The organism is Devosia sp. P2_G7 (assembly GCF_056403495.1).
Window position 1 is genome coordinate 108,786 of sequence record NZ_JBFUFI010000003.1, and the last position, 221,304, is coordinate 330,089.

General features: G+C 64.7%; 236 protein-coding genes, 5 tRNA genes and 3 pseudogenes (2 of these 244 running past the window's edge). 156 read left to right on the top strand and 88 right to left on the bottom strand.

The genetic code is table 11. The features are described from left to right. From aspS to AC1DWU_RS06605, 6 genes are all read left to right on the top strand, one after another. Positions 1-1,155: the 3' portion of an aspartate--tRNA ligase gene (gene aspS / locus AC1DWU_RS06580; protein ID WP_477149410.1), read on the top strand. 618 nt of this gene lie to the left of the window's left edge; the window shows 1,155 of its 1,773 coding nt (coding positions 619-1,773); its start codon lies beyond the left edge, outside the window; its stop codon occupies positions 1,153-1,155. A 153-nt stretch (positions 1,156-1,308) separates the two neighbouring features. Further along, positions 1,309-2,898, top strand: coding sequence for an EAL domain-containing protein (locus AC1DWU_RS06585; RefSeq protein WP_477149184.1), 1,590 nt, complete (start codon positions 1,309-1,311; stop codon positions 2,896-2,898). Between the two features lie 129 nt (positions 2,899-3,027). Next, positions 3,028-5,319, top strand: coding sequence for an NADP-dependent malic enzyme (locus AC1DWU_RS06590; RefSeq protein WP_477149185.1), 2,292 nt, complete (start codon positions 3,028-3,030; stop codon positions 5,317-5,319). Continuing rightward, positions 5,319-5,609 (top strand): Dabb family protein, encoded by a 291-nt coding sequence (locus AC1DWU_RS06595; RefSeq protein ID WP_477149186.1) that lies wholly within the window; start codon positions 5,319-5,321, stop codon positions 5,607-5,609. The genes AC1DWU_RS06590 and AC1DWU_RS06595 overlap by 1 nt, the downstream gene beginning before the upstream one ends. 81 nt (positions 5,610-5,690) lie before the next feature. Beyond that, positions 5,691-6,050: a YciI family protein gene (locus AC1DWU_RS06600; protein WP_477149187.1), complete on the top strand. Its 360-nt coding sequence runs from the start codon at positions 5,691-5,693 to the stop codon at positions 6,048-6,050. Between the two features lie 28 nt (positions 6,051-6,078). Next, complete coding sequence (locus AC1DWU_RS06605; RefSeq protein WP_477149188.1) at positions 6,079-6,591, top strand: putative immunity protein; 513 nt, start codon at positions 6,079-6,081, stop codon at positions 6,589-6,591. Positions 6,592-6,594: 3 nt separating this feature from the next. On the opposite strand, the gene AC1DWU_RS06610 is transcribed toward AC1DWU_RS06605, so the two are convergent. Further along, the gene (locus AC1DWU_RS06610) at positions 6,595-8,070 is read right to left on the bottom strand and encodes an AMP nucleosidase (RefSeq protein WP_477149189.1); all 1,476 of its coding nucleotides are present in this window, start codon (positions 8,068-8,070) and stop codon (positions 6,595-6,597) included. Positions 8,071-8,391: 321 nt separating this feature from the next. After that, entirely contained in the window at positions 8,392-8,874 is a 483-nt protein-coding gene (locus tag AC1DWU_RS06615; RefSeq protein WP_477149190.1) for a hypothetical protein, read from the bottom strand. A gap of 271 nt (positions 8,875-9,145) precedes the next feature. Between AC1DWU_RS06615 and AC1DWU_RS06620 the strand changes: the two genes are divergently transcribed. Next, positions 9,146-9,652, top strand: a complete 507-nt coding sequence (locus AC1DWU_RS06620; protein WP_477149191.1) for a hypothetical protein — start codon at positions 9,146-9,148, stop codon at positions 9,650-9,652. Positions 9,653-9,690: 38 nt separating this feature from the next. Beyond that, positions 9,691-10,194: a DUF1993 domain-containing protein gene (locus tag AC1DWU_RS06625; protein ID WP_477149192.1), complete on the top strand. Its 504-nt coding sequence runs from the start codon at positions 9,691-9,693 to the stop codon at positions 10,192-10,194. 42 nt (positions 10,195-10,236) lie between these two features. On the opposite strand, the gene AC1DWU_RS06630 is transcribed toward AC1DWU_RS06625, so the two are convergent. Next, the gene (locus AC1DWU_RS06630; protein WP_477149193.1) at positions 10,237-10,896 is read right to left on the bottom strand and encodes a sulfite oxidase-like oxidoreductase; all 660 of its coding nucleotides are present in this window, start codon (positions 10,894-10,896) and stop codon (positions 10,237-10,239) included. A 176-nt stretch (positions 10,897-11,072) separates the two neighbouring features. Between AC1DWU_RS06630 and AC1DWU_RS06635 the strand changes: the two genes are divergently transcribed. Together AC1DWU_RS06635 and AC1DWU_RS06640 are read left to right on the top strand one after the other, a co-directional pair. Continuing rightward, positions 11,073-11,732, top strand: coding sequence for a DUF2076 domain-containing protein (locus AC1DWU_RS06635; RefSeq protein WP_477149194.1), 660 nt, complete (start codon positions 11,073-11,075; stop codon positions 11,730-11,732). Positions 11,733-11,785: 53 nt separating this feature from the next. After that, positions 11,786-12,448, top strand: a complete 663-nt coding sequence (locus AC1DWU_RS06640; protein WP_477149195.1) for an exopolysaccharide biosynthesis protein — start codon at positions 11,786-11,788, stop codon at positions 12,446-12,448. Between the two features lie 52 nt (positions 12,449-12,500). Here AC1DWU_RS06640 and AC1DWU_RS06645 read toward each other — a convergent pair. From AC1DWU_RS06645 to AC1DWU_RS06655, 3 genes and pseudogenes are all read right to left on the bottom strand, one after another. Beyond that, positions 12,501-12,911, bottom strand: a pseudogene (locus AC1DWU_RS06645) (cell wall hydrolase); the annotation flags it as partial. A 133-nt stretch (positions 12,912-13,044) separates the two neighbouring features. After that, a complete protein-coding gene (locus AC1DWU_RS06650) occupies positions 13,045-13,383 on the bottom strand; it encodes a hypothetical protein (RefSeq protein WP_477149196.1) in 339 nt (112 codons plus the stop codon). A gap of 150 nt (positions 13,384-13,533) precedes the next feature. Further along, positions 13,534-14,337: a DUF2189 domain-containing protein gene (locus AC1DWU_RS06655; protein WP_477149197.1), complete on the bottom strand. Its 804-nt coding sequence runs from the start codon at positions 14,335-14,337 to the stop codon at positions 13,534-13,536. Between the two features lie 255 nt (positions 14,338-14,592). Between AC1DWU_RS06655 and AC1DWU_RS06660 the strand changes: the two genes are divergently transcribed. Further along, complete coding sequence (locus tag AC1DWU_RS06660; protein ID WP_477149198.1) at positions 14,593-14,901, top strand: hypothetical protein; 309 nt, start codon at positions 14,593-14,595, stop codon at positions 14,899-14,901. Here the strand turns inward: AC1DWU_RS06660 and AC1DWU_RS06665 are convergent, their stop codons facing one another. Beyond that, a complete protein-coding gene (locus tag AC1DWU_RS06665) occupies positions 14,902-15,537 on the bottom strand; it encodes a 5'-methylthioadenosine/S-adenosylhomocysteine nucleosidase (protein ID WP_477149199.1) in 636 nt (211 codons plus the stop codon). Between the two features lie 75 nt (positions 15,538-15,612). On the opposite strand from AC1DWU_RS06665, the gene AC1DWU_RS06670 reads away from it, so the two are divergent. The 8 genes from AC1DWU_RS06670 to AC1DWU_RS06705 all read left to right on the top strand — a co-directional run bounded on the left by AC1DWU_RS06670 (position 15,613) and on the right by AC1DWU_RS06705 (position 24,880). Then, positions 15,613-15,996, top strand: a complete 384-nt coding sequence (locus AC1DWU_RS06670; protein ID WP_477149200.1) for a VOC family protein — start codon at positions 15,613-15,615, stop codon at positions 15,994-15,996. A gap of 55 nt (positions 15,997-16,051) precedes the next feature. Continuing rightward, positions 16,052-17,368, top strand: coding sequence for an acetylornithine deacetylase/succinyl-diaminopimelate desuccinylase family protein (locus AC1DWU_RS06675; RefSeq protein WP_477149201.1), 1,317 nt, complete (start codon positions 16,052-16,054; stop codon positions 17,366-17,368). 140 nt (positions 17,369-17,508) lie between these two features. Then, positions 17,509-18,999 carry an ABC transporter substrate-binding protein gene (locus AC1DWU_RS06680; protein ID WP_477149202.1) on the top strand — a complete coding sequence of 497 codons (1,491 nt, stop codon included), beginning with the start codon at positions 17,509-17,511 and terminating at the stop codon, positions 18,997-18,999. A 208-nt stretch (positions 19,000-19,207) separates the two neighbouring features. Continuing rightward, complete coding sequence (locus AC1DWU_RS06685) at positions 19,208-20,155, top strand: ABC transporter permease (protein WP_477149203.1); 948 nt, start codon at positions 19,208-19,210, stop codon at positions 20,153-20,155. Continuing rightward, positions 20,152-21,018: an ABC transporter permease gene (locus AC1DWU_RS06690; RefSeq protein WP_477149204.1), complete on the top strand. Its 867-nt coding sequence runs from the start codon at positions 20,152-20,154 to the stop codon at positions 21,016-21,018. The genes AC1DWU_RS06685 and AC1DWU_RS06690 overlap by 4 nt, the downstream gene beginning before the upstream one ends. Next, the gene (locus tag AC1DWU_RS06695; RefSeq protein WP_477149205.1) at positions 21,018-22,637 is read left to right on the top strand and encodes an ABC transporter ATP-binding protein; all 1,620 of its coding nucleotides are present in this window, start codon (positions 21,018-21,020) and stop codon (positions 22,635-22,637) included. The genes AC1DWU_RS06690 and AC1DWU_RS06695 overlap by 1 nt, the downstream gene beginning before the upstream one ends. A 43-nt stretch (positions 22,638-22,680) precedes the next feature. Then, entirely contained in the window at positions 22,681-24,135 is a 1,455-nt protein-coding gene (locus AC1DWU_RS06700) for an aldehyde dehydrogenase family protein (RefSeq protein WP_477149206.1), read from the top strand. A 4-nt stretch (positions 24,136-24,139) separates the two neighbouring features. After that, entirely contained in the window at positions 24,140-24,880 is a 741-nt protein-coding gene (locus AC1DWU_RS06705) for an SDR family oxidoreductase (RefSeq protein ID WP_477149207.1), read from the top strand. Here the strand turns inward: AC1DWU_RS06705 and AC1DWU_RS06710 are convergent. Beyond that, the gene (locus AC1DWU_RS06710) at positions 24,877-25,653 is read right to left on the bottom strand and encodes an alpha/beta fold hydrolase (RefSeq protein ID WP_477149208.1); all 777 of its coding nucleotides are present in this window, start codon (positions 25,651-25,653) and stop codon (positions 24,877-24,879) included. The genes AC1DWU_RS06705 and AC1DWU_RS06710 overlap by 4 nt on opposite strands. Before the next feature lie 120 nt (positions 25,654-25,773). Here AC1DWU_RS06710 and AC1DWU_RS06715 point away from each other — a divergent pair, with 120 nt between their 5' ends. Then, on the top strand, positions 25,774-27,069 hold the full coding sequence (locus AC1DWU_RS06715; RefSeq protein ID WP_477149209.1) for a tetratricopeptide repeat protein: 1,296 nt from the start codon (positions 25,774-25,776) through the stop codon (positions 27,067-27,069). Between the two features lie 15 nt (positions 27,070-27,084). Further along, a complete protein-coding gene (locus AC1DWU_RS06720; RefSeq protein WP_477149210.1) occupies positions 27,085-28,089 on the top strand; it encodes a P1 family peptidase in 1,005 nt (334 codons plus the stop codon). Here AC1DWU_RS06720 and AC1DWU_RS06725 read toward each other — a convergent pair. Then, entirely contained in the window at positions 28,086-28,538 is a 453-nt protein-coding gene (locus tag AC1DWU_RS06725) for an L-2-amino-thiazoline-4-carboxylic acid hydrolase (RefSeq protein WP_477149211.1), read from the bottom strand. The genes AC1DWU_RS06720 and AC1DWU_RS06725 overlap by 4 nt on opposite strands. Next, positions 28,535-29,512, bottom strand: a complete 978-nt coding sequence (locus AC1DWU_RS06730; RefSeq protein WP_477149212.1) for a calcium-binding protein — start codon at positions 29,510-29,512, stop codon at positions 28,535-28,537. The genes AC1DWU_RS06725 and AC1DWU_RS06730 overlap by 4 nt, the downstream gene beginning before the upstream one ends. 163 nt (positions 29,513-29,675) lie before the next feature. Between AC1DWU_RS06730 and AC1DWU_RS06735 the strand changes: the two genes are divergently transcribed. After that, positions 29,676-30,050 carry a VOC family protein gene (locus tag AC1DWU_RS06735; RefSeq protein WP_477149213.1) on the top strand — a complete coding sequence of 125 codons (375 nt, stop codon included), beginning with the start codon at positions 29,676-29,678 and terminating at the stop codon, positions 30,048-30,050. Between the two features lies 1 nt (position 30,051). Here AC1DWU_RS06735 and AC1DWU_RS06740 read toward each other — a convergent pair whose 3' ends face one another. Further along, on the bottom strand, positions 30,052-30,486 hold the full coding sequence (locus AC1DWU_RS06740; RefSeq protein ID WP_477149214.1) for a hypothetical protein: 435 nt from the start codon (positions 30,484-30,486) through the stop codon (positions 30,052-30,054). Between the two features lie 81 nt (positions 30,487-30,567). Here AC1DWU_RS06740 and AC1DWU_RS06745 point away from each other — a divergent pair, with 81 nt between their 5' ends. Then, positions 30,568-31,026 carry a YaiI/YqxD family protein gene (locus AC1DWU_RS06745; RefSeq protein ID WP_477149215.1) on the top strand — a complete coding sequence of 153 codons (459 nt, stop codon included), beginning with the start codon at positions 30,568-30,570 and terminating at the stop codon, positions 31,024-31,026. Positions 31,027-31,154: 128 nt separating this feature from the next. Then, positions 31,155-31,664, top strand: a complete 510-nt coding sequence (locus AC1DWU_RS06750; protein WP_477149216.1) for an HPP family protein — start codon at positions 31,155-31,157, stop codon at positions 31,662-31,664. A 3-nt stretch (positions 31,665-31,667) separates the two neighbouring features. Here the strand turns inward: AC1DWU_RS06750 and AC1DWU_RS06755 are convergent, their stop codons facing one another. From AC1DWU_RS06755 to AC1DWU_RS06785, 7 genes are all read right to left on the bottom strand, one after another. Next, on the bottom strand, positions 31,668-32,411 hold the full coding sequence (locus AC1DWU_RS06755) for a FadR/GntR family transcriptional regulator (RefSeq protein ID WP_477149217.1): 744 nt from the start codon (positions 32,409-32,411) through the stop codon (positions 31,668-31,670). A gap of 60 nt (positions 32,412-32,471) precedes the next feature. Then, the gene (locus AC1DWU_RS06760) at positions 32,472-33,677 is read right to left on the bottom strand and encodes an aminotransferase class V-fold PLP-dependent enzyme (protein ID WP_477149218.1); all 1,206 of its coding nucleotides are present in this window, start codon (positions 33,675-33,677) and stop codon (positions 32,472-32,474) included. Between the two features lies 1 nt (position 33,678). After that, on the bottom strand, positions 33,679-34,581 hold the full coding sequence (locus tag AC1DWU_RS06765; RefSeq protein ID WP_477149219.1) for an ABC transporter permease: 903 nt from the start codon (positions 34,579-34,581) through the stop codon (positions 33,679-33,681). Further along, positions 34,578-35,510 carry an ABC transporter permease gene (locus AC1DWU_RS06770; RefSeq protein WP_477149220.1) on the bottom strand — a complete coding sequence of 311 codons (933 nt, stop codon included), beginning with the start codon at positions 35,508-35,510 and terminating at the stop codon, positions 34,578-34,580. Before AC1DWU_RS06770 ends, AC1DWU_RS06765 begins: the two co-directional genes overlap by 4 nt. An 11-nt stretch (positions 35,511-35,521) precedes the next feature. Further along, positions 35,522-37,288 (bottom strand): ABC transporter ATP-binding protein, encoded by a 1,767-nt coding sequence (locus AC1DWU_RS06775; protein ID WP_477149221.1) that lies wholly within the window; start codon positions 37,286-37,288, stop codon positions 35,522-35,524. Between the two features lie 64 nt (positions 37,289-37,352). Then, a complete protein-coding gene (locus AC1DWU_RS06780; RefSeq protein WP_477149222.1) occupies positions 37,353-38,963 on the bottom strand; it encodes a peptide ABC transporter substrate-binding protein in 1,611 nt (536 codons plus the stop codon). Between the two features lie 274 nt (positions 38,964-39,237). Then, complete coding sequence (locus tag AC1DWU_RS06785; RefSeq protein WP_477149223.1) at positions 39,238-41,607, bottom strand: transketolase; 2,370 nt, start codon at positions 41,605-41,607, stop codon at positions 39,238-39,240. Positions 41,608-41,724: 117 nt separating this feature from the next. Here AC1DWU_RS06785 and AC1DWU_RS06790 point away from each other — a divergent pair, with 117 nt between their 5' ends. Then, positions 41,725-42,198: an Lrp/AsnC family transcriptional regulator gene (locus tag AC1DWU_RS06790; RefSeq protein WP_477149224.1), complete on the top strand. Its 474-nt coding sequence runs from the start codon at positions 41,725-41,727 to the stop codon at positions 42,196-42,198. A gap of 65 nt (positions 42,199-42,263) precedes the next feature. Beyond that, positions 42,264-43,508, top strand: a complete 1,245-nt coding sequence (locus tag AC1DWU_RS06795) for an NAD(P)/FAD-dependent oxidoreductase (protein ID WP_477149225.1) — start codon at positions 42,264-42,266, stop codon at positions 43,506-43,508. Here the strand turns inward: AC1DWU_RS06795 and AC1DWU_RS06800 are convergent. From AC1DWU_RS06800 to AC1DWU_RS06810, 3 genes are all read right to left on the bottom strand, one after another. Beyond that, a complete protein-coding gene (locus AC1DWU_RS06800; RefSeq protein WP_477149226.1) occupies positions 43,505-43,975 on the bottom strand; it encodes an NUDIX hydrolase in 471 nt (156 codons plus the stop codon). The two genes, AC1DWU_RS06795 and AC1DWU_RS06800, sit on opposite strands and share 4 nt — an antisense overlap. Beyond that, positions 43,972-44,547 (bottom strand): SOS response-associated peptidase, encoded by a 576-nt coding sequence (locus AC1DWU_RS06805; RefSeq protein ID WP_477149227.1) that lies wholly within the window; start codon positions 44,545-44,547, stop codon positions 43,972-43,974. Before AC1DWU_RS06805 ends, AC1DWU_RS06800 begins: the two co-directional genes overlap by 4 nt. A gap of 64 nt (positions 44,548-44,611) precedes the next feature. Further along, the gene (locus AC1DWU_RS06810) at positions 44,612-45,025 is read right to left on the bottom strand and encodes a hypothetical protein (RefSeq protein WP_477149228.1); all 414 of its coding nucleotides are present in this window, start codon (positions 45,023-45,025) and stop codon (positions 44,612-44,614) included. Positions 45,026-45,194: 169 nt separating this feature from the next. Between AC1DWU_RS06810 and AC1DWU_RS06815 the strand changes: the two genes are divergently transcribed. Beyond that, positions 45,195-46,001: a metallophosphoesterase gene (locus AC1DWU_RS06815; protein WP_477149229.1), complete on the top strand. Its 807-nt coding sequence runs from the start codon at positions 45,195-45,197 to the stop codon at positions 45,999-46,001. 27 nt (positions 46,002-46,028) lie between these two features. Beyond that, positions 46,029-46,340, top strand: coding sequence for a DUF1905 domain-containing protein (locus tag AC1DWU_RS06820; protein WP_477149230.1), 312 nt, complete (start codon positions 46,029-46,031; stop codon positions 46,338-46,340). A gap of 2 nt (positions 46,341-46,342) precedes the next feature. On the opposite strand, the gene AC1DWU_RS06825 is transcribed toward AC1DWU_RS06820, so the two are convergent. From AC1DWU_RS06825 to AC1DWU_RS06840, 4 genes are all read right to left on the bottom strand, one after another. Further along, positions 46,343-47,050: a gamma-glutamylcyclotransferase gene (locus AC1DWU_RS06825; RefSeq protein WP_477149231.1), complete on the bottom strand. Its 708-nt coding sequence runs from the start codon at positions 47,048-47,050 to the stop codon at positions 46,343-46,345. A gap of 666 nt (positions 47,051-47,716) precedes the next feature. Beyond that, positions 47,717-48,133 carry a hypothetical protein gene (locus tag AC1DWU_RS06830; RefSeq protein WP_477149232.1) on the bottom strand — a complete coding sequence of 139 codons (417 nt, stop codon included), beginning with the start codon at positions 48,131-48,133 and terminating at the stop codon, positions 47,717-47,719. A 39-nt stretch (positions 48,134-48,172) separates the two neighbouring features. Continuing rightward, positions 48,173-48,619 carry a hypothetical protein gene (locus tag AC1DWU_RS06835; protein WP_477149233.1) on the bottom strand — a complete coding sequence of 149 codons (447 nt, stop codon included), beginning with the start codon at positions 48,617-48,619 and terminating at the stop codon, positions 48,173-48,175. Between the two features lie 128 nt (positions 48,620-48,747). Beyond that, on the bottom strand, positions 48,748-49,137 hold the full coding sequence (locus tag AC1DWU_RS06840) for a GFA family protein (RefSeq protein ID WP_477149234.1): 390 nt from the start codon (positions 49,135-49,137) through the stop codon (positions 48,748-48,750). A 213-nt stretch (positions 49,138-49,350) separates the two neighbouring features. Here AC1DWU_RS06840 and AC1DWU_RS06845 point away from each other — a divergent pair, with 213 nt between their 5' ends. The 3 genes from AC1DWU_RS06845 to AC1DWU_RS06855 all read left to right on the top strand — a co-directional run bounded on the left by AC1DWU_RS06845 (position 49,351) and on the right by AC1DWU_RS06855 (position 51,069). Continuing rightward, entirely contained in the window at positions 49,351-49,698 is a 348-nt protein-coding gene (locus AC1DWU_RS06845) for an ArsR/SmtB family transcription factor (protein WP_477149235.1), read from the top strand. 3 nt (positions 49,699-49,701) lie between these two features. Further along, the gene (locus AC1DWU_RS06850; protein ID WP_477149236.1) at positions 49,702-50,169 is read left to right on the top strand and encodes an SRPBCC domain-containing protein; all 468 of its coding nucleotides are present in this window, start codon (positions 49,702-49,704) and stop codon (positions 50,167-50,169) included. 108 nt (positions 50,170-50,277) lie between these two features. After that, entirely contained in the window at positions 50,278-51,069 is a 792-nt protein-coding gene (locus AC1DWU_RS06855) for an alpha/beta fold hydrolase (protein WP_477149237.1), read from the top strand. Between the two features lie 558 nt (positions 51,070-51,627). Here AC1DWU_RS06855 and AC1DWU_RS06860 read toward each other — a convergent pair. Both AC1DWU_RS06860 and AC1DWU_RS06865 read right to left on the bottom strand, forming a co-directional pair. Next, entirely contained in the window at positions 51,628-53,592 is a 1,965-nt protein-coding gene (locus AC1DWU_RS06860) for an ATP-dependent nuclease (RefSeq protein ID WP_477149238.1), read from the bottom strand. Between the two features lie 240 nt (positions 53,593-53,832). After that, positions 53,833-57,528 carry a vitamin B12-dependent ribonucleotide reductase gene (locus AC1DWU_RS06865; protein ID WP_477149239.1) on the bottom strand — a complete coding sequence of 1,232 codons (3,696 nt, stop codon included), beginning with the start codon at positions 57,526-57,528 and terminating at the stop codon, positions 53,833-53,835. Positions 57,529-58,203: 675 nt separating this feature from the next. Between AC1DWU_RS06865 and AC1DWU_RS06870 the strand changes: the two genes are divergently transcribed. The 7 genes from AC1DWU_RS06870 (at position 58,204) to AC1DWU_RS06900 (ending at position 61,927) form a co-directional block, all read left to right on the top strand. Then, entirely contained in the window at positions 58,204-58,632 is a 429-nt protein-coding gene (locus tag AC1DWU_RS06870) for an NADH:ubiquinone oxidoreductase subunit NDUFA12 (RefSeq protein ID WP_477149240.1), read from the top strand. 67 nt (positions 58,633-58,699) lie between these two features. Further along, a complete protein-coding gene (locus tag AC1DWU_RS06875; protein WP_477149411.1) occupies positions 58,700-59,074 on the top strand; it encodes a DUF2155 domain-containing protein in 375 nt (124 codons plus the stop codon). 77 nt (positions 59,075-59,151) lie between these two features. Continuing rightward, on the top strand, positions 59,152-59,649 hold the full coding sequence (locus AC1DWU_RS06880; RefSeq protein ID WP_477149241.1) for a GyrI-like domain-containing protein: 498 nt from the start codon (positions 59,152-59,154) through the stop codon (positions 59,647-59,649). 114 nt (positions 59,650-59,763) lie between these two features. After that, positions 59,764-60,111: an ArsR/SmtB family transcription factor gene (locus AC1DWU_RS06885; RefSeq protein ID WP_477149242.1), complete on the top strand. Its 348-nt coding sequence runs from the start codon at positions 59,764-59,766 to the stop codon at positions 60,109-60,111. Beyond that, the gene (locus tag AC1DWU_RS06890; protein ID WP_477149243.1) at positions 60,095-60,673 is read left to right on the top strand and encodes an SRPBCC family protein; all 579 of its coding nucleotides are present in this window, start codon (positions 60,095-60,097) and stop codon (positions 60,671-60,673) included. Before AC1DWU_RS06885 ends, AC1DWU_RS06890 begins: the two co-directional genes overlap by 17 nt. Beyond that, entirely contained in the window at positions 60,648-61,139 is a 492-nt protein-coding gene (locus AC1DWU_RS06895; protein WP_477149244.1) for a GyrI-like domain-containing protein, read from the top strand. The genes AC1DWU_RS06890 and AC1DWU_RS06895 overlap by 26 nt, the downstream gene beginning before the upstream one ends. Positions 61,140-61,141: 2 nt before the next feature. Beyond that, positions 61,142-61,927 (top strand): SDR family NAD(P)-dependent oxidoreductase, encoded by a 786-nt coding sequence (locus AC1DWU_RS06900; protein WP_477149245.1) that lies wholly within the window; start codon positions 61,142-61,144, stop codon positions 61,925-61,927. Positions 61,928-61,940: 13 nt separating this feature from the next. Here the strand turns inward: AC1DWU_RS06900 and AC1DWU_RS06905 are convergent, their stop codons facing one another. Continuing rightward, a complete protein-coding gene (locus tag AC1DWU_RS06905; RefSeq protein WP_477149246.1) occupies positions 61,941-62,684 on the bottom strand; it encodes an APH(3') family aminoglycoside O-phosphotransferase in 744 nt (247 codons plus the stop codon). Then, positions 62,672-63,301 (bottom strand): leucyl/phenylalanyl-tRNA--protein transferase, encoded by a 630-nt coding sequence (aat, locus tag AC1DWU_RS06910; protein ID WP_477149247.1) that lies wholly within the window; start codon positions 63,299-63,301, stop codon positions 62,672-62,674. The genes AC1DWU_RS06905 and aat overlap by 13 nt, the downstream gene beginning before the upstream one ends. A 98-nt stretch (positions 63,302-63,399) precedes the next feature. Here aat and AC1DWU_RS06915 point away from each other — a divergent pair, with 98 nt between their 5' ends. Further along, positions 63,400-64,353, top strand: a complete 954-nt coding sequence (locus tag AC1DWU_RS06915) for an alpha/beta hydrolase (RefSeq protein ID WP_477149248.1) — start codon at positions 63,400-63,402, stop codon at positions 64,351-64,353. Positions 64,354-64,560: 207 nt separating this feature from the next. Here AC1DWU_RS06915 and accC read toward each other — a convergent pair whose 3' ends face one another. The 4 genes from accC to AC1DWU_RS06935 form a co-directional block, all read right to left on the bottom strand. Beyond that, the gene (gene accC, locus AC1DWU_RS06920) at positions 64,561-65,907 is read right to left on the bottom strand and encodes an acetyl-CoA carboxylase biotin carboxylase subunit (protein WP_477149249.1); all 1,347 of its coding nucleotides are present in this window, start codon (positions 65,905-65,907) and stop codon (positions 64,561-64,563) included. A gap of 7 nt (positions 65,908-65,914) precedes the next feature. Further along, positions 65,915-66,412, bottom strand: a complete 498-nt coding sequence (accB, locus tag AC1DWU_RS06925; protein WP_477149250.1) for an acetyl-CoA carboxylase biotin carboxyl carrier protein — start codon at positions 66,410-66,412, stop codon at positions 65,915-65,917. Between the two features lie 10 nt (positions 66,413-66,422). After that, positions 66,423-66,857 carry a type II 3-dehydroquinate dehydratase gene (gene aroQ / locus AC1DWU_RS06930; protein WP_477149251.1) on the bottom strand — a complete coding sequence of 145 codons (435 nt, stop codon included), beginning with the start codon at positions 66,855-66,857 and terminating at the stop codon, positions 66,423-66,425. A gap of 96 nt (positions 66,858-66,953) precedes the next feature. Then, positions 66,954-67,880: a DsbA family protein gene (locus AC1DWU_RS06935; RefSeq protein WP_477149252.1), complete on the bottom strand. Its 927-nt coding sequence runs from the start codon at positions 67,878-67,880 to the stop codon at positions 66,954-66,956. Positions 67,881-68,014: 134 nt separating this feature from the next. Between AC1DWU_RS06935 and AC1DWU_RS06940 the strand changes: the two genes are divergently transcribed. Both AC1DWU_RS06940 and AC1DWU_RS06945 read left to right on the top strand, forming a co-directional pair. After that, on the top strand, positions 68,015-69,169 hold the full coding sequence (locus AC1DWU_RS06940; RefSeq protein WP_477149253.1) for a pyridoxal phosphate-dependent aminotransferase: 1,155 nt from the start codon (positions 68,015-68,017) through the stop codon (positions 69,167-69,169). Further along, positions 69,169-69,690 carry a GNAT family N-acetyltransferase gene (locus tag AC1DWU_RS06945; protein ID WP_477149254.1) on the top strand — a complete coding sequence of 174 codons (522 nt, stop codon included), beginning with the start codon at positions 69,169-69,171 and terminating at the stop codon, positions 69,688-69,690. The genes AC1DWU_RS06940 and AC1DWU_RS06945 overlap by 1 nt, the downstream gene beginning before the upstream one ends. Here AC1DWU_RS06945 and AC1DWU_RS06950 read toward each other — a convergent pair. Both AC1DWU_RS06950 and AC1DWU_RS06955 read right to left on the bottom strand, forming a co-directional pair. Next, complete coding sequence (locus AC1DWU_RS06950) at positions 69,687-70,061, bottom strand: VOC family protein (RefSeq protein ID WP_477149255.1); 375 nt, start codon at positions 70,059-70,061, stop codon at positions 69,687-69,689. The genes AC1DWU_RS06945 and AC1DWU_RS06950 overlap by 4 nt on opposite strands. A 62-nt stretch (positions 70,062-70,123) precedes the next feature. After that, on the bottom strand, positions 70,124-70,813 hold the full coding sequence (locus tag AC1DWU_RS06955) for a helix-turn-helix transcriptional regulator (RefSeq protein ID WP_477149256.1): 690 nt from the start codon (positions 70,811-70,813) through the stop codon (positions 70,124-70,126). Between the two features lie 104 nt (positions 70,814-70,917). Between AC1DWU_RS06955 and AC1DWU_RS06960 the strand changes: the two genes are divergently transcribed. Next, on the top strand, positions 70,918-71,511 hold the full coding sequence (locus AC1DWU_RS06960) for a TetR/AcrR family transcriptional regulator (protein WP_477149257.1): 594 nt from the start codon (positions 70,918-70,920) through the stop codon (positions 71,509-71,511). Next, positions 71,508-72,215: a DUF4386 family protein gene (locus tag AC1DWU_RS06965; protein ID WP_477149258.1), complete on the top strand. Its 708-nt coding sequence runs from the start codon at positions 71,508-71,510 to the stop codon at positions 72,213-72,215. Before AC1DWU_RS06960 ends, AC1DWU_RS06965 begins: the two co-directional genes overlap by 4 nt. A 69-nt stretch (positions 72,216-72,284) precedes the next feature. Here the strand turns inward: AC1DWU_RS06965 and AC1DWU_RS06970 are convergent, their stop codons facing one another. After that, on the bottom strand, positions 72,285-74,951 hold the full coding sequence (locus AC1DWU_RS06970) for an Rne/Rng family ribonuclease (protein ID WP_477149259.1): 2,667 nt from the start codon (positions 74,949-74,951) through the stop codon (positions 72,285-72,287). Between the two features lie 666 nt (positions 74,952-75,617). Here AC1DWU_RS06970 and AC1DWU_RS06975 point away from each other — a divergent pair. The 8 genes from AC1DWU_RS06975 (at position 75,618) to AC1DWU_RS07010 (ending at position 84,482) form a co-directional block, all read left to right on the top strand. After that, complete coding sequence (locus AC1DWU_RS06975) at positions 75,618-76,844, top strand: N-acetylmuramoyl-L-alanine amidase (protein ID WP_477149260.1); 1,227 nt, start codon at positions 75,618-75,620, stop codon at positions 76,842-76,844. Between the two features lie 136 nt (positions 76,845-76,980). Then, positions 76,981-79,407 (top strand): penicillin-binding protein 1A, encoded by a 2,427-nt coding sequence (locus AC1DWU_RS06980; protein WP_477149261.1) that lies wholly within the window; start codon positions 76,981-76,983, stop codon positions 79,405-79,407. Positions 79,408-79,410: 3 nt separating this feature from the next. After that, positions 79,411-79,902, top strand: a complete 492-nt coding sequence (locus AC1DWU_RS06985; RefSeq protein ID WP_477149262.1) for a peptide deformylase — start codon at positions 79,411-79,413, stop codon at positions 79,900-79,902. 71 nt (positions 79,903-79,973) lie between these two features. Continuing rightward, a complete protein-coding gene (locus AC1DWU_RS06990) occupies positions 79,974-80,804 on the top strand; it encodes an ATP-grasp fold amidoligase family protein (protein ID WP_477149263.1) in 831 nt (276 codons plus the stop codon). 53 nt (positions 80,805-80,857) lie between these two features. Continuing rightward, positions 80,858-80,933: transfer RNA gene (locus AC1DWU_RS06995), tRNA-Thr, on the top strand. Positions 80,934-81,132: 199 nt separating this feature from the next. After that, on the top strand, positions 81,133-82,284 hold the full coding sequence (locus tag AC1DWU_RS07000) for a sulfite oxidase (protein WP_477149412.1): 1,152 nt from the start codon (positions 81,133-81,135) through the stop codon (positions 82,282-82,284). A gap of 217 nt (positions 82,285-82,501) precedes the next feature. Then, on the top strand, positions 82,502-83,173 hold the full coding sequence (locus AC1DWU_RS07005) for a DUF1345 domain-containing protein (protein ID WP_477149264.1): 672 nt from the start codon (positions 82,502-82,504) through the stop codon (positions 83,171-83,173). A gap of 97 nt (positions 83,174-83,270) precedes the next feature. Then, entirely contained in the window at positions 83,271-84,482 is a 1,212-nt protein-coding gene (locus AC1DWU_RS07010) for a hypothetical protein (RefSeq protein WP_477149265.1), read from the top strand. 44 nt (positions 84,483-84,526) lie between these two features. On the opposite strand, the gene rlmB is transcribed toward AC1DWU_RS07010, so the two are convergent. Next, positions 84,527-85,282, bottom strand: a complete 756-nt coding sequence (rlmB, locus tag AC1DWU_RS07015) for a 23S rRNA (guanosine(2251)-2'-O)-methyltransferase RlmB (RefSeq protein ID WP_477149266.1) — start codon at positions 85,280-85,282, stop codon at positions 84,527-84,529. Positions 85,283-85,448: 166 nt separating this feature from the next. On the opposite strand from rlmB, the gene AC1DWU_RS07020 reads away from it, so the two are divergent. After that, a tRNA-Tyr gene (locus tag AC1DWU_RS07020) sits at positions 85,449-85,533 on the top strand. A gap of 64 nt (positions 85,534-85,597) precedes the next feature. Here the strand turns inward: AC1DWU_RS07020 and AC1DWU_RS07025 are convergent. Together AC1DWU_RS07025 and AC1DWU_RS07030 are read right to left on the bottom strand one after the other, a co-directional pair. Next, complete coding sequence (locus tag AC1DWU_RS07025) at positions 85,598-86,623, bottom strand: sensor histidine kinase (RefSeq protein ID WP_477149267.1); 1,026 nt, start codon at positions 86,621-86,623, stop codon at positions 85,598-85,600. A gap of 100 nt (positions 86,624-86,723) precedes the next feature. Then, entirely contained in the window at positions 86,724-87,128 is a 405-nt protein-coding gene (locus AC1DWU_RS07030) for a thermonuclease family protein (protein WP_477149268.1), read from the bottom strand. Between the two features lie 113 nt (positions 87,129-87,241). On the opposite strand from AC1DWU_RS07030, the gene AC1DWU_RS07035 reads away from it, so the two are divergent. Further along, positions 87,242-87,315, top strand: a tRNA-Gly gene (locus tag AC1DWU_RS07035). A 16-nt stretch (positions 87,316-87,331) separates the two neighbouring features. Here the strand turns inward: AC1DWU_RS07035 and gcvA are convergent. Beyond that, the gene (gene gcvA, locus AC1DWU_RS07040; RefSeq protein ID WP_477149269.1) at positions 87,332-88,225 is read right to left on the bottom strand and encodes a transcriptional regulator GcvA; all 894 of its coding nucleotides are present in this window, start codon (positions 88,223-88,225) and stop codon (positions 87,332-87,334) included. 97 nt (positions 88,226-88,322) lie between these two features. On the opposite strand from gcvA, the gene AC1DWU_RS07045 reads away from it, so the two are divergent. Further along, a complete protein-coding gene (locus tag AC1DWU_RS07045; RefSeq protein ID WP_477149270.1) occupies positions 88,323-88,490 on the top strand; it encodes a hypothetical protein in 168 nt (55 codons plus the stop codon). Positions 88,491-88,570: 80 nt separating this feature from the next. Here the strand turns inward: AC1DWU_RS07045 and AC1DWU_RS07050 are convergent, their stop codons facing one another. Next, the gene (locus AC1DWU_RS07050; protein ID WP_477149271.1) at positions 88,571-88,849 is read right to left on the bottom strand and encodes a hypothetical protein; all 279 of its coding nucleotides are present in this window, start codon (positions 88,847-88,849) and stop codon (positions 88,571-88,573) included. 149 nt (positions 88,850-88,998) lie between these two features. Between AC1DWU_RS07050 and AC1DWU_RS07055 the strand changes: the two genes are divergently transcribed. From AC1DWU_RS07055 to AC1DWU_RS07070, 4 genes are all read left to right on the top strand, one after another. Then, positions 88,999-89,074: transfer RNA gene (locus AC1DWU_RS07055), tRNA-Trp, on the top strand. A 301-nt stretch (positions 89,075-89,375) separates the two neighbouring features. Then, positions 89,376-89,567: a hypothetical protein gene (locus tag AC1DWU_RS07060; protein ID WP_477149272.1), complete on the top strand. Its 192-nt coding sequence runs from the start codon at positions 89,376-89,378 to the stop codon at positions 89,565-89,567. A 36-nt stretch (positions 89,568-89,603) separates the two neighbouring features. Continuing rightward, positions 89,604-89,819, top strand: coding sequence for a hypothetical protein (locus AC1DWU_RS07065; protein ID WP_477149273.1), 216 nt, complete (start codon positions 89,604-89,606; stop codon positions 89,817-89,819). After that, on the top strand, positions 89,816-90,082 hold the full coding sequence (locus tag AC1DWU_RS07070; RefSeq protein WP_477149274.1) for a hypothetical protein: 267 nt from the start codon (positions 89,816-89,818) through the stop codon (positions 90,080-90,082). The genes AC1DWU_RS07065 and AC1DWU_RS07070 overlap by 4 nt, the downstream gene beginning before the upstream one ends. Here the strand turns inward: AC1DWU_RS07070 and AC1DWU_RS07075 are convergent. Together AC1DWU_RS07075 and AC1DWU_RS07080 are read right to left on the bottom strand one after the other, a co-directional pair. Beyond that, a pseudogene (locus AC1DWU_RS07075) lies at positions 90,055-90,267 on the bottom strand (helix-turn-helix domain-containing protein); the annotation flags it as partial. The gene AC1DWU_RS07070 and the pseudogene AC1DWU_RS07075 overlap by 28 nt on opposite strands. A gap of 57 nt (positions 90,268-90,324) precedes the next feature. Continuing rightward, positions 90,325-90,459 carry a hypothetical protein gene (locus AC1DWU_RS07080; protein ID WP_477149275.1) on the bottom strand — a complete coding sequence of 45 codons (135 nt, stop codon included), beginning with the start codon at positions 90,457-90,459 and terminating at the stop codon, positions 90,325-90,327. Between the two features lie 237 nt (positions 90,460-90,696). Between AC1DWU_RS07080 and secE the strand changes: the two genes are divergently transcribed. The 8 genes from secE (at position 90,697) to rpoC (ending at position 102,742) form a co-directional block, all read left to right on the top strand. Further along, positions 90,697-90,894 (top strand): preprotein translocase subunit SecE, encoded by a 198-nt coding sequence (secE, locus tag AC1DWU_RS07085; protein ID WP_477149413.1) that lies wholly within the window; start codon positions 90,697-90,699, stop codon positions 90,892-90,894. Between the two features lie 34 nt (positions 90,895-90,928). Next, positions 90,929-91,459, top strand: a complete 531-nt coding sequence (nusG, locus tag AC1DWU_RS07090; RefSeq protein WP_055877965.1) for a transcription termination/antitermination protein NusG — start codon at positions 90,929-90,931, stop codon at positions 91,457-91,459. Between the two features lie 145 nt (positions 91,460-91,604). Next, on the top strand, positions 91,605-92,033 hold the full coding sequence (rplK, locus tag AC1DWU_RS07095) for a 50S ribosomal protein L11 (RefSeq protein WP_477149276.1): 429 nt from the start codon (positions 91,605-91,607) through the stop codon (positions 92,031-92,033). A gap of 2 nt (positions 92,034-92,035) precedes the next feature. Further along, positions 92,036-92,731, top strand: coding sequence for a 50S ribosomal protein L1 (rplA, locus tag AC1DWU_RS07100; RefSeq protein ID WP_477149277.1), 696 nt, complete (start codon positions 92,036-92,038; stop codon positions 92,729-92,731). 330 nt (positions 92,732-93,061) lie between these two features. Next, entirely contained in the window at positions 93,062-93,580 is a 519-nt protein-coding gene (gene rplJ, locus AC1DWU_RS07105; RefSeq protein ID WP_477149278.1) for a 50S ribosomal protein L10, read from the top strand. 71 nt (positions 93,581-93,651) lie between these two features. Continuing rightward, positions 93,652-94,029 carry a 50S ribosomal protein L7/L12 gene (rplL, locus tag AC1DWU_RS07110; RefSeq protein ID WP_477149279.1) on the top strand — a complete coding sequence of 126 codons (378 nt, stop codon included), beginning with the start codon at positions 93,652-93,654 and terminating at the stop codon, positions 94,027-94,029. Positions 94,030-94,303: 274 nt separating this feature from the next. After that, positions 94,304-98,452, top strand: a complete 4,149-nt coding sequence (gene rpoB, locus AC1DWU_RS07115) for a DNA-directed RNA polymerase subunit beta (RefSeq protein ID WP_477149280.1) — start codon at positions 94,304-94,306, stop codon at positions 98,450-98,452. Between the two features lie 81 nt (positions 98,453-98,533). After that, positions 98,534-102,742 carry a DNA-directed RNA polymerase subunit beta' gene (gene rpoC / locus AC1DWU_RS07120; RefSeq protein ID WP_477149281.1) on the top strand — a complete coding sequence of 1,403 codons (4,209 nt, stop codon included), beginning with the start codon at positions 98,534-98,536 and terminating at the stop codon, positions 102,740-102,742. Between the two features lie 59 nt (positions 102,743-102,801). Here the strand turns inward: rpoC and AC1DWU_RS07125 are convergent, their stop codons facing one another. Next, a complete protein-coding gene (locus AC1DWU_RS07125) occupies positions 102,802-103,275 on the bottom strand; it encodes a hypothetical protein (RefSeq protein ID WP_477149282.1) in 474 nt (157 codons plus the stop codon). 164 nt (positions 103,276-103,439) lie between these two features. Between AC1DWU_RS07125 and AC1DWU_RS07130 the strand changes: the two genes are divergently transcribed. After that, the gene (locus AC1DWU_RS07130; RefSeq protein WP_477149283.1) at positions 103,440-104,336 is read left to right on the top strand and encodes a prohibitin family protein; all 897 of its coding nucleotides are present in this window, start codon (positions 103,440-103,442) and stop codon (positions 104,334-104,336) included. A 122-nt stretch (positions 104,337-104,458) separates the two neighbouring features. After that, entirely contained in the window at positions 104,459-105,124 is a 666-nt protein-coding gene (locus AC1DWU_RS07135) for an O-methyltransferase (RefSeq protein ID WP_477149284.1), read from the top strand. Positions 105,125-105,127: 3 nt separating this feature from the next. On the opposite strand, the gene AC1DWU_RS07140 is transcribed toward AC1DWU_RS07135, so the two are convergent. Further along, positions 105,128-105,604, bottom strand: a complete 477-nt coding sequence (locus AC1DWU_RS07140) for a YbjN domain-containing protein (RefSeq protein WP_477149285.1) — start codon at positions 105,602-105,604, stop codon at positions 105,128-105,130. Between the two features lie 508 nt (positions 105,605-106,112). Here AC1DWU_RS07140 and rpsL point away from each other — a divergent pair. The 32 genes from rpsL to AC1DWU_RS07300 all read left to right on the top strand — a co-directional run bounded on the left by rpsL (position 106,113) and on the right by AC1DWU_RS07300 (position 125,598). Continuing rightward, the gene (gene rpsL / locus AC1DWU_RS07145) at positions 106,113-106,484 is read left to right on the top strand and encodes a 30S ribosomal protein S12 (RefSeq protein ID WP_273957941.1); all 372 of its coding nucleotides are present in this window, start codon (positions 106,113-106,115) and stop codon (positions 106,482-106,484) included. A gap of 11 nt (positions 106,485-106,495) precedes the next feature. After that, positions 106,496-106,966 carry a 30S ribosomal protein S7 gene (gene rpsG, locus AC1DWU_RS07150; protein WP_069911349.1) on the top strand — a complete coding sequence of 157 codons (471 nt, stop codon included), beginning with the start codon at positions 106,496-106,498 and terminating at the stop codon, positions 106,964-106,966. 17 nt (positions 106,967-106,983) lie between these two features. Continuing rightward, complete coding sequence (gene fusA, locus AC1DWU_RS07155) at positions 106,984-109,074, top strand: elongation factor G (protein WP_477149286.1); 2,091 nt, start codon at positions 106,984-106,986, stop codon at positions 109,072-109,074. An 80-nt stretch (positions 109,075-109,154) separates the two neighbouring features. Further along, a complete protein-coding gene (gene tuf, locus AC1DWU_RS07160) occupies positions 109,155-110,345 on the top strand; it encodes an elongation factor Tu (protein WP_477149287.1) in 1,191 nt (396 codons plus the stop codon). Positions 110,346-110,418: 73 nt separating this feature from the next. Next, positions 110,419-110,727 carry a 30S ribosomal protein S10 gene (gene rpsJ / locus AC1DWU_RS07165; protein ID WP_055049780.1) on the top strand — a complete coding sequence of 103 codons (309 nt, stop codon included), beginning with the start codon at positions 110,419-110,421 and terminating at the stop codon, positions 110,725-110,727. A gap of 86 nt (positions 110,728-110,813) precedes the next feature. Next, positions 110,814-111,518, top strand: coding sequence for a 50S ribosomal protein L3 (gene rplC / locus AC1DWU_RS07170; protein WP_055877928.1), 705 nt, complete (start codon positions 110,814-110,816; stop codon positions 111,516-111,518). Then, entirely contained in the window at positions 111,518-112,138 is a 621-nt protein-coding gene (rplD, locus tag AC1DWU_RS07175; RefSeq protein WP_477149288.1) for a 50S ribosomal protein L4, read from the top strand. The genes rplC and rplD overlap by 1 nt, the downstream gene beginning before the upstream one ends. Next, on the top strand, positions 112,135-112,428 hold the full coding sequence (locus tag AC1DWU_RS07180) for a 50S ribosomal protein L23 (RefSeq protein ID WP_477149289.1): 294 nt from the start codon (positions 112,135-112,137) through the stop codon (positions 112,426-112,428). The genes rplD and AC1DWU_RS07180 overlap by 4 nt, the downstream gene beginning before the upstream one ends. A 14-nt stretch (positions 112,429-112,442) precedes the next feature. After that, positions 112,443-113,282 (top strand): 50S ribosomal protein L2, encoded by an 840-nt coding sequence (gene rplB, locus AC1DWU_RS07185; RefSeq protein WP_477149290.1) that lies wholly within the window; start codon positions 112,443-112,445, stop codon positions 113,280-113,282. 3 nt (positions 113,283-113,285) lie between these two features. Next, a complete protein-coding gene (rpsS, locus tag AC1DWU_RS07190; RefSeq protein ID WP_477149291.1) occupies positions 113,286-113,564 on the top strand; it encodes a 30S ribosomal protein S19 in 279 nt (92 codons plus the stop codon). Position 113,565: 1 nt separating this feature from the next. Beyond that, on the top strand, positions 113,566-113,946 hold the full coding sequence (gene rplV, locus AC1DWU_RS07195) for a 50S ribosomal protein L22 (RefSeq protein ID WP_055877918.1): 381 nt from the start codon (positions 113,566-113,568) through the stop codon (positions 113,944-113,946). After that, positions 113,946-114,710: a 30S ribosomal protein S3 gene (rpsC, locus tag AC1DWU_RS07200; protein ID WP_477149292.1), complete on the top strand. Its 765-nt coding sequence runs from the start codon at positions 113,946-113,948 to the stop codon at positions 114,708-114,710. Before rplV ends, rpsC begins: the two co-directional genes overlap by 1 nt. Before the next feature lie 16 nt (positions 114,711-114,726). Then, complete coding sequence (gene rplP / locus AC1DWU_RS07205; protein ID WP_291307874.1) at positions 114,727-115,140, top strand: 50S ribosomal protein L16; 414 nt, start codon at positions 114,727-114,729, stop codon at positions 115,138-115,140. A gap of 5 nt (positions 115,141-115,145) precedes the next feature. Beyond that, positions 115,146-115,382 (top strand): 50S ribosomal protein L29, encoded by a 237-nt coding sequence (rpmC, locus tag AC1DWU_RS07210; RefSeq protein ID WP_477149293.1) that lies wholly within the window; start codon positions 115,146-115,148, stop codon positions 115,380-115,382. Positions 115,383-115,392: 10 nt separating this feature from the next. Further along, complete coding sequence (gene rpsQ, locus AC1DWU_RS07215) at positions 115,393-115,626, top strand: 30S ribosomal protein S17 (protein WP_423067702.1); 234 nt, start codon at positions 115,393-115,395, stop codon at positions 115,624-115,626. A gap of 57 nt (positions 115,627-115,683) precedes the next feature. Further along, a complete protein-coding gene (rplN, locus tag AC1DWU_RS07220; RefSeq protein WP_055877905.1) occupies positions 115,684-116,052 on the top strand; it encodes a 50S ribosomal protein L14 in 369 nt (122 codons plus the stop codon). Further along, positions 116,052-116,366: a 50S ribosomal protein L24 gene (gene rplX / locus AC1DWU_RS07225; protein ID WP_477149294.1), complete on the top strand. Its 315-nt coding sequence runs from the start codon at positions 116,052-116,054 to the stop codon at positions 116,364-116,366. The genes rplN and rplX overlap by 1 nt, the downstream gene beginning before the upstream one ends. Beyond that, a complete protein-coding gene (gene rplE / locus AC1DWU_RS07230) occupies positions 116,359-116,916 on the top strand; it encodes a 50S ribosomal protein L5 (protein ID WP_477149295.1) in 558 nt (185 codons plus the stop codon). Before rplX ends, rplE begins: the two co-directional genes overlap by 8 nt. Positions 116,917-116,937: 21 nt before the next feature. Further along, on the top strand, positions 116,938-117,243 hold the full coding sequence (gene rpsN, locus AC1DWU_RS07235) for a 30S ribosomal protein S14 (protein WP_055877897.1): 306 nt from the start codon (positions 116,938-116,940) through the stop codon (positions 117,241-117,243). Positions 117,244-117,256: 13 nt separating this feature from the next. After that, the gene (gene rpsH / locus AC1DWU_RS07240) at positions 117,257-117,655 is read left to right on the top strand and encodes a 30S ribosomal protein S8 (RefSeq protein WP_477149296.1); all 399 of its coding nucleotides are present in this window, start codon (positions 117,257-117,259) and stop codon (positions 117,653-117,655) included. A gap of 54 nt (positions 117,656-117,709) precedes the next feature. Beyond that, the gene (rplF, locus tag AC1DWU_RS07245) at positions 117,710-118,243 is read left to right on the top strand and encodes a 50S ribosomal protein L6 (protein ID WP_477149297.1); all 534 of its coding nucleotides are present in this window, start codon (positions 117,710-117,712) and stop codon (positions 118,241-118,243) included. A gap of 12 nt (positions 118,244-118,255) precedes the next feature. After that, positions 118,256-118,618 (top strand): 50S ribosomal protein L18, encoded by a 363-nt coding sequence (gene rplR / locus AC1DWU_RS07250; protein ID WP_477149298.1) that lies wholly within the window; start codon positions 118,256-118,258, stop codon positions 118,616-118,618. 22 nt (positions 118,619-118,640) lie between these two features. Next, positions 118,641-119,168 (top strand): 30S ribosomal protein S5, encoded by a 528-nt coding sequence (gene rpsE, locus AC1DWU_RS07255; RefSeq protein ID WP_055049088.1) that lies wholly within the window; start codon positions 118,641-118,643, stop codon positions 119,166-119,168. Positions 119,169-119,190: 22 nt separating this feature from the next. After that, the gene (gene rpmD, locus AC1DWU_RS07260) at positions 119,191-119,379 is read left to right on the top strand and encodes a 50S ribosomal protein L30 (protein WP_055877885.1); all 189 of its coding nucleotides are present in this window, start codon (positions 119,191-119,193) and stop codon (positions 119,377-119,379) included. Between the two features lie 12 nt (positions 119,380-119,391). Continuing rightward, positions 119,392-119,877: a 50S ribosomal protein L15 gene (gene rplO, locus AC1DWU_RS07265; protein ID WP_055877882.1), complete on the top strand. Its 486-nt coding sequence runs from the start codon at positions 119,392-119,394 to the stop codon at positions 119,875-119,877. Positions 119,878-119,909: 32 nt separating this feature from the next. Further along, complete coding sequence (gene secY, locus AC1DWU_RS07270; RefSeq protein ID WP_477149299.1) at positions 119,910-121,244, top strand: preprotein translocase subunit SecY; 1,335 nt, start codon at positions 119,910-119,912, stop codon at positions 121,242-121,244. Next, positions 121,241-121,810, top strand: a complete 570-nt coding sequence (locus AC1DWU_RS07275) for an adenylate kinase (protein WP_477149300.1) — start codon at positions 121,241-121,243, stop codon at positions 121,808-121,810. The genes secY and AC1DWU_RS07275 overlap by 4 nt, the downstream gene beginning before the upstream one ends. Before the next feature lie 176 nt (positions 121,811-121,986). Further along, positions 121,987-122,355: a 30S ribosomal protein S13 gene (gene rpsM, locus AC1DWU_RS07280; RefSeq protein WP_477149301.1), complete on the top strand. Its 369-nt coding sequence runs from the start codon at positions 121,987-121,989 to the stop codon at positions 122,353-122,355. A gap of 82 nt (positions 122,356-122,437) precedes the next feature. Continuing rightward, positions 122,438-122,830 (top strand): 30S ribosomal protein S11, encoded by a 393-nt coding sequence (gene rpsK / locus AC1DWU_RS07285; protein ID WP_055049094.1) that lies wholly within the window; start codon positions 122,438-122,440, stop codon positions 122,828-122,830. 103 nt (positions 122,831-122,933) lie between these two features. After that, on the top strand, positions 122,934-123,953 hold the full coding sequence (locus tag AC1DWU_RS07290; RefSeq protein WP_477149302.1) for a DNA-directed RNA polymerase subunit alpha: 1,020 nt from the start codon (positions 122,934-122,936) through the stop codon (positions 123,951-123,953). Between the two features lie 59 nt (positions 123,954-124,012). Then, positions 124,013-124,441 (top strand): 50S ribosomal protein L17, encoded by a 429-nt coding sequence (gene rplQ / locus AC1DWU_RS07295; RefSeq protein ID WP_477149303.1) that lies wholly within the window; start codon positions 124,013-124,015, stop codon positions 124,439-124,441. Between the two features lie 113 nt (positions 124,442-124,554). After that, positions 124,555-125,598, top strand: a complete 1,044-nt coding sequence (locus tag AC1DWU_RS07300) for an NAD-dependent epimerase/dehydratase family protein (protein WP_477149304.1) — start codon at positions 124,555-124,557, stop codon at positions 125,596-125,598. 5 nt (positions 125,599-125,603) lie between these two features. Here the strand turns inward: AC1DWU_RS07300 and AC1DWU_RS07305 are convergent, their stop codons facing one another. Next, positions 125,604-126,143: a P-loop NTPase family protein gene (locus tag AC1DWU_RS07305; protein WP_477149305.1), complete on the bottom strand. Its 540-nt coding sequence runs from the start codon at positions 126,141-126,143 to the stop codon at positions 125,604-125,606. A gap of 390 nt (positions 126,144-126,533) precedes the next feature. On the opposite strand from AC1DWU_RS07305, the gene AC1DWU_RS07310 reads away from it, so the two are divergent. The 19 genes from AC1DWU_RS07310 to AC1DWU_RS07400 all read left to right on the top strand — a co-directional run bounded on the left by AC1DWU_RS07310 (position 126,534) and on the right by AC1DWU_RS07400 (position 141,511). Next, positions 126,534-127,499 carry an NAD-dependent epimerase/dehydratase family protein gene (locus tag AC1DWU_RS07310; protein WP_477149306.1) on the top strand — a complete coding sequence of 322 codons (966 nt, stop codon included), beginning with the start codon at positions 126,534-126,536 and terminating at the stop codon, positions 127,497-127,499. A 45-nt stretch (positions 127,500-127,544) separates the two neighbouring features. Beyond that, positions 127,545-128,372, top strand: coding sequence for an AraC family transcriptional regulator (locus AC1DWU_RS07315; protein ID WP_477149307.1), 828 nt, complete (start codon positions 127,545-127,547; stop codon positions 128,370-128,372). A 3-nt stretch (positions 128,373-128,375) separates the two neighbouring features. Further along, positions 128,376-128,777: a hypothetical protein gene (locus AC1DWU_RS07320; RefSeq protein WP_477149308.1), complete on the top strand. Its 402-nt coding sequence runs from the start codon at positions 128,376-128,378 to the stop codon at positions 128,775-128,777. A gap of 56 nt (positions 128,778-128,833) precedes the next feature. Continuing rightward, complete coding sequence (locus AC1DWU_RS07325; protein WP_477149414.1) at positions 128,834-129,214, top strand: GFA family protein; 381 nt, start codon at positions 128,834-128,836, stop codon at positions 129,212-129,214. 107 nt (positions 129,215-129,321) lie between these two features. Further along, positions 129,322-130,596, top strand: coding sequence for a phosphopyruvate hydratase (eno, locus tag AC1DWU_RS07330; protein WP_477149309.1), 1,275 nt, complete (start codon positions 129,322-129,324; stop codon positions 130,594-130,596). A 49-nt stretch (positions 130,597-130,645) separates the two neighbouring features. Beyond that, positions 130,646-131,251 carry a nucleotidyltransferase family protein gene (locus AC1DWU_RS07335; RefSeq protein ID WP_477149310.1) on the top strand — a complete coding sequence of 202 codons (606 nt, stop codon included), beginning with the start codon at positions 130,646-130,648 and terminating at the stop codon, positions 131,249-131,251. Positions 131,252-131,512: 261 nt separating this feature from the next. Next, positions 131,513-131,908, top strand: a complete 396-nt coding sequence (locus tag AC1DWU_RS07340) for an FtsB family cell division protein (RefSeq protein ID WP_477149311.1) — start codon at positions 131,513-131,515, stop codon at positions 131,906-131,908. 126 nt (positions 131,909-132,034) lie between these two features. Then, positions 132,035-133,045 (top strand): pyruvate dehydrogenase (acetyl-transferring) E1 component subunit alpha, encoded by a 1,011-nt coding sequence (pdhA, locus tag AC1DWU_RS07345; RefSeq protein ID WP_477149312.1) that lies wholly within the window; start codon positions 132,035-132,037, stop codon positions 133,043-133,045. A gap of 47 nt (positions 133,046-133,092) precedes the next feature. Then, positions 133,093-134,487 (top strand): pyruvate dehydrogenase complex E1 component subunit beta, encoded by a 1,395-nt coding sequence (locus tag AC1DWU_RS07350; protein ID WP_477149313.1) that lies wholly within the window; start codon positions 133,093-133,095, stop codon positions 134,485-134,487. A gap of 4 nt (positions 134,488-134,491) precedes the next feature. Continuing rightward, positions 134,492-134,944 (top strand): nucleoside deaminase, encoded by a 453-nt coding sequence (locus tag AC1DWU_RS07355; RefSeq protein WP_477149314.1) that lies wholly within the window; start codon positions 134,492-134,494, stop codon positions 134,942-134,944. Positions 134,945-134,951: 7 nt separating this feature from the next. Further along, on the top strand, positions 134,952-136,298 hold the full coding sequence (locus AC1DWU_RS07360; protein ID WP_477149315.1) for a pyruvate dehydrogenase complex dihydrolipoamide acetyltransferase: 1,347 nt from the start codon (positions 134,952-134,954) through the stop codon (positions 136,296-136,298). A gap of 13 nt (positions 136,299-136,311) precedes the next feature. After that, the gene (locus AC1DWU_RS07365) at positions 136,312-136,956 is read left to right on the top strand and encodes an SGNH/GDSL hydrolase family protein (protein ID WP_477149316.1); all 645 of its coding nucleotides are present in this window, start codon (positions 136,312-136,314) and stop codon (positions 136,954-136,956) included. Continuing rightward, positions 136,953-137,555: a GNAT family N-acetyltransferase gene (locus tag AC1DWU_RS07370; protein WP_477149317.1), complete on the top strand. Its 603-nt coding sequence runs from the start codon at positions 136,953-136,955 to the stop codon at positions 137,553-137,555. Before AC1DWU_RS07365 ends, AC1DWU_RS07370 begins: the two co-directional genes overlap by 4 nt. Then, positions 137,548-138,990: a dihydrolipoyl dehydrogenase gene (gene lpdA, locus AC1DWU_RS07375; RefSeq protein ID WP_477149318.1), complete on the top strand. Its 1,443-nt coding sequence runs from the start codon at positions 137,548-137,550 to the stop codon at positions 138,988-138,990. The genes AC1DWU_RS07370 and lpdA overlap by 8 nt, the downstream gene beginning before the upstream one ends. Before the next feature lie 35 nt (positions 138,991-139,025). Beyond that, positions 139,026-139,283 (top strand): GlsB/YeaQ/YmgE family stress response membrane protein, encoded by a 258-nt coding sequence (locus tag AC1DWU_RS07380; RefSeq protein WP_477149319.1) that lies wholly within the window; start codon positions 139,026-139,028, stop codon positions 139,281-139,283. A gap of 120 nt (positions 139,284-139,403) precedes the next feature. Beyond that, positions 139,404-139,655, top strand: coding sequence for a GlsB/YeaQ/YmgE family stress response membrane protein (locus AC1DWU_RS07385; RefSeq protein ID WP_477149415.1), 252 nt, complete (start codon positions 139,404-139,406; stop codon positions 139,653-139,655). A 9-nt stretch (positions 139,656-139,664) separates the two neighbouring features. Beyond that, positions 139,665-140,621 carry a lipoyl synthase gene (gene lipA, locus AC1DWU_RS07390; protein WP_477149320.1) on the top strand — a complete coding sequence of 319 codons (957 nt, stop codon included), beginning with the start codon at positions 139,665-139,667 and terminating at the stop codon, positions 140,619-140,621. Next, a complete protein-coding gene (locus AC1DWU_RS07395) occupies positions 140,614-141,045 on the top strand; it encodes a type II toxin-antitoxin system RatA family toxin (RefSeq protein WP_477149321.1) in 432 nt (143 codons plus the stop codon). Before lipA ends, AC1DWU_RS07395 begins: the two co-directional genes overlap by 8 nt. Positions 141,046-141,172: 127 nt before the next feature. Continuing rightward, positions 141,173-141,511, top strand: a complete 339-nt coding sequence (locus tag AC1DWU_RS07400) for a VOC family protein (protein WP_477149322.1) — start codon at positions 141,173-141,175, stop codon at positions 141,509-141,511. 12 nt (positions 141,512-141,523) lie between these two features. On the opposite strand, the gene AC1DWU_RS07405 is transcribed toward AC1DWU_RS07400, so the two are convergent. Both AC1DWU_RS07405 and AC1DWU_RS07410 read right to left on the bottom strand, forming a co-directional pair. Further along, positions 141,524-142,015, bottom strand: a complete 492-nt coding sequence (locus AC1DWU_RS07405; protein WP_477149323.1) for a CinA family protein — start codon at positions 142,013-142,015, stop codon at positions 141,524-141,526. A gap of 1 nt (position 142,016) precedes the next feature. After that, a complete protein-coding gene (locus AC1DWU_RS07410) occupies positions 142,017-143,210 on the bottom strand; it encodes a bifunctional 2-C-methyl-D-erythritol 4-phosphate cytidylyltransferase/2-C-methyl-D-erythritol 2,4-cyclodiphosphate synthase (protein ID WP_477149324.1) in 1,194 nt (397 codons plus the stop codon). A 173-nt stretch (positions 143,211-143,383) separates the two neighbouring features. Here AC1DWU_RS07410 and dusB point away from each other — a divergent pair, with 173 nt between their 5' ends. From dusB to hflX, 7 genes are all read left to right on the top strand, one after another. Further along, complete coding sequence (gene dusB, locus AC1DWU_RS07415; RefSeq protein ID WP_477149325.1) at positions 143,384-144,385, top strand: tRNA dihydrouridine synthase DusB; 1,002 nt, start codon at positions 143,384-143,386, stop codon at positions 144,383-144,385. Further along, a complete protein-coding gene (locus tag AC1DWU_RS07420; protein ID WP_477149326.1) occupies positions 144,382-145,518 on the top strand; it encodes a two-component system sensor histidine kinase NtrB in 1,137 nt (378 codons plus the stop codon). The genes dusB and AC1DWU_RS07420 overlap by 4 nt, the downstream gene beginning before the upstream one ends. Continuing rightward, positions 145,515-146,963 (top strand): nitrogen regulation protein NR(I), encoded by a 1,449-nt coding sequence (gene ntrC / locus AC1DWU_RS07425; protein ID WP_477149327.1) that lies wholly within the window; start codon positions 145,515-145,517, stop codon positions 146,961-146,963. The genes AC1DWU_RS07420 and ntrC overlap by 4 nt, the downstream gene beginning before the upstream one ends. Positions 146,964-147,209: 246 nt before the next feature. Then, positions 147,210-149,531, top strand: coding sequence for a sensor histidine kinase NtrY-like (locus AC1DWU_RS07430; RefSeq protein WP_477149328.1), 2,322 nt, complete (start codon positions 147,210-147,212; stop codon positions 149,529-149,531). Then, positions 149,531-150,910, top strand: a complete 1,380-nt coding sequence (gene ntrX, locus AC1DWU_RS07435) for a nitrogen assimilation response regulator NtrX (protein WP_477149329.1) — start codon at positions 149,531-149,533, stop codon at positions 150,908-150,910. Before AC1DWU_RS07430 ends, ntrX begins: the two co-directional genes overlap by 1 nt. Positions 150,911-151,076: 166 nt before the next feature. Further along, positions 151,077-151,325 (top strand): RNA chaperone Hfq, encoded by a 249-nt coding sequence (gene hfq, locus AC1DWU_RS07440; protein ID WP_055049125.1) that lies wholly within the window; start codon positions 151,077-151,079, stop codon positions 151,323-151,325. Positions 151,326-151,333: 8 nt separating this feature from the next. After that, positions 151,334-152,716 (top strand): GTPase HflX, encoded by a 1,383-nt coding sequence (hflX, locus tag AC1DWU_RS07445; protein ID WP_477149330.1) that lies wholly within the window; start codon positions 151,334-151,336, stop codon positions 152,714-152,716. Here the strand turns inward: hflX and mazG are convergent. From mazG to AC1DWU_RS07500, 11 genes and pseudogenes are all read right to left on the bottom strand, one after another. Then, a pseudogene (gene mazG, locus AC1DWU_RS07450) lies at positions 152,702-153,518 on the bottom strand (nucleoside triphosphate pyrophosphohydrolase). The gene hflX and the pseudogene mazG overlap by 15 nt on opposite strands. A gap of 11 nt (positions 153,519-153,529) precedes the next feature. Beyond that, a complete protein-coding gene (locus AC1DWU_RS07455; protein ID WP_477149331.1) occupies positions 153,530-154,267 on the bottom strand; it encodes a hypothetical protein in 738 nt (245 codons plus the stop codon). 87 nt (positions 154,268-154,354) lie between these two features. Then, entirely contained in the window at positions 154,355-154,735 is a 381-nt protein-coding gene (locus AC1DWU_RS07460; RefSeq protein WP_477149332.1) for a RidA family protein, read from the bottom strand. A 49-nt stretch (positions 154,736-154,784) separates the two neighbouring features. Further along, positions 154,785-155,624, bottom strand: coding sequence for an MBL fold metallo-hydrolase (locus tag AC1DWU_RS07465; RefSeq protein ID WP_477149333.1), 840 nt, complete (start codon positions 155,622-155,624; stop codon positions 154,785-154,787). Next, positions 155,624-156,400, bottom strand: a complete 777-nt coding sequence (locus AC1DWU_RS07470) for a TatD family hydrolase (protein ID WP_477149334.1) — start codon at positions 156,398-156,400, stop codon at positions 155,624-155,626. The genes AC1DWU_RS07465 and AC1DWU_RS07470 overlap by 1 nt, the downstream gene beginning before the upstream one ends. A gap of 3 nt (positions 156,401-156,403) precedes the next feature. Beyond that, positions 156,404-157,954, bottom strand: a complete 1,551-nt coding sequence (metG, locus tag AC1DWU_RS07475; RefSeq protein ID WP_477149335.1) for a methionine--tRNA ligase — start codon at positions 157,952-157,954, stop codon at positions 156,404-156,406. Then, on the bottom strand, positions 157,951-158,979 hold the full coding sequence (locus AC1DWU_RS07480) for an AAA family ATPase (RefSeq protein WP_477149336.1): 1,029 nt from the start codon (positions 158,977-158,979) through the stop codon (positions 157,951-157,953). Before AC1DWU_RS07480 ends, metG begins: the two co-directional genes overlap by 4 nt. A 1-nt stretch (position 158,980) precedes the next feature. Beyond that, on the bottom strand, positions 158,981-159,664 hold the full coding sequence (gene tmk / locus AC1DWU_RS07485; protein WP_477149337.1) for a dTMP kinase: 684 nt from the start codon (positions 159,662-159,664) through the stop codon (positions 158,981-158,983). 63 nt (positions 159,665-159,727) lie between these two features. Then, entirely contained in the window at positions 159,728-160,879 is a 1,152-nt protein-coding gene (locus tag AC1DWU_RS07490; RefSeq protein ID WP_477149338.1) for a D-alanyl-D-alanine carboxypeptidase family protein, read from the bottom strand. A 39-nt stretch (positions 160,880-160,918) separates the two neighbouring features. After that, positions 160,919-161,926, bottom strand: coding sequence for a septal ring lytic transglycosylase RlpA family protein (locus tag AC1DWU_RS07495; protein ID WP_477149339.1), 1,008 nt, complete (start codon positions 161,924-161,926; stop codon positions 160,919-160,921). 213 nt (positions 161,927-162,139) lie between these two features. Next, a complete protein-coding gene (locus AC1DWU_RS07500) occupies positions 162,140-162,835 on the bottom strand; it encodes an alpha/beta fold hydrolase (RefSeq protein WP_477149340.1) in 696 nt (231 codons plus the stop codon). Positions 162,836-162,998: 163 nt separating this feature from the next. On the opposite strand from AC1DWU_RS07500, the gene metH reads away from it, so the two are divergent. From metH to AC1DWU_RS07520, 4 genes are all read left to right on the top strand, one after another. Beyond that, the gene (gene metH / locus AC1DWU_RS07505) at positions 162,999-166,763 is read left to right on the top strand and encodes a methionine synthase (RefSeq protein ID WP_477149341.1); all 3,765 of its coding nucleotides are present in this window, start codon (positions 162,999-163,001) and stop codon (positions 166,761-166,763) included. Then, entirely contained in the window at positions 166,760-167,134 is a 375-nt protein-coding gene (locus AC1DWU_RS07510) for a hypothetical protein (protein WP_477149342.1), read from the top strand. The genes metH and AC1DWU_RS07510 overlap by 4 nt, the downstream gene beginning before the upstream one ends. Beyond that, positions 167,134-167,460: a hypothetical protein gene (locus AC1DWU_RS07515; protein ID WP_477149343.1), complete on the top strand. Its 327-nt coding sequence runs from the start codon at positions 167,134-167,136 to the stop codon at positions 167,458-167,460. Before AC1DWU_RS07510 ends, AC1DWU_RS07515 begins: the two co-directional genes overlap by 1 nt. Positions 167,461-167,586: 126 nt before the next feature. After that, positions 167,587-167,859 carry a hypothetical protein gene (locus tag AC1DWU_RS07520; protein ID WP_477149344.1) on the top strand — a complete coding sequence of 91 codons (273 nt, stop codon included), beginning with the start codon at positions 167,587-167,589 and terminating at the stop codon, positions 167,857-167,859. On the opposite strand, the gene AC1DWU_RS07525 is transcribed toward AC1DWU_RS07520, so the two are convergent. Next, positions 167,856-168,278: a MerR family transcriptional regulator gene (locus AC1DWU_RS07525; RefSeq protein WP_477149345.1), complete on the bottom strand. Its 423-nt coding sequence runs from the start codon at positions 168,276-168,278 to the stop codon at positions 167,856-167,858. The two genes, AC1DWU_RS07520 and AC1DWU_RS07525, sit on opposite strands and share 4 nt — an antisense overlap. A 78-nt stretch (positions 168,279-168,356) precedes the next feature. Here AC1DWU_RS07525 and AC1DWU_RS07530 point away from each other — a divergent pair, with 78 nt between their 5' ends. Beyond that, complete coding sequence (locus tag AC1DWU_RS07530) at positions 168,357-170,552, top strand: heavy metal translocating P-type ATPase (protein ID WP_477149346.1); 2,196 nt, start codon at positions 168,357-168,359, stop codon at positions 170,550-170,552. Between the two features lie 220 nt (positions 170,553-170,772). On the opposite strand, the gene AC1DWU_RS07535 is transcribed toward AC1DWU_RS07530, so the two are convergent. Both AC1DWU_RS07535 and AC1DWU_RS07540 read right to left on the bottom strand, forming a co-directional pair. After that, a tRNA-Leu gene (locus AC1DWU_RS07535) sits at positions 170,773-170,857 on the bottom strand. A 115-nt stretch (positions 170,858-170,972) separates the two neighbouring features. After that, the gene (locus tag AC1DWU_RS07540; RefSeq protein WP_477149347.1) at positions 170,973-171,206 is read right to left on the bottom strand and encodes a FliM/FliN family flagellar motor switch protein; all 234 of its coding nucleotides are present in this window, start codon (positions 171,204-171,206) and stop codon (positions 170,973-170,975) included. Positions 171,207-171,274: 68 nt separating this feature from the next. On the opposite strand from AC1DWU_RS07540, the gene lipB reads away from it, so the two are divergent. Both lipB and AC1DWU_RS07550 read left to right on the top strand, forming a co-directional pair. Further along, positions 171,275-172,021, top strand: coding sequence for a lipoyl(octanoyl) transferase LipB (lipB, locus tag AC1DWU_RS07545; RefSeq protein WP_477149348.1), 747 nt, complete (start codon positions 171,275-171,277; stop codon positions 172,019-172,021). A gap of 43 nt (positions 172,022-172,064) precedes the next feature. Next, a complete protein-coding gene (locus tag AC1DWU_RS07550; protein ID WP_477149349.1) occupies positions 172,065-172,538 on the top strand; it encodes a DUF4282 domain-containing protein in 474 nt (157 codons plus the stop codon). 36 nt (positions 172,539-172,574) lie between these two features. Here the strand turns inward: AC1DWU_RS07550 and AC1DWU_RS07555 are convergent, their stop codons facing one another. Next, entirely contained in the window at positions 172,575-172,997 is a 423-nt protein-coding gene (locus tag AC1DWU_RS07555; protein ID WP_477149350.1) for a DoxX family protein, read from the bottom strand. A 193-nt stretch (positions 172,998-173,190) separates the two neighbouring features. On the opposite strand from AC1DWU_RS07555, the gene rimO reads away from it, so the two are divergent. The 5 genes from rimO to AC1DWU_RS07580 all read left to right on the top strand — a co-directional run bounded on the left by rimO (position 173,191) and on the right by AC1DWU_RS07580 (position 177,807). Then, the gene (gene rimO, locus AC1DWU_RS07560) at positions 173,191-174,555 is read left to right on the top strand and encodes a 30S ribosomal protein S12 methylthiotransferase RimO (protein WP_477149351.1); all 1,365 of its coding nucleotides are present in this window, start codon (positions 173,191-173,193) and stop codon (positions 174,553-174,555) included. After that, positions 174,555-175,406 carry a dihydropteroate synthase gene (gene folP, locus AC1DWU_RS07565; protein WP_477149352.1) on the top strand — a complete coding sequence of 284 codons (852 nt, stop codon included), beginning with the start codon at positions 174,555-174,557 and terminating at the stop codon, positions 175,404-175,406. Before rimO ends, folP begins: the two co-directional genes overlap by 1 nt. Before the next feature lie 4 nt (positions 175,407-175,410). Then, the gene (folB, locus tag AC1DWU_RS07570; RefSeq protein ID WP_477149353.1) at positions 175,411-175,797 is read left to right on the top strand and encodes a dihydroneopterin aldolase; all 387 of its coding nucleotides are present in this window, start codon (positions 175,411-175,413) and stop codon (positions 175,795-175,797) included. Further along, the gene (gene folK, locus AC1DWU_RS07575; protein WP_477149354.1) at positions 175,797-176,237 is read left to right on the top strand and encodes a 2-amino-4-hydroxy-6-hydroxymethyldihydropteridine diphosphokinase; all 441 of its coding nucleotides are present in this window, start codon (positions 175,797-175,799) and stop codon (positions 176,235-176,237) included. The genes folB and folK overlap by 1 nt, the downstream gene beginning before the upstream one ends. A gap of 94 nt (positions 176,238-176,331) precedes the next feature. Continuing rightward, entirely contained in the window at positions 176,332-177,807 is a 1,476-nt protein-coding gene (locus AC1DWU_RS07580; protein WP_477149355.1) for a glycosyltransferase family 39 protein, read from the top strand. 6 nt (positions 177,808-177,813) lie between these two features. Here AC1DWU_RS07580 and AC1DWU_RS07585 read toward each other — a convergent pair whose 3' ends face one another. The 9 genes from AC1DWU_RS07585 to AC1DWU_RS07625 form a co-directional block, all read right to left on the bottom strand. Then, complete coding sequence (locus AC1DWU_RS07585) at positions 177,814-178,587, bottom strand: ATP12 family chaperone protein (protein WP_477149356.1); 774 nt, start codon at positions 178,585-178,587, stop codon at positions 177,814-177,816. A 4-nt stretch (positions 178,588-178,591) separates the two neighbouring features. Next, positions 178,592-179,254: an HAD-IA family hydrolase gene (locus AC1DWU_RS07590; RefSeq protein ID WP_477149357.1), complete on the bottom strand. Its 663-nt coding sequence runs from the start codon at positions 179,252-179,254 to the stop codon at positions 178,592-178,594. Positions 179,255-179,327: 73 nt separating this feature from the next. Further along, positions 179,328-179,957 carry a hypothetical protein gene (locus AC1DWU_RS07595; RefSeq protein WP_477149358.1) on the bottom strand — a complete coding sequence of 210 codons (630 nt, stop codon included), beginning with the start codon at positions 179,955-179,957 and terminating at the stop codon, positions 179,328-179,330. 83 nt (positions 179,958-180,040) lie between these two features. Next, positions 180,041-181,027 carry an RluA family pseudouridine synthase gene (locus AC1DWU_RS07600; RefSeq protein ID WP_477149359.1) on the bottom strand — a complete coding sequence of 329 codons (987 nt, stop codon included), beginning with the start codon at positions 181,025-181,027 and terminating at the stop codon, positions 180,041-180,043. Beyond that, a complete protein-coding gene (gene crcB, locus AC1DWU_RS07605; RefSeq protein WP_477149360.1) occupies positions 181,024-181,401 on the bottom strand; it encodes a fluoride efflux transporter CrcB in 378 nt (125 codons plus the stop codon). Before crcB ends, AC1DWU_RS07600 begins: the two co-directional genes overlap by 4 nt. Before the next feature lie 58 nt (positions 181,402-181,459). Further along, a complete protein-coding gene (locus AC1DWU_RS07610; protein WP_477149361.1) occupies positions 181,460-183,100 on the bottom strand; it encodes a flotillin family protein in 1,641 nt (546 codons plus the stop codon). 6 nt (positions 183,101-183,106) lie between these two features. Next, on the bottom strand, positions 183,107-183,766 hold the full coding sequence (locus tag AC1DWU_RS07615; RefSeq protein ID WP_477149416.1) for a YqiJ family protein: 660 nt from the start codon (positions 183,764-183,766) through the stop codon (positions 183,107-183,109). Between the two features lie 137 nt (positions 183,767-183,903). Further along, a complete protein-coding gene (locus AC1DWU_RS07620) occupies positions 183,904-185,220 on the bottom strand; it encodes a replication-associated recombination protein A (protein ID WP_477149362.1) in 1,317 nt (438 codons plus the stop codon). After that, positions 185,220-186,701, bottom strand: coding sequence for a DegQ family serine endoprotease (locus AC1DWU_RS07625; protein WP_477149363.1), 1,482 nt, complete (start codon positions 186,699-186,701; stop codon positions 185,220-185,222). Before AC1DWU_RS07625 ends, AC1DWU_RS07620 begins: the two co-directional genes overlap by 1 nt. A 210-nt stretch (positions 186,702-186,911) precedes the next feature. Here AC1DWU_RS07625 and AC1DWU_RS07630 point away from each other — a divergent pair, with 210 nt between their 5' ends. Both AC1DWU_RS07630 and AC1DWU_RS07635 read left to right on the top strand, forming a co-directional pair. Then, a complete protein-coding gene (locus AC1DWU_RS07630) occupies positions 186,912-188,087 on the top strand; it encodes a type III PLP-dependent enzyme domain-containing protein (RefSeq protein ID WP_477149364.1) in 1,176 nt (391 codons plus the stop codon). Positions 188,088-188,221: 134 nt separating this feature from the next. Continuing rightward, on the top strand, positions 188,222-188,380 hold the full coding sequence (locus tag AC1DWU_RS07635) for a hypothetical protein (protein WP_477149365.1): 159 nt from the start codon (positions 188,222-188,224) through the stop codon (positions 188,378-188,380). Here AC1DWU_RS07635 and AC1DWU_RS07640 read toward each other — a convergent pair. The 6 genes from AC1DWU_RS07640 to tpiA all read right to left on the bottom strand — a co-directional run bounded on the left by AC1DWU_RS07640 (position 188,377) and on the right by tpiA (position 192,852). Continuing rightward, positions 188,377-188,856, bottom strand: coding sequence for a glutathione peroxidase (locus tag AC1DWU_RS07640; RefSeq protein WP_477149366.1), 480 nt, complete (start codon positions 188,854-188,856; stop codon positions 188,377-188,379). The two genes, AC1DWU_RS07635 and AC1DWU_RS07640, sit on opposite strands and share 4 nt — an antisense overlap. 182 nt (positions 188,857-189,038) lie before the next feature. Then, the gene (locus tag AC1DWU_RS07645; RefSeq protein ID WP_477149367.1) at positions 189,039-189,218 is read right to left on the bottom strand and encodes a DUF4169 family protein; all 180 of its coding nucleotides are present in this window, start codon (positions 189,216-189,218) and stop codon (positions 189,039-189,041) included. A 17-nt stretch (positions 189,219-189,235) separates the two neighbouring features. Further along, a complete protein-coding gene (locus AC1DWU_RS07650) occupies positions 189,236-189,733 on the bottom strand; it encodes a GNAT family N-acetyltransferase (RefSeq protein WP_477149368.1) in 498 nt (165 codons plus the stop codon). Then, positions 189,733-191,361, bottom strand: coding sequence for a CTP synthase (locus AC1DWU_RS07655; RefSeq protein ID WP_477149369.1), 1,629 nt, complete (start codon positions 191,359-191,361; stop codon positions 189,733-189,735). The genes AC1DWU_RS07650 and AC1DWU_RS07655 overlap by 1 nt, the downstream gene beginning before the upstream one ends. A gap of 127 nt (positions 191,362-191,488) precedes the next feature. After that, complete coding sequence (gene secG / locus AC1DWU_RS07660) at positions 191,489-191,992, bottom strand: preprotein translocase subunit SecG (protein WP_477149370.1); 504 nt, start codon at positions 191,990-191,992, stop codon at positions 191,489-191,491. Positions 191,993-192,096: 104 nt separating this feature from the next. Then, positions 192,097-192,852 (bottom strand): triose-phosphate isomerase, encoded by a 756-nt coding sequence (gene tpiA / locus AC1DWU_RS07665; RefSeq protein WP_477149371.1) that lies wholly within the window; start codon positions 192,850-192,852, stop codon positions 192,097-192,099. 132 nt (positions 192,853-192,984) lie between these two features. On the opposite strand from tpiA, the gene AC1DWU_RS07670 reads away from it, so the two are divergent. From AC1DWU_RS07670 to AC1DWU_RS07700, 7 genes are all read left to right on the top strand, one after another. Next, positions 192,985-194,859: a peptidylprolyl isomerase gene (locus AC1DWU_RS07670; RefSeq protein ID WP_477149372.1), complete on the top strand. Its 1,875-nt coding sequence runs from the start codon at positions 192,985-192,987 to the stop codon at positions 194,857-194,859. Continuing rightward, the gene (gene trpE, locus AC1DWU_RS07675; protein WP_477149373.1) at positions 194,856-196,367 is read left to right on the top strand and encodes an anthranilate synthase component I; all 1,512 of its coding nucleotides are present in this window, start codon (positions 194,856-194,858) and stop codon (positions 196,365-196,367) included. The genes AC1DWU_RS07670 and trpE overlap by 4 nt, the downstream gene beginning before the upstream one ends. Before the next feature lie 98 nt (positions 196,368-196,465). After that, the gene (locus AC1DWU_RS07680) at positions 196,466-197,062 is read left to right on the top strand and encodes an anthranilate synthase component II (protein WP_477149374.1); all 597 of its coding nucleotides are present in this window, start codon (positions 196,466-196,468) and stop codon (positions 197,060-197,062) included. Beyond that, a complete protein-coding gene (gene trpD / locus AC1DWU_RS07685) occupies positions 197,059-198,078 on the top strand; it encodes an anthranilate phosphoribosyltransferase (RefSeq protein WP_477149375.1) in 1,020 nt (339 codons plus the stop codon). Before AC1DWU_RS07680 ends, trpD begins: the two co-directional genes overlap by 4 nt. Before the next feature lie 3 nt (positions 198,079-198,081). Next, the gene (gene trpC / locus AC1DWU_RS07690) at positions 198,082-198,873 is read left to right on the top strand and encodes an indole-3-glycerol phosphate synthase TrpC (RefSeq protein WP_477149376.1); all 792 of its coding nucleotides are present in this window, start codon (positions 198,082-198,084) and stop codon (positions 198,871-198,873) included. A 1-nt stretch (position 198,874) separates the two neighbouring features. After that, on the top strand, positions 198,875-199,339 hold the full coding sequence (gene moaC, locus AC1DWU_RS07695; RefSeq protein ID WP_477149377.1) for a cyclic pyranopterin monophosphate synthase MoaC: 465 nt from the start codon (positions 198,875-198,877) through the stop codon (positions 199,337-199,339). Next, positions 199,336-200,541 (top strand): molybdopterin molybdotransferase MoeA, encoded by a 1,206-nt coding sequence (locus tag AC1DWU_RS07700; protein ID WP_477149378.1) that lies wholly within the window; start codon positions 199,336-199,338, stop codon positions 200,539-200,541. Before moaC ends, AC1DWU_RS07700 begins: the two co-directional genes overlap by 4 nt. Position 200,542: 1 nt before the next feature. On the opposite strand, the gene AC1DWU_RS07705 is transcribed toward AC1DWU_RS07700, so the two are convergent. From AC1DWU_RS07705 to AC1DWU_RS07725, 5 genes are all read right to left on the bottom strand, one after another. Further along, positions 200,543-200,698, bottom strand: coding sequence for a hypothetical protein (locus AC1DWU_RS07705; protein WP_477149379.1), 156 nt, complete (start codon positions 200,696-200,698; stop codon positions 200,543-200,545). A gap of 93 nt (positions 200,699-200,791) precedes the next feature. Continuing rightward, entirely contained in the window at positions 200,792-202,309 is a 1,518-nt protein-coding gene (locus tag AC1DWU_RS07710; protein ID WP_477149380.1) for a tripartite tricarboxylate transporter permease, read from the bottom strand. Beyond that, the gene (locus tag AC1DWU_RS07715; protein ID WP_477149381.1) at positions 202,309-202,863 is read right to left on the bottom strand and encodes a tripartite tricarboxylate transporter TctB family protein; all 555 of its coding nucleotides are present in this window, start codon (positions 202,861-202,863) and stop codon (positions 202,309-202,311) included. Before AC1DWU_RS07715 ends, AC1DWU_RS07710 begins: the two co-directional genes overlap by 1 nt. Positions 202,864-202,871: 8 nt before the next feature. After that, positions 202,872-203,822, bottom strand: coding sequence for a Bug family tripartite tricarboxylate transporter substrate binding protein (locus AC1DWU_RS07720; RefSeq protein WP_477149382.1), 951 nt, complete (start codon positions 203,820-203,822; stop codon positions 202,872-202,874). Positions 203,823-204,031: 209 nt separating this feature from the next. After that, positions 204,032-205,096 (bottom strand): ABC transporter substrate-binding protein, encoded by a 1,065-nt coding sequence (locus tag AC1DWU_RS07725; RefSeq protein ID WP_477149383.1) that lies wholly within the window; start codon positions 205,094-205,096, stop codon positions 204,032-204,034. A gap of 89 nt (positions 205,097-205,185) precedes the next feature. Here AC1DWU_RS07725 and AC1DWU_RS07730 point away from each other — a divergent pair, with 89 nt between their 5' ends. Both AC1DWU_RS07730 and AC1DWU_RS07735 read left to right on the top strand, forming a co-directional pair. Further along, complete coding sequence (locus AC1DWU_RS07730) at positions 205,186-205,857, top strand: response regulator (RefSeq protein ID WP_477149384.1); 672 nt, start codon at positions 205,186-205,188, stop codon at positions 205,855-205,857. After that, positions 205,857-207,227 (top strand): sensor histidine kinase, encoded by a 1,371-nt coding sequence (locus AC1DWU_RS07735; protein WP_477149385.1) that lies wholly within the window; start codon positions 205,857-205,859, stop codon positions 207,225-207,227. Before AC1DWU_RS07730 ends, AC1DWU_RS07735 begins: the two co-directional genes overlap by 1 nt. 55 nt (positions 207,228-207,282) lie before the next feature. On the opposite strand, the gene AC1DWU_RS07740 is transcribed toward AC1DWU_RS07735, so the two are convergent. After that, positions 207,283-207,837: a hypothetical protein gene (locus AC1DWU_RS07740; RefSeq protein WP_477149386.1), complete on the bottom strand. Its 555-nt coding sequence runs from the start codon at positions 207,835-207,837 to the stop codon at positions 207,283-207,285. Between the two features lie 296 nt (positions 207,838-208,133). On the opposite strand from AC1DWU_RS07740, the gene lexA reads away from it, so the two are divergent. From lexA to AC1DWU_RS07765, 5 genes are all read left to right on the top strand, one after another. Continuing rightward, complete coding sequence (gene lexA, locus AC1DWU_RS07745; protein WP_477149387.1) at positions 208,134-208,856, top strand: transcriptional repressor LexA; 723 nt, start codon at positions 208,134-208,136, stop codon at positions 208,854-208,856. A gap of 273 nt (positions 208,857-209,129) precedes the next feature. After that, positions 209,130-210,035, top strand: coding sequence for a 2-dehydro-3-deoxygalactonokinase (locus AC1DWU_RS07750; protein ID WP_477149388.1), 906 nt, complete (start codon positions 209,130-209,132; stop codon positions 210,033-210,035). Positions 210,036-210,041: 6 nt separating this feature from the next. Then, positions 210,042-210,653 (top strand): 2-dehydro-3-deoxy-6-phosphogalactonate aldolase, encoded by a 612-nt coding sequence (locus tag AC1DWU_RS07755; RefSeq protein WP_477149389.1) that lies wholly within the window; start codon positions 210,042-210,044, stop codon positions 210,651-210,653. Further along, on the top strand, positions 210,650-211,522 hold the full coding sequence (locus AC1DWU_RS07760) for an SMP-30/gluconolactonase/LRE family protein (RefSeq protein WP_477149390.1): 873 nt from the start codon (positions 210,650-210,652) through the stop codon (positions 211,520-211,522). The genes AC1DWU_RS07755 and AC1DWU_RS07760 overlap by 4 nt, the downstream gene beginning before the upstream one ends. Positions 211,523-211,529: 7 nt before the next feature. Continuing rightward, positions 211,530-213,488: a beta-galactosidase gene (locus AC1DWU_RS07765; RefSeq protein WP_477149391.1), complete on the top strand. Its 1,959-nt coding sequence runs from the start codon at positions 211,530-211,532 to the stop codon at positions 213,486-213,488. Here the strand turns inward: AC1DWU_RS07765 and AC1DWU_RS07770 are convergent. Continuing rightward, positions 213,457-215,211 carry a ComEC/Rec2 family competence protein gene (locus tag AC1DWU_RS07770; RefSeq protein ID WP_477149392.1) on the bottom strand — a complete coding sequence of 585 codons (1,755 nt, stop codon included), beginning with the start codon at positions 215,209-215,211 and terminating at the stop codon, positions 213,457-213,459. The two genes, AC1DWU_RS07765 and AC1DWU_RS07770, sit on opposite strands and share 32 nt — an antisense overlap. Positions 215,212-215,731: 520 nt before the next feature. On the opposite strand from AC1DWU_RS07770, the gene gltX reads away from it, so the two are divergent. Both gltX and AC1DWU_RS07780 read left to right on the top strand, forming a co-directional pair. Beyond that, the gene (gene gltX, locus AC1DWU_RS07775) at positions 215,732-217,147 is read left to right on the top strand and encodes a glutamate--tRNA ligase (RefSeq protein WP_477149393.1); all 1,416 of its coding nucleotides are present in this window, start codon (positions 215,732-215,734) and stop codon (positions 217,145-217,147) included. Between the two features lie 159 nt (positions 217,148-217,306). Then, positions 217,307-218,599: a citrate synthase gene (locus AC1DWU_RS07780; RefSeq protein WP_477149394.1), complete on the top strand. Its 1,293-nt coding sequence runs from the start codon at positions 217,307-217,309 to the stop codon at positions 218,597-218,599. Here AC1DWU_RS07780 and AC1DWU_RS07785 read toward each other — a convergent pair. The 3 genes in view from AC1DWU_RS07785 to lpxA are tightly spaced (each overlapping or abutting the next) and all read right to left on the bottom strand, a layout consistent with a single transcriptional unit that may run on beyond the window. Next, the gene (locus AC1DWU_RS07785) at positions 218,575-219,717 is read right to left on the bottom strand and encodes a lipid-A-disaccharide synthase (RefSeq protein WP_477149395.1); all 1,143 of its coding nucleotides are present in this window, start codon (positions 219,715-219,717) and stop codon (positions 218,575-218,577) included. The two genes, AC1DWU_RS07780 and AC1DWU_RS07785, sit on opposite strands and share 25 nt — an antisense overlap. Next, positions 219,710-220,531, bottom strand: coding sequence for a UDP-2,3-diacylglucosamine diphosphatase LpxI domain-containing protein (lpxI, locus tag AC1DWU_RS07790; RefSeq protein WP_477149396.1), 822 nt, complete (start codon positions 220,529-220,531; stop codon positions 219,710-219,712). The genes AC1DWU_RS07785 and lpxI overlap by 8 nt, the downstream gene beginning before the upstream one ends. Then, positions 220,531-221,304, bottom strand: the 3' portion of a protein-coding gene (gene lpxA, locus AC1DWU_RS07795; protein WP_477149397.1) for an acyl-ACP--UDP-N-acetylglucosamine O-acyltransferase. 24 nt of this gene lie beyond the right edge of the window; the window shows 774 of its 798 coding nt (coding positions 25-798); its start codon lies off the right edge, out of view; its stop codon occupies positions 220,531-220,533. The genes lpxI and lpxA overlap by 1 nt, the downstream gene beginning before the upstream one ends.

Consider the following 221,304-nt stretch of genomic DNA (forward strand, 5'->3'; position numbering starts at 1 on the left):
GTGGCCGGGTTCGATCGCTATTTCCAGATCGCGCCGTGCTTCCGCGACGAAGACCCGCGCGCCGACCGTCTGCCGGGCGAGTTCTACCAGCTCGACCTCGAGATGAGCTTCGTCACCCAGGAAGAGATCTGGGACACCATGCAGCCTGTCATCACCGGGCTGTTCGAGGAGTTCGCCGACGGGAAGCCCGTGACCAAGGAATGGCCGCGCATCCCGTATGACACGGCGGTGCGGACGTACGGCTCGGACAAGCCGGACCTGCGCAACCCGATCGAGATGCAGGAAGTCACCGAGCACTTCCGCGGCTCGGGCTTCGGCGTGTTCGCCAACCAGATCGCCAGCGATGACAAGGTCGAGGTCTGGGCCATTCCGGCCAAGACCGGCGGCAGCCGCGCCTTCTGCGATCGTATGAACGCCTGGGCGCAGTCGCAGGGCCAGCCGGGCCTCGGCTACATCTTCTTCAAGGACGGCGCGGGCTCGGGCCCTGTGGCCAAGAACATCGGCGAAGAGCGCACGGCGGCGATCCGCACCCAGCTCGGTCTCGCCGACGGCGACGCCGTGTTCTTCGTGCTTGGCCGGCCGGACAAGATGTACAAGTTCGCCGGCGAGGCGCGGGTGAAGGTCGGTCTCGATCTCAACCTGACGCAGCTCGACCAGTTCAAGCTGTGCTGGATCGTCGACTTCCCGTTCTACGAGTGGAGCGAGGAAGAAAAGCGCGTCGACTTCGCGCATAACCCCTTCTCGATGCCGCAGGGCGGGATCGAGGCGCTGAACTCGCAGGACCCGCTGACCATCAAGGCATACCAGTACGACGCGGTGTGCAACGGCTTCGAGATCGCGTCCGGCTCGATCCGTAACCAGCTGCCCGAGACCATGGTCAAGGCGTTCGAGCTGACCGGCAAGTCGCGCGCCGAGGTCGAGGAGCAGTTCGGCGGCCTCTACCGCGCCTTCCAGTACGGCGCCCCGCCGCATGGTGGCGCGGCGTTCGGCATCGACCGCATCGTCATGCTGATCTGCGGCGCCCAGAACCTGCGCGAGATCACGCTGTTCCCGATGAACCAGCAGGCCGAAGACCTGCTGATGGGCGCCCCGAGCCCGGCGGAGCCCAAGCAGCTGCGCGAGCTGCACGTGCGGGTGATCGCGGACGCGAAGTAGCCGGCGGCGAATTGGGTATTTCAAAGGGCGCCTTCGGGCGCCCTTTTCGTTTGCGTCCCATTCCGGCACGCCGACGCCATCAGCGTTAACACTCTCTTAAAGTCCGCCCGCTAGGCATTTGTTGCCTATCTCCGTCGGGGGCGGATTCGCTCGGTGAAGTCCAAGTATTCCCATGCGCTGATGCTGCTCGCGGCCATTGCTGCGTTTCTGCCGGTCATGGCGGTGGATTTCGTGCTCGATTCCTACGTGCGGGTGCGCGAGCGGGCGCTGCTGCAGCAATCGGTCGACGCAGTGGCGGGGAGGGTACAGGCGACCGCCTACGACACCATCGCCTCGCTGCGCCGCATCCTCGCGGAAAGCCCATCGCTCTGCACGCCGAGCTTCATCGCCAATGTGCACCGGCAGATGGAGCAGAGCCTGTATCTCAAGCAGGTGCTGGTCGAGAACGCGGACGGCGTCCAGTACTGCGACGCGCTCGGCAAGGACGTGAAGTACTCGCCGCTGTCCCGGCCGCTGTCGGTGCCCAACCAGACCGAGACCATCGAGGTGGCGAAGTATGCTGACCTGCGGATGCCCGTGCTGAAGATCACCCAAGCCTTCGGGACGGCGCGCCGCGTCTCGGCGTTCGCGCCGATCCTCGCGGCGGAGCCGGACAGCCTGCTGAACGGACTGAAGCCCACGTCGATGGTCCGTGTCTCGCTGACCGACGGGGCCGAGATCGTGACCGTCGGCGACCCCAAGGCCTACGACAGCCGGGGCGAGATCGAGTTCGTCACAGCCGAGAGCTTTGCCGGTGAGTTGCCGATCCGCGTGACGGCCGCAGTCCCGTTCGCCATGGTGCGGGCCGACTACGGCGATCTCGACGCCAGCTTCACGGTGGTGGCGGCGCTGATGTGCGGGGCGTTCCTGATCCTCGCGCTGCAATATGTGCGGCGCTCAGACCTGCCCGCCTTCGACCTTGAGCGGGCGATCGCGGCGGGCGAGTTGAAGCCCTACTACCAGCCGGTGATCAACCTCAGGACCGGCGCGCTGGCCGGGTGCGAGGTGCTGTGCCGGTGGGAGAAGAAGAACGGCGAGGTGGTGCCGCCTGGGGCCTTTATCGAATATGCCGAACTCACCGGCCTGGCCCTGCCGATGACGGTGAGCCTGATGCAGCAGGTGAAGGCCGATCTTGGCGGCATCTGTCGCGACATGCCGGACATCAAGATCTCGATCAACCTCTTCGAGGGGCACTTCCGCGACGGCAATGTCGTCGACGACGTGCATACGATCTTTGCCAACTCTTCGATCAATTTCCGCCAGCTGGTGTTCGAAATCACCGAGCGCAAGCCGCTCGAGAAGATGGCCCAGGCGCAGAGCGTCATCGCCGGGCTGCACGCGCTGGGCTGCCGGCTGGCGATGGACGATGCCGGCACCGGGCACTCCAACCTCGCCTACCTGCAGACGCTGGGCGTCGACGTGGTGAAGATCGACCGGGTATTCGTCGACATGATCAAGGCGGACGGGCCGGCCGTGCCGGTGCTGGACGGCCTTATCTCGATGGCGCGCGACCTTGGCACCGAGATTGTCGCCGAGGGTGTCGAGACGGAAGCGCAGGCGCTCTACCTGCGGGCGCGCGGCGTGGTGCATGCGCAGGGGTACCTGTTTGCGCCGGCGCTGAAGGCCGGCGCGTTCCGTGATCTGGCGCGGGCGCTGAATGCACCGGTGGCGTTGCCGGGGCTGGCGCAGGTGAGCGCGGCGTAGCCGAAGAGCCGGTGCGAGCCGCCCCCACAGCCAGCAGCCAGGGAAACACCCCCGACAGTTTCCTCTGCGCACCGCCTTTTCATCGCCCTCGATTAGTGGCACTCCACTCTGAGTTTCCGGAGGGTTTCGATGTCTGCCGACGTGACCGAACAGAAGAAGGCGCTGCGCGAGGCTGCGCTGCATTTTCACGAGTTTCCGAAGCCCGGAAAGCTGGAGATTCAGGCGACCAAGCCGCTCGGCAACCAGCGCGACCTGTCGCTGGCCTATTCGCCCGGCGTTGCAGCGCCCTGCGAGGAGATTGCGGCCGATCCGGAGGCGGTGACCAGGTACACGTCGCGCGGCAACCTCGTGGCGGTGATTTCGAACGGTACGGCCGTGCTGGGGCTGGGCAATATCGGGGCGCTGGCGTCGAAACCGGTGATGGAGGGCAAGGCCGTCCTCTTCAAGAAATTCGCCGGCATCGACGTGTTCGACATCGAGATCGACGAGACCGACCCGCAGAAGTTCATTGAGGTGGTGCGGCCGCTCGAGCCGACTTTCGGCGGCATCAACCTTGAGGACATCAAGGCACCGGAGTGCTTCGCCATCGAGGAAGCGCTGCGCGAGCGGATGAAGATTCCGGTGTTCCACGACGACCAGCACGGCACGGCGATCATCGTCGGCGCGGCGGTGCTGAACGGGTTGGAGCTTAGTGGCAAGAAGATCGAGGACGTGAAGATCTGCACGTCCGGGGCAGGGGCGGCAGCAATCGCCTGCCTCAACATCCTGGTCGCCCTGGGAGCAAAACTCGAGAACATCTGGGTGGCCGACAAGGATGGGCTGCTCACCGACAAGCGCGACGACGTCAACGACAAGTGGCGCGGGCGGTTCTGCCGCCAGTCGAATGCGACGACGCTGGCCGAGGTGATCGATGGAGCCGATATCTTCCTCGGGCTGTCGGCGGCCGGGGCGCTGAAGCCCGAGATGCTGGCGAAGATGGGGCCGAGCCCGCTGATCCTGGCACTGGCCAATCCGAACCCGGAAATCATGCCGGAGGTGGCCAAGGAAATCCGCCCCGACGCCATGGTCTGCACCGGGCGCTCGGACTATCCCAACCAGGTCAACAACGTTCTCTGCTTTCCCTTCATCTTCCGCGGTGCGCTGGATGTCGGCGCGACGACGATCAACGAGGAAATGAAGCTGGCGGCGGCACAGGCCATCGCTAAGCTGGCGCATGATCCCGGCCTCGAGGTGTCGCCATCCGGGCAGCCGGCGGTGTTCGGGCCCGAGCACATCATTCCCAACCCGTTCGACCAGCGGCTGATCCTCCGCATCGCGCCGGCGGTGGCGCGGGCAGCGATGGCGTCGGGGGTGGCGAAGCGCCCGATCACTGATTTCCAGGCCTATCACGACAGCCTCAACCGCTTCGTGTTCCGTTCGGGGCTGGTGATGAAGCCGGTGATCGACCGGGTGGTGGGGCAGGCCAAGCGCGTCGCCTTCGCCGATGGCGAGGATGAGCGGGTGCTGCGCGCCGCGCAGGTGATGATCGAGGACCGCATGGCGCAGCCGATCCTCATCGGCCGCCCGCAGGTGATAGAGAGCCGGCTACAGCGCTTCGGGCTGACCATCAAGCCGGGCCGCGACTTCGAGGTGGTGAACCCCGAGGACGACCCGCGCTACCGCGACTATGTCGAACTTTTCCACTCGCTGGTCGGCCGCAACGGCGTGACGCCGGATATTGCCCGCACCATCGTGCGCACCAACACCACGGTGATCGCGGCGCTGTCGGTGAAGCGCGGCGAGGCCGATGCCATGCTCTGCGGCTTCCAGGGCCGCTTCATCAAGCATGTCCGCGACATACGCTCGATCATCGGGCTGCAGGAGGGCGTCAAGGACGTCTCGGCCCTCTCCATGCTGATCATGCCGCGCGGCGTGTTCTTCCTTGCCGACACTTACGTCAACGTCGATCCGACGCCGGACGAACTGGTGGCAATCGCGCTGCAGGCCCGCGACCATCTCAAGCGCTTCAATATCGAAGCCAAGGCCGCGCTGCTGAGCTACTCGAACTTCGGCTCGCGCGACGGCGATACCGCCTACAAGATGCGCGAGACCTACCAGAAGCTGAAGGCGGTGGCGCCCGAGATGATCCTCGAGGGCGAGATGCAGGGCGACTTGGCGCTCAACGAGGAGTTGCGGAGCCGCTATATCCCCGACTCAATGCTGGGTGGCGAAGCGAACCTCCTGCTGTTCCCCAACCTCGACAGCGCCAACCTGTCGATGACGCTGCTCAAGGAAATGAACAACGCACTGGCCGTCGGCCCGATCCTGATGGGACCGCGAGCGCCGGCCCACATCCTTGCCCCCTCGACCACCAGCCGCGGAATCGTCAATATGACGGCAATTGCCGCCAGCGAAGCGGTTGCATTGGGGGAGAAGGTTTAGTGATCAGACATACTGTCGTCTTCAATTTGAAGCACGCACATGGCTCGCTGATGGAGAAGGCCTTCCTCCGCGACGCCTTGGTGCTGAAAGAGATCCCGGGCGTTAAGAAATTCGAGCAGCTGCGACAGATCTCGAAGAAGAACGACTACGAGTTCGGCTTCTCGATGGAGTTCGCCGACCAGGCCGCATACGACGTCTACAACGCGCACCCCAAGCACGAGAAGTTCGTCAAGGAACGCTGGGAGCGCGAGGTGGAGCGGTTCCTGGAGATTGATTACGTGCCGGTGTGACGGCGGCAAATCAAGGCATGTCGATTTTGAGCGGGGCGGAGCGACTACTCCGTACTGACGCGCGAAATGAGGAAACATGACATGCGCTACGCTTGCCTCGTCTACTTTGACCCCACTACGGCTTTCAACGGTTCAGCCGACAGCAATGCCGTGCTGCAGGAGGCGGAGATGAACCGCCAGAGCCTGCTCGCCGACGGCATAGCCGCCGAAGCGCTGACCCTGCCCAGCGAGGCCATCACGGTCCGGGTGCGCGGTGGCAACATGTCGACCACTGATGGCCCGTTCATGGAAACCAAGGAAGTGCTCGGGGGCTTCGTGCTGATCGAAGCGGACGACATCCACGCGGCGATCCGGATCGCGGCCACCAATCCGATGGCGAAGATCGGTTCGGTCGAAGTGCGGCCGTTGGTGGATTTCAGCAAGCCGCGGCCGGTGGTTTAGGGGTGCACTTAGGGAAGTTTCAGCCAGCATGATCCTCACCGAGCCCCGCGACCCTCGATTGGTCACCGTTCGCCGCGGCGGCTCGCTGAGTGATGCCGACCATCACCTCCTCGCACTGTGGGCCGCCACGTGCGCGGAGCATGTGCTGCATCTCTTCGAAGAAGCCGCACCAAGCGATGATCGTCCGCGACGCGCGATCGAGCAGACCCACGCATGGGTTCGTGGCGAGATACCAATGCGGGAGGCCCACAAGACTGCGTTTGTCGCCAATGCCGCGGCCAGGGAGCTGTCCGGCGCGGCGAAGTTCGCGGCTCTCGCGGCTGGGCAAGCGGTGGCGGTGGCGCATGTGGCGGCGCACGAACTCGGCGCGGCCGCCTATGCGATCAGGGCGGAACAAGCCGCTGCGGCAGAGGATGAGCGCGAGGCGGCCGGTCGCCGGGAATGCCAGTGGCAGCGGGAACAGCTCCCTGACGCGATCCGCGAACTCGTGCTCGATGACCAGCGGCTGCGCAATCACGCCTGCTGGAATGTGTTCAGCTAATCGCTACTGGAACGCCGTCTCCGCAAAGCTCCTGAGCTTCCGCGAGTGCAGCCGCTCCGGCGGCTGGTCGCGGAGAATCTCCATCGCACGAAGCCCGATCTGGAAGTGCCGGTTCACCTGCGTCCGGTAGAAGTCCGAGGCCATACCGGGCAGCTTCAGCTCACCGTGCAGCGGCTTGTCGCTTACGCATAGCAGTGTGCCGTAGGGGACGCGGAAGCGGAAGCCGTTGGCGGCGATGGTGGCCGATTCCATGTCGAGGGCGACGGCGCGCGACTGGCTGAGCTGGCGGGTGATCTCGGCCTGGTCGCGCAGCTCCCAGTTGCGGTTGTCGAAGGTGGCAACGGTGCCGGTGCGCATGATGCGCTTGGTCTCGATGCCCTCGAGATGAGTGATCTCGGCGACGGCCTGCTCGAGTGCAACCTGCACTTCCGCTAGCGCCGGGATGGGCACGGTGACCGGCAGGTCGGCGTCGAGCACATGGTCTTCGCGGAGGTACGCATGGGCGAGAACGTAGTCGCCCAGCTCCTGCGAGTTGCGGAGGCCGGCGCAGTGGCCGAGCATGATCCAGGCGTGCGGGCGGAGCACCGCGATGTGGTCGGTCGCGGTCTTGGCGTTGCTCGGGCCGACGCCGATGTTGACGATGGTGATGCCGCGGTTGCGCGGCATGGTCAGGTGCAGCGCCGGCATCTGCGGGGTACGGGTGGCGCGCTGGCCGGTGGTGCCGCCGCCGAGGCGCTCGTTGCGGGTGGTGAAGCCGCCGGGCTCGACGAAGCTCTCGTATTCGGGATGGCCTTCTTCCATGTAGCGCTGCGCCACGCGGGCGAACTCATCCATGTAGAAGCCGTAGTTCGTGAAGATCACGAAGTTCTGGAAATGATCCGCCTCGGTGCCGGTGTAGTGGCTGAGCCGCTGCAACGAATAGTCGACGCGCGGCGCGGTGAAATGGGCCAGCGGGTAGGGGCCGCCGGGCGGCGGCACGAAGGTGCCGTTGGCGATCTCGTCGTCGGTATCCTGCAGGTCCGGCACATCGAACAGGTCGCGCAGCGGGATCGGCAGGGCGTTGATCGCCTCGCCGTCAATCCGCTCGGTCGAGGGAATGGCAAAATGCAGCGGGATGCGGGTGGCGGACTCACCGACCTCGATGGCGCCGCCGTGGTTGCGCAGGATCACCTCGAACTGCTCGATCAGATAGTTCTTGAACAGGTCCGGCGCCGTGATCGTGGTGCGGTAGATGCCCGGCGTGTGGAGATAGCCATAGGGCAGGGTGCTATCGGTCTTGCCGTAGCTGCGCGACGTGACCTGCACCTCCGGGTAGAAGGCGCGCACCCGGCCCTTGGGAACGCGGCCGCGCGTCAGCCCGAGCAGCTGTTCGCGGATGAAGCCGGTATTGCGGTGATAAATCTCGGAAACGTAGGCCCAGGCGGCGTGCGGGTCGGTGAAGGCCTTTTGCGGCAGCGCCTCGGGAGTAATGGTGTCCATGTTCTTCTCGTTGGCAAGGCGGTGCGCGGCACCGCTTTGCAGCCCATCCTTAGGGTCTTCCGGCCGGTTCGGCAATCGCCGCACCTTACCGGCTGTTCATGTACTTCACCTTCCAGTGAAGGCACTTTTCATGCCGCAAAGGGCACCCATCTTTAAAGGGAGTTCACTGGACTACTGCAAACGACCCATGCACCGGTGAACCAGCGAGGAGTTGCCTGCCGCTGCCCCCAAGCCCTCAACAGTGCGGCCGGCGCTTCTCAGGGCCACGAAACCAGAAATGGTTTCGTGGCCCTCTTATTTTGTGCCGATGACGCCCCGATGTCAGTCGATCCGGCGCGCCGTGATCTGCATCGGCCGCTCACTCTTCACCGACGGCGAATAGGTGCAACGCAGCGTCTGCAGCACCGGCAGGTCCGGCACGATGATCCGGGCGAGGAAGGCCGGCAGCAGGCCACCGCCTCGGCAGACCATGCTATCAGCGCTCCAGGCTACCCCATTGCCGCACGAGGTGCGCTTGAGCTGGATGTTGATGTCCCGGCCGCGCGCATTCCAGGTGAGGCGCCCATCGCAACGCACGCCACCACCGCGCACCGAGTAGGTACCGCGCTGCTCGAGGCAGAAGCTCATGCGATATGGGCCATAGAGGCGCTGCTGCACGTTGTAGCAGCCGGTAAACAAGGCACCACCAGGCACATCGGGCACGATGACCCGGGTGCTCATGTCCTGCGCGTAAGTCGGGCTGATGACAGTCAGAATGATCATGAGGCCGGCCAGCAGACCGGCAAAGTATCGAACGACGCTCATAAGGGTTCTCCCAATGCGCTGCCGGCTCTCGGCAGCGTCCGCAATGGTGAGGCTAACACCTTGAAACAGGTGGCAATATGACTGACCTTTCCACATTGCATCAATGCTTACCGAATGGTTCGCCGCCACTGCGTATACTGCTCTTTGCATGCCAACGGGTGGTGCCTCGGCTCGCCCTCCGGCCGTCAAATCCACTTCCGATGCGAGTGGCGGCGGGCTAAGGTCCGGCCGAAGATTGAGAGGGAAGATGCGGCTGAGAATACCGGTTCTTATGGTCCTGCTGGCATCCGGCGCCGTTCCTGCCGGGGCGGCGGAGCTTGCCGATTCGGTTTTCCAGGTCACCTTCCACTACGCCGGCACCGACGAGGTGCTCAACGACACCGTGGTGCCGTTGCTGCCCGGCAACGCCTGCTACAACTGGTATGTGAAGCTCGGCGAGGGGCCGGCGCCGGCCAGTGCGACTGAAACGCTGAGCCTGCCCGTGGCGCTCGCCGATTGGGGCACGCTGGCCACCGATCCCGACGACGGCATCGATATCTCGGCCGATGGCAAGGTGGCGACCCGGACGTTCACGCCCGAACTCGACGAGGAGGGCTGGTTCAGCCACAGCTGGTGCGTCGCCGCCGGCGACCCCGTCGGAGCCCATTCCATCGCCATTGCCGTCGACGGCAAGCCGCTCGTTACCTATGACTTCCAGGTGGTCCTGCCCGAGGACTATTACTGGCCGACAATCATCCAGCCGACGCCGCGCGAACGCTCCGTCGATCACAGCTGGTAGGACCTACCCGCCTTACGACCAACCCCCGAGGACTATCGATGTCGCTTTCCATGTACGCGGTCACCGTGCCGGTGTTCACGCGCTATCTCAACAATCTCGACGCCATGCTGGTGAAGGCCGAGGCCAACGCGGCCGAGCGCAAGATCAAGCCGGAAGTGCTGGTGGCATCGCGGCTGGCGCCGGACATGCATCCGTTGGCCTTCCAGGTGCAGTCGAGCACCGATCGCGTCAAGTTCGCGCTGTCGCGCCTGACCGGAAAGGCGGCGCCGAGCTGGGAAGACAATGAGGTGACGCTGGCCGATCTGCGCGCCCGGGTGAAGAAGGGCCTCGACTTCGTGGCAAGCTTCTCGGAGGCCGACTTGGCCGGCGCCGAGAACAAGACGCTGACGCTCAAGGTGCGCGGCGAGGATACGCAGGTGCCGGCGATCGAGCACATCACGCTCAATGCGGTGCCGCAGATCTTCTTCCACATCACTGCCGCCTACGCGATCCTGCGCCACAACGGCGTGCCGCTCGGCAAGCGTGACTATACCGGCGCCTGAGCCACCCGATGACGAACCGATCCGGCCGCCAAGGCGGCTGGATCAGGAATAGCGCTCTTCCTTCCAGGGATCGGCGTGGTTGTGATAGCCGCGGACCTCCCAGAAGCCGCGGTGGTCGCGCTGCGCGAACTCGATCCGCCGCAGCCATTTCGGGCTCTTCCAGAAGTAGAGGTGCGGCACCACCAGCCGCACCGGGCCGCCATGGTCGCGGGTCAGTGGCTCACTTTCCCAGGTGTGGGCGATGAGCGCATCTTCCGAGGCGAAATCCTCGATGGCCATGTTGGTGGTGTAGCCGTCGTTCGAGGTGAACAGCACGAAACGCGCCTCGGGCTTCACCCCGACGGCGTCCATCAGCTGATGCGTGGTGACGCCCTTCCAGTGGTTGTCGTAACGCGACCAACTGGTGACGCAGTGGATATCGTTGAGCTTTTCGGTCTGTGGCTGCTGCATCAGGTCGTCGAACGACCAGGTCTGTGGGTGCTCGACCTCGCCGGCAATATCGAGGCGCCAGACCTCCTTGGGGACGTTCGGGGTCTGGCCGAGATCGAGGATCGGCCAGTTCTTCACCAGATGCTGCCCCGGCGGCAGCCGGGCATCCTCGGGCCGCGTCTGCTGACCGGTCAGGAACTTGCCGAGCTCGGCCCAGCGCGACTTGGTCTTGGTAAGCTTGCTGTCTTCGGGCAGGTCGTCATCGCTGGACATAAGTGGCCTCGCTGGCTTGGTGCGGGAGAGCTTCGCCGACCGGCGAGGCAAGTCAATGGACATTCCTGCTGTTCTCGTCGGCGCCGGGTGCATGTCCAATTTAGCCCGCCGCGACCATTGTGAGGGTCAGCGATGGTCCCCATGTGTTCCGCATCGTTCAACATTGGAGACCGAAGATGCTGAACCCTGAAGATCGCCGCGCCATCGAGGGCCTGTTCGACCGGCTCGCTGATGTAGAGCGCAAGAACCCCGAGCGCGATCCTGAAGCGCAGGATCTGATCGATCGCGAAATTGTGAGGCAGCCGGGCGCGCCGTACTACATGGCGCAGACCATCCTCGTGCAGCAGCACGCGCTGGAGGTGGCGGAGCGTCGTATCCAGGAGCTGGAGCGCGAGGGCGACGAGCGTGGTCGCGGTGGGCTGTTTGGCGGCCTCTTCGACGATGGCCGCGGCCGGCAGAACCGCTATGAGGATCGCCAGCAGGTCCAACGCAACCGCGGACCGTGGGATCGTGCGGACGACCCGCCGCCGGCGGGCTATCAGCGCGGGCAGATGGGGCAGGGCGGCGGCTTCCTGGCCGGCGCGGCGCAGACGGCGCTCGGCGTTGCTGGCGGTGTTCTGCTCGGCAGTGCCATTGGCTCGCTGCTCGGCGCCGGTGGGGCGCACGCCTCCGAGGCGCCTGCCAACGACCAGCCCAATGACACCGACAACCAGCAGGACCAAGGGCAGGATTCCGGCCAGGATCAGGCCGCGGATAACGGCGGCGGCGATGACGGCGGCTGGGGCGACGGCGGTGGTGGCGACGGCGGCGGTTTCGACATGGGTGGGGATTTCTGACGCAGCCCTAAAGGGTTGCGGCAACGAGGAATCGTTGGGCATGATCGCGGCCGATGGCAGAGCATGATCCCGAAATCGACCTGAAGCACGTGGACAAGGCCGAGGGCGCCGACAGGCTCTCGGCCATTTTGACGGCGATCGCCGAAGCGGAGGACAAGGACCGGATATCGGTCGGCGACCTGCTGGAGGCGCTCAAGCGGCGGGCGTTGGGCGCCCTGATCTTCATCTTCTCCGTGCCGACGGCCCTGCCGATGCCGCCGGGCGTCTCCGCGGTGCTGGGTGCGCCGCTGCTGTTCCTCACCGTGCAGCTGATGCTGGGGATGAAGCCCTGGCTTCCCAAGCTCATCACCGACCGATCGCTGAGCCGGGTGGATTTCCGCCGTGTGGTGACCACAGTGGCGCCGTGGCTGGCGCGAGCCGAGAACATCATGCGGCCCCGGCTGACTTTCCTCGCCACGCGCCCGGCGATCTATCTCGTCGGGCTGGTCAGCGCGGTGATGGCGATCATCCTGTTCCTGCCAATTCCCTTGGGCAACATGCTGCCCTCGGTGGCGCTCTGCATCATGGCATTGGGGATCCTGGAACGGGACGGCGTCTGGATCCTGATCGGCTTCCTCGTGGCGATCGCCTCGGCAGTGCTCGTCTGGGGCGTGTTCTGGGCCATCATCTTCGGCAGCGTGTTCGTGCTGACGAATTGGTTCGGCCTGAGCCTCTAGCCTACCAGTAGGCGAGCGCCGAGAACGGGTCGTTGGTGAAGGTGCCGGCCTTGCGTTTCTCGTAAAAGTTGTTCCCGCCGGCCTCGAGCACGTAGAACATGTTGTTGTACGAGAACCGGTAGCCCGCCGTGTGGAAGTGCTTCACATCGCGCGACAGCGTCGGGTGGCGGGCGCCACGCAGTACCCTGTCGGCGACGCTATAGGCCAGGGCCGCCGAGCGCTTCTCGGTCATCCGCTTCGACAGCACGCCTGGCGCGAACTGGTTCTTCTGCCCGACCACGCCGCACACCGAATGCGGATAGCGCTTGTCGGACACGCGGTTCATCACCACGGTGCCGACCGCCAGCATGCCGTCCTCGCTGGAACGGTTGGATTCGAAGTACATCGCTCGCGCCAGGCAATCGCGCGAGGAGAGACCGCCGAGTGAGAAGGTGGCGCAACCGGCGACGAGGCTCAATAGCATCGGCGCCGCGAACAGCAGCTTGAGTGACCCTGCCAACGATGACTCCAGAACGCAAACACAACTAAGGAGCCGGGCTGACGCTGCCCGTGCTCCCTAGAATGCACACTCCGGAGTTAAGAGTGCGTTGAGGATGTCAGTGCCGGCGGCGATTGCCCGATGCCATCACCAGGCTGACTAGGCAGGCGACGCCAACGAGCGCCGCCATGGTTGGCGCAGGATCACGGCGCACGGCCTTGCCCGCCTTCCATGCCTGTTTGCCCAGTACTCGCGCCGCGATGGCACCCTGGTGCAATGCCTCATCGGCGACATCATGCGCCAGGTGGCCGACTTCATGCCGGGCGTCGGCGCTGTAGCGGCGCAGGGCCTCGGAAAGGTGTCCGGCATCGCGCGCCAGGCTCGAGAACTGCCGGCCGAAGCGGTCTTGGGCGTCATTGGAGAAATGGGACAGGTCGAAACCGCGCGAATGGGCCATAGCCAAGTGCTCCTCAATGGTTCTGAGGGCTAACGCGGCTGCGGGTTTCGGGGTTCCTGAAACTGGTCGAGGGCAGGTCCACCGGCCGGTGGAAACGTCCTGCCCTCTACTTAAGCCCGATAAAATTGACCCTATTCCATTAACGAAAAGTTAACGGGCGCCGGCTGGAACGACCGCCCGGCGATAGAGGTGCCAGGTGGCGTGGCCGAGCACCGGCACGACGATGCTGAGGCCGACCAACAGCGGAATCGAGCCGATGACCAGCAGCGCGGCGACGATCAGGCCCCATGCGGCGATCTGCACCGGGTTGCGAAGAGTGACGCGGATGGAGGTCTGCACGGCAATGGCCGTGCCGAGGTCGCGGTCGAGCAGCAGCGGGATCGACACCACCATGGTGGAAAGCACCACGGCGGCGAAGATGAAGCCGATGAGATTGCCCCAAATCATCAGCGACTGGCCCTGCGGGGTGGTGAAGACCTCGTTGAAGAACGCCATCAGCGTCGGCGGCGAGCCCGGCCCGAAGAACGACTCGTAGATGAACTGGGCCGTCATCAGCCACACGGTGAAGACGATCAGCATCATCACGCCGAGGGCTGCGATGGAGGCGAAGGCCGGGGTGCGAAACACGTCGAACGCGGCGCGCCAATGCGTATCGAGGCCTTGTTCCTGCCGCCGGCTCATCTCGTAGATGGGCAGCGCGAGAAACGGGCCGACCAGTGCAAAGCCCGAGATCAGCGGGAACAGCAGCGGCCAGGAATTGTTGCCGGACGTCCAGACGGCGAGCACAGCGCCCATCAGCGGATAGATCAGCCCCAGAAAAGCCAGGTGGGACGGCTTCTGCCAGAAATCACGCCAGCCTTCTGCCAACGCTCCAGTAAGGTCGTTGAAGCCGAGCGTGCGGATCTCGGGAACTTCGAGCCGCTCGGCATTGGTGAGCACGTGAAAACCGGCCATCTCCATCCTCCTCAAAATGGGAGCCAGGAACGGCCGCCGCTTGGCGTGTAGTACGCCGGCGGAAACCGCCACTGCGCCTCAGAGTGCCAGTCTAGCCCGGATTTTCGATCCTGTCGAAATAAGCATTTCGTGCGTTGCGGTGGGCGGCACGACGATTTCAAGGGTGATCGCGGCCCAAAAAGCCGACCGGGTAGGTTTGACGACCGGTCGGCAGTACCCAAATGCGTTGCAGCAACTGGGAAAAAGGGGACTTCGATGACAGGCAAGGAAGGCGCGCGGCTGCACCGGCAGTTCGACAGGATCGGCAGGGCGGTCCCCGCTTCGACCGGGTTCCTCGCGTGGATCCGCAAGCCATCGTCGCGCATCGTGCGCATTCCGCTGGGCATCCTGCTGATTCTGGGCGGCGTGTTCAGCTTCCTGCCGCTGCTCGGTGTCTGGATGCTGCCGCTAGGCCTGTTCCTCCTGGCGCTCGATCTGCCGTTCCTGCAGGGGCCGCTCAACCGGCTGAGCTTCTGGGTGCAGCGCAAGTGGACCAACTGGCAACGCAGCCGGAAGAAGAAGTAGCTATTCCAGCGTGCCGTTGGCGATCGCTGCCTCGAGCAGGTCGACGGCATGGGCCAACTTCTCGTCGACGATGTGGAGGTACCGCTTCCAGTCGTCGAGATGGCCCAGCTCCTCGTCACCATCGGAAACGCCGCGCAGCGCAATGAGCGGCACCCTGAACCGCTGGCAGGCGCGCAGCACGGCGTAAGTCTCCATATCGACCATGTCCGCCTTCACCCGCTGGTACGCCGCGCCGGACACGACGTTGGCGCCGGTCGAGAGCGTCGCCTTGGCGATACCCGGGACGAACAGCCCAAGCGGGATGACAGCCGGCTGGTCGAGCAGGGGTGTCACGCCCGGCTCGAACCCGAGCGGCGAAGCGTCCATGTCGCGGTACTCGACCGAGGTCGCCTGGTAGACGCCGGTCTGCTCGAGCTTGGCCGAACCCGCCGAGCCCAGCGAAACCACCAGCGCCGGGAGCTTCCCCTCACCATCCAGCTTTGCCAGCGCGTGGGTGACGACGATCCCGGCCTCCACCGGGCCCACGCCTGTCATCAGTGGCGTGATGCGCGAGCGCAGATGCGGGCCGTACTCGTTGTCCAGCGCCATGACGTAGAGAATGTCGGCGGAGCCGGGCGTTCGGGTGGCGAAGGGCATGGCGATTCCGGTGGGTTGTTCTCGGTGTGAAGGGAGGCGTAAGCTCCACTGGGGGCCTCTGCAATGGAGGAGATCATGCTTCTTTCCGATCACCACGCCTACCCGACCATCGCAGCCTCGAACCTGCAAAGAGCCAAGAGCTGGTACAAGGACAAACTCGGCCTGGAGCCGGCTGAGGAGATGCCTATCGGCATCGTCTATCGCCTGGCCGACGGCACCGGCTTCCAGCTCTACGAGTCGCAGTTCGCCGGCACAGCCAAGAACACCGTGATGGGCTTTTCATCCACCGACCTTGCGGCCGACATGAAGATGCTGCGCGACCGCGGCGTGAAGTTCGAGGAATACGACATGCCGGGGCTGAAGACCGATCATGGCATGGCGACCATGGGGCCGTATCACGGTGCCTGGTTCAAGGATTCCGAAGGCAACATCCTCGCCATCGGCGACGAGCCGCACTAACGGGCCACTGCTGCCGCATTGACAGCACGCGCGGCGGGCAACAGTCTGCCGCGCCATGACTATTGCATCTTCCCTCCCGCCTGACGTGAAGCGCCGCCTCACCGCCGAGATCGACGCCCGGCGCGACGAGTTGATCGCCCTGACGCAGGACCTGATCCGCATCCCAACGGTCAATCCGCCGGGCAACAATTATCGCGAAATCTGCGACTACCTCGCGCGACGCTTGAGCACACGCGGCTATGCCGTTGAATTGATTCGCGCTGATGGAATGCCGGGCGACAGCGACAAGTACCCGCGGTGGAACGTCGTGGCGCGCCGTGAGGGCGCGCAGCCGGGTGAGACCGTGCACTTCAACTCGCACCACGATGTGGTCGAGGTCGGCCGCGACTGGACCTTCGACCCCTTTGGCGGCGAGCTGAAGGATGGGCGCATCTACGGCCGCGGCACCTGCGACATGAAGGGTGGGCTGGCCGCCTCGATCATCGCCGCGGAGGCGTTTGCCGATGTGGTTCCGAACTATCGCGGGGCTATCGAAATCTCCGGCACGGCCGATGAGGAGACGGGCGGCTTCGGCGGCGTCGCCTACCTCGCCGAGAAGGGTTATTTCTCGCCCGATCGGGTGCAGCACGTCATCATCCCCGAGCCGCTGAACAAGGATCGCATCTGCCTCGGGCATCGCGGGGTCTGGTGGGCGGAGATCGAGACTTTCGGGCGGATCGCCCATGGGTCCATGCCGTTCCTCGGCGATAGCGCCATCCGCCACATGGCCGAGGTGCTGCGCCAGTTCGAGGATGTGCTCTATCCGGCACTGAGCCTCAAGCACACGGCGATGCCGGTGGTGCCGCCCGGAGCGCGGCAATCGACGATGAATATCAACTCGATCCACGGCGGCCAGGCGGAGCCGGAAGGCGGCTTCACGGGTTTTCCGGCTCCAGTGGTGGCGCACTCGGCGCGGATTGTCATCGATCGGCGATATCTCATCGAGGAGAGCCCGGCGGCGGTGCGGCAGGAGGTGGTGGACCTGCTGGAGAAGCTGAAGGCCGAGCGACAGGGTTTCAGCTACGAGATCCGCGACCTCTGGACGATTTCGCCGACCATGACGGAGAAGGATGCACCGGTGGTGCGTTCGGTGGCCAAGGCCATCGGCGAGGTGATGGGGGTTTCGCCGGAATACGTGGTCTCGCCGGGAACCTATGACCAGAAACACATCGACCGCATCGGGCGGCTGAAGAACTGCATCGCCTACGGCCCCGGCATCCTCGACCTGGCGCATCAGCCGGACGAGTGGGTGGGCGTCGATGACATGCTGGATTCGGCCAAGGTGATGGCGTTGACGCTGCTCGACTTGCTCGGGCCGGATCGCGCGGCGTGAAGGATGCGTGGAAAGCCATTTCCCGCGAGCTATGCGCTACGCGCAATTCACACCAAGGGATCGGTTCACCTGAAGCCGGAAGCATCCTAGGATCGCCTCAAGGCCGCGGGGGTAAGCGGCTGCATTCAGAAGGGATAATCATGCGCAAATCACTGGTCGTGCTGGCTCTTGCCGGCGCCCTGGCAATGACCACCGCGATGACGCCGGCATTCGCGCAGGCGCGGACCGACGTGAAGGTCGGCCTTGTGCTCGAGCCGCCGAGCCTTGACCCGACTGCGGAAGCCGCGGCGGCCGTCGATGAAGTCGTCTATGCCAACGTCTTCGAGGGCCTCACCCGCATCACCTCCGATGGCAGCGTGATCCCGGCGCTGGCCAAGTCCTGGGATATTTCCGAGGATGGGCTGACCTATACGTTCCACCTCGTCGAGGGCGCCAAGTTCCACGACGGCACTGACTTCAACGCAGACGACGTGAAGTTCTCGCTCGATCGCATCAATGCCGAAGGCTCGCTGAACGCCCAGAAGGCGCTCTACGCGTCCATCGCCTCGGTGGAAGTGGTCGACCCGGCGACCGTCAAGGTGACGCTGAAGCAGCCCGACGGCAACCTGATCTACAACCTCGCCTGGGGCGATGCGGTAATCGTGGCGCCGGAAAGCGCCGACGCCAACAAGACCAATCCGATCGGCACCGGTCCGTTCGTGTTCAAGGACCGCGTCGAGGGCGACTCGATCACCCTTGAGAAGAACCAGAGCTACTGGGGCACGCCGGTGAAGCTGGAAGGCGCGACCTTCAAGTTCATCGGCGACCCAACGGCTGCATTCGCAGCGCTGCAGGCCGGCGACATCGACACCTTCCCGAACTTCCCGGCACCCGAGACCGTGGTGCAGTTCCAGAACGATCCGCGCTTCCGCGTCGTGGTGGGCTCGACCGAGGGCGAGACCGTCCTCGCCATGAACAACGCCAAGCCGCCGCTGGACAACGTCAAGGTGCGCGAGGCCATCGCCCACGCCATCGACCGCAAGGCCATCATCGATGGCGCCATGTTCGGCTACGGCCGGCCGATCGGCACGTTCTTCCCGCCATCCAACAAGGACTATGTCGACCTTACGGCGCAGTCGAACTACGACCCCGAGAAGTCGAAGGCGCTGCTCGCCGAGGCCGGCGTCACCGACCTGACGCTGTCGCTGAAGCTGCCGCCCGTCGAGGGCTATGCCCGCCGTGGTGGCGAGATCATCGCCCAGCAACTGTCGGCGGTCGGCATCAAGACCGAGACGACCAACCTCGAATGGGCGCAGTGGCTGAGCGAGGTGTTCACCGACAAGAACTACGACCTGACGATCGTCTCGCATACCGAACCCAACGACATCGGCATTTTTGCCCGCGACGGCTACTACTTCAACTACAAGAACGCCGACTTCAATAAGATCATCGCCGACCTGGCAGTGACCGCCGACCCGACCAAGCGCTCGGAACTGACCAAGGCGGCCCAGCAGAACCTCGCGGACAACTACGCCGCCGGCTTCCTGTTCGAGCTCGCCAAGGTCGGCGTAGAGAACGCCAAGCTCAAGGGCATGTGGGAGAACGCGCCGACCCAGGCGACCGACCTCACCGGCGTGTCCTGGGAAGAGTGAGTGTTTTGGGAGGCGGGCAATGCTCGCCTCCCAACTCCGATTGGCGTTTGATCACTTCCGCTCCCCAAACACTCGGCGTCATCCCCGCGAAAGCGGGGATCCATTTCTCCGCCCTCGTCGGTGGCGAGATGGATCCCCGCTTTCGCGGGGATGACGCGGGTGTGTGGGACAAGACCGGCAGCCAGCAAGTGACCGGGGGCATTCGCTGATGCCCTCGTTCATCCTCGGCCGCGTCGTTTCCCTCGTGCTGAGCCTCATCGCGGCCAGCATCGTGATCTTCCTCGTGCTCGAGGTGGTGCCGGGCGATCCGGCGCAGTTCATGCTCGGGCTGAACGCCACGCCTGAAGCGGCGGAGGCGCTGCGCACCTCGCTCGGTCTCGACGGGCCGGTGCTGGAGCGCTACTTCACCTGGGTCTTCGGCCTGCTGCACGGCGATTTCGGCATCAGTTACACCTACAAGGTGCCGGTATCCGGGCTGATCGCCGACCGCATCTGGATCTCGCTGCCGCTGGCGATCTACGCGCTGGCGCTGTCGACGCTGATTGCTTTTCCGGTCGGCATCCTCGCGGCGGTCAGGCGCAACTCGGCGGCCGATGTCGGCATCATGGGGGCAACGCAGGTGGGCCTCGCAGTGCCGAACTTCTGGTTCGCCATGCTGCTGGTGCTGCTGTTTTCGATCACCTTGCGCTGGTTCTCGGCTGGTGGGTTCCCGGGCTGGCAGGATCCGCTGATGGCCCTGAAGGCGCTGACGCTGCCGGCCATCGCGCTGGCGCTGCCGCAGGCCTCGATCCTCGCGCGGGTGATGCGCTCGTCGCTGCTCGATACGCTGGGCGAGGACTATATCCGCTCCGCACGGGCCAAGGGGCTGAGCCAGGGGCAGACGCTGTGGCGGCATGCGCTGCGCAATGCGCTGATCCCGGTGCTGACGATCATCGGGCTGCAGTTCTCGTTCCTGCTTGCCGGGGCGATCATCATCGAGAACGTGTTCTTCCTGCCCGGCCTCGGGCGGCTGGTGTTCCAGGGCATCACGTCGCGCGACCTGATCGTGGTGAAGTCCGTGGTGATGCTCCTGGTGTTCGCGGTGATCCTCGTCACCTTCCTCGTCGACGTGACCTATGCGCTGGTCGACCCGCGGCTGAGGAGGGCGACGCGATGAGCGCCATTGCCGCCGCTGCCGCCCGCGACAGCCTGCTGAAGGCAGCGCTGCGCTCGCCGAACTTCCTCATCGGGGCGGCAATCACGCTGGTCTTCGTGCTGGCGGCGCTGATCTCGTTCGTCTGGACCCCCTACGACTATCTGCTCCAGAACATCCCCAACAAGCTGAAGCCGCCTTCGGCCGAGCACTGGTTCGGCACCGACCATTTCGGCCGCGACATCTTCTCGATGATCATGGTCGGGGCGCGCACATCGATCGCCGTGGCCTTCATCGCGGTGACAGTGGCCATGGTGATCGGCGTGCCGATCGGGCTCTGGGCCGCGGCGAAGCGCGGGACGCTGCTCGACGACGTGCTGATGCGCGCCAACGACCTGGTGTTCGCCTTCCCGGCGCTGCTGATCGCCATCCTGATCACGGCGGTGTTCGGGCCCGGGGCGATCAACGCCATCATCGCGGTGGGGCTCTACAACATGCCGGTGTTCGCGCGGCTGGCGCGAGCCGGAGCGCTGAGCCTGTGGCAGCGCGAGTTCATCATGGCGGCGCGGGTTTCGGGCAAGGGCGCGGCTCGGATATCGTTCGAGCACATCCTGCCCAACATTCTCAATACGCTGGTGGTGCAGGCGACGATCCAGTTCGCGCTCGGCATCCTGGCTGAGGCCGCGCTCGCCTATGTCGGCCTGGGCGTGCAGCCACCGACGCCGAGTTGGGGCAAGATGCTGGCGGACAGCCAGACCATGATTTCGCTCGCGCCGCATGTGGCGCTGGTGCCGGGGCTGACCATCGTACTGATGGTGCTGGGCGTGAACCTGCTCGGTGACGGCCTGCGCGATATCTTTGATCCACGCCTGAGGCGGAACCGCTGATGGCGCTGCTCGAAGTCAAAGACCTCCAGCTATCGATCGGCAAGTTCCCGATCTTGAGGGATATCGATCTCACGGTGGATGCCGGCGAGATCCTCGGGGTGATCGGCGAGAGCGGCTCGGGCAAGTCGATGACGGCGCTGAGCGTTATGCAACTGCTGCCCACGGGCGCGAAGACCGCCGGCTCGGTGAAGCTGGAGGGTCGGGAAGTGCTCGGGCTGCCCGATGCCGAGATGCGGAAGATCCGCGGCGGCACCGTGGGCATGGTGTTCCAGGAGCCGATGACGGCGCTGAACCCGGTCAAGACCATCGGCGACCAGGTGGCCGAAACCGCCATGGTGCACGGTGGGCTGGGGCGGCGCGAGGCGCTGGAAGTGGCGCGGCAGACGCTGGAGCGGGTGGAATTGCCGACGGCACGTTTCCCGCTCGATCGCTATCCGCATGAATTGAGCGGAGGGCAGCGCCAGCGCGTGGTGATCGCCATGGCCATCGCGATGCGGCCGAAGCTGCTGATCGCCGATGAGCCGACCACGGCGCTGGACGTGACGACGCAGGCGCAGATCCTGAAGCTGCTGCAGAAGCTGGTCGACGAAGACGGCATGGGGCTGATGTTTATCACCCATGATCTCGGCGTGATCGCCGGGCTCGCCGACAAGGTGTCGATCATGCGGCAGGGCGAAGTGGTGGAGGCGGGGTCGACCGTCCAGCTGTTCCGCAACCTCACGCATCCCTACTCGAAGGCGCTGTTCGAGGCCTCCTCGCACGTGCCGCCGCGCATACCGCCGGTCGTCGTTGGCGGTACGCCCGTGCTGGCGGTCGACGATGTGGTGCGCGAGTACCCGTTGCCGCGGCGTGGATTGTTCGAGAAGCGCAAGGTGCTGCGTGCCGTCGATGGCGTCAGCCTCCGCATCGAGAAGGGCGAGAATGTCGGGCTGGTGGGCGAGAGCGGCTGCGGCAAGTCCACGCTGGCCCGCGCCATCATGGCGCTGGAGCCGACGCAAGGCGGGCGCATCGCCATCGCGGGTGAGCCGATCGATCCGAAGCGGGGTGCAAGTTTCGCCACCCGCCGGCACCTGCAGGTGGTGTTCCAGGACCCCTATGGCAGCTTCAACCCGCGGCATCGGGTCGACCGGCTGGTGAGCGAGCCGTTCCACCTGCTGGGTTCGGCCGCGCCGACCGGGGCGGAGCGTGACAAGCGGATCGCGCGGGCCCTGACTGAGGTCGGGCTGTCGGCTGCCGACGGCGAGAAGTATGTGCACGAGTTCTCCGGCGGGCAGCGGCAGCGCATCGCCATCGCACGCGCGCTGATCATCGAGCCGAGCCTGATCATCCTCGACGAAGCCGTGTCTGCGCTGGACGTCTCGGTACGAGCTCAAGTCCTTGATCTGCTGGCCGATCTCTCCGACCGGCTGCAGCTGAGCTACCTGTTCATTTCGCATGATCTTGCCGTGGTGCGCTCGATCACCGACCGGGTGCTGGTGATGCGCGCGGGCAAGATCGTCGAAGAAGGCGCGACAGAAGAGGTGTTCCAGGCGCCCAAGCATCCCTATACCCAGGAATTGCTGGCCGCGACGCCGAACCTCGAGGCGGCTCTTGCCTCGCGTGAGGCTGCGGGCGCATAGCCACGGCAGCAGCGCCCGGCCAGGGCAGATAGTCGAGTTTGATATGACCGAGCTGAACCTGTTCTTCGATCCGACCAAATGCTTCATCGGCGGCCGCTGGGTCGCGCCACAGGGCGGCGACTACCTGCCGATAGAGAACCCGTCGACGGGCGAGATCATCGGGCGGATCGCGCGCGGCAAGGCGGCTGATGTCGACGCGGCAGTGGCGGCGGCACAGGGGGCCTTGAAGGGCGACTGGGGACGGACACCGGCAGCTGAACGCGGGCGCATCCTCACCCGCATCGGGCAGAAGGTGCTGGAGCGGGTCGACGATCTGGCGCGCATCGAGGCGCTGGATGTGGGCAAGCCGCTGAAGCAGGCGCGGGCCGATGCCGTGGCACTGGCACGCTACCTCGAGTTCTACGGTGGCGCCTGCGACAAGATCCACGGCGAGACGATTCCCTATCTCGACGGCTACACGGTCTACACGTTGCGCGAGCCGCATGGCGTCACGGCGCATATCATCCCGTGGAACTACCCGATGCAGATCATCGGCCGCTCGGTGACCGGCGCGCTGGCGATGGGCAATGCCGCGGTGCTGAAGCCGGCGGAGGAGGCGTGTCTCACGGCGATCGCCTTCGCCAAGATCGCCGAGGAGGCGGGGCTGCCGGCCGGGGCGCTGAACGTGGTGCCGGGCCTGGGCGAGGAAGCTGGCGCGGCGCTGACGGCGCATCCTGGGGTGAACCACATTTCGTTCACCGGCTCGGTTGGGGTGGGGAAGCTGATCCAGCATGCGGCGGCCGAGAACGTGGTGCCGGTGACGCTGGAGCTGGGCGGGAAATCGCCGCAGTTGGTATTCGCTGATGCGGACCTCGATCGGGCGCTGCCGTTCCTGATCAATGCGGGTATCCAGAATGCTGGGCAGACCTGCTCGGCGAGTTCGCGGATATTGGTGCAGCGGTCGATACACGACGAGGTGCTGGGCCGGATGGCGGAGCGTTATCGCGCTCTGAAGGTTGGGCCGGCGGTGGCCGATCTCGATCTCGGGCCGCTGGTTTCGGAACGGCAGAAGGAGATCGTCGGCGGGTTCCTGGGCGATCTGGGCGGGGCCGAAATAGCCGGGCAGGGCAGCATCGTCGGCGATGCGCCGAGCGGGGGGCACTATCTGGCGCCCACGCTCCTATCGCGCGTGTCGTCGGACAACCGGCTGGCGCAGGACGAGATTTTCGGGCCGGTGCAGGTGGTGATCCCGTTCGAGGACGAAGCCGAGGCGGTAGCGATCGCCAATGGCACGGATTTCGGGCTGGTGGCAGGTATCTGGACTGCCGACGGCGGGCGGCAGATGCGGATGGCCAAGGCCATCAAGACCGGGCAGGTGTTCCTGAACAACTACGGCGCGGGCGGTGGCGTCGAGCTGCCGTTCGGCGGCGTCGGCAAATCCGGTCATGGCCGGGAAAAGGGTTTCGAGGCGCTGTACGGCTTCTCGGTGTTGAAGACGGTAGCCGCATGGCACGGGTGATTTTATGAGACTAGAGGGCAAGGTCGCCATCGTTACGGGCGGCGCATCGGGGTTCGGCGCCGGCATCGTGCGGAAGTTCGCCGCCGAGGGTGCGCGGGTGCTGATCGCCGACATCAATCTCGAGGGCGCGGAGGCACTGGCGCGAGAGCTCGGCCAGAAGGCGGGCCATGTCGACGTCAGCAAGGATGCGAGCGTCAATCAGCTTGCAGCTGCGGCGCTGATGGCCTTCGGCAAGGTCGATATCCTCGTCAACAATGCCGGCGTATCGCACCTGCCGGCAGCGCTGGACGAGATTTCCGAGGCCGATTTCGACCGGGTGTTCAACGTGAACATGAAGTCGGTCTACCTGACGGCGCGCCACCTCGTGCCGCACTTCAAGGCGCGGAAGACCGGGGCCATCCTTAATGTCGCGTCCACCGCCGCAGTGAGCCCGCGGCCCCGGCTCAGCTGGTACAATGCATCGAAGGGCTGGATGGTGACCGCGACCAAGTCGATGGCGGTGGAGTTGGCGCCGTTCGGCGTGCGGGTGAACGCTATCAACCCGGTGGCCGGCGAGACGCCGCTGCTGAAGACCTTTATGGGAGAGGACACGCCGGAAATCCGGGCCAAGTTCCTCGCCACCATTCCGTTGGGGCGGTTCTCGACGCCCGAGGACATGGGCAATGCCGCCTGCTTCCTCTGCTCGGACGAGGCCTCGATGATCACCGGCGTGGCGCTCGAGGTGGATGGCGGGCGCGTGATCTAGCGCAGGAACGCGTTGATCTCGCGGGCAACGGATGCCGGCGCCTCCCAGTGCAGCGAATGGGCGGCGTTGGCGATGGGCTCGTGGGTGAAGCGTGGCACCTTGCCGTGCAGTTCCTCGACGGCGCCGAACGGGGCCAGCAGGTCCAGATCGCCGGAGAGAGCCAGCACATCGCAGGCGATGGTCGAGAGGTCGACGATCATGCCACGATCGAGCGCCACCACCTGCCGCGCGAAGTCGCCGGGCGACTGCCGGTGGGCGTAAGCAGTGGAGGCCGCCGCTGCCGCTGCGACATTCGCCTCGTCGGCGAAGAACGGCGTCGAGAACAGCCATTGGTAGAGCAGACGGAACCAGTCGGCTGGCGGCTCGGTGAAGTAGAGCCGAGACAGATCGTGGAACAGCACGCGGGCCTTGGGGCTGATGGTGCCGGCGCCCAGCGTTACGAGGCGGCTCACCCGTGTTGGATGAAGCGCCGCGAGGGCGAGGCCGAGGAAGCCGCCGAGCGAGTGACCGACCACGTCGACCCGATCAAGACCGAGGTGATCGAGCAGCGCCGCGCAATCGGCAACCATCTCCGCGATTTCGATCGGTCCTTCGACGCGAGTCTGGCCGGAGCCGCGATTGTCGATGAGGATCAGCTGTCGGCCGGGCAACAGCGGCAGCAGCGGACCCCAACTGGCGCCGTCGCTGGCGGTGCCGGCGATCAGCAGCAGCGGCTTGCCCTCGCTGAGGATTTCGTAGTGCACGGAGGCGGGGCCGTTCTGGAATTGCGGCACGTGGCAATCTCGACTGTTTTTGCTAGCGACCGGCGTGGACAGGCTCGGCGCGAGGTCTATATTTGACCGGTTGGACAAATGGTTAGTACGAACATGGCACAGGATGCCCTCGGAAATGAAGTGAGCCGCGCGAGTAGCGCGACGCTCCAGGGGATCGACGACTTTGTCACCGGCTTCCTCAGTTACGAGAAGAAGGCCGGCAACATCATCGCCGCCGCAGATGGTGAGCCAGATGCCGTGCTGGCCAACACTTATGCCGGGTTCACCTGGATGTTCCTCGAGGCCGAGGGCGCCAAGAGAGTGGCGTCGAAGTATCTTGCGCGGGCGCAGGCGTCGGCAGAAGGGGCAAACGAGCGCGAGCGGATGCTGGTCACACAGCTTAAGCGCTGGATCAGCGACGACATCCCCGGCGTGCAGGCGATCGGCGACGAGATCGTAGCGCGCTATCCGCGCGACCTCGCCTCGGTGAAGCTGCATCAGTATTTCAGCTTCAACCGTGGCGACGCGGCGAACATGCTGCGCATCGCCCGGGTGGCCGAGGCGGCGAATGCCGAGAACCCGCACATACACGGTATGCTGGCCTTCGGCTACGAGCAGTTGCACGACCTCGAGACTGCCGAGCGCGAGGCGCGCCTGGCGCTGAAGCTGAAGACCAAGGAGCCGTGGGCGCAGCATGCCCTGGCGCATGTGATGCTGGGCACCGGGCGGGTCGAGGAGGGCGTGCAGTTCCTTGCCGAGGCGCAGCAGACCTGGGTCGATCTCAACTCGTTCATGTACACCCACAATTGGTGGCACAAGGCGCTGTTCCACATCAGCCAAGGCGACAACGCCGCGGTGTTCGACGCCTATGACAACCACGTCTGGGGCATCGAGCCGGATTACTCGCAGGATCAGGTTGGGGCGGTGTCGCTGCTGGCGCGGATGGAAGTCGCTGGCATGGATGTCGGTGGCCGCTGGGAGGATGTGGCTGATCACATGAAGGGCAGGGGGCGGGACACCATCCAGCCGTTCCTGACGCTGCAATACCTCTACGGGCTGGCACGGGCCGAGCGTGCCGAGGCCGATGAGTTGATGCGGGCGGTGGAGGAGAAGGCGGCCACCTCCGCTACGTTCGATCGCGTGGTCTGGCAGGAAGTGGCGCTGCCAGCGGCGCGCGGCGTCCTCGCCCACGCCCGCGGCGACCATGCCGCAGCCGCCAAGTGGCTTTCGGTGGCGAATCCGCGGATGACTGAGATCGGCGGCAGCCACGCCCAGCGCGACCTTTTCGGACAACTGCTGCTCGATGCGCATCTGAAACTCGGCAATTGGGCGATTGCCCAGCAGATGCTGGAGATGCGCCGCACCTGGGACCCGGACGGAGTGCCGGTCAACCAGGCGCTGGCGCTGGTGAACGAGCGGCTGGGAGCGGCCGCCTGAGACAAAGGAGCCCGGATGAAACCCGGACCGCGCAACCTGATCACCGACGTCGCGGGCCTGCGCGTCGGGAACTCCGAAGACCACAAGATCAAGACCGGCACCACGGTGCTTGTGGCGGACAAGCCGTTCCGCGCTTCGGTCGATGTAATGGGCGGCTCGCCCGGGTCGCGTGAGACGGAGCTCCTAGCGCCGGACAAGCTGGTCGAGGAGATCGATGCGCTGGTGTTGTCGGGTGGCTCGGCCTTCGGGCTCGATGCGGCTTCGGGGGTAAGTGACGGGCTCAGGAAAATGGGCCGCGGCTTCAAGGTGGAGCGGGCGACGATCCCGATCGTGCCGGGCGCCATCATCTTCGACCTGCTCAACAATGGCGACAAGGACTGGGACGAGAACCCGTACCGGGCCCTGGGTCTGGCGGCGCTGCGCAACGCCGGAGAGGACTTCGCGCTTGGCACTGCCGGCGCGGGTGTTGGGGCCCTGACGGCTAACCTCAAAGGTGGGCTCGGCTCGGCCTCGCTGGTGATCCCGGGTGGCTTCACCGTCGGTGCATTGGTGGTGGCGAACCCCACCGGCAGCGTCACAATGGGCGACAGCAGGCATTTCTGGGCCGCGCCGTTCGAGGCGGACGGCGAGTTCGGTGGCCTCGGGCCGCTGACGGCGCCGATGCCGTTCGAGCAGACGGCGCGCTCCAAGCGTGACTGGGTGACGCCGATCTCCAACACCACCATCGCCATCGTCGCCACCGATGCTGATCTTACCAAGGCGCAGCTGAAGCGCCTCGCGGTGGCGGCACAGGACGGCATTGCCCGTGGGGCGAGCCCGGCGCACACGCAGGTGGATGGCGACCTGATCTTCTCGGTTTCGACCGGTGCGCGTCCGGTGACCACGCCGGTGCTGAACGTGTTGCAACTGGGCCATGCGGCAGCCGTTTGCCTCAGTCGCGCGATGGCCCGGGCGATCTACCTCGCCGCGCCAGCGCCTGGTGATCCAGTGCCGACGTGGCGCGAGAAGTGGGGTAGCTAGGCTGCGGGTTGCTGCGTTTTGACGTGGTAGCAGAAGTTGCACATGCCATCGCCGTTCATGCAGGTCTTCGTTCGCTCGAGCTTCAGCCCCAGCTCGTCGGCCATGGCGAAATCGCCGTTGCAGATCAAGAGCTCGCCGAGGTCGCGGGCGCCGATCTGCTCCATGAACTCGGCATAGTCGCAGTGGTTGACCTGGTTGCGCAGCAGGGTGTCGGTCTGCTCCAGGGTTTCGAACTCGTAGCGCACGCCCTCGCCGAAGCCGGCGAACTCGGCGGACAGCGTCGGGATATCGAGCAGGGAGCCGCGCTGCGCGACGATGGCGCGGTTGGCCTTGTCGAGGGCCTCGCGGACCAGCGCGTGCGCCCGTTCCTTGCCGAGCGCGGCCTCCATGGCGCGGACCAGCGGAATCTGGGCCCGAACCTCCGTGGTGATGCGCTCGAATGGGGTCATGCGAAGCGGAAATCGTCCACGGTGACGCCGGTGAAGCCACTGAGTGTGATGCTGATGTCGTCGACACTGATGACGGTGGAGCCATTGGCTTCGCGGATGGCAAGGTCGGAGAAATCGACGTCGGCGAGCTGGGTGAGGTCGATGCGATCGACGCCCTGCTCGAAATCGTAGATCTTGTCGTGGCCCGCGGAGGCCGCGAACACAAAACTATCCGCACCAGCGCCGCCCCACAGCTGATCGTCGTGGACACCGCCATCGAGCGTGTCGTTGCCGTTGCCGCCCCAGAGCTTGTCGTGCCCATTGCCGCCGTAGAGCACGTCATTGCCAGCTTCGCCCCAGATGCGGTCGTCGCCTGCTTCGCCGTAGAGTACGCTGTCGTCGCCGGCGCCGCCCCAGAGTTTGTCGTCTCCCGACCCGCCGTAGATCTTGTCGTCGCCGTCGCCGCCCCAGGCCTTGTCGTCCCAGTAACCGCCGACGACGTAGTCGTTCCCGGCATCGCCCCAAAGCTTGCCCGGCGCGTTGCTGCCGTTGACGATGTCGTTTGCCGCCGTGCCGCGATGGCTGATGCTGCCCGGGTTCCATACGAACTCGGCCAGCATGTAGTCGGCGGGGCTGGAGCGGTCGGAATCGAGGCCGAGCCGGTAGTCGATCTCGACCACTCCATCGGCGATGATGGCGGCCCAGACATCCTGTGGAATGACCGCGACGTGCCGACCCGGGACGTCGCTATCGGCATTGGGATCGTCGAACAGGTCATCGGCCGGGTTGAAGTTGTAGAGCGTGCCGAGGTCGTAGCCCTCAATGCTCACCTGCAGCGAAGCGTCCAGCGTGAACTCGCCGAGATCGGTGATCGGGAAATGGCCGTGCGGCTCGAAAAAGAAGATCGCGTCGCTTGCGGCAACTGTTGTCGGGACGGCTACCACCTGACGGTAGGTCTGCGTGTAGTCGAAGAGGATGCCGCTTGCTGTTGTCACGATAAGCTCCCACCTACCTGATCCCAAGGGCATCTGAGAGCAATCGAGCGGTGGCGTCCAGTGGGCCGATAAAGTTCGAGGCAAACTGGGCGGCCGCGGGCGGAGGGAAACTCTGGCGCCGCTACCGCGTTGAGCCACGATTTCCAAAACGGAGGAATACCTGATGTTTGCCAACCGCAACGCTACCGCCATGCTGCCAGCCAAGGACGTGCAGCGTGCCGTCGCCTGGTATGCCGACAAGCTCGGGCTGAAACCTGACAAGCAGGACGAGTATGGCGCCAACTTCGCGCTGCACGGCGTCAACGCCTACCTCTACAAGTCGGACTACGCCGGCACGGCAGAGCACACGCTGCTCTCGTTCGACACCACCGACCTCACCGGCGACATGCAGGCGATGCGCGGCAAGGGCGTGTCGTTCCTCGACTACGACCTGCCGGACCTCAAAACCGAGAATGGCATCGCAACCTTCGGCCCGGTGAAGAACGCCTGGGCCAAGGACTCCGAGGGCAACATTCTCGGCTTCGTTCAGGGCATGTAGGCTATTTCGAACAGCGGAACACCGTGCTCGATTTGTCGCCGGCCGCCACCCGGATACCTTCGCCGGTTGGCCCGAAAATCGGCGTCAGCTTCAGGTCCTGCTTGCCGCAGGTGGCGCTGAACGTGCCGTCCTTGTTGTCGGCGAGCGCGATATCGCAGCTCTTGCCACCCACGGCGTAGCTGGTGGCGGAAACCACTGTGAGCGCTGCGGTATCGGCGCAACCGGAGGCATCCGCGGCCCAACTGCCGATCAGCGGACGAGCGCCAGGCGGCAGCTTGGCGGTGGCAGCGGCAGTTGCCGGCGTCTTGCCGGTGGCCGGAGCCTTCGCGGGGGTAACCGCTGCCGGCGCGTCGGCGCCGGGCGCCTTGGGCGTATTGCTGTCGCAGGCGGCGAGCAGCGGCAGGACGAGGAGCAGGGAGAGCGGCAAAAGGCGCATCGGCGAATCCGGTGTCATTGCTATTGTCGTGGCATGGGTGCGCCGTCATTGCGGCGCGATTGTGCAGCGGAGTGATCAAGTTTGGCCTTGCCGCAGATCTTTGTGGATGCCGACGCCTGTCCTGTAAAGGACGAGGTGCTGCGCGTAGCTGAGCGGCACGGCATGGTGACGACGTTCGTCGCCAATTTCGGGCTGCGGCCGTCGCGTGATCCGATGATCCGCAACGTAATGGTGCCGCAGGGTGCTGACGCGGCCGATGACTGGATCGTCGAGCATGCGGGAGCCGATGATCTCGTGGTGACATCTGACATTCCGCTGGCGAGCCGGGCGCTGAAGAAGGGCGCGATCGTCCTCGGACCGACCGGCAAGCCCTTCACCGAGCACTCGATCGGCATGGCGCTGGCGATGCGCGAACTGAACCAGCACCTCCGCGAGACTGGTGAGAGCAAGGGCTACAATGCCGGCTTCACCGCCAGGGACCGCTCGAACTTCCTCCATGAGTTCGACGCCGCTGTGCAGCGCGCCAAGCGGCAGGGGTGAGCGTCGCGTCATCAGCACAACTGAAGATAGACATTCGTCGGACCGCCTGAAGTTTAAGCTGTATGCTCTTGAAATAGGCAGCAAACTGCGCTTCAAACGTGCACCGTTTTCCTGCCTGAGTATCTCCCTTGAGCCGCCTTCTCGATTTCATCCACCGGCACGAGCCGCGCGGCCAGACGTTGTCGCATCTGAAGTCGGGCACCGGCGCCGTGGTGGCGATGACGCTGGTTGGCGGGCTGGCCGCCTGGACCGGGCTGCCGATGCTGCTGGCGCCGTTTGGTGCGACGGCGGTGCTGCTGTTCGGGCAGGCCGAGAGCCCATTGGCCCAGCCCGCCAACATCTTCGGCGGCTACCTGGTGGCGGCAGCGATCAGCGTCGCCATGCTGACCTTGGCGCCGGCAGCGTGGTGGGTGGCAACGATTGCCGTCGGTCTGGTGATCGCAGCGATGCTGCTGTTGCGGGTGACGCATCCGCCGGCCGGCGCAGTGCCGCTGGTGGCCTTCTCGACGCACATGCCGATCGAGATGCTGTTCCTGGTGGTGACAGCGGGTGCGGCATGCCTGATCGGCGTGGCGCTAGTGCACCATCGCCTGCCGCCGCGGATCACCTATCCGCGCCCGCCCAGCCGGCCTACCTGAGACCTAGTTCTTGGCGGCCTCGATGGGCAGGCCGATGGTGATGATGTCGCGGATCTCGCCGGCGACAAAATCGAGCACCACATGGATGGCAGCCGCCGCCGCATCGGGGTCCCCGGCGACGATTGCATCGGCGAGGTCCCGGTGCGGCGGGAACGAGGCGAGGCCGAAGTCGTCACGCCCAAACGGCGATTCATTCGAGCGCTCGAGGGCATCGTCGAGCTTGTGCAGGATCTCGCCGAACATCGGGTTGCCCGACGCTTCGTAGATGGCGCCGTGGAACGCCGCGTCGGCCTTGTGCCAGTTGCGGCGGGCGGCAACTTCGACGAGCAGCACGTCGCATAGCCGTGAGATCTCGGCGCGCTGCGCGTCGGTCGCATTGATCGTCGCCTTGCGGACGACGTCGTTTTCCAGAGCACGGCGAACCTCGATCAGGCGGATCAGAGCCTCGCCTTCGAGCCGGATCATCGTCGGCACCAGGCCGCGGGAGGTCTGCACCTTCGCGGCGAGATAAGTGCCGTCACCACGTCGGCGGCGAATGATGCCGAGGCCCTCCCAGCGGTTCAGGGCCTCGCGAATAGTGGAGCGTCCAACCCCGAGTGTCGTGGCGAGCGAAATTTCCGGCGGCAGGCGGTCGCCGATCTTCAGCCCGGCACGCTCGATCATGTCGGCAAGCGCATCCAGCACGGCAACGCCGCGGGTCCGCGTCTCCAGCGGTTCGAGGTAGCTCAGTGCTCCGTCCTGTGCCACGCCTGTTCCTCCCGGCCCAAATGGCCGCGCCGGCACCACCATCACAGTTCGGCGGATTTGTCAGCCATGCTGACGCGCCAGCTCCGGCTTCCCCTGCAAATCCAGCAGGTCTGTCAGTGCCTCGATCAGAATGTCCATCTGCGCTTTCGAGTTGTATCCTTGCACCGAAACCCGGACGATCGAGTGGTCCTGCCACTTGAAAACCGGGATTTCTATCGAGTAGCGCGCCATCAACTGCTTGGCGAGTTCCACTGTATCGGTGTCCGGGATCGGCATTGCCACCATCTGCGGCGCGCAGAATTCCGGCGTGCTGAGCGGCGCAAGGCCGGTCAGCGCCTGTAGCCGGCGGGCGGTGTCCTGCGCCAGCACCCGGCAATCGGCGGCGACGCTGGTCCAGTCGTGGTCCTTACGGAACTCGATAGCGGCCGGCACAGTCAGCCAGGCTGCCGGGTCGCGGGTGCCCTGCATTTCAAGCTCGTCGATGAACGGCGAGTTGCCAAAGGCGCCCTTGGCGTCGGGTTGCTTTGAGTCCGCGGTCCAGCCGTGGCTGATCACCAGCGGGTTGATCATGCCCTGCAGTTCCGGCCGGACGTAGAGGAAGGCCGAGCCCTTCGGCGTCATCAGCCATTTGTGGCAGTTGCCCGAGTAGAAATCGACGCCCATCGCGTCGAGGTTCAGCGGGATGTGGCCGGGGGTGTGAGCGCCGTCGATCACGGTCCAGATGCCGCGCTTGCGGGCCTCGGCGATCGGCCGTTCGATCGGGAACACCAGTGCGGTTGGCGAAGTGATGTGGCTGAGGAACAGCACCTTGGTTCGATCGGTCATCGCCGCCAGCAGCGTGTCGGTGAACGCCGCCTCGGAGACGAAGGGCATCGGCACCTTGACCGTGACGATCTTCGCTCCGGTCCGTCGAGCCACATAGGCCCAGGTCTTTTCCAGCGCAGAGTATTCGTGGTCGGTCGTCAGGATCTCGTCGCCTTCCTTGAGGTCGAGCGACTGGGCGACGATATTGAGACCCTCGGTGGCATTGACGAGGCCGACGATGTTCTCCGAGGTCGTACCGAGAAAGGCCGATAGCGCGACGCGGGGGACACGCATCCGCTCCGTCAACTCGCGGCCGAGGAAGGCCACTGGCTGACGCTCGAGCTCGAGCTGCCACCCTTGGTAGGTCTCGAACACCGGACGCGGGCAGGCGCCGAACGAGCCGTGATTGAGAAAGACGACATCGTCCCGAAGGAGGAAGTGCCGCGCGAGATTGGAGGACAAGTCAGCGCCCTTTCAGTGTGGGATCGAGTGCATCGCGCAAGCCGTCGCCGAATAGCGTCGTGGCGAGCACGGTGATGGCCAGGGCCGCCGTCGGGAAGACGGCCATGTGCCAGTAGAAGAACATGAAATTCATGCCGACGTTGATCATCTGCCCCCAGCTGGGAGTCGGCGGCGGCACGCCGATGCCAAGGAAGCTCAGGGAGGCCTCGAGCATCATGGCGAGCGGAATGGCCAGCACGAAGCCGACGATGATCGGGGAGATCGCGTTGGGGATCAGGTGTCGGCGGATGACGTACCAAGGCGACGCCCCGAGCGCCTGGGCTGCCCGGATGAACTCCTTCTCGCGCAGGGATTTCACCTGCGCCCGAACCAGCAGGCAGACGTTCACCCAGCCGAACAGAGCCGCAATGGTGATGATGGTGAGAAAGCCCCCGCCGGTGAGCGCCCCCAGCAGCATGGCGGCGAGCAGCGATGGAACCACCGAGAAGAGTTCGATGATACGCATGATCACCCAGTCGGTCCTGCCGCCGAAATAGCCGGCGAGCGCACCGAGCGGGATCCCGATGACGACGCTGAACGTGGCCGCCGCGAACCCGATGGTGAGCGAAACGCGGGCGCCGTAGACGATCCGGGTGAAGAAATCGCGGCCGAGGTCGTCGACCCCGAACCAGAACTCGGCGGACGGGAAGGCGAGGGACTGGGTGAGGAAGGCCTGAGCAGACGGATCCGTCTTGGTGAAGAGCGGCGCAAGGATCGCGGCGAGGATCAAGATGACGAGTACGATGCCGCCGGCAACCGCCGCCTTGTTGGCGAGGAACCGGCGCAGGGCGAAATAGGCGGGGCTGCGCTGCTTGGCGGTTGCCGGTACGGCCAGTTCGGCGGCGACGTCGATGTTGGTGCTCATCGCGGCTGGTTCCCGAAACGGATGCGTGGGTTAAGCCAGGCATAGGCAATGTCACTGATGAGGTAGGCGAAGCAGAAGGCGACCGTCACCATGAGCACTAATGCCATTTCAAGGGGATAGTCGCGGTTCTCAATGGAAGACACGAAGTAGGAGCCGAGGCCGGGAACGCGGAACATCGCCTCGACGAAGATCGAGCCGGTGGCGGTGCCGATGAACATGGGAAGGAACACCGCCACCATCGGAATGGCCGAGTTGCGCAGAACATGCTGGAAGATCACGCGGTTCTCGCTGAGCCCCTTGGCGCGGAGCGCCGTGACGAACGGCCGGTTCAGGTTGTCGAGCATCGCGGAGCGTGTGTAGCGGGCATAGGTCGCCACCGGGATCGCGGCATAGGCGATGATGGGTAGGATCCAGCGTTCGGGTTTGCCCCAGCCGCTGGCGGGCAGCCAGTTGAACCAGACTGCGAAGACGAGGATCAGCAGCATCGAGATGACGAACACCGGAATGGTGAGGCCGAGTGTCGCCAGCGCCGAGGCGAAATAGTCGATCCAGGTGTTGCGATTGAGGGCTGCGGCCATGCCGAGGAGGATGCCAAGGGGTGCGCCGATGAGGACCCCGAGACCGCCGAGCAAAAGGCTAGGGGGCCAGGCGTCGGCGAGGAGGCTGATCACGGTTTCGCCGGGGGCTTGGTACGGGTAGCCGAAATCGAAGGTCAGCACCCCCTTCATGTAGTTGACGTACTGCACCCATAACGGCTGATCGAGGCCGAGCTTGGCCATCAACGTGTCGCGGACGGCCTTGGAAACCGGCATATCGTTGCCGTCAAAGGGGCCGCCGGGGACGGCGTGCATCATCAGGAACACGATGACCGACACCACGAAGAAGGTGAAGGCAATCGAGACGAGCCGTCGGAGGATGTAGAGGGCCATGCTCGCGCTCCCTAGTTGGTGACGATCGCTTCGACCAGGTGGCCGGGAGCGATGCTCACGAGTTGCGGGGTGCTGCCAGGGGTGGCGGCTTCGGCGAGGGAGGCTGCAGCGAGCCGTGGCACGGCGGCCTCGATGTCGGCGGCCTTGAGGAACGTGCGCTGCCGGCGGTTGCGCGGATTGGTGGCGGGAATCGCATCGAGCAGGGCGCGCGTGTATGGATGCCGCGGGTCGGCGAAGAGCGCGCCGGTAGGCGCCTGTTCGACGACGCGGCCGCGATACATGACGACGACCGTGTCGGTGAGCGAACGCACGACGCTGAGGTCGTGACTGATGAACAGCATCGACAGGCCCATCTCGCGCTGCAGGTTCTTGAGCAGGCCGATGATCTGGGCCTTCACCGAGACATCGAGCGCGGAGGTGGGCTCATCCGCGACGAGCACAGACGGGCCGAGAACAAGAGCGCGGGCAATGGCGACGCGCTGGCGCTGCCCGCCCGACAACTCGTGCGGGTAGCGAAGCCCGAAGCTCTTATCGAGACCGACCTTCTCCAGCCACTCCAGCGCCAGGTCGTCACGTTGCCGCTGGTTCATCAGGCCATGGATGTGCAGCGGTTCGGTGATGATCTCGGTGAGGGTCATCATCGGATCGAGCGCTGAGTAGCTGTCCTGGAAGACCACCTGCATGCGGCGGCGGAAGGATTTGAGAGCAGCCGTGTCGAGCGTGCTGATATCCGAGCCATCCACGAAGATGCGGCCGTTGGTCGGCTCGATCAGGCGCATCGCCATCATGCCGGTGGTGCTCTTGCCCGAGCCGGACTCGCCGACGAGGCCGACGATCTTGTTGCGCGGCAGCGTCAGACTGACTTCGCGTACCGCGTGGTGATCGGAGTAGGTCGCAAAGATCCGGCCCTGGCGGCGGAGCTTGTAGACCTTGCTGAGGTCGCGCAACTCCAGTGCGGGCGCGACTGGCGGCTCGTCGCGGGCGGCTTGCTTGGTCGACCCCGCGGTCAGGCTGGCGAGCAGTTGCTGAGTGTAGCTATGGGTGGGTGCATCGAAGATCTGCTGCACCGGGCCTTCTTCCATCACCCGGCCGCCATACATGACGACGACCCGATCGACCGTCTCGGCGATGACGCCGAGGTCATGGGTGATCATGATCAGCGCCATGCCGAACTCGGCTTGCAACTGCTTGATGAGCTGGAGGATCTGCGCCTGGATGGTGACGTCGAGCGCCGTAGTCGGCTCATCGGCAATCAGCACCTTGGGCCGGCAGGACAGCGCCATCGCGATCATCGCGCGCTGCAGCATGCCGCCGGAAAGCTGGTGGGGGTAGTAGGCGAGAACCTCCTTGGCGTTGAGGATCTCAACGCGGCGCAGGAGCTGCTCAGCCTCGGCGAGCGCCTCGCGCTTGCTGGTTCTGCGGTGCGTGCGGATGGTCTCGACGATCTGGTGCCCGATGGTGAACACCGGATCGAACGCCGTCATCGGGTCCTGGAAGATCATCGCGGCGGACCGCCCACGGACGCTTGCCATTGTGCGCTTGTCGGCGTCGACGACGTTGACGTCGTCGAGGATCATGCTGTCGGCGGTGACCTTGGCCGTCGGAGGCAGCAAGCGCATCAGCGCCATGCAGGTCACGGACTTTCCCGAGCCGGATTCGCCGACGATGCCGAGGCTCTCGCCCTCGTTCACGTGCAGGCTGACGCCGCGGACGGCTTCGATTGTGCCGCCATGCTGGGCGAAACTGACCTTGAGGCCCTTGATATCGACGAGTGTCATGCGCTGCCCTGGCCCTTGGGAGGGTGTCCCCCGGCGTCGGCCGGGGGACACGAGGTTGGTTCGACTACTGCTTTACCGAGATGTGCGAGTAGAGGAAGTTGCCGATACGATCGAGCGGGGTGAAGCCCTTCGAGTTGGGCGAGACGCCCGCACCCGAGATGTCCTCACTGACCGCGGCCATGATGATCGGATGCACCAGCGGCACGATCAGGCCCTGGTCGATCATCACCTGCTCGGCCTGCTCGTAGAGCGCCACGCGGTCTTCCCACTTGGGAGCCTTGTCGGCTTCAGCGACGAGCTTGTCGTATTCAGGCACGTGGTAGCTGTGGCGGCCGCCATTGTAGAACAGGCCGTAGAAGTTCGACGGATCGAGATAGTCGTACTCGTAGGGCGCCAGGTAGATGTTGTTCTTGCGCGCCAGCATGCCTTCCATCCAGTCCTTGCCCGGCATCACCTTGATATTCATGGTGATCCCGAGGATGTCCTTGAACTGGGCCTGCAGGTACTGGGCCATCGGGGGCAGGATGGCGCCGTTATAGCCGCCTTCCTCGCGGAACCAGACCTCGATGGTCGGGAAGCCTTCGCCGTTCGGATAACCGGCCTTGGCAAGCAGGTCCTTGGCCTTCTGCGGGTCGAACACGGCCTCGGCCGCGATCTTCTCGCTGTACCCAGGATAGCCGGGCGCGAGGATCGAATGCGCCGGGATAGCGATGTCCTTGAGTACCGTCTGGGTCAGCTCGTCACGGTTGACGGCGTAGTAGAGGGCGCGGCGGACGTCGACATTGTCGAACGGCGCCTTCTCGAGGTCGAACGCAAGGTACGAGGTCGCGAACACGGTGTTGGTACGGATCGCGTCGGGGAAGCGCTGCTTCACCACCGGGATCTGACCGGCGTTGAGCCATGTGTAGCCTACATCGCCGGCGAGGAAGGCCGGCATGCCGACTTCGGGGGCGCCGAGCGAGGGGTCGATCGTGAGTTCATCGACCTCGGCCGGCCATGGGCCGGTGTAGGTCTCGTTCTTCACGAGCGTCACCGAGTTGTTCGACTTCTCCCAGGCTTGCAGCTTGAACGGGCCGGAGGAAACGACGTTCTCGACGGCGGTGGACCAGTCATCGCCGAACTTGTCGAACTGATGCTTGGGCACCGGATACCAGAGGCTGACCACACTCGGCATGTAGGGTTTGGATGCGGTCGAGGTGATCTCGAGGGTCTTGTCGTCGACGGCCTTGAGGCCGAGGGTCTCGGGACCGGCCTTGCCTTCGGTGACTTCCTTCCAGTTCTTGATGCCGCCGGCGAAGTCCCAGTACCAGGCGAAATCATAGCCGCTGGTGGCAGCGTGCTGCAGGGCGAAGACGTAGTCGCCGGCCGTCAGCGGCTGCCCATCGCTCCAGACGAGCCCGTCACGCAGCTTGAAGGTCCAGGTGAGGCCATCGTCCGACTGGGTCCAGCTTTCGGCCGCGAGCGGGGTGAGCTGGTACTCGTTGTCGAAGCTGGTGAGCGGCACCTGCAGGAGCTCGGAGCCCGATGCGCGTGCATAAACCGTCTTCATGTAGTCCATGTAGGTGCCGGTTGTAGAACCGCCTGGCACCGTGAGCTTTGTCTGGGCCAGCGCTGGTGCCGCGGTCAATCCCGCAGCGAGCGCCAGCGCGCCGACAAATTTCAGCAACGCGTTCATATAGCTCCCTCCTTGTTGCAGAGCCGATTTGACGTCCCCTGTGCCCCGGACGAAGCGGTGCATGATGGCTGCTCCGCTCGGGGGTGGCATGCGCGGCGGCCGGGTATAGACGCCTCACCCGGCAACCGGTCTTGGGCAGATCGATTTCCCCTCGAAATCTGCCGTATGACATATGTCTGACAACTCCGGATTGGCTTGGCAAGGCGAATGTCAGGGATTCGTGGACAACTCTCGCGCCCGGTGCGCGACTGCCGAAAACTTGAGCGATCTCCGGTCATCGCCGCCCTCCGAAGAGGCTCTGCGCCGCGTTGGCAATGGCGGCCGCGTCGATGCCGAAATGGCGGTAGAGATCGGTCACCGTGCCGGTCTGGCCGAAGTGCTCGACGCCCAGAGTGATGGCGCGATGCCCCCTGACGCTTCCGAGCCAGCCGAGCGTTGCCGGGTGGCCGTCGATGGCGGTGACGAGTGCCGCCGTGGCGGGCGCATCGGCCAGGAGCGTCTCGATGTGGCAGGTGGCCGAGAGGTCGCCGTGGAGGCGGGCACGCTGCGCCGCGTGCCAGCCGGCATTGAGCCGATCGGCGGAGGTAACGGCCAACACCGCCACGTTGCGCCGGTCGCCGCCGACGGTGCCGGCCGCGGCAATCGCCTCGCTGGCGAGGACGCCCTGGTAGGCGATGATCACTTCGCAACTCGGGGTCGGCGGCACCAGCCAGTAGCCGCCGCGAATGATGTCGCTGGCCAGCTGCGGCGTGACTTCGCGGGGCGGCTGCTCGATCGAGCGGGTGGAGAGCCGCAGGTAGACCGATCCGCCGGAGACGTCGCGCGGCCAGTCGGCGAGATCCGCCCGGTCGCTGCCGTCGCGCTGCATGTAATCGAAGCCCCAGTCGATGATGACAGATAGCTCATCGGCAAAGGCCGGTTCGAACGAGGCCAGCCCATCCTGTGCCATGCCGATTAGCGGCGTGCCGACGGATTGGTGCGCGCCACCTTCGCCGGCCAGCGACACCCCGGAGGGGGTCGCGACCAGCAGGAACCTGGCGTCCTGGTAGCAGGCATAGTTCAGCGCATCGAGGCCGCGGGCAATGAACGGGTCGTAGAGCGTGCCCACCGGCAGAAGCCGCTCGCCGAACAGCGAATGGCTGAGGCCGGCGGCACCGAGCAGCAGGAACAGGTTCATTTCGGCGATGCCCAGCTCGATATGCTGGCCATCGGGCGTGAATTGCCACTTTTGCGCGCTCGGGATCCGCTCCTTCTGGAAGATGTCGGCCATTTCGCGGTTGGCGAACAGGTGCCGGCGGTTGACCCAGGTGCCGAGGTTGGTTGAGACCGTAACGTCGGGCGAGGTGGTGACGATGCGGCGCGCCAGTTCGCTGTCGGTCTTGGCGATGGCGTCGAGGATCTTGCCGAACGCCGTCTGCGTGGAAGTGGCGCCGGGGCCGACGAATTGCGGCCCCAGCGCCGCGACGGCGGGGGAGGAAAGCCGTCGAGACTGTGTGGTGTTGAATGGGACGGCGTCGAGGAAGGCCTGCAGCTCGCGTTCGGACTGCTTGAGCCCCTCGAAGCGCTCCCACTCGTGCCCCTCACGAACCCCCATCGAGGCCTTGAGGCTCTCGATCTGCGCCCCGGTCATCTGCCCGGCGTGGTTATCCTTATGACCGGCGAGCGGGGTGCCCCAGCCCTTGACTGTATAGGCGATGAACACCGTCGGCTTGTCGGTGGTCTGGGTCTCGAACTGCTCGAGCAGGCTCTCGATGCAGTGGCCACCGAGATTGGCCATCAAGTCGGCCAGCTCGGCATCGGTCCGGCGCTCGAGCAGGGCGGTGACCGCGCCCTGGTCGCCGATCTCGTCGGTCAGCCGTTCGCGCCAGGCCGCGCCGCCACGGAACATCAGCGCGGAGTAAAGCGCGTTGGGGCAGGCGTCGATCCATTCGCGCAGCCGCTCGCCGCCCGGCTCGGCAAAGGCGCGGCGCTGCTTGGCGCCGTATTTCAGCGTCACGACGTTCCACTCGAAGGCGCGGAAGATCGCCTCGATCCGGTCGTAAAGACCCTCGCGCACTACGCCGTCGAGGCTCTGGCGGTTGTAGTCGATGATCCACCAGGTGTTGCGAAGGCTGTGCTTCCAGCCCTCGAGCAGGCACTCGTAGACATTGCCCTCGTCGAGCTCGGCGTCGCCGACCAGGGCGATCATCCGGCCCTCGGCGCGCTTCTTCGCCCACGGCTTGGCGCGCACATAGTCCTGGATCATCGAGGCGAAGGCTGTGAAGGCGACGCCGAGGCCAACCGAACCGGTGGAGATATCGACGTCGTCGGTGTCCTTGGTGCGCGATGGATACGACTGCGCCCCGCCGTAGCCGCGAAAGGCCTTGAGCTTATCGAGGCTCTGCTTGCCGAACAGGTACTGGATCGCGTGGAACACCGGCGCCGCATGCGGCTTCACCGCCACGCGGTCCTCAGGCTTGAGGATGCCGAAGTAGAGAGCGGAGAGGATCGCCGTCATCGACGCGGAGGAGGCCTGGTGGCCGCCAACCTTCACCCCGTCCGGATTGGCCCGCAGATGGTTGGCGTGGTGGATCATCCAGTTGGACAACCACAGAGCCTTGCCAGCCAGCGCCTCAATCAGGGCGATCCGCTCCGTCGACGACATATCCCCTCCCAAATGTCTGACATTAACGGTGCACTAGGCTTTGGGGTGTTTCCCGCCTATTGTGACTGCTCTGTCACCGAGTTGCGCAGGTTTTTGCACGAAATGCTGACAAGAGTGGTGAATTCTGCCAAATCCGACCTGACGGCCATCGACCGCCGTATCCTCCGCGCATTGCAGGAAGACGGACGGATGACCATCCAGGCGATCGCCGACCGGGTGGGGCTCTCCGCTTCTCCCTGTCTGCGGCGGATTCGCCAGATGGAGGATGCGGGGATCATCGCGGCTTACAGCGCCGTGATCGACCAGAAGGCGGTTGGCCTGCCGGTATCGGTGTTCATTTCGATCAAGCTGGAGCGCCAGCGCGCCGAGGAACTGGACCGCTTCGGCGAGGCGATCGCTGGTTGGCCCGAGGTGATGGAGTGCTACCTGATGACCGGCCAGTTCGATTTCCTGCTCCGCGTCGTCTGCGCCGATCTCGCCGCCTACGAGGCATTCCTGCGCGAAAAGCTGACCCAGGTCGCGGGTGTCAGCTCGATTGAATCGAGCTTCTCGCTCGGGCAGGTGAAATACTCCCGCGTACTGCCCATCTGACGCAGTTACGGCGGCCGCGAACACCGCTAAAGCTGTCCGCCAAGAGAGACTTTCCGGGTTGAGTCATGCAGGCCGATAGCATCGTTCTGGGCGCGGGTATCGTGGGCGTCAGCGTCGCGCTGCACCTGCAGATGCGGGGCAGGGCGACCGTGCTGGTCGATCGGCGTGGAGCCGGCGAGGAAACCTCCTACGGCAATGCCGGCCTGATCCAGCGCGAGGGGGTGATGCCCCACGCCTTCCCGCAGGGACTGGGCGACCTGTTCCGCTACGGGCTGAACAACCGCACGGACATGCACTACCACCTGAGCGCACTGCCGCGGATAGCGCCGTTCCTCGGCCAGTACTGGTGGCATTCCCGTCCCGACCACTATCGTCGCGTCGTGGAGACCTACGCCCCGCTGATCGCCCATTCGATCAGCGAGCACGCGCCGCTGATCGAGCGGGCAGGGGCCGGCGACCTGATCCAGAAGAAGGGTTGGTATCAGCTCTTCCGTGACACCGCGAAGCGCGACGAGGCCTATCGCAAGGCGGAAGCCGTGCGGCGCTTCGGCATCGGCAGCGCTGCGCTCACAGGCGCCGAGATGCACCGGCTTGAGCCGGGGCTGGGCGTGCCGCTGGAAGGTGCGCTACACTGGACGGACCCGTGGAGCATCCGCGATCCGGGCGGATTGGTGGTGAAATACCGCGAACTGTTCGAGTCGCTGGGTGGCGTCATGGTCACCGGCGACGCGATGCAACTGGAGCAGCATGGCGCGGGCTGGCGTCTGCCGGTTGCCGACGGCGTGCTCGAGGCAAGGGAGGCCGTGATCGCACTCGGGCCATGGGCCGGCGACCTCACGGAACGGCTCGGCTATAACCTGCCGCTCGGGGTCAAGCGCGGCTACCACATGCACTACGGCCAGCCCGACGCGCGGCCGCTGACCAATTGGGTGTTCGACGCGAGTTACGGCTACCTGCTGACGCCGATGGTCCGCGGCATAAGGTTGACCAGCGGCGCGGAGTTCGCCCTGCGCGACGCACCGTCCACCCCGGTGCAGATCGACCGCGACGAGCCATTTGCTCGCCAGTTGTTCCCCGGTTTGGGACAGCGCATCGACGCAGAACCCTGGCGCGGTGCGCGACCGGCGACGCCTGACATGATGCCGATCATCGGGCCGGCGCCGCGCCATCGCAGCCTTTGGTTCGCCTTCGGGCACGCTCACCATGGCATCACGTTGGGGCCGGTGACCGGGCGACTGATCGCGGAGATGGTGACGGGCGAGGTGCCGTTCATCGATCCGAGCGCATTCTCGGCGAAGCGCTTCCTCTAGCCGGCGAGCGAGCGTTCCAGTGCATCGATGATCGGCCGCTGCCCTTTGTGCAGGCGATGACGTGCTGGCTCGAGCCCCATCCATTCGGCCCGGTCGACTTCAGGGAAACTCTGCCGCCGGCCCGAATGCGGAGGCCATTCCATCTCGAAGCTGTTGGAAACCAGCGTGCTCGGGTCGAAATCGGCCTCGAGGGCAAAGGCGATGACCAGCTTGCCGCTGGACTGACGGAACTCGCCGAGCGGCACGAGCGGACCATCGGGTACACTGCCGACCTCCTCGGCAAACTCACGGCGAGCCGCAGTGATGACGTCTTCGCCGGGATCGCAGACGCCCTTGGGGATGGACCAGGCGGCTTCGTCCTTGTTCGCCCAGAACGGACCGCCTGGATGAACCAGCAGGACCTCGCGGCCGCCGGTGCCGGGACGATGTAGCAGGATGCCCGCTGAGCGTTCCGGTGGCCGGGTCACGGCCGCACCGTCACCACCTCGAGCGTGCCGGCGGGAAGCGGCTTCAGCAGCTCCTCCTCGGGCTTGGTGAGGAACAGCCAGTGCGCCCAGTCCTCGGGCAGGATAACGCAGACCTGGCGATCGTGGATCGGGGCGATATCCGGACCGGGCTCTGTGGTGAGCATGGTGAAGCTCAGCGCGCCATCGCTGTCTTCCGACCACAGGCCGGCGATCCCCATGACCGGCGAACCCTTCAGGCTGAACCGGTGCTTGGTCTTGGGGGATTTGCTGCCGGTGAATTCGAAGAAGCCCGACAGGATAATGAGGCAGCGCTTCGACTTGTCGAAATGCCGCCCGTCGGATTTAAAGTTGAACACCGGCGCCGCCTTGGGTCGCGGTGGCGGCCAACCGAAGCGCATCGAGACGATCTCGACGCCGTTGCCGGCAGCACGGAGCACCGGCCCCGTATCACCGATGCGGATGTCATCGGCCTGCGGCAGCTCGGCGGCAGTGCCCGCGGTCTCGAGCTCGAGGGCCCGAACCGCTTCGAGATACTGGGCGTGGCTGACGTGCTGTTCGTAGTCGTTGCACATGCGCCGAGCTTAGCTTGGAAATTGCTGACTGGTCGAACTTTTCGAGCAGGGCCGGGCGGTTAGGTCAGGCGCTCGTGTACTCGAAGTGCTCCAGATAGAGCGCGAATGCGGTGACACCTCCGACCTCGGTCTCGATGGCCCAGGCGTTGTAGTGCTCGCCGTTGCGGATCATGACGCCGACCGGCATGACGTCGACCACCTTTGCGGTAGGGGCGATGGCCATGCAGAGCGGCTCGTCGCGGTCGTTCGTGGTGAGGAAATAGTTGGCGTAGATGTCATCGGGCGCATCGGCCGTGGCGATCGCCCACACTTCGTCAAGCGTGTCGCAGAAGATGGTGCCGCGGAACACTGGGTCGCGGAACGTATGGGTGGTGCCGGCGAGGGGCGGCGCGGCCATGGTGGCTGCTGGAGCCGCGATGCCGGCGAGCAGCACCAGCGCTGAGAGGAGGGGTACCCGACGGCGGTGCGTCCAAGCCATTCGCGTGGTCTCCTGCGAGCCACCGCGCTGCGGCGGACTCAGTTGTGTGACGCTGCGATGACAGTATGACTGCAGTTCGGTGACAATGAACAGGGTTTTCGGCAACTTCCGTTACTTGGGAACTGTCACGGCTCGGTCATCGGGGCTCGCTAGGAGGCGGCAACCGAAAATGGGGGCCTCCGCCGTGACACTGAAGATCATCGTGATGAGCGACTTGCACCTGGTACCGGAGGGGGAGCTATCGATGACACTCGACACCGCCGCGCGGCTGGAGATTGCTGTCGACGCCATCAACGCCCGCTATGCCGATGCCGATTTCTGCGTGCTAGCCGGCGATCTTGCCGATCTCGGCCAGGCAGAGGCCTACCGCCGGCTGCAGGCGATCCTCTCGAAGCTGACCGTCCCCGTCCACATCACCCTGGGCAACCATGACGACCGGCCGACCTTCCTCGCCGTGTTCGGGGATGAGTATGCCGGCGAGACCGGCCACGTGGACAAGGTTATCGACGTCAAGGGCTACCGGGTGATCCTCCTCGATTCGTCCGAGCCGGGGCGGGTGGACGGGGTGCTCGAGCCCGGCCAGATCGACTGGCTCCGTCGCAACCTGGCGGAGGCCGTCGAGCGGCCAGTGATCGTCATCCTCCACCACAACGCCAATGCGCTGCATATCAACTCCGACACCATCCGCATCCTCGAGGACGGTCCGTTCCTCGACGCGCTGCAGACCCATCCCGACATCCGCCAGGTGATCGCCGGGCACGTCCACGTCACCTCGACCGCCACCTATCGCGGCATCCCCTTCACCACGCTGGCCGGTGGCCACTATTCGGTGAGCTTCAACGTCGACCAGCCGCAGGTGCCGTTCCGTCGCCTGACGGGGCCGGGGCAGATGGCCGTGGTGCTGGGCACTGAGGACCGCACCACGGTGCTGTTCGAGGATTTCGTGGATGGCAATGCCGAGATCTTGCTAGGCTAGCAGCCCTCACGAGGGAGCATCGCGAGCGTGGTCGAGTGGCAGTTCAAGGCACCGGTGATCTACTGGCGGGGCCCGGCGCCGTTCTTTTACGCGCGGATCCCGCCTGATATCGCCACCGAGATCGGCAAGATCAAGAAGGCTGCCAGCTATGGCTGGGGCGTGATCCCAGTGCGGGCGACGATCGTCGGCGTTGAGTTCGAGACCTCGCTGTTCCCCAAGGATGACACCTACCTGCTGCCGCTGAAGGCGGCGGTGCGGCAGCGGATCGGTATCACCGTGGATGATGAGGTCGCGGTCGAGATGACCATCGGCGGCACTATCCGCGAACCCGACCTCTAGCCTCACGCCGCGAGCGGCAGCGTGAGGCCCCGGATCTCCTCGGCCACCAGCGCCTGCAGCGCCCACAGGTTCCGGTCGCGGATGCCGTGCGCTTCGAGCCGCTCGACCGTGTTGTAGAGGTATTGCGCACCCGAACCCCAGTGGCCCGCAGCCCGGGCGAGAGTGCCCGCCACCGCCTCATGCGGCAGACGACCGGCATAGATGGCCCCCTGCGGCGAGGCGACGAAGGCGAGCGCCACGAGCGGGCCATCGGGGGTCACCAGCCGAATCCAACGCGGCACGTTCGTGGGGCGTGCGCTATCCGTCTCCCGCGCCAGGAGGCGCATCAGCTGGCCGTGCGGATCGGCATCGGGCAGCCGGTAGGCGAGGCCGGCGCAGCTGCCGCCGCGATCAAGCGCCATCATTAGCCCGGGCACCTCGCGGGTGCCGCGCCAGCGCGTCAGCCGCAGGCAGAAGCGGCGGTGCCAGCCGCGCGCCAGGGCAGGGCGCGTCTCGAGATGCTCGAGCTCGGGCTTCCAGATCAGCGAGCCATAGGCGAAGAGCCAGAGCGGGCCCGGCGGACGGGTGGCCAGCAGCCGCGTTGCGGCGTCGGCGAGATCGGCTTCGGTAGGTTCGGGCAGGCCGGGCGCGGGGCCCGAATCGGGCTCGGTGCGCTCGACCAGCGCCACCAGCTCGGCGGTCAGTTCCATTTCGGGACGCAACGCAGACACAGGTCCATCTCCTTGCGGCGCCCCCCGCTAAGGTTGGCGCGATATGCCGGCGGATCGGCGGGGGATCAAGTGGACTCGTGGTACGGAAATCGGTTCGGGCGGGCGACCCGGTTTCAACCTTTCCGGGCCTTTGCAAACGGCGGCGGTTGCGAGGGGCAGGACGAACAGATGCATCCGACAGCCCCACGGGCTTCGGAGGTTTCAAAGAGCCGTTCCCCGTGGGGAACGAAGCGGGACCGGCGAGGCGTTTGCCCCGTAGCGGTAGTCCGCAGATGAAAGAGGCTCACGCCTCGCCGGCCGATCGGAGTTTTGGGCCTATGCCACGGTACGGTTCGGGTGCATCCCGTGCCGCATCGCGGGAACGAAGGGCTTTGCACGTCGGCGACCCAATGGGCCCGGCTCGTCCGCCTGCACTCGCTGCCCTTGCCCGGCAGCTTTCGTCCCTTGGTGAGATCGGCAAGACCTCACCTCGCGTGCATAGCGGCTTCCCCGCGCTACCGGGGCGATCCGTCGTGGTTTCCGCCTGAGGTGACACGACTGCCACCCCACCCGGTCTCCTCCGCACCAACCACTCGTCATGATCTCGCTTCCGTGCAGCGGATGGGGGGAGAATCGCACGGGGGCGGAGCGGGGGGATTAGTTCTCGCCAGTGAGTAGCGGCGGCGCTTAGTCGTAGGCCTTCTCGTACTTTTCGAGCGCCCGGATGGCCTTGGTGATGCCGCCGGCGGCGCGACCGCGCACGTAGGTCAGCGCCGACTTCAGGGTGAAGGCGTCGCCTGAATCGTGGGCGAGGACCAGTGCCTTGTAATAATCAACCTTGAGGCAGGTGACGCCCATGATCATGCCGTGCATGTAGAGCTGGGAAGCGTCGCGCCTGCCGATCGCGGAGGCTTCCTGGCGCTCGATGATCTCGGCGCAGATCGCCTTGATCTCGTCCTTGGTGGACGTGGTGCTCACCTTGTAATAGAGCGAGCTCTTGGGCAGCAGCTGCGCTCCGCCCTTGGCGGATACTTCGCTGATCCCGGCGCCGGTGGCGAGGACCAGTGCGGCGAGGAGGATGGACGGGAGTGCGTTGCGTCGCATGACGATGCTCCTGTTGGCTGATGAGGTGTCGGCCGGGGATCAGTTGACCCGCTTGCTCAGAGCCTCGATGGTGGTGCGGCGCTTGGAGAGGGAGAATGGCGGCTTCTGGCGCTTTGCGAGCCCGAACACGTCGCCCGCGGCGCGCTCCACCACGACGCTCTCGAAGATCTTCAGCGGCTGGCATTCCCAACTCGCGCCGGTGTGGCCGGTGACCGGGTTGTAGCTGTTGGGCGTGTAGCCGAAGCAGATATTGCCGCGCTCGGTCTTCCAGCGGCCGGGCAGCACGACCTTGTTACCGGGATACCAGAGCCAGGTGCCGCCCTTTTTGTCGTAGTATTCGACCTGCGTGCCGTGGCCGGGGCTGTAGGTCATGACGGTCTGGTCGGCGAGCTTTGGCGCCGCGAGTGCAGCGCCGGCGCCGGCAAGGACGACGAGGGCGGCAAGGATCGATCGCACGCAGCCGGCCGCTAGTATCAGATGTTTCATATTATCTCCCAAAGGCGTGAAATGACTTAAGTGCGAAGTATCGCTAGGGGGTAAGACTTGGCCTTGCCAGTGCATCCTGCGGGTAGGGTAAATTCCGGCGGCGGAATATGGGCCGGAGCGGCGGCGGCCTAATCCTCGCTGCGCCCGCCGCCCTCGCGGTTGCGCTCGTAGTGGTGCTTGAGCGGGAAGGGCGGCAGCCAGGCTTCGCGGCGGATGGTCCAGAGCTCGTAGCTCGGCCGCACCTGGTCGGGTGCATCGAACGCCCCCGCATGCACCTCGATCTCGTCATCGCTTACCGAGAACACCGACGACCCGCAGCGGGGGCAGAAGTGTCGCCCGGCATATTCGTGCGTGATGCCTTCGATGGTCACGGCCGCCGCTGGAAAGATCGCAAACACGCCGAACAGCGACCCGGAATGCTTGCGGCAATCGAGGCAGTGACAAATCCCGGTGCGGTACGGGTCGCCGGAGGTGGTGATGCGGATGTCGCCGCAGAGGCAGGAGGCGGTGGAACTCATGGTCGGCTCATCCCCTCGATGGGTGTCACGCGGCCGTCATGCCGGTTGGGCAGCGCAACGTCGCCGCGCTGCTTTTACCCCAAAGGCCATCCGATGAACTACCGGGGGACGACCTTTTGAGCCGTGAGCATGGCGGCGGCCCCTTCCTTGACACCCATTCTCGTCCGCTGTAACTAACCAATCAGTTAGCTAACCTACTAGTTAGGAACGGACGTGCAGACCGACCAGCTCAGCATCACCCTTTCGGCGATCGCCGATCCCACCCGCCGGGCCATCCTGATGCGGCTGATGGATGGCGAGGCGTCGGTGAAGGAGCTCGCGGCGCCGTTCGAGATGAGCATCCCGGCGATCTGCAAGCACCTGAAGGTGCTCGAAGGGGCGGGGCTGATCAGCCGCGGGCGCAACGCGCAGCTGCGGCCTTGCCGGCTCGAGGCGCAGCCGTTGCGCGAGGCGGTCGGCTGGATCGAGGAGTTTTCGAAACACTGGGATACGAGCCTCAACCGGCTCGACGGGCTGCTCGAGCGGTTGCAGGCGGCCGATCCGACGGCGAGGAAGAACTGAGCCATGGAGCGCGATCCGCTGGAACAGCGCGAACTCGTCATCACCCGCCGCCTCAGGGCGCCGCGCGCGCTGGTCTGGCGCACGTTCGAGGACCCGTACCTGCTGGCCCAGTGGTGGGGGCCGGAGAATTTTACCTCCACCATCAGCAAGCTCGAGTTCCGCGCCGGCGGCGAGTGGCACGTCATTATGCACCGGCCCGACGGTGGCGAGCATCCGGTGCGCTACCAGTTCGTCGAGATCGTCGCGCCCGAGCGCATCGTCTACCGGCCGTTTCGTCCGCCCGGAGTGGTCGGCGCACCGCCTGGCTATCTCGCGACGCTGACTTTCGAGGCGCTGGGGGACGAGACGGTTTTCACCATGCGGGCCGAGTTCGAGAACGCGGAAAGCCTCGCTGTTGCGATGAGCGGCGGCTTCTACGAGGGCACCAAGCAGGCCCTCGACAAGCTCGAGCGGCTCCTCGCTGCGCGCTGATTTCTGGAGGGAGTGATCATGCTGAGACGAAGCTTCGTGACCCTCGCCTTTGCCGCTGCGGCCCTTGTCGCAGCGCCCACTATTGCCCAAACCGCAGGAGACAATTCGATGAGCACCCCCTCGAGCAGCGGAAAAGTCCCGGTCGGCGGCGCCGAGATCTACTACGAGATCCACGGCGACGGCCCGCCGCTGGTGCTGCTGCATGGCGGCGTCGACCCGTCCCAGACCTTTGGCGCGCCGCTCGCGGCGATGGCGAAGACGCACCAGGTGATCGCCATCCACATGCGCGGGCACGGCTTCAGCACGGATACCGACGCGCCCTGGTCGGCCGAGCTGATGGCGGATGACGTCGCGGCGGTGCTACAGCACCTGAGCATCGGCAAGGCGCGCTTCATGGGCTATTCGCTCGGTGCGGGCGTGGCGCTGCAGGTGGCGTTCCGGCACCCGGAGCTGGTCGAAAAGCTGGTGTCGGTCGCTGTGGACTACCGCACCGACGACGACTATCCCGAAGTCCGCGAGGCCTTCCGGCAATTGCCGGCCAACGCGGCGGCATATGGGCAGCAACTCGCCAGTTCTCCCCTCGGCGAGCTCTATCCCGACGTCGACTGGGAGAGTGTGTTTCGCAAGTCCGGCGAAATGAACGAGGCCGCGTACGACTGGACCGAGAGCGTCAAGGCGATCACCGCCCGGACGCTGCTGGTCTTCGCCGACGCGGATTCGATCCGGCCCGAGCACATGATCGAGTTCTGGAAGCTGCTCGGCGGCGGCCAGCGCGACGCCGGCTTCGACGGCTCCCAGCGCCCCAAGGGGCAACTCGCCATCATTCCGGGCAGGACGCACTACGACCTGATCGCCTCGCCGATGCTCCCGGAGGTGGCGACGGCGTTCCTCACGCAGTGAGCGGCGGGCGTGCCGATGCATCCGACAGCCGGATGGCTTCGGAGGTCTCAAAGAACGCACCTCCCCTTGTCGGGGAAGTGAAGCGAAGGACCGGCGAGGCGTTTGCCCCTCGCGGGTAGTCCGCAGGTATGTGTGAGGCTCACGCCTCGCCGGCCGATCGGGTTTTTGGGCTTGGTCGCAGCGGATCCGGGGGCTTCCCCGGCGCCATTCGCCCGACCCGGAACCTTATCCCCTCGGTCCAGATCCACGGTGTGTCGCCACACCGGACGTTTCCAAGCAGGCAGTTCCTCTCCCCGAGGGGAGATGGTCGTTGACCGGGGGATGGTCTCCCGGTCGTGGCGATGTCTTTCGGCGCGCCCGCAGCCGGACAGGGCTACGGCACAACCGGCTGCAACTTGGGCCTGGGCCGGCACGACTGCCAACCCACCCAACCTCCACCACACCAACCACTCGTCATGATCTCGCTTCGGTGCAGCGGACGAGGGGAGGATATGATGGGGTGAAGGGGCGGGGATAAGTTGGGTGGGGGAAATGCGTCAGATTGGTCCCAGCAGCGGGTCAGGCGACAAACTTCGCGATTCTGGAGAACGCGTCTTCAAATCGGGCGAGCGTTTCCTGTACAGGTTTGCCCTTTCCTTTGAGCAGGGCGGGATGCTGAAGCAGGTAAAGCGAAGGCGTAAAGTGGCTGTATGTCGGGTAGCTGTCAGGCAGCAGGCGAAAGTATGCCTCTGCCTTCTTCACGATCCTTTCGGTGGTGGTGTCTGCCTCGTCGAGCTTACCTACCGTTAATAGGTGCTCCTCTTTGAGAGCGTATGACTTGTTGACCAAGTCCACGAATACCTCGGGATGAAAGAAATCTTCGATGTCAGCTTCGCCTTTTCCAGCGATGTCGGTTGCCAGGACGATACGCTCATGCTCCAGCAGTTCGGCCTTATGCAGATCCTCCAGCTTGCGCTTTTGTCCCCGATCAAAGTCAGTCAAGACCGCTACGTTGAGATTGTTTCCGTAAAACAGCCGCACAAAGGGAAGTACCTTATCGATACCGCCTGACGGGCAGATGGCCCACCTTGGGGACAGATGGACTCGGCCCAAGGCCTGCAGGGCGGCCGAGGCGGCCTGCAGATATAGAATGTCGCTTGGCCCTTCGACGAGCAACGTGTCTGTTCCGATTACCAAGGTCTGTGTTACCTCAAACCCCATCGCGCCAAAGATCGGGAAATTCGTTTGAGGGTCCGTGGTAAGGACGTCGGCACGTATCTTTGTTCCGATTGAGACTTTGCGGCTTCGCTTGTCTAGCTCAACCACATCTTCGACGGTCCTCACGCTTGCAAGGTCGTTGGCAGGCACCATGAATGGTGAATGCGTGGACCAGATTACTTGATGCTTGGTGGCAATCTCCTCACCAAAGAAACGCAGCAAGTCCTTTTGAGCGGTACCGTGCAGTGTCAAGCCAGGCTCGTCGAGCAAGAGGATGACGTTGCCCTGCTTCTTTCTTATCTGGGCGAATTTGACCAAGAACGAGAAGAACCAGATGAACCCCGCCGACCGTTCAGAGAATGGTACTGACACGCCGTGCAATCCGTTTTCTACGCGGGCGCGAGCAACTGCGCCGGAGTTGAAGGGCGGTTTGTCGGCAGGCTTGCCCTCCGAGAAAACGACCTTGATCTTTAGCTCGTCGTTCTGAGTCCAATATTCAAATATCTGGTCCGTTATCCGCAGGGCCGCTGCCTCGCATTTCGCGTTCAGCTCCTCGAAGTGCTGGGTAGCAATCAGTTCCTCCAGCGTAGTTCCTGCGTATTCAAGAAAATCAAGGAAGACTTGGTCGCCACTGGAAATAGTGTTCGCCTGCCGGTCCTGCTGAAGCTTGTTTACTGAGAGCTCGCCACTCATTCGATCGTAATGAGAGAAGTACATGAACTTAGGAGTGCGGAGATCGAGGATGTCGATCGCCTTCAGGATTGCCCTGTGTTCCCTGAATTTTGACAGCTGGGCATGAAGCGCCTCCTGACCGGGTGTCCTGGTCATGGTCTCAAGGGCTTTGTGAAGATCAGCCGTCGTCTTAATCGTTTGAAGTTGCGCGGCTTCGGTCGTACTTAGCCGGTGCTTTCCGAGAAGAGCCGCTACGATCTTCTCCTCTGAGGCAATGGGCGGCACCCACGTTGTTGTAGAGCCGTTGTAGGATTTCGAGATCTTCAGGATCCGACCGGATACGGTATTCGCACCAAACTCGAGTTCCAGGGCTTTGACGTCCTGATCCTCAAGCTGCCATTCCGTCTGGATGACATCGGCCTCGTCGCCTCCGTGACGCTCTTCATAGTCCGCCAAATGTCGCCGAGGGTAGTTCTCGATCTTACCGTAGTCTGCAAACGACTTGTCAGTAGACCGCAGCCCTTCTAGTGCCTTCAAGAACGCAGATTTTCCGGCCTCGTTCTTGCCGACGAGGCAAGTCATTTGGCCGATCTCGACAACGTTAGAGTCGATAATGTTCCGATAGTTGGTCGCGTGCGCCTTAACTAGCTTCATCGCCGTCCTCCAAAATCGAGGTAATGTGTAGGCTTATTTCGCAGTAGTCTAGCCGCGCCAGTTATTGGTGGAGCGCGATCGTCTGCGCGGAAAAGGAGGCCGCTGCTTTGGTCAGGCAGGCGGTTCGGGTCTCCAAAAGAACTAGGCCCGCCGTGGCGGGCCTTCTCGTTGCAAGGAAGCTGTAACAGCCTCTTTGAGGCCTTGGCGGCAGCGGTGGCAGTAGTAGACAGATCGGCGTGGTCAGCTGCAGCCCGTCGTCGTCCCGCAGTCCTCGCACACCATGCAGTGACCGCTCACCTTCATCCGCATCGAGTTACAGTTGGAGCACTGGTCGCCCGTATAGCCCTGCATCAGTGCCTGGGCCCTGAGCTGGCCCGCGTCCTGCTGGGTCGGCGGGGACGGGATGGGGTTGAGTTCGGCCTCGTTCAGCACCGTGGGGCTGGTCTCGATCTTCAGCGCCGTGGCGGCCTTGAGGGCCGTGACGGTTGAGGTCTGCATCGAGGCGACGGGGTTGTAGGCCGCCGCGGCGGTGAGGCCGCCCGAGACCAGCATCAGGTTCTGGTCCTTCACCTTGCCGCGGGTCATGCCGCGGGAGACGAGGTTCTGCGCCGGGATCGGGGCAGGGCGCTGGCCTTCGCCACTCTGCGACAGCGCGGTCGGCGTGTCGGTGTGGACATGGGCCAGATCCTCGCGGTCGAGATAGGAGACGGCGAGCTCGCGGAAGATGTAGTCGAGGATCGAGGTGGCGTTCTTGATCCGGTCGTTGCCCATCACCATGCCGGCCGGTTCGAACCGGGTGAAGGTGAAGGCCTCGACATACTCGTCGAGCGGCACGCCGTACTGCAGGCCGAGCGAGATCGAGATGGCGAAGTTGTTCATCATGGCGCGGAAGGCGGCGCCTTCCTTGTGCATGTCGATGAAGATTTCGCCCAGGCGACCGTCGTCGAACTCGCCGGTGCGCAGGTACACCTTGTGCCCGCCGATATTGGCCTTCTGGGTGTAGCCCTTGCGGCGGTTCGGCAGCTTTTCGCGTTCGCGGCTGACCCGCTCGACGATGCGCTCGACGATCTTCTCGGTGATCTGCGGCACGCGCGCCATCTGGTTGGCGGCGAGCATGGTCTCGGCCGCATCGTCCTCGTCCTCTTCCTCATCGGCGAGGATGGAGGCGTTGAGCGGCTGGCTGAGCTTCGAACCATCGCGATAGAGCGCGTTGGCCTTGAGCGCCAGGCGCCAGCTGAGCGTATAGGCTTCCTTGGCGTCGGCGACGGTCGCGTCGTTCGGCATGTTGATGGTCTTCGAGATCGCGCCCGAAATGAACGGCTGCGCCGCGGCCATCATCAGGATGTGGCTCTCGACCGAGAGGAAGCGCTTGCCGGTCTTGCCGCAGGGGTTGGCGCAATCGAACACCGGCAGGTGCTCATCCCTGAGGAACGGCGCGCCCTCGAGGGTCATCGAACCGCAGACATGGATGTTGGCGGCCTCGATGTCCTTCTTCGAGAATCCGAGGAAAGCCAAGAGGTCGAAGCTCATGTCCGAGAGCTGCGCGTCGGTTACGCCGAGGCTTTTGAGGAAGTCAGCGCCCAGCGTCCACTGGTTGAAGATGAACTTGATGTCGAAGGCCGACTTGGTGGCGGCGTTGAGCGCGGCGATCTTCTCGTCGGTAAAGCCCTTGGCGCGCAGCGTCGAGGGGTTGATGCCCGGCGCCTGGTTCAGGTTGCCATGGCCGACGGCGTAGGCCTCGATCTCGGCGATCTGGCTCTCGGAATAGCCGAGGGTACGGAGCGCCGGGGGCACGGCGTTGTTGATGATCTTGAAGTAGCCGCCGCCGGCGAGCTTCTTGAACTTCACCAGCGCGAAGTCGGGCTCGATGCCGGTGGTGTCGCAATCCATCACGAGGCCGATGGTGCCGGTCGGGGCAATCACCGAGACCTGCGCATTGCGGTAGCCGTGCTTCTCGCCGAGGGCGAGGGCATCGTCCCACACTGCCTTGGCGCGGGTGCTCAGCGTCGCGTCGCCGATCGAGGCGTGGTCGAGCGCCACCGGGTTGATCGAGAGGCCCTCATAGCCGTCGGTCTTGCCGTAGGCGGCGGTCCGGTGGTTGCGGATGACGCGCAGCATATGCGGGGCGTTGCGCGGATAATCCTGGAAGGCGCCGAGCTCGCCGGCCATCTCGGCCGAGGTGGCATAGGAGACGCCGGTCATAACGGCGGTGATGGCGCCGGCAATGGCGCGGCCCTGGGCGCTATCGTACGGGATGCCCGAGGTCATCAGCAGGCCGCCGATGTTGGCGTAGCCGATGCCCAGCGTGCGGTAGACGTACGAGCGCTCGGCGATGGCCTTCGACGGGAACTGCGCCATCATCACCGAGACTTCGAGGACGATGGTCCAGAGGCGCGTCGTGTGCTCGAACGCCGCGACATCGAAGCTGCTATCGGCGTTGCGGTAGGGCAGGAGGTTGATCGAGGCGAGGTTACAGGCGGTGTCGTCGAGGAACATGTACTCCGAGCACGGGTTCGACGCGACGATCTCGCCGGCTTCCGGGCTCGTGTGCCACTCGTTGATGGTGGTGTGGAAATGGATGCCCGGATCGGCCGAGGCCCACGCGGCGTAGCCGATCTGCTCCCACAGGTCGCGCGCCTTGACGGTCTTGGTGACCTTGCCGGCCTTGGTGCGGCTTAGGAGGTTCCAGTCGCCATCGGTCTCGACGGCCTTGAGGAAATCGTCGGTGACGCGGACGGAATTGTTCGAGTTCTGGCCCGAGACGGTGAGATAGGCTTCGGAGTCCCAGTCGGTGTCATAGACCGGGAAATCGATGTCGGTGTAGCCCTGACGCGCAAACTGGATGACGCGCTGGATGTAGTTCTCGGGCACCAGCGCCTTTTTCGCGGCGCGAACCTCGCGCTTGAGGGCGGGATTCTTGTTCACGTCGAAGCAGTCGTCGCCGGAACCTTCGCAGTTCACGGCGGCCTTCATGATGGCCTTCAGCGACTTCGAGACAACCTTGGAGCCGGTGACGAGAGCGGCAACCTTCTGCTCCTCCTTCACCTTCCAGTTGATGTAGTCCTCGATATCGGGGTGGTCGATGTCGATCACCACCATCTTGGCGGCGCGGCGGGTGGTGCCGCCCGACTTGATGGCGCCCGCCGCGCGGTCGCCGATCTTGAGGAAGCTCATCAGGCCCGACGACTTGCCGCCGCCCGACAGCTTCTCGCCTTCGCCGCGGAGCTTGGAGAAATTCGAGCCGGTGCCCGAGCCATACTTGAACAGCCGCGCCTCGCGCACCCACAGGTCCATGATGCCGCCCTCGTTGACGAGGTCGTCGCTGACGGACTGGATGAAGCAGGCATGCGGCTGCGGATGCTCGTAGGCGGACTTGGACGAGGTCAGCTTGCCGGTGAAGGGGTCGACATAGAAGTGGCCCTGGCCGGGGCCGTCGATGCCATAGGCCCAGTGCAGGCCCGTGTTGAACCACTGCGGGGAATTGGGGGCAACCCGCTGCGTGGCCAGCATGAAGCAGAGCTCGTCGAAGAAGGCGCGCGCATCTTCCTCGGTGGCAAAATACTTGCCCTTCCAGCCCCAGTAGGTCCAGGTGCCGGCGAGACGATCGAAGACCTGGCGGCTGTCGATTTCCGAACCATAGCGCTCAGCCTCGGGGAGCTTGGCCAGCGCCTTCTCGTCGGGGACCGAGCGCCACAGCCATGAGGGAACGTCGTTCTCCTCGACCTTCTTCAGGATCTTGGCGACACCGGCCTTGCGGAAATACTTCTGCGCGATGATGTCCGCCGCGACCTGCGACCAGGTACTGGGGACCTGCATGTCCTCGAGCCTGAACACGACCGAGCCGTCGGGGTTCTTGATCTCGCTCGTGGTCGAGCGGAACTGGATCCCCGCATAGGCGCTTTCGTTGGCTTTCGTGTACCGGCGTTCGATGCGCATCTCTATATATTCCCCAATATTGCGGACAGGAAAGCCCGCGAGCCGCCACTGACGGTCTCTGCCTCTTTGTATGACGCTGTCTAACTGGCCGCCAAAAGCGGCCTAGGAGCCCCGTTTGGGACCTTCGGCGAACTGCTGTCGCCGCGTGGTCCCGGTCGTCCGTCGTGCCGTCTGAACAAGCCCGGCGCAACCTCAAAAGGATGGGCCTTTCTGTTCGAGTCGGTCAATGCCGAGGCATGATCACAACATACAACTGGTAGTGGCATTGCCCGTATCCGACGGCTAAATCCAGTATCTCATATGTGGATTGCGGGGAAAAGTTCCAAGCTCGATTCGACGGAATCGATGGTCAATTTTCCGTACCGCGACCTCTGGGATCGCTGACGAAACCGGCCCTAAACCACGGCAAACCCGCCACTCTTTGGCCATCTTTGAGCATCGCGCGAAGGTGAGGAGGTGGCGCTAAGTAAGGGGCGGTTTTTGGTGCGAAACCTGTCAAGTGCATTATTTCCTTCACAAATGCCCGACCATACACAGCGCCTCCTGGTGGGTCGGTACACCATAGGTAGAGGGCACGCTGGCCTCGCCTTACCCCTAGGCGTGTGCCCCCCGGCATGTTAGAGCCATCGGCGGAAACGGCGGACGATTTGGTCCGCCCACAACGGGTTAGACGGTATGGAACGCGGCGGCTGGAAGGACTTCCTGATCGAGATCTTCGCCTGGTGGCGGGGCAACACCTGGGGCACGCGCCTTTGGACGGCCTTGCACGGCGAGTATGTCGGCGCCGACGAAGCGGGCAACCGCTACTACCGCTCGAAGAAGGGCGCCAAGCCCGGCCCGAACGGCTATGAGCGCCGCATGGTGGTCTATGCCGGCGGCTATGCCGAACCGACCACCATTCCGCCCGGCTGGTATGGCTGGATGCACTATCGCACCAACACTCCGCCCACCGAGCAGGAATATGCCGCGCGCACCTGGCAGCAGCCGCACCAGCCAAACCTCACCGGGACGGCACTGGCTTACCGCCCGGATGGCAGCCTCCTCAGCAAGGGCGAGCGTCCGCGCGTCACGGGCGACTATGACGCCTGGTCGCCTGACGCCTGAGCTGACCACCATCGGCGCGCCCATACATCGGGTCCTCAAGGGACTGGCCACGGCATTCGCTTGCGCCATGCTGGTGACGCCAGCGCTGGCCGATACCATCGCCAATCCGGTGGCGCAGTTCTCCGGGCTCGACAAGATCACCGGCCGCATCACCACCTTCGACGTCTATATCGACGAGACGGTGCAGTTCGGGGCGCTGCAGATCACGCCGCGTGCCTGCTACACCCGCCCGCCGACCGAGACACAGCGCACCTCGGTGTTCGTCGAAGTGGACCAGGTGAGCCTCAAGGGCTCCATTGAGCGCATCTTCACAGGGTGGATGTTCGCCGACAGCCCGGCGCTCAATGCCATCGACCACGCCGTGTACGACATCTGGCTGCTCGACTGTAAGCAGAGCTCGGACGTGCCGCCCCCGTCGGCGGATGCCGGCTCCGGCGGCTGACGCACCGCAACTACGATCAAATCCGGCGCTGTTTTTGTGGTTTAGCTCTTCCCGTCACGACGAGAGGAGACCAGACCATGCTCAGCGAACCCCAGATCGTTACCCGTCCGGACCAGCCGTTCGCGGCCATCCGCATCAGCCTCGATCGCAACGAAATCCCCTCCAAGGCACCGCCGTTGATCGGCGAGGTGGCCGGCTGGCTCGGCTCGAAAGGCGCTGCGCCGACAGGGGCACCGTTCTTCAGCTATATCGCCATGCCCGAGGATGGGCCGATGGTGATGGAGGTTGGCTTTCCAACCGGGTCGCTGCTTACTGGCGACGGCCGGGTCAGGACTGGCACCATCCCGGCTGGCCGCTTTGCGACGCTTGTTCATACGGGCCCCTATGACGGCCTCTACGACGCCAACGTCGCGCTCGGTGAGTGGTTGGGCAAGCAGGGCATCTCGCACGCGATGCCGGAGCAGGCCGCTGGTGAATACGACGCGGCGCTGCTCGAGATTTACGGCACAGACCCAGCTACGGAGCCCGATCCGCAGAAGTGGGAGACGGAAGTAGCGTTTCGGTTGGGGCGCTGATGCTTTCGAATCCGCGATGCTATGGCGGCGTCGGTGGTGGGGGGAGGGCGAGGATATTGACTCCGAACTCCATCTCATATTTAACAGGTGTGTTATTTAACACATGTGCGAAATATGACGACCGACCCCCTCAGCCTCACCCTGTCTGCACTCGCCGACCCAACGCGGCGGGCGATACTGCAGCGCCTGAGTGAAGGTGAGGCGTCGGTGAGCGAACTCACCGCACCCTTCGACATCTCGATGCCGGCCATCTCCCGGCACCTCAAGGTGCTGGAGCTGGCCGGCCTCGTCGCACGGACCAGGCATGCCCAGTGGCGGCCAGTGCAGCTCAACGCAGCGCCGCTCGCCGAACTGGCCAACTGGGTCGAACGTTACCGGCGGCACTGGGACGCCAATTTCGCGCGCATGGATGCGTATCTCGCCGAACTGCAGAAGGGGAACCCGAATGACCCAAAGCAATAGCGTCACCGCCGAGCAGGCCGCGTTGGTGCTGGAGTTCGATCGGCTGTTCGACGCGCCGCGGGCCCTGGTCTGGCTGATGTTCAGGGAGCCCGAGCACATGGTGCGCTGGCACGGGCCCGAGGGCTATGCGCTGCTGAGCTGCGAGATCGACTTCCGCCTCGGCGGCAAGTGGCGCCGCTGCATGAGCAACGGACCCGGCCACGCCCACTGGATCCGCGGCGAATACCTCGAGATCGACGAGCCGGGCAGGCTGAGCTTCACCTACATCAACGAGTACGACGGGTTCGAGACCGTCGTGACGATGGATTTCGTCGACGAGGCCGGCAAGACCCGCATGTACTTCCGGCAGACGCCGTTCATCAGCTTGGAGGAGCGCGATGGACATGGCTGGGGCTGGAAGAGCGGCTTCGACGTGTTCGACCGCTACGTCGCGCAGTTCATCGACGAAGACTGGAGCCCCAAGGGCCGGCCGCGCAGCGATGGCGTGGCCGAGGACATCGTCGCAGCGCGCCGCAGGAGCAATGAGGAGAAGAAGAATGCTGACACTGCCCAAGCTGGTTGATCGCCCGGCGCAACCCTATGTGGCGGTCCGCCAGCAGGTGTTGATTCCGTTCGAGCAAGCCATCGGTCCCGCCATGGGCGAGCTGTTCGATACGATCGAAACCCAGAAACTCCAGCAGGTTGGCCCAGCTTTCTTCAAGTTCAACATCGTCAAAATGCCGGAGCTCGAGATCGAGTTCGGCGCGCCGATCAAGGGATCGGCAACGCCGGGCGGCCGCTTCGTCACTGGCGTGCTGCCGGCTGGCCGCTACGTCGAAATGACCTATTTCGGGCACTACGACGACCTGATGGAGGTCACCGCCCTGCTGATCGGCTGGGCCAAGCACAAGGGCATCCAGTGGGACATGGTCGAGCGGCCGGATGGCGAGCATTTCGCGGCCCGGCTCGAGATCTACCACAACAGCCCCGAGGAGGAGCCCGACCCCGCGAAGTGGGAGACGACCCTCCTGTTCAAGGTCAAGGACTGATCATGTTGCTGAGGGACAGGACGGCGATCGTCTATGGCGGTTCCGGCGCCGTGGGTGGGGCGGTCGCCAAGGCCTTCGCCCGTGAGGGAGCGCGGGTGTTCCTTGCGGCGCGCAATGCCGACCGGCTGGAAGCGGTGGCCGCAGAAATCAGGGCCGGGGGCGGCAAGGCGGAGGTTGCACCCGTCGACGCGACCGATCGGGAGGCGGTTGAGGCGCATCTGGCTGATATCGCCGCCAAGGCCGGCCCGGTGAAGGTGATGTTCAACGGCAGCGGCTGGGTCGACACGCAGGGCCAACTGCTGACCGAGATGGAGTTCGATCGATTCTTCGGCATCGTCGAGGTGGCATTGCGGAACTGGTTCTACACCGGCACCGCCATGGCGCGGCATATGGCTGAGAATGGTGGCGGCGCAATTGTCGGGATCACCGCCAACGCAGCGCGTGAGGCCTATAGCCATGTTGGCGGGTTCGGCATCGCCTGCGCTGCGGTCGAGCATTATCTGCGGCAGCTGGCGGTGGAGAACGGGCCAGCCGGCGTGCGGGTATGCTGGGTGCGCTCGCCCGGCTCGCCCGATGCACCCGGCGTGCGCGAAGCCTGGCAGTTGCGGGCCAACGAGCGCGGCGTCACCTTCGAGGAAATCGCCCGCGAGTTCGGCAAGGACACACCTCTGCGCAAGGTCACCGCGTTGGCGCAGGTGGCCGACGCTGCCGTGCTCATGGCCTCCGATCTAGCGGCCGGCATGACGGCAACGGTGGCCAACGCCACCGGCGGCGCGCAAGTCGACTAGAAGAACTCGCCGACTAGAAGAACTCGTCGAGCAGCGTGTACCAGGCGAGCTTCGCCTCGTCGGGTTCGGCGACGCCGTAGGCCTCGAGGAACGCTGGGATCGAGGACGCGCCGTAATTCCACGAGAGACTGCGGCAGGCCAGCGCTAGGTCCTGGTAGCGGTCAGCCACGCCGAGCCGGCCGCAATCGATGAAGCCCGTGAAGCGGCCACCCTCGGCCATGAAGTTGGGAAAGCAGGCGTCGCCGTGGGTGACGACAAGGTCCTCGCTCGAGGGCACATCGGCCAGCAGCCGCGCATGATCGGCGGGGCCATTGTCGGGATCGTCGCCGTCGTAGAGGCCCGCCTCGTAGCGCGCCGAGGCCKCGGCGACCCGGATGCTGGACCGATGGTCGAACGGGCAAGTGGCGGGATCGAGCGCGTGCAACTGGCGCAGCGCGCCGGCGACCAGCGGCACGGCGATATCCGCCGGAATCTCTGACGTCGAGGAGAGATCTTGCCCGGGGACTGCGGTCATCAGCAGCCACAGCCGGTCGGCGTGTTTGGTCACATCGATGACTGCGGGGCAGCGCAGCCCCGTGGCATCCAGCCAGCGCAGGCGCTCGATCTCGCCGGGAAGTTCGGCGAGCGGCGAGATCGGCTCGGACTTGATGAAGTGCTTGTCGCCGGCCCGGTACACTAATGCCCCGGACTCGCCGATGGTCTGCGGCGTGACTTCGAGTCCCGTCGCCCAGCCGGGCGGCAGCTCTAGTGGTCGCATGCGAAATAGTCGCCCCTGTGCTTCAGCGCTTCGGCGAGGCGGGCCTCGTAATCCTCGCGCGGGATTTCGATGCCGCCGAAGGTGCGGAGGTGATCGGTGACGAATTGCGTGTCGAGCAGATGGTAGCCGCCGGCCACGAGGCGGTGCCGCAGATGCGCCATCGCGATCTTCGAGCAATCGGTCTTGCGGTGGAACATCGATTCGCCGAAGAACGCCGCCCCCAGCGACACGCCGTAGAGTCCTCCGACGAGCGCCGGCCCGTCCCACACCTCCACCGTATGGACGACACCGCGATCGAACAGCGCTCCGTAGAGCCGGCGGATCTCGGGGTTGATCCAGGTCGACTCGCGATCGACGCCCGCCGTGGCACAGCCCTCGATGACGCCGGCGAAGTCGGTATCGACCTTGACGTCATAAGGATGCGTGCGGAGCGTCTTCCTTAGGCTCTTGGAGATATGGAAGTCGTCGAGGGGGATGATACCGCGCTTCTGCGGGCTCACCCAGAACAGGTCGGGCGAATCCGCATCCTCCGCCATCGGGAAAATGCCGGCCTGATAGGCCCGCACGATCAGTTCGGGCGTGAGGTCGATGGCGAACGGATCGGTCTTCTTCGTCATAAGCCGAATATGGGCCGTGCCGGGTAACGAAACAACGCCAAAGCGGCTTGCGCCGTCGGCCGCGGGACGCAATTGTCCAAGCCGTTTGGGGGCGTTCGATGAATAAGTGGGTGCGGCGGATCATCGTTGGGATTGTCATTGCGGTTGCGCTGTTTCTCGTCATCGGCGGGGTTGGCACATCCGTGCTGATGAACCACTTGCTGACGCCGGGCGGCATCGACTGGAGCGGTGCGAACAACCCCAATCCGCCGACCGATCCGTTCGAGCTCGGCTTTCGTGGCGACCCGCTGCTAGCGCTCGGCCTGCCGTTCGAGACGGTGCACTACACTACCGAGCTGGGCGACGCCGAGGCCTGGCTCGTGCCCGCGGCGAACATGGATGGGCCATGGGCGGTGTACGTCCATGGCATCGGCGGCATTCGCGAGAATGGCTATCGGCAGCTGTCGATCCTCCACGAGGCGGGCATCCCGACGCTGCTGATCACCTACCGCAACGACAACAATGCGCCGGCCGAGCAGAACGCGATCTACAGCTTCGGGGTCAACGAGTGGCGCGATCTGGATGCGGCGGTGAGCTGGATGCTGAGGCGCGGCGCACCGGGCGTCATCCTTGTCGCCGAATCCATGGGCGGCGGCATCGCGGGGCAGTTCCTGATGCACTCCGAGCAGGCGGACAAAGTCGTGGCGTTGGCGCTCGATGCGCCGGCTCTCGATATCGTCGAAGTGGCAGCGGACAAGATCGGCGCCCGGATGATCCCCTTCGCGCGAACGCTGGCCCGGACCGGGCTGCTGATGTTCGATATCTATCGTAGGTCGCGCCTGAGCGACGCCGTCAGCTTCGACGCGGTAGCAAACTTCCCGGGTCCGCTGTTCCTGGCCCACGGCAGCGCCGACGCGCTGGTGCCGGTCACCATCAGCGACCGGCTCGTGGTCGCGCGTGAGGCGCCGACCACCTATCTGCGCACGGAAGCCAACCACTTGCTGTCGTTCAAGGAAGATCCCGAACGCTACCGGCAGGAGATGCTGGGGTTTCTCAAAAGTCTCGGCAGCTGAGGCTCAGCGGACCACCAGCCGCACCAGCGGCGGCAGGCTGATCGCGGCGAGCAGCACCGGCAGCATCAGGACGAGGGCGTCGAGGTAATCGATCATGTGCGGCATGGCACGATCTCCTTGGGTTGGAGATGCATGCCATGCGGCCGCTGAACCGGCGCTGGGACGGGCGTTCATTTTCCGTTAACACGTGTTAACGGGCGCGAAGCCTCAGGCCTTGTTTTCCTTGAGGTACTTTTCCAGCCAGTGAATGTCGTAGTTGCCGGCGATAATGTCCGGTTCCTTGATCAGCCGCTGGAACAGGGGGAGGGTGGTCTTCACGCCGTCGACCACGAACTCATCGACAGCGCGGCGCAGGCGCTGCAGGCACTCGGTGCGGGTGCGGCCGTAGACGATCAGCTTGCCGATCAGCGAGTCGTAGTAGGGCGGGATCGAGTAGCCCTGGTACACGGCGCTATCGACGCGCACGCCGACGCCACCGGCCGGGTGGTAGAACTGGATCTTGCCCGGCGAGGGCGCAAAGGTCTGCGGGTCCTCGGCATTGATGCGCACTTCGATGGCATGGCCGGTAAAGGCCACATCCTTCTGCTTGATCGAGAGCGTCTCGCCCGAGGCGACGCGGATCTGCTCGTAGACGATGTCGATGCCGGTGATGCGCTCGGTCACCGGGTGCTCCACCTGCAAACGGGTGTTCATCTCGATGAAGTAGAACTTGTCGTCCTCGTAGAGGAACTCGATGGTGCCGGCGCCGGAGTACTTCAGCTTCCGCATCGCCGCGGCGCAGATTTCGCCGATCTCGCGCTGCTGGTCCATCGGCACGGTCGGTGCCGGAGCTTCCTCCAGCACCTTCTGGTGGCGGCGTTGCAACGAGCAGTCACGGGTGCCCAGGTGCACCGCGTTGCCTTGGCCATCGCCCATCACCTGGACTTCTATGTGCCGCGGCTTCTGCAGGTACTTCTCGATGTAGACGGAATCGTTGCCGAAAGCGGCCTTGGCCTCGGTGCGGGCGGTCGAGATGGCGATCGCCATTTCCTCGTCGTTCCGCGCCACTTTCATGCCGCGCCCGCCACCGCCGGCGGTCGCCTTGACGATGACCGGGTAGCCGATCGAGTTGGCGAGCTCGATCGCGTCCTCGGGCGTCTTGATCTCGCCTTCGGAGCCCGGGACCACCGGGATGCCGAGCTCCACCGCGGTCTTCTTGGCGGTGATCTTGTCGCCCATGATCTCGATATGGTGCGACGAGGGGCCGATGAAGGTGATCTTGTGCTCGGTGAGGATGCGGGCGAAGCGCGCATTCTCCGAGAGGAACCCGTAGCCCGGATGCACGGCGTCGGCGCCGGTGATCTCGCAGGCCGCCATGATCGAGGGGATGTTGAGATAGCTGTCCTTGGCCGGCGGCGGCCCGATGCAGACGCTTTCGTCGGCGAGGCGCACATGCATCGCGTTGGAATCGGCGGTCGAGTGGATGGCGACCGTCTGGATACCGAGCTCCTTGCAGGCCCTGAGGATGCGGAGCGCGATCTCGCCGCGGTTGGCGATGAGGACCTTCTGGAACATCTGGCCGTTACTCGATCACGACCAGCGGCTGGCCGTATTCGACCGGCGAGCCATCCTCGACCAGGATGCGCGTCACCGTGCCCGAGCGATGCGCCGGGATCTGGTTCATCGTCTTCATCGCTTCGATGATGAGGACCGTCTGGCCCTCCGACACCTTGGATCCGACCGACGCGAAAGTCGGCTTGCCCGGCTCCGGCGACAGATAAGCCGTTCCGACCATCGGCGAGGTGAGGGTGCCGGGGTTGGAGCTCAGATCGTCATGCGTCGGCGCAATGCCGGCGGCAGCGCCGGCCGGCGCGACCGAGGCAGGGGCAGCGTGCGCCACCGGGGCCGGTGCGTATGCCGGAACGGCCACCTGCTGCACGGCCTGGCTAGCATATGAGCGCGTGACCCGAACGCGCAGGTCGTCGCGCTCGATCTCGATTTCCGCGAGGTTCTGCTCGTTGAGCAGCTTGGCAATGGCCTCGATCAGTTCCTGATCGGAATTGGGGGACGCCTTGGTCATATTCTGCCTCTTAGAGTTTTTCGGCCAGTGCGTGGAGCGCCAGCCTATATCCGGTAGCGCCCAGACCGCAAATCACCCCGGTCGCCACCGGCGAGACGTAGGAGTGATGGCGGAACGCCTCACGGGTGTAGATGTTCGACAGGTGAACTTCGATCACCGGCAACCCGACGGCCCGGAAGGCGTCGTGGATGGCGATCGAGGTGTGCGAGTAGGCGCCGGGGTTGATGACGATGGCGTCGAAACTGCCCAGTGCCTGCTGGATCCAGGTAACCAACTCGCCTTCGATATTGGATTGCTTGCAGGTGACCTCGAGGCCCAGCGTCTTGCCTTCGGCAACCGCCATCTTCTCGATGTCGGCAAGCGTCTGCGTGCCATAGGTCTGAGGCTCGCGGGTCCCGAGCATATTGAGGTTCGGGCCGTTGAGGACGAGAACGCGGTGAGCCATGGTTCGTGCCTTTTGCACTGGCCCCCCAGCGGGCGCAAGCGTGGCGCGGAGTAATGCACGAAAAAGGGCGGATTTGCGGCAGGGAAGGCCGTCGGATCAGCCCGGCTGATCTGTAGCGGGGCACACGGTGGCACCGCAGGCGCGCATATTGGCGATCCGGGTCTTCAGCGCATCGAGGCCGATGGCGCCCGGGATGACCTCTTCGCCGATGATGAAGGTCGGCGTGCCGGTGATCTTGAGCCGGTCGGCGATCCGGTAGCTCTGCTCGATGACCGAGCCGACCTTGGGCGTGTTCATTCCCATCTCGAGCGTCACGGGGTTCAGCCCGAGGTCGGCCGCCGCTTTCAGCGCCGCCGCCTTGTCGACCTGGCCACGGCTCGTGAACAGCGCCTGGTGGAAGCTCCAGTAGTCGACGTCGGTCTCGGCGACCTGCACCGCGATGCGTGCCGCCTCGACCGAACCCTGCGACAGGATCGGGAATTCCTTGAGGATCACCTTGAGGTTCTTGTCGGTATCGAGCAGCGCCGCGAGGTCAGGCAGCGCCTGCCGGCAGTAGCCGCAATTGTAGTCGAACATCTCGACCAAGGTGACGTCGCCGTTCGGGTTGCCCAGGACGATCTGGCCTTCCGCTTCGAAGATGGCAGGCTTCAGCTCGGTGAGCGCCGTGCGCGTCGCAGCCGTCCGCTCGGCAGTGAGTTCGGCGTTGAGCGCCGCGGATACCTTTTGCAGGATGCGCGGGTTGCTCATCAGGTAGTCTTCGATCATCGGGTTCAGCGTCGACTGATCGACCTTCCCGGCGGCCTGCGGCACATCCTGTTTCGGCTGACGAGCGATCAGGTCGGCGACGATGGTCTCTACGGCCGAGGCGGTGAGCCCTGTCTCCGGCTTCGCCTTGGCCACCACGTCCTCGGCAATGGCACGTGCCGCCGCCTCGTCGACCCGGGGGGGCGACAGTAGCGTGACACCGAGGCCGCCAGCCAGGAGGCCGACGAGCAGGACGAGGGTGGTTGTGAGGCGCGACATAAGTTCTCCGGAGTGGCCCGTTTCGGCCACTGTCTAGCAGACTAGAGTGATTTTGCCATGAGAGGTGGACGGACCGCCCGCACCGGCTTCAATTCTAGTTGAGGCGGCGGGGCAATTCCCGTAGCCAAGGCGCCATGGAAGACCCCGGCAAACTCACTGGCCTCAGGCCGTTCTACGTGATGGAAATCACTGCTCGCTCCAAGCTCGTCGAGGCGAGCGGGCGGACCGTGATGCATATGGAATCGGGCGAGCCCGGCGCTCCGCCGGCACCTCGGGTGCGCCAGGCGGTGGCGGCAGCGCTCGACCTGCCGCAGCACTACACGCACTCGGCCGGGCAGATCGAACTGCGCCGCGAGCTGGTGCGCTACTACCGCGATCAGCACGGTGTCACTGTCGATCCGGAGAGCATCGTGGTGACGATGGGCTCGTCCTCGGGCTTCATTCTCGCCTTTCTCGGCGCATTCGAGCGCGGGGCGAAGATTGCGGTCACCCGGCCGGGCTATCCGGCCTATCTCAACACGCTCGATGGCCTGGGCATGGAGGCGGTGGAGATCCCCGTTTCCGCCGCGGCCGGTTGGCGGCTGACGGCAGCCGATGTCGAAGCCGCCTATGCCCGGGAGAAGTTCGACGGCCTGCTGTTCGCCTCGCCGGCTAACCCGACCGGAGCGGCGGTGACGCGCGAGGCACTCAAGGAGATCGTCGAGGTCTGCGCCAAACTGGGCGTGCGCTTCATCTCCGACGAGATCTATCATGGGCTCGACTACCGGGCGCCGTCTGTCTCGGCGCTCGAGTTCACCACTGACGCCATCATCATAAACAGCTTCTCGAAATACTACTGCATGACGGGCTGGCGCATCGGCTGGATGGTTCTGCCCGGGGAACTGACCCGGCGCACCAACATCCTGCAGCAAAACCTGTTCATCGCCGCCCCGACGCTCAGCCAGATCGCCGGCCGCGTGGCGCTGGGGGAGCGGGACTATTCCGAGGAACAGAAGGCGCAATATGCGGTGAACCGGCACGTGCTGGCCGAAGGGCTTGCCCAGTTCGGTCTCGCCTCGGCCAACGAGGGCGACGGCGCGTTCTACGCCTATGTCGACTTCTCGCGCTTCACCAACGACTCGCTGAGCTTCTGCATGCAGATGCTCGACGAGGTCGCGGTAGCCGCCACGCCCGGCATCGACTTCGACCGCCTCAACGGCAATCGCTTCGTGCGGTTCTCATATGCCGGGACGCGGGCAACTATCGACGAGGGGCTGAACCGGATCGGGGATTTCCTGAGGGGGAAGTGATGCTCAGCGGCACGATCCCGACGCTGCGAACGTCCCGGCTGGTGCTGCGGGCGCCGGTGCTTGCCGATTTCGATGCCTATCGCGACTTGATGGCATCGTCGCGGTCGACGGGCATGGGCGGGCCGTTCGACGAGGCGCGAGCGTGGGGGCTGTTCTGCCATGACATCGCCTGCTGGTCGCTGTTCGGGCACGGCGCGCTGATGATCGACGTCACGGCAACCGGCCACTGCGTCGGGCAGGTCGGGATCAATCACGGGCCGCTGTTCCCGGAGAAGGAACTGGGCTGGCTCCTTTACGAGGGTTTTGAGGGGCAGGGCTATGTGACAGAGGCCGCAACGTCGCTGCGCGACTGGGCCTTTGCCGAGCTTGGGCTGCCGACCTTCGTCAGCTACTTTGACCCGGCCAACAGCCGCTCCATCGCGGTGGCCGAGCGCCTCGGGGCGGTGCGGGACGATCTTGCGCCGCGCCAGGACCCCGAGGACGTCGTCTACAGGCATCTGCCGCCTGAAGTCCGCGGCTAGCGCGGCTGATCAGCGATCACGAACGGCCGCAGCCGGTGGCCATCGGGGTCCTCGACCACAAAGGTAAAGCCGAAATCCATTTCGGTCGGCTCCTGCACCACCTTTACGCCGAGCTTGGTCCATTCCGCGTAGGTGGCACGGACCGCGTCCTTGCTGTCCTCGCTGAAGGAAATCTCGACCCCGCCGGCAGCGTTGGGCTTGGGCTCCATCTCGTCTGCCAGCCACAGCCCGATCTTGAGGCCAGTCGGCAGCACGTAGAGCACGAAGGTTGAAGCCTTCTCGACCGGCTCGCGTCCGAGCAGCTGGGTGTAGAGCTCGGCGCTCTTCAGCGGGTCGCGGACGGCGAGGAGCAGGTAGTTGAGGGTGCGCATTTGTCGTCTCCGTTGTTGGTGGAGACGGGATAGCCGTGGGCACTGACAGTTTCCGGCAGTGGTCAGCGGACCGGGATGCCCTCGCGCTCGCGCCACTCCTTCAGCATGACGGCACGGCGGCGCGGATAGCGCTCAGGCAGCACCTCCATTTGCGCGATGCGATCGAGCCGGAAGTTGCGGTAGTCCACTCTTAGCTCGCACCAGCCGATCACCACACGCACTCGATCGAAGAAGCCGATGGCAAAGGGCCAGATGATGCGCTCAGTCGCGGTGCCGTCACCGTTGCGGTAGGCGATCGCGAGCTTCCGCTCATCGCGGATGGCGAGCCTAATGGCTGAGAGATCGACTACCGCAGGAATAACCTCGCCACCGCCGATCAGAAGGTTGGAGCCGTCCACGCTGTCGCGCAGCTCCGCCGGCAGCACGGCCGTGATCTTGCTCAGCGCATTGGCCGCCGCATCGCCGAGCCGCGGGTCCTCGGCACGGCGGGCGACCCAGCGCGAGCCGAGCACCAGCGCCTCGATCTCGTCGGCCGAGAACATCAGCGGCGGCAGGGTGAAGCCGGGGCGGAGCACATAGCCGAGGCCCGGCTCGCCCTGGATGTCGGCGCCCTGCGCCTGCAGCGTCGCGATATCGCGATAGAGCGTGCGGATCGAGATGCCGAGTTCGTCGGCGAGGGCAGGGCCCGTCACCGGCGCGCGATGGCGGCGGAGCAACTGGATCAAGTCAAGGAGTCGTTCGGCGCGGGACATAGCGGCACGGTAGCGGATTCCGCAGGGCTGCGAGAGGGGTTGACGGGCTAGAGTAAAAGCTCTAATGCCGATGTTAGAGCAAATACTCTAGCAGAGTTTCCGACGTGACCGATACCAAGACCCGCATTCTCGACGCCGCGCTGGCCCTGTTCAATGAGCAGGGGACGGCGCCCGTCACCACCAACCACATTGCCGAGGCCCTCGCGATGAGCCCCGGCAATCTCTACTACCACTATCGCAACAAGGCCGAGATCGTGCGCGGGCTGTTCGGCCGGATCTCGGCCGCCTGGGCCGAGAACTACGCCGTCCCGCCGGGCATGACGCCCGACATCGCCATGATGGAGCGGATGGTCGCGGGCAACTTCGCCATCCAGGCGCGCTACCGCTTCTTCTTTCGCGATCTGACGCTGCTGTTGAATGCAGATCCGGAACTCGCCGCCGCCTACCGAGCCAACCGGGATACCGGTTTCGCCAATACGATCGCCCTTCTCCGGCTGTTCGAGGGCGTCGGAGTACTGGCCTCGCTCGGCGACGACCGGACGCTCGACGACATCGCCCAGCTGCTCTGGCTGGTGGGCGATTTCTGGCTGGTGTTCCGAGACACCGGCGGCACCCCGTTTGCCCAATCCGATACCGCACAGGGCGTCCGGCTGTTCCGGCGCATCATTTCCCCATACCTTCAGGGAGTATCGACATGACCACCGAAGTCCGCACGACCGGCATCCTTCTGGTCGCCGTCCCGCTCGTCTTCACCGCCGGTTTCACCGGCCTGCAGATGACCTTCGAGTACCCCGACATCCTCCGGCACCCGGCCGGCGAGGTGCTGACCCACTTCGCGGCGGCCGGCGCCGATCTCCACCTTTACTGGTACGCCATGATGGCGGCGGCTCTGGCGATGATCCCGGCGGCCGTCGGGCTGGGCCTGCACCTGTGGGAGCGCGACCGGTACCTCGCTGCGTTGTCGATCGGGGCAGGGGTGCTCGCCGGCCTCGTCCAGGCCCTGGGCCTGCTCCGCTGGGTGCTCCTCGTGCCCGGTCTCGCCGCTAGCTATGTGGCGCCTGGTGCAACTGAGGTGCAGCAGCAAATGGCTACCGCCTTGTTCGACGCCGCCAACCGCTACCTCGGCATGGGCGTCGGCGAGCATTTTGGCTACCTGTTCACCGCCGCTTGGACCGTGCTGGCGGCGGCACTGATTGTCCGCCAGCACCGCTACATCGCTGCGGCCGGCGTGCTGATTTCGCTCGGCGTGGTGGCAGGCATGGCCGAGCCCTTCGGCGTGCCGATGGCCGGCGCCATCAATGCGATCAGCTACACGCTGTGGGCAGTCTGGACGCTGATACTCGGCATCGTCGTGCTGCGCGGCGAGCGACGGGAGGCTTTGCCGGCCCCGAGAGCCGCCTGACGGCACTCACTGAAATGAAAAGGGCGGGAAATGATCCCGCCCTTTTCGATTCAATCACTGGTTGGGCGCTTAGCCGCCAAGACCCAGGCGGCGCTGCCACCAGCCGGCCTTCTTCGGCTTGGCATCTTCCGCCGGCTTCTCTTCGGTGGCGGCCGCCGAACTCACGACGATCTCACCTTCCGGAATTTCCTTCTTGGCGCGGCGACGCGGTGCGGGGGCAGCGGCTGCCTCGGGCTCGGGTTGCGGCGCGGGAGCGACGGCAACTTCGGCAACGGTCTCCGCGGGCGCGGCGTCGGCTGCTGCCTCGCTCGCCGGAGCAGCCTTCGGCTTGCGTGCCCGCGGCTTCTTTGCCTTCGGAGCTTCCTCGGCCACGACTTCCGGCTCGGGAGCCGGTGCGGCTTCGGCGACCACCGGAGCGGCTTCCTCGGCGACGGGCTCCGCCTTCTTGCGGCGACCGCGCTTCGGCTTCTCGGCCGGCGCTTCCTCGGCAACCACGGGGGCCGGGGCTTCCGCCACGACATCTACGGCCGGCGCATCGACGGCGGCGACAGCCTGTTCGGCTGCCGGCTCGGCAACTGCGCCATCGCGCTGCTCGACGCCCTCGCCGTCACGACGATTGCGGCGGCCGCCGCGGCGGCCCCGACGACGGCGGCGGCGCGGCTCGCCATCCTCACCGACGGCGCCTTCACCGGCCTGACGCGGCGCCTCATCGCCCTCGCCATCCTCGCCCTCGTCATCCGACGCGGCTTCGACCGGCTGGCGCTGCTGCTGCGGCTGGCCCTGAGCGGGGCGATCATCGCGTTCGCCACCGCGACGGCGGCGACGACGACGACGGCCGGTGCGCTCGCCACCGGCTTCGTCCGAGCGCGCCTGGCGCTCGCCGCCACCGGTTGCGGCTTCTTCCTCTTCTTCGTCATCCTCGACCAGCGCATCGGCCGCTTCGGCTTCCGCGTCGATGATCGTGGTGGTGTCGACGCGCACATGCGTGCCGGCGGTCTCGGTGCGATCCGTCAGGCGCGCCTCGCCCCGCTCGATGGCGAAGTGCGACGGGCCGACATGATCGTCGGCGACGATGGTGATCGAGAGCCCGTACTTGGCCTCGAGCATGTTGAGCGTGCCGCGCTTCGAATTGAGGATGTAGAGTGCCACATCGGTCGGAACCCGAAGGTTGATCGACTGGCCGGGCTTCTTCATCACGTGGTCTTCGACATTGCGCATGACCATCAGCGCCAGGCTCTCGACCGACCGGACGAGGCCGGTGCCCTGGCAGGTCGGGCACTTGTGGGTCGAGCTTTCGACGACGCCGAAGCGGATGCGCTGGCGGCTCATTTCGAGCAGGCCGAAATGGCTGATGCGGCCGACCTGGATGCGGGCTCGATCGTTCTTCAGCGCTTCCTTGAGCTTGCGCTCCACCGCCCGGTTGGAGCGGTTTTCGACCATGTCGATGAAGTCGATGACGATCAGGCCGGCGAGATCGCGCAACCTGAGCTGGCGCGCCACTTCTTCAGCGGCTTCGAGGTTCGTCTGGAGCGCCGTATCCTCGATATTGTGTTCCTTGGTGGCGCGGCCGGAGTTCACGTCGATCGAGACCAGCGCCTCGGTCGGGTTGATCACCAGATAGCCGCCCGACGGCAGGGTGACCTGCGGCGAGAACATCTGGTCGAGCTGGCCCTCGACGTTGAACTTACTGAACAGCGGCGCATCTTCCTTGTAGAGCTGCACGTTCTTGGCGTGGCTCGGCATGATCATGCGCATGAAGTCTTTGGCTTCGCGGTAGGCGTCGTCGCCCGTCACGAACAGCTCGTCGATGTCCTTGTTGTAGAGGTCGCGGATGGTCCGCTTGATGAGGGAGCCTTCCTCGTAGACGAGGCACGGCGCCTGCGACTTGAGAGTCAGCGAGCGGACGTTCTCCCACAGGCGCTGCAGGTACTCGAAGTCGCGCTTCACCTCGGCCTTGGTACGGCTGGCGCCGGCGGTCCTTAGGATGATCCCCTGGCCCTGCGGCACTTCAAGATCCCCGACGATGTCCTTGAGACGCTTACGGTCTGCGGCGTTGGTGATCTTGCGCGAGATGCCGCCGCCACGGGCGGTATTGGGCATCAGCACGGAGTAGCGGCCGGCGAGCGACAGGTAGGTGGTGAGAGCCGCGCCCTTGTTGCCGCGCTCCTCCTTCACGACCTGCACCAGCATCACCTGGCGGCGCTTGATCACTTCCTGGATCTTGTACTGGTGGCGGCGCTGCGACGGGCGGCGGCGCTCCTGTACATCGTCGAGCGCATCCGAGCCACCGACGCTCTCGACCGGCTCGTTGCTGGTCGGCGCCTGCTCGATATGGCTGTGCTCTTCGTCCTCGTCGGGCTCGGTCGACTGCGGGTCGGCATCGGCGGCCGCCTCGGTCGGCGCGAGGGCGTGAGCCGCGGCGTGTTCACGCTCGTGCTCTTCCTCGTCGTGCTCCTCGTCGCGCAGCAGCGCTTCGCGGTCGGCGACCGGGATCTGGTAGTAGTCGGGGTGGATTTCCGAGAAGGCGAGGAAGCCGTGGCGGTTGCCACCATACTCGATGAATGCCGCCTGGAGCGACGGCTCCACGCGCGTCACCTTGGCGAGGTAGATGTTACCCCTGAGCTGCCGCCGGGTGGCGGATTCGAAGTCGAATTCCTCGAGCCGGTTGCCGTTAGTGACGACGATCCGTGTTTCTTCCGGGTGGATGGCATCCACCAGCATGCGCTTTGTAGCCATAGACTAATTCTCCGCGCCGTCGCGCGCCGACACCGATAGACCGGCGAGCCGGTCCTCCTGGCGTGGCGCCATGCGAGGCGATTGGTTCTAGAAGGGAAGCGCGTTGAGCGCCGGTAAAAGCGACGGCGCGCGCGCCGCCACGAGACTGGAGAGCGAAGGCAGCCGGGACTTCGACGACAAAAGCGCAACCGCTGTTCGGGATCGCGTCACTCTTTGTCTGCCCGATGGCCATCAGACCTCTTCCTTGAGAACAGGCCAGCGAGAGTATCCAACCGCCTGTCCTTCGATCCCGGGGGATCGAGATTCTATCACGAGGCGCCAAATGTGCCGCACTTCAGACCGGTTCACCTCTGGTGATTTCCGATCCGCCGCTGCCGACCAGCCGGGCCACGGGCGCCGATTGCGCCGCTCTGGCATGTGGTGGCGGCAGCAGGCCGCCTCAAGATGGCTTTAGGGTTGTTGCCGCAAATTGGCAACAGGAAACTCAAAACCCACGGGTACAGGGCCGTTCCAAGTCGATCACATTATTGCATTGTCGACGTGTGGCCCGTAACGCCGCAGAATCGCCCGAGTGCTCTGGCGTGTATGCGCGAAGTTTTAGGGAGCGACGCTGCCTTGTTGAAATCTGCCGGCTCTGGCGGTCATACCGGCGGATTTGCTGGGTTTGTGGCTATTGTTCTGGTCCTCGTGGCCAGTCTGTTCGTCGCTCATCCGGCCTTCGCCCAGCTCGAATCGATTGAGGACTACCCGGACGTCATCGACGCGCGCGTCACCGCGACGCCGCAGCGGGCACGCCTCATCATCGACCTTTCCGGCCCGACCGAGTTCGCCATCGTCTCGCTCGATGCGCCCAACCGCATCGCCATCGACGTCAAGGCGTTCGAGCTGAAGATCCTCGCGCCGGCGGACGTCGCAGGGAAGGGCATCGTCACCTCCTATACCGTCGAGATGGCCGAAAAGGGCAGGGCCCGCACCATGCTGACGCTGGCTGCGCCGGCGCAGGTGCAGCAGGCCTATGTCCTCGATGCGGTCGCCGATCAGCCGGCCCGCCTTGTCGTCGACCTCATCCCGGCGACGCCCGAAGAGTTCAGCACCAAGGTGGCGGCCGACCTCGCCGCCTCGATCGCCAACCAGGGCACTGCGCCCGTCACCGCATCGACCGATCCCGGCACGCATGCCCCGGTCACCGCCACGCGGCCGCTCGTCGTGCTCGACCCCGGCCATGGCGGCATCGACAACGGCGCCAGCGCGCCCAGCGGCACGCACGAGAAGGACATCACGCTCGCCTTCGCGCTGCAGTTGCAGAAGGTGCTGATCGATTCCGGCCGCTTCGATGTGGCGCTGACGCGCGAGGACGACACCTACCTGTCGCTCAACGAGCGAGTCGATCTCGCCCGTCAGAACAAGGCTGATCTGTTTATCTCGCTGCACGCCGACAGCTTCCAGCAGCCCGACATTCGCGGCGCCAGCGTCTATACCCGCGACGAGAACGCCACCGACGTGCTCGACAAGGTGCTGGCCGACGGTGAGAACCGCTACGACATCGTCGCCGGCTTTGCCGTGCCGCAGTCCACGCCGGCCGTCATGGATATCCTCGTCGACCTGATGCGGCGCGAGATGCGCAAGTCGAGCTACCTTGCCGCCGAAGCCATCGTCCACCAGCTGGAGCCGAGCGTGGCGCTGCGGCGTTTCCCGGTGCGGCAGGCCGACTTCTTCGTGCTGCAGGCCCCGGACGTGCCTTCCGTGCTGGTGGAACTCGGTTTCCTGTCCAACGCCTCCGATATCGCCAACCTGCAGCAGTCGGACTGGCGCGACCGCGTGGTCGACGCGCTGGCCCGCGGCATCGCCGATTACTTCGACAGCACGCAGAAGACCGTGGCGGCGACACAGTGACGTTTCTACCACGCTCGACCTCGCAAGGTATTGAAAGGGCAGGCTTGTCCACATTTCCGCCCTTGTCTGGTATGATTCCGCTTCTTTTCGCGCCCGCCTCACTCCCGCCGGCGCCTGCTCCAGGGTTTTCGATCTGATGCTCAGACTTTTCGGCTGGCTGTTCGGTTTCGGCGTGTTTTGCGCCCTGGGCGCGGTTGCGGTTGCCGCCGTCTATCTCAACCAGCTGAATTCGACGCTGCCCGACTATACGGTGCTGAAGGACTATCAGCCGCCGGTGACGACGCGCGTTCACGCCGCCGATGGCACGCTGCTGGCCGAATATGCGCGCGAACGCCGGCTGTTCCAGCCGATCGAAACCATCCCGCCGCTGATCATCAACGCCTTCATTTCAGCCGAAGACAAGGACTTCTATACCCACTCCGGCATCGCCGTTGACGGCGTCATCCGCGCGTTGCGCGACAACGTCATGGCCCGCATCGACGGCAATGACTCGATCCAGGGCGGCGGCTCGACCATCACCCAGCAGGTGGCGAAGAACTTCCTGCTCACTTCCGAGCAGACCTGGGATCGCAAGATCCAGGAAGCCATCCTGGCGTTGCGCATCGAGTCGACGTTCTCGAAGAACAAGATCCTCGAGCTCTACGTCAACGAGATATTCCTCGGCCTCAACTCCTACGGGGTCGCCGCGGCCGCGCTCAACTATTTCGACAAGGCGCTCTACGAGCTGACGCTCAGCGAGGCCGCCTATCTCGCGGCGCTCCCCAAGGGCCCGAACAACTACCATCCGTTTCGCCGCCCCAAGCAGGCCATCGAGCGCCGCAACTGGGTGATCGACCGCATGGTCGAGAATGGCTACGTGACAGCGGAAGAGGCAGCCAAGGCCAAGGAAGAGCCGCTCAACGTCAAGCCGCGCAGCTCCGGCAGCCAGCTGTTCTCAGCCGAGTACTTCACTGAGGAAGTGCGCCGCCAGCTCGGCAAGCTCTACGGTGAAGCCGAGCTCTATGGCGGCGGCCTCAGCGTCCGCACCACGCTCGACCCGCACCTGCAGGAATATGCCCGTCGCGCACTGATGGACGGCCTGATCAACTACGATCACGGCGAGGGCTTCCGTGGTCCCATCGCCAGTGTCGACATCTCGTCGGACTGGGGTGCCGCGGTCAATGCCATCAAGCCGCTGAGCGACGTCCCCGAGTGGACCCTCGCCGTCGTGCTGGAGATGGGCGACAACGAGGGCCGTATCGGCATTCGCCCGGCGACCGACGTCGAGGGCAAGGTCTCGGAGGAGCGGGTCACCGGCACGCTGGCCGGCCCGGACATCAAATGGGTCAGCAAGAAGCTCGGCAGCCTGTTGAAGCCCGGCGACGTGATCTATGTCTCCAAGGTCGCCGACAAGGAGGGTGCCTACAAGCTCGAGCAGGTGCCCGAGCTCGAGGGTGCGCTCGTTGCCATGGACCCGCGTACCGGCCGTGTCCTGGCCATGGTCGGCGGCTTCTCCTACGCTGAATCCGAGTTCAACCGCGCCACCCAGGCGATGCGCCAGCCCGGCTCGTCGTTCAAGCCGATCGTCTATTCGGCCGCCCTCGACAATGGCTACACGCCCGCCTCGGTAGTGCTCGACGCGCCGATCGAGATCGTCAACGGCGACGGATCGGTCTGGCGGCCCGAGAACTACGCGCAGGAATTCTACGGCCCGCAGACGCTGCGCCGCGGCATCGAGCGCAGCCGGAACGTCATGACCGTGCGGCTGGCCAAGGATCTCGGCATGCCGCTGATCTCTGACTACGCCAAGATGTTCGGCATCTACGACACGCTGAACCCGGTGCTGGCCATGGCACTCGGGGCCGGCGAAACCACCGACATGCGCATGACGTCGGCCTATGCCACCATCGCCAATGGCGGCAGGAAGATCGTGCCGACGCTGATCGACCGCATCCAGGACCGCTACGGCAAGACCATCTACAAGCACGACGAGCGCATCTGCGACGGCTGCGTGGCAGACGCCTGGAACAAGCAGGGCGAGCCGCTGATCATCGACAATCGCGAGCAGGTGCTCGATCCGATGACCGCCTACCAGATCACGTCGATGATGGAAGGCGTCGTGCAGCGCGGCACCGGCACCGGCGCCAAGAGCCTCGGCCGCCCCGTCGCCGGCAAGACCGGCACCTCCAACGACTACAAGGACGCCTGGTTCATCGGCTTCACCCCCGAACTGGCGGTGGGTGTCTATGTCGGCTTCGACACGCCGCGCAACATGGGCAAGCAGTCGACCGGCGGTGAAATGGCCGTGCCGATCTTCACCCAGTTCATGGCCAAGGCCCTGAAGGGCAAGCCGCCGACGCCGTTCAACATGCCGGGCGGCATGGCGCAGGTCTGGATCGATCCCAGCACCGGCGTGAAGGCCAATGGTGGCGACCAGGCGATCTACGAGGCATTCAAGCCCGGTACGGGGCCGAATCTCGTGACCTCGGTGATCGGCGTCGACTCCAACGCCTTCCAGGCTATCCAGGCCGGGCAGGACCCGTCTGCCACCGATATGACGCTGGGTCGCGGCGGGCTGTTCTAGCCGATGCTCGTCGTCTGGCCCGATCCGCGGCTCACCCGCAAGGCCGAGCCGCGGCCGGTGGACGATGGCCTCAAGTCGATCGGCACGCGGCTGCTCGAGGCCACCAGGGCCGCCAATGCCTACGGCCTTGCCGCGGTCCACATCGGCGCCGTCGCGCCGGTCGTGGTGATCAGCGCCGACCCCGATCCCGACAAACGCGACTACCTCGTCCTCTACAATCCCGAGGTCATCTCCACCGCCGGCGCCAATGTCGCGGGACCCGAGGGCTCGGTCTCGATGCCCGGCGTCGAGGTTGAGATCGTCCGCTCCTACACGGCCGAAATCGCCTGGGACGACGAAACCGGCACCCGCCAGCAGCGCCGCTTCGAGGGGCTGCCGGCCCGCATCGCCCAGCACGAGATCGACCAGCTCAACGGCATCTTCTTCCTCGACCGCCTGTCGCGCCTGAAGCGCGACATGGTGCTGAAGAAGTGGAAGAAGCGCAGCGAGAGGTAGCGCCGCTTGACCCGCGTGGCGTTCTCGGCTTGATGGCCCGCGGCAGCCGCCGGGGGGCAGCGGAGAACCGAATGCAGGGCTTGATCGACCATCTGCGCGTCATGCGTGCGTACCGTCGCCGCGTTGGCCGTTACCCCAACCTGCTACGGCCCACCCGGTTCACCGAGAAAGTGCAGATCGCCAAGCTGCGCTGGCGCACGCCGCGCATGGTCGTGCTGGCCGACAAGGTCCTCGCCAAGCACGCCGTCGCGGAACTGCTGGGGCCCGAGTGGGTAACGCCGACGCTCTACGCCGGCTCGGCCTTGCCGCCGCGCGGCGAACGGAACTGGCCGATGCCCTATGTCATCAAGGCCAACAACTGGAGCGGCGGGAACTACTTCGTTACCGGCCCCGACCAGCCCGACTGGGACGATGTCGAGCGCCACGTCCAGAGCTGGATGCGCCGACCGTTCGGACGCTCGATGGGCGAATGGGTCTACAGCGCGATTCCGCCCCAGATACTCGTCGAACCGTACATCGGCCACGGCGAGCCACCGGCCGACTATCGGCTGCACGTGTTCGGCGGCCGGTCCGACTTCGTCTCGGTGAACTGGGAGCGCTTTGCCGGTCTCAAGCGCGCCACCTACAGCCGCGAGTGGCAGCGCCTGCCGTTCGCGGTGAGTGATGCGGAGCCGTACTATGGCGACGATATCCCGCCGATGCCCAAGAGCTATTCCGAGATGATCCGCGCCGCCGAGTTGCTGGCAGCCGGCTTCCCCTTCGCCCGGGTCGATTTCTACGAGATCGACGATCGCCCGCGCTTTGGAGAAGTGACATTCTATCCGAACTCCGGCTTCGTCCGCTGGCCGGACGAGCTGGATTTCAGATACGGCGCCATGTGGCCGGACGGACTGCCCGCCTGATCGCCGACCATCTCCTTGCGCCAGCGCGCCCTCGGTGCTATCGACCGCGCCGGGCCGGCATAGCTCAGTTGGTAGAGCAACTGATTTGTAATCAGTGGGTCGCGAGTTCGATTCTTGCTGCCGGCACCACAACCCTGATTCCGTTGAGATTTGCCCGGTTTCGGGGGAGCCGCTTGCGGCCGCAAGCCTAACGCTTCATTCCGTCGACATCACGGCCACCACCCAGGTGGTGCTTCCGCGCAACAATTGACCGGGCCGCTCCGCCGGCACTACGGTGACGTTCTAGTTGTGGCACTGATATTCGCGCAATCAAGCGAAAGTCGTGATCATGCAATACCTTGCACGCAGAGAGTTCATCTTAAGCAGCGCGGCCTTCACCGCGATGGCGGTACTGCGAACGCACCCGGCATATGCTTATCCCACCCGCTCCGGCGAAACGGTTATTCCGTGGCTCGACCAGCCGACGGAGAATCCGGATCCCGTGGGGATCCAGACCCAGCTCGTTTGGGAGGAGCTCGATTCCTGGATCATCCCCAACGAGAAGTTCTTCTCGATCTCACATTTCGACAGGCCGACGATTGATGCGAGTGCCTGGAAGCTCGAGGTTGACGGCCTCGTCGAAAAACCCATGACGCTGACGCTCGACGACCTGAAAGCCCGTCCGCGGCAGGAGGTCGTCTTTACGATCGAATGTTCTGGAAATCACGGGTTCCCGTTCTTCACCGGCGGCATTGGCAATGCCAAGTGGGCCGGGACGCCCCTTGCGCCAATTCTCGAAGAGGCGGGCATCAGTAAGGGCGGCATAGAGGTTGTCTTCTGGGGCACCGATGCCGGCGAGATCGAAGTTCGCGACCAGAAGATCAAGCAGAACTTCGCCCGCAGCATGTCGGTCGAAGACGCCATGAGTCCTGAGAACATCCTCTGCTACGAGATGAATGGCGCGCCATTGCCGGAGCCGAACGGCTTCCCGCTAAGGTTGATCGCGCCGGGCTGGTACGGCATTGCCAACGCCAAGTGGCTGAAGCGGATCGAAGTACGCGACCGCCGCTTCGAGAGCCTGCTGATGGGACGCGACTACGTCACCCTCCGGCAAGAAGATCATAACGGCGAGACGGTCTGGGCAGAGACCTCCGTCGGTCGCTCGCGCCTCAAATCGGCGCCTGCACGCGTCACGAAGCTCGGCACGGACTACCGCATCATCGGTGTAGCCTGGGGGGCCCCGGTAGACCGGGTCGAGGTGAAGGTCGATGACGGGGAGTGGATGCCGGCAACCATCGACCATACCGAGGAGGCCGAGCGCGCGTGGAAGATATGGTCCCTCGACTGGCCGAGTCCGGCGGCGGGAGAGCATACCGTCACCTCGCGCGCGATCGACATGTCCGGGGCGATCCAGCCCGCCATGGACGATCCCATCATCGCCAACAAGCGCACTTATTGGGAGAGCAACGGCCAGGTTACCCGACACATCAACATCAGCTGAGCCGTCAGGGCGACCTCCTTGGGCCTTTCACGACAGCAAGCCAGCGGGCGCCGCGGTGTGGCGACGCCCCCGCCGGCGCCTCCCAACCGCTGGGCAATGCCCTCGACACTCGCGTGGCACACACGGCCTCGCGAGCGGCGACGACTTGTCTTAGATGTGGCATCCTCGCTGTGCGAATATCCGGCTGGTCGCTGATTCACCGGCGGAGAGGGCGGCTTTGGCAGGCAGACGAAAGACACCGGTAGCGGCTCGTATCCTGCCGCGACACGCGCCCTTCTACTGGGGCGTCGCCATGGGTGCCCTGGCGTTCGTGGTGTGCCTCTTCCTGTCGCCGAGATATGCGGTGGCGGTCGGCGCCAATGCGATGTTCATCATCTATCTGGCGCTCGTCGCTGTGGAATTTCCCAGCCTCACGGCGGAGTTCCTGCAGCAGCGCCCGGATGACGCCGATTCCCCGGTTGCCGCCATTTTCCTCGTCACCATCCTCGTCGTGGTGGTCGCGGTCGTCTTCCTGTTCCTTGCGCTGAACGACGGCGAAGGCACCGACATGCTCGAGATCGCGGTGAGCGTCGCATCGGTGGTGCTCGGCTGGTTCACCGTGCACACCATGGCCGCCCTCCACTACGCGCACGAGTACTATGTCGATGCGCCCGGCCCCAAGAGTGGGATCGTCGCCGGCCTCGACTTTCCGGGCGGCGTAGCACCGGATGGCGGTGCCTTTCTCTATTTCGCCTATGTGCTGGGGATGACCGCGCAGGTCGCCGATGTGGCGGTGACGTCAGCGGCCATGCGCCGGCTGGTGACCATGCATGGCGTCTTCGCCTTCTTTTTCAATACGGTCATCGTTGCGGCGACGGTCAACGTCGTCGTGGCGATCGCCAGCGGATGAGGAACGGTCGCGGCATGGCGCCGTTCCCGATAGATTATGGCCATGCGGCGGGCGATCATCCTGTACGTCGGATGCCGGTTTCGGAGAGGAAAAGACTATGAAGCGAATGCACCTTCTGGCCCTGCCTATAGCCCTGTCGCTTGGGCTGCTGGTCGCCGCCTGCGACAACAACAGCCCGCCGCCTCCACCGCCGGCAGCTGAGACCCCGGCCGCCACCGCAGATGCGGACAAGGCCGCCGCCGAGCAGAAGGCAGCGGAAGAGAAAGCAGCCGCAGATAAGGCCGCTGCCGATAAGGCCGCCGCGGACAAGGCTGCGGCAGACAAGGTAGCAGCCGACAAAGCAGCGGCCGACAAGGCGGCAGCCGAGGCCAAGGCAGCCGAGGAAAAGAAGGCGGCCGAAGCAGCTGCTGCAAAGGCTGCTGAGGAGAAGAAGGCCGCTGAGGCCGCTGCTGCCGCCAAGGCTGCGGAAGAGAAAAAGGCAGCGGATGCCGCGGCGGCAGCCGCGAAGGCTGCCGAAGAAAAGAAGGCAGCCGACGCCGCCGCTGCCAAGGCGGCGGAAGAGAAGAAGGCGGCCGAGGCTGCAGCTGCCGCTAAAGCCGCTGAAGAGAAGAAAGCCGCTGACGCTGCAGCCGCTGCCAAGGCGGCGGAAGAGAAGAAGGCTGCCGAGGCTGCAGCTGCCGCCAAGGCCGCAGAAGAGAAGAAGGCCGCCGACGCTGCGGCTGCCGCGGCAAAGGCCGCAGAAGAAAAGAAGGCTGCTGATGCGGCCGCTGCCGCCAAGGCTGAGGCCGACAAGCAGGCGGCCGCCGCTTCGGCAACTGCCGAGACCGGCGCCGCGGCTCGGGGTGCGGCCGACGCCGCTGCTGCTGTGGCCGCCGCCGAAACGGCACCGGCAGCCGGGGCTGCTCCGTCGGCTGAGGCAAAGGGCGCTACCGACGCTGCAGCCGCAGTTGCTGCGGCAGAAGAGCCGGTGGTGACCACGCCTGCGATGGGCGTGCTGCCCGCCTCGGGCCTCAAGCCCGACACCCGGCTCGCTGCCAACGCCAAGCGTGACCAGATCGGCTATCTCGGCGTCTGGGCGCCGGACTTTGCCGCCTGCGGCACGGTCGATCAGGCCGGCGGCACCGGCTATGTGGTGATCACCAAGATCAGCGTCCGGCAGGGCAGCGATATCCTGCTGGTCGATGCGGTGCCGGCCGTCGATGGCAAGGCCAGTCTCAAGTCGGGCGACAAGACCGTGGAGATTGTCCAGGCCGGGCCGGACGTGCTGAGCGTCAACGGCGCCTCGCTGGTCCGCTGCACGACGCCCTGATCTGAAGGGTAGATTGGGGAGGCCGCGGCAATGCCGCGGCCTTTCTATTGCGCAGCGCGTCCGGCGGTCGCGGCAAACAGCGCAATGGCTGCGGCGTTCGACACGTTCAGCGATTTGATCGGCCCCGGCATATCAAGCCGGACCATCTCGTCGCAAAGCTCACGCGTGCGCTGCCGCAACCCTTTGCCTTCGGCGCCAAGCACGATGGCGATCGGCGTATCATCGGTGCGCGGGCGAACCGGGGCAGGGGCCTCCGAATCGAAGCCGATCACCGTCAGGCCGCGTTCCTTGAGCTTCTCGATGGCATCGCCGAGGTTGCGCACCTCGATCATCGGCACCAGGTCCAACGCTCCGGAGGCGGCCTTGGCCATCACGCCGGTCTCGCGCGGCGAGTGCCGCGCCGTGGTGATCACCGCATCGGCGCCGAACGCGCAGGCGGTACGCAGGATCGCCCCGACATTGTGCGGGTCGGTCAACTGGTCGAGGATGACCACCAGCCGCGGGTTCGGCACGTCGTTGAGGCCGAAACGGCTGACCGCCTCCACCTCGAGCGCCACCCCCTGGTGAACGGCGTCCGCACCCAGCAGCCGGTCCAGTTCCTTGGGCGTCGTCTCGGTGAATCGCATCTCCACCGGACCGGTCTCCTTGAGGCGCATCAGCGCATTGGGAGTGACCAGCAGGTTGCGCCGTTCGCGCAGCGGATTGTCGAGAGCCGCCCGCACCGTATGCAGCCCGTAAAGGTATACCGGGCCGGTATCTGGGTCGTAGCGCGGCTTAGGCGGGAATTTGTTGCGGCTCATGGGGATGCCCTAGCGGTTTTGATGCACAACGGCAAGGCGGCGAGGCTTGCGGCGCTATGGGCGGCAAAGGGGCGCATTGGGTGTTGACAGGCGTTCACCGCCCCGACATAAACCGCCCCGACGACGCGCCCGGGGACGGGCGCCGTTCGTTTCTCCGGCTCTGAATGGAGGGGTGGGAGAGTGGTTAAATCCGGCAGACTGTAAATCTGCTCGCTTAGCGTACACTGGTTCGAATCCAGTCCCCTCCACCAGCCGCCCCAGGGCGCCAGAGCCGAACTCCCAAGTCTCCTGCAGCCGGGGCGCTAGACCCGCCCGCTACTCGTCCGCGTTCTGATCCTGCATCAGCACCGCGCTCGCCGGCGCCACCAGGGTCCAGGAAATCCGGGACGGAGTCTTGGTTATCGTCGCGCGTCCATTCAGCGCGATCGGCGCGATGCGCTTCAGCACGACCGTGCCGAAACCCTTGCCCTGCTGGACGTCGTCGACCACCGGCCGGTCGAACTTCTCATCCCAGGTCAACTCCAGCTCCGAGGTCGGTTGCCCGCCGATGGACCAGGAAATCTCGATCGAGCCGCCCTGGCCGGAAAGGACGCCATACTTCGCCGAGTTGGTGCCCAGTTCGTGGAACGCCATTCCGAGGTTCTGCACGGCGTTCGGAGCGACCGTGATCAGCGGGCCGGAGACCGAGACCAACTCCTCGTGTCCGAACGGTGCCAACTGCTCGCGAACCAGCTCGGCGAGGGTCGATCCGGTCCATTCCGATCGAACGAGCAGATCATGCGAGGCCGCGAGGCTGGCGATGCGGGTCCGGATCTTCGCCTGGAATTCGTCGATCGACACCGAACTGAGACCTGTCTCCCGGATCAGCGACAGGATGACCGCGTACTGGTTCTTCACCCGGTGGTTGATCTCCCTCAGCAGCACCCGGATGCGCCGTTCGCTCTCCTTGGCCTCGGTGATGTCGCGGGCAATCTTGGATGCGCCGATCACCTCGCCACGGGCGTTTCGGATCGGCGAAACCGTCAGCGAGACGTAGATCGTGCTTCCGTCCTTGCGCTGGCGGATCGTCTCGTAGCTCTCCACCCGCTCGTTGGCGCGGATGCGCCGGATGATGTCGGCCTCCTCGCTCCTCAGATGTTCGGGGATCAGCATGGTGATGGGCTGGCCGACGGCCTCCGCCGCCGTGTACCCGAACAGTCGCTCGGCGGCAGGGTTCCAGTCCGTGATGATGCTGTTGAGGTCCTTGGCGATGACCGCGTCGAACGAAGACTCGATGATCGCAGCCAGACGCGCCTCAGCGACCTGGCCGCTGTGCGCTGGATTGAGTACGTGATGTGTCATGAGCCCCCCGGACGACTCGCTTGAACGTCGCTCGGCACCGAAGGTTCCGGTCCCCCTCGCCGTATTTTGCAGGCATCTCGCAGCGGCGCCGTAGGCTCCGCTAGCCGCACCAGTTCGGCGCTTTGGCTGTCTTTTCCCTCGCGAGTCCGGCGGCCACGAGTTCGGCGCCGATCGACTGCCCGTTCCGGGTGACAAGCCGTAACTGCGCCCCATCGACCTGTCCGTCGCCGCTCAGCTCGAACGAGCCCCTGTTCAGGAGGTCACGGAGTTTGAGGGCTGCGAGCCAGGACAGGTTTGATGCGCCAGGGCACTCCGAGGCATAGCGCGCCGGCGCGGTGATATCGGCGAGCCTGACCATCTGTCCGCGCAGAAAGAAGCTGTCGCCCGACCACACGCAGGTGATGTGCGGCCGCGCCTCGCACAGCATGAAACCGGCGTCCTCGGCCAAGGTCGAGGAGGGGGCCGCCAGCAGCGGCAGGATCAGCAGGGCAATCGCAGCGCGCATACCCCACGCTGACTCCGAACGCGCCGGCACGCAATGCACTTTGCCGGGAACGGGCCGGACGACCTCTTGCCAGAATTGTACCCGAACCACTACAAGGCCGTCGGCGCCGCGGCGCGGGTGTAGCTCAATGGTAGAGCAGAAGCCTTCCAAGCTTATGACGAGGGTTCGATTCCCTTCACCCGCTCCAGCTTCCACTCTCCCACCTAACCCACCGGCTTTCTCGCTTCCTCGACGACCCAGTCGCGGAAGGCCTTGATCTTGGGCACGTTCCGGCGTGCCTCGGGGTAGGCGAGCCAGTAGCTGGTGCCTTCATCGATGACGCGCTCGAAGGGCTGGATCAGGCGTCCTTCGGCGAGCTCCCGCTGGAAGTAGTCTGGGGTGAGCAACGTGACGCCCTGGCCTGCCATCGCGGCAATGGCATCGAATGTCTGCATGTTCATCGAGGGCGTGTTCTGCTGCCTCAGCACATCGTGGGGCAGGCCGTAGGCATCGAGCCACCGGATCCACCAGGGATCATCGGCATCGAGCAGCGGCAGTTTGAGGATATCCGCCGGTTCCCGAATGCCGCCGACCGAGTCAGCCAGCGCCGGCGACAGCATCGGGGTGAAGCGCACGTCGATCAGCTTGACGGCGGTAAGGCCGGGCCACACCCCCCTGCCGGCGCGGACGACGACGTCCACTTCCTCCCGGGTGAAGTCCACCAGCCGGCCGGTGGTCTCGAGCCGCAGCGCAATCTCCGGATGGCGCAGCTGGAATATGCCCAGCCGCGGTGCCAGCCACTGCGCGGCGAAGGTATGCATGGTGTTGACGATCAGCGTGCCGTGCTCGCTTTGCCCGAGATCGACAAACGCCTCGCGCAGGATGTCGAAGGCCCGGTTCACCTCTGGCGCAAGCCGCTGGCCGGCCTCAGTCAGCGCCACCTCGCGCGGCCGGCGCAGGAATAGCGGCGAGCCCACGCGTTCCTCCAGAAGCTTGATCTGGTAGCTCACCGCAGCCTGCGTCATGCCCAGTTCCTGGGCCGCGCGGGTGAAGCTCAGGTGCCGCGCCGCAGCTTCGAATACCCGGATCGCAGCAAGTGGGGGTAGGTGATCTGACATAAGGCCTCCTTATGTATGATACTCGACCTTTGGTTGGAAATCAAAGCGCTGGGAGCGCATCTATCCCTCACAGACATCAAAGTTGACGGTGATCGAAATGCTCTACCAAGCTCCCAAGACCCGCGCCGCCCGCCTTCTCAACTGGATGAAGCACGTCATCCTCCCGCGCCGCGCCCATCCCGTAGCGGACGTCCGCGAGCTCAGCTCATACCTGCGCGCCGATATCGGTGCTACCGACACGGACTATCCGTTTCACCATCCCTAATGACCGGCTCCGCTTTCGTGACGGCCAATGAAAAAGGCCCGGCAGTGCCGGGCCTTCGATTCGTGCGGCGATCACCCCGATCAGCAGTCGAGCAGGTGACCCGAGCCCTTGGGAGCTGCAGTGCATTTCCACAGCAGCGGCAGCTTGACCGTATCCGCGGCGTCTTCGGTGGCCATGGCAACCGACTTCGGAGCGGCCTTCAGCATTTCGGCGCCCTTTTCCCAGCACTCTTTCTTCAGTGCGGGGAAGATCAGGCAGTTCATTTCGGGATCCGAGAGCACCGGCGCAGCGGTGGTGGGCAAGACCGGCACGGCGAAACCTGACGCGACGAGCGCGGCAACGAGTACGAGCTTCTTCATCGATTATCCCCTGGTTACCTCCTGGCGCGGCGCACCGCGCGGCACGCAGCCTAATCCGGCCGATCGATCGGGCGCAATCGGGTGCAAAGGTTGCCCCCTTGCCACTTGCGCCGCCCGGACCTTTTCAGTAGAGGGAGTGCCGCAGGTCTAGGGGTATAGCTCAGTTGGTAGAGCATCGGTCTCCAAAACCGAGGGTCGAGGGTTCAAGTCCTTCTGCCCCTGCCACCTGCCCAGGCGCTTAGCGCCACCCAATCCCACATTGTCCGATGAAGAGTTAGCCGCGCCTGTCCACAGCGCGCGCCATCTGGACGTCGCCGTCCGAAGAGGGTTCGCGTGGCCTGGCTTTTTGGGCAATTGAGCTCCGGACCGGAAGACAGCGGGCGCGACACGCAATCGCGTCAGCAGCCCGCTGCTTCCTCCGAAGAATGGTGTGTATACGGCCCCGGACCAGTCCGCATTTAACAATGACATCCCGCCGGGCGAGGCCGTTCGAATTCCGTAGGTGAGTTCCCATGGAGGGCGTAGAGTGGCTTGGCGCACATACGCGCCACCAGCGAAAGCGACCCCCAATATGCCTGTCGATCATCCCGCCGCTGCGCCGGGAGTGGTTCGTCGCACTCGCGTTCGGACGCTGACGGTTGCGCTGAGCTTTCTTGTCACGCTGGGGGCGTTGTTCGCGCTGGCGCCACTGCTGCGGTTCAGCACGTTCCTCACTTGAGCATCGGGCTGACCAGCACGATCGGAGCCAGACCCTATGCTTGATATCCGCTTTGCCGGTCGTCCGCGCTTCGTCGTGGGCTTCGCGCCGGCCGTGTTGCCCGACAATTCCGATGGACCGGTGCTGAGCGAGGCGATGGCCGGCGGCAGGTCCCCGGCGTTCCCGGCGTCCGGAATCAACTTGACCCACCATGTCCGCCGGCCGCCATCGCGTCCAACTAGGTCGCGCGCGCATCTGACGGTCGTGAAATGAGTGATCCCGCGATCAGCGACATCGACAGCGCGCCTGTCCCGTTCGACTATGCGGAGCCGGCCGATCTCTATTTCCCGGTGCACCTGGGCCGCAAGGGCGGACTCGATTACCGGCGTTTTCCTACCGCGGCCCTGGCGTTGCGCTATGCGCTGGAGTCGCTGGTCGCCGCCAAGCTGGCCTCGGCGACGCTCGAGGTCAACGGCGAGCGCTATGACAGCGTGGCGATGCGCCGGCTCTATTCCGCCCCGGAGTTTCCGGCGTGATCTCCGCCAGTCGGCTGCGGCACGTCGATCCCATCGTCGAGATATTCATGCAGCTTGTTGCGCAGCGTGCGGATGCTGATGCCGAGGATGGCGGCCGCGTGGGTGCGGTTGCCCAGGGTGGCATGGAGCGTACCGAGGATCAGCTCGCGCTCGACGTCGGCCGCTTGCAGGCCGACCAGTTGCCGCGCGGCAGTGGGATCCGGATGCAGGTCATAGCCGGTGTGCATTGCATCACCCTCCCGCTATCCCAGTTCGATCGGCAGCTGGAAGCCGAACTCCAGCACGCCGACAAAGACGATGAGCGCAGCTGTCGCGACCATGACGATCAACAGCAGATGCAAAAAGAGGTCGAGCCTGTGCCTTGCCGTGTTAGCCACGCGCCCCATATCCGATACCCCCAGAATCACGCCGCTAGTCCGTTCTCCATGCCTAGCGAAGGCAAGCTGACCAATGGCTGACAGCGTGCGGCGCCTGCTGAGAACCACGGTCCGACATCAGGACGTCATTGGGGCTTGCAATAGCTGTGCCAAGCCATTAGATACCGCTTCCCAAGCCGCCCGGGGTGACTCGCGCGGTTCTTCGTTTTTGGCCTGACGGCCCGACGGAAAGTAGAGCTGATGGCTGCGTTGAACCCCCTGAAATTCTTGCAAGAGGTTCGCCAGGAAGTCGGCAAGGTCACTTGGCCCACACGTAACGAGACGCTGATTTCGACCGTGATGGTGCTGGTAATGGTCGTCGTCGCGAGCTTCTTCTTCCTTGCGGCCGACCAGATCATTTCCTGGCTCGTGCAGCTGATGCTGTCGATCCGCTGATCGGCAAACTGAACTTTAGGAGCTTCGACGCGGCATGGCCAAGCGCTGGTATATCGTTCAGGCGTACTCGAACTTCGAGCGCAAAGTGGCGGAAGATATTCGCCAGAAGGTCGCGCAGAAGAAGCTTGAAGACCTGTTCGACGACGTGATCGTGCCGACCGAAAAGGTCGTCGAGATGCGTCGCGGCCGCAAGGTCGACGCCGAGCGGAAGTTCTTCCCGGGCTACGTCCTGGTGAAGATGGACATGACCAACGAGGCGTTCCATCTGATCAAGAACACGCCCAAGGTCACCGGCTTCCTCGGTTCGGGCGACAAGCCCATGCCGATCTCGGAGAAGGAAGCCATGGCCATCCTGCAGCAGGTGCAGGAAGGCGTCGAGCATCCCAAGCCGTCGGTCTCCTTCGAGGTTGGCGAGCAGGTGCGCGTTTCGGACGGCCCCTTCGCCAGCTTCAACGGCGTCGTCGAGGAAGTCGACGAGGAGCGTTCGCGCCTCAAGGTGGAAGTTTCGATCTTCGGGCGTCCGACGCCCGTCGAACTGGAATACGGACAGGTCGAGAAGGTCTGATCCGTTACCTGTGACCTGAGGGTCGCAGGAAAACCGTGGGAGGGCAGGGCGGTTGCCAACCGCTCGTACGTCCGGACCACGGCGTCTCACAGATCCGGTGACGCGGATCAACCGCCCGATCCTGGGCACATATGGAGATTGAACCATGGCAAAGAAAATCACTGGGTACCTGAAGCTTCAGGTCCCGGCCGGCTCGGCGACCCCGTCGCCCCCGATCGGCCCCGCGCTGGGTCAGCGCGGCCTCAACATCATGGAATTCTGCAAGGCCTTCAACGCGAAGACCGCCGAGCAGGAAAAGGGTGCCCCGACCCCGGTCGTGATCACCATCTACGCCGACAAGAGCTTCACGTTCGAGACCAAGCTCCCGCCGGTCACCTACCTGATCAAGAAGGCCGTGAACCTGAAGTCCGGTTCCAAGCTTCCGGGCAAGGAATCCGCTGGCACGATCACCCAGAAGCAGATCCGCGACATCGCGGAAAAGAAGATGGCTGATCTCAACGCCTACGACGTCGACCAGGCCGCGACCATGATCGCTGGCTCCGCCCGGTCCATGGGCATCCAGGTAGAGGGCTGATCATGACCAAGCTCGGTAAGCGTACTGACGCCGCCCGCGTGGGCATCGATCGCAAGAAGCTCTACGCCCTCAACGACGCCGTGAAGATGGTCAAGGAACGCGCCAAGGCGAAGTTCGACGAGACCGTCGAGATCGCGTTCAACCTGGGCGTCGACCCGCGCCACGCCGACCAGATGGTCCGCGGCGTGGTCAACCTGCCCAACGGCACCGGCAAGACCGTTCGCGTCGCCGTGTTCGCCAAGGACGCCAAGGCCGATGAGGCCCGCAAGGCTGGCGCCGACATCGTTGGCGCCGAAGACCTCGTCGAGATCGTCCAGTCGGGCAAGATCGAGTTCGATCGCGTTATCGCGACCCCGGACATGATGCCGCTGGTTGGCCGTCTCGGTAAGATCCTCGGGCCGCGCAACCTGATGCCAAACCCGAAGGTCGGGACCGTGACCCCCGACGTCGCCGGTGCGGTCAAGGCCGCCAAGGGCGGTGCCGTCGAGTTCCGCGTCGAGAAGGCAGGCATCCTGCACGCCGGCGTTGGCAAGGCCTCGTTCTCGGACGAAGCCCTGCTGCAGAACATCAAGGCGTTCGCCGATGCCGTCCAGAAGGCAAAGCCGGCTGGCGCCAAGGGCACCTACGTCAAGCGCGTCGCCGTGTCCTCGACCATGGGCCCCGGCGTCCACGTCGATCCCTCATCGGTCAACGCTTAAGACCGTCCCGCGAGAATTCCTGGCGGCAGCAATGCCGCCGGGATGCCGATCTTCGGATCGGTAAAGTCCTGTCCGAGACTGCGGGTGCGTCCTCGAGGCGCCTAATCCCAACCCAGCGACGCGCTAGCGCGCGATCAAAGGAAAAGGGGCCCGCATAGATGGGGTGAAGACCGGAATTCGTTCCGGTTCGAACCAGGCCAGTTGCCGCCAAGGGGCATTTCGCCCTCCGACGGTCAGCCGGTTGACAGGCATCAACCGCTGCACTCCCGACGGAGGGCAGCAATTGGCAGAAGTTCACGACTATTCGTGAGCTAAATGTGGAGACTAGCAGTGGAAAGAGCGGAAAAGGCTGAGCTCATCACCTCGCTCCAGGCGTCGTTCGCGACGGCCGGGTCGATCGTGGTTGCTCAGAACGCCGGCTTGACCGTTGCCGACCTGGAGAATCTGCGCAGGCAGATGAAGCAGGCCGGGGGGACGATCAAGGTCGCCAAGAACCGCCTCGCCAAGCTTGCTCTGAAGGAAACCGACAACGCCGATATGTCGGCCCTGTTCACAGGTCCGACCGTCGTCGCCTTCGCCAAGGATCCCATGACCGCGCCGAAAGTCGCGGCCGCTTTCGCCGACAAGAACCAGAAGTTCGTGGTTCTCGGTGGCGCAATGGGGAAGACCGGGCTCGACGCCGCAAACGTCAAGGCGCTCGCCACCATGCCGTCGCTGGACCAGCTTCGCGCCACGCTCGCAGGGATGCTCAAGCAGCCCGGCACGCGTATCGCGTCGGTCCTCCAGGCCCCTGGCGGTGCGGTTGCACGGGTCATCTCGGCACACGCCGAGAAGAGCAATGCAGCATAGGCAAACTACCCACGTGGGGCCGTTCCGGCCCTCCACGGTTCGAACTGAAACATCAAAGAGAGTGAACTCAAATGGCTGATCTCGCCAAACTCGTAGACGACCTGTCTGCCCTCACCGTTCTGGAAGCTTCCGAGCTTTCGAAGCTTCTCGAAGAGAAGTGGGGCGTTTCGGCTGCCGCTCCGGTCGCCGTCGCTGCTGCTGCCGGCGCTGCTGCCCCGGCCGCTGCCGCTGAAGAGAAGACTGAATTCGACGTGATCCTCGCCTCGTTCGGCGAGAACAAGATCAACGTCATCAAGGAAGTCCGCGCCATCACCGGTCTGGGCCTCGGCGAAGCCAAGGCACTGGTCGAAGCGGCTCCGAAGGCCGTCAAGGAAGGCGCCAACAAGACCGAAGCCGAAGACATCAAGAAGAAGCTGGAAGCGGCCGGCGCCAAGGTCGAGCTTAAGTAAGCTCGCCGACCCGATCTCGAGGCAGCGCCGGCGGCGCTGCCTCATTACCGTCTCAGTGTTGACTATAGGGACGGGCGCCACCCGGCGATTGAATGGTCGGGCAGGGCGCGCATAGCGGGATCAACCCGCCCGAATTTTGAGTTGCGCAAACTGAGGGCCTCCCTCCCATCGAGGCCTGGACGAAACAAGCAAGGCTGATGTCCTGATGCCCGACGGCTGATAGTCGGGCCTTTGGACATCTGCCTCCGAGACATCGAGAAAAACAGGAGCTGGTATGGCTACCACGTTCAACGGCCGCCGCAAGGTACGCAAGTCTTTCGGCAGCATTCGCGAAGTCACGGAGATGCCCAATCTGATCGAGGTCCAGAAGGCCTCCTATGATCAGTTCCTCCTCGTGGACGAGCCCAAGGGCGGGCGTCCCGATGAGGGGCTTCAATCCGTTTTCCGGTCGGTTTTCCCGATCACTGACTTTTCCAACACCGCTTCTCTCGAATTCGTGAAGTACGAGTTCGAGCAGCCGAAGTATGACGTCGACGAGTGCCGTCAGCGCGACATGACGTTCGCAGCGCCGCTCAAGGTCACGCTTCGCCTGATCGTGTTCGAAGTGGACGAGGAAACCGGCGCCCGGTCCGTCAAGGACATCAAGGAGCAGGACGTCTACATGGGCGACATGCCGTTCATGACCATGAACGGTACTTTCATCGTCAATGGTACCGAGCGCGTCATCGTCTCGCAGATGCACCGTTCGCCTGGCGTGTTCTTCGACCACGACAAGGGCAAGACCCACTCGTCGGGCAAGCTGCTGTTCGCCGCCCGCATCATCCCGTACCGCGGCTCGTGGCTCGATATCGAGTTCGACGCCAAGGACATCGTGTTCGCCCGTATCGACCGTCGCCGCAAGATTCCGGTGACCTCGCTGCTCAAGGCGCTCGGCATGGATGCCGAGGAGATCCTGTCCACCTATTACGACACTATCTCGTTCGAGCAGACCAAGACCGGCTGGCAGAAGCCGTTCGACGCCGAGAAGATGAAGAACGCCAAGCCGACGTTCGACCTGATCGACGCCAAGACCGGCGACGTCGTCCACGAAGGCGGCAAGAAGCTCTCCCCGCGGCAGGCCAAGAAGCTTGCTGAAGGTGGCCTGACGCACCTCGCAGTGGTGGAAGAGGACCTCTACGGTCAGTTCATCGCCGAGGACCTGGTCAACCTCAAGACCGGTGAGATCTTCGCCGAAGCCGGCGATGAGATCGACGAGAAGCTGCTGACCAAGCTCAAGGACGCCGGGTTCGACGCCCTGCCGATCCTCGACATCGACCACGTCACCGTGGGCGCCTACCTCCGCAACACGCTCGCCGTCGACAAGAACGAGTCCCGCGAGGACGCGCTGTTCGACATCTACCGCGTGATGCGTCCGGGCGAGCCCCCGACCGTCGAAACCGCCGAAGCCATGTTCAAGTCGCTGTTCTTCGACAGCGAGCGCTATGACCTGTCTGCGGTCGGCCGCGTCAAGATGAACATGCGCCTCGACATCGAAGCCGAGGACACCGTCCGCATCCTGCGCAAGGAAGACATCGTCGAGGTGGTTCGCACTCTCGTCGACCTGCGCGATGGCCGCGGCGAGATCGACGACATCGACAACCTCGGCAACCGCCGGGTGCGTTCGGTCGGCGAACTCATGGAGAACCACTACCGGCTCGGTCTGCTCCGCATGGAGCGGGCGATCAAGGAGCGCATGTCGTCGGTCGAGATCGACACCGTCATGCCGCAGGACCTGATCAACGCCAAGCCGGCTGCTGCTGCCGTGCGCGAGTTCTTCGGCTCGAGCCAGCTCTCGCAGTTCATGGACCAGACCAACCCGCTGTCCGAGATCACGCACAAGCGTCGTCTCTCGGCGCTTGGGCCTGGCGGTCTGACCCGCGAGCGTGCCGGCTTCGAAGTGCGCGACGTGCACCCGACCCACTATGGTCGTATCTGCCCGATCGAGACGCCGGAAGGCCCGAACATCGGTCTGATCAACAGCTTGGCGACGTTTGCTCGCGTGAACAAGTATGGCTTCATCGAGACGCCCTACCGCAAGATCGTCAACGGCAAGGTCACCGACGACGTCGTCTATCTGTCGGCAATGGAAGAGGCCAAGCACTACGTCGCCCAGGCCAACGCCCAGCTGACCGACAAGCGTGAGTTCGCCAACGACCTGATCGTGGCGCGCCACGCCGGCGACAATGGCCTGACGCCGAAAGAGACCATCGACCTGATGGACGTGTCCCCGAAGCAGATCGTTTCGGTGGCCGCGGCGCTCATCCCGTTCCTCGAGAACGACGACGCCAACCGCGCGCTCATGGGCTCGAACATGCAGCGTCAGGCTGTGCCGCTGCTGCGCGCCGAGGCCCCGTTCGTGGGCACCGGCATGGAGCCGGTCGTCGCCCGTGACTCGGGCGCCGCGATCGTTGCCAAGCGCAAGGGCATCGTCGACCAGGTGGATGCGACCCGTATCGTTATCCGCGCCACCGAAGAGACCGATGCCTCGAAGTCGGGCGTCGACATCTACAACCTGATGAAGTTCCAGCGTTCGAACCAGTCGACCTGCATCAACCAGCGTCCGCTGGTGGTGGTGGGCGACCACGTCGAAGCCGGCGACATCGTTGCGGATGGTCCGTCGACCGAACTGGGCGATCTGGCTCTCGGCCGCAACGTGCTCGTCGCGTTCATGCCGTGGAATGGCTACAACTTCGAAGACTCGATCCTGCTCAGCGAAAAGATCGCCATGCAGGACGTGTTCACCTCGATCCACATCGAGGAATACGAAGTGATGGCCCGCGACACCAAGCTTGGTCCTGAGGAAATCACCCGCGACATTCCGAACGTTTCGGAAGAAGCGCTGAAGAACCTCGACGAAGCCGGTATCGTGCACATCGGCGCCGAAGTGGCGGCTGGCGACATTCTCGTCGGCAAGATCACGCCGAAGGGCGAAAGCCCGATGACGCCGGAAGAAAAGCTCCTCCGCGCCATCTTCGGCGAGAAGGCTTCGGACGTTCGTGATACCTCGCTCCGGGTTCCCCCGGGCGATGCCGGCACCGTGGTTGAAGTTCGTGTCTTCAACCGCCACGGCATCGACAAGGACGAGCGTGCCATGGCCATCGAGCGCGAGGAAATCGAGCGCTTGGCCAAGGACCGTGACGACGAGCAGTCGATCCTCGACCGCAACGTCTATGCGCGCCTGAAGGAAATGCTGTTCGGCAAGACCGCGACCGCTGGCCCCAAGGGCTATGTCAACGGCACCAAGCTGAACGACGCGACCTTCGACGCCCAGCCGCGGTCCAAGTGGTGGCAGTTTGCCCTCGACGACGACAAGGTCATGGCCGAGATGGAGGCCCTCCACGCTCAGTACGAGGAGAGCCGCAAGCTGCTCGAGCAGCGCTTCATCGACAAGGTGGACAAGCTGCAGCGCGGTGACGAACTTCCGCCGGGCGTGATGAAGATGGTCAAGGTCTTCGTCGCGACCAAGCGCAAGATCCAGCCGGGCGACAAGATGGCCGGCCGTCATGGCAACAAGGGCGTGGTTTCTCGTATCACCCCGATCGAAGACATGCCGTACCTGGAAGACGGTACGCACGTCGACATCGTGCTGAACCCGCTCGGCGTGCCGTCGCGCATGAACGTTGGTCAGATCCTCGAGACGCATCTTGGCTGGGCCTGCCGTGGCCTCGGCAAGAAGATCGATGAGATCATGAAGACCTACCAGCAGAAGGGCGACATGACGCCGCTCAAGAAGGAGATCAGCGCCCTTTACGAAGGCGATGAGTACGTCTCCCAGCTTGACGACGACAGCATCCTCCGCCTCGGCGAGCATCTCTCCAAGGGCGTTCCGATTGCCACTCCGGTGTTCGACGGCGCCAAGGAAAGCGACATCGTCGAGCTGCTGGAGCGCGCCGGGCTCAACTCGACCGGTCAGTCCAACGTCTTTGACGGCCGGACCGGCGAGCAGTTCGACCGCAAGGTGACCGTGGGCTACATCTATATGCTGAAGCTCCACCACCTCGTGGACGACAAGATCCACGCGCGCTCGATCGGCCCGTACTCGCTCGTTACCCAGCAGCCGCTGGGCGGCAAGGCGCAGTTCGGCGGCCAGCGTTTCGGCGAGATGGAGGTGTGGGCACTCGAAGCCTATGGCGCCGCCTACACGCTGCAGGAAATGCTGACCATCAAGTCGGACGACGTTGCCGGTCGTACCAAGGTCTACGAGGCGATCGTCAGAGGCGACGACACCTTCGAGGCGGGCATCCCCGAGAGCTTCAACGTTCTCGTCAAGGAAATCCGCTCTCTCGGCCTCAATGTCGAACTGGATACGCTCGACGGTACCGAACTGCCTGCGGGCAGCCAGGCCGCCGACCAGATCGCACCTCCTCAGAACGCGGCGGAATAAGGCTGCCGAGTTCAACCCCCATTCACTTCGGATGCTTCCTGGCCCAGCCCGCCGGGAAGCTCCGATAAGAGGAGTCTACCGATGAACACTCATCACCACGTCATGGACCCGTTCAACCCTCAGGTTCCGGTCCAGATGTTCGACCAGATGAAGATCTCGATCGCCAGCCCTGAGAAGATTCTCAGCTGGTCGTACGGCGAGATCAAGAAGCCCGAGACCATCAACTACCGTACGTTCAAGCCCGAGCGCGACGGCCTGTTCTGCGCGCGCATCTTTGGGCCCGTGAAGGACTACGAGTGCCTGTGCGGCAAGTACAAGCGCATGAAGTTCAAGGGCGTCATCTGCGAGAAGTGCGGCGTCGAAGTTACCCTGAGCCGCGTCCGTCGCGAGCGCATGGGCCACATCGAGCTCGCCGCCCCGGTTGCGCACATCTGGTTCCTGAAGTCGCTGCCGTCGCGTATCGCGCTGCTGCTCGACATGACGCTGAAGGACATTGAGCGCATCCTGTACTTCGAGCAGTACGTCGTGCTGGACCCCGGCCTGACCCCGTTCGGCGAGAACGAGCTGGTCACCGAGGAGCAGTATCTCGACGCCCAGGACCAGTACGGTGCCGACAGCTTCACCGCCAAGATCGGCGCCGAGGCTATCCGTGACCTGCTGCTCTCGCTCGACCTCGAGAAGATCGCTGCCGACCTCCGCGTCGAGATCGCCGAGTCGACCACCGAGCTGAAGCCGAAGAAGCTGGCCAAGCGCCTGAAGATCGTTGAGCAGTTCATCGTCTCGGGCAACAAGCCCGAGTGGATGATCATGACCGTCATTCCGGTCATTCCGCCCGAGCTCCGTCCGCTCGTCCCGCTGGACGGCGGCCGCTTCGCCACGTCCGATCTGAACGACCTCTACCGTCGTGTGATCAACCGTAACAACCGCCTGAAGCGCCTGATCGAGCTTCGTGCGCCGGACATCATCATCCGCAACGAGAAGCGCATGCTTCAGGAAGCGGTCGATGCACTGTTCGACAACGGCCGCCGTGGCCGCACCATCACCGGTGCGAACAAGCGTCCGCTGAAGTCGCTGTCCGATATGCTCAAGGGCAAGCAGGGCCGGTTCCGTCAGAACCTGCTCGGCAAGCGCGTGGACTATTCCGGCCGTTCGGTGATCACCGTGGGTCCGGAGCTCAAGCTCCACCAGTGCGGCCTGCCCAAGAAGATGGCGCTCGAGCTGTTCAAGCCCTTCATCTACTCGCGCCTTGAGGCCAAGGGCCTCTCGTCGACGGTGAAGCAGGCCAAGAAGCTGGTCGAGAAGGAGAAGCCCGAGGTCTGGGATATCCTCGACGAAGTGATCCGCGAGCACCCGGTTCTGCTGAACCGCGCGCCCACGCTTCACCGTCTGGGCATCCAGGCGTTCGAGCCGCACCTGATCGAAGGTAAGGCCATCCAACTGCACCCGCTCGTCTGCGCGGCGTTCAACGCCGACTTCGACGGCGACCAGATGGCCGTTCACGTGCCGTTGTCGCTCGAGGCACAGCTTGAAGCCCGCGTGCTGATGATGTCGACCAACAACATCTTGCACCCCGCCAACGGCCAGCCGATCATCGTGCCGAGCCAGGACATCGTCCTTGGTCTCTACCACCTCAGCCTGATGAACGAGGGCGAGCCCGGCCAGGGCATGGCCTTCTCGGACATGGGCGAGCTGGAGCACGCCCTGGCATCGGGCGTCGTGACCATGCACACCAAGATCAAGGGGCGCGTCGACGTCTATGATCTGGAAGGCAACCGCACGACCGAGATCGTCGAGACGACTCCGGGCCGCATGTTGCTTGGCAAGCTGCTTCCGAAGCATCCGGCGGTGCCGTATGCGACGGCCAACCAGCTGATGACCAAGAAGATGATCTCCAAGATGATCGACACCGTGTATCGCGGTTGCGGTCAGAAGGAGACGGTCATTTTCTGCGACCGCATCATGGACATGGGCTTCAAGCACGCCGCCCGCGCCGGCATTTCGTTCGGCAAGGACGACATGGTTATCCCGGCGTCCAAGTACACCATCGTCGAGCAGACCCGTAAGCAGGTCGAAGAGTTCGAGCAGCAGTACAACGACGGCCTGATCACTCAGGGCGAGAAGTACAACAAGGTGGTCGACGCCTGGGCCAAGTGCGGTGACAAGGTCGCCGAGGAAATGATGAAGGGCATCGCTGCCGTTCAGTTCGACAAGGAGACGGGTCGTCAGAAGCCGATCAACTCGGTTTACATGATGAGCCACTCCGGCGCCCGCGGTTCGCCGGCGCAGATGAAGCAGCTTGCCGGTATGCGCGGCCTGATGGCGCGTCCCGACGGCTCGATCATCGAGACCCCGATCACGGCCAACTTCAAGGAAGGCCTGAACGTTCTCGAGTACTTCAACTCGACCCACGGTGCTCGTAAGGGCCTCGCGGACACCGCGCTGAAGACCGCGAACTCGGGGTACCTGACCCGTCGTCTCGTCGACGTGGCGCAGGACTCGATCATCACCGAGCTCGATTGCGGCACCGAACGCGGCCTCACCATGGAGCCGATCGTCGATGCCGGCCAGGTCGTGGCCTCGCTGGGTCAGCGCATTCTCGGCCGTACCACGGCTGACGATGTGGTGAACCCGGAGAACGGCGACGTCATCGTTCCCAAGGGCACGCTGCTCACCGAAAAGGACGTGGAGCTCATCGAGAGCTACAAGGTCCAGTCGATGCGCATCCGCTCGCCGCTGACCTGCGATCTCCGCCAGGGCTGCTGCGCCGCGTGCTACGGTCGCGATCTCGCTCGCGGTACTCCGGTCAACATCGGCGAAGCGGTTGGCGTTATCGCTGCTCAGTCGATCGGCGAGCCGGGCACCCAGCTCACCATGCGTACGTTCCACATCGGTGGCACCGCGCAGGTGGTTGACTCGTCCTACCTCGAGGCTGGTGCCGAGGGTAAGATCGAGATCCGCAACCGCAACGTCGCCAAGGTGGCGGGCGGTCAGCTGATTGCCATGGGCCGTAACGTGACCATCGCCATCCTCGACCCCGAGGGCAAGGACCGGGCCACGCACCGCGTGACTTATGGTGCCAAGCTCCGCGTGGATGATGGTGCCGAGGTCAAGCGCGGCCAGCGTATCGCCGAATGGGATCCGTACACCCGTCCGGTGCTGGCTGAAGTCGACGGCGAAGTCGGCTTCGAGGATCTGGTCGATGGCGCATCGGTGACGGAAAACACCGACGAGACCACCGGCTTCACCAAGCGCGTTGTGGCTGACTGGCGTACCAGCCAGCGCAGCGACAGCCTGAAGCCGGCCATCACGATCAAGCGCGGCGACGCTGTCGTCAAACTCGATCGCGGCGGCGAAGCTCGGTACCTGCTCTCCGTCGACGCGGTCATCGCGGTCGAGCCGGGCGAGAAGGTGTCGCCGGGTGACGTCCTGGCCCGTATCCCGCTGGAAAGCGCCAAGACCAAGGACATCACCGGCGGTCTGCCGCGTGTGGCCGAGCTGTTCGAGGCACGTCGTCCCAAGGATCACGCGATCATCGCGGAGATCACCGGCACGATCAAATTCGGTCGCGACTACAAGAACAAGCGCCGGATCATCATCGAGTCGTCTGAAGAGGGCGGCGAGCCCGTCGAGTATCTGATCCCGAAGGGCAAGCCGTTCCACCTGCAGGAAGGCGACACCATCGAGAAGGGTGAATACATCCTCGACGGCAACCCGGCACCGCACGACATCCTGGCAATCAAGGGCGTGGAAGAGCTTGCTCGCTACCTCGTCAACGAGATCCAGGAGGTCTACCGGCTCCAGGGCGTGCTGATCAACGACAAGCACATCGAGGTGATCGTTCGCCAGATGCTGCAGAAGGTCGAGATCGTGAACCCGGGTGACTCGGGCATGCTCAAGGACGAGCAGCTCGACAAGCTGGACTTCGACGAGCTCAACGACCAGCTGGTCGCCGACGGCAAGAAGCCGGCTACGGCCAACCCGGTCCTGCTCGGCATCACCAAGGCGTCGCTGCAGACCCGCTCGTTCGTGTCGGCCGCGTCCTTCCAGGAAACCACCCGCGTCCTCACCGAGGCGGCAGTTTCCGGCAAGGCCGATCTGCTCGAAGGCCTGAAGGAAAACGTCATCGTCGGCCGCCTGATCCCGGCCGGTACCGGTGCCGGCATCACCAAGGCCAAGGCGATCGCGACCCGTCGCGACGACATGATCCTGGATGAGCGCCGTCGCCAGGCCGAGACCGCCGCCATCGCGGCGCCGACTCCGGCCCCGACCCCGGCAGAGCCGGCCGAGTAATCGGCAGCTCCATCGCAGCACTTCGAAAGGGCCCTCCGGGGCCCTTTCTCTTTCCGATGCTATCGGCCGAGTTTCTTGAAGGTCATGTCACCTGGTTGGGCCGGAGCAGCCTCCTCGTCACTCCAGGCATCGCGCCCTACACAGTTGGTCAGCCTTAGTTCGTTGACTGATTCAGCAAAATCGCAGCTGACCCTCCGCCACTCCCACAACCAGCCCAATGAGTCGTCGTTGGAGAACTGCACCCTGCCACCTGCGAATACATATTCACCGATGGCCTCAAGGATCTCGAGGGTGGCGAGCTCGCTGGCTGCTTCAGACTCATACATGGGACCGAGCCAACTCGTACTGAGCCGGCCATCTTCGTGAAAGCTGATCTGCCACCCTACGGGGTGTTGATCCCTCCATCCCTCAGCCGAAACTAATTCCCAGCTGGTCCAGGGGTCGCTGACTGACGTATCACCGGCCAACGCAGGCGCTGCAAACGTCAATACGGTGATGCCTAGCAAGCAACGCAGAGGCAACCTGGCGATCATCGACCATCTCCAATGAACGGATCGAGACTATACGAAGCGAGCGACAAACGAACATACGGCGTGGACAAACCGCGCGCCGTCCGTGACATGCTGCGCGCATCGTCGTTCGACCTTGATTCATCATCCGAAGCCGGGGCGAACGACTTGAGCATCATGGAGACACAATGCGCATTCCGCCGCTTGCCATCGCCGGGGCCGTTATCGTCGCCTTGGCCATCATCCTGTTCGGCTCCTGGTATCAGATCGACCAGGGTGAGGAGGGGGTTGTGCTCCGCAACGGGGCGGTAACCGGCACCGTCGGACCGGGCCTCCACTTCAAGTTCCCGATCGTCGACGACGTGAAGGAGATCTCGCTCCAGTCCCACACCAAGACCTTCGAGTCGATGGAGTCCTACAGCCGCGACCAGCAGCCGGCCCAGATCCGCCTGTCGGTGAGCTACCACGTCATCCCCGGCAGCGGTGCCGAGGTCTATGCCGAGTATGGCGGGGTCGAAAACATGATCGCCCGGCTGGTTGAGCCACGCGTGCCGGCGCTGTTCAAGAACGTCTTCGGCCAGTACGACGCTCTCGGCGTCATCCAGCAGCGCGCCAAGCTCAACCTCGATGCACTGGCCGCCCTACAGGCCGGCATCGGCGAACCGATCATCGTCGAGAGCGTGCAGGTCGAGGACATCAAGTTCTCAGCCGCCTACGAAAACTCCATCGAGCAAAAGCAACTTGCCACCGTCGAGGTGCAGAAGCGGCAGCAGGAGCTGGCCCAGCAGGAGGTGCAGGCCAAGATCACCGTCACGCAGGCGCAGGCAGAAGCGGACTCGGTCGTTGCGACAGCCACTGCCAATGCCCAGGCGGTGCGTCTCGCCGCCGAAGCCGAGGCTTACTCGATCGAGCTCAAGGGCCGCGCCGAGGCAACGGCGATCGATCAGCGCGGCCAGGCGCTGAAGGATAACCCGGGCGTCGTGGCCCTGGTGCAGGCGGAGAAGTGGGACGGTGTGCTCCCCTCCGTAATGCCGCCGGGCGGCACCGTGCCTTTCCTCAATCTGACGCCCACACCGACGCCCTGAGCGGCGGAGCGGCGGAAGGTGCATCGAGGGGGCCGTTGCGGCCCCTTCTTTTTGCCTAGTCGCAGTGTCATGGAAGCGTCACGCGGCGCACTTTAGAAGGCACCGGCAAGCTGGAGGATGAGATGAGCGCCGATCTGTGGGGCCGGGTGGATGACTACATCGTCGACAAGCTGGTCGATGAGAGTGCGGCGCTCGCTGACGCGCTGAAAGCTAACGCCGCTGGTGGGCTTCGCCCCATCGACGTGTCCGCTGCCCAGGGCAAGTTCCTGCATCTACTGGTCCGCATGAGCGGGGCCAGACGCGTGCTCGAAGTCGGCACGCTCGGGGGCTACTCGACGATATGGATGGCCACGGCGCTACCGGCAGGTGGCTCAATCATCACGCTGGAGTACGAGCCGCACCATGCCGAGGTGGCGCGCCGGAACGTCGAACGGGCAGGGTACTCCGATCGGATCGAGGTGCGCGTCGGCGCCGCAGCGGAGACGCTGCCGGTGCTGGCGGCCGAGAAGCCCGAACCGTTCGACTTCGTCTTTATCGACGCCGACAAGCCGAACAACACCACCTACCTCGACTGGGCCATCAAGCTCGGGCGGCCGGGTACTGTGATCGTACTCGACAACGTGGTGCGGGATGGCCAGGTGGCTAATGCGGAGAGCAGGGATCCGAACGTCCTCGGCAGCCGTGGCGCCTTTGAGCTGATCGCGGCAAACCCTCGGCTCTCGGCCACAGCCCTGCAGACGGTCGGCGCCAAGGGCTATGACGGTTTTGCGATGATGATCCTCGACTAGGGATCACTGGGCCGGCTTGTAGCCGACATAGGCGGTGTACTGCTCCAGCAGCACCGACCATACCCCGAACGCCGCGTCGAGGTTCTCGCGCGTGACGCCATACTCGAGGTTCACGTCGTACTCGATCGCCGCGTCGAGGTCCGCGTCGAGATAGGCGTTGCCGAAGCGCTTGTCGCGGTTCCAGGCGTTCAGCGCATCCATTGTCGGCTTGATATCGGCGAACCCGGCATAGAAGTTGATGTCCTCGCAGGCCTTGTCGGCCGCGCAGTTCATGAAGAACACGTAGTAGGGCACGCCCTTGATGTTGCCGGCGATGCGCGGGTTGCCGTCGCCCTGGGACTCAAGCGTCGCCGAGCCATAGCCGCGGGCGATCGTGACGATTTCGTCGACCTTGCTGCCATCGACCACGGTCTGCGCAAGGGTGGGACCAGCAGAGAGAGCGCCAAGCAGCAGGCCAGCCCACAGACGTCCCAGCTTCATCGGATGCTCCCTCATCGTCCCGGTATTGGCCCGACTGATACACCTTTGTCAGAGGCGGGCCAATGCGGGGCAGGGGGATCCCTGAAAGTAGAGGAAAACCGCACGTCCGATCTGGTGCCAGCCATGCGTGCGCGGCAAGTTAGCTCTGCCCTCCGACCCCGTTCTCCTGGTGAACGGAAATTCCCCGGATTTCCGGCGGCGTGAGCATGATGTTCCGCTGAAAGAATCCTTGACGGGGGGACTCACTGCTCATATAGAGGCGCAACCTTAGCGGTCGGTCGTGAAGTTCACGCGGGTATCTGCCACCTTGTGCGGGCATCCAGGAACTTCAAACACATCGCCAAAGGCAAGAGACGACGACAAATCTTCGTGCGCATGAACGCCTGGTCAACAGCCGGGTGGTCCGCTGCAATAAGAGGCGCTGCTGCTCCGTTTTGGAGTGGATTTGGCGCCCCTTTGGTTTGCCATCGTCTTTCGCAACGAACTTCGGACCGATGGAAAGAGCGCAATGCCGACCATTAATCAGTTGATCCGCAAGCCTCGGGTATCCAAGCCCAAGCGGAACAAAGTACCGGCGATGGAAGCAAACCCGCAGAAGCGCGGCGTGTGCTCTCGCGTTTATACGACGACCCCGAAGAAGCCGAACTCGGCTCTCCGCAAGGTGGCGAAGGTCCGTCTGACCACTTCGCGTGAAGTCATTTCCTACATCCCCGGCGAGGGTCACAACCTGCAGGAACACTCCGTGGTGCTGATCCGCGGCGGTCGTGTTCGCGATCTGCCGGGTGTTCGCTATCACGTGCTGCGCGGCGTCCTCGACACCCAGTCGGTGAAGGATCGCAGGCAGCGCCGTTCGAAGTACGGCGCGAAGCGGCCGAAGTAAGGAGCATTTAGATGTCCCGTCGTCACTCCGCTGAAAAGCGCGTCGTCAATCCCGATCCGAAGTTCGGCGATCTCGTCGTCTCCAAGTTCATGAACTCGCTCATGAAGGACGGCAAGAAGTCGGCCGCCGAAGGCATCGTCTACGGCGCCTTCGATATCGTTCAGACCAAGCTGAAGCAGGATCCGATCGGCGTGTTCCACACCGCCCTCGACAACATCCGCCCGGCCGTCGAAGTCCGTTCGCGCCGCGTTGGTGGTGCGACCTATCAGGTCCCGGTCGAAGTCCGCACCGATCGTCAGCAGGCGCTGGCCATCCGCTGGCTCATCGAGTCTGCCCGCAAGCGTGGCGAGCACACCATGAAGGAACGCCTGTCGGGCGAGCTCATGGATGCCGTCAACGGTCGCGGCCAGGCCGTCAAGAAACGCGAAGACACGCACCGTATGGCTGACGCCAACCGTGCCTTCTCGCACTACCGCTGGTAACGGAAGGCTCGCTCAAGATGGCCCGCGAATACCCGATCAATCACTACCGTAACTTCGGCATCATGGCTCACATTGATGCTGGCAAGACGACCACGACCGAGCGTGTTCTCTACTACACCGGCAAGTCCCACAAGATCGGCGAAGTCCACGACGGCGCCGCGACCATGGACTGGATGGAGCAGGAGCAGGAGCGCGGCATCACCATCACGTCCGCCGCGACCACCACGTTCTGGAAGGGCCGTGACGGCACCCAGTACCGCTTCAACATCATCGACACCCCCGGCCACGTGGACTTCACCATCGAAGTCGAGCGTTCGCTCCGCGTGCTCGACGGCGCCATCGCGCTGCTCGACGGTAACCAGGGCGTCGAGCCGCAGACGGAAACCGTCTGGCGCCAGGCCGACAAGTACAACGTTCCGCGCCTGATCTTCGTCAACAAGATGGACAAGATCGGTGCCGATTTCTACTTCTGCCTCGATACGCTCGATAAGCGCCTCGGCATCAAGCCGGTCGTGATGCAGCTGCCGATCGGCGCCGAGAGCGATTTCCGCGGCGTCGTCGACCTGATCGAGATGAACGCGCTCGTCTGGCGCAACGAAGAGCTGGGCGCCCAGTGGGACGTCGTCGAGATCCCCGAGGACCTCAAGGCCAAGGCCGCTGAGTACCGCGAGAAGATGATCGAGACCGCCGTCGAGATGGACGATGCGGCCACCGAGGCTTACCTCAACGGCGAAATGCCTGATAACGACACGCTGCGCCGGCTGATCCGCAAGGGCACCTGCGAAGTGAAGCTGTATCCGGTGTTCTGTGGCTCGGCCTTCAAGAACAAGGGCGTGCAGCCGCTGCTGGATGGCGTTATCGACTTCCTGCCGGCTCCGACCGACATTCCTGCGATCCAGGGCATCGACGTCAAGACCGACAAGCCGATCGAGCGTCACGCGACCGACAACGAGCCGCTGTCGATGCTGGCCTTCAAGATCGCCAACGACCCGCACATGGGCTCGCTGACCTTCTGCCGCATCTACTCGGGTCACCTCGAGGCCGGTGCGATGCTCGAGAACACGGTCAAGGAAAAGAAGGAACGCGTCGGTCGCATGTTCCAGATGCACGCGAACTCTCGCGAGCAGATCAACGAAGCCTACGCTGGTGACATCGTCGCTATCGTTGGCCTCAAGGACACGACCACGGGCGACACGCTCTCGGATCCCAACAACAAGGTGATCCTCGAGCGCATGGAGTTCCCGGAGCCGGTCATCGACATCGCCGTGGAGCCCAAGTCCAAGGCCGACCAGGAGAAGATGGGCCTCGCCCTCGCTCGCCTGGCTGCCGAAGACCCGTCGTTCCGCGTCAAGACCGACGAAGAATCCGGCCAGACCATCATCTCGGGCATGGGCGAACTGCACCTCGACATTCTCGTCGATCGCATGCGCCGCGAGTTCAAGGTCGAGGCCAATATCGGTGCGCCGCAGGTGGCTTACCGTGAAGCGATCACCCGCAAGGTTGAGCACGACTACACGCACAAGAAGCAGTCTGGTGGTTCGGGCCAGTTCGCCCGCATCAAGTTCACGATCGAGCCGAATGAAGCCGGCAAGGGCTTCGAGTTCGTGTCCGCGATCGTGGGCGGCAACGTCCCCAAGGAATACGTCCCGGGCGTGCAGAAGGGTGTTTCGTCGGTCATGGGCTCCGGCCCGGTGATCGGCTTCCCGATCGTCGACGTGAAGTTCACGCTGACGGACGGTGCCTACCACGACGTCGACTCCTCGGTTCTCGCCTTCGAAATCGCTGGCCGCGCGGGTTTCCGCGAAGCCATCGAGAAGGCGGCACCGAAGATCCTCGAGCCGGTCATGCGGGTTGAAGTTCTGACCCCGGAAGACTATGTGGGCGACGTCATCGGTGACCTGAATTCACGTCGCGGCCAGATCCGCGGCACTGAAGCCCGCGGTATTGCGCAGGTGATCGACGCCATGGTGCCTCTTGCCAACATGTTTGGCTACGTGAACTCGCTCCGCTCGATGAGCCAGGGGCGCGCTCAGTACACCATGACTTTCGACCACTACGAGCAGGTCCCGCAGGCGGTCGCCACCGAAGTCCAGGCAAAGTACGCTTAACGTTTACCCGCTAAGCAACCGCTTGAAATAGAAACTGAAAACTCACGTCGGCTGTTGGCTGACGCATACGGAGAGAAGCGATGGGCAAGGAAAAGTTTTCCCGCAATAAGCCTCACTGCAACATCGGCACCATCGGTCACGTCGACCATGGCAAGACCTCGCTGACCGCAGCGATCACGAAGGTTTTGGCTGAGACCGGTGGCGCGACCTTCAAGGCGTACGACCAGATCGACGCAGCACCGGAAGAGAAGGCGCGCGGGATCACGATCAACACCGCGCACGTCGAGTACGAGACGACCAACCGTCACTACGCTCACGTCGACTGCCCGGGCCACGCCGACTATGTGAAGAACATGATCACCGGCGCTGCCCAGATGGACGGCGCGATCCTGGTCGTGTCGGCTGCCGACGGCCCGATGCCGCAGACCCGCGAGCACATCCTGCTCGCCCGTCAGGTTGGCGTGCCGGCCCTGGTCGTGTTCCTGAACAAGTGCGACATGGTCGACGATCCGGAGCTCCTCGAGCTCGTGGAACTCGAGGTTCGCGAACTGCTGTCGTCCTACGAATTCCCGGGCGACGACGTTCCGATCATCAAGGGCTCGGCCACCGAAGCTCTGAACGATGGTGACAAGAAGCTCGGCCACGACGCCGTTCTCGAGCTGATGGCCGCTGTCGACGCCTACATCCCGCAGCCGGCTCGTCCGATCGACCAGCCGTTCCTGATGCCGATCGAAGACGTGTTCTCGATCTCTGGCCGTGGCACCGTGGTGACCGGCCGTGTCGAGCGCGGCATCGTGAAGGTGGGTGAGGAAGTCGAGATCGTCGGCATCAAGGCGACCCAGAAGACGACCGTGACCGGCGTTGAGATGTTCCGCAAGCTGCTCGATCAGGGCCAGGCTGGCGACAACATTGGCGCGCTGATCCGTGGTATCGACCGCACTCAGGTTGAGCGCGGCCAGGTCCTCTGCAAGCCCGGTTCCGTGACCCCGCACACCGACTTCGTTGCTGAGGCCTATATCCTCACCAAGGAAGAAGGCGGCCGTCACACTCCGTTCTTCGCCAACTACCGTCCGCAGTTCTACTTCCGCACCACCGACGTGACCGGTGTGGTTACCCTGCCGGAAGGCACCGAGATGGTGATGCCGGGCGACAACGTGAATATCTCCGTTCAGCTGATCGTGCCGATCGCCATGGAAGAGAAGCTCCGCTTCGCTATCCGCGAGGGTGGCCGTACCGTCGGTTCGGGCGTCGTCGCCAAGATCCTGAAATAAGACCTGGTAATCCAGGGCGCGGCGCGCCGCTACAAACAGCGCGCCGCGTTCCATTTTTCGCTGGGAAAGCAAGATGAACGGTCAAAACATTCGCATCCGGCTCAAAGCCTTTGACCACCGTGTGCTCGACACCTCCACTCGGGAGATCGTGAACACGGCCAAGCGCACGGGTGCGCAGGTGCGCGGGCCGATCCCGCTGCCCACGCAGATTGAGAAGTTTACGGTCAACCGGTCGCCTCACATCGACAAGAAGAGCCGCGAGCAGTTCGAGATCCGGACGCACAAGCGTCTCCTCGACATCGTGGATCCGACCCCGCAGACCGTTGATGCTCTGATGAAGCTCGATCTCGCCGCCGGCGTCGACGTCGAAATCAAGCTCTGAGTAACTGAGTTTTCGCGCTGACCATCCAAAGGGTCCTCTTGGACACAATGACCCGGTCAAGCGCCAAAGAGAGAAGGTAACAACCGATGCGTTCTGGTTTGATCGCACAGAAGCTGGGCATGACCCGCCTGTTCTTGGATGATGGCACACACGTCCCCGTGACCGTGCTCGATCTCAAGAACTGCCAGGTCGTGGGTCAGCGCACGCAGGAGAAGGACGGCTATACCGCCCTCCAGCTCGGCGCTGGCACCGTTAAGGCGAAGAACGTCACCAAGGCGGAGCGCGGCCAGTTCGCCGTCGCCAAGGTCGAGCCCAAGCGTCAGGTAACTGAGTTTCGTGTCGATCCTGCGAACCTCATCGAAGTCGGTGCCACCATGCAGGCGGACCACTTCGTCGAAGGTCAGCTGGTCGACGTGACCGGTACCTCGATCGGTAAGGGTTTCGCCGGCGGCATGAAGCGCTGGAACTTCGGTGGTCTGCGTGCCACGCACGGCGTGTCCGTGTCGCACCGCTCGCACGGTTCTACCGGCCAGCGCCAGGACCCCGGCAAGGTGTTCAAGGGCAAGAAGATGGCCGGCCACATGGGCGACCGTCGTGTCACCACCCAGAACCTGAAGGTCGTGCGCACCGATGTGGAGCGCGGGCTGATCATGGTCGAGGGCGCTGTCCCGGGTGCCAAGGGCGCCTGGATCCAGATCAAGGACGCGGTCAAGAAGGCCGCTCCGAAGGGCGCAGCTGTGCCCGGTTCGTTCAAGGCGGCTGTCGCAGCCGTGGCCGAGGAGGCGAAATAATGGAACTCCAGGTCACAACTCTGGACGGCAAGGCCGACGGTTCGGTCACACTGAAGGACGAGATCTTCGGTCTTGAAGTCCGCCAGGACATCCTGCACCGCATGGTCCGTTACCAGCAGCTCAAGGCGATGGCCGGCACCCACAAGGTGAAGCACCGCTCCGAGATCGCTTACACTTCGAAGAAGTCGATCAAGCAGAAGGGCTCGGGCGGCGCTCGTCACGGCGCCAAGTCTGCTCCGCAGTTCCGCGGCGGCGGCCGGGCCTTTGGTCCCGAGCCCCGCAGCCATGCGATCGAGCTGCCCAAGAAGGTCCGCGCCCTGGCCCTGAAGCATGCGCTTTCGGCCAAGGCCAAGGCTGGCGAACTGGTCGTCGTTCCGACCGTCGCCACCAAGGAGCCCAAGACCGCCCAGCTGGTTGCCAAGTTCGGCAAGCTGGAATGGTCGAGCGCTCTGATCATCGACGGCGCCGAGGTGGACAAGAATTTCGCCAACGCGGCGCGCAACATTCCGCAGATCGACGTGCTGCCGGTGCAGGGGATCAATGTCGCTGACATTCTCCGTCGCCATAAGCTCGTTCTGACCAAAGCAGCGCTCGAAGCGCTCGAGGCCCGGTTCGCATGAGCAAGTTCAGCAACTACGACGTGATCCGTAACCCGGTCGTCACCGAAAAGTCGACCATGGCGTCCGAGCACAGCCAGGTCGTCTTCGACGTCGCGATCGATGCCACCAAGGCCGACATCAAAGCCGCCGTCGAGGCGCTCTTCTCGGTCAAGGTCAAGGCGGTCAACACCCTCGTCCGCAAGGGCAAGGTGAAGCGTTTCCGGCAGGAACTTGGCACCCGCAAGGACGTCAAGAAGGCCATTGTCACCCTGGCCGAAGGCCAGTCGATCGATATTTCGACCGGCATCTGAGGGGAGAGAGAAGAATGGGTCTAAAAACTTACAATCCGACCTCTCCGGGCCGCCGCCAGCTCATCACGACCGATCGGTCGGAGCTGTGGAAGGGCAAGCCGGTTAAGTCGCTGACCGAAGGTCTGAACCAGTCCGGCGGTCGTAACAACGCCGGCCGCATCACCGCGTACCATCGCGGCGGCGGTCACAAGCGTTCGTACCGTATGGTCGACTTCCGCCGCGTTCGTTTCGACGAAGTGGCGACTGTCGAGCGTCTCGAGTACGATCCGAACCGCACGGCCTGGATCGCGCTGATCAAGTACGCCGACGGCGAGCTTGCCTACATCATCGCGCCGCAGCGTCTGGCTGCCGGCGACAAGGTGATCTCCACGCTCGGCACTGCCGACGTGAAGCCGGGCAATGCCATGCCGCTCGAGCGCATGCCGGTTGGCACCATCGTCCACAATGTCGAGATGAAGCCCCGCAAGGGCGGTCAGATCGCTCGTTCGGCCGGTGCCTACGCACAGTATGTCGGCCGCGACGCCGGTTGGGCGATCCTTCGCCTCAACTCGGGCGAGCAGCGCCGGGTCCACGGCTCGTGCCTCGCCACTGTCGGCGCGGTGTCGAACCAGGATCACTCGAACACCTCGATCGGCAAGGCCGGTCGTAACCGCTGGCTCGGCCGCAAGCCGGTCAACCGCGGTGTGACCATGAACCCGGTCGATCACCCGCATGGTGGTGGTGAAGGCCGTACCTCGGGTGGCCGTCACCCGGTGAGCCCGTGGGGCAAGCCGACCAAGGGCAAGAAGACCCGTTCCAACAAGTCGACGGACAAGTTCATCGTCCGCTCGCGTCACGTGAAGAAGGGCCGCTAAGCCATGTCGCGTTCAGTCTGGAAAGGCCCGTTCGTCGATGGCTATCTGCTCAAGAAGGCAGAGACCAGCCGTTCGAGCGGCCGCAACGAAGTCATCAAGATCTGGAGCCGTCGTTCCACGATCCTGCCGCAGTTCGTCGGTCTGACCTTCGGCGTTCACAATGGCCACAAGCATGTGCCGGTGAACGTCCAGGAAGAAATGATCGGCCACAAGTTTGGCGAGTTCGCGCCGACCCGTACCTACTACGGTCACGCGGCCGACAAGAAGGCCAAGAGGAAGTAACATGGGCAAGCCGAAAACTCAGCGGTCGCTCAAGGACAACGAGGCCAAGGCGGTTCTCCGCATGCTTCGCACCTCGGGCATCAAGCTCAACCTCGTGGCTGCGATGATCCGCGGCAAGAAGGTCGACAAGGCTCTCGCCGAGCTGACCTTCTCGCGCAAGCGTATCGCCGGCTCGGTCAAGAAGACGCTCGAGAGCGCCATCGCGAACGCCGAAAACAATCACGGCCTCGACCCGGACAGCCTGGTCGTTGCCGAGTGCTATGTCGGTGACTCGCTGGTGATGAAGCGCTTCATGGCCCGTGGCCGTGGTCACGCTGCCCGCATGGAGCGCCCGTTCTCGAACCTCACCATTGTGGTTCGCCAAGTTGAGGAGACCGCATAATGGGTCAGAAGATCAACCCGATCGGTCTGCGCCTCGGCATCAACCGCACCTGGGATTCGCGTTGGTACGCGAACAAGGGTGAGTACGGTAACCTGCTGCAGGAAGACCTGAAGATCCGTGCGACGCTGCTCGAAGACCTCAAGCAGGCCGCGGTCTCGAAGATCGTCATCGAGCGTCCGCACCGCAAGTGCCGCGTGTCGATCCACACTGCCCGTCCGGGCATCGTGATCGGCAAGAAGGGCGCTGACATCGACAAGATCCGCGCCAAGGTGAAGCAGTTCACCGACAGCGAAGTGCACATCAACATCGTTGAAGTGCGCAAGCCGGAGACCGATGCGAACCTCGTGGCCCAGGGCATTGCCCAGCAGCTCGAGCGTCGCGTGGCCTTCCGTCGTGCGATGAAGCGTGCAGTGCAGACGGCGATCCGTATGGGCGCCGGCGGCATCCGGGTGAACGTGGGCGGCCGTCTCGGCGGCGCCGACATCGCCCGCACCGAGTGGTACCGCGAAGGTCGCGTGCCGCTGCACACGCTGCGCGCCGACATCGACTACGGCACTGCCGAGGCGAAGACCACCTACGGCATCATCGGCATCAAGGTGTGGGTCTTCAAGGGCGAAGTCCTTGAGCACGATCCGTCCGCTCACGAGCGTCGCGCCACTGAAGGCGGCGGTTCGAACGAGGGCGGTCAGCGTCGCGAGCGTTCCGATCGGGACGAGCGCGGTGATCGTGGCGGTCGCGATCGCGATCGCGCGCCGGCGAACTGAGAAGGCATAGACAAAAATGCTGCAACCAAAACGTACCAAGTTCCGCAAGGCGCATAAGGGCCGCATCCATGGCAATGCCAAGGGTGGCACGGACCTGGCCTTCGGTCAGTTCGGCCTGAAGTCCCAGGAGCCCGAGCGCGTTACGGCTCGCCAGATCGAAGCGGCCCGCCGCGCGATCACCCGCGAGATGAAGCGTGCCGGCCGCGTCTGGATCCGTGTCTTCCCGGACCTGCCGGTTTCCAAGAAGCCGACCGAAGTTCGTATGGGTAAGGGCAAGGGTTCGGTTGAATTCTGGGCCGCCCGCGTCAAGCCCGGTCGTATCCTTTTCGAAATCGACGGCGTCCCCGAGGACGTCGCCAAGGAAGCCTTGCGCCTCGGCGCGATGAAGCTTCCGATCATCACGCGGGTCGTCACCCGCATTGCGGATTGATCGCCATGGCACGTGCACCCAAGAAGAAGATCGAGGCCAAGGGCAGTGGCCACACCGCCAACCTCCGGGCCAATACCCCGGATGAGCTGAAGGATCAGCTGCTCAGCCTGAAGAAAGAGCAGTTCAACCTGCGGTTCCAGCGCGCTACCCAGCAGCTGGAAAAGCCGACCGAGGTCAAGAAAGTCCGCCGCGAAATCGCGCGGGTGAAGACGATCCTCGGCGAAAAAGCCGCGGCGAAGTAAGGAGCAACCGATGCCCAAGCGCGTATTGCAGGGGACCGTGGTCTCCGACACCAACGAGAAGACCGTGGTGGTGCGGGTTGACCGCGCCTTTACCCACCCGGTGATGAAGAAGACCGTGCGCCGGTCCAAGAAGTACCACGCTCACGACGAGGCCAATGCGGCCAAGGTCGGGGACGTCGTCTGGATCGAAGAATCGGCGCCGATTTCGAAGAACAAGCGTTGGGTCCTCAAGCCCTCCGCGTAACCGGAATTTAGGGCTCGCCGTGTAGGCAGACCCCGAAACTGAAAAAGGCATCAAGCCATGATCCAGATGCAGTCCAATCTCGACGTTGCCGATAATTCCGGCGCGCGTCGTGTCATGTGCATCAAGGTACTCGGCGGTTCGCACCGCAAGTACGCCTCGGTGGGCGATATCATTGTTGTCTCGGTCAAGGACGCGATCCCGCGTGGCCGCGTCAAGAAGGGCCAGGTGATGAAGGCCGTCGTTGTGCGCACCGCATTCCCGGTTCGCCGCGCCGATGGCACCGTCATCCGCTTCGACCGCAACGCTGCCGTCCTGATCAATAACCAGGCCGAGCCGATCGGTACCCGTATCTTCGGGCCGGTGCCGCGCGAGCTGCGTTCCAAGAACCACATGAAGATCATTTCGCTTGCGCCGGAGGTGTTGTGATGGCGGCCAAGATTAAGAAGGGCGACAAGGTCGTCATTCTGACCGGCAAGGACAAGGGCAAGACCGGTCAGGTCACCCAGGTGTTCCCGGAGGCCACCAAGGCCACCGTGCAGGGGCTCAACCTCGTGCGCCGTCACACCAAGCAGACCGCGAGCCAGGATGCGGGCATCTTCACCAAGGAAGCCCCGATCCACCTGAGCAACCTCGCGATCGTCGATGCGAACGGCAAGCCGTCGCGCGTCGGTTTCAAGATCAACGCCGACGGCACCAAGGTGCGCGTCGCCAAGTCGACCGGGGACACGATCGATGGCTGACACCGTCTATATCCCGCGTCTCCGTACCGAGTACGACGAGACCATCAAGGCGAACCTGATCAAAGAGTTCGGCTACAAGAACGTCATGCAGGCCCCCAAGCTCGACAAGATCGTGCTGAACATGGGTGTCGGCGAGGCGGTGAACGACACCAAGAAGGTGAAGTCGGCGGCTGCTGATCTCGAGAAGATCGCCGGCCAGAAGCCCGTCATCACCCACGCCCGCAAGTCGATCGCCGGCTTCAAGGTCCGCGAAGAGATGCCGCTCGGCGTGAAGGTGACGCTCCGCAAGGCCCGCATGTACGAGTTCCTGGACCGTCTGGTGAACATCGCTCTGCCGCGCGTTCGTGACTTCCGCGGGCTGAACCCGAATTCGTTCGATGGCCGTGGCAACTACGCCATGGGCATCAAGGAACACATCATCTTCCCCGAGATCAACTTCGATCAGATCGATCAGACCTGGGGCATGGATATCATCGTGTGCACGACCGCGCGCACCGACGACGAAGCCCGGGCGCTGCTCAAGGCTTTCAATTTCCCCTTCCGGCAGTAACGGAAGAGAGAAGGACGAGACATGGCAAAGACCAGCTCCATCGAAAAGAACAACAAGCGCAAGCGCCTTGCCAAGCAGCTGGGTCCCAAGCGGGCCAAGCTCAAGGCAGTCGTGATGAACCAGAGCGTTTCGCTCGAGGAACGCTTCGCCGCGCAGCTCAAGCTTGCCGCGCTGCCGCGTAACTCGGCCGAGAACCGCGTGCACAACCGCTGCGAGCTCACGGGTCGTCCGCGTGGCTACTATCGCAAGCTCAAGCTCAGCCGTATTGCCCTGCGTCAGCTCGGCAACCTCGGGCTGATCCCGGGCCTTGTGAAGTCGAGCTGGTAAGGAGACAGACGCTATGAGCCTTACTGATCCGATCGGCGATATGCTGACCCGCATCCGCAACGCGCAGATGCGCCGTCGCGATGTCGTCCAGACTCCCGCTTCCACCCTGCGTGGCCGCGTGCTCGACGTGCTGAAGTCGGAAGGCTTCATCCGCGGCTACTCGGAAAGCAAGATGGACAACGGCGTTGCCCAGTTCGACATCGAGCTGAAGTACTCCGACAATACCCCGGTGATCCGGACCATCGAGCGCGTCTCGCGTCCTGGTCGCCGTGTCTATGCGTCGGTCAAGAATATCCCCTCGGTCGCGAATGGCCTTGGCGTGTCGATCCTTTCGACCCCCAAGGGCGTGATGGCCGATCATGAAGCAAAAGCCCAGAACCTGGGTGGCGAGGTACTCTGCCGCGTCTTCTAAGGCTAACCCCTTGAAGCCGTCGGTGTGACGATTACTCCGAAGGAAGTAGAAAGAATGTCCCGTACAGGCAAAAAGCCGATTGCTCCGGTCAGTGGCGTCACCGTCACGATCAGCGATCGCAAGGTCACCGCAAAGGGGCCGAAGGGCGAGCAGGCGCTGACGCTCATGGATATCGTGAACGCCAAGCAGACCGATGACGGCATCGTCATCGAGCCCGCCAACGAGAGCAAGGAAGCTCGGGCTGCCTGGGGGACCACCCGCGCGCTGATCAACAATATGGTGATCGGCGTCAGCGCGGGCTTCGAGAAGAAGCTGCAGATCCAGGGCGTTGGTTATCGCGCCGCCATGCAGGGCAAGGATTTGAAGCTGTCGCTCGGTTTCAGCCACGAAGTGGTGTTCCAGACTCCGGCTGGCATCACCATCGCGGCGCCGACGCAGACCGAAGTCGTTATCACCGGCTCGGACAAGCAGCAGGTTGGCCAGGTGGCCGCCGACATTCGCGGTTGGCGTCCGCCGGAGCCCTACAAGGGCAAGGGCGTGCGTTATGTGGGCGAGTACATCGCCCGCAAAGAAGGCAAGAAGAAGTAAGGAGCGCACGAGATGCCCATCAGCCTCAAAGGTGCGGACCGCCGCAAGGCCCGAGTTCGCAAGGCGCTCAAGGCCAATTCGAATGGCCGCCCGCGTCTGTCCGTGCACCGCTCGGACAAAAATATCTACGCCCAGATCATCGATGATGCGTCCGGCCGCACGCTTGCTGCCGCTTCGACCATCGACAAGGACGTGAAGGCCAAGGTCAAGAACGGCTCGACCGCCGAGGCCGCAGCCACTGTCGGCAAGCTGATTGCCGAGCGTGGCCTCGCTGCCAAGGTGTCGACGGTCGTGTTCGATCGTGGTGCCTACCTCTACCATGGCCGCGTTAAGGCCCTGGGTGATGCGGCCCGCGAAGGCGGCCTGCAGTTCTGATCCGGCGACAAAGGAAAATTCGATGAGAGACGTTCAAGAGCGCGATAGCGAATTCGTCGACCGGCTGGTGCACATCAACCGTGTCGCCAAGGTTGTGAAGGGTGGCCGTCGTTTCGGTTTCGCCGCCCTGGTGGTGGTTGGTGATCAGAAGGGCCGCGTTGGCTTTGGTCACGGCAAGGCGCGTGAAGTGCCTGAGGCCATCCGCAAGGCGACCGAGCAGGCCAAGCGCCAGATGATCCGCGTTCCGCTGCGCGATGCCCGTACGCTGCACCACGATGTGGTCGGCCACCACGGCGCCGGCAAGGTCATCCTGCGTGCCGCCGTTCCCGGTACCGGCATCATCGCCGGCGGCCCGATGCGCGCCGTGTTCGAGACCCTCGGGGTCAACGACATCGTGGCGAAGTCGCAGGGCACCGCCAATCCCTACAACATGGTGCGGGCCACCTTCGATGCGCTGAAGCGCGTTGATAGCCCGCGTTCGGTCGCCGCCCGCCGCGGCCTGAAGGTCTCGGACCTGCAGGCTCGCCGTGGCGAGACCGTCGAAGCCTGATTAGGGCTTGGGAGTTAGAACTATGGCCGACAAGACCGTCACCATCGAGCAGATCGCCAGCCCGACGCGCCGTCCGCAGGACCAACGCGCCACCCTCATCGGTTTGGGGCTCAACAAGATCCGCAAGCAGTCGACCCTCAAGGACACCCCCGAGGTCCGCGGCATGATCCGTAAGATCCCGCACCTCGTGCGCGTCGTCGACGCCAAATAAGGAACGAGAACAATGACTCGTTTGAATGAACTCCGGGACAACCCGGGCGCCAACAAGAAGCGCGTACGCGTCGGTCGTGGTATCGGCTCGGGCGTCGGCAAGACCGGTGGTCGCGGCGGCAAGGGCCAGACGGCTCGTTCCGGCGTTGCCATCAACGGCTTCGAAGGCGGCCAGATGCCCCTTCACATGCGTATGCCGAAGCGCGGCTTCAACGCTCTGAATCCCAAGAAGTGGAACCAGCTGCGTATCGACCGCATCCAGAACTACATCGACAGCGGCAAGCTGGACATCAAGGGCGTGGTCGATGCGGCCGCTCTCGTGAAGGCCGGCGTGATCCGCCGCGAGCTCGATGGCGTTCGTCTGATCGGCAGCTCCGGTTTCACGGCCAAGAAGGTGACCTTCAAGGTTGCTCACGCGACCAAGGGTGCCCTCGCTGCTATTGAAGCAGCCGGCGGCAAGGTCGATATGCCTCAGGCAGAAGTGAAGGCTGACGCCTAAGAGCGCCTGGCCCCATTCTAAAGGGAGCGACTATGGCGTCCGCAGCCGAACAGCTGGCCAAGAATCTTAACTTCGGGACCTTCGCCAAGGCGAAGGCCCTTCAGCAGCGCATCTGGTTCACACTGGGTGCGCTTCTGGTTTACCGGCTTGGCACCTACATCCCGGTTCCCGGTATCGATCCCGATGCCTATGCCGCGACCTTCAAGCAGGCGCAGCAGGGCATTTTCGGCATGTTCGACATGTTCGCCGGCGGTGCCGTGCAGCGCATGGCGATCTTCGCGCTGAACCTCATTCCCTACATCACCGCGTCCATCGTGGTTCAGGTGGTCACCACTGCCTCGCCGCGCCTCGAAGCCCTCCGCAAGGAAGGTGAGAGTGGGCGTCGCAAGCTCAACCAGTACACCCGCTATCTTGCCGTGCTGTTCTGCGCGGTGCAGGCCTACGGCATCGCCAAGGGCCTCGAGGGCAGCCAGGGTGTGGTGCTCAATCCGGGCCTGTTCTTCGAGCTCTCGACCGTCATCACGCTGGTCGGCGGCACCATGTTCCTGATGTGGCTTGGTGAGCAGATCACCTCGCGCGGCATCGGCAACGGTATCTCGTTGATCATCTTCGCCGGTATCGTGGCGAACCTGCCGGCAACCGTCGTGCAGACGCTTGAGCTCGCCCGTACGGGCGCCATCTCCGGCTTCTGGGGCTTCGGCATTCCGCTCATCGCCATTCTGGTGATCGGCATCATCGTGTTCTTCGAACGCGCCCAGCGCCGGCTGCTGATCCAGTATCCGAAGCGCCAGGTTGGCAACAAGATGTTCCAGGGCGACACCTCGCACCTGCCGCTGAAGCTCAACACCTCGGGCGTTATCCCGGTGATCTTCGGCTCGTCCCTGCTGCTGCTCCCCGCCACTATTGCGTCGTTCGCGGCGCAGGGTGACGCCCCGCAGTGGCTGTCGGTGACGGCGGCGCTGCTCGGCCGCGGCCAGCCGCTCTACCTGGCGCTGTTCGCTGCGCTGATCATCTTCTTCGCCTTCTTCTACACCTCGATCGTCTTCAACCCGACCGACACCGCGGACAACCTGAAGCGCTCCGGCGGCTTCATTCCCGGCATCCGGCCGGGCGAGCGGACGGCGAACTACATCGACTACGTGCTCACCCGCATCACCCTGGTCGGCGCGCTGTATCTTACTGTCGTGGCGCTCATTCCCGAGCTGATCCACAGCCAGCTCAACGTCAGCCAGTTCATCGGCGGCACCTCGCTGCTGATCATCGTGACGGTGACGCTGGATACGGTGACCCAGGTGCAGAGCCATCTGATCGCCCAGCAGTACGAAGGCCTGGTGAAGCGGTCGCGCCTTGGGGGCAAGCGTAAATGAGGCTGATCCTTCTGGGACCTCCGGGCGCCGGTAAGGGCACGCAGGCAAAGGTGCTGATCGATAGCTACGGAATCCCGCAGCTTTCGACCGGCGACATCCTGCGCTCCGCCATCGCTGCGAAGACCCCCATGGGCCTCGCCGCCAAGGAGATCATGGACCGCGGCGACCTCGTCTCCGACGAGATCGTCAACGGCATCGTGTCCGAGCGGCTTGACCAGGAAGACTGCCGGGCCGGTTTCGTGCTCGACGGTTTCCCGCGGACCATTCCGCAGGCCGAGGCGCTCGACGAGATGCTGACCGAAAAGGGCATGCAGCTCGACGCGGTGGTGGAAATCACCGCCGACGCCGACGTGCTGGTCGGGCGCATCGCCAAACGGGCAAAGGAATCTGGTGTTGCTCGCGGCGACGACAACGAGGACGTGCTTCGCAACCGCCTCAATGTCTATCGCGAGCAGACCGCGCCGCTTGTTGAGTTCTATCGCGGCAAGGGCCTCTTGAAGTCGGTCGACGGCATGCAGCCGGTCGATGAGGTTACGGCGGCCATCCGCCGGGCCGTGCATAACTAGTATACCTCGGGGCAGGGGCTCCGCAGTTGACTCTGTGGAACCTTGCCTCTATGAACCGCGCCAGTCTCATGGATTATCGGGCTGGATTCGGTTCCTCAACTGAGTGAGGGGGCGGATTCCGGTCCCTTGTCGTTATCAAACGGGCAGCGTGAGCTGCCGACTATAGGAGAGCGGACGTGGCCCGTATTGCTGGCGTCAATATTCCGACCAACAAGCGCGTGGTTATCGCGCTTCAGTACATCCATGGGATCGGCGCCAAGTTCGCCAAAGAGATCACCGAGAAGGTCGGCATCCCGGCCGAGCGTCGCGTCAACGACCTGACCGACGCCGAAGTGATCCAGATCCGCGAAGCGATCGACCGCGACTACGTCGTCGAGGGTGATCTGCGCCGCAACGTGGCGATGAACATCAAGCGCCTGATGGACCTCGGTAACTACCGTGGCCTCCGTCACCGCAAGGGCCTGCCGGTCCGTGGTCAGCGCACGCACACCAATGCCCGCACCCGCAAGGGTCCGGCCAAGCCGATCGCCGGCAAGAAGAAGTAATCCGGGTAGCGGAGCACCTCTCCGCCATCCTGATGTAGCTGCTGGAACTACGGCAGCGTCGATATCGAACTGAGGAAGCAAATTGGCAAAAGCTGAAGTCGCGCGCGTTCGTCGCAAAGAGCGCAAGAACATCACCAATGGCGTTGCGCATGTGAATGCGTCGTTCAACAACACCATGGTCACCATCACCGACGTGCAGGGCAACACCATTTCCTGGTCGTCCTCGGGTGTGATGGGTTTCAAAGGGTCGCGCAAGTCGACCCCGTATGCCGCCCAGGTTGCGGCGGAAGACGCGGCCAAGAAGGCCCAGGAACACGGCATGAAGACCCTCGAGGTCGAGGTCCGCGGTCCTGGTTCGGGCCGTGAATCGGCGCTTCGCGCGCTGCAGGCTGCTGGCTTCAACGTCACCAGCATTCGCGATGTCACCTCGATCCCGCACAACGGTTGCCGGCCGCGCAAGCGTCGCCGCGTCTAACCTCCGTTACGGTAGATCTCCCGGCGCGCCCCTCGCGCCGGGATAGGTACATTGCATAGCGGACAGGCGGTTAGGCGGACCGCCCATTTGAAAGGACACCACCGTGACCATCCAGCGGAACTGGCAGGAACTCATCAAGCCGACCAAACTGGACATCGTTTCGGGCAGCGATAGCGTGCGCACGGCCTCGGTCGTGGCGGAGCCGCTTGAGCGCGGCTACGGCCTGACGCTCGGCAACGCTCTGCGCCGCGTGCTGCTCTCTTCGCTCCAGGGCGCGGCCGTTACCGCGATCCAGATTGACGGCATCCTGCACGAATTCTCGTCGCTTCCGGGCGTGCGCGAAGACATTACCGACCTCGTGCTGAACGTCAAGGAAATCGCCCTGAAGATGGGCGGCGAAGGTCCGAAGCGTTTGACCCTCACCAAGCAGGGCCCGGGCGCAGTTGTTGCCGGCGACATCAAGGTCACCGGCGACATCGAAGTGCTGAACCCGGACCTCGTGATCTGCCACCTCGACGACGGTGCCGAGATCAACATCGAGTTCACGGTCAACACCGGCAAGGGCTACGTCCCCGCCGACAAGAACCGTCCGGACGACGCCCCGATCGGCTACATCCCGGTCGATGCGCTGTTCTCCCCGGTTCGCCGCGTGTCCTACAAGGTCGACGCGACCCGTGCCGGTGAGAGCCTCGACAAGGACAAGCTGACGCTGACGGTCGAGACCAACGGCGCCATCTCCCCGGAAGATTCGGTGGCCTATGCCGCCCGCATCCTCCAGGACCAGCTGTCGGTCTTCGTGAACTTCGAAGAGCCCACCAAGGAAAAGGCCCAGGACAGCGTCCCGGAACTCGCCTTCAACCCGGCGCTGCTCAAGAAGGTCGACGAGCTCGAGCTGTCGGTCCGTTCGGCCAACTGCCTGAAGAACGACAACATCGTCTACATCGGCGATCTGATCCAGAAGACCGAAGCCGAGATGCTGCGCACGCCGAACTTCGGCCGCAAGTCGCTCAACGAAATCAAGGAAGTGCTGGCTCAGATGGGCCTGCACCTCGGGATGGACGTGCCGAATTGGCCGCCTGAGAACATCGACGATCTGGCCAAGCGCTACGAAGATCACTATTAAGCTGGCCAAAAGCCACTAACCGCCCGTCGTGAGACGCCCGGGCCTTAGGGAGTAACAAAATGCGCCACGGTAATTCGAACCGTAAGCTCAACCGGACCTCTGCTCATCGCAAGGCCATGTTCGCCAACATGTCTGCCTCGCTGATCAAGCACGAGCAGATCGTGACCACCTTGCCCAAGGCCAAGGAACTGCGTCCGATCGTCGAGAAGCTGATCACGCTCGGCAAGCGCGGCGATCTGCATGCCCGTCGCCAGGCCATCGCCCAGATGAAGGACGAGACCCAGGTCCAGAAGCTGTTCGCCACCATCGGTCCGCGCTACAAGGATCGTAACGGCGGCTACATCCGCATCCTGAAGGCCGGCTTCCGCTACGGCGACAATGCCGCCCTCGCGGTCATCGAGCTGGTTGATCGCGACGTCGACGCCAAGGGCCTCGACTCGGGTCCGGTGGAAGTGCGCGAGACCGACGACGAATCCGTAGCGGCGTAAGCCCGAGGCATTCGGCGAAGTTCAGGGCGGTCCGGTTCATCCGGGCCGCCTTTTCGTTTGACCGCAGAACATAATCTGCGCCGTAATGGCGGCACTCGATTGGGGAGAGTGAAATGACGGACCAGGGCCTCATCCTTGTCACCGGTGCGACTGGCTTTGTTGGCAAGTGGACAATCCTCGAGCTGCTGCGGGCGGGCCACCGGGTCCGGGGCACGATCCGATCGTTGGGCCGCGCCGACGAAGTGCGCGCTACGCTCGCCGCCGAGCTGGGGCAGGGCGCCCTCGACCGCCTCGAACTGGTCGAAGCCGATCTCCTCGACGACAAGGGCTGGACAGAGGCGATGCAGGGCGTCGCCACCGTCATGCACATCGCAACGGCCATCCGAGCCGACGAGCCCAAGGACCAGAGCCTCGTCATCCGCCCGGCGCTCGAAGGTACGCAGCGCGTCTTCCGCTTGGCCAACGCCGCCGGCATCAAGCGCATCATCATGACCTCGTCGATCGCCACGGTCGGCTATGGCCACGGCCAGACCAGCGGCCGTCGCGTCTACGACGAGACCTACTTCACCAATCTCGCGGGCATGCGCTGGACCTGGGCCTATTGCGTCGGCAAGACCAAGGCGGAGCAGTTCGCCTGGGCCTTCGCCAAGGACAACGGCATCGCCCTGACCACCATCCATCCCGGCGCCATTATCGGCCCCGCACTCGATGTGGACGCCAGCATCTCGCTCGGCATGGTGTCCGGGTTGCTCGCCGGCGCGGTGCCGGCGATGCCCAGCAACGGCTTCTCGATCATCGATGTGCGCGATGTTGCCGCCCTGCACCTCGCAGCACTCGACAAGCCCGAGGCGGCCAACCAGCGCTATCTCGCCACCAGCGAGTATACCCCGTTCCCGAAGGTCGCCGAGATCCTCCGGGAGGCCTATCCGACCTGGGAGATCACCATGAAGAAGGTGCCAGACTGGATCATCAAGATCATCGCCAGCTTCGGCGGTCCGGCCCGCCAGATCATCAACGATATCGGCAACGAGAAGGTGTTCGACGGCTCGAAAGGCGAGAAGCTGCTGGGCCGCAAGTTCATTTCGGCCAAGGATTCGATCCTCGCCACCGCCGAAAGCGTCATCCGGCTCGGCTTGGTGAAACCGAAGACCTCGTAACCCGCCTAGCGGTCCAGCCCCCACGCCGCATAGAGACGCTTCAGTTCAGCCATCGAGTTGAGCTCGATCATCGGCAGGCCAGCGGCGCGCAGGATCGCCAGATCGCGCTGCCGCTTCTTGGGCTGCTCGAACAGGATGAACCGGAAGAGCCGCCAGTTCAGTTTGTCGATATTGCCCTCGAGTTGCCCCGCGCGACTGCCGGTCTCGAATAGCGTACGCCTGAAATTGCGCAGCGCAGCTCGCCAAGGCTCGCTCCCCATCATGACGATCCCGCTGGCGCGCTGAAGCCGCTGCGGCACGGTGGCGAAGTAGTTGCCTTCAATCACCCAGCTATCCGTAGCGATCTGCGCGTCGTGCAGAGCCACAAACTCCTCCCTGGGGCGCGGCTCCCAGTTCGTGTAGGGCAGGTGATAAAGCAGATCGAGATGAATGGCCGGGCGTTCCAGCTTGCGGCCGATTGCCCTCGCCAGCGTGGATTTGCCGGCGTTCGACGGGCCGCAGATCATGATTCGATCGCCGAGCGCCGACAGTGGCAGCACGTCCATTTGAGCCCCCTCGTTCCCACTTATCCCCGCGCCGGGGGATGGGGCTTATACTGCATCTACTTTCCCGATGCGAGGCGCTACGCGGCGTCGCGGGGAGGGTTCGGGCTAGGGGCGGGGCGCCGTTTCTAGGGTTTGGTGGAAGCGTCCGCTTTGCGCACCATCGGGCCAAAAGACCGTTCGCAATGGGCGGGGCGAGAGTCCCAACCTTGTACAGTTCGGCGGACGACCGCCACAGGGACGAAGTCCCGCCCATGCCGCTCATCCAGAAGCGGCAAACTGACCGGAAACCCCGAGGCCAGGGCCGTCGGGCGCCTTCGCACGTCTGTGTGCCAGCTCCGGCTTTCCCCTTGCAACGCAACGGACTAAGCTCCGCGCAGCACGGAGGAAGCCTTGTCGAAAGTCGTTATCATCGGTGGCAGCGGCCACGTCGGCACCTATCTGGTGCCCCGGCTGGTCAATGCTGGCCATCAGGTCGTCAACGTCACCCGCGGCCACCGCGCGCCCTACACCCCGAACGCCGCCTGGGGCAAGGTGGAGACTGTCCTTCTCGACCGCGATGCCGCCGAGCACGAGGGGAGCTTCGGCGCCGCCATCGCGGCGCTCGATGCAGACATCGTCATCGACATGATCTGCTTCGTGCTGCCGCGGGCGCAGCATCTGGTCGAAGCCCTGCGCGGCAAGGTCCAGCACTTCCTCCATTGCGGCACCATCTGGGTCTACGGCCACAACACCGCAGTGCCCGCCACCGAGGACCAGCCACTCAACCCCTTCGGTGAGTACGGCACCCAGAAGGCCGCCATCGAAACCTACCTGCTCGACGAGGCCCGCCGCACCGGCTTCCCGGCGACGGTCTTCCGCCCGGGCCACATCGTCGGCCCCGGCTGGGACCCGCTGAACCCGGCCGGCCACTTCAACTCCCAAGTCTTCTCGAAGATTGCCCGCGGCGAGGAGCTCACGCTCCCGAACTTCGGCCTCGAAACCGTCCACCACGTCCACGCCGACGACCTGGCTCGGCAGATCATGGCCATCATCGCCAGCCGCTCCACCGCCGTCGGCGAAGCCTTCAACGCCGTCTCCCCGCAGGCGATCAACCTGCGCGGCTACGCCGAAGCCATGTACCGCTGGTTCCGCCACGAGCCAAAACTGCGCTACCTGCCGTTCGACCAGTGGAAGGTCGGGCAGGATCCCGACGAGGCCAACGCCACCTGGGAGCACATCGCCCGCAGCCCCAGTCACTATATGGAGAAGGCCAGGCGCCTCCTCGGCTTCACCCCGCGCTACTCCTCGCTCGAAGCCGTGCAGGAGGCGGTCACGTGGCTCATCGCCAACGGCCGCGTGCAAGGTCCGCAAGACTAGTGAAATCGGCTCATGGCACACCGTCGTAGCACACGAGGTAAGCCCATGACCCAGAGCTACGAAGCCCGCATCAACCGCGTCACCGCCTACATCTACGATCACCTCGACGAGCCGCTCGATCTCGAGCGCCTCGCCGACGTGGCCGCCATGTCGCCCTGGCACTGGCATCGCATCTATTCCGCCATGCGCGGCGAAACCGCCGCTGCCGCCGTCCGTCGCCTCCGCCTGATGCGCGCCGCCAACGAACTGGCCAACACCGATGCGCCGGTCGAAGCCGTCGCCAAGCGTTCAGGCTACGATAACCTCCAATCCTTCACCCGCATCTTCGCCGACGCCTACGGCATGCCGCCGGCCCGCTACCGACGCGAAGGCAGCCACACCGTATTCAACCCAGCGCAGAACGGCGCTCCGACGCCACACTACGATGTCGAGATCCGTCATCTCCCGGCGATGACCATCGCCACCGAGCCGCATGTCGGTGACTACATGAACATCGGGATGGCCTTCGACCTGCTGTTTGGCCGCCTCGCCACGGCTGGCCTCATCGACCAGAACACCCGCATGTTCGGGATCTACGGTGACGATCCGAGCGCCGTGCCGGTAGACGAGCTCCGCTCGGCGGCAGCCGCCGCGCTGAGTTCGCCGCCAGCAGGCCTGCCAGTCACCACTACACGCGCCGGCGACTACGCCGTCCTCCGCCACAAGGGGCCGTACCCCGACATGCTCGCCGAGTACAACTGGATGTTCGGCACCTGGCTACCACAGTCGGGCCGTGACATCGCCGATGCGCCGGTGCTCGAGGAATATCTCAACAGCCCGCGCGACACCGCGCCGTCAGACCTCCTCACCATCCTCTACCTGCCTCTCGTCTGAGCCATGGCCAAGTCCTGGACTGAGAAGCTCAACGCACCGGCCGAGCCGGTGATCAAACCCGCCCCGATCAGCATCGCCGGCATGCGCGCCGGCCAGGTCATGCTGGTGCCGACACCCCAAATGATCGCCGATTTCATGTCGGCGATCCCACGGGGTCAGACCGTCGACACCAAGGCGATGCGCCGCGACCTCGCAACCATCCACAACGCCGAGGTGACCTGTCCGATCTACACCGGCTATCACCTGCGCACCGTCGCCGAGGCCGCCCTCGAAGCCTACGCCGCCGGCATGCCCGTCGAAACCATCACCCCGTTCTGGCGCGTGCTGGACGAGCAGAGCCCCACCACCGGCCGCCTCCCCAACGGCCCAGCCTTCGTCGCAGCCCGCCGGGCCGCCGAACGCTGAGGGTTCTCCACAGCGTCGCCTAACGCTATCGTCCTGCCGTCGAGGAGGGGGCGATGATGCATAAGGGATCATGTCTATGTGGCGCGGTGCATTTCGAGGTCACTGGCGAACTGACGCCACCGACCGCCTGCCATTGCACGAAATGCCGCAAGCACACCGGCCATTACGAAGCGGGCACGGATGTACCCAAGGCCGCCCTAACCATCTTCGGTGAGGAGAAGGTTGGCTGGTACCACTCGTCGGAGAAGGTTCGCCGCGGTTTCTGCTCGATCTGCGGCTCGTCGCTGTTCTTCGACCCGCTCCACCACCACAGGATCGGCATCTACATGGGGGCCTTCGACACGCCCACCCACACCCGCCTCGCGATGCACATCTTCGTCGCCGACAAGGGCGACTACTACGACATCGCCGACGGCCTGCCGCAGAACCTGCAGTGACGGGCGAGGGCAGGGGAGCAAAAATTATCCCCGGCCCTCTTCACTGTGTCATTGCCCTTCTCTAACAAGGGCCGAGCAATCGATTGCACGGACAAGGGGTCACGCACATGTCTACCATCATCGACATCACCGGCCGGCAGGTCTTCGACAGCCGCGGCAATCCCACCGTCGAGGTGGACGTGGTGCTCGATGACGGCAGCTTCGGCCGCGCCATGGTGCCCTCGGGCGCCTCGACCGGCGCCCACGAGGCCGTGGAACTCCGCGACGGCGGTAAGCCGTTCCTCGGCAAGGGCGTCACCAAGGCGGTCGATTTCGTCAACACCGAGATCTTCGCCGAGGTACAGGGTCTCGACGCCCTCGACCAGATCGGCGTTGATCGCACGCTGATCGAGCTAGACGGCACCCCAAACAAGTCGCGCCTCGGCGCCAACGCCATCCTCGGCGTGTCGCTGGCGGTCGCCAAGGCCGCGGCCGAGTCGAGCGAACTGCCGCTCTATCGCTACGTTGGCGGCCCGAACGCCCACGTCCTGCCGGTGCCGATGATGAACATCATCAACGGCGGCGCCCATGCCGATAACCCGATCGACATGCAGGAATTCATGATCCTGCCGGTCGGCGCCGAGAGCATGGCGCATGCGGTGCAAATCGGTTCAGAAATCTTCCATACCCTGAAGAAGGGTCTCGCTGCCGACGGCCACAACACCAATGTGGGTGACGAAGGCGGCTTTGCGCCGAACCTCAAGTCCGCCGAGGCGGCGCTCGAGTACATCGTCAAGTCGATCGAGAAGGCCGGCTACGCCGCCGGCAAGGACGTCTATCTCGGCCTCGATTGCGCCTCGACCGAGTACTTCAAGGGCGGCAAGTACGCCATGGAAGGCGAGGGCAAGACCCTCTCCTCCGAGGAGAACGCCAAGTTCCTCGCCGGCCTCGTCGACAAGTTCCCGATCATCACCATCGAAGACGGCATGGCCGAGGACGACTGGGAGGGTTGGAAGGCGCTGACCGACTTGCTCGGCAAGAAAGTGCAGCTGGTCGGCGACGACCTGTTCGTCACCAATACCGAGCGCCTGCGCTCCGGTATCAAGATGGGTGTCGCCAACTCGATCCTCGTCAAGGTGAACCAGATCGGCTCGCTCTCCGAGACGCTCGACGCCGTCGATACCGCGCACCGTGCTGCCTACACTTCGGTGATGTCGCACCGTTCGGGCGAAACCGAAGACTCGACGATTTCCGACCTCGCCGTCGCCTGCAACTGCGGACAGATCAAGACCGGGTCGCTGTCTCGCTCCGACCGCCTCGCCAAGTACAACCAGCTGATCCGCATCGAAGAGCAGCTCGGCACCTCGGCCAAGTACGCCGGCCGCAGCATTTTGAAGGCCTGATCGAGAAACCCTGACATGCGGCGGTAGCTGAATCGGCTACCGTCGCGTGATGACCCACCACCTCCGCTATTCCGGCCAATCGGCCGATGATCAGGCGCAAGCGCTCCGCGACATCATCCGCGCCACGCCGATGCTGCTTGACATCCTCGAACGCGCGCATCGCCTCGCGCTCCCCGACACCTGGCTGGTCTCTGGCGCCATCTACAACACCGTCTGGAACCACCTGACCGGCCGCCCACCGCGCACCGGCATCAACGACATCGACCTGTTCTACTTCGATGCCTCCGACCTGAGCTACGAGGCCGAAGACCGCGCCATCAAGGCTGCCGACCAGGCTTTTGCCGGCTCGCCGCTGCCGGTGCAGCTTCGCAATCAGGCCCGCGTCCACCTCTGGTACCCCGAGCGCTTCGGCGAACCCTATCCGGTGCTGAGCTCCTCCTGCGAAGCCATCGATCGCTTCGCCTCGCTAACCCATGCCGTCGGCGCACGCCTCGATAGTGCAGGGGCAATCGAGCTCTACACCCCCTTCGGCCTCGACGACCTCTTCAGCTTCCGCATCGTCCCCAACCGGCGAATGAACAACCGGGCGACGCATGAGAAGAAGGGCGCGAGGGCAAGGAGCGTCTGGCCCGAGATCGTGGTCGAGGCCTGGTAGGGCCTGTCGAGGACCCTATCCGGCATCTTCCCGTACCTGACTCCACCCCACCGGCGTCATTCCCGCGAAGGCGGGAACCTAGTGGGATACCGCAGCGTCACCGAATGCTGAGAGTCCGCACTGGGTTCCCGCCTTCGCGGGAATGACGCCGGTTGGATCGGATACTTATCCTCGCGCCTACACCCCGCGCTAAGCTGCAACCACCCGTTAAGCCGCGGTGAACTATAAGAGGTACCAAGCAAACCAAGCGTAGCCGCACCCATGCCCACCCGTTTGAAACGCCCGGCCTTCTGGCGCCATGTCGCCCTCACGCTCGGGCTCATCGCCTTCCAGGGCTACCTGGGCTACAGTGTCGTCACCGGCCAGTTCGGCATCGAGAGTCAGGACGTGCTCGAGGCCGAGATCGACGAGCTGGGTGCGAAGTCTGGAGCGCTGCAGGCGGAGATCGATTCGTTCCGCCACCGGATCGATCTGTTCCAGACCACCAAGATGGATCCCGATCTGGTGTCCGAGCGGGCGAGGGCGCTGCTCTCCATGGCCCAGGCAGACGACGTTGTGGTGATGGTCGATCCCGCGACCGGTAAACCGATTTCCGGTTCAAATGCTTCGTCAACCACAGACGAGTTAACCGAAGATATCGATGACGGCATAGACTGATAGCGCCGTTTCTTCACGCGACACGCGGATTCGCGTCCGTCACAATATTGCGCTAAGCTCCGCCGGTTCGCGGCCCAACCGCCGCGCGACACGATGCGGCTTATCCCTATTTCGGAGCTCTCGCCCATGGCGCGTAAAGCGGCGGCCAAAACGGCCCAGTCCAATGTCCCCGAACTCACCAAGGAACAGGAACTCGCCGCTTACCGCGAAATGCTGCTGATCCGCCGCTTCGAGGAGAAGGCCGGCCAGATGTACGGCATGGGCCTGATCGGCGGCTTCTGCCACCTCTATATCGGCCAGGAAGCCGTGGTCACCGGCGTCACCATGGCATCGAAGAAGGGCCAGGATGCCCAGATCACCGGCTACCGCGATCATGGCCACATGCTGGTCATGGGCCTCGATCCCAAGGGCGTCATGGCTGAGCTGACCGGCCGCCAGGGCGGCCTGTCGAAGGGCAAGGGCGGCTCGATGCACATGTTCTCCAACGAGCACCGCTTCTACGGCGGCAACGGCATCGTCGGCGCGCAGGTATCGCTCGGTACCGGCCTAGCGTTCGCCAGCAAGTATCGCGGCGACAACACGGTTTCGATTTCATACTTCGGCGACGGCGCGGCCAACCAGGGCCAAGTCTACGAGAGCTTCAACATGGCCAAGCTCTGGAACCTGCCGGCCGTTTATATCGTCGAGAATAACCGCTACGGCATGGGCACCTCGGTCGAGCGCGCCTCCGGCCAGCCGGATTTCTCCAAGCGCGGCATCTCCTTCGGCATCGACGGCGAACAGGTCGACGGCATGGACATCCGCATGACCTACGACGCCGCCAAGCGCGCCATCGAGCATGCCCGCTCCGGCAAGGGCCCGTACATCCTCGAGATGCTGACCTACCGCTACCGGGGTCACTCCATGTCCGACCCGGCGAAGTACCGCTCCAAGGATGAAGTCTCGACCATGCGCGCCGAGCACGATCCGATCGAGCAGGTCAAGCAACGCATCCTCGAGAAGCGCTACGGTACCGAGGAGAGCCTCAAGGAACTCGAGACCGAGATCCGCGCCATCGTCACCGAGGCCGCAGACTTCGCCACCGCTGACGCGGAGCCGGCCGCGTCCGAGCTCTGGACCGACATCTACGCCGCCTGATCGGCGTTCCTCGCGTTTTCCCTTTCGATCTCCCGCTGGAGAGCTAGATGCCCACAATCCTCATGCCCGCCCTCTCGCCGACCATGGAAGAGGGGAAACTCTCGAAATGGCTGGTCAAGGAAGGAGACACGGTAAAGCCCGGCGACGTGTTGGCCGAGATTGAAACCGACAAGGCGACCATGGAGGTCGAAAGCGTCGATAGCGGCGTGGTGAACAAGATCATCGTCCCCGAGGGCACCGAGGGCGTGAAGGTCAATGCGCCGATCGCCGTGGTTCTGGGCGAGGGCGAGGAGCCGGGCGATGTCAGTGCCCAGCCGGCGCAGCGCGCTCCCGAGGCTGTCTCCGCCGCGGCGGTCGCGGAAGCAGTCGCATCACCGACGCCGACCGCACCTGCCGGCGTCGCGCCAGTATCCATCCTCGAAGTCGCGTCGGATCCGGACCTGCCGGCCGGCGTCGAGATGGTCGAAATGACCGTCCGCCAGGCGCTGAACGAGGCGATGGCCGAAGAGATGCGCCGCGACAAGGACATCTTCCTCATGGGCGAGGAAGTTGCCGAGTACCAGGGCGCCTACAAGATCAGCCAGAACCTGCTGCAGGAGTTCGGCCCGCAGCGCGTCATCGATACCCCGATCACCGAGCACGGCTTCGCCGGCCTTGCAGTCGGCGCCGCGTTCGCCGGCCTCCGTCCGATCGTCGAGTTCATGACCTGGAACTTCGCCATGCAGGCGATCGACCAGATCATCAACTCCGCCGCCAAGCAGCTCTATATGTCCGGCGGCCAAGTCACCGCCCCCATCGTGTTCCGCGGCCCCAACGGCGCTGCCGCCCGCGTCGGCGCCCAGCACAGCCAGGATTACTCGGCCTGGTATAGCCATGTTCCCGGCCTCTACGTCGTCGCGCCTTATAGCGCCGCCGACGCCAAGGGCCTGCTCAAGGCAGCGATCCGCTCCAACAATCCGATCGTCTTCCTCGAGAACGAAATCCTCTACGGGTCGACCGGCCTCGTTCCCAAGGTCGACGACTACGTGCTGCCGATCGGCAAGGCGCGTGTTGCCCGCCAGGGCAAGGACGTCACCATCGTCTCGTTCTCGATGGGCATGCGCTACGCCACCCAGGCCACCGAGAAGCTGGTCGCCGCCGGCGTTGATGTCGAACTGATCGACCTGCGCACCCTGCGTCCGATGGACACCAAGACCGTCGTCGAGTCGGTGAAGAAGACCGGCCGCCTCGTCACCGTCGAGGAAGGCTGGCCGCAGGGCGGCATCGGCGCCGAGCTGGCCGCCGTCGTCGTCGCCGAGGCGTTCGATTATCTCGACGCCCCGCCGACCCGCGTCACGGGCAAGGACGTCCCGATGCCTTACGCCGCCAACCTCGAGAAGCTGGCATTGCCGAACGTCGATGAAGTCATCGCGGCGGTGAACGCCGTGACGTACCGGAGCTAGGCGGATGCCCACGCAGTCCGAGCTCGACCAGAAGTTCCTCGATGCCGCGTACGAGGAGGCTCAGAAGGGCCTCGCCGAGGGCGGGATACCGATCGGCTCGGTGCTGGTGCGGAATGGCGAGATCATCGGCCGCGGTCACAACCGCCGCGTGCAAAAGGGCGATCCGATCCTGCATGGCGAGATGGATGCGATCCAGAACGCCGGCCGGCAGCGGACCTATCGCGACGTGACCTGCTACACCACGCTCAGCCCATGCATGATGTGCACCGGCACCATCATCCAGTTCGGCATCTCCCGCGTGGTCGTGGCGGAATCGAAGAATTTCAAAGGCTTTCAGGACGTCCTGTCATTGGCCGGCGTGAACGTGGTCGACTACCACGAGCCGCGCTGCGAGCACATGATGGCGGACTTCATCGAGAAGCATCCGCAACTCTGGAACGAAGATATCGGCGAGTGAGGCACCTATGAGCATCAACATCACCATGCCCGCGCTCTCTCCCACCATGGAAGAGGGCAAGCTTGCCAAATGGCACGTCAAGGAAGGCGACAGCGTCTCCTCGGGTGACGTCATCGCCGAGATCGAAACCGACAAGGCGACGATGGAAGTCGAGTCGATCGACGAGGGCAGGATCGGCAAGATCCTGGTGCCGGAAGGCACCGAGGGCGTGAAGGTCAACGCGGTGATCGCCGTGATCCTCACTGAAGGCGAAACCGCCGCCGACGTGACGGCTCCAACTCCCGCCGCTGCCCCGGCAGCCAAGGCACCCGAGCCGACCAAGGCCGAAGCTCCCGCGCCCGCCGCTACTCCCGCGCCGGCCGGTGCTGCGCCTGCTCCTGCCGCTCCGAAGCCCACGAGCGCACCCGCAGCTAACGGCGCCCGCATATTCGCTTCCCCGCTGGCCAAGCGCCTCGCCAAGGAAGCCGGCATCGAGCTCAACGCCATCTCCGGCTCCGGCCCACACGGCCGCGTCGTGAAGTCCGACGTCGAAGCCGCCCGCTCCGGCAAGGCCCCGCTCAAGGCCGCTCCGGCTCCCGCTGCTGCGGCCTCGGGTGGTGCAGCTCTCGCCGGCGGGATGACCAAGGCGCAGGTGCTGGCCCTCTATCCCGAGGGCAACTACGAGATCGTGCCGAACGACGGCATGCGCAAAGTCGTCGCCGCGCGCCTCACCGAGGCCAAGCAGACCATCCCGCACTTCTACCTGTCGCTTGATTGCAGGATCGATGCGTTGCTCGAAGCCCGCGAACAGATCAATGCCGCCGCCCCGGTGAAGGACGGCAGGCCCGCCTACAAGCTCTCGGTCAACGACTTCGTCATGAAGGCCTGGGCTGCCGCGCTGATGAAGGTGCCGACCGCCAATGCCACTTGGGCAGGTGACTCGATCCTCTACCACAAGCACGCCGACGTGGCCGTCGCCGTGGCCGTTCCCGGCGGCCTGTTCACCCCGGTGGTCAAGGCCTGCGATACCAAGTCGCTGCGCCAGATCTCCGAAGAGGTGAAGGACCTTGCCGGCCGCGCTCGCTCCAAGAAGCTGTCGCCCGCCGAATACCAGGGCGGCACCTCCTCGGTCTCCAACCTCGGCATGTATGGCATCAAGAACTTCCAGGCCGTCATCAACCCGCCGCACGGCACCATCCTTGCGGTGGGCGTCGGCGAAGAGCGCGTCTACGCCGAAAAGGGCCAGGTGAAGGTCGCGAACTTCATGACCGTCACCCTCAGCTGCGACCACCGCGCTGTCGACGGCGCGCTCGGCGCCGAGGTGCTGGCGGCGTTCAAGGGCCTGATCGAAAACCCCGTGATGATGCTGGCTTGAGCGGACGGGTCCGATGAAGACCATCCTCGCTTTCGGCGACAGCCTCACCTTCGGCGCCAATCCGATCCCGGGAGGCCAGCGCCACCCGTATGAGGATCGGTGGCCGACGGCTCTTGAGCGCGCCCTCGACGGCAGGGCCCGCGTCATCGCTGAAGGCCTCGGCGGGCGCACCACCGTGCACGACGACGGCTGGGCTGCTGCCGACCGCAACGGCGCGCGCCTGCTGCCGACGCTGCTCGAGTCGCACTCGCCGCTCGACCTCGTCGTCATCATGCTGGGCACCAACGACCTGAAGCCGTTCCACGGCCGCACGGCGCAGGAAGCGGCCAACGGCATGCGGCGGCTGGTGCAGATCATCCGCGGCCACTACCAGAAGCCCGGCGACGTCGCGCCCGGGATCATCCTCGTCGCGCCGCCGCATATCCGCGACACCGACCATCCCGAGATGCTGCTGCATTTCGGCGATGAGGCCATCGCGCAGTCCAGGCTCTTCGCCCAATGGTACAAGCTGCGCGCCGACGAATACGGCACCGGCTTCTTCGATGCCTCGACTGTCGCCGAAGCCGATCCGGCCGACGGCGTGCATCTCGATGCTGCCAACACGCGTGCCATCGGCGAGGGCCTAGTCCCGCTAGTGAAGCAGGTGCTGGGCCTGTGACCGCCCCGATCGCCATTCGCCCGGCGACCAAGACAGACGCGAGTGAAGTCGCGCTGCTGGTCAATATCGCGACGCATGGTGGAATCGGCATGGGTTGGGCGCACGACAGGCGTGCCAAAGGCACCTACGATCCGATCGAGGTCGGCCGGCTCGACATGCTCGACGAGAGCGACGGCCTCAACTGGCGCAACGCCAGCCTCGCCGAGAGCGATGGTGAGGTCGTCGGCCTGTTGCTCGGGTATCCCGAACCCGAAATCATGCCGCCGATGCCAGAGGACCTGCCGGATTTCCTAGTCCCCATCGTCGAACTCGAATGGCTTTCCGCCGGGCACTGGTTCATCTCGATGCTTGCCGTACACACACCGTGGCGAGGGCAGGGGATCGGCGCCAAGCTGCTCGACGTCGCAGAGACCAAGCGCGCCGAGGCTGGCAGCCGCGGTCTGACGCTGATCGCTGAAGACGCGAACGTGCGGGCAAGGCAACTCTACGAACGCGAAGGCTTCGCGGTCTCCGCGACCCGGCCGATGCGCAAGCTCCCGGACGGCACGACGCCGGGGAAAGACTGGTTGTTGATGGTGAAGGACCAACAAGATGGCTGACTCATACGATCTCATCGTCATCGGCGCCGGTCCGGGCGGCTACGTAGCCGCCATCCGCGCCGCGCAGCTGGGCCTGAAGACTGCCATCGTCGAGCGCGAGCACATGGCCGGCATCTGCTCCAACTGGGGCTGTATCCCGACCAAGGCGCTGCTTCGTTCCGCTGAGATCTACGGCCACATGGGCCACGCTAAGGATTACGGCCTCAGCGCCGGGGAGTTCGGCTTCGACATCGCCGCCATCGTCGATCGCTCGCGCAAGATCGCCGGCCAGATGAATAACGGCGTCCAGTTCCTCATGAAGAAGAACAAGGTCGACATCATCTGGGGCGAGGCGCAGCTGACGGCACCGGGCGAGATCGTGGTCAAGAAGATGACCAAGAAGCCGGTCGAGCCGCAGTGGCCGCAGCCCAAGACCGTGCTGCCCGAGGGCACCTACAAGGCCAAGAACATCATCATCGCCACCGGCGCCCGGCCGCGCGTGCTGCCCGGCATCGAGCCCGATGGCGAGAAGATCTGGACCTATTTCGAGGCGATGAAGCCGGCGAAGTTCCCGAAGTCCCTGGTGATCATGGGTTCCGGCGCCATCGGCATGGAGTTCGCCTCGTTCTACCGCTCGCTCGGCGCCGAGGTGACCGTGGTCGAGCTGCTGCCGACCATCCTGCCGGTCGAGGATGCCGAGATCGCCGCGCATGTGAAGAAGCGCTTCGAGAAGCGCGGCATCAAGATCATCACCGACGCGAAAGTGTCGAAGGTCGACAAGACCAAGGACGGCATCACCGCCCACATCGAGCCCAAGGCTGGTGACAAGCTCACTATCTCAGCCGACGCGCTGATCTCGGCGGTCGGCGTGCAGTGCAACACCGAGAATCTCGGGCTCGAGAAGGTCGGCGTGAAGATCGATCGCGGCGCCATCGTCATCGACAACTACGGCCGCACCAACGTGCCGGGCGTCTGGGCCATCGGCGACGTCGCCGGCCCACCGATGCTGGCCCACAAGGCCGAGCACGAAGCCGTCGTCACCGTCGAGACTATCGCAGGGCTCAAAGGCGTCCATGGCCTCGACAAGCTGAAGGTCCCGGGCTGCACCTATTGCGAGCCACAGGTGGCGAGCGTTGGCCTCACCGAGGCGAAGGCAAAGGAAGCCGGCCGCGAGATCAAGGTCGGCCGCTTCCCGTTCGTCGGCAACGGCAAGGCGATTGCGCTCGGCGAGCCTGAGGGCCTGGTGAAGACCATCTTCGATGCCAAAACCGGCGAGCTGCTCGGCGCCCACATGGTGGGCGCGGAAGTCACCGAGCTGATCCAGGGCTTCGTCGTCGCGATGGGCCTCGAAACCACCGAGGAAGACCTGATGCACACCATCTTCCCGCACCCGACGCTTTCTGAGACCATGAAGGAAAGCGTGCTGGACGCCTACGGTCGCGCCCTCAACATCTGATGGATCATCCCATCCCTCCGAAGGACATCCCGTTCATGTCACCAGAAATCACCTCGCTCCTCATCTTCCTCGCCATCGGCCTTGTCGCCGGCTGGATCGCGAGCCTGATTCTCGGCGGCGGCGGCTTGCTGAGGAACCTGATCGTCGGCGTCATCGGCTCGGTCGTCGGCGCCTACCTGCTGACTCTCGCCAAGGTCGAGCTGCCGATCGGCAACGCCMTGGTCAGCCAGATCGTCACCGCAACCATTGGCGCCATCGTGGTGCTGTTGGTTGCAAGGCTGATCAACAAATAGGGGCGACGCGCCGGGGTTGAACCCGCCATGTCGAGACGCGATATCGACATTGGGTCAAACGGGGGTAAGACAATGGGTCTGCCGGAAAAGCAATTTGGGGGAGAAGTTCAAATGGGTCGTATGGATACTCGCTCGCTGGTCATCTTTCTCGTCATCGGTCTGGTCGCTGGCTTCCTTGCCAGCCTCATCGTCGGTGGCGGCGGACTGATCACGTACCTCGTGAGCGGTGTCATCGGTTCGTTCGTGGGCGGCTATCTGTTCACTGCCCTCAATATCAACCTCGGCATCAAGAGCCCGATCGTCACGCAGATCATTACCTCGACGGTTGGTGCTATCATCGTTGTCGTCATCGCCAGGCTCATCGCCGGCTAGGAACGCTCCTTGGTCACTCTGATCGACAGTCTCGACACCCGTCCGCGGCATCCCGAAAAGGCCAATCGGCCCGAAAACGAGATGCTGCGAAAGCCGGACTGGATCCGCGTCAAGGCGCCGGGTTCTCCCATCTACAAGGAGACCCAGCAGATCGTGCGCGAGAACGGCCTCGTCACCGTGTGCGAGGAGGCCGGCTGCCCCAACATCGGTGAGTGCTGGTCGAAAAAGCACGCGACCATGATGATCATGGGCGAGATCTGCACCCGTGCCTGCGCCTTCTGCAATGTGCGCACCGGCCTGCCGACCGCCCTCGATCCGAAGGAACCCGAGAACGTCGCCATCGCCGTCGAGAAGCTCGGCCTGGCTCACGTCGTCATCACCTCGGTCGATCGCGACGATCTTCCCGATGGCGGTGCCGAACACTTCGCCCAGATGATCCGAGCCATCCGCGCCCGTACTCCGAAGACCACCATCGAGATCCTGACGCCGGACTTCCTTCGTAAGGAGGGCGCGCTCGAGATCGTCGTCGCGGCCAAGCCCGACGTGTTCAACCACAACCTCGAGACGGTGCCGTCGAAGTATCTCAAGGTCCGCCCCGGTGCCCGCTACTTCCACTCGATCCGCCTGCTGCAGCGGGTGAAGGAACTCGACCCCACCATGTTCACCAAGTCCGGCATCATGGTCGGGCTCGGCGAGGAGCGGAACGAAGTCCTGCAGCTAATGGACGACCTCCGCTCGGCCGACGTCGACTTCCTGACCATCGGCCAGTACCTGGCGCCGACCAAGAAGCACCACCCGGTGCGGCGCTTCGTCACCCCCGAGGAGTTCAAGTCCTTCGCCACCGTGGCGATGACCAAGGGCTTCCTGCTCGTCTCCTCAAGCCCGCTCACCCGCTCGTCGCACCACGCCGGTGAAGACTTCGAGCAACTGCGCGCCAACCGGATGGCCAAACTCGCCCATGCCTGATCTCTTCCTCGAGCGGCACTCGCCGCACCTGCCGCAGCGCATGTTCGATCTCGTCTCGGATCTCGAGGCCTACCCGCGCTTCATCCCCAATTGCAAGGCGATGGAGGTCCGCGACGACGCGAGCGGTGCCATCCTCGCTCGAATGACCATCCAGTTCGGCCCGGTGACACAGGCCTACACCAGCCGGGTGGTGGCCGACCCCGTCGCGATGACCATCACCGCCAAAGCCGTGGATGGCCCGTTCTCCTATCTCGACAGCAAATGGACGTTCGAGCCGGAAGGCGAGGGGACCCGCATCCGCTTCGACATCGACTTCAAGATCGCCAACCCGCTGGTGGCCGCTGTCGCCGAGCCGGCCTTTGCCGCCAAGCAGAGCGAGATCATCGACGCGTTCGAGGACGAAGCCGACCGCCGCTTCGGCTAAGTCGCCCGCCTCCACATCGCCGTTTGCCAATAGTGCGGCACGATGCTATGCAGCATTGCGTTCCCGATTTGTTCTCGGGCGGTGGTGGAGGAAGAAGAGCATGATCCGAAGGATCGAGTGCGTATGCATGCCGACCAAAGATGTGGCGGCATCAGTAACGTTCTATGAGTCCCTTGGGCTAACGCAGAGCTGGAAGATCGAACGCCCGTTGCCCGATGGAGGTGTATGGACGCTGGTCGGGATGAAGTTCCCCGACGGAACCAGCTCGGAACTGGTCCTCAGCGACAATCCCGACATCAACTTCACCGAGATCGAGCTGGGCGTCGATGACGTTCGCGCAACGTTTGCCCAGATGCAGGGCAATGACGGCCTAACCTGGATCCGCCAACCCTTCGCCACCGAGTCAGGCCATGTCGCCGTCATGGAAGCTCCCGACGGGAACGTCTTCGTGCTGGTCGGCGCATAGCGTGTGGGCGGCCTAGGCCTTCGCTGCCTTCAGCACCAGCTTCAGCGCCTGCACCACCGCCGCATGCCGCACCTCGTCGCGGTTGCCCGGGAACACCTTCTTGAGGTGTGTAGTACCGTCCTCGCTCGCCACCGAGAAATGCACCAGCCCGACCGGTTTCTCCGCCGTGCCGCCATTCGGCCCGGCGATCCCCGTCACGGCCACGGCGAGATGCGTGCCCGCAGCACCCATCGCCCCATCAGCCATCGCCATCGCGACTTCCTTCGACACCGCGCCGAACTGCCTCAGCAGCCCGAACGGCACCCCGATCATCGCGATCTTCGCCTCATTGGCGTAGGTCACGAACCCGCCATAGACCACGTCCGACGATCCCGAGACCGACGTCAGCGCGCCGGCGATCAAGCCACCGGTGCAGCTCTCCGCCGTCGCCACGGTTATCCCCGCGGCCTTGAGAGCCCCTATCGTCTCTTCAGCGAGGGTAGCGATGTCATCGGGCAGCTTCATTTCAGTCTTCCCTGGGGAGTTCGATGCTGGCGCTCGCCATGGCGACGATGCCCTCGCGACGGCCGGTGAAGCCCAGTTGCTCGCTGGTCGTCGCCTTGATGGCGATGCGGCTCGCGGAAATCCCGCATACCCCGCCGATCGCCGCCTTCATGGCCTCCACATGCGGTCCAACTCGCGGCGCCTCGCAGACGATTGTGATATCGAGGTTGACGATCCGGCCGCGCCGCTCGGCAACCTGTGCCGCGGCATGGGCCAGAAACACCGACGACGCCGCGCCGCGCCATTGCGGGTCGGACGGCGGGAAGAACGACCCAATGTCACCGAGACCAAGCGCTCCGTAGATCGCGTCGGTCACCGCATGCAGCGCCACGTCGGCATCGGAGTGCCCCTTGAGCTTGTGGGTATGGGCAATCTCCACCCCGCCAAGCCACACCGCCTTGCCCGGTTCCAACGGGTGAACATCGAACCCTGTCCCAACGCGCGTCTCCATGGTCGTCTCCTTGCCCAGCAGCCGCTCCGCCCGGGCAAAATCCTCGGGATGCGTAATCTTGATGTTGTGGGTGCTGCCCGGCGTCAGCGCCACCGTCAGCCCGGCCCACTCGGCGATCGCCGCGTCGTCGGTGAACTCCCGCGGCATTCGGCCTGCACGCAAGTGCGCGGACAGAATCTGCGGAAACCGGAACCCCTGCGGCGTCTGCGCCGCGAACAGGGTCCTGCGATCCTCAGTCGAGGTGACAGTGCGCCCATCGATCGAGCGCTTGATCGTGTCAGTCACGGGCACCACGGGCAGGGCGGCTTCGCTGCTCCGCAACGCCTCGATAACCCCGCTGATCACGTCCGACGACACCAGCGGCCGCGCCGCGTCCTGGATCAGCACGAGGTCCGGGCGCTTTCTGCCCAGCGCCGTAAGCCCCGCGAGCACCGAAGCCTGGCGCGTCTCACCGCCGCTCACCGGCGGCAACAGGCGCGCGTCCTCGAGGCCGAGGGCGGCATAGCGCTCCACTTGCTCGGAGTGAATCACCGGCACGACCCACGAGATATCCTCGCGTCCCAAAAATGCCTCGATACTCCGGCTAAGCACCGGCTTGCCGGCCAGCGTGCGGTACTGCTTCGGGCTTGTGTCCTGCCCGGTGCTGGCCCGCTCGCCGCGGCCCGCAGCGACCACGATCACCGCGATGGTCCTTGTGGCTGTCATTGTCGTTTCGTATGAGGCCCTTAGTTGGCGCGAGCATGGTCTATCGGCGGCTTTTCCCCGCAGCAAGCCCGACGCCAAACATTGCGCGATCAGACGCGATATGTGGTTGCGCGCGGCAAGCTTTTGACTATTCTGCGGGCATTTCGTGGAAATGAGCAAATCTGGGGCAGGGTGTGTCTGATTTTGCCTGCACATTAAGCATTGCCGGCCATGCGTTGCCGAACCGCGCCTTCCTCGCGCCGATGGCCGGGATTACCGACGCGCCGATGCGTAAGCTGGCCGAGCGCTTCGGCGCAGGCTTGGTCGTGTCCGAGATGATCGCCAGCAATGCGCTGGCGACCAACAACGACGACATGGTTCGCCGCCTCAACAAATCCGGCTCGCTGCCGCACGTCGTCCAACTCGCCGGCTGCGAAGCCCAATGGATGAGGAAGGGTGCCGAGATCGCTTACGCGGCCGGCGCCGATATCATCGACATCAACATGGGCTGCCCATCCAAGCGCGTCACCAACGGCTACGCCGGCTCGGCGCTGATGCGCGTCCCCGACGAGGCCCTGAAGCTGATCGACGCCGTCGTTGCCGCCACGCCGCTCCCCGTCACCGTGAAGATGCGCCTCGGCTGGGACGATGACAGCCTCAATGCCGCCGACCTGGCCCGCCGCGCCGTCGATGCCGGAGCCCAGATGATCACGGTCCACGGCCGCACCCGGCAGCAGTTCTACAAGGGCGAAGCCCGCTGGCATCTCGTCCGTCCCGTCGTTGAGGCCGTCAGTGTGCCCGTCGTCGTCAACGGCGACATCACCAGCATTGATGCCGCCCGCGAGGCCCTGAGCCAGTCTGGCGCGGCGGCTGTGATGATCGGCCGTGGTGCCCAGGGCCAGCCCTGGGCGGTCGGCCAGATCGGTGCGCAACTTGAGGGCAGGGAGCCTGATGCTGCCCCGACCGGCACCGCCTTGTCGGACCTCGTCGCCGAACACTACGACGCCATGCTGACGGACTACGGCAGCCAGCTCGGCGTCCGGGTCGCCCGCAAGCATCTCGACTGGTATCTCGAGGCCGCAAACATCGTGCTGGAGAAGCCGGTCCGCAGCCAGTTGCTCAACTCGCTGGAGCCCGCCGAGGTCACGAGGATGATCGGCGAAGTCTATTCCGGTGACTGGAGGCTCGCTGCATGAGCAAAGTTCCACCGCCGGCCCTCAGCACTGCCGTGCTGCAGGCGTTGCCGCAGCCTGTCATCGTCTGCACCGAAGACCGCACCATCGTCTTCGTCAACTACGCCGCCGAGGCCTTCTTCGGCGCTTCGATGAGCGTCCTGTCGCGTCAGCGCCTCGACGACCTCATCGCCTTCGGTTCCCCGATCATCGGCCTGATGCAGGCCGTCGCCGACCGGCGCGGCCCGATGACCGAGTACCGCGTCCGCGTCGGCTCGTCCCGCTTCTCCGATGTCGGCGACGATCGTGTCGTCGACGTCTTCGCCTCGCCGCTCTCCGATTCCGACGGTCGCATCGCGCTGCTGTTCCAGGAGCGCACCATGGCCGACAAGATCGACCGGCAACTGGTCAGCCGCGGCGCCGCGCGCTCGGTCACCGGCCTCGCCTCGATGCTGGCGCATGAGATCAAGAACCCGCTCTCCGGCATCCGCGGAGCGGCGCAACTGCTCGAGCAGAGTGTCACCGCCGACGAGTTGCCGCTCGCCCGCCTGGTGCGCGACGAGGTGGACCGCATCGTCGACCTGATCGACCGCGTCGAGGTGTTCGGCGACGATCGCCCTATCGAGCGCGAACCGATCAACATCCACGTCATTCTCGACCGCGTGAAGCTGCTCGCCAAGAACGGTGTCGCCAAGGGCATCACCTTCCACGAGGAATACGATCCCTCGCTCCCGCCGGTCGGCGGCAACCGCGACCAGCTCATTCAGGTCTTCCTGAACCTGGTGAAGAACGCAGCGGAAGCCCTTGAACGGACACCGAAACCGGAAATTCGGTTCTCGACCGCGTTCCGTCCGGGCATCCGTATCTCGGTGCAGGGCGTCTCCGAGCGCATTTCGCTGCCGCTCGAGATCATCATCGAGGACAACGGCCCCGGCGTCCCGCCGGACATGGTGCCGATCCTGTTCGATCCCTTCGTCACCACCAAGGCCAACGGGTCCGGTCTCGGCCTCGCTCTCGTCGCCAAGATCATCGGCGACCATGGTGGCGTCGTCGATATGGACAGCCGCCCGGGCCGCACCCGGTTCCGCATCCTTCTGCCGGTCGCCGCCAAGGCGACCATGCCTGAGACGATCTCCCACGAGGTTCCGGCCGAATGAGCCACACTATCTTGCTCGCCGACGACGATGCCGCGATCCGCATGGTGCTCAACCAGGCACTGACCCGCGCCGGCTATGAAGTCCGCCCCACGGGCAACCTCTCCACCATGTGGAACTGGGTGAGCCGCGGGGAAGGGGACCTGCTGATCACCGATGTGGCGATGCCCGACGGCAACGCCTTCGACATCATGCCTAAGATCAAGAAGCTACGCCCCGACCTGCCCATGGTGGTGATGAGCGCGCAGAACACCTTCATGACGGCGATCCGCGCCAACGAAGTCGGCGCCTACGAGTATCTGCCCAAGCCCTTCGACATCACCGAAGTGCTTTCGGTCGTCGCCCGCGCCCTCGCCGACGCCAAGAAAGCGCCGAGCGGTGAGAAGAAGGCCGACGAACCCGGCGAGACCATGCCATTGGTCGGCCGCTCGCCCGCGATGCAGGACATCTACCGGGCCCTGGCGCGCCTGATGCAGACCGATCTCACGGTGATGATCACCGGCGAGAGCGGTACCGGCAAGGAGCTAGTGGCCCGCGCGCTGCACAATTTCGGCAAGCGCCGCAACGGCCCGTTCGTCGCCATCAACATGGCCGCCATCCCGCGCGACCTGATCGAGGCCGAACTGTTCGGCCATGAGAAAGGCGCCTTCACCGGCGCCACTGCTCGCTCCTCTGGCCGCTTCGAGCAGGCCGAGGGCGGCACACTGTTCCTCGACGAAATCGGCGACATGCCGATGGACGCTCAGACCCGCCTGCTGCGCGTGCTGCAGGAGGGTGAGTACACCATGGTCGGCGGCCGCACCCCGATCAAATCCAACGTCCGCATCGTCGCCGCGACACACCGCGACCTGAGCCAGATGATCCGCCAGGGCCTGTTCCGCGAGGATCTCTACTATCGCCTCAACGTCGTGCCCATCCGCCTGCCGCCCCTGCGCGAGCGCGTCGACGACATCAACGACCTTGTGCAGCACTTCCTGCGTGCCGCCCAGCGCGAGGGCGAGCCGGTCAAGACCATTTCCGCCGAAGCGATCCGGCTGATGCACAACTATTCCTGGCCCGGCAACATCCGCGAGCTGGAGAACCTGGTCCGTCGCCTGTCGGCGCTTTACGCCGACGAGAACATCTCGCTCGAGATCGTCCAGAGCGAGCTCAACCTCGCCGACCGCCAACCGGTCCAGACGAACTCCGGCCCGGTCGATGTGTCGACGGCTGTGGAAACTCATGTTGCGCAGGTGCTGCGCGAGTACGAACCCAATCTCCCACCGGCCGGCCTCTATCAGCGAGTGCTCGACCGGGTCGAAGCGCCGCTGATCGCGATGGCGCTAAACGCCTGTGGTGGCAACCAGATTCGGGCTGCCGATCTCCTTGGCCTCAACCGCAACACCCTGCGCAAGAAGATCCGGGCGCACAGCATCGAGATCGTCAAACAGTCGCGCCGCCAGGGCTGATCACGTTGTAGAGCGGCGGACTGACGGCTGTTGCAAAAATGCATCGATAAGGTTACGGAAGGCGGAGACTAGTCCCGGCGCCTCCCGCTGGTGTCACATTTCAGCAACAATTGTCCTGAAGGGTGAATCGGAGTGGGGGAGCCCACGATCCGCCCACAACCCGGCCTCTGGATGCACGACGCAACGCTCATCGGCGACGCACAACCCGAGTCGACTCCGGCGCCATCGCAGCCCCGGACGCGCCCGTTGCTGTTTGGCGACACCGGCCGCAAGGCGATCCGCACAGTCGGGCTGATCATCGTCCTGCTGTCGGTGTTCGTGTCGTCGGGATCGTTCCTGATCATGACCGGCGCCACCGACATCGAGCCGACCCCCGAGGTCTGGACGATCATCTGGTTCGTCAATGGCTTGCTGGTGCTGTCGGTCGTCGCGCTGGTCCTCACCGAAGCGACGCTGCTGATCCAGGCGCGGATGCGCGGGCAGGCCGGCGCAGGCCTACAGGTTCGCATGGTCGCGATGTTCGCCGCGGTGGCCGCGATCCCGGCATTGCTGGTGGCCGTGGTGGCAATGATCTCGCTGAACCAGGGCCTCGACCAATGGTTCTCCGAACGCACCCGCACTATGGTGGATAGTTCGCGCATCGTCGCCAACTCCTACATGCGCGAGCACTCACAGGTGCTCCGCGACGACATCATCTGGGTGGCCACCGAGCTCGAGCAGGCCCGCGGCACCTTCGAGACCGACCGCGTCAAGTACCAGCGCATCCTGACCGCCCTTGCCGTCAACCGTTCGCTGCCGTTCGCCTCGCTGATCTCGGCCGATGGCGATACGCTGATGAAGGCCCAGATCAATGCCCCGGGCACCGCGCCGCGCGTTCCCGAAGGACTGACGCAAGGCGTCGTGGAGGGCACGCCAACCGAGATCGCTCCCGGCCGCACCAACCTCGTCGGCTCGGTCGTCAAGCTCCGCGGCTACGACAACACCTTTCTGTTCGTCGCCCGGCCGGTGGATCCCGAAGTACGCGAGTTCATGCGGCTCACCGACGAGAACATCACCGAGTACCGCAACTATGCGAGTAACCGGCTGGTCTTCCAGATCACCTTCACGCTGATGTACATCGCCCTGGCGCTGGTGTTGCTGCTCGCTGCCGTGTGGATCGGCATCGCGCTGGCGAACCGGTTCGTCGATCCGATCAGGAACCTGATGATTGCGTCGAGCCGTGTCTCGGACGGCGACCTCGATGTCCGGGTGCCGGTGCAACAGGGCAGGGGCGACCTTCGCGATCTCTCCAACCGTTTCAACACCATGACGCAGCAGCTGAAAACGCAGCGCGTCGCCCTGGTCGAAGCGAACGAGACAAACGAGAAACGCCGCCAGTTCACCGAGGCCGTGGTGGAGGGCGTGTCTGCCGGCATCGTCGGCCTCGACCCGTTCGGCGCCATCACACTGGTGAATCTCCGCGCGGCCGAAATGGTGGGCTCCGACGAAATCGAACTCGTCGGCAAGCGCATCGACGAGGTCATTCCAGCGCTGGCACCGGTCATCGAACGGGCCCGCTCGGCCCGTCGCGGTACCATCCGCGATCAGATCGAGATCGGCTCGGGTCCGGACTACCGAACCTACCAGGTGCAGCTGACCCGCGAGGGCACGATGACTGAGAGCAAGGGCTTCGTCGTCACGCTCGACGACATTACCGACCTGCTCTCCGCCCAGCGCACCGGCGCCTGGGCCGACGTAGCCCGCCGCATAGCGCACGAGATCAAGAACCCGCTGACCCCGATCCAGCTCAGTGCCGAGCGGCTGCGCCGACGCTATGCCAGCAAGCTCGCCGACGACTTCGACGTCTTCGACAAGTGCATCAACACCATCATCCGACAGGTCGGCGATATCGGTCGCATGGTCGACGAGTTCTCCTCGTTCGCCCGCATGCCGGAAGCCAAGCTCGACAAGGGCAATCTCACAGAGTCGATCCGCCAGGCGGTCTTCCTCGAAAGCGTCCGGCTGCCCGAAGTCACTATCAACATGGAACTGCCCGAGGCGCCGATCACGGCCTGGTTCGACAACCGGCTGATCAGCCAGGTGCTGACCAACCTGATCAAGAACGCGGTGGAAGCGATCGAAGGGGCGGGGCTGGAGGGTATCAAGAATCCGGTGATCACTGTCGAGGCTGGCGCCGAAGGCGAAATGGTGCGCATCTCGGTATCGGACAACGGCAAGGGATGGCCGAAGGAGAACCGGCATCGGTTGCTCGAGCCCTACGTAACGACACGCGAGAAGGGCACCGGCCTGGGCCTCGCGATCGTCGCGAAGATCATCGAACAGCACGGCGGCAAGGTCGACCTGGTCGACGCCGAGCCGGATGAAAACGGGCGCATCGGCGCCTGCTTTACGTTCACCCTGCCGCTACGGCAGCCGGGCGAAGCAGACGAGGGGGAGCCAGCAGCTTCCCCGACGACGGTAGCGGAGCAGCAGGCCGCTACCCAGACGAGTAGCGACGCAGCGGGTGGGGCAGACCCTGAAAGCGGACAGCAAGAGGAGCCGCAATTGCAAGCGGTTGATAATACCTGATGGCCCTCGACATTCTGATCATCGATGACGAGGACGACATCCGTGACCTCATCGCCGGCATCCTCGAGGACGAGGGCTACCAGACCCGGCAGGCGCATGACGCCGACTCCGGGCTGAACGAGATCGCCCGGCGTCGGCCGAGCCTGGTCTTCCTGGATATCTGGATGCAGGGCAGCCGCCTCGACGGCCTGCAACTGCTCGATGAGTTCCAGAGCCAGCACCCCGACATGCCGGTGGTGATGATCTCCGGGCATGGCAACGTCGAAACGGCCGTCAGCGCCATCCGGCGCGGCGCCTACGACTATATCGAGAAGCCGTTCAAGGTGGACCGGTTGCTGCTGATCACGCAGCGCGCGATGGAAGCCGCACGGCTGAAGAACGAGGTCGCCGACCTGCGCGAGCGGTCGAGCAACACGGTCGAGCTGGTCGGCAACTCGCAGGCCATGCAGGCGGTCCGGGGCGTCATCGAGAAATCGGCTCCGACCAACTCGCGTATCTTCATCTCCGGGTCATCCGGAACCGGCAAAGGCCTGTCGGCGCGCCTGATCCATCAGCGAAGCACCCGCGCAGAGGCGCCGTTCGTCGAGATCAATTGCTCGCTCTACTCGCCGGAAGAGGTTGGCGTCGTGCTGTTCGGCCGCGAGACCCGCGAGAAGACCGGCACGCTGCGAACAGAGGTTGGCGCTCTGGAGCGCGCCCATGGCGGGACGCTCTACCTCTCCGAGGTGGCGGCTTTGCCGCAGGCTGCTCAGCAGGCGCTGCTGCGCACGCTGGTCGAGAGCAAGTTCAATCGCGTCGGTGGCGCCGTCGCGGTGCCCATCGATGTACGCATCATCTCGTCCAGTTCACAGAACGTCGCCGGACTGATCGAGCAGGGCCAGTTCCGCTCCGATTTGTTCCACCGCCTGTCGATCGTGCCCCTGCACCTGACGCCGCTGAAGGAGCGCCGCGAGGACATTCCGCCGCTGGTGGAAGTCTTCATCGAGCAGGTCTGTCGCCTGCACAACCTCAAGAGCCTCTCGATCGGCGACGATGCCGTGGCGGTGCTGCAAGCGCAGGATTGGCCCGGCAACGCCCGTCAGCTTCGCAACTCGATCGAACGGCTGCTGATCCTCGTCAAGGACCAGACGCCAGCCGATGGGGTGATTACCGCCGCGCTGCTGCCGCCGGATATTGGCGAGGTGCTGCCCACGGTCGGCGACAGCGACTCATCGGCCCACCTGATGAGCCTGCCGCTGCGCGATGCCCGCGAGGTTTTCGAGCGGCAGTACCTGATGGCGCAGATCGAGCGTTTTGGCGGCAACATCTCGAAAACCGCCGAGTTCGTCGGTATGGAGCGAAGCGCTTTGCACCGCAAAATCAAATCGCTCGGGCTCTAGGCCCGTCCATCCGTACGGGTAGGCACTCGGTTTCTTCTGTGCCATACTTCACCTGCGATGGGAGAATGACGACAAAAAGGGGCAGGGGCGGTGGCGGCCGTTGCTCCATTAACAGGGCGTGGCCGCTGGCCAATGCCCCTAGTATCCCGCGAAAAGAGGCCAGGAAATGCCCAGCGAAAAGACCCAGAATCTCCAGGACGCGTTCCTCAACCATGTCCGCAAGCAGAAGGTACCGGTCACGATCTTCCTCGTGAACGGCGTCAAGCTGCAGGGCGTGATCACCTGGTTCGACAACTTCTGCCTGCTCTTGAGACGCGATGCGCAATCGCAACTCGTCTACAAGCATGCCATCTCGACCATCATGCCGGGTGCTCCGATCCAGCTGTTCGATCCCGAGCACACCGGCGAGGACTGATACATACCTTGACCGATGACTTCGACGACGAGGCCGCCCGCAAGGGCGGCCCTCAGGCATTCATAGATCAGCGCGCGGCGCCGACCCGCGTCGGCCTCGTCATACCCGACGTCCGAGGCCGCGCCACCAACCACAGCATCGAAGCGCGGAAGGCCGAGTTCGAGGGACTGGCAGGCGCCATCCGCGTCGAGATCGTGTTCTCCGAGGTGGCCAAGGTTCGGGAGATCAAGCCCGCCACCTTCATCGGCGGCGGACATGTGGACGAGATCGCCAAGCGCGTGAAGGAGGAGGAAATCGAACTCCTGCTCGTCGACACCGCCTTGCACCCCATCCAGCAGCGCAACCTCGAGAAGGAAACCGGCACCAAGGTGCTGGACCGCACCGGGCTGATCCTCGAGATCTTCGGCGAGCGCGCCGCGACCCGCGAAGGCGTGCTGCAGGTCGAACTGGCCCATCTCAACTACCAGAAGAGCCGGCTGGTCCGCAGCTGGACCCACCTCGAGCGCCAGCGCGGGTCGGGCGGCATGGGCTTCATGGGCGGCCCAGGCGAGACGCAGCTCGAAAGCGACCGGCGGCAGTTGCAGGACAGGATCAAGATGCTCGAAGAGCGCATCGAGAAGGTCCGCCAGACGCGCGGCCAGCAAAAGGGACGGCGCGATGCCGTGCCGTTCCAAGTGGTGGCGCTTGTTGGTTATACAAACGCGGGTAAATCCAGCATATTCAATGCGTTGACCGGGGCAGGGGTGTTCGCGAAGGACTTGCTGTTCGCCACCCTCGATACCACTGTGCGCAAGATAAGCCTGCCGCATGGCCGGGAGGTGATGCTGTCGGACACCGTGGGCTTCGTCTCTGATCTACCCACCGACCTGATCGCCGCCTTCCGCGCCACGCTGGAAGAAGTGCTCGAAGCGCACGTGATCCTGCACGTCCGCGACGTCGCCAATCCGGATCATCAGGCGCAGGCGCAGGACGTGCTGAAGGTCCTTGAAGAACTCGGCATGTCGGCCGACAGCACGCCGATCATCGAGGTCTGGAACAAGGTCGACCTGCTGGAGCGCGATGCCGATGGTAGCTACCCGGCGTTGGCCACTCTGTCGCCGCTCGGAAAGGTCGCTGCTTCGGTGCCGGTATCGGCGCAGACGGGCGAGGGGCTGGATAAGCTGCTCGACACCATCGAGAAGGTCTTGGCCGGGCAGGGCCGCACCTACCGCGTGCTGGTGCCGCACACGGCCGGCGCCGATGTCGGCTGGCTCTATGGGCATGCCGAGATCATCGGCAAGGATGAGCCGGACGAGAACGGGCAGGTCTACGAGGTCCGGGTCGAAGCCCGGCACAAGAACGCCTTCACCGTGCGCTTTGCCGGACGCATCGAAGGCTCAGACGCCGCCTGAGCGGTCCTTGGCCCGGATCTCGTTCCAGTAGCCGTCCAACCGGTCGAGACCAGCCTCTGCCAGTGGCACCGCGTCTTCGCCGGCGCGGGCCTCGACGTAGCGGAAGCGGCGGTCGAACTTGAGGTTGGCGTCGCGCAGGGCGGCTTCAGCATCGACGCCGAGCTTGCGGGCGAGGTTGGCGGTGGCGAACAACAGGTCGCCTAGCCTCCTCGTGCAGCTTGGCCTTGTCGTCCGCGTCGGCCGCCTCGCGGACTTCGCCGAGTTCTTCCTGCACCTTGTCCAGCGTCTGGCGCCAGTCGGGCCAATCGAACTGCACGGAGGCGGCGCGTTTGCTGAGCTTTTCGGCGCGCGCGAGTGCTGGCAGGACGTGCGGGACGTCGTCGAGGATGGACGAGGGCGCCTGCTTGCGCTCGGCCTTCCTGGCCCGCTCGTCGGCCTTCACTTCTTCCCACTTTGCCTTGGCGCCACCGGCATTACGCGCCGCTTCCTCGCCGAACACATGAGGATGTCGTCGTATCAGCTTCTCAGTGATAGCGAAAACCACGTCGCCGATATCGAACAGGCCTTGCTCGGATGCCATCTGAGCGTGGTAGACGGGCTGGAGCAGGAGGTCGCCCAGTTCCTCGCGGAGGTCGGCATAGTCCTTCCGCTCGATGGCATCGGCGACCTCGTAGGCTTCCTCGATGGTGTAGTGCCGGATAGTCGAGAAGTCCTGCTCGAGATCCCACGGGCAGCCTCCGTCGGGGTTGCGAAGCGCCGCCATGATCTCGATGAGGCGGGAGATGTCGCGCGAGGGCTGCATGGGATTTCCGATCAGACGATATCGAACTCGACGGTGTGGCTGCCGACGCGCGCCACCACATGGCCCGGGCCGCTGGCGGGCACGAGCCCACAGAGTGAGCCGGTGGTGACGATGGTACCGGCCTTCAGCTGGAACTCAGAACGCTGGTTCTTGGCGTAGGCAATGAAGGAGTTAAGCACGGTGCCGAACGAGTGTTTGGCCGGACCGTTCCAGATTTGCTGTCCAGCGAACTCAAGGTGGACGTCGTAGTTGGCGATCTCGGCGCCGGCATCGCGATGGCTCGGATCCATGACGTAGCCGAAAGCCGAGGCGTTGTCGGCCAGTCCGCCGATAAACCCGGCGGCCGCGCGATCGACATAGCGCGTGCCGCAAACTTCGACGCCGACAAAGTAATAGTCGACGGCCTCGATGATATCGATCTCGTCGCGGTTGGCGGCCTCGCTGGTGAGATCGCTGGCCAACACCAGACCGATCTCGACCTCGAGCCCGGTGATTGTCGCCGACGGCAACTGGAATGCGCCGCTCCGGCCGAAGCGCGAGCGATAGATCGGTGCGCAGGTGCCGACGCCATCGGGCGTGATAAGCGTCTTCAGCAGTCCGGCGCCTTCGCCGAGCCCGGTCATGGTCGCGACCTGTATCCGCTGGGCGGCGTCGCGGTCGAGGGTGGAATAGGGCACCGCGTCAACGTTCTGGCTGCTGGAACGCTGGGCCTCAATAAGCTGCTGGATCAGATCGGTTTCGGTCGGCATCTGGTGCGCATCCTCCATTCGCATAAGATATATTATGGAACTCTCGCATTGAACGAACTGAACGGCTGGCGGCTGTTTCGTGCAGCTCTATCCCAGCACGGCCGTTGCCGTGATCTCGATCCTCAGCCCCTTGGCCAGCAGCTCCTTGACCACCACTGTGGCACGGATCGGATATGGCTTGGTGTTGAAGAACTCGGCGTACACACGGTTCATGCCCGGCGCGTCGGCGCTGTCGACGAGGAATATCTGCACCTGGACGATGTTGGTCAGCTCGCCGCCGGCGGCGTTGATGGCTTGTTTGAGGTTCGACAGCGCCTGGCGCGTCTGCAGCTCGATGTCGCCGTCGATGATCACGCCGGTTTTAGGATCCTCGGCCAACACCACGAGCCACACGTGATTGCCGGCTCGTACGCAGTCGTTGATCGGCCCGTTAGACGGCGCGATGCCTGTGTCGATGACTTCAATCATGGCGGCGCAGCTCCGTCGTTGTGTTGCGCTATGATAGCGCCGGCGTGGGCTAGCGAGGACTGATGATCTCGCCGGTAGTGATGTCGACCTGTAGCCCATCATAGGCCGGCCGGACGTGATCAGGCGTCATCGCGTCAGTCTGGGCGTAGTCGAGATCGATGTGCAGGTTCGTCAGCACGGCGTGGCGCGGGCGCAAATCCTCAACCAGCTCAAGTGCTTCGGAGAGGCTCAGGTGGCTCGGATGCGGCGTCGGCCGGAGTGCGTCGAGCACCCAGGTATCGAGACCGCTGACCGCCTCGCGCGAGCCATCTGGGATGCCGCTGAGGTCGCAGGAATAGGCGAAATTCCGGATGCGAAAGCCCAACGAGAAGATGTCGCCATGGTCCTGGCGGAACGGCAGAACCGTGATGGAGCCCCCTGGCCCATCCACGGTCAGCGGTGTGCCGGCTTCGATCAGGTGCTGGTTGAGGATCGGCGGATAGCCGGAACCCGGCGGTGCTGTGAAGCAGTATGCGAAGCTCGGAACGATGCGGTTGGCCGCCTCGGCGGTGAAGTAAACGTCAACGCGCTTGCGGTGGTTCAGCGCCAAAACGCGAAGATCATCAATGCCATGGGTATGGTCGGCGTGTTCATGCGTGTAGAGCACGGCCTCGACCCGATCGACCTCGGCGCGCAGCAGCTGCTCGCGCAGGTCGCAACCGGTGTCGACGATGATCCGGGTCGGCTGGTCCGAGCCGTCCGAATAGCCCTCGATCAGCAGCGAGCAGCGGCTGCGGCGGTTCTTCGGGTTGTCCGGGTCGCAGACGCCCCAGTGCCCGCCGATGCGCGGCACGCCGCCGGACGAGCCGCAGCCCATGATCGTCGCTACGATACGGTGTGCTTCAGGCATTACGCCTTAGCCTTTGAGAATAAACGGAAAAAGCTATCGGTCGTCTCGGTCGCGAGTTGCTCGATGGGAATGCCTCGAACCTCGGCGACCTTGGCGGCAGTATGGGCTACGAAACTCGGCTCGTTGGTGCCGCCACGATGCGGCACGGGAGCCAGATAAGGTGCATCTGTTTCAACAAGATAACGGTCAGCGGGCACGAACCTCGCGACCTCGCGGATCTCCTCGGCATTCTTGAAGGTGATGATGCCGGAGAACGAGATGTAGCCGCCGAGATCGAGGGCCCTACGGGCGAGATTGGCGCCGCCGGTGAAGCAGTGGAGCACGAAAGGGAAGGCCCCCTGCCCCATTTCCTCTGTCAGGATGCCACCCATATGAACGTCAGCTGAACGGGAATGGATCACCAGCGGCAAGCCTGTGAGGCGCGACGCGGCAATGTGCCGGCGGAAACCGGTCTCCTGCGCCTCCTTGGGCGCATTGTCGTAGAAGTAGTCGAGCCCGGCCTCGCCGATCGCGACGCATTTCGGATGCTCGCTCAGACGGACCAGGTCCTCGGTGAAGATGTCGAGCTCTTCGTCAGCGTGATGCGGATGGGTGCCGACCGAGCACCAGACCTCGGGATTCTCCTCGGCGATGGCCTTGATCTCGTCGAAGCGCTTCACCCGGGTCGAGATGGTGACCATGCCGTCGATCCCCGCCGCTTTCGCGCGGGCCAGCACGCCGGCCCGATCGGCGGCGAGCTCGGGGAAATCGAGGTGGCAGTGCGAGTCGATCAGCATGGCTCAGGCGGCCGGTTTGGCGTGCTCGAACTTCTTGAACACCGGCTCGGGCGGCGGCAAGACGGTTCCGGCGGGAACGCCGGACGCGCTGAGCGCATGGCTCAGCAGGCGCTGGTCAGCCGGCACGGCCAATGCATCGAGGAACTTCGCAGCGGAGCCCGGCACGAACGCCTGGGCGGCGATGGCGGCGCGGCGGACGATGTCAGCGGTCGTCGCAAGGATCGTGCCCATGCGCGGCAGATCCGCTTTCAGCCCCCACGGCGCCTGGTCGGCGAAATAGAGGTTGGCAGCATTGAGCAGCGTCGTGAGTTCGCCGGCAGCCTCGTGGATCTGCTGGGTCTTCATGGCGAGGTCCATCTTGCCGATGGCTTCGATCGCCGTGGCGACGATGGCGCGCTCGGCCTCGGTGGGCTGCGCCTCAGGGAGCGCGCCGCCAAAGTTCTTCTGGATCATCGACAGCGAGCGCTGCGCCAGGTTGCCGAAATTGTTGGCGAGGTCGGAGTTGTTGCGGTTGATGAACTTCTCGCGGCCCCAGTCGCCGTCCTGGCCGAAGCTGATCTCGCGCAGGCAGTACCATCGGACCGGGTCGGTGCCGTAGAGGTCGAGCTGCTCGTGCGGGTCGACGATGTTGCCGACCGACTTCGACATCTTCTTGCCCTCGGAGGTCAGGAAGCCGTGGGCGAAAACGCGGTGTGGCACATCGATGCCGGCGCTCATCAGGAAGGCCGGCCAGTAAACGGTGTGGAAGCGGATGATGTCCTTGCCGATGACGTGCAGGTTCGCCGGCCAGAACTTCTTGAACTGCTCGGAGGCGCCATCGGGAAAGCCGACGCCGGTGATGTAGTTGGTGAGCGCGTCGACCCAGACGTACATAACGTGGCCGGAGGCGCCCGGCACGGGAATGCCCCAGTCGAAGGTGGTCCGGCTGATCGAGACGTCGCGCAGGCCCGCCTTCACGAACGAGACGATCTCGTTGCGGCGCTCTTCGGGCGCGATGAAGTCCGGGCGGTCGGTGTAGAGCCTCAGCAGCCGGTCCTGGTAGGCGGAGAGGCGGAAGAAGAAGCTGTCTTCCTCGACCCATTTCACCTCGGCGCCGGTCGGCGCGAACTTCTTGCCATCTTCGCCGTTGGTGAGCTCCTCCTCGTCGAAATAGGCCTCGTCGCGGACCGAGTACCACCCCTTGTAGGTCGACTGGTAGATGTCGCCGTTGTTGGCGGCGGCCATCTTGCGCCAGAGTTCCTGGCTCGACTCGTAGTGGCGCGGCTCGGTGGTACGGATGAAATCGTCGTTCGAGACGTCGAGGCGGGCTGCCAGCTCCTTGAAGCGGGCCGCGTTGCGGTCGGCCAGCTCGCGAGCGGTGATGCCCTGCGCGGCAGCCGTCTGCACCATCTTGATGCCGTGCTCGTCGGTGCCGGTGAGGAAAAAGGTGTCCTTGCCTTCCAGCCGGGCCCAGCGGGCAATCGCGTCGGTCGTGATCATCTCGTAGGCGTGGCCGATGTGCGGCTCGCCGTTGGGATACGCGATGGCGGTGGTGACGTAGAAGGAATCGGTCATGGGGCGGACGAGGTGACGCTCAACTGCTGGTGTTTCCGGATCGCGTCGAAAATGGCGACCAGGGTCTGCCGCATGTCGAGGTTGTATTCATCGGCATCGGCGAGTGAAAGCTGGGCCTTGTCCCATAGCTCGTTGGCAGAGGCAAGACGGACACGGTCGCCGGCAGCGGCGGCGGACTTGGCGGCGTCGGCCAGCCAGTCGTTGAGGATATCGCGGGCGAAGCGGAGTTCGGCGGAGTCGCGATCAGCGCCGAGCGCATCGGCGAGCGCGATGCGGGCTGCGGATGGTGCGGCGACAGGGTCAACCAACCAGGACTGGAGGAGCTGCAGCGCGCCCCCCTCGCCCAGCAGCATCGCCTCGAAGCCGCGGCGCGGGCGGCCGCCCGCCAGCGACACGGCGCGATCGATGGCGACGGCCTGACCGCCGACCTGCTCGAGCACGGTGCGGACGTCGCCATCGGCGATTGGGCGGAGTGCCACCTGGAAGCAGCGCGACTTGATCGTGGGCAGCAGCGAGCCTGGGCGATGTGAAACGAGCAGGAACGTCGTGTCGGCCGGCGGCTCCTCGAGGATCTTGAGCAGCGCGTTGGACGACGAGACGTTGCAGTCGTCGATCGGGTCGACGATGGCGATGCGGTGGCCGGCGCGGCCGCGGGTCATCCGCATTTCCTCGATGAAGCGGCGGACTTCCTCGACGCGGATGGCGGTGTAGTAGCCCTTGCCGGTGTCGCGGGTGGCCTTACGCATGACGAAGAGGTTCGGATAGGCGCCAGCGGCCACCTGGGCGGCGATGTGCTCGGGCGACTCGTCACCCGTGTGCTCGAAGATGCGGCGCGCGAGGTCGAAGGCCAGCGTTGCCTTGCCGATGCCGCGCGGACCGTGAATCAGGATGCCGCCGGGCAGCCGGCCGGCATCGAGGCGATCGAGCAATGTGGCGCGCGCGGAACCGTGGCCGGAAACGCCGGTCTGGAACTCGGGTAGCGGGACGCCCTCGAGCTGGTCGGGTTCGCGTTCGGGATAGTCCAATTCAGCCGGCCTTTGCCTCGAGCTCGGGGAAGCGCCGGATCAGCGTATCCCAGATCTCCTGCTCCAGCGCATCCTCGGATTGCCCGGCCGGCAGCACGATGCAACGCTCCGGATTGGCCTTGCCGATGGCGAGGAAGGCCTGCCGCAGCCGGCGATGCCACTCGAGGTCCTCCTTCTCGAAACGGTCGCCGGTTTCAGCCAGTGCCTTCTCGATCTCGCGGTTGTTCACGCGGGCGAAGGCGACGGCCGGGTCCATGTCGAGAATGAAGGTGATGTCGGGCTGGTGGCCGTCCAGCGCCAGCGTCTCTAGGCCGCGGATCAGCTTGTCGTCTACACCGCCGGTGAGGCCCTGATAGGCACGCGTCGAGTCGTGGAAGCGGTCGGAGATCACCCATTTGCCGCTGTTGAGGCTGGGGGCGATGAGGCTGCTGACGTGGTCGTAGCGGGCGGCGGCGAAGAGGACGGCCTCGGCGCCGGCGCCCCAGCTTTCGGAACGACCCTGCAGGATGAAGGCGCGGACGGCCTCGGCCTTAGGCGTGCCGCCGGGCTCGCGAGTGCGGACTGCTTCGATGTCCATGCGGTTGAGCCGGACCAGCAGGCGCTTCACCTGCGTCGACTTGCCGACACCTTCGCCCCCCTCAAAGGTGATGAAACGGGCCGCTGCCTTGGCTGGAATATCGAGCATTAGGCGCGGGTTCCTCGCTGCTTGGTCCGGTAAAAGTCCATGAACTTCTGCCGGTCTCTAGTACTAGAGCCAGCCGAGCGCCAGTTCCTTGAGTGCGTCGGTCGCCTTGCGCACGATATCGCCGTCGCCGACGTCCTCGCCTGCAAAGAGCGGGGTGACCTGTACCACGGCGCCGTTGCACATGACATTGAGCTGGGCGAGTTGATCGCCCTTCTGCACAGGCGGGCGGATCGGCGCCTTGTAGGTCACGGTGGCTTGCGGGCAGTTCTGCGCGCCCTTGGGCAGGAACAGGTCGATGCTGCCCTTGCCCACCAGCGACACCTGCCCGGCGCTGCCGCCATAGACATCGGCATGGGAGATGGCAGCGCCTTCGGGATAGACCGGAATCAGCTCAAAGCCACGGGTACCCCAGGTGACGAGCTTCCGCGCTTCTTCGGTGCGCTCGGTCATCGACTTGAGGCCGTGCAGCACGGCAATCAGGCGGCGGCCCGTCGCGGCGGTGGAGACTACTTCGCCGTAGCCGGCGGACTCAGTGTGGCCGGTCTTCAGGCCATCGACGCCGATGCCGATCTCGAGCAGCGAGTTACGGTTCATCTGGCGGATCTTGTTCCAGGTGAACTCCTTCTCGGAGAAGATGGGGTAGTACTCGGGGAACTGGGCGATGATGAAGCGCGCGATGGTCGCGAGGTCACGGGCCGTCGAAAACTGCGCCGGATCGGGTAGCCCCGTGGCGTTGACGAAGTTCGAGCCGGTGAGGCCGATCTCCTTTCCGAGCTGGTTCATCATCTGGGCGAAGCTGAGCTCGCTCCCGGCGATGCCTTCGGCGAGCGCAATCGCCGCGTCATTGCCCGACTGGATGATGACGGAGCGGACCAGGTCCATCACTTGAATCTTGGAGTTGAGCTCCGCGAACATGGTGGAGCCGCCGGAGGACGCACCCCCGTCCCGCCAGGCATGCTCGGAGATGAAGAACTCGTCGGTTGGATTGAGCTTCTTGCGCTGCAACTGGTCGAACACCACGGCCAGCGTCATCAGCTTTGCCATACTGGCAGGCTCGAGCTGGTCGTCAGCAGCCTTGTGGAAGAGGATCGTGCCCGACTCGTAGTCCATCAGCACCGCAAATGGCGCCTTGGTGTCGAAATCCTGCGCGTGCGCCGACAGGGCCCACAGGACAGTGAGTAACGACACCAGCAGTTTCAGGACGACGTTCCGCAAGCTCAACCCCGATGGCGGCCAGTGCGGGCCACCCTTCGACTAATAGAGCACCAAATCCTTGAGTCCAAGGTTCCTGGCGAGCGACATCACATCATCTCGCGCCACGCCGGGCTTAAGGTGCGTCAGTGTCAGGCGTGTGGCATCGGCACCAGGGATGCGGACCGCCTCCTCGTCGACAGCGCCGAGCATGGCGAACTGCAGTGCCACGTCGTCGGCTTGTGCGGCATCAGCGAAAACGCCGAGCTTGAGCTTGATGGCGCGCTTGTCCTCATCGACCGTGGCAACCCAGGCATCCAGCGAGCCCGAGCGGGTGGCCATGGCGTTGGCGGCAGCGTGCGCTTCGTTGATCGCCTGGTCGGCAGCGCCGGTGTCGGCATAGCCGAACATGTCCATGATGCCGCCGAGCAGGTTCGGGCGCTCTTCCGTGCTCGCCTGCTGATTGTAGTCGGCGAAATTGATCCGGCCGCCGGTAACGCTGACCTGGGTAGGTGTGTCAGTCATGGCGAGGCGAGTGGTGCCCTGCTCCATGCGGGTCGGCCGGTCTACGCTGGCGAGCAGCATGCGGGTGTCATCGCCGTCGAGCGGCGCGGGGCCGATATACTGGACCTGGATATTGCCGACGCCGTTGCCGGCGTAGCCGAGGATTTCGGCGGTGCGATAGCTCAGGTCCATTACCCGGCCATGCAGGTACGGGCCGCGGTCGTTGACGCGGCAGACGATGGAGCGACCGTTCTCGACATTGGTGACGCGAACATAGCTCGGCAGCGGCAACACTGGGCTGGCGCAGGAAATGGCATTGGCCGAGAAGATCTCGCCGTTGGCGGTGCGGCGGCCGTGGAAGTCATTGCCGTACCAGGAGGCGCCGCCGGACGCGACGTAGCCGATCGGGTTCTCGATCGGCTCGTAGAGTTCGCCGCGCACCGTATAGGGTTTGCCGACCATGTAGCGGCCGCCCCCCTTGGGCGGGTTCTTGGCGTTGGTGACGCGCGGGCTGACAGCGACGCCGAATTCCTTGGAGCTGAAGGCGGACCGCTTGATGTGCGGCACCCCTCCCCCATCGCTGCTGCAAGCAGCCACGACCGGCAGGACGAGCACAGCAAGAGCAAGCAGCCGGGCGGCCGCGCGAAGGTCGCGAGAGAACACTGCCAAAACCAGATCAACCCAAAACAGAGATTTCCGCACCATACCGAAAGCCGTGCGGCGATGGTCTCAGGGAACCGCAACGTGGTTGCAGCCTGGTTAATTTGCTTAAAATGCCAGCTATTTAGCCGCCCACTCCGCGAGTTCCGCGGTAACAATGGCGTGTTGCTCGACCAGCGCCATGTGCCCTGCCCTCGGCACGACCACGAGCTTGGCGTCGGCAATGCCGGTGGCCATCTCGCGGGCGGCATCGGGAACGGTGATGGCGTCCTTGTCGCCGACGACCACCAGGGTCGGAGCCTCGATGGCGCCGAGTTCGGGGCGAGAGTCCGGGCGGTTCATGATCGCGGTCTGCTGGCGGATGTACGTCTCGCCACCGACGGCCGTCGCCATGCGGACATGCAGCGCCTTGAGCGCGGCGTCGCCTACATGGTCGGGATGGACGGCGTTCGGGAACGACTGAGCGACGGCGAGGTTGAACTTCCCCTGCTCCGTCAAGGCGATGGCGGCGCGGCGCTTATCCTTGGCTTCCGGCGTGTCCGGCCGGGCCGAGGTATCGAGCAGCGCCAGCTTCGGCACCCGCCCCCTCGCCTGCCGGAGAATCTCGAATGCCAGGTAGCCGCCCATGGAGAAGCCGACGAGCGCGAACTCCCGCGGCGCATTGCGGAGGATCGACGCGGCGATCTCCTCCATCGACGTGCCCTCGGTGTGGTTCGCCACCGTAACCGGACCGAACCGCCACAGTGCCGGCATCTGATGGGCGTAAATCTCGGCGGTGCAGTTGAGGCCGGGTACGAGGAGGATTGGCATTGTCATGAAAGCGAAAGTCCTGATCGGATGTTCCAGTTCCGCAATTCGTGCGGAAACAGCCTTGCTTGCCGGGCGGTCGGCAATCATATAAAGATATCTTTATATCCCGCCGTGCGACCTTGCCGGCGGTGAACGCATTTTGGCGTGACAGACGTTGGAAAGTCGAGCGATGACTGAAGCTCAACACATTGAGATCGATAGAAATTCCTTGCCGAATGGCGAGGAGGTTCGGGCAGCGCTTACCCAAGCGGCCTCCGAACGCATCCTGATCCTCGATGGCGCCATGGGCACGATGATTCAGCAGCTGAAGCTCGATGAGGCCGCCTATCGCGGCGAGCGCTTCAAGGACTGGCATAAGGATGTGCGGGGCAACAACGACCTGCTCAACCTGACCCAGCCGGACGCGATCCGAGCCATCCACCTGCAATACTACCTCGCCGGCGCCGACATGGTGGAGAGCAACACGTTCTCGTCCACCGACGTGGTGATGGCCGATTACGGCATGCAGGAGCTCGCCTACGAGCTGAACTATGCCGGGGCCAAACTCGCCCGCGAGGCAGCGCAGCAGGCGTTCGACATCGACGGCAAGCGCCGCTTCGTGGCGGGCGCGCTTGGGCCGCTGAACAAGACCGCATCGATGTCGACGGACGTCAATTCGCCGGGTCACCGGGCGATCACCTTCGACCAGATCGTCAAGGGCTATGCAGAGGCGATCAACGGACTGATCGACGGTGGCGCTGACGTGCTGCTGTTCGAGACGATCACCGATACGCTGAACACCAAGGCTGGCATCTTCGCGGCACAGCGCATCTTCACCGAGCGCGGCTATGAGTTGCCGGTGATGATCTCTGGGACGATCACGGACCTGTCGGGTCGCACGCTCTCCGGTCAGACGCCGACGGCGTTCTGGTACTCGGTGCGGCATGCCAAGCCCTTCACCATCGGGCTCAACTGCGCGCTCGGCGCCAATGCCATGCGCGCCCACATCAACGAGCTCAGCGACGTCGCGGACGCGCTGATCTGCGCTTACCCGAATGCCGGGCTGCCCAACGAGTTCGGCGGCTATGACGAGTCGCCGGAGTTTATGGCGCGCCAGCTCGAGGGTTTTGCCCGCGACGGCTTCCTCAACATCGTTGGAGGCTGCTGCGGTTCGACCCCGGACCACATCCGGGCGATCAAGGAAGCAATGTCGAAATACAAGCCGCGGAAAATCCCCGAGGTGCCGACCTTCCTGCGGCTGAGCGGGCTCGAGCCGTTCACGTTGACCGAGGACATCCCGTTCGTGAACATCGGCGAGCGGACCAATGTCACGGGCTCGGCCAAGTTCCGGAAGCTCATCACCGCCGGCGACTACACCGCAGCGCTCGAAGTGGCACGCGACCAGGTGCAGAACGGCGCGCAGGTCATCGACATCAACGTCGACGAGGGCCTGCTCGACAGCCAGAAGGTGATGGTCGAGTTCCTCAACCTGCTCGCGGCGGAGCCGGATATCGCCCGCGTTCCGCTGATGATCGACAGCTCGAAGTTCGAGGTGATCGAGGCGGGGTTGAAGTGCGTGCAGGGCAAGGCGCTGGTCAACTCGATCTCCATGAAGGAAGGCGTCGAGAAGTTCCTCGAAGCTGCCCGGCTGGTGCGTTCCTATGGCGCTGCCGTGGTGGTGATGGCGTTCGACGAGCAGGGCCAGGCCGATACCTATGAGCGGAAGGTCGAGATCTGCACCAAGGCCTATAAGCTCTTGACCGAGGAAGTCGGCTTCCCGCCCGAGGATATCGTCTTCGACCCCAACGTCTTCGCCATCGCCACGGGCATCGAGGAACATGTCGGCTACGGCATCGCCTTCATCGAGGCGACGAAGGCGATCCGGCAAACCCTTCCGCACGCTCATATTTCCGGCGGCGTGAGCAATCTCAGCTTCTCGTTCCGTGGCAACGAGCCGGTGCGCGAGGCGATGCACTCGGTGTTTCTCTACCACGCCATCCAGGCGGGCATGGACATGGGCATCGTCAATGCCGGTCAGCTGGCAGTGTACGACTCGCTGGAGCCGGGGCTGCGCGAGGCCTGTGAGGATGTGATCTTCAACCGTCGTGCGGATTCGACCGAGCGGCTCTTGGAGATTGCCGAGCGGTTCAAAGGCCAGGCCGGTGGCGAGCAGAAGGCCAAGGACCTGACTTGGCGGACCAAGCCCGTGGCTGACCGCATCTCGCATGCGCTGGTCAACGGCATCACCGAGTTCATCGACGAGGACACCGAGGAGGCCCGCCTCGAGTCGGCACGGCCGCTGCATGTCATTGAAGGCCCGCTGATGGCCGGGATGAGCGTGGTCGGCGACCTGTTCGGCTCTGGCAAGATGTTCCTGCCGCAGGTGGTGAAGTCCGCCCGCGTGATGAAGCAGGCCGTGGCGCATCTCCTCCCCTTCATGGAGGCGGAGAAGAACGCCGACGGCAATGCGACCGGTCGGAAGAGCGCCGGCAAAATCCTGATGGCGACGGTGAAGGGCGATGTGCACGACATCGGCAAGAACATCGTCGGCGTGGTTTTGAGCTGCAACAACTACGAGATCATCGACCTTGGCGTGATGGTGCCGACGGCGAAGATCCTCGAGACCGCCAAGGCCGAGAAAGTCGACGTCATCGGGCTTTCGGGCCTGATCACCCCGTCGCTGGACGAGATGGTGCACGTCGCCTCGGAGATGGAGCGCGAGGGCTTTACCGTGCCGCTGCTGATCGGCGGCGCGACGACCTCGCGCGTCCACACGGCGGTGAAGATCCACCCCCAGTATCACGGCGGTCCGACGGTGCACGTGCACGACGCGAGCCGCGCCGTTGGCGTGGTGTCGTCGCTGCTGTCGCAGGAACAGCGTCCGGCCTATGTCAGCGACGTGAAGGCCGAGTACGAGCGGCTGGCCGAAAAGCACCGGCAGAGCGAGGCCGAAAAGCAGCGGACGCCGCTCAGCAAGGCACGCGACAACCGCTTCAAGCCGGACTGGAGCAACTACACGCCACCCAAGCCGACCTTCCTCGGCACGCGTGTGTTCGAGAACTACGACCTGGCCGAGATCGCCAAATACATCGACTGGACGCCGTTCTTCCAGGCCTGGGAGCTCAAAGGCCGCTTCCCGGCGGTGCTCGAGGACAAGGACCAGGGCCCGGCTGCGCGCCAGCTCTGGGACGATGCCCAGAAGATGCTGAAGGAAGTGATCCAGAAGAACTGGTTCCGCCCCAAGGCGGTGATCGGTTTCTGGCACGCCAATCAGGTTGGCGACGATATCCGGCTCTATACCGACGCCGACCGCAAGGATCAGCTGGCGACGTTCTTCACCCTGCGCCAGCAGCTGTCGAAGACCGGCGGCAAGCCGCACATGGCGCTGGCCGACTTCGTGGCGCCCGAGGGCACCCCGGACTATCTGGGCGGCTTCGTCGTCACGGCTGGGCTCGAGGAGAACGTCATCGCCGAGCGCTTCGAGCGGCGGAACGACGACTACTCGTCGATCCTGATCAAGGCACTGGCAGACCGCTTCGCCGAGGCGTTCGCCGAACTGATGCACGAGCGGGTGCGGAAGGAATTCTGGGGCTACGGCGCCAGCGAGGCCTTCGCGCCGACCGACCTCGTCGGCGAGCCCTACCAGGGTATCCGCCCTGCCCCGGGCTATCCGGCGCAGCCGGACCACACCGAGAAGACGACGCTGTTCCACCTGCTCAACGCCAAGCAGCGGATCGGCGTGGAGCTTACCGAGAGCTACGCCATGTGGCCGGGCTCGTCCGTGTCCGGTATCTACCTCAGCCACCCCGAGAGCTTCTATTTCGGCGTGGCCAAGGTCGAGCGTGACCAGGTGGAGGACTATGCCCGGCGCAAGGGCATGGCGATCCGCGAGGTCGAGCGCTGGCTCGGGCCGATCCTCAACTACACGCCGAGCGCGGACAAGGAGGCGGTATGACCTCTTCTGCTCCGTTCGCGCGTCGCGACCGCTCCGTGCCGGTGACTGTGGTCACCGACAAGGCGGCGCTCGCGCGCTTCGGCGGGCGTGATACCGCCGTGGTGCATCTTGATCCGCCGCTGCACGCCCATGAGCCGGGAACCGAGTGCATCGCCTGCGAGAGCCGCGGCAATGTGCGGGTGCTGCTGTTCGAGCTGCAGGAAAAGGTGCGGCTCGGGATGGCCGAGCCGTTCGTGCGCGTCGTCGTCGATGCGACCGACGTCAGCGACCGGGACGCCGTCGCCGATGCGATCGTGCCGGGCAAGCTCCCGGCGTTCGGCCTGAGAGACCACACCGTGGCCCGCAACTTTCATCTGGCGGAGGTGATTTGATGGCCGCCCTCGACTTCTTCGTCCGGCGATCGGTTGATGACACCTCCCCGACAAGCCGAGCCGCATTATTGGCGCTCGGCGACGCTGAGCGGGGCCGGCGGCTGGGCGACCTGCAGTCCGAGATCCGCTCCCGGCTGGCGGCGGCCAGCGACCCACGTGATTGGCGTAACCAGATCGGCATGATCGTCGCCGACCTGCGCCGGAATGGCCACGAACTACGGCGCGAGGGCGATGACGCCCAGTCTCACGCGTGGCGCGGCGAGGCGGGCCAACTGGCCGTCACCTTCTGCCGCGACGGAAACACCGTGCTGGACTGGCAGGCCTGACCGTTCAACACGGACCTTTCACGGGCACGTCCGTGTTGTTTTCGCAGTGAAATCCTGCCACGCTTGGGCATCGTGGACCGCCACCATTGGTGGCGCGACGCGCGTACGCTTGAGGGGGCGTGTCAATTGTCAGACCCACATGAACCGTTCTCGATCAATGTCGGGAGCAAGCTGCTTTTCGGCGCCGTCATGCTCATGGGCCTCGGTGTGGTGGCCATCATCCTGTTGCCCATAGCGACGGCGTTCAGTCCCGCACCGGAGCCCGATCCCGGTCCGGCGAGGATCATCGGCGTCGTAGTGCCGGGAATCATGCTGGCGATCGTTGGCGTGGTCGTCGGCCTGATCGCCGGGTTGTTTCTCGGCTATGCCCAGGGAAAGTACCCGCGCTCCCGCTCCTAATGCGCGTGCTCGGTGACGCACTCGCCGTGATCGGCCAGCACTTCGATGATGCGGCAGTCGCAGATGCGCCCGTGGCCGCATTCCTCGACCATTCGCGCCAGCTCGCCGCGTAGCGCGGTGAGGCTGGCGATGCGGCGGTCGATTTCGCTGAGATGGTTGCGGGCGATGCTGTCGGCCTGATGGCAGGACGCTCGCGGGGCGCCGGCCATATCCAGCAGTTCGCGGATATCGTCGACCTCGAAGCCAAGCTCGCGCGAATGGCGGATGAAGTTCAGCCGTTCGACTTCCGGCTTGCCGTAGCGACGCTGGTTGCCTTCCGTACGCGGCGGCGACGACAGCAGCCCGATCTGCTCGTAGAAGCGGATTGTCGGCACTTTTACGCCGGTCAGTCGGGACAATTCGCCGATCGGCAGATTCATCGCATTCACCCCTTGATCCTCTAGTGGCTAGAGGTCCTAGATGTATGCGGACATGATGAAGAATCCAAGGAGCGCCCCATGTCCGAGGCCGCTGAGAAGCTGAAGTTCCGCATTGGCGGCATGGATTGCGCCGCCTGCGTGACCAAGATCGAGAACGCTGTCGGGCGGCTTCCGGGCGTCGGCGAGGTGGCGGTGTCGCTGCCGAACGGCACGCTGACGGTGACGCACTCGGGCGACATCGCCAAGGGCGCTATCGAGCGGCAGGTGAAGGCGCTGGGCTACTCCATTGCGCCCGCAAAGTCCGTGGCGCCGGCCACAAACGATCATAGCCACGCCGATCATGACCACGGTGACCACAGCCACAATCATGACCGTGAGCACGATCACTCCGGGCATGCCGAGATCATCGACGGGCCGTGGTGGCGGACCCGCAAGGCGCTGCTGACTTTCATCTCGGGCGCGGCACTGCTGGCGGCCTACATCGTGGGACAGTTGTTCCCGCAGATCGGCCACTGGGCGTTCTTTGTCGCCATGGCGGTAGGGCTGATCCCCGTTGCGCGCCATGCCGTGGTTGCGGCGATGACCGGCACGCCGTTCTCTATCGAGACACTGATGACGATTGCGGCGGTCGGCGCGGTGTTCATCGGCGCGACAGAGGAAGCGGCCACGGTGGTGCTGCTGTTCCTCGTCGGCGAATTGCTCGAGGGCGTGGCAGCTGGCCGGGCGCGAGCCAGCATCCGCGGCCTTGCCGACCTGGTGCCGAAGCTGGCGCTGGTGGAGCGCGACGGCGCCACCAGCGAAGTGCCAGCAGTGCAGCTCGCGGTAGGTACCATCATCCTGGTGCGGCCCGGCGACCGGATCGCTGCGGATGGCGTCATCGTCGAGGGCAGTTCGGCCATCAACGAGGCGCCGGTGACCGGCGAGAGCGTGCCAAAGACCAAGGGGGTTGGCGACGAGGTGTTCGCGGGCACGATCAATGCCGACGCGGTGCTGCGCGTGCGGGTGACGGCTGCTGCTGCCGACAACACCATCGCGCGCGTCGTGCGGCTGGTCGAGGAAGCGCAGGAGAGCAAAGCACCCACCGAGCGGTTCATCGACAAGTTCTCGCGCTACTACACGCCCGGCGTGCTGGTGGTCGGCGCGCTGGTCGCCATCCTGCCACCGTTGCTGGCTGCCCAGGCCTGGGATGAGTGGATCTACAAGGGCCTCGCGATCCTCCTGATCGGTTGCCCGTGCGCGCTGGTGATCTCAATCCCCGCAGCTATCGCTGCTGGCCTCTCAGCTGGTGCCCGGCGCGGGCTGTTGCTGAAGGGGGGCGCGGTGCTGGAGCAGTTGCGGAAGATCGATACCGTGGCGCTCGACAAGACCGGCACCCTCACCGAGGGCAAACCGGAGGTGACCGACATTGTCGGCGTCGGCCGGACCGAATCCCAGGTGCTGTCGATGGCAGCGGCGCTGGAGACCGGTTCGAGTCACCCGCTGGCGGTGGCCGTGCTGGCGCGCGCCGGTGCCGACAAGGCATTCGTGCCCCCGGCGACCAATGCCAAGGCGGTACCCGGCAAGGGTGTCACCGGCAAGGTCGGCGGCGAGGACCTGTTCCTCGCTTCGCCCAAGGCAGCGGAAGAACGCGCGCCGTTCGATGCAGCGCTGCGTGAGCGGATCGGGGCGCTCAACGATGCCGGCAAGATCGTCTCGGTGCTACTGGTCGGCGATCAGGTAGCGGGCTTCCTCGCCATCCGCGACGAGCCGCGCGCCGATGCCGCCGAAGGACTAAGCCGGTTGCGGGAAGCCGGCGTCACCACGGTGATGCTGACCGGCGACAACGAGCGGACGGCGAAGGCAATCGGCGCCGACCTCGGCATCGAGGTTCGCGCCGGCCTCCTGCCCGAGGACAAGCAGCGGATCGTGCGCGAACTGCAGCAGCAGGGCCGCGTGGTGGCCAAGGTGGGCGACGGCATCAACGACGCCCCTGCCCTTGCGGCTGCCGATATCGGTATCGCCATGGGCGGCGGCACGGATGTGGCGCTCGAAACCGCCGACGCCGCGATCCTTCACGGCCGCGTCGCCGATATCGCGAACATGATCGGCCTGTCGAAGGCAACGATGGGAAATATCGCCCAGAACATCACCGTGGCGCTCGGGCTGAAGGTGGTATTCCTCGTGACGACGATCGTCGGCATTACCGGTCTGTGGCCGGCCATCCTCGCTGATACTGGCGCAACCGTGATCGTGACGATCAACGCAATGCGTTTGCTTGGCTGGAAGGCTCGCTAGCCAAGCAAATCGGCTGTCAGCATCTTGTCACCGGCCATCCTCTATTGTCCGACCCAGGAGGAGGCCAGCGATGACCCGGTGGAACATTGCCCTCGGAATGTTGATTGCCTGCGAGAGCCTGATCATGGTGGCGCTGATCGCCGCCACGCTTTAGGCCCGAAACAACAACGGCTCCCCGGGGGGAGCCGTCTGTTTTGGACTGCAGGATCTGCTGGGACCCTGGTGCGGTCGAGAAGACTCGAACTTCCACGCCTTGCGGCACAGCGACCTCAACGCTGCGCGTCTACCAATTCCGCCACGACCGCACGCCGAGGTAGATGCAACGCCGAACCGGCGAAGCGAGGCAGCGTGTAGCAATGGTCGGTCCGGGGCGCAAGCGATTAATTGCCGATATGGCAAGGCAGGTTGCCAATTGGCAAATCAGGCCGGGCGGCGGACTTTTTCCGTGAGCTCGACGCTGAGCCGGCCATCCTCGACCTTCACTTCGCCGCGGGCGATCAGGGTGTTGTTGGCGTAGATGCGCAGCGGGTCGTTCTCGCCGGTGTCGAGTTCGATCACCGCCCCGCGGCCCATGCGCAGCAGGTGATGCACCGGCATGCTGGCAGCGCCAAGCTCCACGGTGATATCGACTTCAATATTGTCTAGAGTGTTCATACATAAACCGCGAACGATCATCCCGGCTGAATCGCGCCGGGCCCCTTGTAAGAGAGCATCGGCTGCCCATGCTTACCGAAGCGTTAACGACTGACCCAACTTGCGACACCGGGACCAAACTGTTCCGGAGCGACGGCGTGCCGGTCGAATGGCGAATCTCGGAGGGGTATGTCCCCTATCTCGAGGCGCTGGAGGCGATGAAGGCGCGAGCCGCCGCGGTAGCGGAAGGCGCGGCCGGCGAGCAGGTCTGGCTGCTGGAACATCCGCCGCTCTATACCGCCGGCACGTCAGCGGCGCCCGAGGACCTGCTCTCGCCCAATCGGTTCCCGGTCTACGACGCGGGCCGCGGTGGGCAGTACACCTACCATGGCCCCGGCCAGCGGGTCGTCTACTTCATGCTCGACCTGCGTCAGCGCGGCCGGGATGTGCGCTGCCTGGTGCAAGGGCTCGAGGGCCTGATCATCGACACGCTCGCGGCCTTCAACATCAAGGGCGAGCGGCGTGATGGGCGGATCGGTGTGTGGGTGGCTCGGCCGGACAAGGGGCCGGGTCGCGAGGACAAGGTGGCGGCGATCGGCGTGCGAGTGAGCCGCTGGGTGACGTTCCACGGCATTGCGATCAATGTGTCGCCGACCCTTTCACACTTCGATGGCATCGTGCCGTGCGGCATCTCCGACCAGGGGGTGACCAGTTTCGAGGACCTCGGGCAGCTCGTCTCGATGGCCGAGGTTGACGGTGCACTGCGTGCGGCGTTCGAGCGTCGCTTCGGGCCGACAGCAGACCTGCGTCCGGAAACACTTGTAAGTGCCGCCTGATACACGCATTTTCTGATTGACCGATTCCATCAGGGGTGAGGCCATGACGCTGGACGATCTCAAGAAAATCTTCCTTAGCCCGACGCTGTTCCGGCTCGAGACCATCCTTTCGCCGCGACTTGTGCCGGTGCTGTATGCGACCGGCCTCGCTGCGCTGCTGCTGTGGTCCGTGGGGCACCTGTTCGCGAGCTTCGGCCGCAATTTTGGCGATGGGCTCTGGGGGCTGCTCGAGATCGCGGTCTATGGCGCGTTGTTCCTCATTGTTCTGCGCATCGTCTGCGAAGTTCTGCTGGTATTCTTCAAGGCGAACGAGACTGTGACACGAACGGTCAGCCTGAGCCGCGTGCCGACCTCGCTGATTGACGAGGTGCGCGACGCGATCCACGATATCGCCGAGGACGAGCCTTACGAGGACGACGAGAGCAGTGACGGTACACCACCCCCTGCCCCGACGACGCCGGCTGTGCGGCGGACGGCCAAGCGGACGCCGCCCCCGACCGCCAAGCCCGACATCTGAAACAAAAAAGGCCGCCTGAGGGCGGCCTTTTCAGTTCTAGGCTGCGACCGGGCTGCCGCGCCGGGACTTGAGCACTTCGTCGAGGCTCCAGGCGCCGGGGCCGGCGAATACGAGATAGAGGAATACGAAGCAGAAAAGCACGGCGCCATCACCACCATTGGCGGCCGGGATGATGCTGCCGCCCATCGGCACGTGCATCATCCAGAACGCATAGGCCATTTCGCCGGCGAGGATGAAGGCGACCGGGCGGGTGAACAGGCCAAGGATGATGGCGAGCCCGCCGAACACTTCGAGGATGGCCGCAAGGCCCATCAGCGAGAAGATCTCGACGCCGCCCATGTCCGACGCCGGGAAGCCGAACAGCTTCTGGGTGCCATGGGCCATGAAGCAGAGCGCGGTGACGACGCGAAGGACGGCCAGCGCCTGCGGCTGGTACCTGTTGAGTGCTTCGAGATTCATTGGTCTTTTTTCCTGCTGGACGCCTCGGAGGTGGGCGCATCAGGAAACAAGAGCCTCAGGCTCAGGATTCGGGTCAACTGAAGGTTTGGTAACCTGACAGGCTTGTGATCGGCCGTGATCAGGTCTGCCCTGCTTCCATCGCAGACTGCCGATCATTGCTTTTTCCGCCGGTTTGGCGCATAGGCACGCGCCAATGACACAAGCTCCAAAAATCGGCCTGGTCAGCCTCGGCTGCCCCAAGGCCCTCGTCGACTCCGAACGCATCATGACGACGCTGAGATCGCAGGGCTATGCGTTCTCGCGCGACTATGAGGGCGCGGATATCGTGCTGGTGAACACCTGCGGGTTCCTCGACAGCGCCAAGAAGGAAAGCCTGGAGGCGATCGGCGAGGCCGTCGGCGCCAATGGCCGCGTCATCGTCACCGGCTGCCTCGGCGTCGAGGAGCAGATGATCCGCGACACCCATCCGAGCGTGCTCGCCGTCACCGGCCCGCACCAGTACGAGGATGTGGTCAACGCGGTGAACACCCACCTGCCGCCGGTGCCGAACAAGTTCGTCGACCTGGTGCCGGAGGCTGGCCTCAAGCTGACGCCGCGGCACTACGCCTACATGAAGATCTCCGAGGGCTGCAACAACCGCTGCACCTTCTGCATCATCCCGCAGATCCGCGGCGACCTGGTGTCGCGCCCGATCGCTTCGGTGCTGTACGAGGCCGAGCGCTTAGTGGCGACCGGCGTCAAGGAGATCATGGTGATCTCGCAGGACACCTCGGCCTACGGTGTAGACATCAAGTACGCGAATTCGAAGTTCCGTGGCCGCGACGTCTCGGCGAAGTTCCAGACGCTGGCCGAGGAACTGGGCCAGATGGACGTGTGGACCCGCCTCCACTACGTCTACCCCTACCCGCATGTCGACAGCGTCATCCCGCTGATGGCCGAGGGCAAGATTCTCCCCTATCTCGATATCCCGTTCCAGCACGCCTCGCCGCAGGTGCTGAAGTCGATGCGCCGCCCGGCCAACCAGGTGAAGACGCTCGACCGGATCAAGGCCTGGCGCGCCATGGCGCCCGACCTCGCGATCCGTTCCAACTTCATCGTCGGCTTCCCGGGCGAGACCGAGGAGGACTTCGAATTCCTGCTCGACTGGTTGGAAGAGGCCGAGATCGACCGCATCGGCTGCTTCGAGTACGAGCCGGTGACCGGCGCTCCCGCTAACGACATCGAGGGCATCGTCCCCGATGACGTAAAGCGCGACCGCTACGAGCGGCTGATGGAAGTGGCGCAGGACATCTCGGCTCATGTGCTGTCGAAGAAGGTCGGCCGCACCATCGACGTGCTGGTCGACGACGTCGAGCCCGATACCGGCCGCGCCATTGGCCGCAGCCAGTGGGACGCGCCGGAGATCGACGGCACCGTGATCATCCATGAAGCCGACGGCATCAAGGTCGGCGACAAGGTGTCGGTGCTGGTGACCGAGTCGGACGAGTACGACCTGTTCGCCGTGCCGTCCTCAGTTGCCGCCAAGGGCGACCGGAAGCCTGCCGCCGTCGCCAGCTGATGGCCAGCCACCGCGAGTATGAACTGGCGCCGGGCGACACCGCCCTGCGCCTTGGTCGTACGGCCCGGCTCATGGGCATTCTCAACGTCACCCCTGACAGTTTCTCGGACGGCGGGCGCTTCGATGCGCTGCCGGCGGCGCTGACGCAGGCGCGGCTGATGCTGGCCCAGGGCGCTGATATCATCGACATCGGTGGCGAGAGTACTCGGCCGGGGGCTGAGGAGGTGTCGGTAGCCGACGAGTTGGCGCGAGTGCTGCCGGCAATCGGCGCGCTGCGGGCTGACGGGATCACGGCGCCGATCTCGATCGATACATACAAGGCCGAGGTGGCCGAGCGGGCGATTGTCGCCGGGGCGACTATCATCAATGACGTTCACGGGCTGCAGCGCGAGCCGGAGGTCGCGGCCGTGGCGGCGCAGTACGGTGCGCCGCTGGTGGTGATGCATTGGGACAGAGGCCGGGACACGTCGCGCGACGTGATGGCCGAGATGGCCCGGTATTTCGATGTGACGCTGGCGATTGCCGACAAGGCAGGCGTCCAACGCAGCCAGATCGTGCTCGATCCGGGTTTCGGCTTCGCCAAGTCGCTCGGCGAGAACTATGAAATCCTGCGACGGCTGCCAGAGCTGGTGGCGCTGGGCTTTCCGGTGCTGGTCGGCACCTCGCGCAAGTCGATGATCGGCCAGCTGCTGGATATACCGGCCGACGAGCGGCTGGCGGGGACGGTGGCGACTTCGGTGCTCGGCTACGCGGCCGGTGCACATATCTTCCGCGTCCACGACATCAGGCCCAACCGCGACGCCTTGCGCGTCGCTGAAGCGGCCCTATATGGACCGCATAGTCAGGACTAGTGACGTGACCAGAGACTTCGACGGCGACCGCATCATCCTCAGGGACCTGGGGTTCTTCGGCTATCACGGTGTGATGCCGGAGGAAGCGGTGCTGGGCCAGCGCTTCTTCGTCGACCTCAAATGCGGCGTCGACCTCGGCCAGGCGGGACGCAGCGATGAGCTGGAGCATTCAATCTCCTATGCCGAGATCTACAACGTCGCGAAGGCAGCGTTCGAAGAGCGGCGGTTCAAGCTGATCGAGGCGGTCGGCCAGCATGTCGTCGATCGGCTCTTCGAGGCGTTTTCCGCGATCCGCTGGATCGAAGTTCGCGTGCGCAAGCCGTCGGCACCGATTGCCATGGTAGCCGGCGAAGCCGCGATCGAGCTGCATCGCCACCGGGACATCAGCTGATGGCGCGCGCCTGGCTAGGGCTCGGGGCCAATATCGGCGATCCACCGGCGCAGGTGCGCGAGGCGGTGCTGCGGCTTGACGCGCACCCGGGCATCGATGTGGTAGCGCAATCGACGATGCTGATCACCAAGCCCTGGGGTAAGACGGACCAGCCCGACTTCTCCAACATGGTGGTGGAGATCGAGACGCACCTGGGGCCGCACGAGCTGCTCGACGCCTGCCTTGGAGTCGAACTCGAAATGGGCCGGGTTCGCGACATCCGGTGGGGTCCGCGCCGTATCGATATCGACATCGTGGCCTACGAGCGGTTGGAACTGCACAGCGAGTGGCTGCACTTGCCGCATCGGTTCGCCCACGACCGAGACTTCGTCCTCGACCCGCTCCGCGAGATTGCGCCTGATGTCGCGGAGTGGATCATCAGCCGCTCGCGCGCTCAGTAATTCGGCCTTCGGACGCCCCTACCCTTTACGTCCGCTTCGGCTTCGTGCGATCTCACGTGGGACTAAGCAGATCGGGGCGATGTTGGTGGGTTGGATGCAGGACAAGTACGAACGCTACGCGGCGTTCGTCATCGCGGTGTATTGCGCCGTGTGGATTGCGTGCCTGCTGACCCTGCCGGGATTCTATCTCGATACCTACGACATGTTCGCCTTCGGTCAAGGCTGGCAGCTGGGTTACTGGAAGCATCCGCCCCTGCCGGCCTGGCTGGCCGAAATCGGCTTCGTCGCAACCGGTGGCTGGCCGCAGTCGCAGTCGGTCCTGGCGGTCGGGGCTGCCGGGCTCACGCTCGTCTATCTGTTCCGGCTGTCGCGCGACATCAAGGGCGCCCAACTCGCACTGCTGGCCGTGGCCATCTCGATGGTCAACTACTACTTCACCCGCCCGATCGAAACGCTGAACCACAACATTGTGCAGCTGCCGCTCTGGGTGATGACGGTGTTCTATTTCCGTCGGGCATTCCTCACCAACAGCCGTATCGCCTGGGTGCTGCTCGGGGTCGCAGCGGCGCTGCTGATGTATGCGAAGTATAGCGGGGGCATCCTCCTGATTTTGCTCGCCGCCTTTGCGGCGGTGGAGCCGAACTACCGCCGACGGCTGGCCTCGCCCGGCCCCTATGTCACCGCGGTGACGGGGCTGCTGATCCTGTCTCCACACCTCTACTGGCTGGTGGCAAACGACTTCCTGCCGTTCCGCTATCCGTTCGAGTCGATGCCGCGGTTCACCAACCTGGTGGACCGCGCCATCTCCCCCGTGATGTTCGTGCTGGCACAGGTCGCCTTTCACCTGCCCATGTTGCTAGTACTGGCCCTCGGCCTTGTCGGCTGGCGCAAGGGTCGCGAGAAGCTGACATTGGCGGGCGCGGACACCTCGCGTTCCGATTTCTGGCTGATCATGCTCTCCGGTGTCGCTCCGATCGTGCTGGTGGGCCTGTCGTCAGTTTGGTCCGGAAGCTCGATCCGGCCTGAGGTGGGCGGCTCGCTCGTCGCGCTCTCGGGCCTCGTCCTGGTGCTGCTGCTTCCGACGCCCCTCAAGGTAAGGCGGCCGCTGCTGGCCGGGATCGTGTGGGCGATGCTGATGATCGGGGCACCGATCGGCTGGGTGGTGTCGCTGCATCTGGGCGCCAACGCCGGTCGCGTTGCCCCGGAGCTAATCCCTGACCGCATGCTTTCGGCTGCGATGGAGGCGAACTGGAAATCGCGCATGTCGACGCCCCTGCAGATCGTGGCCGGCCGTTCGATCGATGCCGGTCCGGTCTCGCTCTACGCCAAGCCACGGCCGTTAGTGCTGATCGATTTCGACTTGCAGCACAGCTCGTGGATCACGCCAGGACAGCTCGACCGCGACGGCGCCTTGGCCGTATGGCGCGAATGGGGCGACAAGCTTGAGCCGCCGGAGGGACTGGTTGCCCTGGCCGACGGCAGGCACTTGGAAGTTGGTGGTGACGTCACCGTACCGGTGAACGACAAGACCAGCGTGCGCTACGGCTGGGCGATCATCCACCCCAAGTAGTGGGGCCTAGCGCACCATCTCCAGCACCCGCACGGCGGCATCGAAGTCCAGCCGGCGTTTCACACGCCGTTCTGTGGCTTCTTCGACCTCGCCCCACAGGCGGACGTTGTAGTCTTCGTCGACATGGGCAGCGGCCCAGATCTCTTCCGGCGTCATCAGCTTCTCGCGCAGCGCGATGCTGAGCAGGCCCGAGCCGGTGATGCCGGTGAGGGAGTTGAGGGCGACGATTTCGATCAGGTTGGTCCCAGCGAGCGACTGACCGAGACGCGCAAGGGTTGCTGCCGGCTGCGGCTGGTGGACGATGCCGATGGTTGGCTGGAAGCTGATGTCGAAATGGCGGGCGATGCGAACAAGCGCCGCGTCCCAGACCCGCTCCTGCTCGGCGACGAGTTCTCGCGGCGTATCGGCGCGGTAGAGCAGAAGGTCGTTGCCGGAATACTTGACGATCTCGTCGCGGAGCGCTCCGAGGCGCTCCTCGCCGGCTTCAATAGCCGAGTTGACCAGCCGCACGATCGGCATGACCTTGGGATCGATGAACTCGCCCTGCGCCGCCCATTCCTCGGCCATGGCCTCCGCCAGGACGCGTTGGGGCACCACCACCGGGGTCTGCCCGGGCGTGCGCGGCGAACGGCCGTCCAGCGTCACGGCGAAGCCACCGGCGGCCGTACCGACCCCGACATCCTTGTAGAAGCGCTTGGGCAGCTCGACCTTGTTGAGATGCTGGGCGCGACCGTAGCCATCATTGCGGTGCTGGTGGGCGTCGTCGAGGAACTCGCGCATCGGTCTACTCCAGCACGCGCTCGATGGCGGCATCGAGCTCGGCGTAATCGTGGATCAGCGTCCCTGCCCCTGCCTTCAGCAGCTCGGCCGCCTCGTGATAGCCCCAGCTGACCCCGATGGCTCGGGTGCCGGCGGCCCGCGCCAACTCCATGTCATAGACCGTATCGCCCACCATCACTGTCTGGTGCGGCTCGGCGCCGGTATCGGCCATGGCGCTGAGCAGCATGCCGGGATGGGGCTTGGAGGGATTGTGGTCGGGCGTCTGCAGGGTGACGAAATGGCCCTCGATGCCGTGATTGCCCAGGATTCGGGCGACGCCGGTGAGACCCTTGCCAGTAGCGATCCCCAGCACCGTGCCCTTCCTCTCCTTCAGCCGGTCGAGTGCCTCGCGCGCCCCTGGATAAAGCGGTTCGCGGTCGACATCGTGCTCCAGCGAGGCTTTGTAGAAGCTTCGGTACTGGCCGACGATGCCCTCGATCACATCGATATCGTCGGTGCCCGCCAGCTGCCCGACGGCGATCGGGAGAGACAGGCCGATGATCTGACGCACCTGCGCGGCAGTCGGCGGCACCAGGTCGAGCGACGCGAATGCTGCGCCCATGTGCTCGGAAATGAGCGCCTGGGTGTCGATCAGCGTGCCGTCCATATCGAAGACAATGAGCCGCATGCGAGTGGTCCTCGTTCGGCCCGTTCAGAACCACAAAACGCGGGGCATGTCACGCCCCGCGCGAGGCCGCCGACTACTGGGCGGCGAAGCAGTAGAGCAGGCCAGCGCCGCCGGTGCCGATAAGGTTGTCCTGGCTGCAGCCGCGCGACGGGTGGGCCGCGTTCCACGATGTGGCTGTCGCGAGCGTGTCGGGTCCCAGGCGGTCGGCGTGGCCGAGCATCGCCGTGCCTTCGCCGTTGAGGGTCCAGTCGCCGCAGGTCTGGCCGACGGCCAGTGTGCCGTCGGCATTCGAGCCGGTGAGGATGTCGTGCTGGTTCGGCTCGTCGCCACGGCCCTTGGTTATGGCCCCCGTCTCCGACAGCGCGGTCTGCTTGGTGATGTTGTTGGCGTCCGAGTGGAGGTTGGCGACATCGGTGGCGATCACGTCGCCCTTGAAGTTCTGCCACGGCCCGGCGCCGATCCGGTCCTTGGCGTTGACGCCTTCGGCGCTGAGGTAAGCCTTCCAGGTCTTGCCAATGGAGCCTGCGGCCTCCGCCAGCTTCGCGCAATGCGCGTCGGCGCCATCGAGGCCGCCGAGATTGGCACCGTCCCCCACACCCACGCTGGTGACGAAGAAGGTCATGGTGGTTGCGTCCTGCGCAATGGCCGGTGCAGCAATGGCGAGGGTCGCCGCGGTGACAGCGGCGAGAACGATCGTTTTCATTGGCATCTCCCTGTGCGCCGCAATGGGCCGCGACAGGTGAACACACGAGGCCGACGTTTCGTCCGGCGCTCGCGCCGATTTGATCAGTCCTGCTCGGGGTCCTGGTCCTGCGCGTCGTAGCGGTCGGCATCGAAGCCGAGCACGTCGAACGTCGCCTGCATGTGCGGCGGCAGCGGCGCGGAGACGTCGAGGAACTGGCCGCTCTTCAGCGGCAGCCGGATGCGGCGGGCGTGCAGGTGCAGGCCCTTGCTGATCTGCTCCGGCGCTTCCCAGTTCTCGATGTTGAAGTAGCGCGGATCGCCCATGATCGGGTTGTGCAACTGCGCCATGTGCACGCGCAGTTGGTGCGTGCGCCCGGTTACCGGCTTCAGTGTCACCCAGGCGAAGCGGCGGGCGGCGGTGTCGGTGGTCGAGTAGTAGCTCATCGAATGCTGCGCGCCGGGCGTGCCCTGTGGCACCACCACCATCTGTTCGCCATCGGTAGTCGCCTGCTTCGCAAGGAAGCAGGAGATCGAGCCCTGCTTGGGGTGCGGGTTGCCCCACACCACGGCCCAGTAGATCTTGCGGGCCTGGCGCGACGAGAACACCTCGCCGAAATGCGCCGCAGCCGCCTTGGTCTTGGCGACGACGAGGCAGCCCGAGGTATCGCGGTCGAGGCGGTGGACCAGCCGCGGCGCCTCGCCCTTCTTGTTCGGGAGGCTCTTCAGCAGCGCATCCATGTGGCGCTTCGTGCCGCTGCCGCCCTGCGAGGCGAGGCCGTGCGGCTTGTTGAACACGTAGAGGTCGTCGTCCTCATAGAGGATGATGTCGCGCAGGAACTCGGCATCCTTCGAGTTGATCTCGCCTTCGGCCCGCTCCGGCGCGGCTTCGATCGGCGGCACGCGGACGACCTGCCCGGCGGCAAGGCGGGCATTGGCCTTCACCCGGCCGCTGTCGACGCGGATCTGGCCCGAGCGCAACAGCTTCTGGAGGTGACCGAAGGTGACCTGAGGAAAGTGCGTCGCGAACCAGCGGTCGAGCCGCATGCCGTCTTCGTCGCGAGCGACGGTCTGCTGTCGTACGCCGCTCATGCAATCACCCGCATGGCCAGCATGCCCATCCAGAGGCCGGCAAGCGACAGCAGCACCGAGCCGACGATGTAGATCGCCGCCAGCATGACATCGCCGCGCTCGATCATCGTGATGGCGTCGAGCGAGAAGCTCGAGAAGGTGGTGAAGCCGCCGAAGATGCCCACGGCGACGAACAGCCGAATCTCGTTCTGGTACTGCGGCGTGAACTTGGCGAGGACGCCGATCAGCACGCCCATAGCGATCGACCCGGCGATGTTGACGAGGAACGTCGCCACCGGGAAGCCGTTGGCGAGCGCGCCGATCCAGTTCTGCGCACCAAAGCGCGCCAAGGCGCCAAGCGCGCCGCCAATTCCAACGAGAAGATAAGCTTGCATGGGCTGACTTCTACGGGCAGCGCCCGCGGAAGACCAGCCCTATGCGAGGCGGTTTGCGTCAGGTCGCCGAAGCTGCCTGTTCGTCGTCATCGCCGTCGATATCGAGCGCCGGGGCGACCGCCGACGAGACCAGGCCGCTGAGCGTGCCGCCCTTGAGGCCGAGTTCGGCAAGGAGCGCATCGATCAGCGGCGCCTGGCTGCGGTAGCGCAACGCGGCATCGACCGCCTGATCAGCGATCCCACCGCCGGCATGGCCGTTCATCCCACCATTGCCGCCGCCGCCACCCGACAGGCCATCGACGTGCAGGATCTTGATCCCCTCGATGTTCTCCATCGGCTTGACGGACTCGGCTATGATTGACGGTAGGGCCTGAATGAGGGCCATGCGGATGTTCATGGCGATCTGCTCGGGCGACAGGTGGTTGGCGGCCTCGTTGAGCTTCTGCTTGCCTTCGGCCTCGACCGCGTAGGTGACCTCGGTGGCGGCGGCCCTGAGCTTGGCGGCTTCCGCCTCGCCTTGGGCCAGCGTGCGTGCCGCTTCGGCGCGGTTCTTGGCGGCCTGCTTTTCGGCGTCGGAGGAGACCACGATGTTGATCGAGGCCTTTTGGGCCTCCTGCTCGGCTTCGATCAACTGGATGCGCTTGGTGCGCTCGGCCACCTCGGTCATTCGCGCCGTCTCCACCTCTTCGGCGGCCTTGGCGGCCAGAGCACGGGCGACGTCGGCCTTGGCCTCAGCCTTCGACTGCTCCTCGGACTTGGCGGCCACCGCGGTGGCGCTGGTCTGCTCGGAGATGGCGATGGCCTGGTCGGCCTTGATCGCCGCTTCCTTCATCTGCTGGCGCGAGAGGGTACGCGCGGCCTCGGCTTCGGTAGCGCGCTGGGCGCGGAGGCTTTCGATCTCGGCGTTCTGCTGGTCGATGCGGATGGCGATTTCGCGCTCGTTGTTGAGGCGGGCGTACTCGGAGTCACGGGTGATCGTGAATTGCTCCTGCTGCGCCTCGAGGTTCTTGCGCGCGATGGCCACCTGGGTGTTCTGCTCGATCTCGTTGCGGGTCTTGCGCCGGTCCTCGATCGCCTCGGTCATCTTGGTGAGACCTTCGGCGTCGAACACGTTGTTGGGATTGAAGAATTCGCGATTGGTCTGGTCGAGGCCGGTAAGCGACACCGACTCGAGCTCAAGGCCGTTCTTGAGAATGTCCTCAGAGACCGCGGCTTGCACCTTCTGGACGAAGTTGACCCGCTGCTCGTGCAGCTCCTCCATCGCCATCTCGGCGGCGACGGCCCGGAGCGCATCGACGAACTTGCCTTCGACCAGCTCCTTCAGCGCCTGCGGCTCCATGGTGCGGCGGCCCAGCGTCTGGGCCGCGTCGGCAATGGCCTCGGCGGTCGGCTGCACGCGGACGTAGAACTCAGCCTGCACGTCGACGCGCATGCGATCCTTGGTGATCAGGGCCTGCTCGGCAGTGCGCACCACTTCGAGGCGGAGGGTGTTCATGTTGACTGGGATGGTTTCATGCAGCACCGGCAGCACCAGGGCGCCGCCGTTCATGATCACCTTCTGCCCGCCGAAGCCGGTGCGGACGAAAGACACTTCCTTGCTGGCGCGGCGATAGAGCCGGGCAATGATCATGCCGATCACGAAGATCGCGACGATGATGATGGCGGCCACGATCAGGGTCGAAATGAGCTGGTCGTACATGCGGGGCTATTCCTGTGGCGGGGTGAGGCGGGTGATGGCGCGATAGACGTTCTTGTCGCGACCGACGATGAAGACGCGGTCGCCCGCGGCATAGGTCGAGCCCGGCTCGCCGGGCTCGAGCAGGATGTAATGGGTGCGACCGCGAAGGTCGGTAGTTTTGGCCTCGGCAGGTTGGCCCTGCTTAGCCTCGCCGCGAATGATGGTTGCGTAGCTGCCGACGAGCTCGGACCGGCTGGCCGCCTCGGACTGATCCCGGGGGAAGATGTCGCCGAGCCAGCGGCCGAGGTGGCGCGTGGCGAAGCTGGCGCCGGCAACGGCCGGTACGGCGGCTAGCCAGGGGCTCAGCGGGTTGCCGGCGGCTCCGGTTACCACCCACTGGACGAGATAGCCCGAGAGCGCGAACCCGGTGAGGAAGATGACGAGCAGCGCGAGGAACGGCAGCCTCCCGACCGAGAACCAGCTGAGAACATGGGAGAGCGGGCCGACTTCGGCGCCGCTGAGCTCGGGCGCATCGAGGTCGGAAACATCGATGCCCGGCAGCGCCGCTTCGATGGAGGCGGAGGGTGAAAAGCCGATGAGGAGGGATAGCAACTCGATCACGCCGATCGCCAGCATGACGATCAATGCAACCGTGAACGGTGCGAACTCCGGCGCGAACAGTTCTATCTGGCCCCTCCCCTGATCCCTTCAGGTCATATGGGACTGTTGTGACAGTTTTCCATGGGGCGCAAGGACTTCGGGGCGCGGATTCTCGATATGGCTAATCTTGGTTGTTCAGATGCCGCCAAGCAAAGGCGGGAGCGCTAGTTGTCTCCCTCCTCCTCGCGGCGCTGTTCGCGGCGGCTCGACCAGAAATCGAGGCGCTTGATCACCTCGCGTTCGAAGCCGCGTTCGTTCGGCTGGTAGAACTCCGGCCGCCTGTCACCGGCGAGTTCGTCCGGGAAGAACTCTTGGCCGGAATAAGCATCCGGATAGTCGTGGTCGTAGCGGTAGCCCTTGTTGTAGCCGAGCTCCTTCATGAGCTTGGTCGGGGCGTTGAGGATGTGCTTGGGCGGCGGCAGCGAACCGGTCTGCTGGGCCAGCGCCTTGGCGTTGGCAAAGCCGACCATGGCGGCGTTGGACTTGGGTGCGGTCGCGACATAGGCGATGGCCTGCGCCATGAACAGCTCGCCCTCGGGGAAGCCGGTGCGCTCGAAGGCGTTCCAGGCGGTGATCACCTGCACCATCGCCTGCGGGTCGGCCATGCCGACATCCTCGGAGGCGGCGCAGGCGAGACGCCGGAAGATGGTGTCGGGGTGCTCGCCGCCGACCAGCATGCGCTGTGCCCAATACATGGCGGCCTGCACATCGGAGCCGCGCAGGCTCTTATGGAAGCAGCTGAGCAGGTTGTAGTGCTCCTCCTGCCCCTTGTCGTAGACCGGGGCGCGCTTCTGGACCGTTTCGGCGAGCGCGGCGACGTCGAGCATCGCGTCCTCGGGGAGTGCGAACAGCTCTTCGGCAAGGCCGATCAGGTAGCGGCCATCGCCATCGGCCATCTCCAGCAAAGCGTCGCGGGCTTCGGCTGTGATCGGGAGTTTGCGGCCGACATGCGCCTCGGCGCGTTCGGCGAGGATGGCGAGGTCGGGCTTTTCGAACCGGCGGAGGGTGTAGACTTTGGCGCGCGAGAGGAGCGCTGCGACCATCGAGAAACTGGGGTTCTCGGTGGTGGCGCCGATGAGGATGACGGTGCCATCCTCGACGTGGGGCAGGAGCGCGTCCTGCGTGGTGCGGTTGAAGCGGTGGAGTTCGTCTACGAACATTACCGTCTGCCGGCCTGCCCCGAGGCGCAGCGCCTTGGCGTCGGCGATGACCTTGCGGAGGTCGGCTACGCCCGAGAGCACTGCCGACAGCTGCACGAAGTCGAGCCCGACCTCTTTGGCGACCAACCGCGCAATCGTCGTCTTGCCGACCCCGGGTGGGCCCCAGAGGATGAACGACGAAACGCGACCGGCGGCGACCATGCGGCCGATCGGACCGTTGGGCCCGAGCAGATGATCCTGCCCGATGACGTCGGCGAGCCGCTGCGGCCTCAGGGCCTCGGCGAGCGGACGCGGCGCGGCATCATCGAACAGCGAAAGCATCAACCACTCACCTCGGCCCGGACGATCCGGCCACCCCGCTGTAGCACAACGCGCCAACTCTGCGGACGATCGTTGGCCAGCTTGGCGAAGCTCTCGGCGCTGTCGGTCGGGTCGCCGTTGAGGCTGAGGATCAGGTCCCCGGCCCTGAGGCCCATGTCGTCAGCCGGGGAGCCGGACTCGACACCGCGGACCAAAACCGCGTGGGTATCGTAGGGCAGCCCCAGTTCCTGCGCCACGGCGGGCGTAACGGTTTCGACCGACGTGCCGGAGAAGCGCGTGTTACCGGAGACCGACACCGGCTTGCTGGCGCCCGGAGGGGCTTCCAGCGTGATGATCTTGTCCTCGGTCTTGCCGCTGCGGAAGTACTGCAGGTCCGCGGTGGCGCCAACCGGCTTGGTGGCGAGGCGGAAATCGAAGGCGCTGGGCTGCTCGATGTTGAAACCATCGACGGAGAGGATGACGTCGCCATCGGCGAAGCCGGCCTTCTCGGCGGGACCGCCCGGCGCGAGTTCGCTGATCAGCGCGCCGCGGGCCTGGCCAAGGCCGAGGCTGTCGGCGAGATCGGCGGTCACCGGCTGCATGCGGGCGCCAAACCATGGGCGGACCAGCGCGCCGCCGGAGATGCCGGTCTCGGCCACGAGCTTCGCCATATTGGCGGGGATGGCGAAGCCGATGCCGACCGAGCCGCCGGAGCGGGAGACGATCGCGGTGTTGACGCCCACGAGATGGCCCTGCAGGTCGACCAGCGCACCGCCGGAATTGCCGGGGTTGATGGCGGCATCGGTCTGGATGAAGAACTCGTAGTTCGAGCTTTCAACGCCAGTGCGCGCCAGCGCCGAGACGATGCCCGAGGTGACGGTCTGGCCGACGCCGAACGGGTTGCCGATGGCCAGCACCAGGTCGCCGACTTCGAGCTGATCGGAATCGGCGAAGGTCAGCGCCGGGAAGGTAGTGCCCTTGGCATCCTTCACCTTCAGCACGGCGAGATCGGTTTTGGGGTCGTCGAGCGCCAGGTCAACGGCGTACTCGTGCCCATCGTTGGTGGAGATGCGGATGTCGGTGGCGCCTTCGATCACGTGGTGGTTGGTGAGAATGACGCCGGCGCCATCGACGATGACGCCCGAGCCCAGCGATTGCGATTTCTGCGGGCGGCTGTCCATGAACGGGCTGTCGCCGCCGAAGAACTGCGAAAAGAATGGGTCGTTGAGGAACGGTGACGTCGCCTGCTGACTTATGGTCGTGGCGTAGACGTTGACCACGGAGGGCGTCACCGACTTGACCACCGGCGCGAAGCTCAGTTGCATCTCGGTCCGGGTGGCTGGCACAGCCCTCGTCTCCGGCGCCGCCGTCTCAGCGGCCTGGGCAGCGATCGCGACCGGCGCTGATGGCGTCGTTCGACTCGAAATCTCCGCATACCCGAACACCAGTGCGGCACCGGCGGCGACCCCGCCGAGCGCCATGATCCAACCCTGTTTCGACATCGTCACATCCTCAGGCGATACCGCGCGGACAACGCGCTGCGATGACCCGACAAACGCCGCGAATCTGGCGCCTTTTAGGTGCTGGGCTTACGGATTGGTAATCCCTGAAATATGACGTTGCCCAGTGGGTCAATCGACCCTATATGCAGCGCTCACTTTTCGCCCCTCGAGGACTTTCTCGTACAAGACCCCTGAAAGGTTAGCCGCCCAATGACTGAGCCGACCACGGTCTACGCCAACACGTCGCAGCTTATCGCCAGCGAAGAGCCGGATTTTCCGAGCTTCCTGTTCTGCTCCAAGGAGCTGCACCGGGCGACCAAGGTGTTCAAGAAGGGCTTCGACGGCCTCTTGACCTACGCGGTCAAGTGCAACCCGTCGCCGCACATCATCAAGCAACTGCACGAAGAGGGCCTGAAGGCCTTCGACGTCGCCTCCAACATGGAGATGGAGCTGGTGCGCGACTACGCCCCCGGCGCGGTGATGCACTACAACAACCCGATCAAGAACAAGCGCGAGATCGAGCGCGCCTACGAGGAGTTCGGCGTCCGCTCTTTCACCATCGACCACCCGCAGCAGCTCGACCAGCTGGCCGCGGTGGTGTCGCCCTCGCGCGACATCGAGGTGACCACCCGCTTCAAGGCCGGCAAGGCGCTGAAGTCGTACGATTTCGGCATCAAGTTCGGCGTCATGCAGGACGGCGCTGCCGAGATCGTCAGCCTCGTGGACCAGATGGGCTATACCCCGTCGCTGTGCTTCCACGTCGGCAGCCAGTGCGAGGACGCCTACGCCTACGAGCGGCACATCGCGGCCGCGGCGAAGATCTGCGAAGAGTCGGGCATCGAGCTGAAGCGCCTCAACATCGGCGGCGGCTACCCGGCCCCCTACCCGACCTCCGAAGCGCCGCCGATGGACTATTATTTCGAGACCATCTCGCAGGCGGTGAAGGACAACTTCGGCAAGTCGAAGCCCGAGCTGATCATCGAGCCCGGCCGCGCGCTGGTGACCTCGTCCACCTCCCTGCTGCTGCGCGTAAAGCATCAGCGCGGCGGCCAGTCGGTGTACCTGAATGACGGCGCCTACGGCTCGCTGATGGAAGTGAAGTTCATGCACTTCACCCCGCCGGTGCGCGTCTGGCGCGGTCCGCGTCTGCACGACAACGACCAGGAATTTTCCGAGTTCACCGTCTGGGGCCCGACCTGCGACAGCTACGACGTGCTGCCCCAGGTGTTCACGCTCCCGTCGGACATCGACGAGGACGACTGGGTGGAGTTCGGCCTGATGGGTGCCTACACCCAGGCCTCGCTGACCCCGTTCAACGGCTTCTGGCGTCGCGACCAGTACTGGGTGGACGAAGTCTACACCGGCAAGGACATGCAGCCGGAGTAAGGCTCCGGTATCGACAAAGTGGCGAGGCCCGGTGAGCGCCAGCTCTCGGGCCTTTTGTCTGTTCCAGAGATCCCCTGTTCACCGCCCCGCGACTGGCATATCCTGGCGCCAGCAACCCAAATGAGGTGGCGAAGATGCCTGGTGGGGTGGTCTTGGGACTGGTGGTGCTGCTGGGCTTTGTAGCCTGGGGCGCAGTGCTGTTCTGGCGAGGTCGTATCGTCGACCGCGTGGCCGAGCACGAGCTGCGTCACGAGACGCGGCACGAGCGGCGGCGGCTGCATCACAAAGGCTAGAGCAGCTTCTCGATCGAACCGGCGAGGTCGGCCGGCTCCACGGCCGATGCGAAGCGTTGCACCTGCTTGCCGCTGCGATCGACGAGGAACTTGGTGAAGTTCCAGGCCACCTTCTGCAGCCCGAGCAGCCCTGGCGCCTTGCGCTTCAGCCACTTGTAGAGCGGGAGCGCATCGTGCCCGTTTACGTCGGATTTGGCGAAGAGCGGGAAGGTGACGTTGTAGTTGAGATCACAGAACGCCGCGATCTCGCTCTCGGTGCCCGGCTCCTGGTCACCGAACTGGTTGCACGGAAAGCCGAGGATGACGAGGCCGCGATCCCTGTAGGTTTCGTAGAGCTTCTCGAGACCGGCATATTGCGGAGTGAAGCCGCACTTGCTGGCGACGTTGACCACCATGACGACCTTGTCGCGATAGGCAGACAATGGCTGCTCGGCCCCGCCGAGCAGCGGAGCGGAAAAATCGTAAAGCACGGTCACGGTAATACTCCGGGGAAGAGCGGCAACGCCCCTGCCCTATTCCTCGCGTATGGTCGCGTCCAGTCGCTTTTCCGTTAGTTTTCTTACGGCTTCCTCATGTACCGGCGGACCAGCTAAGCTTGAGGTGGAGGCTCACATGCGCCGCGGCGATGGCGCGCTCCACAGCGACGATTGCCGCGGAATCACTCATCTTTCAGCAGGTGACCGTCCAGCCCCTTGCCTTTGCGCGCGGCCTCTGCCGTATCGCGCTGCTTGTCGGCCTTGGTGCGCCCGAACTTGGCGCGGTTCTCGGACGCAGTCTGCTCTTTCGCCAGCCGAGCCTTGGCCTTGCGCGCTTTGGAGAGGGAAATGATCTCGGCCATTGCGTGCTCCCGTCGGCTCAGCTTGGGCGCGGCAGCGCCAGATAGACACTGTCGCACCATTCGTCGCCGAGGAGAAAGGTGTTCTTGGCTTCGCCGGTCCTGGCAAAGCCGAGCTTCTTCAGCACCCGGAGTGATGCGACGTTCCGCGGGTCGACATCGGCCAACAACTGGTCGGTCAGCTTGCTCGAGAACACGTGGTCGATGAAGGCCGCCGACGCTTCGGTGGCTATCCCCTTCCCCCAGTACTCGGGGTGGATCATGAAGCCGAAATCCGGCAGGCGTCCGGCGCCTACGTCGCCAATGATGCGGCCGTCGAACTCGATGGCAAAATCCTCGCCTCCCGCTGCCGTCCGCTCGATCTTCTGATTGAGCCAGCTGCGGGTGACTTCACGGTCGGCGTGTGGAAGCGTCGACCAGTAGCGCATACCCCGAGCATCCGACATGATCCAGAAGAAGGCATCCAGATCGTCGGGCCTTGGGCGGCGCAGCACCAGCCGCGCCGTGCGGATTTCCATCAGACCAGCCGGCTCTGTTCCTTCGCCGCTTCGATGAAGCTGGCAAAGAGCGGGTGCGGCTCGAAGGGCTTCGACTTTAGCTCCGGGTGGAACTGCACGCCGATGAACCACGGGTGATCGGTCCGCTCGACGATCTCCGGCAGCTTGCCGTCGGGCGAGACGCCGGAGAACAGCAGGCCATTGGCCTCGAGCACCTTGCGGTAGTTCATGTTCACTTCATAGCGGTGGCGGTGCCGCTCGGCGATCCGGGTCGAGCCGTAGATATCGGCCACGCGAGATCCCTTGGCGAGCTGGGCCGGATAGGAGCCGAGCCGCATGGTGCCACCGAGATCAGTTTCCGCGGTCCGCGTAACCTGCTCGTTACCCTTGACCCATTCGGTCATGATGCCGACGATCGGTTCCTTGGTCGGGCCGAACTCGGTGGAATTGGCGTTCTTGATGCCGGCGGTGTTCCGCGCAGCTTCGATGCACGCCATCTGCATGCCGAAGCAGATGCCGAAATACGGAACGTCCTTGAGGCGCGCGAAACGGGCCGCCTGGATCTTGCCGGCTGAACCGCGCTCGCCGAACCCACCCGGCACCAGGATGCCGTGGATGTGCTCGAGATAGGGCGCCGGGTCCTCGTGCTCGAAGATCTCGGAGTCGATCCAGTTGAGATTGACCTTCACGCGATTGGCGATCCCGCCATGCACTAACGCTTCGCTGAGCGATTTGTAGGCGTCCTTGAGACCGGTGTACTTGCCCACGATGGCGATGTTGACCTCGCCCTCCGGATTGTGGAGGCGGGACGACACATCTTCCCAGGCCTGCAGATCGGGCGCCGGCGCGTCCTCGATGCCAAAGGCAGCGAGCACTTCGCGATCGAGGCCTTCCTTGTGGTAGGCTAGCGGCACGTCGTAGATCGAGGCGACGTCGAGGCCCTGGATCACGGCGCTTTCGCGCACATTGCAGAACAGCGCGAGTTTCTTGCGTTCCGACTGCGGAATCGGCCGGTCGCAGCGGATCAGCAGGATGTCCGGCGCGATGCCGATCGAGCGCAGCGTCGCGACGGAGTGCTGGGTCGGCTTGGTTTTCAGTTCACCGGCGGACGGGATGAACGGCATCAGCGTCAGGTGGACGTAGATGGCGTGGCCGCGCGGCAGGTCGTTGCCGAACTGGCGGATCGCCTCGAAAAACGGCAGGCCCTCGATGTCGCCGACGGTGCCGCCGACTTCGACGAGCACGAAGTCGAAATCCTCGTTGCCCTCGCGGATGAAGTCCTTGATAGCGTCGGTGACGTGCGGAATCACCTGCACGGTGGCGCCGAGATAGTCGCCGCGGCGTTCCTTGGCGATGATGTCGGAGTAGATCCGGCCGGTGGTGATGTTGTCGCGCTTGTTGGCGTGGCGGCCGGTGAAGCGCTCGTAGTGGCCGAGATCGAGGTCGGTTTCCGCGCCGTCGTCGGTGACGAACACCTCGCCGTGCTGGGTGGGCGACATCGTGCCCGGATCGACGTTGAGGTAAGGGTCGAGTTTCCTCAGGCGGACTTTATAGCCGCGAGCCTGCAGAACCGCGCCGAGAGCCGCGGAAGCGAGGCCTTTACCCAATGAGGAAACCACGCCGCCGGTGATGAAAACGTACCGTGCCATGGGCTTTTACCTTAAGCGGTCGAAATTCTGATTCTCAAGGGCGATGCCGATCATGTTGGCATGGCCCCACACAAAAAGAAGAAGGGGATGTTGCCATCCCCTTCTTTGGTTCGCTGTCGCGGCGGCCTCAGTTGGCGGGCGCCGCTGGTTGTTCTGTCGTTGCCGGCGTCCCGGTGGCCGGAGCCGTTTCCGTCGGCACAGGCAGATCGGATCCGGTGGCCGGGGCGGTCGTCGCGCCCTCGGTCGTCGTCGACGGAGTGGTCGTTGTCGCGGGCGCAGTGGTAGTGCCACCGGCCGGAACCGGCAGGTCGCCCTGCGTCTGCTGCTGCATCTGCTGGATGGCGTCGAGCACGGTCGTCGGCGTCTCACCGCCTTGGCTGGCGCGATCGAGGATCGAACTGGTGCCACGGTCCACCGAGGAGAGCACGGTGAGCGCGATCGCCGAAGCGAAGAACAGCGCGGCAAGGATCGCCGTGGTGCGGGTCAGCAGGTTCGCCGAGCCGCGAACGGAGATCAGGCCGTTGGAATTCGAACCCATGCCGAGCCCGCCGCCCTCGGACCGCTGCAGCAGGATGACTGCAATCAGCGCGAGCACGATCAGGAGATAGGCGACGATCAGGACGTTGGCCATTGGACCTTCAGGCTTTCGATATCGGGTTGGCGCGCCTTCTACACGCGCGCCAAGACAAATGCCAGCGCCATCCGCCGCCTTTCTATCGGCGCCGGATGCCTGTTCTAGACAGCGGAGATAATGGCGTGGAAGTCGTTTGCCAAGAGGCTGGCGCCGCCGACCAACCCGCCATTGACGTTCGAGATGCGCAGGATCTCGCTGGCGTTCGACGGTTTCATTGAGCCGCCATAGAGGATGCGGGTCGCGGCCCCGTGCTCGCCGAAGCGGGTTACCAGGCGGGTGCGGATGGCGTCGTGCATCTCCGCGATGTCAGCTGAGCTGGGCGTGCGGCCGGTACCGATGGCCCAGACGGGCTCATAGGCGACGACGATCTGATGCCCCGCCCAATCGTCGGGAATGGACCCGGCGAGCTGGGCCGCGACGACGCTCTCCGCCTCGCCGGCATCGCGCTGGGCCTCGGTTTCGCCTACGCAGATGATCGGCACCAGCCCCGCTGCATGGGCAGCCAGTGCCTTGAGCTGCACCAGCTCATCGGTTTCGCCATGGTTGGTCCGGCGCTCGGAGTGCCCGACGATGACATATTGCGCCCCCGCATCGGAGAGCATCTGGGCACTGACATCGCCAGTATGGGCGCCGCTGGCAGCCGGGTGGCAATCCTGACCGCCGGTGACGATGCCTGCCGGAGAGGCCAGTTCGTTGAGCCGTTCGAGGAGCGTTGACGGCGGGCAGATCACCACGGTGCAGCGCGGGCCGCCGCCCTGTGTCAGGAGGCTCGCGAGCTTCTGCACCTCGCCCAGTAAGGCGGTGGTGCCATTCATCTTCCAGTTGCCCGCGATCAGCGGCGTGATCTCTGCCGTCACCTTGACGCTCCTTCTACTTGCCTATTGTGGGAGTTTCCCATAACCCCCGTTCCATGTGCCTTGCGGCACAAACTCGACCCTGTCTAGTATCCGCCGCCCGCCGGGGAGGCGGCTGTTGTTGGATTTGTCTCGATGCTCGATAGCTTTCGCCACCTGACCAAGACCTGGTTCGGCAAGATTCTTGGTGCTTTTCTGATCGTCGGCCTGGCGGGGTTCGGTATTTCGAACGTCATCACCGGCTTTGGATCGAACACCGTCGCCACCGTCGCGGGACAGGACATTTCGGTCCGCGACTACCAGCGCGCCTATGACACGCAGCTCAACGCGGTCTCCCAGCAGATTGGCCGGGTGCCGACGGCCGAGGAGGCCGTGACGTTCGGCGTGCCGGGCATGGTGCTGGATCGGCTGGCCGGTGAAGCCGCCATCAACAAGTTCGGCGAGGATATGGGGCTCGGAGTATCCGACGACCGTCTTGGCAAGATGCTGCGCGAGGACCCGAGCTTTTCGAGCACGCTGGGCGCCTTCGACCGCAACAATTTCCTGCGCGTCCTGCAGCAGAACGGCCTTACCGAAGCTGAGTATTTCGATCTCCAGACCAAGGCATCGCGGCGCCAGCAACTGGCAAGCGGCCTGTTCGCGGGTTCACCCTCGCCGGCCGCGGCGACTGAGCTCTTGACGCGATTTTCGTCCGACACGCGAACCGTCGACTATTTTGTGCTGAACGCCCAGGCCCTTCCCCCAGTTGCCGAGCCGACTGAAGAAGAGCTGGCGACCTACCTCAAGGACCACCAGGCCGACTTCCGTACCAAGGCGACCCGCACCGTGGAACTGCTGGCGCTGTCGCCCGATGCAATCGCCGCCACCAAGAAGATCACGGACGAAGAGGTCGCCGCCGAATACGAGCGCACCAAGGACAGCCGGGTGAAGATCGAGCGCCGCACCATCAAGCAGGTCGCGCTGACGACGCCCGAACTCGAGAAAGCCTTTACCGACGGCAAGGCTGCCGGCACGCCATTCGCCGACATCCTCACCGCGACCGGCGCCACCGCGCAGGATCTGGGCACCCTCAGCAAGAATGAGGTTACGGACACCAGCCTCGCTGACGCGGCGTTTGGGCTCGCGCTCAACGATTTCGTGATCATCGAGGGCATCGGTTCGAAGCGCGCCATCACCGTTTCGGCCATCGAGCCGGGCGGCGCGATCAGCCTCGAGGACTCGAAGGCCGAGATCGCCAAACAACTGGCACTGACCCAGGCTCGCAATGAGTACGCGGACATCCTGGACCAGATCGAGGAGCTGAGGGCCGCCTTCAAACCGCTCCCCGAAATTGCTGCTCGCTTCGGGCTGAACACCTTCAGCGTCCCGCTGACCGAAGGCGGCGCTGAACTGGCCACCAGCCCCGATATCCCGCCCGAGGATGCGACCCGCATCGCCGACGCCGTGTTCAAGGCCGAACTGGGCGACCTCGCTCCGACCATCCAGCTGAGCTCCAACCGCAATGTCTGGTTCGACCTGAAGAAGGTAGACGATGCGCGCGACCAGACGCTGGCCGAAGTGCACGATGCCGTGGCTACCGCCTGGACCAACGCCAAGACCGACGAGGCGCTCGTCGCTGAAGTTGCCAAGCTGACGGACCAGCTGAAGGCGGGCACGCCGTTTGCCGACGTGGCCACGGGCATCGGCCAGTTCCCGATCCTCAGCCAGCCGCTGAAGCGTTCGGGCGACGGAACCTCGGTGCTGAACCAGACCGTTGCCAACGAGATCTTCAACGGCGGGCCGACGCATTTCGGCTCGGCCATCAACGGCGACGGCGACCACGTGGTGTTCCAGGTGGTCGAAGTGAATGCCGGCGTCGCCGAGGCCCCGGCCGACATCAAGAAGTATGTCGAGGAGTCGGGACGCGACGCCCTGTATGCCGACTTCCTGACCGGGTTGAAGTCCGAGGCCGGCATGCGGATCAACGATCAGGTGCTCAGGCAGCTTACCGACACCGGCGCCCTGAAATGACCACTGACGACCAGTTTGGGGCCTTCGCTTCCGGCTACGACGCTGGTCGCGCTCAGATCGTCTTCCGCCGCGTCGTGGCGGATCTGGAGACGCCGATCGGCGCCTACCTGAAGCTCGCCGAGGGGCGGAAGAATACGTTCCTCCTCGAAAGCGTGCAGGACGGCGCGACGGTCGGCCGCTACTCGATGATCGGGTTCGACCCGGACATCATCCTGAAGGTCGAGAAAGGCCAGGCGAGCATCAACCGCAACGCCGGGTTGACGCCGGACGCTTTCGTGCCGGTCAGCGAGCCGCCGCTCGATGTGCTGCGCTCTCTGGTGGCCGAGAGTCAGGCGGAAGTGCCGCCGGGCCTGCCGTCCACTGCAGCCGGCATCTACGGCTATCTCGGCTATGACATGGTGCGCCTGATGGAGGTGCTGCCGGATCGTCACGAGGACCCGCTGGGGTTCCCGGAAGCGATCCTGATGCGACCGACCGTGCTGGCCGTATTCGACACGCTGAAGGACGAGCTCTATCTCACCGCGCCGGTCTACATCCGCCCCGGGGTGACGGCCAAGCAGGCCTGGGAGGGCGCGCAGAGCCGGATCGACGATGCCGTCGGCCGAATGGGGCGCACCCTGCCCTACACCTCGACGCCGCCGGATATCGACTCGATCGCCGTGAAGTCCAACACCTCGGTCGCCGAGTACGCGCGGATGGTCGAGGACGCTAAGGAGTACATCCGGGCCGGCGACATCTTCCAGGTGGTGCTGAGCCAGCGCTTCGAGGCGGAGTTCACGCTGCCGCCGACGGCGCTCTATCGCGCGCTGCGCCGCACCAACCCTTCGCCCTACATGTACATGCTGGATTTCGGCGATTTCGCCGTCGCGGGCTCGAGCCCGGAAATCCTGGTGAAGGTCGAAAACGGCAAGGTCAACATCCGGCCGATCGCCGGCACCCGCAAGCGCGGCGCCACCCCGACGCGCGACAAGGAACTGGCTGACGAACTTCTGAGCGATCCAAAGGAACTGGCCGAACACCTGATGCTGCTGGACCTCGGCCGCAACGATGTCGGCCGGGTCGCCAAGATCGGTAGCGTCGAGGTTACGGACAAGTTCTTCCTCGAGTACTACTCGCACGTCATGCACATCGTCTCGAACGTCGTTGGTGACCTCGACCCGAAGCACGATTTCGTCGACGCGTTGGCTGCAGGCTTCCCGGCGGGCACCGTGTCGGGTGCGCCGAAGGTGCGGGCGATGGAGATCATCGACGAGCTGGAGAAATCGCGCCGCGGCATCTATGGCGGCTGCGTCGGCTACTTCGGTGCAGATGGAACGATGGACACTTGCATCGTGCTGCGCACGGCGATCGTCTCGAACGGCAAGATCTACGTGCAGGCCGGTGCGGGCATCGTCGCCGACAGCAAGGCCGAGCTCGAGCAGCTCGAGTGCGAGAACAAGGCCCGTGCCCTGTTCAGCGCGGCCGAAGAGGCGCTCCGCTACGCCGGCGAAGCGCGGGTGGGCCAATGAGCAATCTACGATGGCGGGGGCAGCTCTGATTCTGACATTTCCGCTTTCGCGGGAATGACCCGGTGTTTTACATAACGTCCGAGCCTGGAACCTGAGACATGCGCCTCCTCGTCATCGATAACTACGACAGCTTCACCTACAACCTCGTCCACTTTCTGGGCGAGTTGGGCGGCGAGTCCGAGGTGTGGCGGAACGACAAGATCACCCTCGATCAAATCGACGCGCTGGCGCCTGAGGCCATCGTGCTGTCACCGGGCCCGGCAACGCCTGACACGGCCGGCATCTGCCTCAGCCTGATCGACCGGTTTGCCCCGACGACACCGATCCTCGGCGTGTGCCTCGGGCACCAGGCGCTTGGCCAGGCGATGGGTGGCGAGGTGATCCGCGCGCCACACCTGATGCATGGCAAGACGTCGAAGATCAATCACAGCGGCAAGGGCCTGTTCCGCGGCCTCAATTCCGGCTTTGAGGCGACGCGCTACCACTCGCTGATCGTCAGGCCGGAAAGCCTGCCCGACGTGCTCGAGGTTACGGCGTCCACCGATGATGGACTGATCATGGGCATGCAGCACCGGCGCTATCCGAGCCACGGCGTGCAGTTCCACCCCGAGAGCATCGCGTCGGAGAACGGGCACGCGATCCTGCAGAATTTCCTCAACATCGCCCGCGACTTCAACCTCAGGAAGGCCGCGTGATGGACATCAAGGGGGCTCTGAACAAGATCGCGTCGCGCCAGGATCTGACAGGCGAAGAGATGCGCTCGGTGATGACCACGATCATGGATGGCGAGGCGACTCCCAGCCAGATCGGCGCGTTCCTGATGGGGATGCGGGTCAAGGGCGAGACGGTAGGCGAGATCGCCGCGGCCGTGTCGATCCTGCGCGACAAGATGGTGCCGGTGGCGGTCGATGCGCCGGACAGCATCATCGACATCGTCGGCACCGGCGGCGACGGCGCAGAAACGCTGAACATCTCGACCGCGACCTCGATCGTCGTGGCGGGCGCGGGCGTTCCGGTGGCCAAGCACGGCAACCGCGCGCTGAGCTCGAGGTCGGGAGCCTCGGATGTGCTGCAGGCGCTCGGGATCAAGACCGATATCGGGCCGGACAAGATCAGCCAGTGCATCCGCGAAGCCAGCATCGGCTTCATGTTCGCGCCGGCGCACCACCCGGCGATGAAGCATGTCGGCCCCACTCGCATGGAGATGGGCACTCGCACCATGTTCAACCTGCTGGGGCCGCAGTCCAACCCGGCAGGTGCACGCCGCTACATGCTCGGCGTCTACGACAAGAAGTGGGTCGAGCCGGTCGCCGCAGCGCTGCTCGCCAACCGCGCCATCTCGGCCTGGGTCGTGCATGGCGCCGATGGCATCGACGAGCTTTCGACCACGGGCCCGAGCTTCGTCGCCTCAATCAAGGGCGGCGACCTCCGCAGCTTCGAGATCACGCCGGAGGACGCAGGCCTGCCCCGCGCCACCATGGCGGACCTGAAGGGCGCCGACCCGGCCTACAACGCGTCGCGGCTGCGCGGGCTGCTGGATGGGGTCAAGGACCCCTACCGCGATATCGTGCTGCTCAACGCCGCTGCCGCCTTCATCGTCGCGGGTCGCGCCGATACGCTGAAGCTGGGTGCCGACCTCGCCGCCCGCGAGATCGACTCCGGCCGGGCCAAAGCCACCCTCGACAAACTCATTTCCGTTTCGAACAGTTGATCCATGTCCGACATCCTCTCGCAGATCGAAGTCTACAAACGCGAGGAGATCGCTGCGGCGAAGACCCTCCGGCCCTGGAACGAAGTGGTGGCCGAAGCGCATGACGCGCCGCCGGTCCGCCGGTTCCTCTCGGCGCTGAAGAAAAAGCGCGCAGAAAAGCAGTTCGCGCTGATTGCCGAAGTAAAGAAGGCAAGCCCGTCCAAGGGGCTGATCCGCCAGGACTTCAACCCGGCCGAGATCGCGCGTGCTTATGAGCTCGGCGGCGCCGCGTGCCTGTCGGTGCTCACCGATCGCCCGAGCTTCCAAGGGGCGCCGGGCTACCTGATCGAAGCGCGTAACGCGACGAGACTCCCGGTGCTACGCAAGGACTTCCTTTTCGAGACCTACCAGGTGGCCGAGAGCCGCGCTTGGGGCGCCGACTGCATCCTGGTGATCCTCGCGGCAGTGACCGACGACACGGCGCGCTACCTGCTCGACGCTGCCGAGGAATGGCGGATGGACGCACTAGTGGAAGTGCACGACCAGATCGAACTAGACCGCGCGCTCGGGCTGAACGCCGAGTTCATCGGCATCAACAACCGCAATCTCCGTACCTTCGAGACGACGCTGAACACCTCGGTGACGCTGGCCGGCGGCGTGCCGGACGGCGTGCACCTGGTATCGGAGAGCGGCGTCAACACGCATGCCGACCTGGTCCGGCTCGAGCAGGCGGGCATCGGGACCTTCCTCGTCGGCGAGAGTCTGATGCGGCAGGACGACGTCACTGCCGCGACCATCAAGCTGCTGCGCGGCTGATATGGCGCTCACCCACCTCAACCAGCGGGGGGAAGCGCATATCGTCGATATCGGCGACAAGGCGGTAACGCGTCGACGGGCCGTTGCGACCGCGCGCCTCGAGGCCAAGCCAGAGACGGTGGCTCTCATCCTCGGTGGTGAGTTGAAGAAGGGCGACGCCCTGGCGGTGGCCCGCGTTGCCGGCATTATGGCGGCCAAGAAGACCTCCGAGCTGATCCCGCTCTGCCACCCGATCCCGCTGACCAGGGTGAGCGTCGAGATCGAGGGCGATGGCCCTGCCCTGCTGATCACCGCAACCGCCGAGACGACGGCGCAGACTGGCGTCGAGATGGAAGCGATGACGGCCGCATCGGTCGCGGCACTGACGCTCTACGACATGGCCAAGTCGCATGACCGCGGTATGCGGATCGCTTTGGTACAGCTGGAGGAAAAGTCGGGCGGCAAGTCGGGTGATTTCCACCGATGATGCCGGTCGACGAGGCCATCGAGCGGATCTTCAAGAAGCTGCCGGTGCTCGGCAGCGAGAGCGTGCCGCTTGCCCGGGCGCATCGCCGGGTGCTGACCCAGCCGCTGGTTGCACGGCACAGCCAGCCGCCTTTCGACGCCAGCGCCATGGATGGCTACGCTGTACGCGCCGCCGAAGTCGTTCCCGGCAGGCCACTGAAGCTCGCAGGCACCTCGCAGGCGGGTGCTCGCTTCGTCGGCATGATGGAGCACGGCCAATGCGTCCGCATCTTCACCGGTGCACCGCTGCCGATCGGCGCCGATGCGGTGATCATGCAGGAAGAAGCGACGGCTAAAGGCAACCAGATCAGCTTCGCGAAGACGCCGCCCGTCGGCCAGAGCGTCCGCAAGCAGGGTTTTGACTTCAAGCGCGGCGCCGAGTTGCTGCCGGCAGGGGTTGCACTCACCCCGGCCATGCTGAACCTCGCGGCTTCGGCCAACCATCCCAGCCTGACCGTGAACCGGCGCCCGAAGATTGCGGTGCTGGCGACCGGCGACGAATTGGTAGCCCCCGGTGGCGTGCTCGGCCCGGACCAGATCATCGCCTCGAACTCGTACGGACTGATCCCGCTGCTCGCGCCTTGGGCCGACCAGGTGATCGACCTCGGCATCGTCGCCGACGACAAGCCCAAGCTCGAGGCAGCGCTGCTCGGCGCGTTCGACCAGGGTGTCGACATGCTGGTGACCACTGGCGGCGCCAGCGTCGGCGAGCGCGACTATGTGCAGGAAGTGCTGCGTGACCTGGGCGTCGAGCTGGATTTCTGGAAGCTCAGGATGCGTCCTGGCAAGCCGCTGATGTTCGGTACGCGCGGCAAGACGCTGGTGTTCGGACTACCCGGCAATCCAGTGTCGGCGCTGGTGACGGGGACGGTGATCCTGAAGCCGGCGCTGCGCGCCATGACGGGCCACATCGATCCGTTCTGGCCGCGCATCGGCGTACCCACCCTGCTCGGCCTGCCGGCGAACGGCCCGCGCCGCCACTACATGCGCGCTAGTCTCAGCCGTAACGACATCGGGTACATGCAGGTCGAGCCCATCTTCGAGACCGACTCCAGCCACTCGATGTCCTTGGCGCTCGCCGATGCGCTGATCGTGGTGCCCGAGGAATCGCCCGGCGTCCCGCCCGGCGAGATTGTCGATGTCATCCCGCTTAGCTGGGGCTAGCTTAGCGGCCGATTGACCGGAACTGTTCCGGCTTGATGCCGAGGGCCTCAAGGTCGCGAGCCCTCGGGCTGCGGCTTTCGTGGGTGGCCGCGGCGGCGGCATTGGCTGCACCAAACAGCGTGAAGAAGTCGCGAAGCAGACTGGATTTGCGGGTCATCGGAAGCGCCTTTCGTTGCCCCTGATGTGGGAAGCGTCGCCTGCCTTCGGCAGAGGGGCCGAGGGCAGGCAAGCCATGCGCATGACGCAGGCATCAGTCCCCGTCGGACGCCACCTCCGCCAACACCTGGCCCTTGCCGCGCACCCTGAGGATCAGCGGCACGATCAGCGCCAGGGCCGCCAGCGTCAGCAGCGTCGCCGAGATCGGCGAGGTGAGCAGCACCATCACGTCGCCCTGCGAGATAGCGAGCGCCCGTCGCAACTGCTGCTCGGCCATCGGACCGAGGATCAGTCCGACGACGACCGGCGCGATCGGGAAGTGGAAAAGGCGAAGGCCGTACCCGAGGAGGCCGAAGGCCAGCAGCATGCCGAGTTCGAACACCGACGGGTTGGCACCGATGGTACCGAGCGTCGCGAACAGCAGGATGCCGGCATAGAGCCACGGTTTCGGGATGGTCAGCAGCTTCACCCACAGCCCGATCAGCGGCAGGTTGAGGACGATCAGCATCAGATTGGCGATCAACAGGCTGGCGATCAGGCCCCAGACCAACTGCGGGTTCGAAGTGAACAGTAGCGGGCCGGGCTGCAGGCCATACTGCTGGAAGCCGGCGAGCATGATCGCCGCGGTCGCCGAGGTCGGCAGGCCCAGGGTCAGCAGCGGCACGAGCGTTCCGGCGGCGGACGCGTTGTTGGCGGCCTCGGGGCCGGCGACGCCTTCGATGGCGCCGTTACCGAACTCCTCGGGGTGCTTGGAGAGCTTCTTTTCGGCGGCGTAGGAAAAGAACGTGCCGATCTCGGCGCCGCCGGCCGGCATGGCGCCAATGGGGAAGCCGATGATCGTGCCGCGCAGCCATGGCTTCCACGAGCGCGACCAGTCCTTGGCGCTCATCCACAGCGAGCCACGCACCGGCTCCACCGTCTCGGGCGCCCGCTTGCCCTGCGCGGCGACGAACAGCGTCTCGCCGATGGCGAACATGGCGACGGCCAGTGTCGTGACTTCGACGCCGTCGAGCAGGTCGGGGATGCCGAAGCTCAGTCGCGCTTGGCCGGTCTGCAGGTCGATGCCGATGATGCCGAGCGTCAGGCCGATGAACAGCGAGGTCAGCCCGCGCAGGGCGGAATCGCCGAAGGCCGCCGACACCGTGACGAAGGCCAGCACCATCAGTGCGAAATACTCACGCGGCCCGAAGGCGAGCGCGAACTTCACCACCCACGGAGCGAGGAACGCCAGCGCAATGGTGGCGATGAGCCCGGCGACGAACGAGCCAATCGCGGCGGTAGCGAGGGCGGGGCCGCCCCTGCCCGCCTTGGCCATCTTGTTGCCCTCGAGCGCCGTGACGATCGAGGCGCTCTCGCCGGGTGTGTTCAGCAGGATCGACGTGGTCGAGCCGCCATACATGCCGCCATAGTAGATGCCGGCGAACATGATCAGCGAGCCGGCCGGATCGAGCTTGTACGTCACCGGCAGAAGCAGCGCGACCGTGGTTGCGGGGCCGATGCCGGGCAGTACGCCGACCGCGGTACCGAGCGTTACACCGACCAGCGCGTACAGCAGGTTGATCGGCTGCACGGCCACCGCGAGGCCCTGCCAGAGCAGCATGAACGTATCCATCAGGCAAAGCTCCGGAAGAAGCCGAGAATGCTGGTAACGACCAGCGTGACGAACTGCACCAGCGTCTGCAGGACACCAGTCAGCGCCGCCTCGAGCGGGCCAGCCGGCAGGGTCAGCGACAACCCGCGGGCAAAGATCAGCCAGACGATGCCGGCGATCAGGATGCCGGCGGGAATGGAGAGCCACAGCCGCCGCGCGCCGAAGCCGCGCGCCGTCATCCCGAACAGGATGCCGGTGGCGATCGAGAAGCCGGTGAACTTGATCAGCACCATCTGTGCCACTAGCCCACCGACGATCCACAGTACCGGCGCGATATCCTGCTCGTCGCGCTCCGGGAAGCTATGCCGATACGCCGCAATGACGGTGAAGACGGCAAGGACGGCGAGACAGAAGGCGATCACGTAGGGAATAGTCTGAGGGCCGATGCGGGCGTAGGCGCCGCCGCTGCCCAGCCGCGAGGCATCCCACGCGACCAGCAGCGCGAGAGCCAGCAGACCCGCAGCGATGACCAGCGCCGCCCAGTCCGGGCGGCGCTGCTTGTTTGCCTGAGCCATGGGCTCGATCATTGCACGAGACCGACGTCCTTGAGAATTGCCTCGGTGGAGGCGATCTCGGTGGCCAGCTGGGTCTTGAACGCGTCGGCAGGGAGGTAGGTGTTGTTCCAGCCCTTGGTCTCGAGGATCTTCTTCCACGATTCCGAGTTCACCATCTTCTCGATGTCGGCGCCAATGGCAGTCGTCTGCTCGGCACTGAGGCCGGGACCAGCCCACACGCCGCGCCAGTTCTGCACGACGAGATCGACGCCGCCTTCCTTGAAGGTCGGGCCGTTGATGATCGCCACCTTCTCAGGCGCCGATACACCGATGACGCGCAGCGCGCCGGCCTCGACCTGCGACTGGAACTCGCCATAGCCGGAGATGCCGACCGTCACCTGGTTGCCGAGCACTGCGGCGAGCGCTTCACCACCGCCCGAGAAGGCGACGTAGTTCACCAACTTCGGATCAACGCCGACGGTCTTGGCGAACAAGCCCGCCGCGATGTGGTCGGTGCCACCGGCCGAACCACCGGCCCACGACACCGCGCCCGGATCGGCTTTCAGCTTGGCGACAAGATCGGCCAGCGTCTGGATATCGGACGCTGCCGGCACCACGATCACTTCGTACTCGCCGGTCAGCCGCGCGATGGGGGTCACCGCATCGAGCGTCACCGGCGCCTTGTTGGTAAGGATGGCGCCGACCATCACGTAGCCGCCGACGATCAGCTTTGACGGATTGCCATTGGCTTCCTGCACGAACTGAGCCAGCCCGATGGTGCCGCCGGCGCCGGGTACATTGGTAACCTGGACGTTGCCGGAGATGCCTTCGGCAGTCATCGCCTCCTGCATCGAGCGGGCGGTCTGGTCCCAGCCGCCGCCAGGCGCGGCAGGCGCCATGATCGAGTAGTCGGCGGCAAACGCCGCTGTGGGCAGCGCCAGGGCGCCGGCCAGCAGGGCAGTCGCTACGAGATGCTTCATTTGTTGTCCTCCATTGCGGTCGAAGCGTTGCCGACCGGCGTTATCTCAACCTGGGGGGAATGCCCCGCGATGAAACACCGCGGGCTGCCGCGCGGTTGCGGCAACGCTGATCAAAACTGCGGGGTCCTCCCAGACTCCTCAGCCGGACGCTCTTACGCCTCGGCTAGTGTGGACCAGACCACACGAAGCTGTCGCGAACCTGTCGCGGCCTATTGGATGCTGAGTGCGTCGTTCCAGCGCCGGATCAGCCGGGCCCGTTTCACCTGGTCGAGATAGACCATCAGCCCGGGGCTGACAGGCACCGGGCGGAGCTGGTTGCCTAGCGCCTGCTGCATGGCGTTGGCGGTGTTGTCGCCGGTGACATTGGGGTTGAGCGCCGCGATCTGCAGCTGCTGCGCCATGATCGTCTGCCCCTCGGCCGACATGAAGAACGCCAGGTACCGCCGGCCGAGATCGGGATTGGCCGAGGCCTTCGGCACCAGCCCGATGCGCGACGTGACGATGGTGTAGTCGGCGGGGAGAATGATGCCGAGATCTGGGTTCCGGGCGGCAGCCTCGGCGGCGTAGGAACCGAGGATGTTGTAGCCGAAGACGAACCGGCCATCGGCGACGCGGTCGACGATTGCCGAGGTGGTCGAGTAGAGTTTTACGCCGGCCGCGCCCATGGCCCCGACAAGCGTCCAGAGGTCGGAATACTGCTCCTGGTCGCGCGAAAAGAACATGAACCCGACGCCGGATCGCTCGATGTCGTAAGTGCCGATCCGGCCGTGGATCGTGTCCGCATTGGCCTTGAGGTACTGGATCAGCTCCGCCCGCGTCGAAGGTGGCTTCGATCCGGCAAAGCTCGGCTTGTGGTAGATGAACACCGCCGGCTCATAGGTCAGCGCGTAGGCCGTGTTGCGCCAGTTGGCCCAGCGCGGCCACGTGGCAGACAGCGGCAGGCTGCTCTCCTGCGCATAGCCGTCGTTCGCGAGCTTGACCTGCAGGTCCATCGACGAGGAGAACGCGAAATCTGCGGTGGGCGCACCGGCATCGGTCTCGGCCACCACGCGATCGTAGATGTCGACGGTCTGCAGGTCCTCATAGGCCACTGCGATGTCGCGGTTGGCGGCCTGGAACGCCGCGATCATCGGCCGCGCCAGCGGCTCGTCGAGCGACGAGTAAACCGTGACAGTCCGGTTGCCGACCGCATCGTCGAGCGCCGGATAGACCTTCGCCTCCTGGGCGAAGGTGGGCGTTGCGACGAGGACGAGAATGGCGAGAAGTCGGAGCATTTCCGGACCATGCCCGCTCCCCTGCCCGCTCCACAAGGGCTATGGGCAACGCCGCGCCGTCAAACTACCGTGCGGTCGGGGAGCCAATAATGCGCATCTTAGTGGTCGAAGACAACCGGACCCTGGCCGACGGCCTTGCCGTCGTCCTGCGGGTCGCCGGCTACGCGGTGGATGTCGTTCATGACGGCATCTCCGCCGATGCCGTGCTGTCGACGGAAACATTCGATCTCGTCGTGCTCGACCTCAGCCTGCCCGAAATGGACGGGCTCGACGTCCTGCGCCGCATGCGGGCCCGTCGCAACGCCTCCTCCGTACTGATCCTCACCGCTCGCGGCGCCCTCGACGAGCGGGTGCGCGGCCTCGACCTCGGTGCTGACGATTACATGACCAAGCCGTTCGAAGTGTCGGAACTGGAAGCGCGCATCCGCGTGCTGCTGCGCCGGCAGGCCGGGCTGCACAACTCGAGCATCGCCTTCGGCAACATCGAGCTCGACACCGTGTCGCGCACCCTCTCGGCGTTTGGGCAGACCCTCGACATGCCGGCGCGCGAACTCAGCGTGCTTGAGACCCTGCTGCGCAAGGCCGGCAAGGTGGTCGCCAAGCAATCGATCATTGAATCGCTGGCCGCCTTCGACGATGACCTCAGCGAGAACGCCGTCGAACAATACATCTCGCGCCTGCGCCGCCGGCTCGCTCCCTATGCGCTCACCGTGCGGGTCGCCCGCGGCCTCGGCTATTACCTCGATCGGATCGCCGACTGATGGTGCGCCCCTACTCGCTGCGCCGGCGCCTGCTGCTGTGGCTGATGATCGCGTTGCTGGCTGTCGCCGCGCTCGCGGTGGTCGATACCTGGCGCGAGGCCAAGGACACCGCAACCTCGCTCTCGGACCGCGTCCTCGCCGGCTCTGTCCTCGCCATCGCCGAGCGGGTGATCGTCACCGAGGATGGCGCGCTCGAGGTCGACGTGCCCTATGTCGCCCTGGAGATGCTGACTTCGGCGGCGCAGGACCGGGTCTTCTACCGCGTCGACGGTCCGGAGGGCTTCATCACGGGCTATCAGACCCTGCCGACCTCTGATGCAGCGACGGCCGACATCGCCTATTCGGACGCCAGCTTCCGTGGTGAGCCGATCCGCGTGGCGGTGCTGCGACGCGCGGCATCCTCCGGCGTCAGCGCCATCCCGTTCACGGTCACCGTCGCCGAGACCACCATCGCCCGCACGCAGTTGACCCAGACCCTGCTCCTCCGCTCTGCCATTCGCCTTGCGCTGCTCATCCTCGCCGCCGCGGTGATCCTCTGGCTGGCCGTCGGTTTCTCGCTCGCCCCGCTCTACCGCCTCCGCGATGCCATCTCGCGGCGGGCCCTCGATGACCTCAGCCCCATCGAACAGGAGGTTCCCCGCGAGGTGCAGGGCCTGGTCGACACGATCAACTCGTTCATGACGCGGCTGTCGTCAGCTCTCGATGCCCTGCGCCATTTCACCGGCAATGCCAGCCATCAGCTCCGCACGCCGCTCACCATCATCCGCACTCAGTTGGCGCTGGCGCTCCGCGCCGATAGCCCTGCCGCGGCACGGGAGGCGGCCCGCACCGCCGACGCCGCGGTGGTGCACGCCGAGCGCGTCCTCGCGCAACTGCTGCTCCTCGCCAGGATCGACGAGGCTGCGTCCGATCGGCTGCAGTTCCAGGTTGTCGATCTGTTCGAGCTCGCCCGGGAGCGCACAGGCGACTATGTCGTCCGCGCCCATGCCGCCGACATCGATCTTGGCCTCGAGGGCGAAGGACCGGCGCTGGTCCGCGGCGACCCGATGCTGCTCGGTGAACTGCTGAGCAACCTCATCGAGAACGCCATCGCCTATGCTGGACCCGACGCCGAAGCGACGGTTCGCGTCACCACAGGGGACGGCGTGGTGGTGCTGCAGGTAGCCGACACCGGCAACGGCGTCGCCGCCGAGCAGCTGGCGGCAGTGCGCAAACGCTTCAGCCGCGGTAACAGCGACAAGCCCGGAGCTGGCCTCGGGCTGTCCATAGTCGAAGAGATCGCGGGTCTGCTCGGTGGCGAACTGACTGTCGCATCGCAGCCTGGCAAAGGTTTCAGCGTGCAGCTTACCCTACCCGCCGAGCCGCAATAATCCGGCGGCGGCGCGCGTCGACCAATGCGCCGCCACGCGCCAGTGAATCCCGTCGTCAGTGCACGGGGATCATCAGGTGGGCATAGGGAGTGTTGGGCCACATCACATAGGGCTGGGTGTGGTCGGGATGCTCTTCCTTGGGATAGCCGGCCAGCATCTCGTCTGCGACGTTGAAGATCATGACGTGCGGCCCGTCGACCATCCACTCGTGGCCAGCGGGCGGCGCGGTCGCGAACGGATCCATGTTGTCGGGCGCCGACTCGCCCTGCAGCATGTAGCCGAAACCGACCACACCCTCGGGTGGGTCCTTCTTCTCGCTATATGCCGTCAACCACGCCATGCCTCCGGCATCGACGCATATTGGATCATTGGTGGGCGAAGCCAGGTTGTCCGGCATGCAGGTAAAGCCGTTCGTTCCCTCCTTGAGCGTCTTCATCTGCATCTGAGCATCGAAGTTCACGACCGTGGCATTCTGGCCCACCGCCACCGGCGCTGCCGACAGCGCGTTGGCGACCAATTCCGCATCGGTCATTTCGGCCGCCACGGTGGGGCTGAGCAAGATCCCCAGGATCATTGCGGATATGGCATAACGGCTTGATTTCATAGACATGTTTTCCTCCTCAGAAACAGTCCAGTTCACCGGCCCGTGGAAACGAGCACAGCTCCAGCTGAGAAGGTTGGGGTGTGCGGGTTCGACACGCCAATCTCTCGACGGTATGCCCTGGTGGACAGCAGGTCAACGAAACGCAAGGCCCCGACGTCGAGAGGATTTAGCGGCCACACGTCCTCTCTTTCGGCGCGCCAGGGGCGCCATCGTAACGCAATATTCATCGTCCGATTGCAGAACATAACTGGAACACGTATAATACGTTCAGTCTTTGTTCCGATTCTGCTCACGGGGCCGCCATGCTGACGCGCAAGCAACACGAACTTCTGATGTTCATCCACGAGCGGATGAAAGAATCCGGCATCCCACCCTCGTTCGACGAGATGAAGGATGCGCTCGATCTTCGCAGCAAGTCGGGCATCCACCGGCTGATCACTGCGCTCGAGGAGCGCGGCTTCATCCGGCGCCTGCCCAACCGAGCCCGGGCGCTCGAGGTGATCAAGCTACCGGACTCGATGAATCCATCGCTCGGCGGCCGCAAGGCGCGCTTCGAGCCGAGCGTCATCGAGGGCAATCTTGGCCGGGTCGCGACCCCGCCGGCACGCCCCGCGGCGCAGGTGGCCAACGCCGACGCCTACCGCGCGGTCACCGTCCCGGTGATGGGCCGAATCGCCGCCGGCACTCCGATCGAGGCCATCCAGACCCACAGCCATTCCATCATGGTGCCGCCCGAGATGCTCGGTGCGGGTGAACATTATGCCCTGGAAGTGCGCGGCGATTCGATGATCGATGCCGGGATTTTCGATGGCGACACCGTGCTCATCAAGAAACAGGAGGCGGCTTCGACCGGTGAGATCGTCGTCGCCCTCGTAGATGACGAGGAGGCGACGCTGAAGCGGCTGCGCCGTCGCGGCAACTCGGTAGCGCTCGAGGCCGCCAACCCAGCCTACGAAACCCGCATCTTCCCGCCCGACCGGGTGAAGGTGCAGGGTCGCCTGGTTGGCCTGCTCCGCAAATACTGAACTCCTGACCTGCCGCCAATCGGGTCTCCGGGCCGGCTGCCTCAGCCGGCCCCTTTTTCTTATGAATCCGGACGCTGCGGACAACAATTGCACTAGGGCTGGGCTGGCAAAGACGTTACGTTCCGCGCCGCTGGCAGCAAGTGGCGCATCGGATCTGAAGCGCCGCCTGCAAGCGGCTTTCGCGATCATACCAGGAGAGTGGACCACCTTCCCGATTGCGATGTAGCGGCATGGCTTGATGCGCGGCAAACTGGCGGCGCAAGGGAGAGGGTTTTGGCAGGACAGGTCGAATGGGTCGCCGTCGATTGGGGCACCTCCAATCTGCGGGCATGGGGAATAGATTCCGCCGGTGAGATCGCCTTCTCCCGCTCGTCGCCGGACGGCATGGGTCGTCTCAGCCGCGAGCAATATCCGGATGTGCTGACCTCGCTGCTCAACGGCGTCGCCGATGACGTCGAGGACGTACTGATCTGCGGCATGGCCGGCGCGCGGCAGGGCTGGATCGAGGCCCCCTATCTCGACGCCCCCGCCGAACTCGGTCGCATCGCTGCCGGCGCCGTTGCGCCCGACATGGCCGGCCCGCACACCCCGCGCATCCTGCCTGGCGTCTGCCTCCGCGATCTGGGTGCGGAGGACGTGATGCGCGGCGAGGAAACCCAATTGCTTGGGCTCTCGGCACTGATCCCCAACTTCTCCGGCCTCGCGGTTATGCCGGGCACCCACAGCAAGTGGGCGCTGCTTTCCGGCACCAAGCTGGAGCGCTTCTCCAGCGCTATGACCGGCGAGATCTTCGAGCTGCTGCGCACCCACTCGGTGCTGCGCCATTCGCTCGGTGGTGAGCTCGAGGGCGAAGATCGTGATGTCGGCTTCGCTGCCGGTCTCGACCAGGGGCTCGAGCGCCCCCAGCGCTTGACCGCGACGCTGTTCAAGGTCCGCGCCGGCTCCCTGCTGTCGGGCCGCAGCCCGGCATGGTGTGCCGGTTTCCTCTCGGGCCTGTTGATCGGCGCCGAGATCGGGGGCCAGCGCGACTGGATCGGCGAGGCGGAGATTCCGCTGGTCGGCAGTGTCGGCCTTTGCGGGTTGTACCAGATGGGCTTTGAACGGCTCGGCGCCCGGACCCGCATCGTCGATGCGACCGACGCCACCCTCGCCGGACTCAAGGCAGCAAGACAGGCATAGAAGTTCATGGACCACCGCCACATCATCGCGATCCTTCGCGGCATCACGCCTCCCGAAACCCTCGAAGTTTGCGACGCCCTCGTGCTCGCCGGCATCACCATGATCGAGGTCCCACTCAATTCGCCCGAAGCGCTGCGCTCGATCGAAGACGCCGCCAAGGCCTTCGACGGTCGCGCCCTGGTCGGTGCGGGCACGGTGTTGAGCCGCGCCGATGTCGACGCGGTCGCCGATGCGGGCGGCCGGTTCGTTGTGTCGCCGGACACCAACCCGGCAGTTATCGGCGCCACCATCGAGCGCGGCATGACCTCGTACCCGGGTGTGTTCTCGCCCACCGACGCGTTCACCGCCATCCGCTCCGGCGCCACGGGCCTGAAGTTCTTCCCCGCCGAAGTGCTTGGCCCCAAGGGCATCAAGGCGATGAAGGCGGTGCTGCCGCTGGCTATCCCGCTCTACGCCGTCGGAGGCGCCAACCCCGACAATTTCGCCGAGTACTTCGCGGCCGGCTGCGCCGGCTTCGGGCTCGGCACCTACATTTTCAAGCCCGGCATGTCGGCCGCCGATGTGGCATCGCGCGCCACCACCGCCGTCGCCGCCTATGATCAGGGAAGACCACGATGAACTCGAAGGCCGAACTGTTCGTCGATAGCCGCTGCGAGCTGGGCGAAGGCCCGTTCTGGAACCCGCTGCTCGAACGCCTGTTCTGGTTCGATATCCTCAACCAGACCATGCTGAGCGCCGGCACCGACGGCCACATCGTCGACCGCATTACCTTCAAGGACACGGTCAGCGCCGGCGCCGTGATCGACAAGGACACGCTCGGCATCGTGCAGTCGGGCGCCCTGCTCCGCTATGATTTTGCTTCCGACACGAGCACGGTGATCGCCGAGATCGAGGAGGACGTTCCGACCAACCGGACCAATGACAGCCGCGTCGACCGCACCGGCGGCTTCTGGATCGGCACGATGGGCCGGAAGGCCGAGGCGGGGGTCGGTGGCGTCTATCAGTACCGCGCCGGACAGACCACCAAGGTCATCGAGAACATCCGCATCCCGAACTCGATCTGCTTTTCCCCCGACGGCCGCACCGCCTACTTCACTGACGCCAGCCAGATGATCGTCCGCTGCGCGCTCGACCCGGCGACCGGCCTGCCGGTCGGACCATGGGAGGATTTCTACACCATGGACGGCCTGGGCGGCCCCGATGGCTCCGTCGTCGACTCCGAGGGGTACCTCTGGAACGCCCGTTGGGGCGGCAGCGCGGTGATCCGCATCTCGCCCGACGGCAAGCTCGACAAGGTGGTCGAGGTTCCCGGCGTTAGCCAGGTGAGCTGCCCCGCCTTCGGCGGCAATGACCTCAAGACCCTCTACATCACCACGGCGCGCGAGCACATGACGCCCGAGCAACTGGAGCGCGAGCCCTATGCCGGCAGCGTCTTCGCCGTGGCGCTCGACGTCCCCGGCATCGCCGAACCCTTCCTCAAGCTCTGAGTCTAACGTGTCTTTTCCCGCTATCGGCGTCTGCTATTACCCCGAACACTGGTCCGTCGAGCAATGGGATGACGACGCCCGCCGCATGGCGGAGGTCGGCATCGAATATGTCCGCATCGGCGAGTTTGCCTGGTCCCGCCTTGAGCCGCGACCGAACGAGCTGGATTTCGGCTGGCTGGTTGCGGCAATGGACGTGCTCGACAAGCACGGGCTCAAGGTCATCGTCGGCACGCCCACGGCGACCCCGCCCCGCTGGCTGATCGACAAGATGCCCGACATGCTGGCGGTCGATCGCGACGGCCGGCCGCGCGGCTTCGGTTCGCGTCGGCACTACGACTTCTCGCACCTGGGCTATCGGCGCGAATGCGCCCGCATCACCCGGTTGCTGATCGACCATGTCGGCCAGCACAAGGCACTCGCCGGCTGGCAGACCGATAACGAGTACGGCTGCCACGACACGGTGCACTCCTACTCGCACGCCGCAGCCATCGGCTTCCGGCTCTGGCTGAAGGACAAGTACAAGACCATCGAGGCGCTGAACCTCGCCTGGGGCAATGTCTTCTGGTCGATGGAGTACAACAACTTCGAACAGATCGACCCGCCGAACCTCACCGTGACCGAGGCCGCGCCGGCTGCCTGCCTCGACTTTCGCCGCTATTCGTCGGCGCAGGTCGCCGCGTTCAACAAGACGCAGTACGACCTGATGAAGGCGGCGCGTCCAGACCTGCCGGTGATCCACAATTTCATGTCGCGCTCCACCGAGTTCGACCACTACGAACTGGCCGAGACGCTCGACGTCGCCAGCTGGGACTCCTATCCGCTGGGACATCTGGAGGGCGTTCCGGAGCCCGAGGAAAGCAAGATTCCGTACTTCCGGCAGGGCGACCCCGACAATTCTGGACTGCACCATGATCTCTACCGCGCCGTGGGCCATGGCCGCTGGTGGATCATGGAGCAGCAGCCCGGACCGGTGAACTGGGCCGACTACAACCCCGATCCCCTGCCCGGCATGGCGAGGCTCTGGGCCTGGGAGGCTTTCGCGCACGGGGCGGAGGTGGTGAGCTACTTCCGCTGGCGGCAGGCCCCGTTCGCGCAGGAACAGATGCATGCCGGGCTCTTGCGGCCCGATAGCGTGCCGACGCCCGGCTACCATGAAGCCAAGCAGGTGGCACGGGAGCTGAAGGAGCTGGGTTTCGATGGCGAGGCGCGGAAAGGCCGCGTCGCAATCGTCTTCGACTACCAGAGCGAGTGGGCCTGGCGCATCCAGCCGCAAGCCAAGGGTTTCACGCACCACCAGCACGTGCGCAACGTCTACGTGCCGCTGCGGAAGCGCGGCATCGACGTCGACATCCTGCCGCCCTCGACCACCGACTTCTCAGGCTACGACCTGGTGGTCATCCCGGCGCTGTTCGCTTGGAACGATGCCCTGCGGACGGCAATCGAGAACTTCGATGGCCACCTGCTGATCGGTCCGCGCACGGGCTCGAAGACCCAGAACTTCTCGATCCCTGCCGGCCTCGGTCCCGACCTGCCGCAGAACCTGCTCGACGCCAAGGTAGCCCGCGTCGACAGCACCGATCCGCGGCGCACCGTCTCGGTGAAGGGTGGCGGGGCCGTCGGCCATTGGCGCGAACGGCTCGATACCCGAGCGCAGATCGTCATCGAGGACGAGGAGGATTTCCCGGTGCTCGTGGCGCAGGGAAAGCTCAACTACCTCGCCGCGAGCGGCGATAGGGCACTGATGCAGCGCATCATCGACCACCTGCTTGCCGAAGCTGAGGTGCCGACGCTGAACCTGCCTGCCGGCGTGCGCTGCCGGACGCGTGGTAAATGGCGCGTTTACTTTAATTACGGCGACACCGCGGCAAACCTGACCGCCGCTGCGGACGAGAAGGGCTACGTGCTGGGCAATGCCCAGATCGAAGCTGCAGGCGTCACCGTAGCACTGCTCGCCACGGCCGGCTGAGCGGCGGGATCGCGGGGCGGATCTCAAAACCGCCCCGCGCCGCATCCCAGCGCAGCCAATGCACGCCGCCCCGCACCAGCGCGTCCGCATCGACGATGGCGCTTGCCGAGCAACTGGCCGGCACAGTTCGGTGGGTGATCACCAAGTCTGCTAGCCCGCAATCCTCATGGAAGCCGGCCGGATCCCGGACGATGGCGATCGTGAAGCCGCGCGTGCTGGCTCCGAAGCATCCGACGCTGTCACAACCAAGCGGCGAGATCGCCTCGATCGGTTCGCCATAGGTCTCCCGCCACACGTCGACAGCGAAGCTGTCGCCTTTTCCCGCAACCAGTCCCAACCCGGTCTCGCTACGCATCACCACCGCCTGCGTGGTGTCCGCGATCAGCACATCGGGTGGCTGATCGAGTGCAAACATCAACACTGCGGGTAGCAGCAGGATCGGCGCGATCAGCCGGTGCCACGTGGGGATAAAGGTGAACCAAGCCAGCGCCGCGAGTCCGAGCAATAGGGCCATAGGCGTCAGCAGTGGACTGTAGTCGAGGGCGCTGCTCCAACTCGCCACGATCCCGCCGAGATCGAGCATCCGGTCGATCGACCAGCCCATCACGGCCACGAAGGGCGCCTCCCAGCCGAACGGCATGGCCAGCGTCGCGAGCACCGCGGCGGGCATCATGACGAAGCCGACCAAGGGAAGTGAGAACAGGTTGCCAAGGACGCCGAGCGGCGAGGTCTGCTGGAAGTGGTAGACCGAAAAGAGGAGTGTCGCCGCGCCGGCGATCAGGCTGGTGAGCACGATGCCCCAGAGGTAGCCGCCGGTGCGCGCCAGCAGCGATTGCTCCCTGCCCTCCGGCGGTCGCATCAGCTCCCAGGCACCGATAAGCGCCACCACGGCGGCGAATGACAGCTGGAAGCTGGGACGAAAGACGCTGGCGGGATCGGTGGCGATGACGATCAACGCGGCGATCGCTACGTTCCGCATCGTCAATGCCCGTCGGCCGAACACGATAGCGCCGAGCACCAGCACCAGCATGATGGTCGAACGGAGTGCGGCGACGTTGCCGCCCGAAATGGCAAAGTAGGCCAACGACGCGAGCACGGCCCCCGCCGCCGCGACCCGCTTCACCGAGACCAGCCGGTGGATGCTGCCGACCAGCGCCAGGCCGCCTCGCAGGGTCACCAGCACCAGCCCGGCCACGATGGTGAGGTGCAGCCCCGATACCGAAAGCACGTGCGCCAGGCCTGCGGCTGCCATCGTCTCGCGTGCTTCATCCGAGACTGCGCTTTGGTCGCCGGTGATCAGCGCCCGGGCAATGCCGGCAGCCGGCTGCCGCAGGTCGGCATCGATGCGTGCGGCGATGCCGCGACGGACGGCGTCTATGATGCGCTCGGGCGCCGAGCTGTCTCCCGACCTGACCCGCTCGACCGTGCCGGTCGTGTTCCCATAGGCGCCGACACCGTCGAAGAAGGCATGGAATTGCGTGTCGAAGCCATTTGGCACCACGGGTCCCGGAACCGCGTAGAAGCGCACTGGCGCCCGGATGATGTCGCCGGGCCCGAGTGCCGGACCAGCAGCCACGACGATCCGGGCTCGACGCATAGGGACTGTGCGTGACGTGCCGGTTGGCGTGATAGCCGAGACGATCGCGCGCACCCCGCTCTCAGCCTCGGAGACAATCTCGTCGACGCGCATCTCGTACGTGCCATAGACGGGTCGCGCCAGCATCGTGGTGCCGAACAGGTGGCGTGGACCGCGAGCAGCGAGAACCCGGCCCAGAAGGCACCGGCCATGGTCAGAGTGCGGAAGATGGCAAGCTGGCGGCGGCTTAACAGCAGGCCCACAGCAAAAACCGCACCTAACAGTCCCAATACGATCGGGTCCGGCGCTGTCGGCGTCGCCAACGACACGATGAGTCCGGCGATGACAGCATAAGGCCAGAGCAGAAACAGGCGCCGGTGCTCGAGCGCCGTGGCGATACTGGTCGCGAACTCGTGCCACCGGGATACGCGCGGCCGAAGCGCCGGCGGCAACGCACGCATCGCATCCGGTCCGGCGGGTACCGGAACCAGTCGCTCAGACACCGCCTCCACGACAGTCACGGTCACCCGCCGAGCCCCCGCTCTGCACGATCACGGCGGGGATGCTAACCGGGCGTGGGCGCCATGCCAACTGCCGCCCTTGCGCTCCGGCTCCGGGGTGCTTACACACCGCCAAACGCCAATTCTCCGGGATGTTTCACCGACCCATGGCTACTCCAGTCGTCACCCGCTTCGCCCCCTCGCCCACCGGCTACCTCCACATCGGCGGCGCCCGCACGGCCCTGTTCAACTGGGCCTTCTCGCGTCACACCGGCGGCAAGATGCTGCTGCGCATCGAGGACACCGATCGCGAACGCTCGACCGAAGGCGCCGTCAAGGCGATCTTCGACGGCCTGAAGTGGCTGGGGCTGGATTGGGACGGCGAGCCGTTCATGCAGTTTTCCCGCGCTGCCCGGCATGCCGAGGTCGCCAATGAGCTGCTATCGCGCGGCCAGGCCTACTACTGCTACTGCTCCCCCGAGGAATTGGCCGAGATGCGCGAGACCGCGCGCGCCAACGGCCTGCCGCCACGCTACAACGGCTACTGGCGCGACCGCGACCCGTCCGAGGCGCCCGCCGGCGTTGCCCCGGTGATCCGCATCAAGGCGCCGCAGTCGGGCGAGATCCGGGTGCAGGATCACGTGCAGGGCGAGGTCGTATTCAAGGCCGAGAACCTCGACGACTTCATCATCCTGCGTTCCGATGGCACGCCGACCTACATGCTGGCGGTGGTGGTGGACGACCACGACATGGGCGTCACCCACATCATCCGCGGTGACGACCACCTCACCAATGCCGCTCGCCAGATCGTCATCTACAACGGGATGGGCTGGTCCGTACCGGAGATGTCGCACATCCCGCTGATCCACGGCCCTGACGGCGCCAAGCTGTCGAAGCGCCACGGTGCCCTCGGCGTTGAGGCCTACCGCCAGATGGGTTACCTGCCGGAGGCGCTGCGCAACTATCTCGCTCGCCTCGGTTGGAGCCATGGCGATGAAGAGCTGTTCAGCACCCAGCAGATGGTCGAGTGGTTCACGCTCGATGCCCTCAACAAGGGGGCGGCTCGCTTCGATTTCGTCAAGCTCGAGAACATCAACGGCCACTACATCCGCGAGGCGGCGCCGCAGCGGCTCTATGACGTGATGCTGGAGACCGCGACGGAGCTCAACCGCGTCTTCGACATGGATGGCCTTGCCGCCAACAAGGCCACGGTGTTGGCCGCCCTGCCCGAGCTGCAGCCGCGCGCCAAGACCGTGCTCGAGCTGATCGACCTGGCACAGTTCATCTATGCCGTGCGCCCGCTGGCCATCGATCAGGCAGCCGCCGACCAGCTGACCGCTGACGCGCGCGCCAACGTTGGCGCCTTCGCAGACATCCTCAAGGGCCTCAACGACTGGTCGGTGGAAGCAATCGACACAGCGGCTCGCGCCTTCGCCGAGGCCCGTGGGCTGAAGCTCGGCAAGGTGGCGCAGCCACTGCGGGCAGCACTGACCGGCCGGACCATTTCGCCGGGCATTTTCGAAGTGATGGTGCTGATCGGACGCGACGAAACACTGGCACGACTGGGCGATCAGGCCAGCTGATGCATATTGAGAAAACTGATTAGGTCAGCGTTGTTCACCCACCTGTTGCAGAGGTGGGGTATATGGGTTACGCCAACCGAACCTGCCTCTTAACGACGATCCGGCCTTGCCCGCTCCCACCTTCCGCGGGCCCCTAGAAGGCCAACATGGAGTGCGAAGATGAGCGATACCGTCGCCAAACTCACCATCGGGGACCAGACTTTCGAGTTCCCGGTGCTATCGGGCTCGGTTGGGCCGGATGTCATCGATATCCGCTCACTCTACGCCAAGACCGGCATGTTTACCTACGATCCGGGCTTCACTTCGACCGCCGCGACCGACAGCGCCATCACCTATATCGATGGCGACAAGGGCGAGCTGATGTATCGGGGTTACCCGATCGAACAGCTGGCCGAGAAGTCGAACTACCTCGAGGTCTGCTACCTGCTGCTCTATGGCGAGCTGCCCAACAAGGCGCAGATGCTGGACTTCGAGCAGCGCGTCACCCGCCACACCATGGTGCATGAGCAGATGCACTATTTCTACCGCGGCTTCCGTCGCGACGCGCACCCGATGGCCATCGTCTGCGGCGTGGTCGGCGCCATGGCGGCGTTCTATCACGACTCCATCGACATCAACGATCCGCAGCAGCGCGAGATCGCCTCGATCCGCATGATCGCCAAGATCCCCACGATCGTCGCCATGGCCTACAAGTACTCGGTGGGCCAGCCCTTCGTGTACCCGCGCAACGACCTCGACTATGCGTCGAATTTCCTGCGCATGTGCTTCTCGGTCCCGGCCGAGGATTTCGTGGTGAACCCGGTCGTCGCGCGTGCGATGGACCTGATCTTTACGCTCCACGCCGACCACGAGCAGAACGCCTCGACCTCGACGGTCCGGCTCGCCGGCTCGTCCGACGCCAACCCGTTTGCTTGTATCGCGGCGGGCGTTGCGTGCCTCTGGGGCCCTGCCCATGGCGGCGCCAACGAGGCGGCGCTGAACATGCTCAAGGAGATCGGCACCGTCGACCGCATCCCCGAGTTCATCGCCAAGGCCAAGGACAAGAACTCCGGCTTCCGCCTGATGGGCTTCGGCCATCGCGTCTACAAGAACTACGATCCGCGCGCCAAGGTGATGCAACAGGCCGCCAACGAGGTGCTGGCCCAGCTCGGTGCCGACAACCTGTCACCGACCCTGCAGGTGGCCAAGGAGCTGGAAAAGATCGCGCTCTCCGACCAGTATTTCGTCGATCGGAAGCTCTATCCCAACGTGGATTTCTACTCGGGTATCATTCTCGACGCGATCGGCTTCCCGACCTCGATGTTCACCGCCATCTTCGCGCTCAGCCGCACCGTGGGCTGGATCGCGCAGTGGAAGGAAATGATCGCCGACCCGCAGAAGAAGATCGGTCGCCCGCGCCAGCTCTACAACGGCTCGCCGGTCCGCGACTACGAGCCGATCGGCGGCCGCTGATCGGTGTGAGCCAGAACCCGCTCGGCGGGATCGACAAGGGGCGCCTCCGGCGCCCCTTTCTGCATCAGGGCCCGGATATGGTGAAACGCCTGGACCTGCGCGGCCACGATCTCAGGGTTATCGAGCAGTGCCGCCAGCGGCTCCAGTGAGCGCACATCGTCCGGCGCAAACTGCAGTTCCGGAATCTCTTCGCGACCCAGCAGGATGTTCGGCAGCGCGATCTGCACGCGTCGCCCAAGCGCGCGATAGCGTTTCGCCTGCTGCGCGTCGGCGACGTAGGTGACCACCATGGGGACGCCTGACATCGCCAGCTCGAATGTCACCGTGCCGCTTACTGCGAAGGCGGCATAGGCGGACGCGAAGGCCTCCTGCCTGGCATCGCCGGTGACGATCTCCACTGGCACCGGCCAGGTCGCCACCTCGGCGCGCAACTGATCGGCAAGCGAGGGCAGCGTCGGAATGACAAAGCCAGTCAGGCGCGGGTGTGCCTGCAGCATCTCGGCCGCCTGGCGCATCAGCGGCAGGTGTCGTCGCAGTTCGCCAACCCTGCTGCCCGGGAGCAGTAGCAGCGGACCGCGCTCCGGCTGCGCCGGCCGCATCGGGAACCGGGCCATGGCAGGGTGACCGACATAGCTGGTCGGCGACCCGCCGAGCTCCGCCATCACCTTGGGCTCGAACGGCAACACCGCGAGCACTTCGTTGTATAGCGGCCTCAGTTCGACAGCACGCTCGGGGCGCCACGCCCACACGGTTGGCGCGACGTAGAGCAGGATCGGCATATCCAGACCGGCGCGCCGCATGCGACTGGCGACAGCCTTGGAGAACACCTGGGAGTCGATGAGAACCACCACGTCGGGCCGGTGCCTGATGATCGCCTTGGCGGTCTGCCTGACGCGCCACAGCAGCAATGGCAGCCGCTTCAGCACGTCGCTCCAGCCCATGACGGAGAGATTTTCCATCGGGAAGAGGCTGCCGAGACCTTCGGCCCGCAACTCCGGCCCGCCGACACCGCTGAGTTCGACGCTGGTGCGTCGCCGCAGCCGCTGCACCAGGTCGGCCCCGATGCGATCAGCCGAAGGCTCGCCGGCCAGGATGAACAGCCGCACTGCCTTAGGCATCTGGTGCAAGACCGAGGATAGTCACGCGCTGAGCCTCGGCCGCGGCGATCAGCGTTAGCCGGTCGATCAGCAGGGTGCGGAGCGGCTCGACCGCGATGACGGTGACGCCAGCCGCGACGGCTTCGCTCACGGTGTCAGGACCGATGGCGGGCAAGTCTACGTAGGCCGGCTGCTGCGGCTTGCTGGTCTTGCCGAGGACAATCGGCCCCTGCCCGTCGCCGATCAACCCAGCCCGGCGATACGCCGCCACGCGGCTCAGCAACTCCGCAGTGCCGCCGACATCCTCTGCCGCGACGACGCGCGCACCGGCTACTACGGCCGCCTGCCCCATATCGAGCCTGCCCACCGCCCGCGCCGCCGCTATTGCCAGCCGCGCCGCAGCAATGGCGGCCTCATCGGGCGCCGGACCAGCGATCAAGCCGGCCTCGGCGAGGAGTTCGGGCGCAATCTCGTGCACCCCGAGGAGGTCGGCGCCGGTGAACTTCTTCACCGCCCCTGCAAGGCCAGACAGCGCCGCATCGCCAAGCGCGGCGGATGCCTCACCACCGGTGGCGAACTTCGCCAGCCCCTCGCGCTGGCGGTCACTGAGATGCAGGCCACCGGCCATCACGACATGCGTGGCACGAAAGGTCTTCAGCGACCACACGATGCCGAGCGGGTTGCTGATATCCGCCCGCGCCATTTTCGCGCCGGGGATGGCCTCTCGCTCCTCGAAAGCGAGCACCTGTACTCGATCGCCGGCCCGTTGCGCGGCTTCGACGACCTGCGCGACCAGCCCGCCGGAGCCTGCCAGCACGGCGAGCCGCCTCGGCATCAGTCGTCGCTCAAGACGTTGGTCGGCAGCGTCAGCGAACGCTCCGCGCTGGTGATGAACTTGACGACGTCCTGTACGAGTACATCGTCCGGAAACAGCGCCGCTGCGTCATCGACACGCTCGCGCAACGTGCCCTCGCTGGCGAAGATCATCCGGTAAGCGGTGCGTAGCTTGTGGATCGCTTCGCGATCGAAGCCGCGGCGCTTCAGCCCTACGAGGTTGATGCCCGAGAGGCTACCGGGGTTGCCGAGCACGGTGCCGTAGGGAATGACGTCGCGCTCGAGCTTCGTCATGCCGCCGATAAAGGCGTGGGCGCCCACGTGGACGAACTGCGCCGAGCCGGAATGCCCGCTCATGATGACGTAGTCGTCGATGGTGCAATGCCCGGCGATACCAACGTTGTTCGAGAGAATAATGTGGTTGCCGAGGACGCAGTCATGACCGACATGGCAGCCGATCATCAGCAGGCAGTGGTCGCCGATCACCGTCTTCATGCCGCCGCCGGCGGTCCCCGGATTGATCGTCACATGCTCGCGGATGACGCAATCGGCGCCGATCGATAGCGTCGACGGCTCGCCTGCATATTTCAGGTCCTGCGGTCGGTGACCGACCGAGGCAAAGGGATAGATCTGCGTGCGCGATCCGACGGTTGTGCGCCCAACCACGACGACGTGCGAGACCAGCTCGACATCGTCTCCGAGCACCACGTCGCTGCCGACGATGCAGAATGGCCCTACCTTCACGTTCGCGCCGAGCTGTGCGCCCGCCTCGAC

Bases quoted from the DNA above. Each gene is read 5' to 3' on its own strand.
- AC1DWU_RS06890 (WP_477149243.1), top strand. From the start codon at position 60,095: ATGACCCAAAGCAATAGCGTCACCGCCGAGCAGGCCGCGTTGGTGCTG.
- AC1DWU_RS06915 (WP_477149248.1), top strand. From the start codon at position 63,400: ATGAATAAGTGGGTGCGGCGGATCATCGTTGGGATTGTCATTGCGGTT.
- AC1DWU_RS07635 (WP_477149365.1), top strand. From the start codon at position 188,222: ATGCCTGGTGGGGTGGTCTTGGGACTGGTGGTGCTGCTGGGCTTTGTA.
- ntrX (WP_477149329.1), top strand. From the start codon at position 149,531: ATGGCCCTCGACATTCTGATCATCGATGACGAGGACGACATCCGTGAC.
- AC1DWU_RS06780 (WP_477149222.1), bottom strand. From the start codon at position 38,963: ATGAACGCGTTGCTGAAATTTGTCGGCGCGCTGGCGCTCGCTGCGGGA.
- rplP (WP_291307874.1), top strand. From the start codon at position 114,727: ATGCTGCAACCAAAACGTACCAAGTTCCGCAAGGCGCATAAGGGCCGC.
- rpsE (WP_055049088.1), top strand. From the start codon at position 118,641: ATGAGAGACGTTCAAGAGCGCGATAGCGAATTCGTCGACCGGCTGGTG.
- AC1DWU_RS06640 (WP_477149195.1), top strand. From the start codon at position 11,786: ATGGCAGAGCATGATCCCGAAATCGACCTGAAGCACGTGGACAAGGCC.
- AC1DWU_RS07420 (WP_477149326.1), top strand. From the start codon at position 144,382: ATGAGCAAAGTTCCACCGCCGGCCCTCAGCACTGCCGTGCTGCAGGCG.
- crcB (WP_477149360.1), bottom strand. From the start codon at position 181,401: ATGCAAGCTTATCTTCTCGTTGGAATTGGCGGCGCGCTTGGCGCCTTG.
- AC1DWU_RS06985 (WP_477149262.1), top strand. From the start codon at position 79,411: ATGCTCGTCGTCTGGCCCGATCCGCGGCTCACCCGCAAGGCCGAGCCG.
- AC1DWU_RS06725 (WP_477149211.1), bottom strand. From the start codon at position 28,538: ATGACCCCATTCGAGCGCATCACCACGGAGGTTCGGGCCCAGATTCCG.
- rpsH (WP_477149296.1), top strand. From the start codon at position 117,257: ATGAGCCTTACTGATCCGATCGGCGATATGCTGACCCGCATCCGCAAC.
- AC1DWU_RS06980 (WP_477149261.1), top strand. From the start codon at position 76,981: ATGCTCAGACTTTTCGGCTGGCTGTTCGGTTTCGGCGTGTTTTGCGCC.
- AC1DWU_RS07025 (WP_477149267.1), bottom strand. From the start codon at position 86,623: ATGACACATCACGTACTCAATCCAGCGCACAGCGGCCAGGTCGCTGAG.
- AC1DWU_RS06970 (WP_477149259.1), bottom strand. From the start codon at position 74,951: ATGGCTACAAAGCGCATGCTGGTGGATGCCATCCACCCGGAAGAAACA.
- AC1DWU_RS07410 (WP_477149324.1), bottom strand. From the start codon at position 143,210: ATGACAGCCACAAGGACCATCGCGGTGATCGTGGTCGCTGCGGGCCGC.
- AC1DWU_RS06650 (WP_477149196.1), bottom strand. From the start codon at position 13,383: ATGGCCCATTCGCGCGGTTTCGACCTGTCCCATTTCTCCAATGACGCC.
- AC1DWU_RS06810 (WP_477149228.1), bottom strand. From the start codon at position 45,025: ATGGCTTGGACGCACCGCCGTCGGGTACCCCTCCTCTCAGCGCTGGTG.
- rplQ (WP_477149303.1), top strand. From the start codon at position 124,013: ATGCGCCACGGTAATTCGAACCGTAAGCTCAACCGGACCTCTGCTCAT.
- AC1DWU_RS07670 (WP_477149372.1), top strand. From the start codon at position 192,985: ATGCTCGATAGCTTTCGCCACCTGACCAAGACCTGGTTCGGCAAGATT.
- AC1DWU_RS06665 (WP_477149199.1), bottom strand. From the start codon at position 15,537: ATGCCCTTCGCCACCCGAACGCCCGGCTCCGCCGACATTCTCTACGTC.
- rplF (WP_477149297.1), top strand. From the start codon at position 117,710: ATGTCCCGTACAGGCAAAAAGCCGATTGCTCCGGTCAGTGGCGTCACC.
- rpoC (WP_477149281.1), top strand. From the start codon at position 98,534: ATGAACACTCATCACCACGTCATGGACCCGTTCAACCCTCAGGTTCCG.
- AC1DWU_RS07305 (WP_477149305.1), bottom strand. From the start codon at position 126,143: ATGGACGTGCTGCCACTGTCGGCGCTCGGCGATCGAATCATGATCTGC.
- ntrC (WP_477149327.1), top strand. From the start codon at position 145,515: ATGAGCCACACTATCTTGCTCGCCGACGACGATGCCGCGATCCGCATG.
- rpsC (WP_477149292.1), top strand. From the start codon at position 113,946: ATGGGTCAGAAGATCAACCCGATCGGTCTGCGCCTCGGCATCAACCGC.
- AC1DWU_RS07325 (WP_477149414.1), top strand. From the start codon at position 128,834: ATGCATAAGGGATCATGTCTATGTGGCGCGGTGCATTTCGAGGTCACT.
- eno (WP_477149309.1), top strand. From the start codon at position 129,322: ATGTCTACCATCATCGACATCACCGGCCGGCAGGTCTTCGACAGCCGC.
- AC1DWU_RS06870 (WP_477149240.1), top strand. From the start codon at position 58,204: ATGGAACGCGGCGGCTGGAAGGACTTCCTGATCGAGATCTTCGCCTGG.
- folK (WP_477149354.1), top strand. From the start codon at position 175,797: ATGGCGCGCGCCTGGCTAGGGCTCGGGGCCAATATCGGCGATCCACCG.
- AC1DWU_RS06935 (WP_477149252.1), bottom strand. From the start codon at position 67,880: ATGTCGCGCCTCACAACCACCCTCGTCCTGCTCGTCGGCCTCCTGGCT.
- AC1DWU_RS06770 (WP_477149220.1), bottom strand. From the start codon at position 35,510: ATGGCCCTCTACATCCTCCGACGGCTCGTCTCGATTGCCTTCACCTTC.
- AC1DWU_RS07600 (WP_477149359.1), bottom strand. From the start codon at position 181,027: ATGAGCGGCGTACGACAGCAGACCGTCGCTCGCGACGAAGACGGCATG.
- rpoB (WP_477149280.1), top strand. From the start codon at position 94,304: ATGGCTACCACGTTCAACGGCCGCCGCAAGGTACGCAAGTCTTTCGGC.
- tuf (WP_477149287.1), top strand. From the start codon at position 109,155: ATGGGCAAGGAAAAGTTTTCCCGCAATAAGCCTCACTGCAACATCGGC.
- AC1DWU_RS06615 (WP_477149190.1), bottom strand. From the start codon at position 8,874: ATGAGCGTCGTTCGATACTTTGCCGGTCTGCTGGCCGGCCTCATGATC.
- AC1DWU_RS06795 (WP_477149225.1), top strand. From the start codon at position 42,264: ATGCAGGCCGATAGCATCGTTCTGGGCGCGGGTATCGTGGGCGTCAGC.
- AC1DWU_RS07455 (WP_477149331.1), bottom strand. From the start codon at position 154,267: ATGCCGACCGAAACCGATCTGATCCAGCAGCTTATTGAGGCCCAGCGT.
- AC1DWU_RS07320 (WP_477149308.1), top strand. From the start codon at position 128,376: ATGGCCAAGTCCTGGACTGAGAAGCTCAACGCACCGGCCGAGCCGGTG.
- AC1DWU_RS07065 (WP_477149273.1), top strand. From the start codon at position 89,604: ATGCTTGATATCCGCTTTGCCGGTCGTCCGCGCTTCGTCGTGGGCTTC.
- rplE (WP_477149295.1), top strand. From the start codon at position 116,359: ATGGCTGACACCGTCTATATCCCGCGTCTCCGTACCGAGTACGACGAG.
- AC1DWU_RS06940 (WP_477149253.1), top strand. From the start codon at position 68,015: ATGGAAGACCCCGGCAAACTCACTGGCCTCAGGCCGTTCTACGTGATG.
- AC1DWU_RS06740 (WP_477149214.1), bottom strand. From the start codon at position 30,486: ATGCGCCTTTTGCCGCTCTCCCTGCTCCTCGTCCTGCCGCTGCTCGCC.
- rpsS (WP_477149291.1), top strand. From the start codon at position 113,286: ATGTCGCGTTCAGTCTGGAAAGGCCCGTTCGTCGATGGCTATCTGCTC.
- AC1DWU_RS06765 (WP_477149219.1), bottom strand. From the start codon at position 34,581: ATGAGCACCAACATCGACGTCGCCGCCGAACTGGCCGTACCGGCAACC.
- AC1DWU_RS06635 (WP_477149194.1), top strand. From the start codon at position 11,073: ATGCTGAACCCTGAAGATCGCCGCGCCATCGAGGGCCTGTTCGACCGG.
- AC1DWU_RS07700 (WP_477149378.1), top strand. From the start codon at position 199,336: ATGATGCCGGTCGACGAGGCCATCGAGCGGATCTTCAAGAAGCTGCCG.
- AC1DWU_RS06670 (WP_477149200.1), top strand. From the start codon at position 15,613: ATGCTTCTTTCCGATCACCACGCCTACCCGACCATCGCAGCCTCGAAC.
- AC1DWU_RS07315 (WP_477149307.1), top strand. From the start codon at position 127,545: ATGACCCAGAGCTACGAAGCCCGCATCAACCGCGTCACCGCCTACATC.
- AC1DWU_RS06850 (WP_477149236.1), top strand. From the start codon at position 49,702: ATGGAGCGCGATCCGCTGGAACAGCGCGAACTCGTCATCACCCGCCGC.
- AC1DWU_RS06720 (WP_477149210.1), top strand. From the start codon at position 27,085: ATGAAACCCGGACCGCGCAACCTGATCACCGACGTCGCGGGCCTGCGC.
- AC1DWU_RS07725 (WP_477149383.1), bottom strand. From the start codon at position 205,096: ATGCTCCGACTTCTCGCCATTCTCGTCCTCGTCGCAACGCCCACCTTC.
- AC1DWU_RS07580 (WP_477149355.1), top strand. From the start codon at position 176,332: ATGCAGGACAAGTACGAACGCTACGCGGCGTTCGTCATCGCGGTGTAT.
- folP (WP_477149352.1), top strand. From the start codon at position 174,555: ATGGCCAGCCACCGCGAGTATGAACTGGCGCCGGGCGACACCGCCCTG.
- metG (WP_477149335.1), bottom strand. From the start codon at position 157,954: ATGACCGATTCCTTCTACGTCACCACCGCCATCGCGTATCCCAACGGC.
- aroQ (WP_477149251.1), bottom strand. From the start codon at position 66,857: ATGGCTCACCGCGTTCTCGTCCTCAACGGCCCGAACCTCAATATGCTC.
- rpsJ (WP_055049780.1), top strand. From the start codon at position 110,419: ATGAACGGTCAAAACATTCGCATCCGGCTCAAAGCCTTTGACCACCGT.
- AC1DWU_RS07610 (WP_477149361.1), bottom strand. From the start codon at position 183,100: ATGTACGACCAGCTCATTTCGACCCTGATCGTGGCCGCCATCATCATC.
- AC1DWU_RS06680 (WP_477149202.1), top strand. From the start codon at position 17,509: ATGCGCAAATCACTGGTCGTGCTGGCTCTTGCCGGCGCCCTGGCAATG.
- hfq (WP_055049125.1), top strand. From the start codon at position 151,077: ATGCCCAGCGAAAAGACCCAGAATCTCCAGGACGCGTTCCTCAACCAT.
- metH (WP_477149341.1), top strand. From the start codon at position 162,999: ATGACTGAAGCTCAACACATTGAGATCGATAGAAATTCCTTGCCGAAT.
- AC1DWU_RS07655 (WP_477149369.1), bottom strand. From the start codon at position 191,361: ATGGCACGGTACGTTTTCATCACCGGCGGCGTGGTTTCCTCATTGGGT.
- AC1DWU_RS06860 (WP_477149238.1), bottom strand. From the start codon at position 53,592: ATGAAGCTAGTTAAGGCGCACGCGACCAACTATCGGAACATTATCGAC.
- AC1DWU_RS07400 (WP_477149322.1), top strand. From the start codon at position 141,173: ATGCCGACCAAAGATGTGGCGGCATCAGTAACGTTCTATGAGTCCCTT.
- rplK (WP_477149276.1), top strand. From the start codon at position 91,605: ATGGCAAAGAAAATCACTGGGTACCTGAAGCTTCAGGTCCCGGCCGGC.
- rimO (WP_477149351.1), top strand. From the start codon at position 173,191: ATGACACAAGCTCCAAAAATCGGCCTGGTCAGCCTCGGCTGCCCCAAG.
- AC1DWU_RS06990 (WP_477149263.1), top strand. From the start codon at position 79,974: ATGCAGGGCTTGATCGACCATCTGCGCGTCATGCGTGCGTACCGTCGC.
- rplB (WP_477149290.1), top strand. From the start codon at position 112,443: ATGGGTCTAAAAACTTACAATCCGACCTCTCCGGGCCGCCGCCAGCTC.
- AC1DWU_RS07360 (WP_477149315.1), top strand. From the start codon at position 134,952: ATGAGCATCAACATCACCATGCCCGCGCTCTCTCCCACCATGGAAGAG.
- AC1DWU_RS07000 (WP_477149412.1), top strand. From the start codon at position 81,133: ATGCAATACCTTGCACGCAGAGAGTTCATCTTAAGCAGCGCGGCCTTC.
- AC1DWU_RS06900 (WP_477149245.1), top strand. From the start codon at position 61,142: ATGTTGCTGAGGGACAGGACGGCGATCGTCTATGGCGGTTCCGGCGCC.
- AC1DWU_RS07510 (WP_477149342.1), top strand. From the start codon at position 166,760: ATGACCTCTTCTGCTCCGTTCGCGCGTCGCGACCGCTCCGTGCCGGTG.
- AC1DWU_RS07385 (WP_477149415.1), top strand. From the start codon at position 139,404: ATGGATACTCGCTCGCTGGTCATCTTTCTCGTCATCGGTCTGGTCGCT.
- accC (WP_477149249.1), bottom strand. From the start codon at position 65,907: ATGTTCCAGAAGGTCCTCATCGCCAACCGCGGCGAGATCGCGCTCCGC.
- AC1DWU_RS06695 (WP_477149205.1), top strand. From the start codon at position 21,018: ATGGCGCTGCTCGAAGTCAAAGACCTCCAGCTATCGATCGGCAAGTTC.
- AC1DWU_RS06675 (WP_477149201.1), top strand. From the start codon at position 16,052: ATGACTATTGCATCTTCCCTCCCGCCTGACGTGAAGCGCCGCCTCACC.
- AC1DWU_RS07525 (WP_477149345.1), bottom strand. From the start codon at position 168,278: ATGAATCTGCCGATCGGCGAATTGTCCCGACTGACCGGCGTAAAAGTG.
- fusA (WP_477149286.1), top strand. From the start codon at position 106,984: ATGGCCCGCGAATACCCGATCAATCACTACCGTAACTTCGGCATCATG.
- rplO (WP_055877882.1), top strand. From the start codon at position 119,392: ATGACTCGTTTGAATGAACTCCGGGACAACCCGGGCGCCAACAAGAAG.
- secG (WP_477149370.1), bottom strand. From the start codon at position 191,992: ATGGCCAACGTCCTGATCGTCGCCTATCTCCTGATCGTGCTCGCGCTG.
- AC1DWU_RS07680 (WP_477149374.1), top strand. From the start codon at position 196,466: ATGCGCCTCCTCGTCATCGATAACTACGACAGCTTCACCTACAACCTC.
- rpsG (WP_069911349.1), top strand. From the start codon at position 106,496: ATGTCCCGTCGTCACTCCGCTGAAAAGCGCGTCGTCAATCCCGATCCG.
- rlmB (WP_477149266.1), bottom strand. From the start codon at position 85,282: ATGAGCCGCAACAAATTCCCGCCTAAGCCGCGCTACGACCCAGATACC.
- AC1DWU_RS07620 (WP_477149362.1), bottom strand. From the start codon at position 185,220: ATGCTTTCGCTGTTCGATGATGCCGCGCCGCGTCCGCTCGCCGAGGCC.
- AC1DWU_RS06620 (WP_477149191.1), top strand. From the start codon at position 9,146: ATGGTCCTGCTGGCATCCGGCGCCGTTCCTGCCGGGGCGGCGGAGCTT.
- pdhA (WP_477149312.1), top strand. From the start codon at position 132,035: ATGGCGCGTAAAGCGGCGGCCAAAACGGCCCAGTCCAATGTCCCCGAA.
- AC1DWU_RS07770 (WP_477149392.1), bottom strand. From the start codon at position 215,211: ATGCTGGCGCGACCCGTCTATGGCACGTACGAGATGCGCGTCGACGAG.
- AC1DWU_RS06815 (WP_477149229.1), top strand. From the start codon at position 45,195: ATGGGGGCCTCCGCCGTGACACTGAAGATCATCGTGATGAGCGACTTG.
- AC1DWU_RS06600 (WP_477149187.1), top strand. From the start codon at position 5,691: ATGCGCTACGCTTGCCTCGTCTACTTTGACCCCACTACGGCTTTCAAC.
- AC1DWU_RS07045 (WP_477149270.1), top strand. From the start codon at position 88,323: ATGCTCTACCAAGCTCCCAAGACCCGCGCCGCCCGCCTTCTCAACTGG.
- AC1DWU_RS06865 (WP_477149239.1), bottom strand. From the start codon at position 57,528: ATGCGCATCGAACGCCGGTACACGAAAGCCAACGAAAGCGCCTATGCG.
- AC1DWU_RS07645 (WP_477149367.1), bottom strand. From the start codon at position 189,218: ATGGCCGAGATCATTTCCCTCTCCAAAGCGCGCAAGGCCAAGGCTCGG.
- AC1DWU_RS06830 (WP_477149232.1), bottom strand. From the start codon at position 48,133: ATGCGACGCAACGCACTCCCGTCCATCCTCCTCGCCGCACTGGTCCTC.
- AC1DWU_RS07130 (WP_477149283.1), top strand. From the start codon at position 103,440: ATGCGCATTCCGCCGCTTGCCATCGCCGGGGCCGTTATCGTCGCCTTG.
- AC1DWU_RS06855 (WP_477149237.1), top strand. From the start codon at position 50,278: ATGAGCACCCCCTCGAGCAGCGGAAAAGTCCCGGTCGGCGGCGCCGAG.
- AC1DWU_RS06885 (WP_477149242.1), top strand. From the start codon at position 59,764: ATGACGACCGACCCCCTCAGCCTCACCCTGTCTGCACTCGCCGACCCA.
- AC1DWU_RS07585 (WP_477149356.1), bottom strand. From the start codon at position 178,587: ATGCGCGAGTTCCTCGACGACGCCCACCAGCACCGCAATGATGGCTAC.
- AC1DWU_RS07550 (WP_477149349.1), top strand. From the start codon at position 172,065: ATGACGCTGGACGATCTCAAGAAAATCTTCCTTAGCCCGACGCTGTTC.
- AC1DWU_RS07780 (WP_477149394.1), top strand. From the start codon at position 217,307: ATGAGCGATACCGTCGCCAAACTCACCATCGGGGACCAGACTTTCGAG.
- lpxI (WP_477149396.1), bottom strand. From the start codon at position 220,531: ATGCCGAGGCGGCTCGCCGTGCTGGCAGGCTCCGGCGGGCTGGTCGCG.
- AC1DWU_RS06880 (WP_477149241.1), top strand. From the start codon at position 59,152: ATGCTCAGCGAACCCCAGATCGTTACCCGTCCGGACCAGCCGTTCGCG.
- AC1DWU_RS07125 (WP_477149282.1), bottom strand. From the start codon at position 103,275: ATGATCGCCAGGTTGCCTCTGCGTTGCTTGCTAGGCATCACCGTATTG.
- AC1DWU_RS06965 (WP_477149258.1), top strand. From the start codon at position 71,508: ATGACCACCGAAGTCCGCACGACCGGCATCCTTCTGGTCGCCGTCCCG.
- AC1DWU_RS07275 (WP_477149300.1), top strand. From the start codon at position 121,241: ATGAGGCTGATCCTTCTGGGACCTCCGGGCGCCGGTAAGGGCACGCAG.
- rplV (WP_055877918.1), top strand. From the start codon at position 113,566: ATGGGCAAGCCGAAAACTCAGCGGTCGCTCAAGGACAACGAGGCCAAG.
- AC1DWU_RS07630 (WP_477149364.1), top strand. From the start codon at position 186,912: ATGACTGAGCCGACCACGGTCTACGCCAACACGTCGCAGCTTATCGCC.
- AC1DWU_RS07500 (WP_477149340.1), bottom strand. From the start codon at position 162,835: ATGACAATGCCAATCCTCCTCGTACCCGGCCTCAACTGCACCGCCGAG.
- AC1DWU_RS07755 (WP_477149389.1), top strand. From the start codon at position 210,042: ATGGACCACCGCCACATCATCGCGATCCTTCGCGGCATCACGCCTCCC.
- AC1DWU_RS06805 (WP_477149227.1), bottom strand. From the start codon at position 44,547: ATGTGCAACGACTACGAACAGCACGTCAGCCACGCCCAGTATCTCGAA.
- lexA (WP_477149387.1), top strand. From the start codon at position 208,134: ATGCTGACGCGCAAGCAACACGAACTTCTGATGTTCATCCACGAGCGG.
- AC1DWU_RS06955 (WP_477149256.1), bottom strand. From the start codon at position 70,813: ATGTCCCGCGCCGAACGACTCCTTGACTTGATCCAGTTGCTCCGCCGC.
- AC1DWU_RS07340 (WP_477149311.1), top strand. From the start codon at position 131,513: ATGCCCACCCGTTTGAAACGCCCGGCCTTCTGGCGCCATGTCGCCCTC.
- AC1DWU_RS07395 (WP_477149321.1), top strand. From the start codon at position 140,614: ATGCCTGATCTCTTCCTCGAGCGGCACTCGCCGCACCTGCCGCAGCGC.
- lpdA (WP_477149318.1), top strand. From the start codon at position 137,548: ATGGCTGACTCATACGATCTCATCGTCATCGGCGCCGGTCCGGGCGGC.
- AC1DWU_RS07300 (WP_477149304.1), top strand. From the start codon at position 124,555: ATGACGGACCAGGGCCTCATCCTTGTCACCGGTGCGACTGGCTTTGTT.
- rpmC (WP_477149293.1), top strand. From the start codon at position 115,146: ATGGCACGTGCACCCAAGAAGAAGATCGAGGCCAAGGGCAGTGGCCAC.
- AC1DWU_RS07710 (WP_477149380.1), bottom strand. From the start codon at position 202,309: ATGGATACGTTCATGCTGCTCTGGCAGGGCCTCGCGGTGGCCGTGCAG.
- lipB (WP_477149348.1), top strand. From the start codon at position 171,275: ATGCTTACCGAAGCGTTAACGACTGACCCAACTTGCGACACCGGGACC.
- AC1DWU_RS06700 (WP_477149206.1), top strand. From the start codon at position 22,681: ATGACCGAGCTGAACCTGTTCTTCGATCCGACCAAATGCTTCATCGGC.
- accB (WP_477149250.1), bottom strand. From the start codon at position 66,412: ATGACCAAGGCGTCCCCCAATTCCGATCAGGAACTGATCGAGGCCATT.
- AC1DWU_RS07540 (WP_477149347.1), bottom strand. From the start codon at position 171,206: ATGAACACTCTAGACAATATTGAAGTCGATATCACCGTGGAGCTTGGC.
- AC1DWU_RS06875 (WP_477149411.1), top strand. From the start codon at position 58,700: ATGCTGGTGACGCCAGCGCTGGCCGATACCATCGCCAATCCGGTGGCG.
- AC1DWU_RS07735 (WP_477149385.1), top strand. From the start codon at position 205,857: ATGGTGCGCCCCTACTCGCTGCGCCGGCGCCTGCTGCTGTGGCTGATG.
- AC1DWU_RS07595 (WP_477149358.1), bottom strand. From the start codon at position 179,957: ATGAAAACGATCGTTCTCGCCGCTGTCACCGCGGCGACCCTCGCCATT.
- AC1DWU_RS07650 (WP_477149368.1), bottom strand. From the start codon at position 189,733: ATGGAAATCCGCACGGCGCGGCTGGTGCTGCGCCGCCCAAGGCCCGAC.
- AC1DWU_RS06705 (WP_477149207.1), top strand. From the start codon at position 24,140: ATGAGACTAGAGGGCAAGGTCGCCATCGTTACGGGCGGCGCATCGGGG.
- moaC (WP_477149377.1), top strand. From the start codon at position 198,875: ATGGCGCTCACCCACCTCAACCAGCGGGGGGAAGCGCATATCGTCGAT.
- AC1DWU_RS06735 (WP_477149213.1), top strand. From the start codon at position 29,676: ATGTTTGCCAACCGCAACGCTACCGCCATGCTGCCAGCCAAGGACGTG.
- AC1DWU_RS06775 (WP_477149221.1), bottom strand. From the start codon at position 37,288: ATGACACTCGTCGATATCAAGGGCCTCAAGGTCAGTTTCGCCCAGCAT.
- AC1DWU_RS06785 (WP_477149223.1), bottom strand. From the start codon at position 41,607: ATGTCGTCGACGGAGCGGATCGCCCTGATTGAGGCGCTGGCTGGCAAG.
- AC1DWU_RS07030 (WP_477149268.1), bottom strand. From the start codon at position 87,128: ATGCGCGCTGCGATTGCCCTGCTGATCCTGCCGCTGCTGGCGGCCCCC.
- AC1DWU_RS07590 (WP_477149357.1), bottom strand. From the start codon at position 179,254: ATGCGGCTCATTGTCTTCGATATGGACGGCACGCTGATCGACACCCAG.
- gcvA (WP_477149269.1), bottom strand. From the start codon at position 88,225: ATGTCAGATCACCTACCCCCACTTGCTGCGATCCGGGTATTCGAAGCT.
- rplL (WP_477149279.1), top strand. From the start codon at position 93,652: ATGGCTGATCTCGCCAAACTCGTAGACGACCTGTCTGCCCTCACCGTT.
- rplD (WP_477149288.1), top strand. From the start codon at position 111,518: ATGGAACTCCAGGTCACAACTCTGGACGGCAAGGCCGACGGTTCGGTC.
- AC1DWU_RS06945 (WP_477149254.1), top strand. From the start codon at position 69,169: ATGCTCAGCGGCACGATCCCGACGCTGCGAACGTCCCGGCTGGTGCTG.
- AC1DWU_RS07460 (WP_477149332.1), bottom strand. From the start codon at position 154,735: ATGATTGAAGTCATCGACACAGGCATCGCGCCGTCTAACGGGCCGATC.
- rpsQ (WP_423067702.1), top strand. From the start codon at position 115,393: ATGCCCAAGCGCGTATTGCAGGGGACCGTGGTCTCCGACACCAACGAG.
- rplR (WP_477149298.1), top strand. From the start codon at position 118,256: ATGCCCATCAGCCTCAAAGGTGCGGACCGCCGCAAGGCCCGAGTTCGC.
- trpE (WP_477149373.1), top strand. From the start codon at position 194,856: ATGACCACTGACGACCAGTTTGGGGCCTTCGCTTCCGGCTACGACGCT.
- rplN (WP_055877905.1), top strand. From the start codon at position 115,684: ATGATCCAGATGCAGTCCAATCTCGACGTTGCCGATAATTCCGGCGCG.
- AC1DWU_RS07720 (WP_477149382.1), bottom strand. From the start codon at position 203,822: ATGAAGCATCTCGTAGCGACTGCCCTGCTGGCCGGCGCCCTGGCGCTG.
- AC1DWU_RS07740 (WP_477149386.1), bottom strand. From the start codon at position 207,837: ATGTCTATGAAATCAAGCCGTTATGCCATATCCGCAATGATCCTGGGG.
- AC1DWU_RS07135 (WP_477149284.1), top strand. From the start codon at position 104,459: ATGAGCGCCGATCTGTGGGGCCGGGTGGATGACTACATCGTCGACAAG.
- AC1DWU_RS07785 (WP_477149395.1), bottom strand. From the start codon at position 219,717: ATGCCTAAGGCAGTGCGGCTGTTCATCCTGGCCGGCGAGCCTTCGGCT.
- AC1DWU_RS07515 (WP_477149343.1), top strand. From the start codon at position 167,134: ATGGCCGCCCTCGACTTCTTCGTCCGGCGATCGGTTGATGACACCTCC.
- AC1DWU_RS06895 (WP_477149244.1), top strand. From the start codon at position 60,648: ATGCTGACACTGCCCAAGCTGGTTGATCGCCCGGCGCAACCCTATGTG.
- AC1DWU_RS06690 (WP_477149204.1), top strand. From the start codon at position 20,152: ATGAGCGCCATTGCCGCCGCTGCCGCCCGCGACAGCCTGCTGAAGGCA.
- AC1DWU_RS06590 (WP_477149185.1), top strand. From the start codon at position 3,028: ATGTCTGCCGACGTGACCGAACAGAAGAAGGCGCTGCGCGAGGCTGCG.
- rpsN (WP_055877897.1), top strand. From the start codon at position 116,938: ATGGCAAAGACCAGCTCCATCGAAAAGAACAACAAGCGCAAGCGCCTT.
- AC1DWU_RS07730 (WP_477149384.1), top strand. From the start codon at position 205,186: ATGCGCATCTTAGTGGTCGAAGACAACCGGACCCTGGCCGACGGCCTT.
- trpC (WP_477149376.1), top strand. From the start codon at position 198,082: ATGTCCGACATCCTCTCGCAGATCGAAGTCTACAAACGCGAGGAGATC.
- AC1DWU_RS07010 (WP_477149265.1), top strand. From the start codon at position 83,271: ATGAAGCGAATGCACCTTCTGGCCCTGCCTATAGCCCTGTCGCTTGGG.
- nusG (WP_055877965.1), top strand. From the start codon at position 90,929: ATGGCCAAGCGCTGGTATATCGTTCAGGCGTACTCGAACTTCGAGCGC.
- AC1DWU_RS07335 (WP_477149310.1), top strand. From the start codon at position 130,646: ATGACCCACCACCTCCGCTATTCCGGCCAATCGGCCGATGATCAGGCG.
- AC1DWU_RS06950 (WP_477149255.1), bottom strand. From the start codon at position 70,061: ATGCGCACCCTCAACTACCTGCTCCTCGCCGTCCGCGACCCGCTGAAG.
- AC1DWU_RS07180 (WP_477149289.1), top strand. From the start codon at position 112,135: ATGAGCAAGTTCAGCAACTACGACGTGATCCGTAACCCGGTCGTCACC.
- AC1DWU_RS07555 (WP_477149350.1), bottom strand. From the start codon at position 172,997: ATGAATCTCGAAGCACTCAACAGGTACCAGCCGCAGGCGCTGGCCGTC.
- AC1DWU_RS06605 (WP_477149188.1), top strand. From the start codon at position 6,079: ATGATCCTCACCGAGCCCCGCGACCCTCGATTGGTCACCGTTCGCCGC.
- AC1DWU_RS07405 (WP_477149323.1), bottom strand. From the start codon at position 142,015: ATGAAGCTGCCCGATGACATCGCTACCCTCGCTGAAGAGACGATAGGG.
- AC1DWU_RS07050 (WP_477149271.1), bottom strand. From the start codon at position 88,849: ATGAAGAAGCTCGTACTCGTTGCCGCGCTCGTCGCGTCAGGTTTCGCC.
- aat (WP_477149247.1), bottom strand. From the start codon at position 63,301: ATGACGAAGAAGACCGATCCGTTCGCCATCGACCTCACGCCCGAACTG.
- AC1DWU_RS06660 (WP_477149198.1), top strand. From the start codon at position 14,593: ATGACAGGCAAGGAAGGCGCGCGGCTGCACCGGCAGTTCGACAGGATC.
- rpsL (WP_273957941.1), top strand. From the start codon at position 106,113: ATGCCGACCATTAATCAGTTGATCCGCAAGCCTCGGGTATCCAAGCCC.
- AC1DWU_RS07365 (WP_477149316.1), top strand. From the start codon at position 136,312: ATGAAGACCATCCTCGCTTTCGGCGACAGCCTCACCTTCGGCGCCAAT.
- AC1DWU_RS06840 (WP_477149234.1), bottom strand. From the start codon at position 49,137: ATGAGTTCCACCGCCTCCTGCCTCTGCGGCGACATCCGCATCACCACC.
- AC1DWU_RS07470 (WP_477149334.1), bottom strand. From the start codon at position 156,400: ATGCTGATCGACTCGCACTGCCACCTCGATTTCCCCGAGCTCGCCGCC.
- tmk (WP_477149337.1), bottom strand. From the start codon at position 159,664: ATGCTCGATATTCCAGCCAAGGCAGCGGCCCGTTTCATCACCTTTGAG.
- AC1DWU_RS07705 (WP_477149379.1), bottom strand. From the start codon at position 200,698: ATGACCCGCAAATCCAGTCTGCTTCGCGACTTCTTCACGCTGTTTGGT.
- rplA (WP_477149277.1), top strand. From the start codon at position 92,036: ATGACCAAGCTCGGTAAGCGTACTGACGCCGCCCGCGTGGGCATCGAT.
- rplX (WP_477149294.1), top strand. From the start codon at position 116,052: ATGGCGGCCAAGATTAAGAAGGGCGACAAGGTCGTCATTCTGACCGGC.
- AC1DWU_RS07350 (WP_477149313.1), top strand. From the start codon at position 133,093: ATGCCCACAATCCTCATGCCCGCCCTCTCGCCGACCATGGAAGAGGGG.
- rplC (WP_055877928.1), top strand. From the start codon at position 110,814: ATGCGTTCTGGTTTGATCGCACAGAAGCTGGGCATGACCCGCCTGTTC.
- AC1DWU_RS07715 (WP_477149381.1), bottom strand. From the start codon at position 202,863: ATGGCTCAGGCAAACAAGCAGCGCCGCCCGGACTGGGCGGCGCTGGTC.
- gltX (WP_477149393.1), top strand. From the start codon at position 215,732: ATGGCTACTCCAGTCGTCACCCGCTTCGCCCCCTCGCCCACCGGCTAC.
- AC1DWU_RS07625 (WP_477149363.1), bottom strand. From the start codon at position 186,701: ATGTCGAAACAGGGTTGGATCATGGCGCTCGGCGGGGTCGCCGCCGGT.
- AC1DWU_RS06685 (WP_477149203.1), top strand. From the start codon at position 19,208: ATGCCCTCGTTCATCCTCGGCCGCGTCGTTTCCCTCGTGCTGAGCCTC.
- rpmD (WP_055877885.1), top strand. From the start codon at position 119,191: ATGGCCGACAAGACCGTCACCATCGAGCAGATCGCCAGCCCGACGCGC.
- AC1DWU_RS06835 (WP_477149233.1), bottom strand. From the start codon at position 48,619: ATGAAACATCTGATACTAGCGGCCGGCTGCGTGCGATCGATCCTTGCC.
- AC1DWU_RS06655 (WP_477149197.1), bottom strand. From the start codon at position 14,337: ATGGCCGGTTTTCACGTGCTCACCAATGCCGAGCGGCTCGAAGTTCCC.
- AC1DWU_RS07760 (WP_477149390.1), top strand. From the start codon at position 210,650: ATGAACTCGAAGGCCGAACTGTTCGTCGATAGCCGCTGCGAGCTGGGC.
- AC1DWU_RS06630 (WP_477149193.1), bottom strand. From the start codon at position 10,896: ATGTCCAGCGATGACGACCTGCCCGAAGACAGCAAGCTTACCAAGACC.
- AC1DWU_RS07355 (WP_477149314.1), top strand. From the start codon at position 134,492: ATGCCCACGCAGTCCGAGCTCGACCAGAAGTTCCTCGATGCCGCGTAC.
- AC1DWU_RS07140 (WP_477149285.1), bottom strand. From the start codon at position 105,604: ATGAAGCTGGGACGTCTGTGGGCTGGCCTGCTGCTTGGCGCTCTCTCT.
- AC1DWU_RS06625 (WP_477149192.1), top strand. From the start codon at position 9,691: ATGTCGCTTTCCATGTACGCGGTCACCGTGCCGGTGTTCACGCGCTAT.
- secY (WP_477149299.1), top strand. From the start codon at position 119,910: ATGGCGTCCGCAGCCGAACAGCTGGCCAAGAATCTTAACTTCGGGACC.
- AC1DWU_RS07070 (WP_477149274.1), top strand. From the start codon at position 89,816: ATGAGTGATCCCGCGATCAGCGACATCGACAGCGCGCCTGTCCCGTTC.
- AC1DWU_RS06610 (WP_477149189.1), bottom strand. From the start codon at position 8,070: ATGGACACCATTACTCCCGAGGCGCTGCCGCAAAAGGCCTTCACCGAC.
- AC1DWU_RS07465 (WP_477149333.1), bottom strand. From the start codon at position 155,624: ATGCCTGAAGCACACCGTATCGTAGCGACGATCATGGGCTGCGGCTCG.
- AC1DWU_RS07530 (WP_477149346.1), top strand. From the start codon at position 168,357: ATGTCCGAGGCCGCTGAGAAGCTGAAGTTCCGCATTGGCGGCATGGAT.